Raw genomic sequence first — 230,686 nt, 5'->3', positions numbered from 1 at the left:
TTTATTTGAAAAATAAGCTTGAAAAGCTGAAAAGCCAATTTTCCTTTATTGGTGATGTCAGGGGGAAAGGCTTGCTGCTGGGTTTGGAGTTTGTCAAACTGCGAGGCAGGAAAATTCCTTTTGAGCGGAGCATCAAACTGACGGAGCTTGTTGTCAGGACGGGAAGGGATCAGGGAATTTTGCTGTATCCAGCAGGAGCAGGGCTTGATGGTCTGTCGGGCGATGCAGTCATTATCTCACCGCCGCTAACGATCACAAAGCGTGAAATTGATGACTTAATTACACTGCTGAAAACTACTTTTATGGAAGTTTATAGAATCTTAGGATTAGCTTTTGAAAATGGAGCTGAGGAGTAATGGAAAATCCATTCGGGAAAATTGCGACACTTGAGCAGGCAATGGAACATTTCTGCGACGGTATGACTTTGATGTTTGGCGGATTCGGAGGAGTCGGTTCTCCACCTGCCCTGATTGACGGCATTCTTGAAAAAGACATAAAAAATCTCGTCTTAATTGGAAATGATACAGGTTTTCCGGAAATAGGAATAGGTAAAATTGTCAGCCGCAGGAGGGCTAAGAAAGTGATCGCCTCTCATATCGGATCCAATCCAGTGGCCGGCGAACTCATGACCAGAGGGGAAATGGAGGTTGAGTTTTCGCCGCAGGGTACACTGACGGAACGAATAAGGGCGGGAGGAATGGGGCTTGGCGCCATTTTAACAGATGTTGGTGTTGATCATGAATTCGTAGCAAAGGGCAAGCAAAGGATGACTCTTAATGGAAAAGAGTATTTGATTGAACCAGCACTGACAGCAGAAGTATCCATAGTGTACGCGAAAAAAGCTGACCCTTACGGAAACCTTGTTTTCGATAAAAGCGCCCGGAATACAAATCCGCTAGTCGCGATGGCAGGGAATTTTACAATTGCGGAAGCTGAAGAAATTGTTCCGCTTGGCAGTCTGGATCCTGAAGAAATCGTGACACCAGGCGTGTTCGTGGATATGGTGATTCCATCATGTGGGGTGAATTGGAAATGGGCATGGGAATAGATGTCAGAAATAGAATGGCTAAACGAGCAGCCGAGGAGATTTATTCTGGTATGGTGGTAAATCTGGGCATAGGAATCCCTTCCCTTGTCCCAAATCACCTTACCCGGGAAACAAGGGTAATGTTTCATGCCGAAAATGGGATAGTCGGAATGGGCGAATCACCCAATAAAGGTTTAGAAGATGAAAATTTATGTAACGCTGGCGGGTTCCCGGTTACAGTCGTGGCAGGTTCCTCTTATTGTGACAGTGCTGTCGCATTTGGAATGATCAGGCGAGGACGGGTTGACCTTACAATTTTAGGTTCATTGCAGGTCAGCCGAAAAGGAGACCTTGCGAACTGGATTGTCCCCGGAAAAAAAGTGCCGGGAATGGGTGGGGCGATGGAGCTGGCACAAAAGGCCAGGAAAGTTGCCGTCCTAATGAACCATACTGATAAAAACGGGGTGCCAAAAATAGTGGAATCATGTACTTTGCCTCTGACTGCGGCCAACTGTGTCGACATGGTAATCACCGATTTGGCAGTTTTTAAGATTATTGGAGGATCTATGATTCTCTCTGAACTTTTTGCGCCATCTACCATTGCCGAAATTACCGCTAAAACCGCCTGCGATTTCTCAATTGCAGATGATCTCAGGGTTATCGAATACTAAAGGGGTTGATATAGTGCAAACTGCTGAGCAAAGGGTGCGGAATTATATTAAGGAAAACAGAATAAGGGGAACACGGCTTTTACAAAAAATGGTCCAGGAGCCCAGTACGAGGGGAGAAGAAAGCGGTGCGCAGGCAGTAATCATTGAGAAATGCCGGGAACTTGGACTTGAAATGGATATTTGGGAAATCGGGAGTGACGGACTGGTGGATCACCCTGCGTTTTGTTCTGACCGCAAAGACTTCAGAGGAAATCCAAATGCGGTAGGAATCATGAGGGGAACAGGCGGGGGCAAGTCTATGATTCTGAATGGCCATATTGATGTTGTTCCCGCAGGAGACCCGAAGGATTGGGATAGGGACCCATTCAGCGGACATATTGAATGCGGCAAACTTTATGGCAGGGGTTCAACGGATATGAAGGGCGGGAATGCTTCTCTTTTGATGGCGATAGAGGCAATAAAGAATTCAGGAATCAGGTTAAAAGGAAATGTCATTTTCCAGAGTGTGATTGAAGAAGAAAGCGGTGGGGCCGGGTCACTTGCCGCTGTCCTCAGGGGCTATAAGGCTGATGCAGCAATTATTCCAGAACCGACGAATATGAAGCTCTTTCCGAAGCAGCAGGGTTCTATGTGGTTCAGGATATCGGTAAAAGGAAAAGGGGCCCATGGTGGTACAAGATATGAAGGAGTCAATGCGATTGAAAAGGCTATTCTGGTTATTGATAGACTCAGGCATCTTGAAAGGGAGAGAAATGAAAGAATAACAGATCCGTTTTTCAGGAGTATACCGATCCCAATTCCTATCAATATCGGAAAAATCCAGGCTGGTGACTGGCCATCCTCCGTTCCTGACCTGGCGATTATAGAGGGCAGGATGGGAGTTGCTCCAAATGAAACGCAGGAGGAGGCAAAACGTGAAATGGCTGAAGCTCTCTCAAATCTCTGCAATATTGACCCATGGCTGAAAGTATACAAGCCTGAGCTGCAATGGTTCGGAGCAAGCTGGCTGCCAGGCGATCTAGATCCTGATCATCAATTGATCAAGGTGCTTTCCGAAAGTTACAAAGATGTAAAGGGAAAAGAGCCATTAATTGAAGCATCCCCCTGGGCTACGGATGGAGGCATCCTCTCAAAAGTCGGCGGGATACCAGTTGTAGTGTTCGGCCCAGGCGTTACGGAAACGGCTCATCAGGCAAACGAATACATCAGGCTTGAAGACGTGTTTGAAGCCGCTGAAATCATTGCCTTGACATTGCTGGAGTGGTGCGAAGTCAGCGAATAAGATTGCCTGGATGCACAAGTATGCTGGTTACAAAGCCATTATATACATTTGAAAGTATTATAGAAACCTGATGGAGAGCTTTCTGAGAAATGTCAAACACAGAGTAAGCTGCTTGAAGATAATAAAGATATGGGGGGAATCAAAAAGTGGGAGATATAAAGATTAAAACAGCCATTCCAGGGCCAAGGGCAAAGGCACTGCTAGAGAGAAAAGAGAAGAGTGTGCCTGTTGGCCCATTTAACACGATAAAGACTTTTGCTGAAAGAGGCGAGGGTGCGTTATTGACTGATGTCGACGGAAACACGTTCATCGATTTTGCGGGGGCAATTGGCACGCTTAATGTCGGGCATTGTCCGCCTGAGGTCGTTACTGCCCTCCATCAACAAATCGAACGATATCTACACCCTTGCTTCCATGTAATGATGTATGAACCATATATTGAACTGGCAGAAGAGTTGAACAGAATCACTCCGGGGAATCACGAGAAAAAGACTTTTTTCCTAAGCAGCGGTGCTGAAGCTGTTGAGAACGCTATTAAAATAGCCAGGAAATTTTCTGGAAGAAAAGGGATCATCTCTTTTGAACGGGCTTTTCACGGAAGAACTTATATGGCAATGTCGCTTACAAGCAAGGTAAAACCATACAAATATCAATTTGGTCCTTTTGCTGCAGAAACTTATAAGTGGCCATATCCGGTATATTCACAAGAAAAAAGCATGACGCCAAATGAACTCGACGCTTATATTCTAAAGAAATTTGAAACCTTCTTCCTTAGCGAGGTGCCGGCTACGGAAATTGCCGCTGTCATCATGGAACCGATACAGGGTGAAGGCGGCTTCAACATACCATCAAAGACTTTTGTTCAGGGTGTGAAAAGAATCTGCGAACAGTATGGAATCCTGTTCATTGCCGACGAAATTCAGACTGGTTTTGGCAGGACAGGGAAGATGTTTGCAATGGAGCATTACGGAGTGGTTCCTGATTTAATGACAATGTCAAAATCCATTGCAGCAGGGCTGCCAATCAGCGCGGTCACTGGAAGGGCAGAAGTCATGGATTCCGCGGGCATTGGCGAAATTGGCGGAACATATGGCGGAAGTCCTCTCGGTTGTGTTGCTGCCATAGAAGTCGTTAAAATGATAGAAGAACAGAACCTTCTTGAAAGGGCAAATCAGTTCGGAGATAAGTTTCAGGAGAGGTTTGGAAGCTTGGCAAAAAGCTTCCCGGTGATTGGAGATATCCGCTCTTTGGGGGCTATGTGTGCGATGGAATTTTTCGATGGGAACGGACATCCGAATGGACAGATTGTAAAAGAAATACTCGAGAAAGCACATCAGCGCGGTTTGATTCTAATGAGTGCCGGTCTTTACGGAAACGTCATCAGGCTCTTGGCTCCACTTGTCATAACAGACGGGCAAGTTGAGGAAGGCTTTGATGTCCTTGAATCAGTGATTGTTGAGTGCTGCGGGCATCAGGAGGGGAAGTGATGAAACAAAATCTGTGGATCAATGGGATAATTGTCGAAACCAAAAGTTACCGACCGCTATCAAACCCTTTTACTGGTGAAAAAATAGCAGAAGTGGCAGAAGCGAGCAAGGAAGACGTAAAGAGAGCGATTGAATCAGCCGCAGAAGCAGCAAGGGTAATGGCGGAAATGGATGCGCATAAACGTGCCGACATTCTTCGGAAGGTTGCTGATTATATCCAGGAAGAGCGTGAAGAATGTGCAAGGCTAATTTCTGAGGAATCCTCCAAACCATTGAAGGCTGCCCGTGCAGAAGTCGACCGCACTGTAATGACCTATACCTTTGCCTCAGAAGAAGCAAGAAGGATTCATGGGGAAACCATTCCCATGGATGCGGCACCCGGGGGAGAAGGGCGGGTTGCCTACACCGTAAGGGAGCCGCTCGGCGTCATCGCGGCAATCACACCGTTCAATTTTCCGATGAACCTTGTCGCACATAAGGTCGGACCAGCGATAGCAGCAGGAAATACAATAGTCCTTAAGCCTGCAAGCCAGACACCGCTCTCAGCCTATAAAATTGCTTCTTATTTTCATAAGGCTGGATTACCGGCAGGCGCACTGAATGTTGTGACTGGCAGTGGAAAAAGTGTTGGTGATGTCCTGATTGATGACGAACGGGTGAAAAAAGTGACCTTTACGGGGAGTCCAGAAGTCGGAAAGTATATCCGCGAGAATGCCGGATTAAAGAGGGTTACATTAGAACTTGGTTCCAATTCGGCACTGATTGTGGATGAAGGAACGGACCTGAGTAAAGTAATGCCAAGGATTGTGATGGGGGCTTTTTCAAATCAGGGACAGGTTTGCATTTCGATCCAGCGGATTTATGTCCATGAAAGAATTGCCGATGAATTTGTTTCGCTGTTAGTTGAAGAATCCGGCCAGCTGAGAGTCGGAGATCCGCTGGATGAAGAAACAGATGTGGCGGCAATGATCAGTGCTGGGGATGTAAACCGAGCAAAATCATGGATTCATGATGCAGTGGAAAATGGAGCTGAACTAGTCTTTGGCGGTGAAAGTGAACATCAAGTTTTAAAGCCTACCGTGCTCCTCAATGTTAGATCGACTGACAAAGTTTCCTGTGAAGAACTCTTTGCACCTGTCGTCCATATCAATACCTTCAATGATTTCGATGAAGCAATCGATCGAGTCAATGAATCAAAATTTGGGCTTCAGGCTGGTGTCTATACGAAAGATCTTCAAAAAGCATTCAAGGCCGCCAGAAGGCTTCATGTCGGGGGCGTGATGATCAATGACATTCCTACCTTCCGCGTCGACCATATGCCGTATGGCGGTGTCAAACAAAGCGGAACCGGGCGGGAAGGAATAAAATACGCTATTGAAGAAATGACTGAACTGAAGCTCGTGGCATTCAAACTGGATTAACTCAAAGCCTGGCCAAAAGCCAGGCTTTTCATTCTAGTGATATTTACAGAGAATGGGGGAAATAAAATGCACTTAGGGAAAACAATCATTTTATCAGATAAAAAGTTCAAGATGACTGTTTATATTGACAAACAAAATAAACGGGTGCGTATTGAAGATTATTTAGGCAGCTTAAGCGATGTTTTGGATCGGGCTGAACAACTGGCAGAGAGTGAAAAAGCTGACAAATTGATTGTTAAGGGAAGAAGAGAGCATTTTACCCGGCTGCTTGAATATGGGTACAGTTTTGAAGCGGCTATTGACGGGTTTTTTCTGGGATCTGACTGTGTGTTTTTTTCTAAGTTTTTTAGCCAGGAGAGAAAGGCATCGCCACACTGGATACAAGAGGATGGAATTATTAAAAGTGTTTATCGTTTGGCAGAGCCTGTCCAGAATATCACTCCTCCGGTTGACTATGTAATGAAGAGAATGCAGGAATCCGATGCTGATGGCTTATCGCATCTATACAAAGAAGTTTTTCAAATTTATCCAACCCCGCTGAATGATCCAGAATATATTGTCAAGACAATGAGAGAAGGAACGATTTATTACGGATTTGTTCATAATGGCCAAATAGTAAGTGCAGCTTCTGCAGAAGTGGATCTTTTCTATAAAAATGCGGAAATGACTGATTGTGCAACTTTAAAGGAGCACAGGAAGCATGGATTAATGAAGGTTCTCCTTGCCCGTCTCGAGGCTGAACTGATTGACAATGGCATCTTTTGTTCCTATTCCATTGCCAGGTCATTATCATTCGGTATGAATGCGGCATTGTATCAATTGGGCTACGCCTATCGTGGCAGGCTGGTGAACAATGTATATATATATGATAAAATTGAAAACATGAATGTTTGGGTTAAGGATTTGGCAGAAACGCCAAAATTTGGGCAATAGGGGACAGTTTTTCGGCACGCTGTCATATACTTAATATGGGAGTGTGATGGGATTGAATTCAGTATCCAATGTTACGGAAGAAATCTTGAGCGCCATATTGAAATGCATAGATGAAGCTATCCATGTCGTTAATACTGATGGCATCACCATATTCTACAATGAAGTGGCTGCAAGGCATGATGGACTGAAAATCAATGAAGTTGTTGGGAAGCCGCTCTTGAGTGTGTTCCCATCACTCAACGATCAGTCCAGTACATTGTTGAAGGTAATTCAAACAAGGAAGCCGATTTATAACGAAACCCAATCTTTCGTTAACTTGCATGGTAAAAAGATTGACACAATTAATACGACCCTGCCTATATTCGTCCAGGGGCAATTGATAGGTGCAGTGGAAATCGCTAAAGATTATTCGCGGATCAAGCAGCTTTCTGAACGTCTTGTAGAAATTCAAAAAGGCCTGCAGCTTCGGAATGGAAAGCTGGTTAAACAGCAGGCAGGCTATACGTTCAGTGATCTGCTGACAACTAATCACCATTTTAGATTGGTGAAAAAAAAGGCGGAAAAACTGGCGAAATCAAATTCCCCCATTCTGGTTTATGGAGAAAGCGGGACAGGAAAGGAGCTCTTTGTCCAATCCATCCATAATTCATCAGAACGGGCTGCGGGTCCGTTTATCGCCCAAAACTGTGCCGCTATACCAGAAAATCTTCTTGAGGGTATTCTTTTCGGAACATCAAAGGGCAGCTATACAGGGGCTGTCGACAGGCCGGGTCTTTTCGAGCTGGCAAACGGAGGGACGCTTTTCCTTGATGAGCTTAATTCGATGCCCTTCGACCTGCAGGCTAAATTGCTCCGGGTACTAGAGGATGGTGCAGTACGAAGAGTAGGAAGCACGAGTGTTACTTCAGTGAATGTGAGAGTAATTTCTGCGATGAACGTCTACCCCGGGAAAGCCATGGAAGAAAACCAGCTGCGGACAGATCTCTTTTACCGGCTGAATGTTTTGACGTTCGAATTGATCCCTCTGAGGCAGAGGAAGGAAGATATTCTTTATTTGACCGATATTTTCATAAATCAGTACAATCATGCACTGATGAAGCGGATAAAAGGGCTTGATGAAGCGGTAAAGGGTGTTTTTCTTGCACATCAATGGCCCGGAAACGTCAGAGAACTTAAGCATACAATTGAGTACATGATGAATGTTTGTGAAGGTGAAGTTCTGACTCCTCAGGACCTGCCAATGATGCTGAAAAATATTGAGGCAAAGCCTGTCAATAAAACGGCTTCCTTAGTATTGAGAGAAAATCTGAAAGAGCTTGAAGTACAGTTGATCAATGATGCGCTTGAAGCCTCGGGGGGGAATATTCAGCAGGCAGCAGTCCTGCTAGATGTACCAAGACAGACACTTCAATATAAAATGAAGAAACTGAACATCCAGCTATAATCTGCCGAATTTTGAGCAGGTTTTTTCTTTTACCGGGATTGATAAATCGTTTGTAAAGCCCTAAACCCCAGGTATTTATTGATTTCAGAATAATTTGTCAATATTGGCATGATACTTGCATTGTATATAGCTACAAAAACAGCTGGGGGGAATTAGGATGAAACAAACTTTATATAAGCCTTCAAGGCATTGGAAAGATATTGAACTCTGGAAAGATGTCACAGAAGAACAATGGAATGACTGGCTCTGGCAGCTTACTAATACAATCAGGACTCTAGACGATTTGAAAAAGGTTATCAATCTTACTCCAGATGAAGAAGAGGGTGTAAGAATCTCTACGAAAACAATCCCGCTGAATATCACACCATATTATGCTTCATTAATGAATCCGGATGATCCTCGCTGTCCGGTAAGGATGCAGTCAGTTCCAATCTCTAAAGAAATTCACAAAACTAAATATGATCTTGAAGATCCATTGCACGAGGATGAGGATTCACCTGTTCCAGGTTTGACACATCGGTATCCAGACAGGGTGTTGTTTCTCGTCACTAATCAATGCTCTATGTACTGCCGATACTGTACCCGACGCAGATTTTCCGGACAAATTGGCATGGGAGTTGCAAAAAAACAGCTCGATGCAGCAATCAACTATATCAGTAATACACCGGAAGTCCGTGATGTGCTGATTTCCGGCGGAGATGGCCTGTTAATCAATGACAACATCTTAGAGTATATTTTAAAAAACCTGCGAGAAATCGACCATGTTGAAATCATCCGCATCGGTACCCGTGCACCTGTCGTATTTCCGCAGCGGATTACAGAGAATCTTTGTAACATCCTCAAAAAATACCATCCAATCTGGCTGAATACACACTTCAATACATCGATCGAAATTACCGAGGATTCAAAGCGGGCATGTGAAATGCTTGCCAATGCAGGTGTCCCGGTTGGAAATCAATCGGTCATCCTTGCTGGCATTAATGACAGTGTCGCCATCATGAAAAAGCTGATGCATGACCTTGTGAAAATCCGTGTTCGTCCTTACTATATCTACCAGTGTGACCTGTCAGAAGGCATTGGGCATTTCCGCGCCCCTGTGACGAAGGGCCTTGAAATCATTGAGGGCTTGAGAGGGCATACATCCGGCTATGCCGTCCCTACATTTGTAGTCGACGCACCCGGGGGAGGCGGAAAAATTTCGTTACAGCCAAATTACCTGATTTCCCAGAGTCCGGAAAAGGTTGTCCTTCGGAATTTTGAAGGCGTGATCACTTCCTATCCTGAGCCAGAAAACTATGTTCCTGGCAAAGCTGAAGGATATTTTAAACAAGTATATCCTGACTATGAAAAGAAAAAATCTAATACTGGAATTGCAGCAATCATGAATGACAGTGAATTCAACTTGATTCCAGAGGGCCTTGGCAGGATTGACCGAAGGGAGAAGTATGAGGAAGACCCTTCACATGCATCGCTTAAGGATAAGCGTGAAAAACGTGATGAGCTGAAGGAAAAGAAATACATGGCCCAGCAGAAAAAAACAACTCAAGCCCCGGATATCCAGGAGACAATCCCGACAGCAGAGGGGGTTGAATGATGCCAAAATGTGAGTGGTGCAGCAGTGAAAATACCAAAAACATAACTGACAAAGTTTATTGGGAACTGCCGGACGGTACACATGCAATTCAAATAAATGAAACTCCTGCAGTCCATTGTCTTGATTGTGACATTACCTACCAGACCGAGTTGATCACAAAAGAAATCGAAGACCAGCTATTTTTAATTGATACAAAAAAACTTGCCAGGGTAGTCACCTTTGAAGAATTGATGGCCCAGCCAAGATTGCTGAAGCGGAATTACTTTGATTTTTCTTCATGAATTTTAGTTGTGACTTAAATAACATGAATCATAATGGCGTTCACAAAAGTTTCACACTTCCTTTTTAGCAAGATACTCCCTTCTCTTTATAATAGAGTGGGGAGTATTTATATTGGAAGTGGGGAGATTTCATGTATATCGCCTTGTCAATTATGCTGATGGCGGCAATGCTGGTATTGTTCTTATGCGGATACTATGTTCGGATGATCAAAGAGAAATACGGGATGAATTGGCTTCACGCTGTTCCGATCACGGTAGCAATCTTGATGGTCAATATTATATGGGCATTGCTGGAGATGGCGAAATCATCCAGATGGCAATGAAGTTATGCACCCTTATACATAGCAGGAAGCTGTATAAGGGTGCTAAAGTCACAAAATGCAACCTTATAAGTAGGAAAAAGCCGTATAAGGACGTAAATAGCAACCAATCGCTCATACCTTCGAGGAGCTTATTTCTTGTCGTTTATGTGGACGCGCAGGCAACTTTTCCGTTATAGTATGGACAAACGAATACTAACTATAGGCAGGCGTTCATATATGTATAAAAGTTTTTACCACTTTTTGATGAAATACAGGACCACAAAACCAAATGATCCAATCAGCAGGTTCGCAAACTCTGCATATGATGACCTTTCTTTCCCTAAAAACTCGGAAGATTATGATGAAATTAGCAGCTATCTGGAAATGAACGGTCAATATCCGGAAAGCATGACTGTCTTCGATGAAGCATGGGAGGAATATTTGATAAGTGAAAGCTGAAAAGGCTGCTGCGGTCAACCGCAGGGCTTTTTTTGTTTTAATAAAATAACAAATGCACTTATCGAACCTTCATCTAGGCGTGGCGATTTTCTGAATAATGCATATACTGTGGTAATCACAATTCACGACTCATCGTTGAGAGGATGGAGGAAATGGAAAAACGGAAGAAACCTAAGTTTAACATCGGTGATACAGTCGTGATCACTATTTATGGCACAGTGGGGAAAGTGACAGATATAAAGTGGCTTGACGGCCTTCATGTATACGAGATAAATAAGAGCGAGGGCTTATACTTGGAAACAAGTTTAAAGATGCTCTCTGAATATGATGGGAAGCTGCTGGAAAAGGAGCAAATTGACATCGAGTATAAATATTTCTTTGGTGATTTAGTACAGGTAAAAGGATATGGTTCCGATCTTTTTAAGGTTGTCGGTTTCAGGACCGAAATCTGGCGATATAAAGAAGATGCCTGGGAGGATGTCATTTACGAACTTTCGAGGATCAAAGATGGAGAATGGCTTGAAGCTGGAGAAGAAGAATTGACCCTTGTGGCGGACTCTGAAAGTGCCGATACTTTTATCCAAAAGCTTGGACTTTTATTTTCTGCTAATAAAGAAATAAAGTCTTCAGTCAATGTTGATAAAAAATCGAATCATCCGCGAGCAGGCGAAAAGGAAGAGTTGCGTAAAATTAACCAGAGAAGGATGACGATCGATAATTTGCTTGATATTTACAATGACTACCGAATATTGTATAAGTGGTTCAATGACGATGAATATGCCCATGTAATGCGTGTTATCATCCGAAAACTTTCATTACTTGTTAACAATGATGGAAAAAGCCATGTCTAAAACCTGCCTGTAAACTCCAGCAGCACATACACAAGAAAAGGAATTCCAGCCACTTGAAAAACCTTAAATAAAGAATTCACGAATTTGCCAAAAAACTCTACAATTACACTGTCTTCGTTATTAACGTCTGCTACAAACTTTTCAGCAAGTATCCCTAATCTCTCCATATAAATCCACTCCAATTTTTGATTTATTCCATTCTATGCTTGTCCAAAGGGGTTAGAACGATTTTTCCTAAAATTCTAGATGCTTGGCATGAAAATAGCGCATCTGACATACATTTGGAATAAAAGGGGGGCGAATCTGTGAAAGAGATTGAGGTTATAATCGATACAGAGGAGATTGCTGAATTTTTCTTTCATGAACTTGTTAAAAGGGGATACGTTCCCACCGTGGAAGAACTTGAAGAGATGGCGGATATTACATTTGAATATCTGATTGAAAAATGCATCATTGATGAGGAAGAAGAACTGGATTAGGTTAGATACACTAAATAAAGGCGGATTCTGATGAATCAGCCTTTTTTATGTTTTCGACCTTCCAGCTCCATTTGGGCTTATAGAATCAATCTATATAACTCTTTCAAGCTTTGAGCTCGATTTGGGCTTATAGAATTTTTCTATGTGCCCTTTTTCAAGCTTTGAGCTCGATTTGGGCTTATAGAATTTTTCTATGTGCCTTTTTTCAAGCTTTGAGCTCGATGTGGGTTTATAGAATCTTTCTATGTGCCCTTTTTCAGGCTTTGAGCTCGATTTGGGCTTATAGAATTTTTCTATGTGCCCTTTATCAAGCTTTGAGCTCGATTTGGGCTTATAGAATTTTTCTATGTGCCCTTTATCAAGCTTTGAGCTCGATTTGGGCTTATAGAATCTTTCTATGTGCCCTTTTTCAAGCTTTGAGCTCGATTTGGGCTTATAGAATCTTTCTATGTGCCCTTTTTCAAGCTTTGATCTCGATTTGGGTTTATAGAATCTTCCTATGTGCCCTTTTTCAAGCTTTGAGCTCGATTTGGGCTTATAGAATCTTTCTATGTGCCCTTTTTCAAGCTTTGAGCTCGATGTGGGTTTATAGAATCTTTCTATGTGCCCTTTTTCAAGCTTTGAGCTCGATTTGGGTTTATAGAATTATTCTATGTGCCCTTTTTCAAGCTTTGAGCTCGATTTGGGCTTATAGAATTATTCTATGTGCCCTTTTTCAAGCTTTGAGCTTGATGTGTGCTTATAGAATTTTTCTATGTGCCCTTTTTCAAGCTTTGAACTCGATTTAGGTTTATAGAATTTTTCTATGTGCCCTTTTTGAAGATTTGATTTTCATTTGGGCTTAGAATCTTGCAGGGCTGTCAACAAAGATTTAATCAGCAAGCGATACTTAAAAAAATATTTTTATGAGTGAAACCATGCTAACTTTCGTTCGTATACATAAGCGTGGAATAAATTTGTGAATAATGGGAGGCAATATGAATGTCATTCTTTAACAAGGTTTTTGCCAGTGTCGGAATCGGTGCAGCTAAAGTCGATACGAAGCTTGAAAAGGATCGAGTAATGCCAGGAGAAGAAGTTCGCGGAGTTGTGGAAATTCGCGGAGGGAACACCGAACAGAAGATTGATGACATCTATTTAAGTTTACATACAACTTATATAAAAGAAAGTGATGACAGAAAGTATACAGCCACAGCGCAGATTGATCGCTTCAGGCTTACACAGTCATTCATCATCCAGGAAAATGAAACAAAGGAGATTCCATTCTCATTCAGACTTCCATTGGAAATGCCTTTAACATTGGGTCGAACGAAGGTTTGGGTATCTACAGGACTTGATATTAAAAATGCAATCGATCCTGGGGATAAAGACTATTTGATGGTTGTGCCAAACCAGTTGATGCAAGGAGTATTTAACGCTGTCAGCGACTTGGGATTCCGGCTGAGGGAAGCCGATTGCGAGCAAGCTCCAAGACATCTACGCCGGAATTTGCCTTTTATCCAGGAGTTTGAATTCGTGCCTTCATCTGGTCCGTTTAGAGGGCGTTTGGATGAATTGGAGTTGGTGTTCTATCCGAACAGCGAAAACGAAGTGGAAATATTGATGCAAGTTGACCGCAGGGCGAGAGGGATTGGAGGATTCTTGTCAGAGGCAATGGGGATGGATGAAACGTATGTGAGAATGAATATCCATGCTTCTGACCTGCCTTCGCTGCAGCACACACTACAAAACGCCATTGGCCGCTATTGTTAATATAGGTTGAGACGATGAAGCAAGCTGCTTCATCGTCATTTTTTTACCCTTGTTTTTTTCTGCCTGTAGCTGAAAATTCTTTTCCGTGTGCCTCTTGTTCGGCAGCAATCGCTTCAGGCGGAATATGGTTGTTTTTCTTAGGTGAATTTATCCGGTTCCGATGTTTTTTACCCATAAAAGTCAATCTCCTTTATATCGTTTTGAGTTATCCTGTAACCGAGAATTTTTTGTTTCAGCTTCGGTAAAGCTATTCTTAGCTTGCCCGTTAACAAAATTGTCATGAAACTGAAGATTTTCCTGCTTAACTATATTGTGGTATAGTTTTGAGGTAGCAACCTATAGGATGGAGGATATTAAATGAGTGTACATATTGGTGCTAAAGAAAATGAAATCGCAGAAACGGTATTGCTCCCTGGGGATCCGTTAAGAGCAAAATATATTGCTGAAACATTTCTTGAGGATGCAAAGTTATATAACGAAGTCAGGAATATGTTTGGCTACACAGGAACATATAAAGGAAAAAGAGTTTCTGTTCAGGGTACAGGCATGGGCGTACCGTCCATTTCCATTTATATCAATGAATTGATGAATAGCTATAATGTCCAGAACCTTATTCGTGTAGGCACATGCGGCGCTATCCAAAAGGATGTCAAAGTCCGTGACGTGATCCTGGCAATGAGCTCTTCTACTGACTCTCAAATGAACCGACTTACATTCGGCGGAGTGGACTATGCGGCAACGGCAAACTTTGATTTATTGTACAAAGCATACAATACAGGCCTTGAAAAAGGTTTAAACCTTAAAGTAGGAAATGTATTCACTGCTGATCAGTTTTACAATGACAATGCCGATATGGAAAAATGGGCACAGTATCAAATCCTTGCGGTTGAAATGGAAACTACAGCGCTGTATACACTGGCTGCCAAATACAATCGTAAAGCACTTTCAATCCTTACTGTCAGCGACCATATCCTGACTGGTGAAGAGACTACAGCTGAAGAACGCCAAACAACCTTCAATGACATGATTGAAGTAGCGCTCGAAGCGGCAATCAAAGAGTAAGAATTTGAAAACCCTTTCCTTGGATGGAGAGGGTTTTATTAATTTGAATTTTTGCTATGGCCTTTCAGAAGTAAAGGTTTCAAGTCGGATAAAATTTTCTGTGATCCTGGCAACCACAATACATATCAAAGTTTTAAAAAAGTGAATGATAGAATGAATCATAGAAGGAGTTTGCAATTTTTAAAAACAGGTATAATGATTACCAAGGATAATGGTAAAAAAGGCCATTCGAATGTTTGCCCAAAAATGATAGAATGGTGTTATTGCCTTAAAATGTTTAAGAATGGTGGACAAAATGAAAAAAATATTACCGATAATTGCACTGCCGTTATTATTGACGGGTTGTGGCCCTATTGAGCCTTATATTGAAAAAATCCCCTATTTGGGAGAAAGACTAATTGGACAAGATGGGCAGGGTGAGCAGCCAGCAGATGTGAAAGAAACCGAAGAAAACATGGAAAGTACCCCTCCTAAAGGGGACAAGCCAGGAGAAGAGGAATTGACCCTTGAAGCGGCATATTTTAATGTGATCCAGAATGCCGATGGAAAGAATGTAATCCAGAATCCCCAAAACAATTTGGCGCTAGTCAATAAGGTGTTTGGATTGCCAGGAAATTATATCCCGGGTGACTTGGTTAGACCGAATGTTCCATTCTCATTTGGAGACGCAAAGTTAGAAAAAAGCCTAATGAGGAAAGAGGCTGCAGAAGCACTGGAAAAAATGTTCGCAGGCGCAAGGAATGACGGAATTGAACTTGCTGCTGTTTCAGGTTACCGTTCTTATGGCCGTCAGGAGACATTGTTCAATGCAGAAGTCAAAAAGGCAGGGGAGGAAAAGGCTCTTCAAGCTGTTGCAAGACCAGGCAGCAGTGAACATCAGACCGGCTTGACGATGGATATCTCAAGCAAGACGAACAATTTTAACCTAAATGAACAGTTCGGTTCTACTAAGGAAGGGGTATGGTTAGTCCACAACGCCCATAAATATGGTTTTATCCTCAGGTACCCAAAGGGGAAAGAGGGGCTTACAGGCTATATGTATGAACCGTGGCATTTCCGATATGTAGGCATCAAAGCAGCAACAGAAATATACGAAAATAAGTGGACACTGGAAGAATACTTTGAGAACGTGAAGAAAATTTAGAGAGGAGCCTGGCCGCCATGCCAGGCTTTTTGTTTAAAAAATGTCATAACTATAACAGACGTTGCTCTATCAATCGTGATATTTTTATCAGTAGTATCCATAACAAGGGAAAAAAATAAAAAAAACAAAAACTTTTATGTTGCATAATATACTATACAGGGGTATAGTAATTAATGTAGATGGAATTAAAAATATCGGTCGAAACGGGGTGTTATTGTGAAAGAGCAAATGACTGTCGATATAACGGGGATGACTTGTGCCTCATGCTCTACGAGGATCGAAAAAGTCCTGAATAAAATGGATGGTGTAGAGGCAACTGTTAACCTGGCGATGGAAAATGCCTCAGTGAACTATGATGCAGAAAAAATCAAACCTGACGATATATTTAACAAGATAAATGATCTGGGGTATGGTGTCAGAAACGACAAAATGGATCTGGATGTATTCGGGATGACCTGTGCTGCCTGTTCAACGAGGATTGAAAAGGTACTTAATAAAATGGATGGAATGGTTTCAGCTACCGTTAATCTGGCAACTGAATCCGCGTCTGTTGAGTTTAACAGCGCCGTCCTGCCGGTAGATAAAATCATTTCTAAAATTCAGGATCTTGGCTATGATGCTAAGGAAAAAGTCCAGCGGGAAGCTAAAGCACAGCAAAAAGAAGAGGAAATCAATGCAAAAAAGAGAAAGTTGTTCATTTCGATTCTATTATCACTTCCACTTCTATACACCATGATTGGGCACGCACCTTGGGACACGGGCTTGCCAATGCCTCATCTGTTGATGAACCCTTGGTTCCAGCTTTTATTGGCAACTCCAGTACAATTTTGGATTGGCGGTCAGTTTTATGTAGGTGCATATAAATCGCTCAAGAACAAAAGTGCAAATATGGATGTCCTCGTTGCTCTTGGGACATCTGCTGCATATTTCTACAGTCTGGCAGAAGCGATCAAAACAATCGGGAATCCTGGTTATATGCCACATTTGTATTTTGAAACCAGCGCTGTACTGATCACATTGATTCTTGTGGGAAAGCTGTTCGAGGCTCTAGCTAAAGGGCGGACAACAGAAGCGATTTCCAAGCTTTTAAGCCTTCAGGCAAAGGAAGCAACGGTCATCAGGAATGGCGAGGAAATTAAAATCCCGATTGAGGATGTTAAGGTGAATGATACGATCATCGTAAAGCCTGGCGAGAAGATTCCTGTAGATGGAAAGGTTTTATCAGGACAGTCAGCTGTCGATGAAGCAATGATTACAGGAGAATCCATTCCGGTTGAAAAATCAGAAGGCGACTCTTTAATCGGTGCCACCATCAATAAAAATGGAACTTTGACCATGACTGCAACCAAGGTAGGAAAAGATACAGCGTTAGCAGGTATAATCAAAGTAGTTGAGGATGCGCAGGGAAGCAAGGCACCAATCCAGCGTGTAGCTGACCAGATTTCTGGTATTTTTGTACCGATAGTAGTTGCAATTGCGATTGTAACATTCCTTGTCTGGTACTTCTTGATTACTCCTGGAGACTTTGCATCATCTCTAGAAACTGCCATAGCTGTACTCGTAATTGCTTGTCCTTGTGCACTTGGACTTGCGACACCAACCTCCATCATGGTCGGAACGGGGAAAGGTGCAGAAAATGGAATTCTTTTTAAAGGTGGAGAACACTTAGAAGCCACTCATAAAATCGATGCTATTGTTCTTGATAAAACGGGTACAATTACTAAAGGGAAACCAAGCGTCACCGATCTCGAGGTTTTCGGAGACGAGGAAAAGGTCCTTAAGTATTTGGTTACTGCCGAGAAATCTTCAGAACACCCGCTTGCAGAGGCGATAGTGGAATATGGCACCGCTAATAAAATTGATATTCTTCCAATGGATGAGTTCTCAGCGATACCGGGTCACGGGATTGCAGCAGTCATTAATGGGGAAAAGGTATATGTCGGAACAAGAAAGCTAATGGATCGAGAAGGAATCGTATACAACAAATATGATGAAATGCTGGAAAAATTAGAGACAGAAGGCAAGACAGCCATGTTAATTGCCATCAATAATCAAGTGAATGGTATCGTTGCGGTCGCTGATACAGTGAAAGAAACTGCAAAAACAGCGATTGAAGATCTAAAATCCATGGGCATCGAAGTATATATGCTAACCGGTGACAATAAGAGAACGGCTAAAGCGATTGCTGCTCAGGTTGGCGTTGAGCATGTAATAGCAGAAGTGCTGCCGGAAGAAAAAGCAAATCATGTAAAAGAACTTCAGCTTAAAGGTAAAAAAGTCGCAATGGTGGGCGATGGTATAAATGATGCGCCAGCACTTGCCGTTGCTGATATAGGGATTGCCATCGGAACAGGGACAGATGTGGCGATTGAGGCTGCAGATGTCACTATTCTAGGCGGTGAATTGACATTGATTCCTAAAGCCATCTCATTGAGTAAAAAAACGATGCAAAACATACGCCAAAACCTGTTCTGGGCTCTCGCATACAATTCGGCGGGTATCCCAATCGCTGCACTGGGCCTTCTTGCTCCATGGGTGGCTGGTGCTGCAATGGCGTTCAGTTCAGTTTCTGTAGTGACTAATTCCCTTCGTTTGAAGCGGATTAAGTTATAAATTTAAAAAAAGAGAGGGAGATTCAAAATGGAAAAAGCAACCTTAAATGTATCAGGTATGACTTGCGGACACTGCGAAAAGGCAGTCAAGAACGCTTTAATGGGAGTAGATGGTGTTGCAAGCGTAGTGGTTTCACTTGCAGAGGGAACTGCTGAAGTGGAATACGATGCTTCAAAGGCAGAAGTGGGCAAAATGAAATCTGCTGTTGAAGACCAGGGTTATGATGTAGAATAGAACAAAAGGCAGCGGTTTGTTAACCGCTGCCTTTTTTGTGCACCTATTTTTCTGTTAATTTCAAAGTAAAAATGTTATTCTAAACATTAAGGATTTTAAGCTTGATTGGAAAGTGGTGAAAGGGTTGGATCAGCAAAGTACAAATGAAGAAAACAAGGAAGAACTAGAGGGCCAAAATAAGGCAGCAGAAACAGAGAACAAAAATAGTTTTCTTCGGATAAAAAAGTTCCACTTTGCAATGCTTTTGTTTTTTCTTGTCTTTTTAACTGCAGGTATCACTACCTTTGCGCTTGCTTTCGGTGAAGACAAGCCAGCAGTGCAAGTCATAAGAGAAAGAGAAGAATTCGCAAAGCTATATGACGCATATGACACCTTGAAAAAAGAATACTACCAGGAAATCGACCAGGAAAAGATCATTAACGGTGCGATAGATGGAATGCTTGAATCATTGGATGATCCGTATTCGGATTACATGAGCCAGGAAGATGCGAAGAATTTTCATCAGAGTCTGTCATCTTCATTTGAAGGAATTGGAGCCGAAATCCAGGAGAGGGATGGTTTCATTTTTATCGTCACTCCGCTGAAAGGTTCTCCTGCAGAAAAAGCAGGACTCCAGCCAGAAGATAAAATCATGTCAGTTGACGGCAAAAGTCTGCAAGGTATGAATACGACCGAAGCAGTAGCTCTTATTAGAGGTGAAAAAGGGACCGACGTAAAGTTGTCCATCCTTCGCCAGGGGGCCGAAAAACCGGTCGATGTTACAATAACACGCGACACGATACCAATTGAGACAGTATATGGTGAGATGCTTGATGATGGGATTGCCAAAGTCCAAATTACGAATTTCTCCCAAAATACTGCTACTGAGTTAGTGAATGTTTTAAATGATCTGCAAAAGCAAGGGATGAAAGGTCTTGTACTCGATCTTCGTCAAAATCCCGGAGGTCTTCTCGATCAGGCAATCAAAATATCAAGTCTCTTTGTTCCAGAAGGGGAAATCCTGTTCCAGGTTGAAGACCGTAATGGAAATGTCAAAAAGTATGCTTCAGAAAATAAAAATGATCAAAACCTTCCTTTAGTAGTGGTCATTGATAAAGGCAGTGCGAGTGCTTCGGAAATCCTGGCAGGAGCAGTCAGTGAATCGGCAGGTGTCCCTCTGGTCGGTGAAAAGTCATTCGGTAAAGGAACTGTCCAGCGGGCTGAAGATTTTTCAGATGGATCGAATATGAAATTCACCACAGAAAAATGGCTGACACCTAAAGGGAATTGGATTCATAAGAAAGGCATTAAGCCGAATCATGAGGTTGCGATGCCGGAGTATGCTTCATTGCCATTTATCGATCCAGAAACAGAACTGACTGTATCGACAGCATCAGAGCAAGTCAAGGCTGCTCAAAAGATGTTGAAGGCGCTGGGCTTTGAGCCGGGCCGTGAAGACGGTTTTTATGATGATAAAACGAAGGATGCAGTCATCCAATTCCAGAAATCGAAGGAACTTGAACAAACTGGTGTCCTTAAAGGAAGCACAACGATAGAACTAATGAATGCACTGCGTGAACAAATTAAGAAAGAAGATCCGCAAGTCCAGAAAGCGATAGAAGTATTGAAACAGGAAATGACCAAGTAACACACTACAAAAAAATGCAGTAAATTAGGAATCTCCAGCTTTTGCTGGAGATTTTCCGTATTACATAATAAAAGATAGGCGGATGTGGAAAATGAAAAAAGCAGAGGTTTACATTTTATCCGGATTCCTGGGTACAGGAAAAACGACATTGCTAAAACGAATATTACAAAATGAAAAAGTTAAGGGAAGAAATATTGCTGTCATGATGAATGAGCTAGGCGATGTATCGATTGATTCTAATTCAGTGGATTCAGATGTCCCATTGAAAGAGTTATTAGGTGGCTGCATTTGCTGTACAATCCAGGATAAGCTCGAATCCCAGATACAGGGACTGCTATTTGATCATGATCTTGATGCAATCTATATAGAAACAACCGGAGCCGCGCACCCTGTTGAAGTATTGGATGCTGTACTCTCTCCATTATTTGCGGACAAACTCGTGATCAAAGGAATCATCACTACTGTAGACGGACAGCAATGGATGAACAGGCAGTCTTTGAACCCGCAAGTCCACCAGCTTCTGCTCGAACAAGTGAAGCATGCTGACATTATCATCGTGAATAAATCAGATTTGCTCACTGAATCTGAACAGGCAGCAATCAGCATGAATCTCCAGGGTATCAATCCCACAGCCAGATGTATTCTAAGTTCTTTTTCAAAGATGCCAATGAAGTTGATGGAAGGGCTAGCTTATAAGAAAAAGGCTGATAGTGCCGTCGCACACGTCAAATCGGATTTAAGGCTGAGTACTTTCGTATATCGCTTTCAGTCTGCGATAAGCCAAAAGACATTTGAAGAGTTTTTAAGATCGTTGCCGGATACTATTTTTAGGATAAAAGGGTATGTTTTATTTGACCATTCTCCATATCCTGACTTATTCCAATATTCATATGGCATGCCATTGTTCATGAAAGAATACTTGAAGATGCCGCTGAACCTGGTTTTCATCGGCCAAGTGACTGATTGGACAAACATAGAGGAACAACTCATGGATCTGGAAAGATAATAATTCCGTATTCAAAGATAGGGCCAGGGTGAAAAAGGCATATTTTTGTTTGAAAGAGTGCAGATTATATTAGGTCCTAGCTTTATTACCCAGCAACATTACGATGGAGGGAAAGCATCCCTATTGCCATAGAAGAAGCATTCAACTTTCCCAGCTTTGCTGGGTTTTTTGTTTGCAATTATTTTCCTGAATAGTCTAACGTGATAATGCAAAAACTTTCATGTAGCATATTAACCTGTATGTGACCTTTATTGAATCCTTCAAAAGAGATGATTACATATGTACAAAATAAAAATTCTAATAATGACATTAATTTTTTTAGCATTTACATGTGTAAGCACGGATGCTAAGACAGTATCTGACAAAATTAATATGCCGCAATGGGAAGAGGTTAATGAAATTTTGCCCCGATACAGTAAATTTACTGTGATGGATTTGGAAACAGGCCTTAAATTCCGGGTTCAAAGGCGAGCTGGCAGCAACCATGCGGATGTCCAGCCTCTAACCTCAAAGGATACTGCAGTCATGAAGAAGATTTACAACGGCAAGTGGAGCTGGAAGCGCAGAGCGATTATCGTCATCTCAGAAGATGGGAAAATCGCAGCCTCTATGCATGGTATGCCCCATGGAGGCGGTGCTTTGAAAAATAACTTTCCTGGCCATTTTTGCATCCATTTTTACGGCAGCACCACTCACCGTACCAATTTTATGGATTTATCGCACAAACTAATGATTCTCAAATCAGCAGGAAAGCTTGAGAAATATCTGGAACAAACTGATCCATATGACCTGGTTAATGCCTATATAGCAGGAATAAAACAGCAGGACTCCTACATCATTTCTTTCATTTCACTTCAAGAGCTTGAATGGAGCAAGCTGCTTCCAGAAATTGAAAATATCAGCATTAGCCGGATGGAAGTACTGCCAGCAGAAGATGTTGGGGATCAGTTGTCTCTATCTGTACCTGTTGAAATTAACTTGCAGATAAAGGGTAAGGGCGGAGTGAGATTTAATGGAGAAATCATGCTAGTCCGCTTTATGGCAAATGAACAGTGGAAGGTGGATTCAATCAGATTTCTGAAGGATAATAATCTCATGATTATAAATTGAAAAGCTTGAGAGGCATTCTCAAGCTTTTACTTGTTCTTTATGCGCCAGAGATTTTAACGCTCGAGTATTAACTTTCTCCAAATTTGGCAAAAGTTTTTTCATCTTCAACAAGTCCGCAGGCTGCACATTGGATTTTTAATTCCGGCCCTCTATATGGAAGGTGGAATGGGTCTAATTGGTCATTGGTATACTGTTCTACAATTTCACCTGATTGTGGATTTAATTTTACAGGCTGAGGAACCTGTGAGATCATATTGAACCTTGTCCGGTTTGTTTTGCAATTTGGGCAACGATAAGGCTTTGTCATAAGTAATCTCCTTTTTAGTAATTTATTTTTATTTTTTGCATTGTCGTGCAAAATTATGTAAATATACAAAGTGGGGCTTAAAGACTTAAATTTTTACAGGAGGCATATTGATGCAATCGATAGAGTATGAAAAGTTACTTAATGAATATAGGTTGATTTGGAACAATCGAAGACTTGATTCCTGTAATAATCCAGAAGAGACACTTAGAGATGCCATACTCAGGGATTTAAAAGATGAAAACTCCCATCCGAGGGCTAGAAGACCTTTAAAAGAAAAATATTACCTGGCCACAAAAAGAGTGATCGAATCATCCTTGGCATGTGAAAGCAAAACAGCGTTAATCCAAATTCATTTGGAATTGGCAGAAGCAATCCAGCAGTGTGAGGGAAACTAAGGGAATAGACTTCCATGAAGAGCAAAAGGATAGAGAATCCTCTCTTATAAGAGTATAATATGGTTTTGTTACTGAGCCAGAAAGAAGGATGGGATTTTTCTTTCTTTACTGAGAAAAAAATCTTCACACTTGATTTTATACCCCTTATGGTATATAATCTGTATTATAAGTTCAGTAATGAACAGATTCATTAAGAGGTGAAGTGTAGTTGCTAACTAGTATTATCATCATTCTCCTTTTGGTCACCTTAATTTTCAACCGCTATGTACCTGTTAGGAATCTCCAGGCCGTAAAGGGTCTTGATCATGATGCAGTATTTGTGGATCTCAGAGATTACCAGGATTCCGCTAAAAATCCTGTCACTGGAGCCATTAATATCCCGTGTGGGTATTTAAAAAGATATATAAAGGAAATTCCGAAAGAACAGATTGTCATCATTGCATCCAATGAAATAGAAAAGAACTTTGGAGCAAGATTGTTGAAGAAGTATGGTTATAATATCAAAGGTTATACCATTACTGGACCATCACAATAGGAGGCGGCTAAAGTGGAGTACAATAAAGAAGTGGTCAATCGCCTAAAAAGAATCGAGGGACAGGTGAGGGGCAGCTTGCGAATGCTGGAAGAACAGGAAGAATGCAAATCGGTTGTGACTCAGCTCTCAGCTATCCGATCTGCGGTCGACCGGACAATTGCCCTGATAGTGAGCAAGAATCTTGAGCAGTGCCTGATCAACGATTTGCATGAAGGCCGGGAAACATCGAAGGCTGTTAATGATGCCGTTGAACTGCTTGTCAAGAGCAGAAAATAATCAAATTTCTATTCTTGACAAGTTCTTTTTCGCCACTTAAAATACCCATATGGGTAATATAGTTCGTGTGTAAGGAGATTAACTATAAAGTAATTAGAGGTGCAAATGATGGATGTAGTAATTAATGTATTGATTGCAGTTCTGGCTGTGGCTTTTTTTTGGACCCGGTTCGCTCCTGCGAAAGGTATAAATCAAATCACGACAGCGCAACTGCGTGAACAGTTGAAATCAAATCAGGGAGGAATCCAGTACGTTGATGTAAGGACACCAGGAGAATATAAAGGAAATCACATTAAGGGGTTCAGAAATATTCCGCTCCAGCAGCTGGCAAACCGTAAGGGAGAACTTTCACAGGATAAAGATGTAGTTGTCATTTGCCAGAGCGGCATGCGGAGCAGTCAGGCAAGCAAGATGCTAAAAAAAGCTGGATTTAAAAATGTAACCAACGTAAAGGGCGGCATGAGCGCCTGGTAAATATAAGGAGGATATAGAAAATGAGACAGATGACACCAACAGAGGTACAAAATAAATTAAGTTTAAATGAATTTGAAGTAGTTGATGTTCGCGAAGTAAATGAAGTAGCCCAGGGGAAAATTCCAGGCGCACTCCATATACCGCTAGGACTTCTAGAGTTCCGAATGAATGAGCTCGACAAAAACAAAACATATGTAATGGTTTGCCGCTCAGGTGGCCGCAGCTCCAGAGCAACTCAATTTCTGGAGTATTATGGCTTTAATGTGATCAATATGCAAGGTGGCATGATGACATGGCAGGGCCCAACTGAATAAAAATACCACTAGAGACAGCTATGGCTGTCTCTATTTTGATTTATGTTCCTATTTCCTTCAGAAATAGGGGCTTGTGGTATCCAGGATTGGAGGTGCGGGATTCATCGCGAAGCACATTCTAAAAAGGGCGTAAACAGGGAGTCAGTATTGAAAATTCAGCATTTTGTTATCGAACTACTTTAACCATTAAAGAACCTGCTGAGGATCATTCGATTTCATAGATTTATCACAAATTAGAGATATAATAATGTGAGATACTAGTGGGAGAAAAGGAGTTAATTATGAAGCGGATTTATATTTTAGCAGCCGTGGCTGCCACTGCTTTGTTATCTGCCTGTTCATTCGAATCATTTGACCAAATCCCTAAAGATACTTCTATTATATCGACAGTCAACATAAAGGATATGACCATTTCTTTTTATGATATGGACAACCAAGAAAAGTTGCCTGATTGGAGGGTTGACCAACCATATACAGGCGGGACGATCCTGCCGGACGGAGACTCCCTCTTACTTTATGGAAAAACCTTGGAGACGGTCGATCTCTATTCTTTAAGTGAAGGGAAAAAGATTGATTCCTGGGAAACCGGGGAAGGCATCGTCAACGCTTTATTAGTTGGTAATGGAACGGAAATAGCCTTTGCGGATCAGAACATGGAGAGCATCCGTTTTTTTGATATGGACGGAAAAAAAGTGAAGGAGGTCCAGGCAGAGAAGGATCCTTTGACACTCATTGAGGCCGATAAAAAACTTTACGCAATAAGTTATAATCATGAGATACTTACCATTATTGATTTGAAAAATAAAGAGAGGCTCCCCGGATTCGAGATACATCCTGCAGCAGCCGGGGCTATCATGAGCCCGGAAAAAGATGAACTTTGGGTCGGCGGGCATGGCAAAGGAACTGAAATTGAGGAGCGTATCCATATTTATGATCTTAAAACTGGGAAGTTAAAAAAGGAAATCCCGGCTCCTGTAATGCCGGTGGATTTCATAAAGGATGAGGACTCTGTTTTTGTTTTGAGTCACGGGTCGAATATGCTCTATAAATTAAGCGGGAACGGAACCAAGAAGGATTCAATCAAGGTAGGTGCCAATCCCTTTGAGATTGAAGTTTTTGAACATAAGCTGATTGTTGCTGGTTATGACAGCAACGAGGTGTATATCATAGACCCGGGAAGCTTATCTGTAGAAAAAACATTCAGAGTAGGAAACGGTCCATTTCAAATAGTTACAAGGGAGAGAAAACAGGATGAATCCCGTAAAAGTACTAATCATCGATGATGAAGAAGATATGCGGAACTTGGTGCAAATGTATTTGGAGAACTCAGGTTTTTCGTGTGTCCATGCTAGAGATGGAGCGGAAGGATTGAGAAAGCTTCAAGAGCAAAAATTTGATCTTGTCATACTTGATATAATGATGCCATTTGAGGATGGATTCGCAATTTGCGGGAGAATACGTGCTTTTTCACAAGTGCCGATCATTTTTTTATCAGCAAAGGGTGAAGAATGGGATAAAGTGAAAGGACTCCAGCTTGGTGGAGATGATTATATTGTCAAGCCGTTCAGTCCTGGTGAGCTTGTAGCGAGAATTAATGCGTTATTAAGAAGGACATCTTTAGTTAAAAATGATGAAGACACAGTAACTCTTGGTAAAATCAACATTGATAAAAAGGCGAGAAAGGTTAGTGTAGAAGGTGCAATCGTACCGCTAACACTCAAAGAATTTGAACTGCTCGTCTTTCTGGTCAAGCATCAGGGACAGGCTTTAAGCAGAGAACAGCTTCTTGAATATGTATGGGGGATGGATTACCATGGCAGTTTGAGGACAGTGGACACCCATATCAAGACATTGAGGATGAAGTTGGGTACAGGAGATTACATCCAAACCATTTGGGGTGTAGGTTATAAACTTGAGGTGCCTGCAGGATGATCCCTTTTTCGGATAGCCTGTTTAAAAAACTATGGCTGACGGTAACTGCTGCAATCTTGATTACCGTATTATATTCGTATTTTTTATCTTATCTCTTCTATGAGAAGCTGTATGTTGATATTGTCGAAGAGTCATTATTAGAAGAAGGAAACCGGCTTGCCAGCGATTACACAGGCGGAGCAGTAACGGATGAGTTAAAACAGCAGGTGGAATGGTATAACGAAAAATCAGAATCAGAGGTCTTCCTTGTCAGCAATCCGAAAGAGTTAAGTGCATGCCTTCCATATTCAATTGATTATGAGACCCTGATTGGAAAGGAAGAACGGGACCAGCTCCTGAAAGGTGAACCTGTACTGAAATCAGGTTTTGAGGAGAGATTCGGCAGGAAAATACTTGCAGTAGCTATTCCGCTCCTCGATAACAGCAGGCTTGAAGGAATAATATACTTATACGTACCGCTAGCTAAAATATCTGAACTCACCGTCGATTTTTCATTTCTATGGCTCGTAGGAGGCGTCCTATTTATCATAATAGCTGCGTTCCTTGGATTTAAGATGCTTCACAGACTAACCAGGCCCCTGGCGGCCATGAAGCAGGCAGCTGATAAAGTATCTGGAGGTGATTATTCTGCCCGCGTGGATATTGATTCTAATGATGAAATCGGCCAACTTGCCAAGGCATTCAACCATATGTCAGAGTCCGTGCAAAAAGAAGATGAAAAAAAGCGTGAGTTCCTTGCCGATGTTTCACATGAACTAAGGACCCCGATCAGCTATATAAAAGGCTACAGCGAAGCTATGGAAACAGGTATGATTAAAGATCCTGATGAAAAAAATAAATACCTGAAACTAATTAACAGGGAATCTGTCAGGATGGTTAAAATCGTGGAGGACTTATTGGACCTGTCGAGACTGGATGCCGATGAGTATCGACTGATTAAACATCCATTTCCGCTGTCACAGCACATTGATGATTTTATCGTTAAATATGGTCCGGCATTAAAAGAAAAGAACATCGGTCTGTCTCTTGATCTGGATCCGGATGTTATCATTAATGGAGATGAAGGAAGAATGGAACAAATATTCCAGAACATCATCGACAATTCTATCCGCTATACAAAAAAAGGCGGGACCATTTCTATTATCCTTACCAAACATGCCGATGGCTGTAAAGTCGAAATTGCAGATACAGGGATAGGAATTCCGAAAGAAGATATCGCGAAACTCACTGAACGCTTTTATAGAGTGAATAAGGCAAGGTCAAGAGCAGACGGTGGAACGGGGCTTGGACTTGCGATTGTCGATAAATTAGTAAAGCTTCATAATGGAAAGATGGAAATTGAGAGCAGTTTAGGGAAAGGTACTTCAGTCAAACTCTATTTTCCGATTGTAGAATGATAAACACAATATCACCTATCATAAGATTGCTTGTTAATTTCAACACAATTAAAAGCTAGGTTAACACTATTTTGTTATTAATTAAGGGGTAAAATCGAATGAAACAATTCATGATCACATTTTTGGTTATGTTGTTAGGTTTATTTGCAACTGCATGCACAAAGGAATCTGCCGAAGAAGAGCCACAGTTTTTAAATGTCGAGCTTACTGCCAATCCTGAGAAAACAGAAAAAAATGAAGAAATCACCTTCGAAGCTAAGGTTACTTATGGTTCTGAAGAAGTGGAGGATGCAGAAGAGGTTAAATTTGAAGTGTGGCGCTCTCAGGCAGAAAAACATGAAAAAATAGCTGCAGAGCATGCGGGAAAAGGAATTTATCGGTTGAAGAAATCATTTGAAGAAGAAGGAACCTACTATATTATTTCTCATGTAACGGCTAGACGCATGCACAGCATGCCCAAAATAGAATTTATAGTCGGCAATCCAAGCGAACCAGAGAATGGAAGTTCAACCGGGTCGGAAAAGAAGAACGAGGCTGATGAAAATAATACAGAGCATAATGGACATTGATTCAAAAGCGGCGACTAGCCGCTTTTTTTTTGGTCTAATCATTACAAAATCAGTGTAATTCTTTTAATTTTTGTAATGTAGACGAAATGAAAGTAAAGAACCAAGCCTAATAAAAAAGCTGTCAATATGTTTGTATTTCCTATTTGTGGAGCCGCTGGTTTTTATATAGCTAATTGGAAAATTGAATCACGTAAAGAAAACTCTAAAAAGCCTTTAAACATCTGCTCCAGGAAAATTATACATATAATATTTTTATAGAATAATATTATTTCCAGTAAAAACCAGGTTTATTACAAAAAACCCATGTTATGATGAGTTTGCAAGAGTTAGATAAATTAATTTTTCGGGAGGAATTCGAGAATGAAGAAAACTATGATTCTTTCAATCGCAGCAGCTGCAGCTCTATTCACTGCAAATCCATTCATGGATAAGGCAGATGCTTCAACTATTCAGACAAAAGTGTATTATTACCAAAGCGGAAATGTTAGTGATCTAAATATGGATTCTATTCTTCAAAAGTATTTCAAGAATTACCAATTCGCTTGGAAACAAGCGCCAATTCAGTCTAATAGCCAAAAGCAAGTAAAAGCACCTGAAACTAAAAATGTCCAAGCACCTGTAAAGGCGCCAGCAAAAGCTCCAGCACCAGCACCAGCGAAATCAACAGCACAGGCACCAGCAAAAACAACAACACAGGCGCCAGCAAAAGCTCCTGTATCATCTGCTGTTAGCGCATATGAACAAAAAGTAGTAGAGCTTACGAATCAGGAAAGAGCAAAAAACGGATTAAAACCACTTTCACTTGATACAGAATTGAGCAAAGTTGCCAGGGAAAAATCTCGTGACATGCAAAGCAAAGGATATTTCAGCCATACAAGCCCAACTTATGGATCACCTTTTGATATGATGAAAAAATTCGGCATCTCTTATCGCTCTGCAGGTGAGAACATCGCTATGGGACAGCCTACTCCAGAAGAGGTAGTTAAAGCGTGGATGAACAGCTCAGGCCACCGTGCTAATATTCTTAACTCTAGCTATACTCACATCGGTGTAGGACATGTAGCAAACGGCAACTATTGGACTCAAATGTTCATCGGTAAATAAATCAATAATGAAAAACAGAACAGCCTGAATGGCTGTTCTCAGGCTGTCGAGAAACTCTCGACGGCCTTAATTTTTATCATTTAACTTCATCAATTCACCGCGTTAATTTGGTATAATATAACTAACAATACCTAGGATGGTGGATTGGATGTTCAAACCGAAAAGAGAATCACAAAATGAAGCTGAATTTGTTTTTATTGAAGACTTGGTCCCCGAGGATCATCATCTAAGAAAGGTTGATAAGTACATTGATTTTTCTTTTATCGGGGAGAAAGTCCGTCCCTTCTATTCAGAGAATAATGGGCGTCCTTCGGATCCGATTATGCTATTTAAGATGATGTTCATTGGTTACTTTTATGGCATCCGTTCGGAACGGCAATTAGAACGTGAAGTCCAGACAAATGTAGCTTACCGATGGTTCCTTGGCTTGAAGCTCACTGACCCGGTTCCGGATCATTCAACGATCAGTTGGAACCGACGAACTCGTTTTAAGGATACAAACATCTTTCAAGAGATCTTTGATGAAATTGTTCTTCTTGCCATTAATCATAAAATGGTTGGTGGAAGAGTTTTATTTACAGACTCCACTCATTTAAAAGCAAATGCCAATAAGCACAAATTCTCTCGTGAAGAAGTGGAAGTTGAGACTAGGGAGTATATAGAAGAACTCAATAGAGCTGTAGAAGAAGACAGGTCAAGCCACGGAAAAAAGCTCTAAAAGAAAGAGAGGAGGTGACAGAGACTAAGGAAATCCGAAAAAGCACAACCGATCCTGACTGTGGCTTCATGTCGAGGGAAAATAAACAGGAAATGTTCTGTTATCTGGACCATCGAACAACGGATATGAAGTTCAATATCATAACTGATGCCTATGTTACTCCAGGAAATGTCCATGACTCTGTCCCTTATCTTTCTAGACTTGATCGTCAGATGGTCCGTTTTGGTTTTAAAGTAGAAGCTGTGGCACTCGACTCAGGTTATTTAACGAATCCCATTTGTAAAGGGCTTCACGACAGAAGTATTTTTGGTGTAATCGCACATCGGAGATATCAGCCGACAAAAGGTCTTTTCCCAAAATGGAAGTTTACATATCACAAGGAAGAGGATATCTATGTTTGTCCCAATGGACAGGAGTTAGTTTATCGCACTACAACAAGAGAAGGGTATCGAGAATATAAGTCGGATGCTAAAAAATGTTCGGAATGCCCACTCCTGAAGGAGTGCACAAGGTCAAAGAACAAACAAAAGGTCATAACACGTCATGTGTGGGAAGAATTCAAGGAGAAGGTACGACTAAATAGACTCTCCCTCTCTGGAAAAATGCTCTATAAATATAGAAAAGAGAAAGTCGAGCGAAGCTTCGCAGATTCGAAAGAACTGCATGGGCTTCGCTATTGTCGGTTGCGGGGCTTGCACAATGCGAGTGAGCAAGTGTTACTCACCGCAGCGTGTCAAAATATAAAAAAGATCGCCACACACCTAGCCAAGCTAGGATAATGTGGCGATCTGTGTTTCCTATTTTATAAAGACTGCAAGATCATCAAAAAAGAGAAATTAAACAGAATAAAAAAGCTTGTGGAAGAAAAAAATAGTACCTTTCTCCACAAGCTGAGAACAGCCTGAATGGCTGTCAGGCTGTCGAGAAACTCTCGACAGCCTATATTTTTTATTAATAACTTCATCAATTCACCGCGTTAATTTGTTATAATATTAGTAATACTACTGAGGATGGTGGATTGGATGTTCAGACCTAGAAGAGATTCACAAAATGAAGCTGAATTTGTTTTCATTGAAGACTTGGTCCCTGAGGACCACTTTCTACGAAAGGTTGATAAGTACATAGATTTTTCTTTTATCGAGAAAAAAGTCCGTCCATTTTATTCTGAGAATAACGGTCGCCCTTCGGACCCTATTATGCTTTTTAAGATGATGTTCATTGGTTATTTTTATGGCATTCGTTCTGAACGACAATTAGAACGGGAAGTTCAGATGAATGTTGCCTACAGGTGGTTCCTGGGTTTAAAGCTGAATGATCCAGTACTAGATCATTCGACAATCAGTTGGAATCGACGAAAACGTTTTAAGGATACGAACATCTTTCAAGAGATCTTTGATGAAATTGTCCTTCTGGCCATTAATCATAAAATGGTGGGTGGAAGGGTGTTATTTACTGACTCCACTCACCTTAAAGCCAATGCAAATAAACACAAATTTACTCGTGAAGAAATCGAAATCGAGACTAGGGAATACATAGAAGAACTCAATAAAGCTGTTGATGAAGATAGAACAAACCACGGAAAAAAGCACTAAAAGAAAGAGAGGAGGTGACAGAGACCAAGGAAATTCGAAAAAGTACAACCGATCCTGATTGTGGCTTCATGTCCAGAGATAATAAGCAGGAAATGTTCTGTTATCTGGACCACCGAACAACAGATATGAAGTTTAATATCATAACAGATGCCTATGTAACACCTGGAAATGTCCATGACTCTGTCCCTTACCTTTCTAGATTGGATCGTCAAATTGATCGTTTTGGATTTAAAGTAGAAGCTGTGGCGCTCGACTCAGGATATTTAACAAATCCAATTTGTAAAGGTCTACACGACCGAAGTATTTTTGGTGTAATTGCCCATCGGAGATATCAGCCAACAAAAGGTCTTTTCCCAAAATGGAAGTTTACATATGACAAAGAACAAGACATCTATACTTGTCCTAATGACCAAGAGTTGGTTTACCGCACCACAACAAGAGATGGATACCGTGAATATAAGTCCGACTCTAAAAAATGTTCAGAATGCCCACTCCTGAAGGAGTGCACAAGATCAAAAAATAAACAAAAGGTCATAACTCGTCATGTGTGGGAGGACTTCAAGGAAAAGGTCCGCCTAAACAGACTCTCCCTCTCCGGAAAAATGCTTTATAAATATAGAAAAGAAAAAGTCGAGCGAAGCTTCGCAGATTCGAAAGAACTGCATGGGCTTCGCTATTGCCGGTTGCGAGGCTTACACAATGCGAGTGAGCAGGTGTTACTCACCGCAGCGTGTCAGAATATAAAAAAGATTGCCACACACCTAGCCAAGCTAGGATAATGGTGGCGATCAGTCGTTTCCTAACTCAAAAGGTGAATATGTCCATAAAAAAGAAAGTTACCCAATAAAAAAAAGCTTGTGGAAGGAAAAAATAGTACCTTTCTCCACAAGCTGACAGCCTGAATGGCTGTTCTTTTTTGTTACCGGACAAGAAGTATGATTTTTATTTGGAGAATGTCTAGTTTCACCGTCTAACTCCTGGACACCCTTGTCTGCTGTTGCCTCCTACAACGCAGAAACTCGAGACTCCGACAGCATATGCAACAAGCACTTCTTTGTCGGAGTCACGAGTTTCTGCGTTTCTGTGCAGTCGGAAATACTTTTCGTTTTTGATCCTGTCAATGAAGTCAATGAACTACATCACCGTCTGTCATCCATTGCACAGTATGTGGTAAACACTCCCTTCACACAATATGGCATTTTAGGCGTGAAGCTATGGCCGGGGCTGACAATGGAGCTGGCCATTTTATTATGTGGATATATCGATTTCGGAGAACTGTAAAGCGACAATTTTGGGAAGCCTGAGTTCGAGTATCCCATCCCGGTGGATAGCTGAGGCTCCCTTCCGTTTAACAGTAGCTGGTAAAACAATCGTATGCTTATCTGAAATTTGAGGAATGTGTTCAAAAATAACCTGATTTGAAGTATAGAACATTTTCATTTGATTAAGCCATTTATCCTCTTTAAGCGGAACCCTGACATATACAAAGTCATGGGTTTCGAATATCTCCTCGTTCAATTTGTTTGCAGGTTTTTCTGACTGTGGAGTACTTTGCTGCTGCATTCCTTTTAACCATTCATCAGGCTTAAACATCCCCTTCATGTCTGGCTGGAGCATTTTCCCCATCATTTGTTGAACGTAATTCTCAATTTCTTCTGGTTTCATTTCCAAAAACTTCTTTTGTGTATTGCGATCGAATGGCATCATATTCCATGGAAACAATGATATCCCACCTTTCAAGCAGACCATCTTCGATAAGAATATTATATGCAGGCATTTGCCCAGCGGTTAAAATAAGATTTATCGGGTTAATGCTAAAAGTTGCAAAACATCTTTCTTCTTTTTAGTATAGTGATAAGTAGTCTATTGAAGATGAGGAGTACAGGTTGTGAAAAATAAAACTGCTTTGATTACTGGGGGCGCAGCCGGGATAGGAAGGCGAACTGCCATGCAGCTTGCTGAAGAAGGAGTAAATATAATCATCAATTACCGGACCAGCAAAAATGAGGCTGAAAAACTTGTTAGTGAACTATCAGAAAGATACAACACGAGAAACATATGTATTCAGGGTGATATAACAGAATATGATGCTTGTGAAAAAATTGTTTCTCAGGCAATGCAGGAGTTTCCTTCTATAGATATTGTCATTCATAATGCTGGCCCATATATTACCGAAAGGAAAAAAATGGCCGACTATACCTTCCATGAATGGAATTACTTGATAAATGGAAATTTGAATGCTGTTTTCTATTTATCCAATCTCATTATTCCTTCAATGAGAAATCAGAAGTGGGGACGAATCATAACAGTCGGTTATGACAGAGTAGAATCTGCGCCTGGATGGATTTATAGGTCTGCGTTTGCTGCTGCAAAGGCCGGATTAGCTTCTTTGACAAAAACAATTGCTTTAGAAGAAGCGGAGAACGGAATTACCGCAAATATGGTTTGTCCAGGAGATATAGTTGGAGACTGGAAGGAGAGCGTAATTGAAGATTCCCTTGGTATTAGTGATCCATCCGTCCCAGTAGGCAGACCAGGTACCGGCCAGGACGTCTCAAGAGTAATCAGCTTCCTGGCTCATGAACAATCCAGTTTTATTACTGGAAGCATCATTCCAATAACGGGTGGTAAGGATGTTTTGGGAAAAATCTATCGAGAAAGATCTTAGGTCTTATGTATAAAAGGCTCTGGGGGAATGATCCAGGCCTTTTGTTGTTTAGTGAATAAGGGATCTGATACTGGGAAAGCTAATAGCAAGGGTTTTCGCATTAGAGAAATTATCTTATAATTTCAATGATTTAGTTTATTAAAACGGGGTGAAAGATATGGGAATTGGATTCAATTTGCAGAGGATCAATCCGAATCAGACACAAATCTTCTTTGATGACGGCCGCTATGAGACCCTGACTGATTCAGAGCTGGAAGCATTTTTATCAGAAGCATCTTTATCTGACCATGAAAATACCAAATTCCAGGATCCGTTGAGTTAAAAGGAACATGCCTTTTATCCTGATTGTTACGAAAGAGGAAAAATACCAACAGACTTATATTAATGAATATACAAAGGATTCACCAAAATGTTTCTAGCCAAAAGAAGACCCCAGTCAGATTTAAAGAAAAACGCCCTTTTTAAAGGGCGTTCTGTGTTTATGCTTCCAGTAATTGCACGGATTCCTCTTCCTGAACTCCGGTCCGCTTCAAGTATAGAGTATATTGATCTTTTGGGATTTCGTAAAGATCATACACCTCTCCATTAGCGTTTAACTGTTCATATATATTCCTTCGTGTTTCATTTGCCTTGACAACGTAAGGCAGCTTTTCTGCTGCTTTGATGGAACGGATATTAACTTTCCTGATTCGCATGAAAATCGTTTCGATTCCCAAATCATAAAATAATTCCTGGAAAAAGGCATCCTTTGCCATATTATTATATCCCTTGCCATGATAAGGCTTTCCTAGCCAGGTACCTAAAAATCCTGCGCCTTCCTGGACATCGTATAGATTAATTGTGCCGATTGGAGCACCCCATTCGTCAAGGATGGTCCGGGATATTAATTCTCCACTTTCTTCAGCTTCAATTGTTTGTTTTGTAATGAAGACGAATTCCTCATATGAATTGGCCTTTTGGCGCACAAAAGGGAAGACCTCCGGATGCGCCATCAGCTCAAATAAATCGTGGCAATCATGTAGATCGCGTTTTTTGAGCATTTTGTATCCCTCCACACAGGGCAGTCCTATCCCGTGCGAATGTAACTGCACGGCCACCCTCGAAATTTTTTGTAAGTTGCTAAAAAATTTCGGGGTGGGAATCGAACCCACTAGAACCAGGATACTGGTGGCGCACCATTTGCCTTCCCTAATCACTTTGCTTTATGAAATTTTATTTCCAAGAAGTATAATACAGGATAATCGCAAAAAAGCAAATAGGTTTTTTATCATTTTTTTCTGCGATTTTTTGCCAGGAATCTACACGAAATTTCGACTAATTTTGATAAACGATTTTGCCATTAATCATTGTCCACAGCGGCTTGGCGCTATAGTGAAAGGGATGCTGATTCCATAAAACCAAATCTGCGTCTTTTCCAGTCTCAATGCTGCCAACAAGGTGATCTACCCGCAAATTCCTAGCTGGTAAAATCGTAATTCCTTCAAGAGCTTTTTTCTCAGACAATCCTTCCCTAACCGCAATAGAAGCACATAGGTTCAGGTACTGGATGGGAGTGTAGGGATGATCTGTAGTCACAGAAACTTCAACACCACGATCTGTCAATTCCTGATAGGTTTTCCAGCTCTTATTCTTGAGTTCCACCTTTGAACGGCGGGTGAGTGTGGGACCTACAGAAACTTTTAAATTTAGCCCGGCAAGTTCATCTGCAATCAAATGTCCTTCAGTACAATGCTCGATACGTAAATCCAGATTGAATTCTTCTGCAAATCTTATGGCTGACATGATATCATCAGCTCGATGAGCATGGATTCTTACAGGAATTTCCCTTTTCAACGCTTTAATTATTGGATGGACTCTCAACGATTCCGGATTATCGGCATTCATCGCCTCGTAAAATGCTTCCCTCAGCATCCCCATGATGCCCATGCGTGTGATGGAGTCTTTATTTCCCATACTGTGAATTCGTTTTGGATTTTCCCCTAATGCAATTTTCAGCCCCGCTGTCTCCTGAATGATCATATTACTGATATTTTTTCCAGCTGTTTTGATAACAGATGTAGTTCCGCCAATCACATTGGCACTTCCTGGCATAACATGAGCCGTTGTTATCCCATATTTCAGTGCATCGTTGAATGCTGGATCAAGCGGATACACACCGTCTATTGCCCGGACGTGTGGACTCATCGGCTCAATCGTTTCGTTCGCGTCATTGCCGGCCCAGCCAGTACCTTCATCATAAAGCCCGAGGTGAGTATGGACATCGATGAAGCCAGGAAGCAAATAATTATAAGAGCAGTCAATAACTTTATCTCCAGATTTGAACGGAATGTCAGGTTGAACTTTGGATATTTTTCCTTCCTTTATGAGAACATCACATTTTAATTTTTGTTCAGAGGTTATAGGGATTAGATTGGCGTTCTTTAATAAAATTCTATTCATGTTCCATCCTATCCTGTCTTTATTTTTCCTTCATGGCAGACTGGTAATCTTTTTAAATTAAAAACCCGAACATTTATTTTTATGGAAAAAGTTCAGCAATCATGAAACTTTTTTAAGACTTTTCCGTAAGTTAACTATGAGGTTATAGGGGGGAATTACGATGCCAAAAAATGATGAACGGCTTATTGCAGCAGGCATTTATGTGATCAGCTTTTTTACTGCTTTTCTTGGTCCGCTGATTATCTGGCTGTTAAAAAAGGATGATTCCAGTTATGTTGATTACCATGGAAGGGAATATATGAACTTTTTTATTTCTTATACAGTATATGGAATTGTCAGCGGAATTCTCGTCATCCTGTTAGTAGGAATTTTTATGTTGTGGGTGATTGGGATTTTAGCCATCGTATTCACCATTATAGGAGCAATAAAAGCATATGAAGGCCAAGAATATCGTATTCCATTCATCTTCAGGATTTTGTAGTAAAAATAGTCTTTAAAATTTTCCGGCAGAAATACTGCCGGATATTTTTTTGAACGTTTTTCCTTCTCAGGCGTCTTATGATTGTAAAACAAATGAGGGGGTTAAGGATATGGAAATACTTGCAGATGTAAACTGGGCACTACTTGCGCCAATACTTGTGATACAGGCAATTCTATTGGTTGTGGCGCTTGTTGACTTGATAAAAATAGAAAAAACAAATGGACCTAAATGGCTTTGGGCTGTCATCATATTGGTGATCAATATTATTGGTCCCATCCTGTACTTTGTGCTTGGAAGGAGAAATCAGTAATGGCGTTTGTCCGAGTGGAGAATTTAGAAAAAAGCTTCAAGGAATTAAAAGTGGTTAAAGGACTGAATTTTGAACTGGAGACAGGAAAATGTATAGCTCTTATTGGGGCCAATGGGGCGGGGAAAACAACAACCTTAAAAATGATATCCGGTTTGCTTCAGCCTTCTAAAGGCAGTATTCATTTCGAGGGAGAAAAAATAGGTGGTGATCATCGCCGACTGATTGGTTATCTCCCGCAACATCCAGTATTCCATGACTGGATGACCGCCAGGGAGTTTCTCGAGTATGTTGGGAAGCTATCCGGATTGGAACCGAAGGTAGCCCGGGCAAGGTCCGCCGAGCTTCTAGAGCTTGTGGGCATAGCAGACTCGAAAAACAGGAGAATCGGAAAGTTTTCTGGAGGAATGAAACAGCGCCTGGGGATTGCCCAGGCAATCATCCATAGACCCAAGTTAATCATGCTCGATGAACCCGTTTCAGCTTTAGACCCTTTTGGAAGAAGAGAAGTTCTTGAACTGCTGGATAAGTTAAAGAGGGATGCAACCGTACTATTCTCTACACATATCTTGAATGACGCTGAAGAAGTTTGTGAAAGTATTTTGTTTCTTCATAATGGTGAGCTGATAGAATCGGGAACAATGGAAGAATTCCGGGAGAAATACCATCAGTCAAAAATTGACATAGTCTTTACTCAGGATGCCTATGAGTTCCTGGATGTTTTTTTAAACAAGGAAAATATTATATCCATTCAAACTGAAGGAAATAAAGCAAGTATTTATACTGAGGATCTTGAGGCAGTCAAAGAAGCTGTTCTTAGCCAGGCATTAAAGGCTGACTGGCCGCTTGAAAAATTTGAAATTGGTTCCATCAGTCTTGAAGATGTGTTCATGAGAGTGGTGAAAAAATGATGCAGTGGTTCACGCTATTAAATAAAGAATTCCTTGAAATGGCCAGAAATTACAAATGGATTTGGATGCCAATCTCTTTTATTTTGCTAGGAGTAATGGATCCGCTGTCTACTTATTATTTACCGGAAATCATCAATTCTGTTGGCGGTCTTCCAGAGGGAGCAGTATTTGAAATGCCCGTGCCATCTCCTCAGGAAGTTTTCCTCATGAGCCTGGGACAATACCAGATGATTGGGATTTTATTAATTTCTCTATCCTTTATGGGGATGGTTTCGGCCGAAAGAAAAAGTGGCGTTGCCCAACTGATCCTTGTCAAACCTGTCTCTTATGTGGCTTACATCACTTCCAAGTGGACAGCAGCACTCATACTGATCATCGTTTCTATATTCCTTGGAATGCTGGCAAGCTGGTATTATACTGGTGTTCTTTTTGACTTTATCCCATTTAAGAGTTTCATGGAGTCCTTTGGACTATACTCATTATGGCTCGCTACCGTGTTGTCCTTCTTGATACTATGCAGCGCCGTGTTTATTCATCCGGGAGCAGCCGCAGTGGCAGTTCTTTCGGTGGTGTTCATTAGTACAATGATAGGAGGATCTTTTCAGCACCTGTTAGAATGGAGCCCGACACAACTTGTTTCCTATGTCTCTGAAAGATTGATTTCAGGTATATGGTCTGAACATATTTGGCCAGCTGCAGTCATAACTGTATCTATGAATATCTTATGCCTCATCCTTGCGGTTTACATTTTTAAGAGAAAAGAACTGGCAAAGTAGGGCCTGGACACTGTCCAGGTCCTATTTTTTTCTCGTTTTTACTGGTAAATAAGGACTGTTTTTGATGCAGATAGTGTCGAATCAAATCAAGTGGATTTAACTAAAAATGATTCTTTGTGTTTATTTAACTATCTTCATTAATAGGGAAGAGGATAAGCGAATGATGAAAAAGACCTAATTTTCCGCATAATATCAAGTTTTTCCTGTCGAATTCATTATATTGCTAAAACTAGATTAATGAATATAATGAAAATTAAGATAAATTAGGAGGGGTACTATGTCGACAAGAAAAAAGCTTTATGCAGGGACACTCGCAGTTCTATTAGGCGCTGCTACCATTTTCAATGCAGGTGTCGGAAAGGGAGAAGCAGAAGCGAATAGCGAAAATACATACCTTGTCATTTTTAAAGAACAACAGGGACTGCCAGCTGGTTATGCTGATGCAATTAAAAAAGCTGGCGGCCAGGTGGAAGATAAATTGGACAAGCTCGGAGCGGTAGAGGTCACATCGACAAATGCCAACTTTCTGAACGAGGTGAAAAAATCCACACTTGTTTTAGAGGCGGGTGTCGAAAGTACGGTATATCCCGAACAGACCATTGAAGGAGAAACTGTATCTGCTGAAGACAGTACTGAGGGCGCTGATATATACAATAAATACATGTGGGATATTAAGCAGGTGACAAATAATGGTGAGTCCTGGAACCTTCCAGGTGGAAGTGGATTATCTGTTGACGGAAAAGATATTGTCGTTGGTGTTATCGACACCGGAATTGATTACAACCATCCGGATCTTAAGGATAATTATGCTGGAGGAAAGTCCTTCGTTCCAGGCTATGACGATCCAATCGACCAGAATAGCCATGGCACGCATGTAGCCGGTTCTATTGCTGCAAAAGGAAGAGCTCTTGGTGTAGGTCCGGATCTTAAAGTGGCATCTTACCGAGTATTCGGTCCGACTGGAGGAGCTGCAACCTCCCATATCGCAGAGGCGCTTATGACAGCGGCAGATGACAATGTTGATGTTGTAAACATGTCCCTTGGAGGGTACGACTGGTTCCAGGATCCTGCGTATGCGACGAAGGATATCGTTGCCGATGTGCAATTGTTCAATCGTGCAATCCAGTACGCAATCCAAAAGGGAGTAACTGTTGTAGGATCAGCAGGGAATAATGCTCTTGACATTAGCAGTCCTGGAAAAATCTCTGGAGATGATAAGGGTGCTACCCACAGAAGTCCAAGCAGCCAGACAATGATTAGAGTATCTGCAGGCGGCGCTTTGAAAAACCTTGCTTTCTATTCTAACTATGGTGTAGGTAAAATTGACGTAATGGCACCAGGAGGCGACCTTGGACCGAACTACGATCCTTCGACCGGTGCTGGCAGAGATAATAACTACCTGGCTTGGAGCACTGTACCAGTATTTGATGCCAATAAAAATGTAATTGGCCACGGTTACGGCGGTAAAGCCGGTACTTCAATGGCTGCGCCAAAAACTGCTGCTCTTGCAGGTGTGGTCATTGCCAAGCATGGCAAGGACAAACTCTCTCCTTCACAAGTCAAAGCAATCATTCAAAATTCTGCTGAAGATGTTTTCAAGACAGGTTACGATGAAAATGCTGGACATGGTTTAATTAACGCTGTAAACGCTCTTAAATTAAAATAAGATTATTAGATCAGACAGGGATTCCCTGTCTGATCTTTTTCTACTAAAATTTTTAACGTTGCCTGCTCACTACTTTAATTACAATATAGTTGGCAGTACAAAAAAACTAGCATGATTGGTCTCCTTGATTAATAGACATAGAATGACGAAATAGATTTTCTTCAAGGAGATAAGAGATATGAATATACAGGAGTTTTATCTGCAAAAAGCAAATACTAATCTAAATGGCTCTATTATATCAGCGGTAATTCTGCTTGTGATTTTATCCTTTAGTCTAGCGTTTTCATGGAATTTACCACTTTTCCTTGTAACTGTTCCTTTCTTGCTAGTCAGCCTTGTTCATTACAATGGATTTGTCCTATATAAAAATAAGATGGAAGAAAGTGCAGTCCCGGTTCCTCTCTATGAAGATAAAGAGCTGTTTGAGCTTAACAGCCTTCTTCTCACTTTTGCTCCTGCACCAGCTTTAAGAGTGCTCTTTTTTACTCCTGACGGAATGTTTGCCGGAGAAATGAGAGAAACAAGAATTAGGAGATACCGCTGGTTTATCCCCTATTTTGCGGATAAAAGAATCAGGAAGAGGCTGGGAATCTATGATTCAGAAGGGATTATGCAGGCGAGTCTGATCCAAGAGCGGAACAGACTTAAAATGTTTGACCAGAAAGGTAATGTCATTGGTTTATTTTATCCGAGTAAGAGGAAGGCGGGGAGTATTGGTATTGGCTTTATTGGTAATGGGAAAAAACTGAGAATTGATGAATCTACTGGGCTGTTTCATGAACTTAAGTTAATCAGGGATGAAGGGGAACTCTCGGCAAGACTTCAAAAAGGCTGGATGCCCCTGGAGTGGACTCATTATTTTAAAGATGCGAATATACCTGTTCTGACCTTTGACTATTCTTTGAATCAACAAGAGAGGCTCGTAGTCTTTGCAGCACTCGCAAGCCGCTATATGTACTACGATCATTAACATGAAAAATGTTCCAATTCCTAAGATGTTGTTTATCCCATTGATATCAGGATAACAGATAAGTAGAGAGCTTAAGGAGGTTGGAACATGGTTAACCAACAATATCAGGATTGTATCCAGGCATGTATTGAATGTATTGAAGCTTGTAATGTATGTTTTGATTCCTGCTTGAAGGAAGAAAATGTGAAAATGATGGCCGAGTGCATCAGGATGGATAGAGAATGTGCTGAGATCTGCGGCATGGCAGTAACCGCGATGCAAACCAACAGCCACTTTGTAAACCAGATTTGCGGGCTGTGCGCAGACATATGCGAAGCTTGCGGCAATGAATGCAAAAAGCACAATCATGACCATTGCCAAAAATGTGCAGAAGCTTGCTTTAAATGTGCAGAAGCATGCAGAAAAATGGCGTAATAATCATCACGAAGGATCAGCAGACTATTGCTGGTCCTTTTTTTTTGAAGAAGGAATGGGTGTAAAAGGAGGATGTCTGCATTGCCCGAAAAAGGCCTAGGAGAGGGGAAAACGAAAAAAGCAGAGCGCCTGCATAGTCCGAGAGTACTGGGAACAGAGATGAAAGGTGAAAGCATGAGAATATTTTATTTCATATCAGCTTCAATATTGAACAATTCGACGAATTATGGCATCTTGTAATATAACGAACGATTTTGGGGGGCGTATGTATGTTAATTGATTTAATCAAATGCCATGGATCAAATAATGATTTTTTACTTATAGACGAAACGGAACGTAATTATAAATTTGACGATTTTAAAAGGCGAGATCTGGCGCTGGCGCTTTGTGACCGGGAAAAATCCTTGGGTGCAGATGGAATACTGTTCATCCGCCCAAGTAAGGTAGCGGATGCTCAATATCGAATCTTTAACTCCGACGGCACGGAAGCATCAATGTGCGGGAACGGTCTTCGCTGTGCAGGCCGTTATGTCTGTGAGAAACTCGGCGTGGAAGAAGCCGTCATAGAAACGCTGAAGGCTAACTTAAAGGTCAAAAAGCATGAAGAGATTTTCAGTGATATTCCGACTTATCAGGTGGAAATATCACCGGTAACATTTGACTTGAAGGATTTGCCATTAAACCTTGAACAAGATACCCTTCTTCAGGAGAAAATCCCAGCATTATCTGAAGAATTGATTTTTACCGCGCTGGCTGTACCTAATCCGCACTTAACGACAGTAGTCAGTAAAGAGCAGCTTGAATCCGAGTTGCAGACTGAACTGAGCGAAAAGGTGAACCAGCCTAACGATCTGTTTCCTGATGGCGTAAATGTAAGCTTTATCAGACTGCTGGAAAAGGGAAGTATTTTTGTCAGAACATATGAGCGGGGTGTAGGATATACTAACGCTTGTGGTACAGCAATGTCGGCCTCTGCTCTTGTTACATGCCTGATGAATGAAAATGAAATGGATCAGCCGATTAATGTATACAACAACGGTGGAATGGTCCAGTGTGCTGTCCACAAAGAAGAAGGTACTTACAAAATTGATCTCATTGGTAACGCAACATTCGTTTACTCCGCCCAGATTGAAGTTGATTTCACTGTAAAGGGAATGATGGCTGAGATCCTCGAACAGGAAGATTTTAATGAAAATATTCAGTATGAAAAGCTCCAGGACCATGCAAAAGAATATCTATCCAAATTTTAATAGTAGGCATACAAAAAAATCCTGAAGGTTGAATTCAGGATTTTTTCTTTTTTAATATTTCTAAAACCGGTTCAAAGACCTGCTCTTCTTTTGCAGAAAAGTAAGACCGGAAAGGGCATCCTAACTTTTTCACACGTTCGATTGTGGACCCAAGGTGAAAATCCTTAATGTTCAAATCTTCATTTACTTCATCCCAGAAGAGCGGGGTTGCCACTCCAGCGTGGGATTTTCCTCGTGCAGAATAGGGACTGACAATGGTTTTGCCCTCAGCATGCTGAATGTAATCAACATACAATCTATTGCCCCTGTTTTTCTTCATCCTTTCTATTGTGAAAGACTCAGGATCCTTTGAAACAAGATAGTTTGCGACAAAGGCCGTGAACAACCGGGTATCTGCATAGCTGAATCTGTTTGAAGGCAGCGGGATATAGACTTGGAGTCCTTTGTTGCCGGATGTTTTAATGAAACTGACCAACTTCAGTTCATCGAGTACTTCCTTAATGTAAATCGCAGCTTTAATTGCCAGATGAAAGTATTCTCTGGATGGAGGGTCTAGGTCAAAGACAATTTCATCCGGGCCTTTGCTGCCTATCGTCTCAAAAGGTATATGGAATTCAATGGCTATTTGATTACCCAGCCATAACAGTGTTTTCATATTGTTGCAGACTATGTATTCAATGCCTTCCGACTTAGAAGTATCAACGAATGCCGGTGCATAGTCTGGAACATTTTTCTGGTAAAAAGCTTCGCCAAACATACCATGCGGATACCGAATGACGGTCAGCAGCCTGTCCTTAAGAAAAGGGAGCATATAGGGCGAGATTTCTCTCAAATAGTGAATATAATCAATCTTCTGGATTTGCGGGTCTTCCCAAAGCGGCTTATCAGGATGCGTAATTTCAATATCCAGAGGAAGGTTCTTTTGCTGGAAGACGAATTTTTCAAACGTACAGGCTGTTGGTGTTAAATCGAATCGGAATTGATGGAAATGAGGCTCTCGAAGCTGATCCTCATAAATTTCAAGGTATTTTACATCCAAGCAAATCGCAGGTGCAACATAAATGAATTGGTGATCTTCACTGCTTTTATTCTGCTTGAGGATCTCATGAAGGGCGCTTTTTTCTTCGGGTTTAAATCCAAAGATAACAAGTCCGATTTGATGTATCTTTGACCCTTTAAACACAGAGATGTAAAAATAACCATTCGATTTTTCATAAGCAGTAACAAAACAGGAAACGTATTTCCAGTTTTTTGTTTTTATCCATGTTTCTGTACGTTTTCCCTCTTCCCATATACTGTTTTTTTGTTTTGCAATAATCCCCTCACCATCATAAATGACGACCTTTTCCCATAGGCTGTCCAAGTCCGTTTCGCTAGGCACAAGCTGTAAAAGGTTCATGTTTTGATGATCTGGAGATTCAGGCAACCCAAGCTCAGTGAACAAGGATCTGAGTTTTTCCCGCCTGTCATCATAACTTTCACCTTTCAAACTTTTTCCCTTCAACTCGAGAAGGTCAAAAACCATAAGCCTGCAAGGATTTCTTGCAGATTCTGATTTAATTCTTTCTTGAGATCTCATTCTTCCCCTAATCTGTATGGCACCGAAGTTTGCTTTAAAGGGATTCTCAAGATAAACCAGCTCTGCATCAAATGTAAGCGGTAAATGGGGCAGGAATTTTTCTTTATTTGCCATCAGGAATTCAGTGAGCTCCGGGAACAATGGCAGAAGCGGTTTTCCATTCCTGCTTGTCAGTTCAATTTTAGTTTCCCATGTCAAAAGCGCACGAAAGCCATCAAATTTAATCTCATAACGCCAGTCATTCCCTTGTGGCGTTTCGAATGCCAGTGTAGGGAGCATCGGTTTCAGCATAATTCCCTTCCTTTCACCAGTCGTATTTATATTGTTCCTGTTTCACAGCAAACTAGTACGCTGGCAAAAGTTTTAACGCATGATAAATCGATTCTTAAGCAAATTAGTAATAAAACGATAAGGTGGAGAACGCCATGCATACAATTTGGAAGGGGAGCATCAGCTTTGGGCTCGTCAACATACCCATTAAGCTTCATGCTGCTACTGAAGATAAAGACATAAAGCTGAGAACTCTTCATAAAGAATGCCACTCACCGATTAAATATGAAAAAACATGTCCGGTTTGCGATGTGGAAGTGAAGAATGAAGATATCGTTAAAGCATATGAGTACACTAAAGGGAAGTTCGTCATTTTGGAAGATGAAGATCTTGAAGCATTACGGAAAGAAAATGAAGACAAAGCCGTCGAAATTATTGATTTTGTCAAGATGTCCGAAATCGATCCCATTTACTATCAGCGGAGTTATTTCATTTCGCCAAATGAGAGCGGTGGCAAAGCCTATTCATTATTAAGAAAAGCACTGGAGGAGTCACAGAAGGTGGGCATCGCTAAAATCATGATCCGTGCGAAGGAACAATTAGCGGTAGTGCGGGTGTATGATAACACGCTTGTCATGGAAACCATCCATTTTCCTGATGAAGTTCGGAAAACAGTTGATGTTCCTAATGTTCCTTCTGAAGACAAGGTGACGGAAAAAGAACTGGAAACAGCCATCATGCTTATTGACCAGCTGACTACAGAATTTGAACCTGAAAAATATAAAGACGATTACCGTACAGCACTGCTGGAGCTGATCGAAGCGAAGCGCACAGGCAAAGAACTGGTGACACCAACAGAGAAAGAGCCTGTATCTAACGTAACCGATCTTATGGCAGCGTTGCAGGCCTCTATCGACAGGACTAAGCCGGAAAAAAAGAAAGAACCTGCAGCTGCCAAGAAAAAGAAAACAGCAGCAAAACCCAAGGCAAAGGAAAAGAAACAAGCCTAAACAGGATAAACATTTCAAATGCAAAAGCCGGTCCATCTCTGTTGGGCCGGCTTTTGCATAAAAAAAAGAGCTGCTTTTTTTGTACATATTCCAAACATGAGTAACAAAATACAATAAGATCTTTAATAAAGGATAATTCCCTGTAAAAGAAGAATAAAAATAAAAGAGAAAAGGGGGTATTCTGGTTGAGAAAAATACTTGTTTTGGGGGGAACCCAGTATTTTGGCAAAAAACTAGTCGAAAAGCTTATAGCTAATGGCGATGATGTAACAATCGCCACCAGAGGCACGAAAACAGATCCATTTGGTGAAAAAGTAAAGCGGCTGGTGATCGATCGGGAACAGAAAGAGACGCTGGCAAAAGCTTTTGATGGGAAAGAGTGGGACCTTGTTTATGACCAATCTTGTTTTTCGCCAATAGAAGCAAAGGATACATCAGAAGTATTGAATGAGAGAGTGGGTCGTTATATTTTTACTTCTACCCAGGCTGTCTATGAGTTCGGGACACTACATAAAGAAGAGAATTTTAATGCATTTACTTTCCCAATTGAATATAAAGGCCGCAGGGAATACCCTGGATATGAAGGCTATAAAGAGGCAAAGCGGGCATCAGAAGCAGTTTTCCATCAGCTGGGCAAGTTCGAAGTCGTTTCATCCCGCTTTCCGATTGTTGTCTCAGAAGATGATTATACAGGACGACTGAAGTTCCATGTTGATAAAATAATTTCAGGTCAAACAATAGGAATTCCAGCGCCGGACATGCGCTATAGCTTTATCGATGCTGAGGAAGCAGCTGATTTTCTCCTGAAAATCGGGCAAACTGATTATTCCGGTCCAATTAACCCGGGTTCTTCAGGGGACATTAGCTTGCGGGAATTGATTGAAAAAATCGAACTGCTGGCAGGAAAAACAGCAATTATAGAGGAAACAGGTCATTCTGATAATATGTCACCGTATGCTTTGCCTGGGTCATGGTCAATTGATACCTCGCTTGCAGTGGGATTGGGTTATAAATTTGTGGATCTCCATAAACTGCTTGATGCATTAATTAACCACTACATAACCGCTCATGGTAAAATTACCGAATGAACACCTGACCATCCGTATAAAGGAGATTAACATGGCAGTTAAAATCACCCCTGCTGGAGAGCAAATGATTCTGCAGCAAATCGCCAGTCTGAAACTTGAATTGAAGCAGGTCCGTATGGAAAAGAATCTAGCTTACAATGCTTGCGGGGATGATAAGCTGGCAAATCCCAACTTCCACAAGTTAGAGCAAGATGAACGGATACTAGAGAATCGCCTGAAAGAAATCGAACAAACGTTCAAGACCGCCGAATTTATAAAGTTCAACGAGCGGAACACAACAGAAGTTGCTATTGGTTCGATTATAAAAAGTATGTTTGAGTATCCGGATTTTTCGGAAGAGGAAATTTATGAAATAGTGGGTTTTGGAGAATCGAATATTGAAGAAAACAAGATCTTCTATGAAACTCCGGTAGCCAAAAAACTGCTAGGTTTGAAAGTGGGAGAGGAAACGATTCTCACGGTTCCCTCAGGTGAAATCAAGTGCAAGATATTAGGACTTTATCGATCGTGGGAGGACGCCAGACAATAATTTTATAAAAATTTTGATTCCCGGAGCATTGAATTCCGGGAATTTTAATATTAGAAGCAAAATTACTCTACTTTAATTGTAATCTGCATCGAAGCATTGTAGCCATAGCCTTTCCTATTCCATACAGGTTCTGCTGGCTGGATGTTACCTTCACTATCTGTTGCTCTGATAGTTATGTGATATTCTTGACCGGTTTCGAATTCTTTAGGATACGTCCAGGATACAGTATGGTGCTTTGCGGGTGCATTTTCATATTTGACTGAATCCCAGGTTTGACCATTGTCAAAGCTGATTTCTACCTTGGATATGCGGCCAGAACCTGTCCAGGCTATCCCTTTAATCCAGTGGGTTCCGCTTTTAAGGATTTGCTTATCCAAAGGCTGCTGGATAGTTGAATTCACATGGTTTTCAGTAACTGGTTCTGAAGTGCCGTCCTTATAATGATATACATAATCCTCGGTCTGGAAAGGTCCCGAGAAATTGTTCTCAATCAAAATGATTTCGGTAAGCCATTTTACTGAAGCCATCCCATACCAGCCAGGTACAATAACCCTGAAAGGGAAGCCGTGTTTATGGGAGAGGGGTTTCCCATTATATTCATATGCAATCATTACGTCGGTTTGAACAGCTTTGTTAATTGGCAAGCTTCTTTCAAAATTTCTGTTTTCATTATTTTTTATACCATGATCTCTGCCTCTAAAAACGACTTCCTTGACACCTGAACCTATACCGGTGTACTTTAACAGGTGTTTAAGAGGCACCCCTTTCCAAACTCCCTCACTTAATGCTCCGTTTTCCCATTGTTCTCCGAATACTTTCTCCTTAAAAAATGCCCTTTTGTTACCGGAGCATTCAATCAGGACCTTTTGAGACTTGGCAGGCAGCTTGAGAAAATCTGTGTAAGGAATGGTAAAAGGGTTATTTACTGAGCCTGAAATTTTTAACGAGAATGCATCAGGTGTTAAAATCGGATAAGGAAAGTGATTCCTGCGGAAAAAAAGCGTGTTGGGAATCGTTAATAAGAAGGGTATAAAATGCATAGGTGATTCTTGATTCTCTGGATCAAGACTTCTAGTGATCAGGCGTGGACGTGCCTTATTGTCATGGAAGTACATATTATTTCCTCCCCGCATTGTTATGTATGGTTATATGATAGAAACTCTGTGTAGAGTTTATTGAAGGTGATTCACAGACTGCTGTCTAATTATATAGAAAGGACAGATATAATATGAGTCGCAATTGACACAGGGGGCTGACAGATGGAAAAGAAAAATAAATGGAAACTTATGGTTTTACCTGCCAGTCTATTTTTGCTGGCTTTCGGTTTGTATGCTGGATATACGATGTGGGAGAACGGTAGCCTATTCAATGGAAGAAGCGGAAGCAATCCAGACAATCAGGGTAAAAGCCAGACGGTTGCAGTATTTCAGGAGAACTCTGGAAACAAAAACTACTCTTCTGTCGGCAGCTTTATTGCTGACTTTCATAAGAAATACAATGATACATTAGGGTGGGGAAGGATTGACACAGTGAAGTGGGAAGAACAGAGGAGGCTTGCGTCGGAGGTTATTAAGGTGCTAGCAACGGTAAAAACCGAAAATTCTTCTCTCCAGGCAGATTTCGATTCCATTGCCAATTATTCTCGAACGATTAAGGATGGTAAAAAAGATAAGAAAGTTTTGCTTCAGCTCCATCGCTATTTTCATGACCTTGATGTCGAGGTCAATGAGTATAACGAAACGAAAGATTATTTTAATGTAACTAAGTATAAAGGTTAATGAATTTTACACAGGGTAACATAACAGTGAACAGTAGATGGAAGGGGCTGATCCCATGAAAGTGGTGGTCATATCTGACACGCATATGCCGAAAAAAGCAAAGCGGCTGCCATCGAGACTGTTGGGTGACCTGGGAGATTGTGACCTCATTATCCATGCAGGAGACTGGCAGACTATAGAACTTTTCCATGAACTTAAACAGTATGCACCAGTTATAGGAGTGACCGGCAATGCAGATGGTCCGGAACTTAAAAGCCTGCTCAATTCCAAAGAAGTATTAAGGGCAGGTAACTTTCAAATAGGGATTGTCCATGGTCATGGTACCGGGAAGACGACTGAAAGAAGGGCAATGGCAGCATTTGCAGACGACGATGTAGACTGCATCATTTATGGTCATTCCCATATTCCTGTTTTAAAGGAAATCGATGGTGCGATCATCTTCAATCCTGGGTCTCCAACTGATAAAAGAAGACAAAAGGAATTTTCCTATGGTATCCTGACAATCGGGGAAAAAATAAAAGCAGAGCATATCTTTTTTGAAGACAAGCAATAAAAACAACCTGAAGAATGGAGTGCTATTCTCTTGAAAACTTTTGATGTAAAATTTCATGCCGAAGACCGGGTCGAAACAATGAATGTCCAAAAATTGAGCAGTGAGGATTATGAACTAGCTACTGAAGGGGGTACGAGACACTTATTTGATTTGGATACAAATATCGGGTTCTTTGTATTTTTTGATGCAGAAGATAAGGATGGCAAGGAGAACTATCTTATGCTCCAATATGAAGATGACAGTGAGCAACCTTCTAACTGCTACGGCTTCAGTCTCAAAGACTTCTATGAATTTGCAGCGCTATATCTGAATGACCTGGAATTCACCGAGGAACTGAACGAAGAAAAGGGAGAACTAGGTCCTGTTCAGCACCTTGCCCATCTTCTTTATCATATCGTCGAAGAAGGCAAGTCAGTAGAGGTTTAATCCTAAACAAAAAGGAGAGCAGGTATCTGCTCTCCTTTTTGTCTATTCTGACTCAGTTTCTTGAAGAGACTGTAAGTTTTGTTCGCAGTACGCCTGAACCTGCTCCGCTTCATCTTCCTCAAGCTCAAAATCGAGAACCTTTTCGGTTGCCTGTTCAATGAAGTAGCTTTGGAGGATTCGCGTTTGATCGCCTTCCACTAAAAACAATACTTTTAAAAGCAGGCCTTTATCTGTATAAAGCTCGTCGTCTTCATCAACCTCGATATTTAAAAAATACTCATATCTGTCTCCTGAAAGAAGTCCGAATGGATCTTCGAGGAGTTCGACCGTATGTCCGATAATGTTCATGTATGTCTCATCCTTTTGGTTTTGTCTTTTCTATTATATATCGAAATATCCTAAAACAATCAAGGGATAAACTGAAAAGAAAGCTCAACTAAACAATTTGGACAAGATCAGAGAAAGAGCTTCAAAGCCTGGTAGCCAAAAAATAAGGCAAATCCGATTAGTGAAACTCCTGAAATGAGAGAAATAAAGGTCAATAACCTGGTGGTAAGAAGCATGCGGAAACTGCTTGATATAGCGGCCATCACAACATCCCAGAGAATGAGCCCAAGAATAATCCCAAAGCTGTAGAGAACTAGTTCCCCTGTTCCATAGGACGAGGCGGTCTTGGCCAGTACAGAGCCGTAAATTCCCAACCAGAATAAAATAGTAAGCGGATTTGAAATTGACATCATGAAACCGGACAAAAAGGACTTTAAACCGGATTCTCCTTCTCTATGGTCCATCCTGATTTTCCCGGCACTTATGATTGTTTCAATGCCAGTGTACATCAATACAAAGAATCCAAAAAGCCAGAGAAAGGATTGCATGAAAGGAGTTTCAAGAAATCTAACAACTCCTAGATAGACTGCAAGCATATAAATAATATCTGCTGTCAACGCACCTAGGCCAAGAAGCCATGCCTGTATAAAGCCGCTCTTGATACCTTTATCCATCTGAGCCGCATTGACAGGGCCGATTGGAGCAGCAAGTGATAGCCCAAGGAATATGTAACCCAGGAAAACATTCAATTTAAAGAACCCCCCCAATAGTCAAAGCGTGATTTGCTTGTACTATTTTTATTCAGGCAGGTAAAGCTGTACAACCTTTTTTATAAAAAAACTGTATAAATAAAAAAGCGGGGAAATGAATATACTAATTATTGTTGTTCTTGACCTACAGATGTGTCACTTTTGGTAAAAATAAGAAAGTGTGATAAAATGAAATAGATATCAACTTTCGGACCATTCATTTATTATAAAAAGTTTCAATTGCCGGCTTTTTATAATAAATGAATTTTTTTATCAATCGAACGATGATAAGGTTTTTTTGATTTTGAGTAATCAGGTGCTTGCACGTTCCTGGATATTTCTGATCCGGGTAAAATATAAGCATATAAAACTTAAAATGAAAAAACCGTAATTAAACACATAGGAGCGTGAGGAAAATGGCATTTGGAAGAAAACCACCTGAAGAAATCGTAACTGCTGAAACGAAAATATGGGTATGTACTTCTAATGATTGCAATTGCTGGGTTCGTGACAACTTTAAAAGCAGCATTGTCCCCGCTTGCCCGATTTGCAAAAGTGATATGGAGGAGACGACAAAGGTGCTTGAAGTCGTCAACAATCATAGTCAAAATCTAATCGGATAACTAATGGTGTGCAGGCAGTCTGGATGAATATCCAGGCTGTTTTTTTATTAGGCTGTTTACGTAAAGATTGTTGTTAAAATCCTAAATCCGATTTTACGTGATAAAAGCCATTTTGTAGGTCGGTACTAAGTTGGCAAGCTCTTTTCTCTTATTAAGCTTTAGTTTTGTGAAGAAACATATGTAATTCCATCCTATTTTGTTGTCAATAGCAACAAAGTTTGAGAAGAGAGCCTTTTATTAAGATGGATATTTTCCAACGCTCCACTAGCGGCGTAGTCGATAAACCCTCCCAACCCAGACAGGTCTCAAGGGAGAGATGACAAAGCTATTAAGACAGGTTTGAGGATGAGAGGCTAGAGCTGTCACGAATCCTTTGTTATAAAGACAGGTTAGAGGGATGAGAGACTAGAGCTGTCAAGAATCCATCGTTATTGTGATAGGTTAGAGGGATGAGAGGCGAGAGCAATCAAGAATCCATCGTTATTGTGACAGGTTAGAGGGATGAGAGGCGAGAGCTGTCAAGAATCCTTCGGTATTGTGACAGGTTTGAAGGAGAAAAAGTCAAAGCTGTCAAAAATCCTTCGGTATTATGACAGGTATCAAGGAGAAACAGCCAAAGCTGTCAAGAACTCTTCTTAATTTCGACTGGCTCGAAGGGGAGGAGCGAATCTGTCAAAAAACCTCAATTTAAGAACAACCGGAAAAGGCGTTTAAAGACACAAAAAAAGTGCCCTTATATATAGGCACCTTTTCTGTATGCGGATGAGAGGACTTGAACCTCCACGGTGTTGCCACCACTAGAACCTGAATCTAGCGCGTCTGCCGATTCCGCCACACCCGCGAGTTCGTTTATAAAAAAATTATAGCATAAAAATGAAGGATTTCAATTTAAATTTTTTTGGTAATCTGGTACAAGTTGTATTATTTTTATCCCTCTTCACATAAAATTTTAAAAATTTCTGTGTGTTGGAGGACGACAAATTGAGTACCAGTTTGCTTGCAAGCTACGTTTTTTTGGGTCTAACCCTTGCTGCACCTATTGGACCTGTCAATTCTGCCAGACTGGACAAGGGTATAAAGAATGGTTTCTGGCATGCCTGGATTGTCGGTACGGGATCAATGATAGCCGATGCCATTTTTATGCTGCTTATCTATCTTGGACTTGTTAACTTTTTGGACATGCCAGTCATACAAATATTCCTTTGGCTTTTCGGGGGCTTCGTTCTCATCTATTCTGGCATCGAGTGCATTGTAAAAGCCAGTGATATCGAGCTTGCCTTTAGCCGCGGAAAGGAGTCGTTATTTAAATGCTTCCTCACAGGATTCATCATGTCAATCAGCAGCCCATTATCAATCCTGTTCTGGCTCGGAATTTATGGCTCGGTATTAGCGAAAACTGCCAGTAATTATGGGCGGGCAGATTTGTTGATATACAGCAGCATGATTTTTCTGGGACTGGCTTTGTGGGATATATTTGTAGCCGCGATCACCACAGGATTCAGGCGGTTTTTGAATTATAGCAGCCTTAGGACCATATCAATATTGTCAGGTCTGTCCTTATTAGGCTTCGGCCTGTATTTTGCCTATCAGGGCATCAAAGCATTAATTTAATATAGCTAATCAATAAACCTCCCAAAAAGAGGTTTATTTTTTTGAAAACAATCATTAACATTCATAAATGTTCAAAACGTGCTATTTATTGATTGTTTTTGAAAGAAAATGATTGATATTTGTAATCGATTACATTATTATATACCTATGAAGCATTGAGGAGGAATGGCTCATGTTAACTCCCGAGCGCCACCAGCTCATCTTACAAATGATCAAAGAAAAACCAATCGTAAAAATACAAGAGCTTGTTGATATAACGGATGCTTCCGAATCTACTATCCGCCGCGACCTGACTGTGCTGGAAGAGGGGAAATTCCTGAAAAGGGTACATGGAGGTGCGGCAAGGCTGAAGGGGAAACTTCAGGAACCGAGCATGATTGAAAAATCAGCCAAAAACCTTCATGAAAAAAAACAAATCGCCCAATATTCAGCAAGTTTAGTTGAAGAAGGCGACAGCATCTATCTTGATGCCGGGTCAACAATTAAGGAAATGATACCATTCCTTCCCGCGAAGGATATCGTAGTCGTTACAAATGGATTAATGCATTTGCCTGCTCTGATGGAAAAAAATATAGAAACCTATGTCATCGGAGGATACGCAAAGCCAAAAACAAATGCCGTGATCGGCAGGGGGGCATTGGCTAGTCTAGAACAATACCGTTTTGATAAATGCTTTCTAGGAGTCAATGGCATTCACCCGCATTCTGGCTTCACTACGCCAGACCAGGAAGAAGCAATGATCAAATCGAAAGCAATCTCCTTATCTCGTGAAGCATTTGTACTGGCAGATGACAGTAAATTCTCGGAGATAACATTTGCTAAAATTGCAGACTTGCACGAAGCAACAATTATTACAAACATTCTTGAAGAAGAGACGAAAGGGCTATATACCAGCAAAACTTCAATAAAGGTTGTGACACCATGATCTATACACTCACACTGAATCCATCTGTGGACTATATTGTCGAGTCAGATGAGATTGTCCTTGGAACTTTGAACAGAACATCCAATGAAACGAAGTTGCCCGGTGGAAAAGGCATCAATGTATCGAGAGTACTTCGTTCATTAGGCGTGGAAAGCAAAGCAACCGGGTTTTTGGGCGGCTTTACTGGAAGGTATGTTGATGAGTTCCTCAACAAGGAAGGCATTTATACAAGCTTTGTTAAAGTCCAGCAGGATACTCGAATCAATATAAAACTAAAGGCTGAAAGAGAAACAGAAATTAATGCCAGGGGGCCGGAAATATCCTCTCTTGCTATTGGATTATTGAAGGAACAGATTCAACAGTTAGGAAAAGGGGACTATCTGGTACTGGCTGGCAGCATTCCATCGAGTATGCCTCAATCCATTTATGAGGATATCGTCAAAGTCTGTAAGGAAACAGAGGCAGAAGTTGTCATCGATGCAGAAGGGGACTTGCTTAAAACAGTCCTGGAATATAAGCCTTTCCTGATAAAACCAAACCATCACGAATTAGGGCAGTTTTTCAATAAGGAGATATCAGATGTAAAGGACGCTGTTGTTTATGGCAAAAAACTTGTGGAGGCAGGAGCAAAAAACGTCATTGTATCTCTCGCTGAAAAAGGCGCTGTTTATATTAATGATTCCGGTGCTTTTAATGCCACAGTTCCGCAAGGAGAAGTAAAAAGCTCTGTGGGAGCGGGCGATTCTATGGTTGCAGGGTTTCTGGCACATTATTTAAAAACGGGTGATCGAAAAGAGGCATTCCGTTACAGTGTCGCATCAGGCAGCGCAACAGCATTTTCAATCGGTTTATGTACACCTGAAAAAATAGATACACTTCTTCCGGAAGTGAATATTCACGAATACCAGTGAGGGGGAGAATGATGAGAATCACAGAATTGCTTACTAGGGAAACGATACTTTTATCAATGGATTCTACATCCAAGCTTGGTGCTGTTGATGAGCTTGTGGGTGTTCTGGAGACTGCTGGAAAAATTTCAGATCGAATTGCATTCAGGGAAGCGATTTTAAATCGCGAAAAACAAAGCACGACAGGTGTTGGGGATGGAATCGCTATACCTCACGCAAAAACTAAAGTCGTAAAAGAAGCGGCAATCGTTTTTGGGCGCTCTCTGTCAGGTATTGACTATGAATCCCTTGATGGACAGAAGGCACATTTATTTTTCATGATTGCAGCACCAGAAGGCGCAAATAATACGCATCTGGAAGCGCTGGCGCGGCTATCAACCATTTTTATGAAGGCGGAAGCTCGTGAAAAACTAAAGACTGCAAATACGTCTGATGAGGTCATTGAGATTATAAACAGTTATGACCAGGAAGAAAAAGAAGAGAAGCCATCGGGTGAAAACAAGAAATTCATCGTGGCTGTTACTGCATGCCCTACAGGAATTGCGCACACCTACATGGCAGCTGATTCGCTGAAAGCAAAAGCAGCTGAAATGGGTGTGGACATTAAGGTAGAAACAAATGGGTCAGGAGGAGCAAAAAATGTCTTGACACCGGAAGACATTGAAAGAGCAGAGGGTGTCATTATCGCTGCCGATACAAAGGTTGATATGGTAAGGTTCGCTGGGAAGCCATTGATTGATGTACCGGTTGCTGACGGAATCCGTAAGCCAAAAGATCTGATTGAAAAGGCAGTAAAAAAGGATGCACCGCTTTACAAGGCTTCTGGAAATGTTCCTGCAGAAAAGAAAGAAAGCCGCGGAGGAATTTATAAGCACTTGATGAATGGTGTTTCAAATATGCTTCCATTTGTTGTCGGAGGCGGTATCCTGATCGCCATATCATTCATGTTCGGATATAATGCCTTCAATCCAGAGGATCCTTCATATCACCCAGTTGCAAAGGCACTGATGGACATCGGCGGAGGAGCCGGCGCATTTGGATTGCTGGTACCGATTCTTGCAGGTTTCATTGCCCTGAGCATTGCTGACAGACCTGGATTCGCTCCTGGTATGGTCGGCGGCGTCCTCGCAGCTACAGGAGGCGGTGGATTCCTTGGCGGTTTGGTCGCTGGTTTCCTTGCTGGTTATCTGGTTTTGGGATTGAAAAAATTATTTGCCGGGCTGCCAGCTTCTCTAGAAGGGATTAAAACGATTCTTTTATATCCTTTGTTTGGTATTGCTTTAACAGGATTTATCATGTTATTCCTTGTAAATAAACCGGTTGGTGCCTTAAATCAGGCAATTACAGACTGGTTGTCCGGATTAGGAACAGGAAATGCTGTATTACTCGGAATTGTCCTTGGTCTAATGATGGCATTTGACATGGGCGGTCCAGTGAACAAAGCAGCCTATGTTTTCGGCACGGGCTTGCTGGCTAATGGTGTATTTGAACCAATGGCAGCCATAATGGCCGCTGGGATGGTTCCTCCGCTGGGAATTGCACTGGCAACTACATTCTTCAAGAATAAATTTTCTAAAGAAGATCAGGATGCCGGAAAAGCGAATTATATCATGGGACTTTCCTTTATCACTGAAGGAGCCATTCCATTTGCTGCCGCCGATCCGCTGCGTGTGATTCCATCCGCAATGGCTGGAGCAGCAGTAGCAGGTGGACTATCAATGATGTTTAACATCGGACTTAGAGCTCCACACGGCGGACTGTTCGTGGTACCGCTTGTTGATGGAGGATGGCTGTTATATCTTGCTTCCATTTTGATTGGTTCAGCTGTAACAGCAATCCTGCTTGGATTATTGAAAAAGCCGGTAGCGAAATAATAGGAAGGCCTGCAGATCTGAATCTGCGGGCCTATTTTTTGTGGAAATGAAAACCCCGGGCTATGCCTGGGGTTCCAAAAAGCTTTCAGCGTGGTATTAAAAAAACTTCCCCACGGTGCTAAAATATTTTTTGGTTCGCCAACCAAAAATATCAGCACGGAGGAAGTCCCATGTCTAAAGACAATAACAGTTTAGCACACACTACCTGGAATTGTAAGTATCACATCGTATTCGCCCCAAAGTATAGGAGACAAATCATTTATGGGAAAATCAAAAAAGATATTGGGGAAATACTGCGTACATTATGTGAAAGAAAAGGTGTAGAAATAATTGAAGCAACCGCCTGTAAGGACCACGTACATATGTTAGTGAGTATACCGCCCAAAATAAGTGTGTCCTCTTTTGTCGGTTACTTAAAAGGGAAAAGCAGTTTAATGATATTTGATCGTCACGCAAACCTGAAATACAGATATGGAAACCGTAAATTCTGGTGTACAGGATATTATGTCGATACAGTAGGTAGAAATAAAAAGGTAATAGAAGAATACATTCGAAATCAAATACAGGATGATATAGTCGCAGAGCAGTTAACGATGATGGAGTACATTGATCCATTCACAGGAGAAGAAGTGAAGAAAAAGAAAAGAAGTTAAAAGGGGAGAAGGCCTTTGAGGTCTGGCCAGTAGAAGTAGTACAATTGGCGAACCTTTCAGTAGCCCTTTAGGGTCTGGTCAGTAACAAAGGCTTTCAGCCGCAGAGAAAACCACCCGTTCTCACGGGTGGTTTTTATTTTCGCCTGATTTTTAAGAGTAAATCCCATTCTTTTCGTATGAATATTTTCTCTGAATCGCAGATATGCTTTTATGAACCTAATTAGTGAGGAGGGAAGTGGAATGTCGAAGGATTTTAATAGAGCTGCTGCATATGAACACCGGTTTTGGCTTCAGGTCCTGGGGGATCATGGTAGATTCCTGCATGAGGGGCTCGCACCTGTCGAGCAGGAGGAAATCGATACGGCGAAATATTTCATAAATACTTTTGACAAACTGCTGCAAAGAGTAGATACAGTTGACTTGATTCATCTTAGCATGAGGGCCGAAGAAGAAGCGAAGAAACTGAGGCAGTTTAAATTAGCGCTCATGGAAAAAATGCTGTTGGGAAAAGTAAAGAACCATTTGGGCCCGACCTTTGTCAATCACATGGTTAACGAAGTGGAAGAATATCTCCGGGTACTTGAATACCTGAAAAGGGGAGAGGTCCCGCCAGTATTTCATGAACTGCACCACCATACCCTCTGGCTGCTTGATGCAGCGGGCCATGCTGGTATTATTAAAAGCAATCTGGACCAGGTCGAAAAACGATTGAAGGCTAAAAGCGGTCAATACGTGAAGCATTTTGAAGATTTCTACTTGAAAGCTGTCGAGATGACTGGTTACCTGCGTGCCAATTTAGCAACTTTCCCTGCATTGGAAAGGATGAATCAAGAAGTTTCATTGGAAATAAAGTTGTTCATGGGGTTCCTTGATGAGTTGAAGGAGCTTAAGTTGACTGAACAGGCATTAGGCACCTTTGCCCCGCTTATGGCTGACCATATGTTCAGGGAAGAGTGTTACTATTTATCAAAGGTTGCGGAAGCAGCGGCATTGCAGAAGCCTGACTGTGATCCTGGGAAACCCAGGCTGAAGGTGGATTAATACGGCTGGATACTAGATAATATCCAATATCATCTAGTATCTTAGCCCTAATTTTGGTAAAAATCAGAACATGCGTTCTCGTTTTGGACGAGGGTATGTTATACTTGAGAAGCAATAGCCAGATCTTCTAGATGGTCGGGTATCCCCGGAGGAAGGGGGTGATGCTTTTGACAGTATTCGAGACCTTTATGGCTATGTTTTCTTTTGCCAGCCTCATCCTCGCAGTGCTGACTTTCAGTCAAAAAAAATAGACCTCCCTTAACCGAATTTGAGTGAGAGGTCCAGCGGTTTTATGTCCGATCCTCAATGGGAACGGCTATTGCATTGGCTGTTGGTGGGCAAACACCGGCAGCCTTTTTATTCATTTTTACAATACAAGGATATCATACAAGACTGGCAATGTCACGGTTATAAGGTATTTAATGAATGAGTTGTTTAGTCTCTTGGCTATACTATTAAAGTTGTCTTAAACTGTGCAAAAGGAGTGGATTGGGTAATGCCAGTATGCAAATTGGAATATGGCGATCTCTATTACGAAGAAGCAGGGCATGGAGCCCCAATTATCTTTCTGCATCCACCAGGCATGGGCAGGAAAGTTTTTTGTTTTCAGAAACCATTAGCCCGCCAATTCAAATTGATACTCCCTGACCTGAGTGGTCACGGAGAATCTACAGCCGTACTGGAAAAAGTCACAATTCAAAAATATGCAGAAGAAGTTTTGAAGCTAGCAGATTCTATCGGAATTGAAAAAGCAACCTTGTTGGGTTACTCTTCAGGGGGCAGTATTGCCCAGGAATTCGCACTGGCTTATCCGGAACGGACTCAAGCCCTGATCTTATCAGGAGGCTTTGCCGAAGTAATTTCGCCAGCGTTGAAGTATGAACATTTGCTCGGGATGTATTTTGTCAAAAAATCCCCGCCAACACTGGCTAAAGTGATAGCTACTGCACATACATTCGAGATAGAATATAGGACGGAACTCATTGAACATATGTTAAAAACGGACCTGAATACTTGGTTTCATTTTTACCACGAGTCTTTGAATTATTCTTGTGTCGGAAGATTAAAAGGACTGTCGGTTCCTTTGTTGCTTATTTATGGGTCAAGAGATTTTATCAACCAGCATTTACGAACCTATGAGAGAGAACTTGAAAGGTTTGAAACCGCGATTATAAAAAATGTTTCCCACCAGGTTCCTGTTAAAAAGTGGCAGGAGTTTAACGAGGAAATAATCGGCTTTTTACAAAAACATCTTCCTATGTCATAAAAAACGCATTGTCATGATCAATGCGTTTTTTATTATCCTTTTTTATCCGGTTTAATGGCCATAAAGGTTGCAAGTGCTGCTGCAATGCTGAGCGCTGTGAGAATGATGAAGATGAGTTTGTTCGAATTTTTCATCAAAAGGGCAATCACTGGAGGTCCGGCTGCTACACCAATAAATCTCATGGAACTATAAATCGATGTAATGGTGCCTCGTTCTTCTTTCTCGATACTCTCTGTGATTAGCGCATCGAGCGGAGGAAGGCTGGCCCCAATTCCAATACCTGCAACCAGGAACATCATGATAAGGAACCACAGCTCTTTAGAAAAACTAAGCAGAGCTACTGCGACTCCTAGCAGCAGTAAACTGGTGAATGTAATCCACTTCATCAGCACCATATTCTTTTTGATTATTTTGCCTGTTATAAATGATGAAAGGCATAGCGCTCCTAATGGCAGAGCCAGCAAAAGCCCTTTCTTCATATCCTTAATTCCGTACTTGTTCTCAAGTATGTCTGAGAGGTAAAACAAAACTCCAAAGAGTACAAACATCACTATTGTTCCAATAAAAAAGATGGCATACAGCCAACGCCCATTCTCAGTGAAAATCAATTTTATTTTCTTGATAAAATCCTTGAAAGGTAAAGGTTTTTCCTTCTTTTTCGGACTTTTCACAAGAAAAATCATCATTATGATTGATATTGCGCAGAACACCGGTATCGAAAAAAACGGAATAAACCAGATAAATCCCGCCAGGAACGAGCCTAAAACCGGGCTAAGAACCTTCCCGAGAGTGTTTGCTGTTTCAATTTCTCCGAGCGCCCCGCTAACTTCATCATCGTTTTTGAACATGTCTCCTACCAATGGCAGTACAATAGGGAATGCTCCTGCTGCCCCGACACCCTGGAGGGCTCTTCCGATTAAGACGATCCAGTATCCATCGTTCATTTGCCATGAGGCCCATCCCGATATGATACCGCCAATTCCTGTTATGATCAGGCTGGGTATAATGACTTTTTTTCGACCGATATGATCCGACAAATATCCGGCAAGCGGGATGAGAAATATCGCAACTATTGAATAAACTGTTATGATTAAGCTTGATTGGAAGGCAGTAATGCCCATTTTCTTTTCCATGACAGGCAAAACGGGAATTAGCATTGAATTGCCAAGAGTCATAACGAGCGGAATGGATGCGATCGAAACAATTGCCCATTTCTGATTATTGACATCATCCTTTTTCGTATCCTTTTCTTTCTTTCCCGGAAGACTCCCGGATTTGGGGAACAAGTTCTCAATATAATTCATCTTCGAAACCTGCCTTTTTTTCAAACTATTTTTAGTGTGGTCTTTATAGACTGAAAATAAAGGTGTCTTTTTATGGTAAAGGTTTACTCTTGTCTAAAGGTGATTACGAATTAAAAGCAATAAAACAGTCTGGCATTTTTTACTGTAAAAGGATAAAATAGGTGGAAAAGTCCTGAAGGGTGGTTAACCATGGCCCAAATCCTGTATTTGAATGTAGGAAAGCCTGAGTATAAGACATGGAAGGGAAAAAAGGAGCAATCAGCTATCGGCAAAAAAGGTGTCAAACATGCCTTTCTGAAAAAGGATTCCTTTGATGGTGATGGCGTAGCTGCAACTGAGTATCATGGGGGTCCAGACAGAGCGGTTTGTTTTTACCCAATAGAGCACTATCAACAATGGTCAGCAGAATTCAATAAAAATATTGAACCCCCAACATTTGGGGAAAATATATCTGTCACTGGGATGAAAGAAACTGATGTATACATAGGAGATATTTTCCGGCTGGGAGAAGCGACTATACAGGTGTCACAGGGGAGAATCCCATGCTCCAAGATCTCTAAGAACAATGATATTGATCCATTATTAAAAAGGGTTGTCCAGACAGGCTTTACCGGCTATTTCTTCCGGGTTCTCGAGGAAGGAATGGTTTATGAAGATTCCAATATTACCTTACTGGAACGGAAACAAGAACACTTTTCAATTTTGCAGGCGAATCAGACCTTCTTTCACCGTAAAGATGACTTTGATGCAATTGAAACACTTATAGGAATTGAAGCCTTGGCAGGTGCCTGGAAAAAAGAGCTTAAAAAACTTTTAATGCAGAAAAGTTAAAATTTTTTCACATTTCTCATTGACAATTAATTATAAACCGCTTAATATTAAAAACAATATAACGCAGAGTGTTGACGAAGAGTAGTAACTGAAACGGGTACTTCAGAGAGCTGATGTTTGGTGAGAATCAGTGTAGCTGTTCAGCGAATGGACTTCCGAGCTTCCAAACCGAACCCCTTAGGCAGTAGGCTTTGGCGAAAAGGCCTTATCGTTACAAAAGGCAGGCATTAAGCAATTCAGGCTTGATGCTTCTAAGTGAGCTGTTTTACAGCTAATTAAGGTGGCACCACGGGTCTCTCGTCCTTATTTTATATAAGGAGAGGGCCCTTTTTTATTTGTCTGCGAAAGAACAATAATTTTATTATGTAAACTCGATGAGCAAGAAGAGTAGGCAGGAGAATTTCCGTTACAGAGAGCCGGGATGGTGTGAGCCGGTACGGAAATACCTGTTGAATGGCCTTGTGAGAGGCAGCCTGAATGATAGTATGGCAGCCCGGTTTCCACCGTTAAAAGGATAGGGTATATCGAATGCATTTTCCTGTACCTGAAGAGAGGGAGCTCTTGCAGTTCCAAAAAGAGGTGGCACCGCGGTCAAATCGTACATCGTCCTCTATACAGCACAATTTCTATGTGCGTGTATAGGGGACTTTTTTTATTTCAAAGGAGGATTCTCATGGAAGTGAAAGCATCAAACTTGTATATTGAGGAAATTGAAGGAGATACCTTAACCCCAATCTCTGTATATCAAAGGATTTCCGGAAAGAAAAAGTTCCTTTTGGAAAGTTCCCACAAACATAATGACTCTGGCCGTTTTTCATTTATTGGCTGTAATCCAGTATTTGAACTGTTAAATGATGAGGGCAAGACCTACCTGGTAACGGAAGGGGCAAAAGAGAGGATTCATGAGTCTTTTTCACAAGCACTGAAAGAATTGCTTCCTAAGGTTAATGCAGAGTCTGAAGTTCCATTTATAGGGGGCGGAGTCGGTTTTGTAAGCTATGATTTCATTCGCGACTTTGAAGAAATTGGGACGCTTAAAGAAGATCCCATGGATATGCCAGAAGCACATTTAATGTTCTTCAATGAAGTCATCGTTTTTGATCATCTAAAACAAAAGATCAGCCTCATAGGAATTCCAATTCCAGGATACAGCAATGAGGAGCTATTGAAAAAAATAAAACAACGTCGAAGTGAACTCGATTCGACTGACAAAAAACAGGTTACAAGCAGATTTTCATTAACAGATTACAAATCTTCACAAAACAGGATGGAGTTTGAAGAGTCGGTTAAAAAAGCAAAGAACCTCATTGAAGAGGGAGAAATTTTTCAGGTAGTGCTATCAAGAAGGCTTTCAGCAGATGCCAAAGGAGATCCTTTTTCTTTCTATCGCAAGTTGAGAGTAGATAATCCCTCCCCCTATATGTACTTCATTGACTTTGAAGACTATGTTGTTGCCGGTACGTCACCGGAAAGCCTTGTGAAATACCGGGAGGGCACGATGATTACCAACCCAATCGCAGGTACCCGGCCCAGAGGAAGTACAACTGAAGAAGACATCAAGCTGGAAATGGAATTAGTCCAGGATGAAAAAGAATTAGCCGAACATAAAATGCTCGTCGATCTGTCCAGGAATGATTTAGGAAAGATTTGTGAAATCGGCAGTATTAATGTTGATAAATTTTTGGCTGTTGAAAGATATCAGTTTGTTATGCATCTTGTATCTGAAGTGAGCGGGAGACTGCTGCCAGATGCTCACCCTATTGATGGACTGTCGGCCTGCATTCCTGCAGGAACAGTATCAGGGGCACCGAAAATTCGGGCGATGCAAATTATCAATGAACTCGAAGCCGAAAAACGAGGAGTATATTCAGGAGCTGTAGGCTACTTCTCCGCTTGCGGAAGCATGGATTTTGCGCTTGCCATCAGAACCCTTGTAGTGAAAGATGGCAAAGGTTATCTTCAAGCAGGAGCTGGAATTGTATATGATTCTGATCCAGCAAAAGAGTTTGATGAAACAAACCATAAATTGAAAGCACTGATGGAGGCTGCCAATGATTCTACTGATCGATAATTATGATTCGTTTACCTATAACCTTTATCAATACCTGAGAGAGCTTGGGGCAGAAGTGAAAACTGTCCGGAACGATAAAATAACGATTCTGGACATCTTGAGAATGGACCCGGAAGCAATCGTCCTATCACCGGGTCCAGGAAGGCCAGAAAATGCTGGTGTTTGTGTTGAAACGGTAAGAAAATTTGCACCAACTATCCCGATCCTGGGAATATGTCTCGGACATCAGGCAATCGCCTATGCATTTGGCAGTTCGATTATCAAGGCAAAAAAAATAAGGCATGGCAAAGAGTCAAAACTTCACCACACAGGTACATCTCTTATGAAGAATCTTGAGGCTGAGCCTGAAGTAATGAGATATCATTCGCTGGTGATCGACCCAGTGACACTGAACAAAGATTTTGAGGTGCTGGCACTAGCTGCTGATGACCGGGAAATAATGGGGATCAAGCATAAACATTACCCTTTGTACGGTCTTCAGTTTCATCCTGAATCTATTGGCACGAAAAGTGGAAAGCAAATTTTAACGAATTTTCTCGCTGAAATCAGAAAGGAGACAAAGACATATGAAATTTTATCTTGAAAAATTGGTTGAAGGAAAATCATTGCTAGAAACTGAAATGGAAGAAGCTGTCCAGGAAATTTTCACCATGGACACAACTGACGCTGAAATCGCATCATTTTTGACAGGACTCAAGTCAAAAGGAGAAACAGCAGAGGAAGTATCTGGCCTGGTAAAAGCAATCAGAAAGCATGCACTTAATTTTACAAAAAATATACCGAATGTTCTTGATAATTGCGGCACTGGTGGAGATGGATCAAAAAGTTTTAACATCAGCACAACTTCGGCATTTGTTATAGCCGGAGCCGGAATTACAGTAGCTAAGCACGGAAACAGGAGTGTATCGAGTAAGACTGGAAGTGCAGATGTTTTGGAGGCACTTGGAGTGAGCCTTGATTTCTCTCCAGAAGCCACAGAAGAAATCCTTGAACAGAACGGGATTGCGTTTCTTTTTGCACCTCATGTACATCCAAAGCTCAAACAAATTATGAAGGTAAGAAGGGACCTGAAAATTCCAACAATCTTTAATTTAATTGGTCCCCTGACAAATCCAGTACAGCTGGACTATCAGCTGCTTGGCATTTACCGAAGGGATATGCTTGAAAAATTTGCCCATGTGCTGGCAAACCTGAACAGGAAGCGGGCAATTGTCATTAATGGTGCAGGGGGAATGGACGAAGCATCCCTTGCAGGACAAAACGAAATGGTCATTGTTTCTCATGGAGAAATCAAGACCATCAAACTTAATCCGGAAGAAGTGAACTTGCCAATATACGAAAACAGCAGCATCCGAGGTGGGGATGCCCAAGATAACGCAGCAATATTGCTTCAGGTACTTAAAGGGAAAAAAGGTGCTCACCGGGATACAGTGCTGCTTAATGCCGGTATTGGTATTTACACGGCAGGCAAAGCTGAATCCATTCGGGAGGGAGTATCTCTGGCAGCAGAAAGCATCGATTCAGGCAAGGCACAGGATAAACTGGAGAACCTGATTAAAATCAGCAATCGAAACCAAAAGGCGGTAGGCTAATATGACGACAATACTTGATTCCATTATTGAAAGAAAAAGAATAGAAGTAGAAGAGATGAAGAAAGCGGGAGTGAATAAACTTGGAGGGGGATTGAACCCTCGTTCATTAATCAAGACACTAAAAGAGGCAAATAATGTGGCCATCATTTCTGAATTCAAGCGAGCTTCACCTTCAAAAGGAGACATTAATCTCTCCCTCGACCCTGTTCAGCAAGCGAAGCTTTACGCCAGGTCAGGGGCATCGGCTATATCTGTTTTAACGGATGAAAAAGGTTTTAAGGGTTCCTTCAATGATTTGAAAAAAGTCAGAGAAGCAGTTGACATTCCGATTCTCTGCAAGGATTTTATCGTCGATGAAATACAAATTGACATGGCTCATTCGGCCGGCGCAGATGTTATTTTGCTGATTGCCTCAGCATTGCAGCAGGACAAATTAGCAGAGCTTTACGAATATGCTTCTCAAAAAGGGCTGGAGTGTTTAATAGAAATTCATGATGAAATGGATTTAGAAAAAGCTCTGAAAATAAATGCTTCGTTAATTGGCATCAATAATCGGGATTTAAAATCTTTCGAGGTCAATATCGAAAACACTGAAAAGCTTGGCCCGCTTGTCAAGAAATCAGGCGCATTAATGATCAGTGAAAGTGGAATGAAAACCAGGGCTGATATAGAGCGTGCAGCAGCAGCTGGAGCAAATGGGGTGCTCATTGGGGAAACATTCATGACCTCCTTTGATATGATGGGAACATTTGCAGATTTCACTGTTCCTATGGTGAGGGATGATCATGAAAGTTAAGATTTGCGGAATTAAAACCATTGAAGCAGCAAAGCACGCATTTAAATGCGGGGCGGATGCGCTTGGTTTCGTATTTGCGGACAGCAAAAGAAAAATAAAAGTTTTAGAAGCAAAAGAAATAATCGAAGCCTTGCCTGAAGACATCTGGAAGGTGGGAGTATTTGTAAATGAGGATCCTGCCAAAATCAAGGAAATCGCCGAGACTGCAGGACTGACTCATATCCAGCTTCACGGTGAAGAACTTCTCGCAGATTTTCGATCAATCGGTCTGCCTTTAATAAAATCTGTTTCCGTTAAGTCACAGGAAGATCTTAAAGAAATTGAGGGTTTAAATGCTGACTATATGCTCCTTGATAGTCCCCCAGGAAAATATCGAGGAGGAAATGGATCAAGTTTTGATTGGGATTTAGCAAGGTTTCTTGACCAGTCAAATAAAAATAAGATATTGGCAGGAGGGCTCAATCCTGAAAACGTCAAACTGGCGATTTCCAAGGTCAACCCGTTTATGGTGGATGTGAGCAGCGGGGTAGAAACAAATGGAGAAAAGGATTTCATAAAAATAAAACATTTTATAAAAAATGCAAAGACTGCAGGGGAGGAAATTTAGATGACTACAAGTACTTATAATTTACCGGATGAAAAGGGGCATTTCGGAAATTACGGGGGAAGGTTTGTTCCCGAGACACTTATGCAAGCTGTCCTGGAATTAGAGAAAGAGTACAACAGAGCATTGGCAGATGAGGAATTCCATGTTGAGCTGCAAAAGCTTATGAAGGATTATGTTGGGAGAGAAACTCCATTATACCTGGCGGAAAATCTTACCGAGCATGCTGGCGGAGCTAAGATATACCTTAAGCGAGAGGACCTTAATCATACGGGAGCCCATAAAATTAATAATACTGTCGGCCAAGCATTGCTGGCTGTGAGGATGGGAAAAAGGAAGATTGTAGCAGAAACGGGGGCTGGGCAGCATGGAGTTGCCACCGCAACAGTCTGTGCCTTGCTGAATCTTGAATGTGTGATCTTTATGGGTAAAGAGGATATCAGGCGCCAACAGCTAAATGTATTCAGAATGGAGCTTCTTGGCGCAAAAGTTGTCAGTGTCGATGCTGGCAGCGGAACGCTGAAAGACGCGGTCAATGAAGCACTCAGATACTGGGTGACGAATGTGAGGGATACCCATTATATTCTAGGATCCGTAATGGGACCTCACCCGTTCCCGAAAATGGTACGGGATTTTCAAAGTGTGATTGGCAAGGAAACGAAAAGCCAATTTTTTGATAAAGAAGGGAAGCTTCCTGATGCCCTAGTTGCCTGTATTGGAGGAGGCAGCAACTCAATTGGTTTATTTTATCCATTCATTGAAGATGAGAGTGTTTCGATTTATGGTGTTGAAGCAGCTGGCTTGGGTCTGACCACCGAAAAACATGCTGCGTCGCTGTCAAAAGGGAAGCCGGGGGTTCTGCATGGTGCAATGATGTATCTGCTACAGGATGAAGATGGCCAAATCCAGGAAGCCCACTCAATTTCAGCGGGACTTGACTACCCGGGAATAGGCCCGGAGCATAGCCACCTGCACGATATCAACAGAGTCAAATATGAATCAGTTACTGATGATGAAGCTCTGGAAGCATTCCAGCTACTGTCAAAGCTAGAAGGAATTATTCCAGCTTTGGAGAGCGCCCATGCCATAGCCTACGCAGTCAAACTTGCAGCAGGAATGAGTAAGGAAGAGAGTATCGTTGTCTGCTTATCTGGCCGTGGCGACAAAGACGTACAGACAATCAAAGATCGCATGGGAGGACTAGAATGATGGATAGAATCGAGAAAGCCTTGACTGAAAAAAGTAAAAAAGCATTTGTACCATATATAATGGCTGGAGATGGGGGATTAGAGAGCCTGAAAGAGAAGCTGCTCTTCCTGCAGGAGTGCGGAGCAGATGCGATTGAAATCGGTATTCCATTTTCAGATCCTGTTGCCGATGGACCAACAATTCAAAAAGCCGGAATACGGGCGCTTGCCCGGGGAATTACAGTTAAAAAGGTGCTTCAGAATTTAGAATCCTATAAGAATGAAGTATCAATTCCTGTGATATTAATGACTTATTTGAACCCGCTGGTCGCATATGGTATTGATGCGTTCTCCCATGACGCAGCCAATGCCGGGGTGTCCGGATGTATTATCCCAGATCTTCCAATTGAGGAAGAAGAATTGGTCCTTGGCTCATTTGAACAGGCAGGATTATCATTAATCAGACTCGTCACTCTTACCACGCCAAAGGAAAGGATAAAAGAGATTGCAGAGAGGGCAACAGGTTTCATCTATGCAGTTACAGTGACAGGAATTACCGGGACAAGAAATAAGTTCAGTGAAGATCTTGCTGAATTTTTGAACTCTGTAAAAAGTGCAAGCTCGGTCCCAGTTCTAGCTGGTTTTGGTGTTTCAACCGAAGCTCAAGTCGAGGAAGTTTGCAAACACTGTGATGGTGTGATTGTCGGCAGTAAGATAATTGATTTATTCGAACAGAATAAGTTAGAAGAAATCAAGAATCTCATCAAATCCGCCGAAAAAGTAAATGTTTAATTTTCCGCTGGTGATTTTGAATTCATACCACAGCAGCGAAACGGTATAAGTGTTTGTTCACCTATAACTTTATAGAAAAATTAAAATGCCGCTGCTTGCTTATTTAAGCAGCGGTTACTTTTTTTCGGCGGTTACGCATACTGTCAGTACCGGTCTCACCTTCAGGAATGAAACTTCAGGATTTCTAAAACCAGCTCTAAGTAAATCCTCTTTCATTTGTATACCTAGCTGTTTCGCCGTATCGTCGTCAGCTCCTTCTTCTCTCGGCTGGACTGTAAGGACTATCCTTCCGTCATTTTCGAGTAATTTATATAAACCTTCCAATGACATCAATGGTTTGTCCCACAAGGGGTAGTTATTAACCGATATTATTTTGTTATAGCAATGATCGGGGTGGAACTCAGCAACATTACCGGTAGTCAGCTGCACTTTTCCTGTTTCAATCCAATTCTTGTTCCTCCTGGCTGCTTCATTCATCATCTTATCGGATAAGTCTATTCCATCCACTAAAATAGACTTATAATTGGACATCAAAGTTTTGATGCCGTATCCCGGTCCGTAACCAATCTCAAGTATTCGGTCGTTTTTTTGAACATGAAGTTTTTTAATGCTCCACTGATTGATTTTTCGGTTTTCAAAATACATGATCGTACCTGCTAGTTTTCCAAGAATCCCTCTGGGCTTCTCGAACTGCTTCGCCAACGATTCTATCATTTTTATCTCACTCCTGAACAATTTCTTTCTCTTTTATACCAGTATTCTCACCTTCTTAAACAATAACCGCTATCCTTTAAGCTTATTTTTTATGCAGAATTAAAGTAATTACAGTCTTGCTTAAAAATATGTTTGCGGAAAGCAGCAGTTAAGCAACGATAATTTGTTGAAATATTTTCTGTCTATTCCGAAAATTATTTCTTGGGAAAGCGCATAATCAGACAAAATCCTACACTGACTTTATTTCCGGTAAAAAGCTTGTCGGTTTTTGTCAGCATTATTTCTTAGAAAAACGTGCGATTTGTTACAGTACACACCAGTTTCTATTTTATATACTTTATGTAAATAAAGTGTGAAAAAATTGGCGAAGTAATTAGCTTTATAAAAGGAAGTTGACCAAAATGAAAATATACGAGGCGATTCTCGCAATCCTTGAAAAGAGGGGAAACGTAACGATTCCAGCCATCTGCGAGGAAATGAGTGAGCAAATACCTGGCCAAACTTGTGAATCTCAATCACAAATCATTTTTGAACCTGGATATATTAAAACTTTAATAACCAGCAATACTGAATTGTTTATAATAAATGATGAAACTGTATCAATAAGGCCGGACAAAGAAGCTTTGCTGCTTACAGTCGTGCTGCATGGTTATCCAGGTCCTGAAATGCGAGTGCGAATAGATTTTAAAAGAAATACTTTCACATATTTTGAGTGGCATCTCGACGCGAAAGCCACGGGTTCTCTAAAGGCTGGTACCTATGGCAATGTAGAAGAACTCAAAAACCAACTTTATTCACTAAGGTTGTGGGACTGGCAGGATGATTACCAAACAGAAGGAATTATCGTGGATGGTACAAGCTGGTCCGTTACGCTAAAAACAAAAGGAAAGACATACGAAAGCAGAGGTCTTGAATCCTATCCGGAAGAGTGGGCTGAATTCTGCAAGGCCATCAGCAAGCTGGTAGGTATTCAATTTTCGTGTTGACCGCAGACGCACTGCGGTTTTTTTCTCGTCAAAAATATGATACGATGGAGCTTATTAAAAAGGCTCTTTTCTCAAACTTTGTTGCTAATGACTACAAAATAGGATGGAATTACCCAAGTTTCTTCACTATTAAGAGAAAAGAGCTTGCCAACTTTTTGCAGCCTGCAAAATGGCTTTTATCACGTTTTTAGGATTTTAACAACCATTTCTCAGAAATAGCCATTAAAAAAGATGAATGCTTCCTTTTAAAAGTTAGAGGATGTTTTTGAAATGATTGTTTTTTGTAAATTTGCCCAGAACGACATAACGTAAAGAGCCAAATTAAAATTTTTAAGCATTTTCACTATAGCGACCACGGAGGTCAATTGGAAAAATGAAAGACATATCTGTACAAGAATTAATCAGTTCAAAAAAATATATACCTGTGGATGTCAGAGCGCCGATAGAGCATCGCGATTCTGCGATACCGGGATCAGTAAATATCCCGCTGTTTACAGATGAGGAAAGACAGGAAATCGGCATATTATACAAACAATCAGGAGAGGAGGCGGCTAAGTGGCGAGCAATGGAAGTCGTTTCTCCCAAGCTGCCAGGTCTTCTGGGTGAAATTAAAGAAATGAAGAAGACCGGTTCTGAACCTGTTATACATTGCTGGAGAGGTGGAATGAGAAGCAAATCTGTTGCATCATTCCTCGAGTTTGCGGGTGTACCTTCTTATAGACTTGAAGGCGGTTACCGCGCATACAGGGAATATATTCTCGAAAAAATTCCCAAGTTGCTGCCTCAGCGAGCTGTTGTATTGCATGGAATGACCGGGACAGGAAAGACAGATCTTTTAAAAGCTCTTCAGGAAAAAGGCTACCCAGTAGTCGATCTTGAACAAATGGCAAATCATAGAGGATCGATTTTTGGAATGATTGGCAAGGGAGAAGCCCATAATCAAAAAACCTTTGATGCTCTGCTATTTGACCGGCTGAAGGAAATTGAAGGCTCTTCATATTTTATCATTGAGGCTGAAAGCAAAAGGATTGGAAGGGCGGCGCAGCCTGAAGAGATTCTTGAGAAAAAGGCGGACGGTATACATTTTCTTGTGAATAGTTCAGTTTCAAAAAGGGTTCAACGAATATACGATGAGTATGTATCTCCTTTTAAAGAAGAGAGCTGGTTTGAAGAAGAGGTACATGAAAAGGTTACAAAGCTTCTTAAAAGGCTGCCGCAGGACGCAGCAGCTTCACTTCAAGTCGCTTTGAAAGAAAAGAATTATCATTTATTGATTGAGATATTGTTAGTTCATTATTATGACCCCCGTTATGGACATGCCCTTTTAGAATATACTGGCCCTTTTATTGAGATTGATGCCGATGATTCTGATGTATTGGTTCAGCTGGAAAAAGAAATTAGAAATAAATTCCTTGACTCAACAGTGGTTTAAGAATTTGATGTAATGGTAAATAAGAAAGGAGGGCAATTCTAATTGCTTTCCTTTTCTTTTATGATTTTTATCACTGAATATTCGGACTATTCAACATATAATTACTTAAGGAACTAATTATAGGAGGATGAATTATGAGCGAATCAAAAAAAACTTGTCATCATCGTTTCTCTCTGCATGAAGAAAATGTCGGATTCACCAATAATGATGGAGTCGATATTTTCAATGCAGGTACCCGGTTCCAAAAGTCCATTACATGCGGACACACCGATTTACCAGTTGAACACAGCGAAATGATTGAAGCGAATCAGATTGAAAAGAGGAATAACCTATTTGCCCCTAAAAATATGTTTGTGACAATGATGAATCTATGATATACCTAAAAACTACAACCGGTTATTCCGGTTTTTTTTTATGCCTTCATTTTTTCGAAATAATAAAAGTAAGCAAGGTAATTAACACTATTAAGACAGTCAAAACCTTTGGTTAAAAGAAAATATCATGTTAAAATATTATTGTAAACGTTTGTAATCTGAATTATATTATTATTCTTTGAATAAGCCGTTAAAAAAGGGTACGACAGGGTAACAAATAATTAGCAAACTTTTAGCTATGCAAGGGGGTTATACGGTGAAGAAGCCAATTACGGAAAAACGAATGGAATGGCCGGGATTTCACGGAGCTAACCAGGGGTACGTAGAAGAATTATATGAATTGTTTTTGCAGAACCCAGAAGCAGTAGACCCGGATATCAGGGAATACTTTGTGCTGCACTCTGATAAAAGAAAGTCAATTGATCAACCTGGAACTGATCAGAAGCTGCAAGCAGCACATACTTCAGGTAATCCTGGCAAAATCGCGGCAGCGTTAAGATATGCAGATTATATACGTTCGAATGGGCATTTATCTGCAAATATATATCCATTACAATTCGGAAGGCCAGATGAGCGAATTGAGAGCTTGGAAAAGTGGGGACTGACTTATGATGACCTAAACAGCATCCCTGTGGATTTAATATGCCCAAGCGCTCCTTCTTCTGTAGAAAATGGTAAAGAAGCTTTTGAGTATCTGAAAAAGGTATATTCTAATACGATTGCCTACGAATTTGAGCATGTGAATCAAGAGAATGAAAAAGAATGGCTAAGAAATAAAGTAGAATCAGGAGAATTGATTCCTAAAGTAGAAGCAGAGCGGAAGATAGGCTTATATGAGCGGCTTGCAGAAGTGGAAAACTTTGAGAAATACCTGCATAGGACATTCGTTGGGCAGAAGCGTTTCTCGATTGAAGGTCTCGATGCAATGGTGCCACTGATGGACGAAGTTATAGCCGGAGCTGTCAATCATGGAGTCGAAACAATTAATATCGGAATGGCGCACAGGGGAAGGCTCAGTGTACTTGCCCATGTTCTGGGCAAGCCTTATGAAATGATTTTTGCGGAGTTCCAGCATGCACCAAATAAGGAATTAGTTCCTTCAGAGGGTTCAATCGGAATTAATTTTGGCTGGACAGGGGATGTAAAGTACCACCTTGGAATTGACCGTAAAATCAAATCGGAAAGTACCGCCAATGCAAGATTGACTTTAGCCAATAATCCAAGTCACCTTGAGTTCGCCGGCGCAGTGGTAGAGGGCTTTACACGAGCTGCGCAAGATGAACGCAATCAACCTGGATATGCAAAATATGATCCTGTAAAAGCCATGGCAATCCTGATCCATGGAGATGCGGCATTTCCTGGGCAGGGTATTGTAGCGGAAACTTTGAATTTAAGCCGCTTACAGGGCTATAAGACAGGCGGTACCATTCATATTATTGCTAACAATACTATCGGGTTCACAACCGAATCTATGGATTCAAGATCTACACGGTATGCCAGTGACCTTGCAAAAGGGTATGAAATACCAATCATCCATGTCAATGCTGACGATCCCGAGGCATGTTTGATGGCAGCAAGGCTGGCATTCGAATACAGGAAGGCATTTGGCAAGGACTTCTTGATTGACCTGATTGGTTACCGTCGATTCGGTCACAATGAAATGGATGAACCGATGACGACAAATCCGGAAATGTATAAGCTTGTGCACAATCATCCGACAGTCAAAGCTATCTATGGCGAAAAGCTTGTATCACAGGGTGTTTTTACAGACGAAAAACGAACTGAAATAGAAGAGAAAATTAACTCGAAATTAATATCTGCCAATGAAAAAGTTCCTAAGGCAGAAAAAGAGGTTCAAAGAGAGCCGGATATTCCGGATGTAGTAGAAATGGGGATTCCAAGAATCGATACAGGTGTCCCAGCCGATATTCTCAGGAAAATTAATCATGACCTCCTAAATTGGCCGGAAGGGTTCAATGTCTTTAATAAACTGGCGAAAATTCTTCAAAGAAGGCAGGAAGCTTTCTCTGAAAATGGAAAAATCGATTGGGGCCTTGCAGAAACCCTTGCTTTCGCATCCATTATACAGGAAGGGACACCAGTAAGATTGACAGGACAAGACTCGGAACGCGGAACTTTTGCCCAAAGGAATCTTGTCCTTCACGACAGCAATACCGGGGAACAATTTTCACCGCTCCATACACTGCCAGATGCCAGGGCTTCTTTCTCCATCCATAACAGCCCATTATCTGAAGCGGCCGTTGTTGGTTTTGAATATGGCTATAATGTTTTTGCTCCCGAAACGCTGGTACTTTGGGAAGCTCAGTATGGAGATTTCGCTAATGCTGCCCAGGTCCTGTTTGATCAGTTCTTGGCGGCCGGCAGGGCAAAATGGGGCCAGAAATCAGGTCTGGTCATGCTTTTGCCTCATGGATATGAAGGACAAGGTCCTGAACATTCTAGCGGCAGAGTGGAAAGGTTTTTAACTTTGGCTGCAGAAAATAACTGGACTGTCGCAAACCTTTCCTCTGCGGCACAATATTTCCATATCCTCAGAAGGCAAGCGAAGATTCTCAAGCAGGAATCGGTTCGCCCGCTAGTCTTAATGACACCAAAGAGTCTGCTGAGGAACCCGCTTGTAGCAGCAGATCCTTCGCAATTATCAGAAGGAAGCTTTGAACCTATTATCGAACAGCCAGGACTTGGTGCGAATCCGGAGCAAGTTGAAAGAATTGTATTATGTACTGGCAAGGTGAGCATCGATATTGCCGAACAGCTTAGTGGCGCTGAAAATGACTGGCTGCATATTTTGAGAATTGAAGAAATCTATCCTTTCCCACTGGAGGCTCTCAGAGAATTGTTCGGTCGTTATCCAAACTTGAAAGAAATTGTTTGGGTACAGGAAGAACCGAAAAACATGGGTGCCTGGACATTTGTTGAACCTAGAATTAATGAAGCAGCTCCAAACGGACTTGAAGTAGCTTATATTGGCCGCAGAAGGCGTTCAAGCCCTGCTGAAGGAGATCCGAATACCCATAAGTTAGAACAGGCAAGGATTATTCGGGATGCACTGACAAAGACAAATAGAGGAGGAAACGATCATGGCAGAAATTAAAGTTCCCGAACTGGCAGAATCAATAACTGAAGCAACAATCGCCCAATGGCTGAAAAAAAAGGGTGATCAAGTTCAAAAAGGTGAGTATATCGTTGAACTGGAAACAGATAAGGTCAATGTAGAGATTATTTCCGATTATGATGGAACCTTGACAGAACTTCTTGCCGAAGAAGGTGACACTGTAAAGGTTGGGGAAGCCATCGCGGTTGTTGGTGAACAGGCTGGCGGAGATAATGGTCAACAAGTCAGTACTGGCAATGAACAAGGCAGGGAAATTGAATCACCTGATGAACCTGTACCAGGAAACAGCACATCTTCTGGTGACCAACCTGCTGCTGAAAATCATGAGCCTTCTGATGAAGACAGTCAGGGTCGTGTCATCGCATCTCCGGCCGCAAGAAAATTGGCCAGGGAAAAGGGTATCAGTTTGAACCAGGTCATTTCGAAGGATCCTCTGGGAAGAGTCAGGAAGCAGGATGTTGAATCCTACACTCCTGCTAAGCAAAAGGCTGAACCGGAAAAGCCGCTCAACAACAGGTCTGAAAAAGCACCGTCCACACAGGGAAATGCGGACGATGGCCGATTTGAGCGCATTAAAATGTCAAGAAGAAGACAGACAATCGCTAACCGGCTGGTTGAGGTCCAACAGACAGCAGCCATGCTGACAACCTTTAACGAAGTCGATATGACAGCTGTCATGGAATTAAGAAAGAAATGGAAGGACCGATTCTTCGAGGAAAATGATGTACGCCTTGGCTTCATGTCTTTCTTTACAAAAGCTGTTGTAGCTGCCTTGAAGAAGACTCCATATTTGAACGCAGAAATCCAGGGAGACGAAATTGTCCTGAAGAAATTTTACGATATCGGAGTCGCCGTTGCCGCTGACGACGGACTGGTTGTACCAGTAATCAGGGATGCCGACAGGAAAAACTTCGCCGAGATTGAGCGTGACATCAATGATCTCGCTGAAAAAGCGAGAACTAATAAGCTATCATTGAAGGACCTTCAAGGTGGCAGTTTCACCATCACAAATGGCGGCGTATTCGGCTCATTACTATCCACACCGATCATTAATGGCCCACAGGTAGGTATCCTGGGAATGCACACCATCCAGCTACGCCCGGTAGCCATCGATAAAGAACGAATGGAAAACAGGCCGATGATGTACATCGCCCTATCCTACGACCACAGGATTGTTGACGGAAAAGAAGCAGTTACCTTCTTGAAGCACATCAAACAGCTTATGGAAGATCCAGAATCATTGCTATTACAGGGTTAAGAAATAAAGTGCACTGCCGAAAATTTATTTTGGCAGTGCTTTTTTATTTTGTGGGTTTTAAATGTGCATTGCGCAATAACTTGCGTAACTTTGGACAGCTTTTGTGTGGAAATCGGAAAAGCTGTCAGAAGGAAAGGGAACTTTGGACAGCTTTGTTGTGAAAATCGGAAAAGCTGTCAGAAGGAGAAGGAACATTGGACAGCTTTGTTGTGAAAATCGGAAAAGCTGTCAGAAGGAGAAGGAACATTGGACAGCTTTGTTGTGAAAATCGGAAAAGCTGTCAGAAGGAGAAGGAACATTGGACAGCTTTGTTGTGAAAATCGGAAAAGCTGTCAGAAGGAGAAGGAACTTTGGACAGGTTTGGTGTTAAAATCGGAATAAGCTGTCAGGAGGAGAAGGAACTTTGGACAGCTTTAGAGTGAGAAGTCGAAAAGCTGTCAGAAGGAAAGGGAACATTGGACAGCTTTGGTGTGAAATCGGAAAAGCTGTCAGGAGGAGAGGGAACATTGGACAGCTTTAGTGTGAGAAGTCGAAAAGCTGTCAGAAGGAAAGGGAACATTGGACAGCTTTGGTGTGAAAATCGGAAAAGCTGTCAGAAGGAAAGGGAACTTTGGACAGCTTTGCTGTGAAAATCCGAAAAGCTGTCAGAAGGAAAGGGAACTTTGGACAGCTTTAGTGGAAGAAGCGGAAAAGCTGTCAGAAGCAGAAGGAACTTTGGACAGCATTGGTGTGAAAATCGGAAAAGCTGTCAGAAGGAGAGGGAACTTTGGACAGCTTTGTTGTGAAAATAGGAAAAGCTGTCAGAAGGAGAAGGAACTTTGGACAGCATTGGTGTGAAAATCGGAAAAGCTGTCAGAAGGAGAAGGAACTTTGGACAGCTTTGTTGTGAAAATCGGAAAAGCTGTCAGAAGGAAAGGGAACTTTGGACAGCTTTGCTGTGAAAATCCGAAAAGCTGTCAGAAGGAGAGGGAACTTTGGACAGCTTTGGTGTGAGAAGTCGAAAAGCTGTCAGAAGGAGAAGGAACATTGGACAGCTTTGTTGTGAAAATCGGAAAAGCTGTCAGAAGGAGAAGGAACATTGGACAGCTTTGGTGTGAAAATCGGAAAAGCTGTCAGAAGGAGAAGGAACATTGGACAGCTTTGGTGTGAAAATCGGAAAAGCTGTCCGAAGGAAAAGGAAATTTGCATAGCTTTAACAGAATTCGCCGAAAAGCTGTCAAAACCAATTACAAGACCAGGCTAATGTTAAATAATTTTCTTAGTATATTGATTTACTCATAATGCCTATCACTAGTTTTTCCAACTACTACATAGTGTTTCTTTAAAACTCTAGAAACAGTCCTCCTGCTAATCTTTCCATTGCACCACTCATATACCGTTTGCGTGGTAATCCTCATTTCGGGGAATAACACCTTGATTTCCTCTATATGCCTCACAATCGCCTGTTCAATCCTCTCATGAGAACCACACTTTCCGCATACGAGATCATAATGAACGATCACGGTATTAAGAGATCCGCAATTCCGGCAATGCATTCCTTTTTCGAGTTCTGCATATTGGTATTCAGGTAAAGTGGTGAATGGGTTTTTAATTTGGTGAAGGGAAAGCAGTGTTTGGGCTAGTTTCTTATGGCTTTCACCCAATTTGGAGGAAGTGCTGTTTAGTTCTTTTAAAAACCGTTTTATTTGTGTGGGTAAAATAATCGGTTGATTCATAGGGGCCTGGTAGAGAGTGAATTCTGGGTTGTTGAAGACAATTGAGGCACGGACTAGATGATTCATCTTGAGTTTTTCGAGCAGCTGCCGGAAGAGGGTTTCGCTTCGTGTCAATTGAATGATGGGGTTTTTGTGCTCTCGTTGACTATGGAGGGAATATAATTTGTCCTCTTTAAGATAATAATCACCTTCGTGATATTTGATATCGATCAGATAAACTGCATCCTGAGCAATGATGACTTTATCCAGCTGGAAGTATGAATTATTGACTTGAAGAAGGAGGTCGTCAATGATATACCTTTCTTCCGAGAGATTTTCGGTCATCCGGTCGAACAATACTTCTCCTGTATAACCTTTTTCCATTGTCCAAAGCCGAAACTTCTCCTGTGCTGGTAGCTCCATTCTTCTGTTTAAATTCCGCATTGCAATTAATTCTGCTGGCTCGGTGCGTGCTTTTAGTAGCATGGTCCACATCCTTTCTATAAGCCAATTGTAAGCTATATACCTATTAAAAATTGGTGAATTTTTTGTTAACAATAAAAAACCGCTCCACTGCCAATCAGGCAGCGAAGCGGCTACGGAAGCAATCCTTTTCTTGTTTGTGTCTTTCGCAAGTCCTTTAACGGTTTTTAAATGGCTTTAGTCCTCTTTTAGATATTTCTGTTTTTAAAACCTTTGCCCATTCTTTATCATGTTCCGACTTTAATGCATCACGATACGAGACCACCAACTGTTCATTGCTCATAATTTTCATTTGCATTCCTCCTCGGTAAGAATGGATTGAATTTTCAAACTATATTGTATAGTTTCATTCATTGTAAAGGTTTATTAAGAATTTGAAAACCCATTATGAAAAATTTTTATTAGAAATTTTTTCATATTTTGGATGGCTGCCAGGATTAAGATTTGGACAAAACCTCATAGTCACATTAATAAACAAAAAAAGCTTGCAATTTATAAATCAAAATTATAATATATACCCAACAGGGTATCAAGTGAGGGTTTGATACTCGACATAATTTTTTTTAAAAACGGGAGGAATGAATAGTGGGAATGCAAGCAATCACTGCGGAAAAATTGAACCAATGGATAGTTAACAAAAAAGAACTTTTCGTATTTGATGTTAGGAATGTAAAAGACTTCGAAGATTGGAAGGTTGAAGGGGAGAAAATTGAATATCTAAACATTCCTTATTTCGATTTGATTGATGGAGTTGATGAAGTAGTCGGTCAGCTTCCTAAAGATAAAGATATTGTGGTCATCTGTGCCAAGGAAGGTTCTTCTGTAATGGTTGCTGAAATGCTGTCTGATGCTGGCTTTCTTGTTTCTTATCTTTCAGGCGGAATGAAATCATGGAGTGAATACCTATATCCTGTTGAAGTGTTTAAGGATGAAAAAATCAGAGTTCTTCAGTTCATTCGAGTGGGTAAAGGCTGTCTTTCTTACATGGTGCTTTCTGAAAACGAGGCACTCGTAGTTGATCCATCAAGATTTACAAATCGATATACGGAAATTGCTGAAAAGGAAAATGTAAAAATCACTCATATTGTTGATTCACATTTACATGCAGACCACTTATCAGGTGGCAAGCAACTGTCGGATATTACCGGAGCAAAATATTATTTGATGAAGAGTGAAGGCGCGGTATTTGATTTTGAAGCGCTGGAGCAGCATGATAAAATTGAATTCGAAAACATAACGCTTGAAGTTTTGGCTGTTAAAACGCCGGGTCATACTCCGGGAAGTGTTTCGTTCTTTGTGAATAATAAACTTTTATTCTCAGGTGACACTATCTTTGTCAATGGTCTTGGCCGTCCTGATTTAGGCGGAAAAGCTGCTGAGTGGGCAAAAGACCTGTATGATACGGTTTATAGCAAAGTATCACAAATTGCGGATGACGTTATTGTATTGCCTGGCCACTATGCTGCCTTTGATGACGAAGTTAATGGTGAAGGTTTCATTGGAAGCCAATTGGGATTGATCCGCACGCAAAATGAAATCATGGCAGGTAAAACGGTTGAAGAGTTTGTCGACCATGTAGCACAATCTGCATCCAGCGAAACACCACCTAACTTTGAGGATATCGTTGCGATCAACCGCGGGGTGAAAAATGTGACATCAGAAGAAGCGATGGAACTGGAAATTGGCCCTAACCGCTGTGCTGTCCACCATACACACTAAAAAAATAAAAGAGGGAAGCACTGCTTTCCTCTTTTTAGTCTATATCTACTTGTGATGAATTTTTCAAATGCATATGAGGTGAGCAATTATGGAGAAGAAAAAAATAAAACTGATCATTGTGCAGGCGGTTCCTGAGGTATAGGACCAAAGCGTACAGGTGATAAAGGACAAGGAAAGTTTTCAGGCCTTCCCCCAATATGACCAGCTACGTACGTATGGCTCCTGGCAGGAGTCATTTATTTGATTTCTAAATTATTCTAATTAATCTCAGCAATCAATAAGGTGATTGATTTGTTTTCCTTTTATCTGCGAATGAACATATCAACCAATCAAACAGGGAAAACTCCCTGTTTTTTTATTTATTTAGGAAAAAGGAAGGAATATAATTTAAAAATATTGAATATTCAAACTTGAGTGATATAGTAAGTAGTAAACGCTTACATAATAACTGAGGAGGTTTAATGATGGGGAATTTGCTGCCTTACACTGTAGGTGAGTTACTGGAGGTTCAGGCGAAGAGGTATCCTGAACATGAAGCTGTTGTGTATGCTGACAGAAATTTGAGGATGAATTACAAGGAGTTTAATGACCTTTGCAGGAAAGCTGCAAGGGGACTGATGAAACTGGGTGTGAAAAAAGGAGAGCATATAGCAGCATGGTCTTCTAATACTCCGGAGTGGGTGATATCACAATTTGCTACAGGAAAAATGGGAGCAGTGCTGGTAACTGTTAATACGAACTACAGGACTGCGGAATTGGAATATCTGCTCAAGCAGTCAGACTCGACGACGATTATATTGATGGAACAGTTTAAGGACGCCTCTTACATCGATATGGTCTATGAGATTGTACCTGAGCTGAAAATGAGTGAACCTGGCAGGCTTGAAAGCAGCAGGCTTCCATTTTTGAAAAATGTCATTGTTATGGGTGAAAAACGTTTCCCTGGAACATACAGCTGGCAGGATATCCTCGATATGGCCGATGAAGTTACTGAGGAGGACCTGGATAAGCAGATGGCTACATTAAAGCAAAGTGAAGTCATCAACATGCAATATACTTCTGGTACAACAGGTTTCCCGAAGGGTGTCATGCTTACCCACAGCAATATTGTTAACAATGCATATAATGTGGCTTCTGCCATGAAGCTGACTGATGAGGACAGACTTTGCATCCCTGTTCCGTTTTTCCATTGTTTTGGCTGTGTAATGGGTACGCTAGCATGCGCTACAGTAGGTGCAACCATGGTACCTGTACAGGAGTTCAGTCCGAAAGCTGTATTGGAAACAGTCGAAAAAGAAAAGTGTACAGCCCTTCACGGTGTACCGACAATGTTCATTGCAGAGCTGAATCATCCTGAATTTGACCAATATGATTTATCGTCATTAAGGACCGGTATTATGGCAGGTTCAAATTGCCCGATTGAGGTAATGAAAGCAGTTAATGAAAAAATGGGAGCTACTGAAATAACGATCGCCTATGGCCAGACTGAATCTTCCCCGGTCATCACGCAGAGCAGAACGAATGATCCGCTTGAATTAAGGGTAGAAACCGTTGGAAAAGCCCTTCCGGAGGTGGAGGTTAAGATTGTCAAGCCGGGCACTATGGAGGAAGTTCCACGAGGCGTACAGGGTGAATTATGCACACGAGGCTACCATGTCATGGATGGTTATTACAAAAATCCTGATGCGACCAGGGAAGCAATTGATGAAGAAGGATGGCTGCATACTGGGGATTTAGCTGTAATGGATGAAAACGGATATTGCCGTGTAACCGGCCGATTAAAAGACATGATTATAAGGGGAGGGGAGAATATCTACCCTAGGGAAATTGAAGAATTCCTTTACAGCCACCCTAATGTGCTGGATGTACAGGTTGTTGGCATACCAGACAGCGTGTACGGCGAGGAAGTGATGGCATGGATCATCCTAAAAGAAGGTGAGAAAGCCACAGCAGAGGATATCAAAGAGTACTGCAAAGGCAAAATATCCAAACACAAAATTCCAAAGTATATTGAATTCACAGAAAGCTATCCAATGACTGCCTCGGGGAAAATCCAGAAATTCAAGCTTAGGGAACAGGCTATGGAGGCAGTCGAGCAGCTTAAGAACGTGTAAAGATAAAAGATAAACCCTTTGCAAGGAAAATAAAAAAACCTGGCTGCTTTAGGAAGATGATTTCTGTATTGTACAGAGGTCATCTTTTTTTTGGCTCAGCAATTTTAAAAGTGTGTACAAAACAAATACCAAAGTTTAAAATCGGTTAACAGGAATCTTTTGGAGGTAAATAATGCTGATATCCGATAAAACTAAAAATGTAAAGGGTCTCAACTATATTATCAGGTCTGCAGCTGATACAGATGCGAAGGCATTGGCTGAGTTAAGGTTGCAAATTGATGGAGAAACAGAATATCTTGACCGTGAACCAGGAGAAGGGATTCTTGACGAAAATGGTTTTCTATTATTAATCAAAGATGATTCAGAGAGCGAAAGGAACTTATTTCTGGTGGCTGAAGCTGATGAAAGACTTGTTGGTTTTTCCAGATGTGAAGGAAATGATTTGAAACGGTTCAGGCACAAAATTGAGTTTGGAGTTGTGGTTTTAAAGGAGTTCTGGGGTTATGGAATCGGTAAGAATCTTTTGCAGGAATCAATACACTGGGCAGATGAAAAAGGTATAAAAAAAATGACTCTGAATGTGATGGAAACAAATGAAGCTGCAAGGAAACTCTATGAAAAGTTTGGATTTGAAGTTGAAGGGTTATTAAAGAATGATAAACGGCTTTTGAATGGAAGGTATTACAATATGCTGGTCATGGGACGGCTGAACTTTTAAATCGATACAGTATTAACATCATAGTGTCTAATTTAGTATAAGGAAATTACGAAATTTTATATATCTTTTTGAACATTTTGTTACAACTGAGATGATGATATATTAATTACTACCTTTACTCCCTATAATATAGTGTATACACCTGAACCTGCCAGTTAGCAGGGGAGGGGATTGGGGGTGTGGTCGATTGAAGTGGTTTGGGATTTTATTGCTGACCGCCATAAGTGTTCTATTTCTATTTAAAGGACTCGAACTTTGGTCGGTCATTAACCATGTGGATGGGGATGGCATTAGTATTAGTTTTTTGGGTTTCATTATTAATGAACATGTATTGAATGAAAGTATTTCAGGATATGCACTAGGTTTTACGATTGCCTCAATTATTCCATTCCTGGTTGCAGCCAATATTGCACTTAGAGCTAAAATGAAAAAGAAAATAGATCCCAAGAATATATAGAGAAGCCTGGCTCCATAGAGAAGCCTGGCTTATTTTATTTGCGGGGACTAAGATATAGGCCTGAATTGACTCTATTACGTTACTTTCAGGAAAGGAAAGGGAATGATAGGAACAGTATAGGAAATGGAGGTAGATCCAATGTGTGGACGATTTTCTTTGTTTGAAGAAATTGGATCATTGAAGGAACAATTTCAGTTTGAATTCACAAAAGACATAGATGCCAGATTCAATATTGCTCCCGGCCAGGACATACTTACAGTTATCGATGAAGGTGAAGGCAGGGTAGGTACCACAATGAGGTGGGGACTGATTCCTTTTTGGGCAGATGATGAGAAAATTGGTTACAGGATGATCAATGCACGTGCAGAGACGATCGACGTTAAGGCGAGTTTTAAGCAGGCACTGAAACAAAGGCGCTGCCTGATTCTGGCTGACGGTTTTTATGAATGGAAAAAAGACGGCAAACAAAAACAGCCATATCGATTCGGCATGAAAGACAAGAAACCCTTTGCATTTGCTGGGCTATGGGAAATATGGAATAAGGGTGGAAAAAACCTTACCTCCTGCACCATAATCACCACAAGCCCGAACGATGTAACTGAAAAAGTCCATGACAGAATGCCTGTCATTCTCCCTGCAGACAGGATTGGAATGTGGCTTGATCCCTCATTTAACCAAACTGATGAACTAAAAAAGCTGCTGCGTCCGTATGATGCCGAATCAATGGAGTCCTACATGGTTTCCACTGCGATTAACTCGGCAAAGAATGAGGGAATAGAATTAATCGCGCCAACTAACAGTTTATAAAATTGCTTATTGGTAATTATGTCAATTTAATAGAGGTTTTTTTGGAGGGAAATATTAACTTTTTTCCACGGATGTTTAATACAAGTCTAGATGGTGGTATAGATAGGCACAGCCAAACACCAAGATGAATACATCCTGGAAAGAGGGGTTAACATGAATGGATTTACCAATTCGGACTTTTATGAACTGATTTATAAAAATGAACGTTTTTCTTTCTTACAATATATTCGTAAAGATATAATTTGTGATGTTTGCTATATAACATTGAAAAATGTAATTACAGGAGAAACAATGACTTTTGATAAATCAGAAATCCGCGGATTACGCTTAGCAAGCGAAGAAGCGAATGCCAGCTGACTATTGCTTATTCGATCATCTTTTCTTTATACTATAGAGTATGAAACTCAGATAAAGGAAGTGGCAAAAGATGATCCATACGAACTGGCACGAACGCGAAACCATCAAAAAACTAAAATGCGTTCATACAGATGCAAAAAAATATATCGTCAATAATAAGCTGACAGCAGGAAAAGTATATGATGTTAAAAATGAGACAGAAGAATTTTATTTCATTGTAGACAATTCAGGTAAAGTTGGCGGATATTACAAGGAATATTTTGAAGAAGTGAAGTAACACGAAGCTGCCCGGATACTGGGCAGCTTATTTTATTATGGTATTTACTCAAACTTTGTTGCTATTGACTTCGAAATATGATTGAATGACCTATGTTTCTACTCAAAAAATTAAAGCTCATTATGAGAAAAGAGCTTGCACACTTAATACCGAACTACATAACGGCATTTTAACAACAATCTTCACGAAAGCAGCCTTTATTATATAGACAGTGAAGAATTTTTAAAAAAGGCACTCCCTGCTCATATTCTTCAATGATATGATTAAGAAATATAGAATTGTTAGGGAGTGGGAAATATGGAAAGTAAGCTGAGGCTGCAAGGCGAAACCGTAAGACTGATACCAATGGAACTTGACCAGCTGGATAACTTATGGGAAGCGGGAAAGAACCAATCTATCTGGGAATTCACCTCTTCAAAAATCCGAAGCAAGGAAGATATGAAAAAGGTGATCGAGGCTGCAAAAATGGAAAGGGATAAAGGGACACAAATTCCTTTTGCAGTCGTAGACATGCAAACAGATAAAATTATCGGGAGCTCCAGGTATATGGACATCTCTAAGGCTCACAAGTCATTGGAAATTGGGTGGACATGGTACAATCCTGAATACTGGAGGACAGGGGTAAATACAGAAACCAAATTCCTTATGCTTCAGCATGCATTTGAAAAGCTGGATATGAATAGGGTACAGTTTTGCACCGATTCCAGAAATGTCCGATCTCAAACAGCCATTGTACGTCTGGGTGCCAGCAGAGAGGGCGTCCTACGAAAACATCGGATCATCGCTGATGGTTATGTCAGGGACACAGTTGTATTCAGTATAATTAAAGAAGAGTGGCTAGAGGTTAAGTCGTTGCTCCAGAATAAAATGAAATAAAATCCAAGGGTGGTTTTTAAAATTGGTTTATATTGGAGTAGGTATTGGCGGGATGGTTGGAAGTGTATTACGATATTTCGTCAGCCTGACTGCAGCTAGCTTGCTGAGTAACGGATTTCCTATTGGGACCCTGCTGGTTAATTTGGCAGGTTCCTTGTTCTTGGGCTGGTTCACTGCAGCTGTTATATCCCGTAACAAGATGAATCCAATCTTGTCGGCATCCATTGGGACGGGTTTGACGGGCTCATTTACTACTTTTTCCACCTTTAGTATGGAAACCCTGATAATGATAGAATCTGGGAGAATTGGAATGGGAATCGTATATGTTCTCCTTAGTGCTGTTGGCGGTTTACTGCTTGCTGCAGCAGGATTTAAAATTGGATCAGAAAAACAGGGTCAAAGGGGGCATTGTGGATGATCGAGCTTTTTTTAGTTGCCTGCGGAGGATTAGGGGGTGCGGTATCCAGATTAAAGATTCAAAAAATGTTCGAGACCAGTATTATCCCAGTGGCAACGCTGGTGGTAAACCTTTTGGGTTCTTTCCTGCTAGGGCTGATTGCAGGGGTGGGTATCCAGGGTAATCTGTTTCTTTTGACTGCCACAGGATTCATGGGAGCATTCACCACTTTTTCTACACTGAATGTTGACCTGGTCAAACTATTCTCCAATAAACAGAGTACAGCAGGGATCCAGTACATTTTTATTACATATATAGGAGGCCTACTCTGCGTGGGGGCTGGACTTTTCTTAGGCCGGCTGGTTTAAACAAAAAAACTCCCTAATTGGAGTTTTTTTTGTTTAACAAGGGTTATTCCATTTCTTTTTTCTTCTTAAAGAGCGCAGCAAGCTTTTGATCGAGTTCTGTGTAATCAGGCTGATCCTTAGACATATATGATAATTTACCAATAACCGCGTTTATTTCATTCTGCAAGACCAATAATTTTTCTGCTTTTTCCTTATCGCTTTCCTTAGGAGCTGCAGCATCATTGTATTCCTTCATGCCGAATTCTTTCCTGGTGATTTTTCTATTATTAATAACCAATAGCTTTTGAGTGATTTTTTCAAGAAAATAGACATCATGTGAGACAATTAAGACAGATCCTTGAAAGTCCATTAATGTTTTTTCAAGACTTTCCCTGCTTGCCAGATCGAGATGATTTGTCGGTTCATCGAGAATCAGCAAATCTAATTCATCGATAAGCATCATTACTAGTTTAACCCTCGTTCGCTCTCCAAGGCTTAATTGTCCGATAGGGACTATCAGTTTTTCTTCATTAAGACCGATATTGGCAAAAACAGTCCTTGCTTTGCCGATTGCTTCCCTGTCTGAAAGACCTATAAATTCAAGAGGTGTTTTATCAGCAGGGAGATCGGAAACATCCTGGCTGAGATAACCAATCTTTAGAGATTCACTGAGCCATATATTACCGGAGGAGGACTTTTCTTGTCCAAGCAATATTTTCAGCAATGTAGACTTACCGCTGCCGTTTTCGCCGATCAGTCCCATTTTTTCACCATGATTCATATAGAAATGACTCTTCTCAAACAAACAGCGATTAACAAAGTGTTTTGACAGGGAATCAGCTTCCAAAATCCTTTTTCCGCGTTTCCGTCTTTCCAGGAATTCAAACCGGACCATTGAGTCCTCTTCAGGCTGTTTCACCTCATTTTTTACAAGCTCCTGGTTCAGTCGTTTCATCTTCGATTTAATTTGATTATCCATCTTCTTGGCTTTCATCCGATGATATTCCTTATAGCCAATCTGCCTTCTTTCCGAGGCTGTACCTTGTTTTGTTGAATCACGGTGTGCCTTCTCAGACCAGTTTTTCAAGTTGGCAATTTGCTGTTGAATCTGTTGCTTGCGTTTTTGCTGTATCTCATATTGATGAAGCTGCACTTGAAATAATCTTTCTTTTTCCTTCCGGTAGGCAGAGTAGTTGCCAGTGAATAATTTGGTTGTACCATCTTCAATTTCAATGATTTCCGTTACAGTTTTATCGAGGAAATAACGGTCATGAGAAATAATTAAAATGGCACCTTTAAAAGCACTTAACTCTTCAATTAACCACTCAACACCTTGAAGGTCAAGATGGTTTGTCGGCTCATCCAATATTAGCAGTTCCGGCCTTTTTGCCCAGACGCTTGCTATGGATAGCTTTAGCTTTTCACCGCCGCTTAAGGTTGCCCAGTCTGCATTGAACCAGTCAAGTTCTCTAGTCAGGCCTAACTGGCTTGAATGCTGAAAAAGGCCATTGTCTGACAAAGAATAAACATCGTCCGTTTCATGAATTGAATGTTGCGTCGATTGTTTTAGATAACCGATGTTCAATGTTCCATGAAATGTTTCAATCTTACCTTTGTCTGGGAAGGTGCTTCCATGGATTATATTTGCCAGCGTTGTCTTGCCAGCTCCGTTACTGCCCACAAGGCCGATACGGCTGTTTTGTTTTATATCAAAATCTGCATTTTGGATCACTTGGTTTTCATTAAAGCTTTTCTGAATTCCTCTTATTTTCATGATTGCCATAGGAATTTTCCACCTTTCTTTTTGAGACTACTGAATGAAGGTGAGTATGTTATCCATTAAAAAAACCTCCCAGGTGTCCTGGAAGGTTCTGCTTGGCATTCGTACTTAATTTAAACGTCAATAAATAGGCATAGCAACCCCTGTTGGGTTCATGCTTAATTCACGGCGTAAAAAATCAATTGGAATGGCAAAAGGGCAGACTAATCCTAATTCCAGGCACTCGCTTTTTCATATTAGAAAAAATCGGGCAGAAAATAAGATTAGTATTTCATCGGCTCTTTACCATTCCCTTCGGTTGTCGTTAACTTAAATTATAACTCGGTAAAATTTAAAAAGTCAACCATATTATTCCACCCATGAAAGGGAAGAACTCAAGCTTAAAAATATAAAAACCTGGGAGTTTGAATTCCCAGGCAAAGTCATAGTTAAAGCTGGTGCTCAACGGTTATTGCATTTTCTTTTTTACCATAAATTCTTCTCCCGAGTAGTGTTTGTACAATTAGAAAGATTCCTCCTACTGTCCAGTATAGGGGAAGAGCGGATGGCGCATTTAATGAGAACATGACGATCATAATCGGCGACATGAGTCCCATAAGTTTCATTTGCTTCTTCTGCTCTTCGGTTACATTGGACATAGACACCTTAAACTGAAGGTAATAAATGATGCCTGCAGCCGCAGTAATCCATACATCAGAATGACCGAGGTTGAACCAGAGGAAGGAGTGGCTGGCAATTTCACCAGATCCACGAATAGCATAATAGAGCCCCATCAGAATCGGCATCTGGATCAGCATCGGCAGACATCCGACCGAGAGCGGATTTACTCCGTGTTTCTGGTACAGGCCCATCATTTCCTGCTGCAGCTTTCGTTGCTCTGCAGGATCCTTCGTAGTTTTTAGCTTCTTTTGTATCTCATCCATCTCAGGTTTAAGCAGTTCCATCTTATCTTTCATATTCTGCTGGTTCTTGTACTGTTTTAGCATAAGAGGCATTAACAGAAGCCTAATCAGCATTGTGATCAAAATAATCGCGATTCCATAGCTTCCTCCTGTAATGCTTGCAAAAAAATGAATCAGCCATGTGAATGGATTGATGAATGTTGACTGGAAAAAGGAGCCCTCGCTTGTCAGCGACTGGCATCCTGCTAAAAATGCAGGCAGAAGTAGTACAATTGCCATTGTTAATAGTTTTTTCATTATTCTCCTCCTAATAATCTAGTTGTTCAATTTAGGAGGAAATAGCTGTCTTCATCACCTGGATCTATTTTTATCTTAACCCGCTTCAGAATCTGAAGCTGAAACCTCATTCCGAGTTCAGCTTTATTTTTAAAAGCTTTTTCAGAAGAGGTGGGCTTAAGCCTTATTTGTACTAAACATGATTCGATAAAAGAGGTGTCACGCATTACCCAGAAGACTGACATCGACATGCTGATGAGCAAAGTCAGGTAAACACTGTAAACTGCTGTTGCTTCAATTGACTGAGCGTAAATTTCCAATAGCATGCTATCACCTCAATTCTGTCATTAATCAAGTATATTTTAAAATGCAGCATTTAACAATCTGTAAATATATACGAAATGAACGGAAGAAAGTTTCTTTTTCCATATACTGGAGGTTTCAGAAATCGAAGTAATGGCTAATTATATAGAACAAACTTCCCAATTCGAAAGGGGCAGCAAATATGAAAAAAGTATACGGGTTAATGATCAACTCAGGTGACGCTGACGAAATGCTGTGGGACCATGGTGTATGGGAAACAGAAGAAGCAGCGAATGAATATATAGAAAACGAAATGTCATCAATTAGCGGTATTTGGGTAGGTGAGCTAAATGTCAATGATGCGATCCCGGAAGCTGTTGAAGATACAGAAGAAGAAATGGTAGAATGCTCACTATGCGGAATCGAGTACAATCCTGAAGACGTAAATACCGAGGATTACGATGAAGCAGTGTGCCTGAACTGTGAGCCAGGCTATAAGGAAAACATGAATATTGCCTGATATTTAAGAGCCATGGATGAGCATCCATGGCTCTTATGTAAATTTTGGCAATAGATAAGGTGAGTCTGCACATCTGTAAGAAGTGATAAAACAAATCCCGGGTATGTCAAAAGCCCCAATAGGCTAAGGTATCAAAAACTCCTATAATAAGTAAGGTGGCTCCCGCAATTTTCTGAACCATACCCCCAAGTCTTCTTCCTTTTTTTATCATCGATCCATTCAGGCCGAAATACGCGATGAGGATAACAAATATAATCAGCGGGATCGAAGTGCCGATAGCAAACACAGATGGCAGGACAGCTCCATATCCAGAACTCAGGACAATTGGCATTAGGATAAAAAAGAATAATGAAAACATGGTTGGACAAAATGCAATCGAAAAGCTTACTCCCATCAGGAAAGACCCTGTTTTTCCGCTGCCGCTCCATTCAGGGAGAATGGACGTTAAGCGATTTATCCAGTTAAACGCGAAAAACCCAATTAGTGATAGGCCGATCAAGATGAACAGTGGTCCCATCAATTTTCGAAACCAGGAAAAGAAACCTGGCAGCATTTGTTGAAAGCTTTGGCCAGCAAGCCAAACCGCCAAGCCCAACAATGAAAAGACTAAAATTTTGCCCAGGATAAAAAAAGCGATTTCTGCCCATTGGCTTTTCGTTTGAAGGCTGCGGTTGCCATATAAGGTGATAGCACCGATGTTTCCAGTCAACTGGCATGGGGCCAGAGCGCCGACAAGACCCAAGAGGAAGCTCGCCAATATGGGGATCTGTTCCGTTTGATTGACAAGTGTTAAAAAAGGGCCGCTTAGAAAATTGCTAACTTCCGTAAACAATGCATACATAAAATTCCTCCATATAAAACTATTAATATGATAATACTTCAAAAAGATCAAGAACATATGCAGAAAAAAACAGCAGGTAGGTTTCCTGCTGTTAATTTAATATTGTTTTGGCAGTTAAGAGTTTGTATGCTCTCTCAACTTCTTCTTCCGAAGGAGGCTCCACTTCTTTTAGAGGGTATTCAAGACCCAGGGCCTCCCATTTATAAACCCCAAGTTTGTGATAGGGTAATACCTCTAATTTCAGTATGTTGTCCAAGGTGCCTATGAATTCTCCTAACTCGGTGAGATCCTCAACATTATTCGTAACTCCTGGAACCAGTACGTGCCGAATCCATACGGGTACATTATGCTTTGATAGGTGGCGTGCGAAATCAAGGATATGTTCATTTGCCATGCCTGTCAGTTGGATATGTTTTTTTCTGTTAATATGTTTTAAGTCCAGTAGAATCAAATCAGTATACTTTAAGAGTTCAGCAAGCTGTTGTTGGAAAAGAGGGGCGCTTGAGTAACAGCCGCCTGATGAATCAATGGCAGTGTGTACTCCTAGCTTCTTGCACTCTTTGAAAAGTTCAGTAATAAAAGGGATTTGTAATAGTGGTTCGCCGCCGCTGACAGTGATTCCGCCGCCGGAGGCTTCAATGAATGGCAGATAAGATTTCAAATCATCAATGATTTCGGAAACAGACATCTGTTTGCCTTTGCCAATCTCCCAAGTATCTGCATTATGGCAAAATTGGCAGCGAAGCAGGCAGCCCTGTGTGAAGATGACATAGCGGATACCAGGTCCGTCTACGGTTCCAAAAGTCTCAATAGAATGAATGTTTCCGATCATGATGAATTCCCCTTTCAGTAAAACAGGAGTTCCCGCAGTGGGAAAGGCAACTCCTGTTCAGTTCAAAATATTTTTTTACATTGTTTCATGGAAAGTACGATTGATAACATCCAGCTGCTGTTCGCGTGTCAGCTTGATGAAATTCACGGCGTAACCAGAAACACGGATTGTCAACTGAGGATACTCTTCAGGATGTTCCATTGCGTTTAATAGAGTCTCCCGGTTGAATACGTTAACGTTCAAGTGATGTCCATCCTTGATTGCATATCCATCAAGGATGGATACAAGGTTGTTTGTTCTGCTTTCTTCATCTTTGCCAAGTGCTTTTGGCACGATGGAGAAGGTATTTGAAATTCCGTCTAAAGCATAGCTGTATGGCAGTTTTGCAACAGAAGACAGTGAAGCGAGTGTCCCTTTAGTATCACGGCCGTGCATTGGGTTAGCACCTGGCGCGAATGGTTCACCAGCACGTCTTCCATCCGGTGTATTACCTGTCTTTTTACCATAAACCACGTTTGAAGTGATTGTTAAAATTGACATAGTATGGACAGAATTACGATATGTCGGGTGCTTTCGCAGCTTTGTCATGAAGTTTTTAACAAGTTCAACAGCAATGCTGTCAACACGGTCATCATTGTTGCCGTATTTAGGGAAGTCACCCTCTGTTTCAAAATCGACAGCGATGCCATTTTCGTCACGGATGACCTTGACTTTGGCATACTTGATGGCGCTTAATGAATCAGCCACCACACTCAACCCTGCAATCCCCGTTGCCATTGTACGAAGGACTTCTGTATCGTGAAGCGCCATTTCGATTCTTTCGTAGCTGTATTTATCATGCATGTAATGGATGACATTGAGCGTATTGATGTAAAGGCCAGCAAGCCATTCCATTACATTATCGAATTTGGCCATTACTTCCTTATAGTCAAGGACATCGGAAGTGATCGGGCTTAAAGCTGGAGCGACTTGAATCTTTAGTTTCTCATCGACACCGCCATTGATTGCATAGAGCAAAGCTTTTGCAAGATTGGCACGCGCACCGAAGAATTGCATCTGTTTTCCGATCTCCATTGCAGATACGCAGCAGGCAATCCCGTAGTCATCACCATATTCACAACGCATCAAATCGTCGTTTTCGTATTGGATCGAGCTGGTCTTTATAGACATTTCAGCACAATATTTCTTGAAGTGCTCTGGCAGGGAAGGGGACCATAACACAGTAAGGTTAGGCTCCGGTGCAGGACCAAGGTTATCGAGAGTGTGAAGGAAACGGAAAGAGTTCTTTGTTACAAGAGACTGTCCGTTATTAGCCATACCGCCGATTGATTCTGTTACCCAGGTAGGGTCACCGCTGAATAATTCGTTATAATCAGGTGTGCGTGCGAACTTTACAAGACGCAGCTTCATGACAAAGTGGTCAACTAGCTCCTGTGCTTCTTTTTCAGTAATTGTGCCATTTTGCAGATCTCGTTCAATATAGATATCCAGGAAAGTCGCAACACGGCCAAGGCTCATCGCTGCGCCATTCTGCTCTTTAATTGCAGCAAGGTATGCGAAGTAGACCCATTGGAAGGCTTCAACAGCATTGGTAGCTGGCTTGGAAATATCATAGCCATAGCTTTGAGCAAGCTGCTTTAATTCATTCAATGAACGATATTGCTCAGAAATTTCTTCCCTTAAGCGCATCGTATCCTCAGTCATGACACTGCTGGTCATTCCGTGGTCTTTCTTTTTTTGTTCCATCAGGAAGTCAACACCATACAGCGCAACCCTGCGATAGTCGCCAATTATGCGGCCGCGGCCGTATGCATCAGGCAAGCCTGTGATGATACCAGCTTTACGGGCCTGCAGCATTTCTTTTGTATAGACATCGAATACGCCCTGGTTATGTGTTTTGCGGAAATCAGTAAAGATTTTTTCTACCTCTTTATCCAATTCATAACCATAAGCCTCGCATGCTGCCTTAGCCATACGAATACCGCCAAAAGGCTGCATTGATCGTTTGAAGGGCTTATCGGTCTGGAAGCCTACTACTTTTTCTTTGTTCTGGTCAAGATAGCCAGGTCCGTGAGATGTAATCGTAGAAACCACTTCGGTATCCATATCCAGAACACCGCCGCTTTCACGCTCCTGTTTCGTCAATTCCATTACTTGCTGCCATAATTGGAGTGTTTCCTGCGTGGCACCTTCAAGAAAGCTTGCGTCCCCTGTATATTCAGAGAAGTTCTTCAGTATGAAATCACGAACATTAATTTCTCCTTGCCAAGCTCCATTTTTAAAGCCTTTCCATTGTTCCATTTAAGTTCACCTCTAAAGTGGATGTTTATATAACAGTTACTACATTTTCATCATACTACGAATATAACAGAATGAGTGTGACATATTTGTGAAAATATGAACAATCTAGTAATACCATTTGGTAATTGCGTTTTTGTTTTTTGCTAATTTAAAACTGTACTATAATTAGCGGGAATATTGTTTGTCCTGTTATATATAAATATCTTTATGTATTTAATCCTATCAGTAATTGTTTCCACCGTGCGTATAGTGATTTGTATGTTTTGTGTCAAATTTGTATCTAACTTTGGAATACTTTCATAAAAATCTATTCTGATCTCCAAGCGAGATAACAACCTGAACAACGATCATTCTAGTCACCAAGTTTCAATGAAATAGCCATTGATACCTCGTGATGGATTATATATATACTTATTAAGATCCATAAATGAGAAAAGAACAGGATTACAGTCCTGTTCTTGTTCTTCCTTGGAAATTAATCCACCACAATATAGGCGATCATCGGCCCGTTTTGTTCCGCTGATGGGTGGGTTAGGCAAATCAGCCTATAGGTTCCTTCTTTATCAAACTGCAAAGGCACAACGGTTTCTTCTCCTTTTTTAATAACGCCTTTAATATCTGTTCCTTCTATGATGAAAGGATGTTCCTTACCGTTAATTCCACGAATTTTTAAGCGTACCTTTTCCCCTTTTTCCAGAAAGATGGTCCCTGGATCCCAGCGATATGCTTCTATTTCCTTGCCGTCATCTGTGGTTGATTTAAATTCTCCAGTCACCATGTGAATTTCCCGGATTTGTCCAGTCTGTCCGCCAATGGCTGGAGTTGCATCAGGTTTTAAATTAACCCAAATGGAACCAATGATGGCAAGGAAGACAATTAGTCCAAAGAAATATATTGTCCTTTTTTTAAATACAAAGAAATGCATGTTTTCACCTCCTTTGATCCTCTCTAAATATCTATGCTCGTCCCCTTGTTGAACTTGTCTAATTTTTGCGATTTTCTTTTGTATAGATTATCTGGCCAACAACAGACTATTAATTAGGCTCTTGAAGAGAAAACAGCTTTGCAAAAGCGAAGGAGGAAATTATGTACCGTTTATTTACACATAACGATTTGGATGGCGTAACGTGCGGGATTCTGTTCAGGCTTACATTCGGTGAAAAAGCAGATATTCGTTATAATTCTGTATCTGGATTGAACTTTCAGGTGGAGAAATATTTTGAGAGAATGAACGAGCGTATGAAGAAAGAGGACCACCTTTACATAACGGATCTTTCCGTCAATCATGAAGTAACTGAAAAAATCAACCTTTTTGTCGGTGAAGGGGGGACGGCAAAGCTGATTGACCACCATAAAACAGCTCTGCATTTCAATAACTATAGCTGGGGAGATGTAAAAGTAGAAGATGAATCAGGTACACTTACCAGTGCAGCTTCACTAGTGTATGAATATTTGAAAAGCAATGGACATTTGGCTGGAAATCGAGCACTTGAAGAATTTGTTGAGCTAGTCCGCCAGTATGATACATGGGAATGGGATATTCACCAGAATTTCAAGGCGAAAAACCTGAATGATTTATTTTTCATGTTATCGATTGAAGAATTTGAAGATAGAATGATTGCCCGGCTCCAGACAGATACAGAATTTGATTTTGATGAATTCGAACGAAAACTTTTGGAAATGGAAGACGGTAAGATTGAGCGCTATATTAGGCGGAAAAAAAGAGAAATTATTCAAATCGAGCATGAGGGCATTTATGGCGGAGTTGTTCATGCAGAATCCTATCATTCGGAATTGGGAAACGAACTAGGGAAGGAGAATCCGCATCTGGATTATATTGCGATTCTGAATTTAGGCGGGAAGAAAATCAGTTTCAGAACTATACATGATCATACTGATGTATCAGCAATAGCAGGGAAATTTGGAGGAGGCGGCCATGCTAAAGCATCAGGCTGCACGATCAACGGTGAAGCATATAAACGATATGTTGAAGAAGTTTTCCCGCTGGAGCCGGTCAAACCGGATGCTTTTAAAAATAGTTATAACCTTAAAGAATCCAAAAATGGGTGCATTTATGAGAACCGGGAGCGGGATATGTTCCTGATATACACGGATGGCAGCAGGTATTTTATCAAGGAGGAAAGTAATGAACGGCAGGGACCATTTGAAAAATTTGAAGAAGCTGAACGTTTCCTAAAAAGAAAACATGGAGCTGCTCTTGCAAAAGATGATGTTTATATACGTTATCTTGAAAATATTGTTTTTAATGGCCAGGAATAAGCATAGCCAGGCCAAATTGTGTTTTTTCTTTACAAGCTTTTCTGATTATTCCAGTTAGATTAAAATATAGTAACACAAAACAAATTTCGACACCATTCTGATAAAATGAATGGAGAGATAAGGACACTGGATGTGGTTTAATGAAAAGAGTTTTGGCCCTGTTATTGTTTATTTCAATATTTTCTTCATCAGAATTGGTGAAGGCAGAAAATCCAGAGGAACCCGTTTTGACGACGGAAGCTGCCATTTTGATGGACATGCAGTCTGGTGCTGTGCTATATGGTAAGAATGAAGAAGCGAAAATGTATCCTGCCAGCCTGACAAAGATTGCAACAGCCATTTATGCAATGGAAACAGCGAATATGGATGACCAAGTAACTGTAACCGATGAAATTGAGAAAATCGATGGTACAAGAGTTTACCTCAATCCAGGTGAACAGGTGACATTAAGGAAGCTCATCCAGGGCATGTTGATTAATTCTGGAAATGATGCCGCACTTGCTATAGCGATCCACCTGGATGGATCCAAGGACAAGTACACAAAAAGCATCAACGACTTCCTGGAGTCCCGTATCGGGGTCAAGGATACTCATTTTGTAAATCCCCATGGTCTGTACGATGACAATCATTATACGACAGCAAAAGACATGGGCTTGATATTAAACTATGCGATGAAGAATCCAGAGTTCCGCGAGATATTTGGAACTAAGGAAATGGAGTGGGATGGGGAATCCTGGGATACCACTATCCATTCCCATCACCGCATGCTTAAGGGAGAAATCCCTTATGAAGCAGTAACAGGCGGGAAAACCGGTTTTGTGGATCAATCAAAACAAACACTCGCCACAACAGCAGAAAATGGCAAGATTAAATTGACTGCCATTTTGCTGAAATCAGAATTCAAGCGGGAAATTTATGAGGATACAAAAAAACTTTTTGAATTTGGGTTTGCGAATTTCAAGTCTGTTCAGGTCAGAAAAGGTGAGCAATTCAAAAGCGGTAAGTTGAAATATAAGGCTGGCGAAGACTTGTATATGACTGAGCCGATACAACAAAGTAAAAGAGTGATTGATGAAGGCGGAACATTAAGAGTGGAGAATGGCAGCGGCAAAACCATTCAAACTGTTGAACTAAAACCGCTAATCGAAAAGAAACCCGAAGTGAAGAAAACTTCAGAAAAACCTGAGCAAAGCGGGATTTTATCTCTTAACGCCCTATTTGGCTTCGGTCTGCTAATTATGGCTTCTGCTATGTGGGTGCTGAACAGGAAACAAAAAAAGCACAGGAGATTTAGAAGCAGGTGAGATCGCCTGCTTTTTTTGCTGCTCTTATTCTGGTGTTTTCTGTCTTGGTAGTGAAAGATTGGATTGTAAACAGGTTTTACAATGAATTAAAGTATTTTTACACTATGTTAATAAAAGATTAATAGATTGGCATTATAGTAGGAAGCGTAGTAAATAACTTGTCTGGAGGTCTTGTAGTGATTAAAACTAATTTTAAAAAGAAGATTCTTCCGATCGCTGTCCTGTCAACTGTAGCGTTCGGCAGCTTGATGGGTACATTCAATGCAGAAGCGAAAAATGAACAAGCAGATAACCGTGCAGAAATTAAAAATGTGATTTTCTTAATTGGTGACGGAATGGGGGTTTCTTATACATCAGCATACCGTTACTTGAAGGACAACCCAGAAACAGCAATGGCTGAGAGGACGGAATTTGATAAATACCTTGTTGGAACACAGATGACTTATCCTGAAGATCCTAAGCAAAATGTAACTGACTCTGCTTCAGCAGCAACAGCAATGTCTGCAGGAATCAAAACTTATAATGCGGCAATCGCAGTTGATAATGATGGTTCTGAAGTGAAGACAGTTCTGGAAGCTGCCAAGGAAACCGGAAAAGCAACGGGTCTAGTAGCCACTTCGGAAATCACACATGCAACTCCAGCATCTTTTGGTTCACACGATGAAAATCGTAAGAATATGAATGCCATAGCTGATGATTATTATGATGAAATGGTGAATGGCAAACATAAAATTGATGTAATGCTTGGCGGCGGGGTAAGCAACTTTGTACGTCCAGACAGGAACCTGACAGAAGAATTCAAAAAAGACGGTTTTAGTTATGTTACAAACAAAGAAGAGTTGCTGAAAGACACTAATAAACAAGTCCTTGGTCTTTTTGCAAAAGGCGGTATGAACAAAATGATCGACCGCAAAGAAGAAACGCCTTCTCTTGAAGACATGACAAAATCAGCAATAGAACGTCTAAACAAGGATCAAGATGGATTCTTCCTGATGGTAGAAGGTAGCCAGGTAGACTGGGCAGGTCATGACAACGATATTGTAGCTGCAATGAGTGAAATGGAAGACTTCGAGAAAGCATACAAAGCGGCAATCGAATTCGCGAAAAAGGACAAGCACACACTAGTTGTAGCGACTGCTGACCACTCAACTGGCGGATATTCTATCGGTGCTGACGGAATCTACAACTGGTTCGGAGCCCCAATCAAGGCAGCAAAACGCACACCGGATTTCATGGCTGCAGAAATTGCTAACGGTGCAGGTGTAGAAGAAACTTTAAAGAAATATATTGACTTTGCATCAGTGGGCGAACCAGAGCTGACTTCTGAAGAAATTGAATCTGTAAAGACAGTTGCAACAAAAAAAATTGTGGACATTGACAACGCTATAGAAAAGATCTTTGATAAGCGTTCACATACCGGCTGGACCACAGGCGGACACACTGGAGAAGACGTACCTGTGTATGCGTTCGGTCCTGGAAAAGAACGTTTCTTTGGACAAATCGACAACACTGACAATGCTAAAAACATTTTTGATATCCTGGCAAACGGCAAGAGAAAAAAATAAATCCATCACTCCCGCAGAAAACTTGGATCTGCGGGAAGTTTTCTGAAAAGGGGTTATCAAGATGAAAAAATATTTACTTTTGGTGCTGGCTGTTTCAATGCTTTCAGCCTGTTCTTTTGCCGAAGCCGAGACAAAAAAGGAGAGTGCGCCAACTGCAACCCTTGCTGAGAAACTAAAAAAGAAGAATACAGATGTATATGTTCCGAATCCGCAAGTAACAGAGGACGTGAATCTGAAGAAAGCAGGGGATTCTTTAACTGACGAGAAAGGAGAATTAACTCTTAAGCAAGTTAAAGAAGTTAATAAGACCTTTAACCTGAACGAAATTGAATATACAGTAAAGGATGTTAAATTACTGCACTTTGTTCCTGCGTACGGCCTCATTGATTTCTTCCATGCTTATACACATGACGAAGAATTTGATTTTGTAAAAATTGGCGTTGAAGTTAAGAATACTTCAAAGGAAAATTTGCACTTTGGGCCAGTAGCAATGTTAAATATCAATGATACAATCCGTAAAACATGGGAAGATGATTTTTATCTTGAAGAACTTAATGGTGAGATAGTAGCGGGACAAAAGAAGCGAGGAAATCTTGGTTTTATCATTGAAGATATCGAATCCCTTGATAAAGTAGAAATATTGTCTGGGGATTTGGTTGATGATGAAAAAAAGAAAGTCGGGAATCCGGTGAAGATTTTAGTATCTGGAGTAAGTGATGTAAAAAGATAGAAACTTGATGCAATGATTTAAATGTAATGACAAGGGGAAGCCAATAAAATTGGCTTCCCCTTGTTATATAAGACAAAAAATCGACTGAAAAGAAAAATTTCTAAAATGACAGAGAGCGGCAATTAGGTCAGTCATTCTTATTCTTTTAATAATGAAGTTGAAAGCAACATGAGAAAAGATATCCCAATCATGGCTATAACCCAGAGCCAGGCAGATGCCATATCTCCGGACTCAATGGCCATATAGATCGCTGTTGGGGCAGTCTGAGTTCTTCCGGGCAGATTGCCGGCAAACATAAGTGTTGCTCCAAATTCGCCAAGAGCCCTTGCAAAGCTGAGAATCAACCCTGTAACAAGTGTTCTTGATGATAGGGGCAATGTTACATGCCAAAACACTTTAATTTCATTTGCTCCATCTACTCTTGCTGCTTCTTCTGCTCCAGGATCTACTTGAAGGAAACCTGTTTTAGCAGACTGATACATTAAAGGGAAGGCCACAACTGATGCTGCGATTACGGCTGCCCACCAGGTAAACATAATGGTACTGCCAAATAAATTTTCAACCATTCTTCCTATCGGGCTATTTATGCCAAAAATAATGATTAATATAAAACCAACAACAGTTGGGGGGAGAACTAAAGGAAGGGTCAAGAGTGTTTCTACTGCTGTTTTTCCAAAGAAACGTCTTTTTGCCATGAATTTCGCAGAAAAAAGACCGAATATAAAAACAAACACCATGGACATGGATGCAATCTCAACTGACAGTTTGATCGGAGTCCAAAAATCACTGCTCATTAATAATCATTCCAATGCTGCATTAAAGCCATATTTTTTAAGAATTTTCATTGCTTCTTTTCCTTTCAGGAAGTTGAGGAACTTGATTGCTTCTTCCTGATGATTAGTTCCCGCAATGACACCTGCAGGGTAAATGATTGGATCATGTAAGGCTTCATTCTGAAAAGGTATAACCTTTACTTTATCAGAAATCATGGCATCAGTTTTATAAACGATGCCAGCTTCTACATTTCCTGATTCTACATAGGATAGCACCTGGCGGACGTCCTTTGTCGGAATGATTTTTTGTTCGATATCATTCCAGATATGTAAAGAAGTCAGAGCTTGCTTTGCGTACATGCCAGCAGGAACAGTTTCCGGCGTCCCGATAGCAATTCTGGAAACCTCTTGATCTGTTAGTGATTTTAAAGAACGAATGGTTTGGTTATTATTTTTAGTAATCAAAACTAATTCGTTTTTTAGTAGTTTCACATGATTTTTTTGGTCAATAAGTTGTTTCGACATTAAAATATTGAATTGATCCTCAGCTGCGGACACAAATAAATCCACCGGTGCTCCATGGGAGATTTGCTGCTGCAGGGAGCCGGAACCGCCAAAATTGAATACAATTTTTATATCGGGATTCTGTTTCATGAACATATCTCCCGTTTCTTTTAATGCTTCCTGGAGGCTTGAAGCTGCAGATACGGTAAGTTCTTTTTCTTTTGAATGGCTATTGGTCCCGCATCCAGTAATAAAGGTAAACAAAACTGCGAAGAGGAAAATATGTAATTTTCTCAAACAAGGACATCCCCTTAAAAAGCTTTTAATCATTAACAATGGATATAACTGATTATATCGAAATTAGAGCAAAGCTATATAAAGAAAATATCACAAGTTAGTGAAAATATCATTAATTGGGGATAGTGAAAGACAAGGGGGAAAAGAAAAACTGCCAATCGGCAGTTTAGGTAATTCTTATTGGATTTGTCCTGACTTTTGATCAATCTGCCTGAGAACATCCTCAGCTGAAAGACCGTTTGCTTCTATGACAGAACCCTGGGTAACGACATCCTGCATACCCATGACATTTGAATCGATGCCGCTGATGACGCAAAAATCACAGCCCTGTGCATCTGACTCCTGGCGAAGTTCTACAACGTCATAACCTTTTTCACGCAATGCCTCAGAGATATTAGATAAAGATTGTTCTACACCTACTCTAGCCATCCTTCACACCTCCTCACCCATTTAACTTGTCCTCGGAAAGAATAAATTATTCTCTGAGCTTCACAATAATAAATAGAGGCAAAGGAGGTGCAGGTATGTCAAATAAGCGGAAAAAAGATCCCTCAACGATTGGATTGAATTCAAGCCAGGTGGAAGGCCAGGGAACTACGGCAAGTGAAACAGGAAGCAAAGCAGCAGATTCCTCAAGAAGGAAACAGAAAAGAAGCTGATTATTCGAAAGCAAAAACCCCCGGAGGCCATTCCGAGGGTTTTTGGAGATTATACATACATCCCAGCTATTTGCTTCTGCAGTTCTTCGTTTTCAAGATACTCGTCATAAGTCATCTGTTTATCGACTAAGCCGGTAGGCGTGATTTCCATGATTCTGTTCGCAACGGTCTGAACAAACTGATGGTCATGGGACGAAAAGATCATCGAACCCTTAAAGTTAATCATTCCGTTGTTCAAAGCAGTAATGGATTCTAGGTCCAAGTGGTTCGTTGGTTCATCAAGCAGAAGTACGTTCGCACCAGAAAGCATCATTTTGGAAAGCATGCAGCGTACTTTTTCGCCTCCTGAAAGAACGCTGGCTTTCTTCAATACTTCTTCTCCTGAAAAGAGCATACGTCCCAGGAATCCACGTAAGAAGCTCTCGCTGTCATCCTTTGGTGAGAACTGGCGCAGCCAGTCAACCAGTGTCAGGTCGCATCCTTCAAAGTACTCGGAATTGTCTTTTGGAAAATAAGCCTGGGATGTGGTCACTCCCCATTTAAACGTACCACTGTCAGGTTCCATTTCTCCGGTCAGGATTTTGAACAGGGTGGAGATGGCGATTTCGTTTTTCCCAACTAAAGCAATTTTGTCGTCTTTGTTCATAATGAAGCTGATGTTATCCAGCACCTTAACACCATCAACTGTCTTAGTTATCCCATCTACCCTTAGTAAGTCATTGCCGATTTCACGGTCAGGAGTGAATCCGACATATGGATATTTACGAGAAGATGGTCTGATATCATCAAGGGAGATTTTATCCAGCAGTTTTTTACGTGAAGTTGCTTGCTTTGACTTAGAAGCGTTTGCGCTGAATCTAGCAATGAACGCCTGCAATTCTTTGATTTTCTCTTCTTTCTTTTTGTTTGTATCCTGCTGCATTTTCAATGCGAGCTGGCTGGATTCATACCAGAAATCGTAGTTCCCTACATATAGTTGAATTTTGCCGAAGTCCAGGTCCGCAATATGCGTACAAACTTTATTCAAGAAGTGACGGTCGTGGGAAACGACGATTACAGTGTTCTCGAAATTGATGAGGAATTCCTCCAGCCATTGAATCGCAGCGATGTCAAGGTGGTTGGTAGGTTCGTCAAGGAGGAGAACATCCGGTTTGCCGAATAGTGCCTGGGCAAGGAGGACCTTTACCTTTTCGCCGCCGCCAATATCGGCCATTTTCTTAGTATGAAGTTCTTCACCAATTCCAAGACCTTTAAGAAGGATGGCAGCTTCAGACTCCGCTTCCCAACCATTCAATTCAGCGAACTCTCCTTCGAGTTCCGCGGCTTTCATGCCGTCTTCATCAGTAAAATCTTCTTTCATGTAAATTGCATCTTTTTCCTGCATGACTTCATACAAACGCGCATGTCCCATTATGACGACTTTCAATACTTCAACATCTTCATATTCAAAATGATTTTGTTTTAGTACTGCCATACGTTCACCAGGGGTCAGGGAAACATTTCCTGTCTGAGCTTCGATCTCACCTGACAATATTTTAAGGAAAGTGGACTTGCCAGCTCCATTGGCGCCAATCAGCCCGTAACAATTTCCAGGGGTGAATTTAATATTAACATCTTCAAAAAGCTTGCGGTCACCATATCTCAAGCCGACATTTTGAACTGTAATCATTTATTTAGTAGCCTCCAATAATTTATATCCCACAGATTATAACATGTTTAGACCCTGTGAGCGAATTCTTTTATAGGTAAAAGGGTTGGAAGACTACATTTTTTTGGAATTGGTGTTTTCACTGGATGTAAAATGGGAATAGCAGGAGTAGAAAATAGATGGGACAATGTCTTGCCGTTAACATAATTATTATAAGAAGTCTATTGGGAAATTAATGATTTTTTTTATGTTTTAATGTCAATTTTTTTGCTCATTTTCACACATTTTTCATATTTTTCATGTAGAATAATAATAGACAAAGTTGGATAAAAAGGAGTTTTTGAAATGGCTAAAAAGCAGCTGGTTGATTTTGTTAACCGCCTTAAGGAATCAGGGATAAAAGTCAGCTTCACTAAGCCAAAATCAGAATTTTTCTCCCTGCAAGAGACAAAGAAACATCCCACCACTGTAAATTCGCATTAAGAGGCAGACAGACTTTTTCCACCTGCATCTAGCTATTTCAAACAGTTACAAAGAGAAAGTCTGGCCAGTATGTTTATTGAAATAAAAAAAGCGGTGCAGCCACCGCTTTTTTTGTTTTTCTATAGTTCATCCATGATTGCTTTGAAGACTTCATCCTTATTAAAATCCTGGCCCATAGGGAATTTTTTTATAAATTTATTGTTTTCATCAATCAGGTAAGTAAAGGTGCTGTGGACAAAAAAGCCATTTCCTGGGTCTCGGTATTGGAATTTGAAAGTATCGGCAACCTTCTTGATTTTTTGTTGTTCTTCCAAATTTTTGGCTGGATCACCAGTGAGGAAAATCCAATTACCGTCATTTTCAAGACCGAAATTCTCCATATAACTTCTCAATACAGCAGGGCTGTCCCGGTAGGGGTCAATTGTAATCGTTAAAAATTGGACTTTCTTTCCGAATACGTCCTCTTTCACTAAGTCTTTGCGCAGAAGATTCATTTCCTGGGTTGTGGTCGGACAGATATCCGGGCAATGTGTATAAATAAATTCCACTAATTTGATGGTATCCTTATCTTCTCCGAAGGTATATTTTTCTTCGTCCATGGTCAGTAAAGTAATGTCTTCAGGAATTTGTGCATTCGCATCCCTAACCAAAAAGTATGAGATTCCCGATGCAATACCAATTAATACAATAAGTGAGCTAATAAGATAGATTTTTTTCATAGCGCAAGCCTCCCCCTTTATAAGATATAAGAATCTCGGGGAAAATCATATGGACATTGTGTGAACTATGTTAATCTTTTTGGTGAAGCTATTAAGCGAATTTTCTTGCAAAAAAATCATCCAAATCTATAATGATAGTAAAAAATGATTTGGATATAACAGGCATAAAAAGGGGCTATGACCTTGAAAGTGAACAGTTTGGTTCTATACATATTGCAGATTGGCGGCCTTATAGTGATAAATAAGGCAGGCTCTTATATTGTTGAAATTTTTGACCTGCTCATTCCGGGCAATGTATTAGGGATGATCCTTCTTTTCCTGTTGTTATGGCTCAAGATTGTGAAGCTTGAATGGATCGAGGGAGCAGCTAACTTTCTAGTCACGCATTTATCATTCTTTTTTATTTCAATCTCAGTAGGTTTAATGACGCTTGGAGGACTGATTGCCGAAAATGGCATACAGCTTGCAGTGATATTGCTATGCAGTGCCCTAATCGGAATGGCAATAGCTGGAGGAACTTCACATCTTATTGTAAGAGACAGGAGGAGGAAGGAATCAGTAAATGCAGATCACGATTTTTAGTATTCTCATCACCCTATTGGCATACATATTCTCCAGGAAAACTGCAGGCAAATATCAATCGCCGCTTACATCACCGGTATTCTTAAGCACGGTGATGGTCATATCCATTTTGCTGGTACTGAATATACCTTACAAGGAGTATGAAGCAGGAAGCAGGATTATGACGTTCTTCCTCGGTCCAGCTACTGTAGCTCTCGCAGTCCCTTTATACAAACAAAGAAAAGTGATTGGCGCAAACCTGCTGCCTGCGTTGGCAGGGCTATTAGCTGGTACTGCATCAACTATTGCCTCAGCAGTATTGATGGGATATTTGCTAAAATTGACTAACATAGTTTTAGTTTCTTTGACAATAAAATCAATCACCATACCTGTAGCTTCGGAGGTTGCCAGGATTATAGAAGCAGATCCGATTCTTGTGGCCGCCTTCGTGATGATTACTGGGATGACAGGAGCCATGCTCGGCCCGTGGCTTATGAACATCATGAAAATTGATGACCCTTTTTCAAGAGGCCTGGCAATCGGCACAATTGCACATGGAATCGGTACTGCTGAAGCTGCCAGGGAAGGGGAGCTTCAGGGAGCTGTATCCGGGGCAGCAATGGGAATGGCGGCGGTCATTACGTCACTGCTCCTCCCTTTAATCATTCCGATATTTTTATAGAGAAATAAAAGGAAGCTTTTAAGTCAAAAGCTTCCTTTTCTATATATCGATTATCTTCTTAAAACTGATGGATGAATAGCCCCTTGAAATACATTAAATCCGGTTATTAAAAAAACCCTTAAAGTAACCGATGCGCATATCAATACTGCCTGTGATAGCTGTAATCACTCTCTCAATATTAATCGATATTGCAAAACTCAACCGGACAATTCTCACACGCGATTTCTTTTTTGAGGAACACAATGTCATGAATGATTATTCTTTTCTTATCAATGGAAATAATGCCATCATCCCGCAATTCCCCTAGCATTCTGCTTACACTTTCCCTTGCTGTACCACAATAATTAGCGAGATCCTGGTTGGTAATTGCCACATCAATATGGATGCCATCTTCCTTTTTACTGCCATAGCTGTTGCTCAGGCGGATTAAAGTGGAATACAAAGCTCCTTTTTTGCCATGCAGAACAAGATCCCGGAATTTTGTGATGGTCCTGCGGATATGATCGTTCATCCATCGTAGAAACTGATATGCCAGCTGACTATTGTTGAATAAGATGCTTTCAAGGGTTTCGATATTAATTACAGCTGCTTCGCCATCTTCCACCGCTTTTGCGTTGAATAGATACCGAGGCCCAACGGTAAAGAGTGTAAGTTCACCAACAATATCATTTTTCTTGCAAAGCCTTAAGTACAATTCCTTGCCCTCTGCGTTCATTTTGGAAACCTGTACTTTGCCAGAAAGAATGACATATAGCTCTTTAGCTTCATGGCCCTCCCGGAATAAAAAAGACCCTTTTTTAATTTTAATGATTTTTTCGGATGCCTTGATTAGTTCGCTCAACTCATATGTTAAATTATTCATGTTCCCATGGCTGGCCACGCAATCTCCACCTTTTCCGTCCGTTGTTACACCTAATTAAAATGAAATGTAAACAACAGGTCAATAGAGAAAATGTGAACATTCAAATACAGCCTATTTCAAAAAAATGGTTGAATTTGGTTGACAATAGGGAGGGTACGGCGTATTCTATTTTTGAAATCTTTTTTGCATAAGGAGTATGTTTTATGTTAGGTGTCGTTCTTAACTAACCGTTAATTTCATACGGTCAATCCAGTTTTTAAAGAGCCTTTGTGAAGGTTTATTTAATTATGGCCTGGATTGGATGTTAAGAACAATGAACATAGAAGCATGCTTGATATTTATGAGCAGAAGCTGTGTGCAAATACACAGCTTTTTTTCGTAATAATGTGCTCGCAGCCTAGCTGTGAGCAATTTAAGCCGCTTTGGACTTGTCCATTGCGGCTTATTTTATTTTAAGGAGGAATATACCATGAACGAACAAACTTTTACACTTCTTGGTTATAACAGGATTAGGGAAACCGTGGCAGGTTATGCTTTAACAGAATCAGGACGTAAGAAAGCATTTGAAATGGCACCATCAACGAATGTTAAACAGATAAATTCCTGGCATGCGGAAATTTTAGAGGCAAACCAGATTTTAAATATCAGCTCTAGTGTTCCGATTCACGGTCTTGAAGGTATGGAAGTGGTTATGAAAGGTTTTAACAAGGGCATTCCACTGCGAGTAGACCAGTTGGTACAGCTGCATTCATTCCTTGACAGCTGCAGCAAGCTTAAGCGGTTTATGAAGGATAAAGAGTTTTGTGCTCCTAAAGTTTCAGCATATGTCTATAGTATCGAGGAGCTGCCTGAACTGGCTTCTGAAATACAGCGATGTATCCGCAATGGCCAAATTGATGATTACGCTTCAAAAGAACTCTTGAAAGTTCGGAAACAAATAGGGATCCAGGAGGAGCGCTTGAAAGAAAAACTAAACCAATTGCTGAAATCTGCCAAGATGAAGCCGTTTTTGCAGGAAGCAGTCGTCAGTCAGAGGAATGGAAGGTATGTAATACCTGTCAAAAAGGAATATCGAGGAAAGATTAAGGGATCTTTGCTCGATACATCCGCATCAGGTTCTACTCTATTTATTGAACCTGAAGAGATCGGCTCGTTCCAGGACCAGATGGAGTGGCTCCTGTTTGAGGAACAGGCAGAAGTGGAGAAAGTCATATTTGTCCTTACTGGCCTCGCAGAAGCTAAAGAAAAAGAAATACGACTAGCAATAGAAACGATGGTTCATTACGATTTTTTATTCTCCAAAGCAAAGTATTGCCGATCAATAGATGCAAAGAAAGTCAAGATTGTGGAAGAGCAAATGATCGATTACAAAGAGGCTCGTCTTCCTCTTCTTGGCGCGAATGCAGTTCCATTAACTATAGAAATCGGGACCGATTACCACGCACTTGTAATTACTGGTCCAAATACTGGCGGAAAAACTGTATCTATTAAGACGGCAGGATTACTCGTTTTAATGTCACAGAGCGGATTGCTCCTCCCAGTTAGTGAGGGAAGTGTATCAGGAATTTTCCATAAAGTCCTTGTGGACATTGGTGATGGGCAAAGCATTGAACAAAATTTAAGTACCTTTAGTTCGAGGATTGTGAACATCATTGATATTTTAGAACAAGCAAATGACAGGTCTCTTATCCTGCTCGATGAGTTGGGCTCAGGTACCGATCCGGGAGAAGGGATGGGGCTGGCAACATCTATACTGGAAACCCTGAACAATAAGGGTGCAACTATATTTGCCACAACACACTATAGCGAAATCAAGGAATTTGCAGATGCACATGAAGATTTTATGAATGGCTCAATGGAATTCGATTTGGAGACATTGAAGCCGACCTATCGGCTGCGCATTGGAAGAGGCGGCGAAAGCCAGGCGTTTGCCATTGCACTTAAGTTAGGAGTCCATCCAAAATTAATAGAACGCGCTCATATGATCACATACAAATCAGAGAAGAATTATACTGAATTATTCGAGGATGCCAAAGAATTAAATAAACTTGATAAGCAAATTCTTGTAAATAAGCATAAAAGAAAAAAACCGGCAGCTGTCAAAAAAACAGTTACCCACTTCGAAATGGGAGATAGCGTATACGTTACAAGTTCAGGAGAGCTTGGAGTAGTTTACAAAGGACCTGACAATAGTGGAAATTATATTGTCCAGCTGAGGGACGGCAAAATAGAAATGAATTATAAACGTCTAAAACTAAATATTCCCGCGGCAGAACTTTACCCAGAAGACTATGATTTCAATATTATATTTGAAACGAAGGAGCACCGGAAGCTATTGAATCAAATGGATAAAAAGCATATCGAAGAAAGTATTGTTCGCGAGGAATGATAGATTCTAAAGACGTTCAAGATTAGGAAAGAGTTTTATGATAAAGGCCCAGGAATTAGATTTGATCAGAAAAGGAATAAATCAATCTGGGACGACATCTTAATTCGGGCTAAATTCCGGGTACGTAATATGGTTATGATTCAGCCAAAGACACGCTGTGTTCAGACAAATTGACGGTATCCATTCTTAGGTTTGCCCGAAGTCAGCTCTGGTTCAGACAAAAAGACGGCGTCTCCAATGGGGGTTTATCCAAAGTCAGCCTAGGTTTAGCAAAAGTGGCGGATCTCTTCAATGAGTTTTGTCCGAAGTCCCCCAGAGGAGTATTTTGCTTTTTAGACGTGTTACCTAGGGGAAACCCCCTATTAGTTTTTATAAAATTGACAATGAAATGATTACAAACCGCTTAATATCTATATTGGAAACGCTTCAAAATTAGTCATAAACAGTTCATCAGATTTGGTATTAACAAACTGTTTGATCAAGTATAAGATTAAACCAACAATAAAAAAATGTGATTTATTTCACATACGAAGTGGGGTCTTAAACTTGAGCACACAGCCTATTGAGATTGCCATAAGCTATGCTTTGAAAAAGAAAGATTATTTAAGGGAATCAAAATTGAAGTATTTGTTGAGAGCAGCACTTGCGGGGGTATATGTAGGTTTCGGCCTCATGGTTTCATATAGGCTCGGGGAGTATTTTTTTGATGTGCATTCACCAGCTACACCAATCGTAAGTTCTATATTTTTTGGTTTGGCTCTTGTCCTCATTTTATACGGCGGCGGCGAGCTTTTTACTAGCAATACCATGTTGATGACGATAGGTTCACTCAAAAAAGCTACGTCATGGAAGGATACATTGGAAAATTGGATTGCTTGTTATACAGGGAACATGGCAGGTGCTATTTTATTTGGTGTGTTCATCATGTTATCGGGAATTTTTGGAGCTCCTGAAAAAACTCAGTATATGATGGAAACAGTAAGCATGAAAATGAATACCCCAGCCTATCAATTATTTATTCGGGGAATACTTTGTAATTGGCTCGTATGTCTGGCGGTTTGGGTCCCCTTCAATATCAAAAGGGATGGGGCGAAGATTGGTGTAACGATGTTGCTTGTGTTTGCTTTCGTTGTTTCTGGCTTTGAGCATAGTGTTGCTAACATGGTTCTCTTTTCAATTGCACTGCTTGTTGAACACCCTGAAACCATTAGTATTTCAGGAGGCATTTACAATCTTGTGGCGGTTACAATTGGGAATATAATCGGAGGGGCATTTTTTGTTGGAACTCTTTATGTTTATTTGGATGCCAAAAAGAAAGTGAAAAACCAAAAACAATTGGAAACCAGTTCAATGTATGGGCAAAGGACACTTAAGCAATACTCATAAAAATAGCAAAAATCCGCGGCTGCTCCGTGGATTTTTGCTATTTATGTACCTGATTTCCTTATCCTTTAAAGGAATTAAGGATCCATTCTCCAAGTACTCCGCCTAAATAAACGCCGACAATTCCAAGTACTCCTGCCAGTACTGGCGGGGCAGGAAGCGGAAGCTTGAGGAATTTAAATAAGATTCCAACAATTAAACCAGCAACTAAACTCAAGATTATTTCTCTCATAATTTTCACCGCCTCAAATGGCCAGATGGATAAACTAAACGAGTGAGCAGACGTCTGATCACCAAAAACAACAATATTTTAACATGACATCTTCAAAATGAAAACGCTTTATTTTATGCTTTTATTTTGTATAAAAGGAAATTATCTATTCTTATATTAAAATAGTGGTAAAATATAACTCTATAAATCGTCAGCATGGAGGATTCAGATGGAGAAGAAAGTTAAGCGGGATATCCTTACGCTTCAGGGATTTTATCTATTTGTCTTTTTTGGGATTGGAAGTCTTTTTCCATTATTAAGTGTTTATTTAAGTGAAGTGGAGAAATTGAATGGCTATCAGATTGGTCTCATTTTATCAATTGGCCCCGTAGTCATGATCTTTTTCCAGCCTTTCTGGGGAATGCTTGCCGACATGAAAAATATTCATAATCGGCTGTTGACGATAACGACATCGATCACCGGATTTGCTGCTTTGGGTTATCTGTTATTCGAAGAATTTCTTTTGTTTTTAATTGTCGCAACCTTTCTGGCCATTTTTCAAAGTGCCATCATTCCTTTATCTGATAGTATTTCTTTAAAATATACAAGCAATGCTGGTGTTAATTATGGAAACGTCAGGTTGTTCGGTTCACTTGGCTTCGGGCTGGCTGTGTTTGTTATGGGTAGATTATCTGAATGGAATCCCCAGGTGATTTTTTACGCATTTTTCCTGACTTTAGTGATTGCTGCCTTGTTTTCAAAAAAAATGCCTAAAGAATCTTATGACAGGCCAAATAGCCTTTTATCTGGGATGAAAGATTTAATTAAGATGAAGAAGTTCCTGGTTTTCCTTGGTGTGACATTTATGATTTTTGGTCCTAATCTTGCCAATAATTTTTATTTCAGTTTGTTTGTAGAAGATAGAGGAGGGACCTATACAGGTATTGGCATCGCATTTCTTATTGCAGTGTTATCAGAAATTCCGTTCATGAAGGCTGCCGGAAGCTGGATTCACAGATTGGGTCTTCTCCAAGTTGCTTTAATTGCTTCACTAGTCTCGTTAATCAGATGGGTTTTTTATTTTACGGAGCCGGCATTGGCTCTTATCTATGCATCCGCTGTAATACAGGGATTCTCGCTTGGTTTATTTATTCCGGCAGGTTTACAGTATATTCGCGATATTACCCCTTCTCATATCACGGCCACTGCTGTTACTATTTACTCCGCTGTTGGGAATGGTCTCGGTAACTGGTTCTTCACATTCATTGGCGGAGTGATTTTTGAAGAATTTAGCATATATGTTGTCTATCTGTTCTTTGCTGCTTTGACTTTAGTAGGCGTCTTGCTGACAGTCTGGCTTCTGCAAGATGATAAAAGAACGTCTGCTGAGACAAGCATTCAGTAATGAACTCCCCTTCCTATTTGGAGGGGGTTTTTGTTCATATATCAGGGCTAAAGAAAAAAGACAAATCTTTCGTATCCCTTACCAGCTTTACATCTTTAAGAATTGAGAAGTATGGTTTATATATTTAAGCAAAAAATAACCGGAGTAAACGAAAGGAGGGATTTTTGTGGCAAAAGATAAAAATAAGGATGCAGGAATAGCCGGGAGAATGTATGATACATCGGACTATCAAAAGAAAGATGAACTTTCAAACGGACTTGCAATGACCCACGAACAAGCCAGTGATAGCTATGTGGAGGGCGAAGTAGGCGGTTTAATAGAACGCTCTTCCGGTGGAGACGAAGAGTTGAACAGAAGGGGCTACCAGTAAGGGAAGGAGGGTATTCTAGTGTCTGAAAAAGGTGAGTTCCAATCGAATGGTGAACAATATAAAATGCCAGATGCACTTAAGAAAAAGAAAGACTTTGTGTACAGGGTAGGCTATACGTCCAGTACTGGAAACCAAACGAATAACGAAGAGGAACCTGTAAAAAGGACTGATCTTTAAGAGACTGCTCTTAAACTGTTATATGGCTGCATAGATAAAAGCACATCCAAAGCGGATGTGCTTTTATTGAAAGAGGATTTGTACATTTAAAGTTTTCCGCGTCGAATCACTTTGTTGGGGGTAAGGGTGCCTTTCTTTAGATAGACAAATCCTCCTTCAAGTGCAGAGCCAATGACAAGCTTAGAAGATGCTGAAAGAACTTTCATGTTCAATCCCTCCTAATGGAAATTGGCTTGCAATTATAATTTACCCCTTCAAAATGCTGTTAAACCCTAAAAGGCTTACCAGGCATCATAGGGATTCAGTGCCTGAGAACTGGCTTTTTCCGCTGCAGCCTGTGTAGCGAAGAGAGCATCATCATCCTCTATAACATGAAATGTTTCGTTCAAGAAAAGAGCCAGTGCTTTGGGATCTTTGGGATGCTGAACAATTTCCCCAGCCTTGATATTCGCAACAGAAGGTACATGAGGGTTCCGATAAATAACATATACTTCATCGCCTGTTTTTAAATTTTTTGGATCAATCAAATCCAAGCTAAAAATCTCCTTTCTTTCATTCAGTTATTGAAAAATATTAAAGGTTTTCGTTTTGTTGTTTTATTTCATCACCGGTAAGAATAATATTCCCCGCTTCAACATTCCGGTGTTCATCTACAGATCCACCAGGCACAAACCTTTGATTTGGTGTATAGGAAGATTTAAGCGTTTTTTTGCTGCTTTCATCTTTATTTGAAATCATAATCTCACCCCCTGGTTCTTATAGTTTTTGTAAACGAAAATAGGTTATACCGGCAAATTATCCTAAAACGATAATGGAAAAGTCATTATATAGACACAAATGTAAGGGTTTACATTTAGTATCGGTGGTATAATAAGAGTGTAAGAAGAAAGTCATTAACATCTTAGGAGGCTCAACCAATTGTGTTCGTTCCGTAGTGAACGAAAAAGGATTATTCCCATAGGAAAGAAAGCTTATCATCATAATGTCAGAATCACTCGCCGCAGGAGCGTTTTCCCAATAATACTGCCAGTCAAATCTGTTTTCCTTTAATCGGTTCAATTCAGATGGCAAAGAGTAAAATTTCCGCCTATTCATTATTGATACGCTGAAAAAAAGCTCTTAACCAAAAGAGTATTCACTAGGTTTCTGAATACTTGGGAAAGAACAGGTAAAGGGAGGTCAAACAGGAAATTTGCCCAACAGTTATTAGGTGAAGACATTCCTTGCAGACTTTAACCATTGGAATGGTAAGTAAGGATGCGTGGTGAAAAGGAGGATATGGCTGATCACTTCCCAGGGGAATAATGAGTCTCTCGGTGATTATACCGAATCATGTGTTTGTTAAGGGTCATCATAAAAGGGGTAAACTTTTTATGAAAAGAACCTTTATATACGGAACAAGCACACATCGGCTATAGTAGGAGAAGTTTTATACAACTCAATAGTTCCAAAAAGTTTTGGGCTGATGCTGGTTGGGTCTCCTAAGATGTTAAAAAAAGCTCTTAAAATGAGCTTCTTTTTTTTGTCATAAATACCACAACTTATTTCTGACTGATGATCTCAAAAAATCCATTGAAATATCTTTTTAAATGAAATGTTTCTTTGAAATTATCAAGCCGGCTTTAACAAAATCTATTTGATAAATCGGCTAGGTGCACTGCTTGATAGGGTAAGCACTTCATTAGCGTTAATAGGGATGGATCATGGCGAGCTGCGCACAGTAACTATGCGATGGAATGAAAATTCAGTCTCTCTCCACCAACTAAATGAAAAGACTGAAGGTAAAGATGAGTTTTCACTCAGTTTGCCTTCAGTCCTTTGCGCCTTATTCAAAAAGTGCTATTTTAAAATTGTACCTTATACTGTCTTCTATTCCTCTTTTTTGGATAAGCAGCGATCACATTCCATCAGGTAGGATTCTGCTTGCTCGTGCATTCCTTCCCCACATTCTGGGCAAACCTTCTTAGGCAAATTGCGAAAAAACTCAACCGGACTCATCATTATTAAAACTCCTCCTTTTATAATACAATTTATGTTTTACTTAACCTGTTATAGTACAGTATAAACATAATTACGCAATTTGTGTAGACTTTTTTAAAAAATTTTTAAAATGGATGTTTATAATATTCCTTCCAAGGCAATATACCATGACAATATAAGAGAGATGAAATTGGACTAGGTTATTCTAAATATGCTGTTATATTACAATGATTATTTTTGTCAAGAGATAAAAGTGACAAGTTTATTACATATTATTTAATAACCTCTTTTATTCTTCGCGTTTTTAACATACAATCTATATGAAACTCTAAATGAGGAATGATGCTAAATGGATAATCTAGAATTATCCTTCAATCCAATATTATTGCTGGTTGCTATTTTATTGACGATCATGTCATCGTATACAGCACTGGACTTATTCAGTTTAATTAAATCTTCGGACCGAAATAAAAGATTTTTGTTTCTGGGCGGAACTTTTTCCCTTGGAATAGGAATTTGGGTGATGAATTTCTTTGGGATGCTTGCACTGAATCTCAATGGCAATATTTCTTACCGTATTCCTATTACTGTCCTATCAATAATCCTGGTTATTTCATTTACAGCGATTGCTTTCTACACAATGACTGGAAAAACAGTTAATAAGGGGAATTTGCTGGTAGGCAGTTTATTCATGTTGCTGGCTGTTATAGTGGTCCATATTCTGGGAATGTATTCAATGCGGTTAGATTTTACTTATCAGCCAGCGATTCTCATGATTGGGCTTGCACTTGTTTTTGCTTCATTTTACTTTTCCTTCTGGATGCTTTTCTTTTCCAAAAATTTTACTCAGGGTGACCATGGATGGATTAAACCCTTAAGTGCTCTCTTCGTAACTGCTGCAATTGTTGAAGGTCATTTTCTTTTAACGCGGGCTTCAATGATTGATTTAAGTAATGGCTTAGTTAAACAAAATGGTATACCTGAATCTTTGATCAGTTACTTGATTGCTTTTATTTCTATAGTGATTCTTGCTGGTTTGATAGGATCAAGTGCGCTGATCAGCAAAAGGCTTGCGGTTACTGATACCAATTTAAAAGATATTACAGACGCACTCAATATATCAGCCATTGTAGCGATTACGGATCCAAAAGGGAATATCACGTATGTAAATGACAAGTTTATTGAGATTTCCGGTTATAGTGAAGCCGAATTATTGGGCCAAAATCACTCAATTTTAAATTCAGGACTTCATTCTAAGGATTTTTTCAAAGGCATATGGAGGACAATTGGGTCGGGAAAAGTATGGAAGGGAGAAATCCGAAATAAGGCGAAGGATGGTTCTTATTACTGGGTTGATACGACGATAGTTCCCTTCTTGAACAGTAAAGGAAAACCTTATCAATATGTCTCGATTCGTTCCGACATAACTCAGAGAAAGCAGGCAGAGGCCAGCCTGAGGGAAACGCTTAAGGAAGTCAGTGATATTAATTTTGCCCTTGATCAGTCCTCAATAGTTGCTTTTACTGATGAGAAAGGCATCATTAAAAATGTTAATGATAAGTTTTGTGAAATCTCTAAGTATAGCAGAGAAGAATTGATTGGAAATGATCACAGCATTTTGAATTCTGGATTGCATTCAAAAGAGTTCTTTAAGAACCTATGGAAAACGATTGGCTCAGGGCAGGTATGGAAAGGGGAAATCCGTAATAGAGCGAAGGATGGCTCCTTTTACTGGGTTGACACGACGATTGTCCCTTTTTTGAATGAAAATGGGAAGCCGTATCAGTACCTTGCCATCCGTAATGACATTACCGAGAAGAAAAAATCGGAAGAAATGCTTCACCGCCAGGATAAGCTTGCAGCTGTAGGACAGCTTGCGGCAGGTGTGGCCCATGAAATCAGAAATCCTCTTACGAGCATGAAAGGATATGCTGAATTCTTGCAGTTGGATGAAACCGATCCACAGCGTCAGGAGTTTATCGAAATCATCCTGGATGAAATTGATCGGGTAAATAACATTGTAGAAGAGTTCATGGTTCTTGCCAAACCGAAGGCTGTCGAACTCGAGGAAAAGAACATCATCCCGATTGTTCAAAACGTTGTTGCAATGCTTAAATTTGAAGCTAGAAAGAGAAATGTCAAACTGGAATTTGAAGCGCCTGATGAAATCATCCAGATTGAATGTGATGAAAACAGGCTTAAACAAGTCTTTCTGAATTTCATTAAGAATGGCATAGAGGCAATGCCTGATGGTGGAGATTTAAAAGTTAAAACAGAAATCCAGGATGGTAATGTCCTCATTTCCATAAAGGATACAGGTGTAGGAATCCCTCCAGAGACACTTAAGAAAATTGGGGAACCTTTCTATACCACAAAGAAAAACGGCAATGGTCTTGGTCTTATGGTCAGCTTTAAAATCATCGAGAGCCATAATGGCAAGGTGTATATTGAAAGTGAGCAGAATAAAGGAACAACGTTCAAGATTATGCTACCAGCAAAAATTGCATAAAGGAAACATTAGGGAGGCAGAATTTTTGTTCTGCCTTTTTTTTGACCAAATTGTAGAAAGAAAAGAAAATATATGTCGATAAAATGTTGGTAATATGACAAAAAATTCTGTTGGAATTCATACATCGCCAAGAAAAATTAGACTAATATGAAAGTAGGGATTGTATTAAAAGAAACCGGAGGGAATGCTATGTCATTGATTAGCCAGATTAGAACTGTATGTGGTTATTGTGGTACAGGCTGCGGTTTGATTGTAGAAGTGGAAGATAACAAGATAGTAAAAATCAGGGGAGATAAAGAAGCGCCCGTGAATAAAGGGCAGACATGCGTGAAAGGGGCATTTGCTTATCAATATGTCCACGCACCAAAAAGATTGAAGACGCCTATGATCAGAAAAGCTGGAGAACTTGTCAAAGCAACATGGGATGAAGCTTACGATTATATCGCAAGCCGATTATCAGATATAAAAATGGAGTTTGGGCCAGAAGCAATTTCTTTGTTTGCTTGCGCAAGAACTACTAATGAATCCAATTATGTTACACAAAAGTTTATGAGAGCTGTCGTTGGGAGCAATAATATTGATGGTTGCAATCGAACCTGACACGCTCCTAGTGTCGCCGGTCTGGCGACTGTTTTTGGAAGCGGTTTCCCGACGAATACCTTAGATGACATAGATGAAGCAGAAGTTTTATTGCTTATGGGATCAAATACGACCGAGGCACACCCGATTATTGGCAATCGAATAAAAAAGGCTGCCAAGAATGGCCTGAAAGTGGTGGTAATAGACCCTAGAAGGATTGATATGGTCAAGTCCGCCCATAAGCATCTGCAGATTAATGTAGGTACAGACATAGCATTGATCAATGCAATGATTCGAGTCATCATAACAGAGAAATTATATGACGATGGATTCATCGGCAGAAACACTGCTGATTTTGAAGCCTTGCTTACAAAGGTTGAACGTTATACCCCTGAATATTCAGCAAAAATCACTGGTCTCACCGCCGAAGATATCATCGAGGTGGCAAGGCTGTATGCAGCCTCAAACCGTTCAATGATCGCCTACACACTTGGGATCACCGAGCATCATTGCGGGGTAAACAATGTGTTTGATATCGCGAATCTCGCCCTGCTCACTGGTCATATTGGAAAGCAAGGATCAGGCATCATGCCTTTGAGAGGACAAAATAACGTCCAGGGTGCGGGAGATATGGGTTGCTTGCCTAACCAGCTGGCTGGTGCAGTCAGTTTGCTGGATGAAAAATACCGTTTGCGGTTCGAAAACGCATGGAATAGGCAAATCAGCCGAAAAGTTGGAGATACCCAAACCAGGACCTTAGATAAAATTGTAACAGGAGAGATCAAAGCATTATACTGCATTGGAGAAAATCCACTAGTCGCAGACGTTCACATGAACCATACCAGAAGCTTATTGGAGAATCTAGATTTATTAATCGTCCAGGATATATTTATGACAGAAACGGCTGAAATGGCTGATGTAGTCCTGCCAGCCAAATCATGGGGAGAGGTAGACGGTACTTATACGAATACAGATCGGAGGATACAGCGAGTCCGAACCGCTGTTGGGGCACAGCCAGGGGTGAAAGAAGATTGGGAAATTCTTTGCGAGCTTTCATCAAGGATGGGCTATGAAATGAAGTACAGCTCCAGCGAAGAAATATGGAATGAAGTGCGCGAACTTGCCTGGGAGATGTATGGAGGAATCTCATACGAACGTCTGGAGAAGGAATACGGAATCCACTATCCTTGCCCAGACGAAAATCATCCTGGCACGAAAATCCTTCATGAGCGATTTCATGTGGATAAGGAAAATAAGCAGCCATCCAGCTTTGTGCCAGTTGAATTCACACCGCCGCTTGAACTTCCTGATGAGAAATATCCTTTCACCCTGACAACCGGCAGACGATATGAATCATATAATACACACACACAGACTCGGCATTATGCACCAGGAGTCAAAATAAAACAAATGGAAGAAACATTGGACATTCATCCTGAGGATGCCTCGCGTATGAATATTAACGATGGAGAACTTGTGAGGGTAAGTTCACGCAGGGGAACACTCGATGTAAAGGTTAAAATAACTGAACAAGTTGTTCCAGGGCTTGTTTTCATGAGCTTTCACTGGTCAGAGGTTCCAACAAATGTCCTTACATTAAATGAATATGACCCTATCTCTGGTACAGCGGAATTCAAGGCATGTGCAGTGAAGATCGAAAAAATTGCCTAACTAATGCAAAACTCCCCTTATTTGTAGGGGGGTTTATTTTTTTGAATGAAAAAATTTAATGACTGGGCCAATTCCGCATTTATATAGTACATCTGTTACGGTGGATATTTAAAAGTTTAATGTCATGAAAAGTAGATTTATTTATCCAAAATACATCTGTTCGCTAAGGAAAAATTAGGTGCACCTAGAATATATTGGGATAATTTTCAAAATAAATAGGAATCCCTGATATGAATGACTCATGTTATCTGAATATTCTGGATAAATGACATGTTCCCGTTATAATTCTGTTATTCTCGTAATCCAATTTAAATGTGCTTGTTCTTTTTCTCCGGAAATTCTATGTTACGATAATTCACGTGATAAAAATTAGCCGATGGGAGGCAAACAAATGAAAAAGTCATTATTATCTTTGGTTGCAGCTGCGGCAATTTCTGGAGCTGCCGGAACTCAAGCACAGGCAGAGGAAATCGTCGTACATAAAGGAGATACACTATGGGGTATATCAAAAGAATACGGCGTATCAGTAGATTCACTAAAAAAATGGAATAAACTTTCAAGTGATGTTATTCACCCAAATGATTTATTAGAAGTATCTCCTATTAAGTATGTTAATGTTAGAAAAGGAGATACTCTCTGGAAGATTTCAAAAGCTTATAACGTGTCAGTGAATGATCTTAAAGAGTGGAATAAATTATCTTCGGACCTGATCCGTCCTGGAATGAAACTGGCTGTTTATACTGATATGCCTGTTGAAATGAATGTCGAAAAAACTTCTGCAGCCAAGCCGGCAGCTACACCGGTTGCTACACCAGTTTCCGCACCGGCGGCAAAAACAACCACTGCAGCAAAGCCTGCAGCTGCGGCGAACCAAATAACTGTTGAAGCGACAGCATACACTGCGGATTGTGCGGGATGCTCCGGCATCACTAAGACAGGAGTCAACCTGAAGGCCAATCCTGATGCGAAAGTTATTGCTGTTGATCCATCTGTGATTCCGCTAGGTTCAAAAGTTCATGTCGAAGGCTATGGCTATGCAACTGCTGAGGATATCGGCGGAGCTATCAAAGGGAATCGTATAGATGTGTTTATCCCTACCCAAAGTGGTGCAACTGAATGGGGCAGGAAGCAAGTAAAAGTAACAATTTTGGATTAAATTTTTTAAAAAAGGAGGAATGGCAATTTGCCAATCCTCCTTTTATTTTTCCTGATTTTTTTCTGTCTTAAACATTTTGCCTTTTATTATTTTCTTTTGGGTAATATTAGGCATAATAAGTCTTAAGAAAAAATGTGTCATTTTTGAATATTGATTTTCAATTTTTTCCAGAATTTCATTTGCTTTTGTGGAGAAAGAAGTTCTTAATTCACTTAACTGATTAGAAATTCCTTCCCCTACAGCATCCTGCTTGCCGAGCTGCTCCATGACTGTCTCATGGAAAACTCCTTGCAAGTCAATATGCCTTGCCATCATATCTTGCAGCTCTTCCTGTTTTTGAGCTTGAATGACAAGAGCATTGGTGACATCCTCATACTCGAGCAGTTTTCTGTTTAATTCCAGGATCATTGATTGCTGGCATGCAAGCTGGTCTAATATGGCCTGGCTTGTCAGTTCCTTATTTATATATGCCTTTGAAAATTGATCATGCAAGGCTTCCAGCTTCATTAATTTGTCATCAATGCCAGAAGTGGATTCCTTCTGCTCATATATATTTGCAATCACCTTTTCTGATAAATTTTCTTGTTTAGTCAGGGAGGCAATCAGCTGATGGAATTGTTGAAATTGTTCCTTCCTGTTTTGTTGCAGCGTATTATCAAATTTTAAAACACCATTTGACAATTCCTGATTCAGTTTTTGCTGCTCATTCAATACCTCATGAAGGTAATTTAAACGAAATTTCTCCTGGTTATCCGGTTTTGCAATATCCTCAGTTTTACTGAAAACATGTGGTGATAGAAACCCGTTGTCGATTAAAGGCATAGGCATCACTCCATTTTAAATGTTTTCCTACATACTATGACTTCAGGCGAAAAAGTGGTACTTGCGGGAAAGATAACACTTATTACCGTTAATTAAATATAGGGTAATGCAGCAAGCTAAGAGAAACCGTTACTATGAAAGGAGCACCTAAAATGCTTACAAGCGGGCAATTAAGGGAACTTCAGGCAGATCTGATTAATAACCAAAAAGAACTCGAAGCTCATCTCGATGCGAATGACCATTTTGATTTAAGAAGCGGGCATGCTCATGAATCAACGGGAGAGCTATCAAGTTATGATAACCATCCCGGTGATGAGGGAACCGAGTTATATGAACGCGAAAAAGACATTGCACTAAACGGACATTTTGAATACCAAATTAAAAATATCGATCTGGCATTACAGGCTATCGAGAAAGGAAGCTATGGTAAATGCGGAGTCTGTGGAAAGGACATTCCCTATGATCGTCTAAAAGCAGTGCCTGAAACAAGGTTCTGTGTCGAGCATACCCCAGACAGGACAGTTTCGCATAACAGGCCAATCGAAGAAGGTGTACTTATGCCCCCATTCGGGAAATTCGATCTGGATAACAAAGATGAAAACGTCGCATTTGATGCAGAGGATTCGTGGCAGGAAGTATCAAGCTGGGGAACTTCAGAAAGTCCTTCTGATTTCATGAAGCCGCAAGACCATTATAATGATACTTATATTGAATCAGAAGAAAACATTGGTTATGTAGAGGATTTTGAAAACTTTGTCGGTAACGATATCACCGGCAAAGAGATAACCGTATACCCGAATAAACAGCATGATAAATATGAGGAAGAGTTGGATAGGGAGGGAATCATGACCTCTTTTGGTGACCTGCCAGCATACGAACATGATCCTTATGTAGAAGAGGACAAATAATTAGCGTGGATATCGCTCTCTAGGTTTAATAATCAAGAACAGTTGAACCAAATAACTAGATCCAAACTAAATCAGTTTTAATTTAAAAAGACCAGTGATGGTCTTTTTTTCATTTTTTTATTCATGATTAAAACATCGCAGGAAGGGGAAAAGACAAGCATATTGTTAAGGAGAAAAGAGGTGGACCTTAAGTGAAAGAAAAAGTGATATTCTATGGAAAAAGTTTGTTTGAAGAGCTGAAAAAAGACAGGGCAACCGGACTTGCTGCCCAGCAGGCATATTATTATATGCTGGCATTGTTTCCGATGCTGATTCTGTTGATTGCCATTGTCCCTTACCTGAATATAGATCCACAAAAAGCAATCAATGTTGTCAATCAATTATTGCCAAAAGAATCTGCGCAACTTTTAAGGGACAATGTTGTCAAACTTGTCAGTGAGCGGAATGGCGGCCTTCTTACTTTCGGTATCATCGGGACGATTTGGTCCGCATCAAACGGAATGAATGCCTTCATGAAAGCGATGAATATTGCCCTTGATGTAAAGGAAACAAGATCCTTCGTCAAAGCAAGATTAGTATCGATTTTACTGACTATCGGCTTGATTCTATCGGTAGTAGTAGCTCTATTGCTTCCTGTATTTGGTAATGTCATCCTCGATACAGTTCAGACAATTATTTCTATTCCTGAACCTTTTGATATCATTTTCAACATTCTTAGATGGGTCATCGGAATCGTTGTTATGGTGGCAGTTTTGACAGGTTTGTATCGAATCGCTCCAAACAAACATTATCCATTTAAACATGTCCTGCCAGGAGCAGTTTTCGCCACTATTGTCTGGCAGTTGATTTCACTGGGGTTTTCATTTTATGTAAGCAATTTCGGCAATTACTCGGCCACTTACGGAAGTTTAGGCGGAGTTATTGTCTTAATGCTATGGTTGTTCCTGACAGGCCTGGCACTTGTGCTTGGAGGAGAAATCAATGCGATCTATCATAGAGATAAGACGGGCGAGGAGCCAATTGATGAAGATACCGCTTCAGCAAAAGGATAGGAAAGAGGCTGACTCAAAGGGTTGAATTACCCCCTTAGAGTCGCCTCGTTTTTTTTTATGCGGTTTTGGAGAGGCCCTGCAGTAAGCCTAGTGCCTGCAACGGAAATAAATGGACCATTTACCAGCCATTCTAAAAAGAAAGAGGGTGTCCCAAAAGTTTTTACCTTTTAGGGTACCCTTCATTGTATTTATAGCGATAATGAGTGAATTCTTAATGTGATCAAAGCAACTCATAAACTTCGTTCAGCTGTTGTGCGCGTTTTTCATCTGATTCATTATTAGCATATTCAATTGCTTCAGGAAGGATTTTATTTAAAAATTCTATCTCTTCCATAGTCAGGTCCCTGACAAAATCACCTTCCGAAGGGTAGTTCCCTTTTTCTAACCTTTGATAGATTTTTCTGCTGAGCGGATATGTCTCAGTATAATTAGATACTATTTCGCGAAGATAGGCTTGTGTTTTTTCCATTGTTTACTCCTTGAAAAATTCATTGAATTGTTCCGAATCTGTTATTTGATCATTCTTGTAATAAGGGTTTTCTTCAGTAACCTCACTTGGGTCAAGATTTGTTTTAATGACAAGTTGCGGGCCGGTTGCCGGTTCAGCAATAATCCTGTCGGTCATCTCCTTGAAGTCGGGAAGATTCTTATTTCCAGGTTGTTTTGGTTCCATTCATAAACACCTCCATTTTATAAGTTGCTTTATTGCATGATCATTTATGTATCGAGCTAATTATTGGTAAAACTTCCAAACATGTTTTTTTCCAATAGTAAAAGGGAACTTTTAAAAATGTACTTAATAGGAATGGGGTGGAGAATTTTGAAAGCAGTTACGTACCAGGGATCTAAAGACGTACAAGTTAAAAATGTAGAAGCGCCGAAAATTGAGCATGAAAAAGATATGATTGTCAAAATTACTTCAACGGCCATTTGCGGATCGGACCTCCATCTATACCAGGGGAATATGCCGTTGCGTCCAGGCTATATCATTGGCCATGAGCCAATGGGAATAGTTGAAGAAGTAGGCCCGGCTGTCCAAAGTGTGAAAAAGGGAGACAGAGTCGTTATTCCTTTCAACGTTTCTTGTGGAGAGTGTTTTTTCTGTCAAAACCAGATGGAAAGTCAATGTGATAACACAAACGAATACAAGGATACCGGAGCATATTTTGGTTACACCGAACAGTATGGAAACCATCCAGGAGGACAGGCAGAGTATTTAAGGGTACCTTTTGCAGATTTCACTTCGTTCGTCGTACCTGAATCATGCGAGCTTGAAGATGAATCGTTATTGTTTCTATCAGATGTCATTCCAACAGCCTGGTGGAGCGTAGAGCATGCCGGTGTAAAAAAAGGGGATACAGTTATTGTCCTTGGAAGCGGACCAGTTGGATTGATGACTCAGAAATTTGCCTGGATGAAAGGGGCAAAAAGGGTCATTGCTGTTGACCACCTTGACTACAGGCTCATGCATGCCAGGAAAACCAATAATGTGGAAATTTTTGATTTTACACAGCAAGATGACCCTGGGAAATTCCTTCAGGACTTGACAAATGGCGGGGCTGATGTGGTCATAGATTGTGTTGGAATGGACGGAAAGAAATCGGTAGTGGAAAAAGTGGAACAAAAATTGAAGCTTCAGGGCGGAACTCTTTCTGCACTGGAAATTGCCCATACCGCTGTACGTAAATTTGGTACGGTTCAAGTAACGGGAGTATATGGACTGCGATATAATATGTTCCCGCTTGGACGTTTTTTTGAACGAAATATCACAATGAAAATGGGGCAGGCCCCGGTAATTCATTACATGCCAAAACTATATGATATGGTAGTTAATGGCGAATTCGACCCTACTGATATCATAACTCACAAAATACCTCTTGATGATGCAGCTAAAGGGTATGATATTTTTAACGACAGAAAAGACGATTGCATAAAAGTTGTTCTAAAACCCTGATTAAACGTGTAAGACAGCCCCTGCCAGGCTGTCTTTTTTCTTTTTACCTAATTATGTTCCTATCTCGTTTTCACGAAAAGAATTGATTGGCTAATTAGAGTTCTTTTTATATATAATTAGGAAAACAAACTGTGAGGAGCTTACTTTGTGGCAAAATTATTCGCTTTTTTTTATGACATGTTAATGAGTCCACTTGAAAAAAGATGGATTGCCCGTGTGAGGAAAAAGATCATCACTGATCTTGAGGGGGAAATACTTGAAATTGGTACAGGTACCGGAGCCAATTTTCCTTACTATTCAAAAGAAAAAGTGGACAGGCTTGTATCTGTGGAACCAAATCCATTCATGATTGATCAAGCAAGAGACAGAGCTCTAGAAAATGGGCTAAAAGTGGAATTCCATAAGGGAATGGCCGAGACACTTCCGTTTAAGAATGGAGAGTTTGATACTGTTATAGCGACGCTGGTTTTATGTTCTGTAGAGGATCCACACAAAGTATTCAAAGAAATAAAAAGGGTCTGTAAACAGGGAGGAAGGATTGTCCTGTTTGAACATGTAAGGACTGAATCCCGCTCCCTGGCTTCCCTGCAGGATTTTCTAACCCCTGCATGGAAACACCTTTGCGATGGTTGTCATTTAAATCGTAATACTGGACGATATATGAGAGAGTCGGGAATAGAGATAACAAGGGAAATGAAATATTTTAAAGGGATTTTCGTGGAATTAGAAGGAATAAATCGATAAAACAAGAAACAGGGACCTCCGTAATTTCTTCACATTCTTATAGCATCAACTGCATGGTAATGTTGAAAGAAGGATGGAAGGTCTTGACTCATTAACGATGAACAGGAACCAACAGATCTTGACAATGAAATTGCCGATGATGGTGCAGACCCAGAAATATAAATAGCCTTTAGGCGTGCATATTGCCTGGGCAAGATCATTCATTACAGGATCTGTATTTTTATGAAAATGGGAAGGAGGAACTGGAGAAATCCAGTTCCTATTTTTATAGTATTCATTATTTATACATATTTAATAGAAAAAACATCGTTGTAAATATACTATAATGGGTATATAGGAAGTGGGTTGTAAACTTCAAATTGCTACATAAGGAGGAAATATATTGAAGCACAGTCTTGCAATTATTATTGGATTTTTAATCACTGGATCATTATTTGTCGGCTGGAAAATAAGCCAGGATTTAGGGCCAGCTGAAACAGCTACAGCACCTCAGCAGTCCAAGGGTGACAGCAGCAATGTCATTGAATTCAATCCGCCCAGCATGGAAAATGTACCGGAAGGACCGTTGGGAGAAAGCATTAAATATGGGTATGACTTAATGATGGAAACCAATAAGGTTGCCGATGAGTACGTAGGAAATAATTTGTCCTGTGCAAGCTGTCATGCGAACGGAGGAACAGTCAAGGAAGAAGCCCCTATGATTGGGCTGACTGCAGTTTATCCGGAATACAGGCCGCGTGAAGGTGAAGTGTACACTCTCGAAGACCGAATTAACGGGTGTATGATTCGCAGCATGAATGGCAAGATGATACCGGAAGACAGTAAGGAAATGAGAGCTATGATCGCATATTTACACTATATGTCTGAAGGCGTCCCTGCGGGGTCTGAAATTCCATGGAGAGCTCAAAAAGAGCCAAAGCAATTCCCTGTCCCAAGTATTGAGGATGGTGAGAAGGTTTATGCCCAATCTTGTGCAAGCTGCCATGCAGGAGATGGTGGGGGAACCGGCAGCAACACGGGACCTGCTGTCTGGGGTGAGAATTCTTTTAATGATGGAGCTGGAATGTCACGATTGACTAAAATGGCGGGATATGTTCAAAAAAATATGCCAAAAGGACAGGGAGGAACATTGACTGACCAGCAGGCAATCGATGTAGCAGCATATATTCTTTCGCACGACAGACCAGAATTCGAAGGGCATGAAGGAGACTGGCCAAAAGGGGGCAAACCTGCAGATATCATGAATAAAGAAAAACGTGAACAAATTAAAAATGGAAGCATTGATTGGGAAGAAATAGTTTCGATAAAGGAGTAAAGTAATGATTAACCCAGCACCTCTAAACAGGTTCTGGGTTTTGTTTATATCGCTGGCCTTTTTAAAAGCTTTCCACTGCCCTGTTGGAAGGATATAAACAAACCGATGAACTCGATCTGATGAGAAAGGAAGCAGCCAACCTTGTTATGGAACTGTAAAGCCATTTTAAAACTCTCTTGTTTTCAATCTTAAAAGCTTTTCATTTCACCCTAATGTTATTTCAAAAAACTTCTCATTCTCTGGCTCTATCGAAAACTTTCCTGAGGCGGTAGCTATCCAGTGTCCCAAGTTCAGTGTTGAGCAGCCATTCCATTTCTTCCAAAGACTGTTTTGTGACAACAGGGTCACTTATAGCCCAGTTTACAGTATAAACAAAATAGTAATCTTTGATTTGCCTGAATAATACTGCGGAGTTAGGAAACTCATCAAAATGAGCTTTTATATTATATCTTTTGGTATAGGACCATTTTGTCAATTTCATTGCCTTCTCCAGTTCTTTTTAAAATCCTCAACGAACTATGAATTTATGGTTTGTTTATAACTTACCCTGAGAGTAGGGTGCAAAAACTGTATCTTGGTGTTTTAAGCCGTTGAAATGTGTTAAAATAGAGTGCGTTGCTGCAAAGTTAGCGACATATATCTACATAATATCAGATTGCTAGCACATAGATAGTGATTTTTGGAGTCAAAAGGATTTGGAGGGAAACCAGCTATATGAATGAAGCCCAGAGAATTCAACTCAACGTGAGAGTGTCCAGAGAAACTTCGGACAAACTAGATGAAATTGTGGAATACTATCAGGATAATACCAAAATCGGCAGGATATACAAAGGCGATGTTTTGACGGATATTATAGAAAAATCATATGAAATAATGCTTAAACAAAAGAGACTGAATAGATAATAAATAGTATGACAAATTGTCAAGAGTAAATGTGGCAAAATAGTGAACAAAATAGTTGCGTTAATCAATAATTAATCGTATTATTTTAATAATCTGATAATAAACGATAAGGTGGTTATTGATTATGATGCGAATGGCAATTGCAGGTGTAGCCGGCTTTGTCCTTGTGTTCATTGAGTCATATATTGTCATGGTACTTAAACAGTATGAAACGATTGATTTTGGGGGCATAGCCCCGTTTGTCAGCGTCTGGACCATGAATTTCTTTCTTGTATTCTCCATCCTGACCCATATTAAATTTTGGTATGAAGAACGTGAAACCCAACGGGAAGAAGAAGCTGCAGAAAGAGACAGGTTCATTAGTTAATCCATAAAAAAAAGAAAGGCCGATCAGCCTTTCTTTTTTTATGGATTCGATTGTTCATTCTTCATATGATCACGTTCTGCCTCTTCAGCCGCGATCCTTAATTCCTGATAAAATAATTGATCATTGCAGACCATGCTGTGTTCCTGATTATTTTCCTGGTCAGGGCTTTTCGGGTCATTGTGCTCATTCTTCATATATTAATCCTCCTTTCATCATGCCTTTCTATATGTTTACTTTCCCCTAATGGAAAAAATCATGCAGAATCTCTGCATTTCAAAGTATTTTACCAATCACTATTTTTAATACTAAAGAATATTATTAACAAATGCAGGCTTGGGAAGACTATTCCTACACCAAGGAGGGACGAGTTGCGCATGATGGAATCAATCTACTTTTATGATGACCAGAAGCAATTCTTACGGATTGAATTTTACACGGCTTCCAAGAAAACATCATGGGAAGCATATGTTTTCGACGATTCCTGGAATGATGTCTATAGCAGTGCTTCCTCCATTTCTGAGAATGTGGAGGCAGCAATAATATTTGCTAAGGAAACTATGGGGATTGCGGGCAGGGCTGCTGTATTAGTAAATCTGCTGTCCGACGATTTGCTTAGTGAGTCAGTCAATTTATCTTTATTTCATTTGCAGGCTCTGCTATATGTATCAATCATTATGGTAGAAGGGGATTATGCACCATTAGAAAAAATGGGATTTGCAAAAGAAATAACACCTGGAGGAAGAACAGTTTATTATCTATCTTCTGAAGAAGCTGAAGGGAACTCGTGCAGATTTTTATAAGATTTTTCGCAAAATGACTCCAGATGATTGCAAGCAAACAAATTATTGTCTGAAAAGCCTTTTCTTGTTGAAAGGGCTTTTTTTATGTGAAGAAAAGTGACGAAAAACGATGAGGATTTTTATTTTTCTAAAAAACAACGAAAAAATGTTAATGATCTTTAGGTATAGGGTAGTGAAAAAGGGAGTGATTATATACAGAAAGGAAGATGAGGCTTTGTCTGGCAAAATCAATGTAACAATCAACGGTGCCGAAGTAACGGCTGACGGAAATCAAACAATCCTTCAATACCTTTCGGACAGCTCGATTGACGTACCGAGTGTCTGTTTTCATCCAAGCCTTGGTGCAATCGAGACATGTGATACTTGTATCGTAGAAGTGAATGGAGAAATGGTCCGTTCCTGTTCTACTTTCATGAAGAATGGAGATGTCGTTGACACTATTGCCCCTGATGTCAAGAGGGCACAAACAATGGCAATGGATAAAATTCTTTATAACCATGAACTTTACTGTACTGTATGTGATTACAATAATGGTACGTGTGAGGTACATAACACCGTCAAGGAAATGAAAATCAATCACCAGAGCATCCCTTTTGACCATAAACCTTATGAAAGGGACGATTCTAACCCTTTCTATCGTTATGATCCAGACCAGTGCATTCTATGCGGAAGATGTGTGGAAGCCTGCCAGGATGTCCAGGTAACCGAAACTTTAAGGATAGACTGGGAGCGTGAACGTCCTAGAGTCATTTGGGACAACGACGTGCCAATCAACGAATCCTCGTGCGTATCCTGCGGGCATTGTTCTACGGTTTGTCCATGTAATGCCATGATGGAAAAAGGAATGGAAGGCGAAGCCGGCTTCCTGACAGGAATTGCGAAAGAAACGCTGCGACCGATGATTGAGATTACCAAGGGAGTAGAAACAGGGTATGGTTCCATCCTCGCCATTTCCGACATGGAATCGGCAATGCGTGAATCCAGAATTAAGAAAACGAAAACGGTTTGCACATACTGTGGAGTTGGCTGCAGCTTTGATGTCTGGACCAAAGGACGCGAGATTTTGAAGATTGAGCCGCAGGTGGAAGCACCCGCCAACAGTATTTCTACCTGTATAAAAGGAAAATTCGGGTGGGATTTTGTCAATAGTGAAGAACGACTGACCAAGCCTCTTATTCGTGAAGGTGACAGCTTCAGGGAAGCTGAATGGGATGAGGCACTTGCATTGATTTCTAAAAAGTTTACTAAAATCAAGGATGAATATGGACCTGACTCCCTTGGCTTCATTACTTCATCCAAATGTACAAATGAGGAATCATATTTAATGCAAAAGCTGGCAAGGGCAGTGATTGGAACAAATAATGTTGATAATTGTTCAAGATATTGCCAGACACCTGCAACCGTTGGTTTATTCAGGACTGTCGGCCATGGAGGGGATGCTGGATCCATCAAGGATATCGCAATGGCTGATTTAGTCATCATTATAGGATCCAACACTGCAGAAGCTCACCCAGTACTGGCCACAAGAGTAAAACGAGCTCAAAAGCTAAATGGTCAGAAGCTGATTGTAGCTGACCTTCGTGAACATGAAATGGCTGACAGGGCGGACATGTTTATAAGGCCAAAGGCAGGCAGCGACCTTGTTTGGATTTCAGCGGTAACGAAATATATTATTGATCAGGGCTGGGCAGACAGGGAATTCCTCGAAAACAAGGTTAACGGTCTTTCTGAGTATGTTGAAAGTCTTGAAGGATTTACTCTTGAATATGCAGAAAAAACAACAGGCCTATCTAAAGAAACGCTCATTGAGATAGCTAAAAGCATTCATGAAGCAAAAAGTGTTTGTGCCTTATGGGCAATGGGAGTTACACAGCACCTTGGCGGAAGTGACACCAGTACCGCTATTTCAAACTTGTTATTAATTACAGGTAACTACGGCCGCCCAGGAACAGGAGCATATCCGCTCCGCGGTCACAATAATGTCCAGGGTGCAGGCGATTTCGGCAGCAGTCCCGACTCACTGCCAGGTTATCAGAAGGTAACGGACGAAGCGGCCCGCACTAAGTTTGAACAGATCTGGGGAACCAAGCTGCCTGCGGAGCCAGGGATAAATAATCACGATATGGTGGAAGGAATGCATAATGGTACACTTAAATCCCTTTATATTAAGGGAGAAGAGATGGGCCTTGTGGATTCAAATATTAACCATGTCCAGGCTGGCTATGAAAAATTAGAATTCCTGGTTGTCCAGGATGTGTTCTTTTCAAGGACTGCCCAGTTTGCTGACGTTGTTTTGCCAGCAAGTCCCAGCTTTGAAAAAGAAGGTACCTTTACAAATACCGAGCGTCGGATCCAGCGATTGTACCAGGTATTCGAGCCAGCTGGTGAATCAAAACCTGATTGGCAGATTTTGATTGAGGTGGCAAATCGTCTTGGTGCAGGGTGGACATATCAGCATCCAGGTGAAATTATGGCGGAAGCTGCCAGTCTAATGCCGATCTACTCTGGTGTTTCCTATGAACGGCTGGAAGGATACAACAGCCTTCAATGGCCTGTGCAGCCGGATGGCACAGACACTCCTGTTCTATATTTAGACGGCTTCCCATTCCCGGATGGAAAAGCACGTCTATACCCAGTAAAATGGTCGATCCCAGTTCAATTTGGTGAGGAATATGATATACATGTCAATAACGGCCGACTTCTGGAGCATTTCCATGAAGGGAACCTGACTTATAAGTCGGAGGGAATTACTTCAAAAACTCCTGAAACCTTCCTGGAAGTATCTCCAGAGCTTGCTGAAGAAAGAGGCTTGAAAGATGGAACGCTTGTCCGATTAACTTCACCATTCGGCAATTTGAAGGTACGATGTGTTGTGACTGACAGAGTGCATGGCAAAGAAGTCTACCTTCCAATGAATGATCAGGGTGATGCGGCGATCAACCTCTTGACAAGCAGCTATGGAGATAAGGACACAGATACTCCAGCATATAAGGAGACGAAAGCAAAAATGGAAATTCTCCAATATGAAGGCGCCAATCCTTTGCCAAGGAATAATTTCCGCTACGGAAATCCACAGCCGCAAATTGGCGTCCAGGTGCAAAAAAAGTGGGCACGTCGAGATTATTTCTTCCCTGGAGATCTTGTGAAAAAGGAGCGGACCCAGCATGGCTAAAGCAATCACCAATATCAAAAGGATTGAGCTTACAGATGAACAAAAAAGAAAAATGGAACTCGAAGAAATTGAGACGGCGCTCCTTGATAACAAGGAAGCGATTTTACAGTCACTGGATATTATCAAGCATATGAATGAACGTGGCGTACTGTCGCTTCTTGATGGATTGTTCAGCGAAGGAGATAAAATCCTTAACGTCCTTGTTAAAGCAGCTGACAATCCCGAGGCTACCAATACAATAAAGAACCTATTGTTAATGGTGGGGGTTCTTGGGACAATCAATGTCCAGCAGCTTGAACCATTATTGTTAAAGCTGAATTCCGGTATTGCCAGAGTGGCTGAATACAGGCACAGTGAAAACGATAAACTAGGTTACTTTGACATTGTACGTTCACTCAAAGATCCCGAAATCAACCGTGCATTGTCATTGCTTTTTGAATTTCTTAAAGGCATGGGGGAAAAAACAGAAGGTCTTGAAAGGACGACTCAGCTTCCTGAAGATCAGGACTTGCATCAAAGCAAGGATGGCAGACTGGATAATAGAGTATAAAGATAAAAGCAGGGACCATCTGAAGGGATGCCGCTCCCTGCTTTTTCATGTTTGATTTTTCTTATTTAGGCTAAAGGTAAATCAATATAATGCAAATTTCATTGAGAGAGGATGGCTGTTGTGAAACCAGTCGAGGTTAAAAGGGAGATCCTTCGTTTCGGAAATGGCCAGGCCGAAAGATTGGAAGACAGCATTGTAACAGAGTTTACTGTCACAGTGAAAATAAATGGAGACGAACTCGTTACGATGGTCTGTACGCCAGATTTTATTGAAGAAATGGTCATAGGGTATCTGGCTTCAGAAGGGATCATTAAAAGTTATGCTGATATAGAAAATTTATGGATTCAGGAAAAAGAAGGATTTGTTCATGTGAAAACCGCAAAGTCCAATTCGGTTTACAAGAATTTGCAGGGGAAACGTTACTTATCATCCTGCTGTGGAGCGAGCAGGTCAGCGTTTGTATTTGCTACAGATGCCAGGACAGCCAAAAAGCTTCATGAGGTGAATACTGAAATCGAGGTAGAGGACTGCTTCAGGCTTATGAAAGAAATGCAGGATTCTGCACAGCTTTTTCAAAATACCGGCGGAGTCCATAATGCTTCACTTTGCAGCCTGTTCGGTCCTGTTGTGTCTCGCATGGATATTGGCCGCCATAATGCCCTCGATAAAATATATGGGTATTGCCTGAAGAATGAGATCTCCATTCATGATAAAGTGATTGTTTTCAGTGGCCGGATTTCTTCTGAGATACTGCTGAAGGTTGCCAAAATCGGCTGCCCGATCGTGTTATCAAAGTCTGCTCCAACAGAGCTTGCCCTTAAGCTTGCTGATGAGCTGGGAATCACTACTATTGGTTTTATCAGGAATGGTTCACTGAATGTTTATACACATCCAGAGCGTATCGCGGAGGCAAAACATGGTGTCAAAGAAAGTCGGGTTTAATCCTGACTTTCTTTATTTCTGCCAAGCACCCTGATAGAAATTCTATAAATGTTAACTGGAGTATAAGGTATGGACTAGTATGGAAAAATGGAGGTGAATGAAAAGGAGTGATAGAATGGGTGAAAGTGAAATGCAAGAAATGTTCGAGTGGGCTGGCCTAAGCAATATTTATGAGAAGCATGGCTATAAAATGTGGTTGAGTGGCCTTGAAGATAGCATAGATGCCGAACTATTGGATCACTTTGCAGATGCCTATTCATTTGAGAATGCCGAAACAATGTACTATGATGAATTCCTGTTCCACTTAAGAATATTTAAGAACATCAGCAAAAATAATGAATTGCCTCCCCGTTATTGGTGATAGATATATATTGAGAGGAGAAGGGTGATGCAGCCTATATCAGATCACTTAAAGAAAAATCTTGATGTTGTCTTCGTTGGTTTTAACCCAAGTATACGGTCATCGGAAACAGGTCATCACTACGCCAATCCGAACAACAGGTTTTGGAAGATCCTTTTTGAAGCCGGCATTACGCCAAGAAAGTATGAACCCTCCGAGGATTACCTACTTTTAGAGCTTGGCTACGGTATGACTAATATTGTCTCCAGACCAACTAAGGCTGCAGATGAGATTACAAAAGAAGAATATCAGCACGGAAAGCAAGAACTCCGGGAGAAAATCGAAAACTACTGTCCTAAAATAGTCTGCTTCGTTGGCAAGGGTGTTTATCAGCAATACAGCGGCAGAAAAGAGGTCTCATGGGGAATGCAGGCGGAGGCCGTTGTCGACAACACAATCGATTTTGTCGCTCCATCCTCAAGCGGGTTAGTCAGGATGAAGCTGGATCACATCGTTGAGATCTATAAAGAATTGCCAAAGCTGATTAACTATTTAAATGCAGAGTAATAGACTCCTTTGTATATATCCAGAAATGAACGGAAAAAGCCAAAACAAGTTTCTCTATAACGGATTGGTTTCAAAATCTGGGAAAATACAAAATAGAGGTCACCAATAGTCGTAATTGGCGGACCGGAATTTCGGAAAGACCAAAAAAGGACATCAATGGGCGTGAATTTGACCTAAGATTGTGAAAAAGCGAAAAAGAGGCTTTAATTGGACGTGATATTCGGTTCGAAAATTTGGATAAAAAATAGGCCGCCAATTGTCCTAATTGGTGACCGGCATAGCCCAAACGCATTACTTTAAAAAGTGTATATTACATGGTTTGATCCATTAAACTCTTTGATAATCGAATCATGTCCCTACATTGGATCCCGTTTTCAAAAATCGGTTCAGGGTAGTTAATCAAGAAAAAGTCTTTATCTATTCCAGTGATACGGAAGCCTGCTTTCTGGTAAAGAGCAAGCTGATTGATGCTCGAATTGCCTGTTCCAATTTCGATTACTTCAAATCCTTCATTTCTTGCGGCCTGAATACCATAATTAATTAGACTCTTACCGATGCCTTTCCTTTGAGCTGGTTCAGCTACCGCCAGATTTTTTATTTCTATCCTGTTTCCCGCGATTGGAAGCAGCACGATTACTCCGAGAGTTTCTTCGTTATCTGAAACAGCGACATAACATGAGCCTTTCTTTAGATACTTTGCTGCCATCTCTCTTGAAGGATCAGCAGAGAGAATCAAGTTCCATGGAGGCTGTTCTTCGTTTTTTAGCCTTCTAATTTTCACCACGTTCCCCCCTGAAGAAAAACTGCCAAATAATACGGAAAAACAGATAACCTATTGCCCCGCCAAGGGTATTTAGGATTATATCATCTATATCGAAGCTGCCAACCCTTGTCAGAAACTGGAGGATCTCCACCAGCGAAGTTGCGAGAAGGACTATTGAGGTTGTCCGCCAAAATCCTATGAACCTCTCAAATAACCATGGGAGGAATAACCCCAGAGGCAAAAAGGCAAGTACATTGCCGAACAGGTTTAAGATCCAAATGCTTTGATTGATATGGGAAGATGCTTTTATATAGTCTGTGATTGTTTTGAATGGAATGAGGTTGTATGGATTGGTCCCAGTTGAATTGATTTCATTTGCAGCCTGCCTGTATGGACTAAGGAATAACAATAATGCAGCAAGAATGATGTATAGAATAAAGAGGCTGAAAGATATGGCTGATATCCACTTTTTGTATTTGGGATCTATTTTATTAATCATGTATTCTCCTAATATTTTAAACTAGAATTTTTACTCTATAAAAAATAAAAACCTTACCTAGGCAAGGCTTAACTGAAAATTCCCTGCAAAGCAGGGCCTCTGCCGTCCGTACAGTGGTTAAGTGTCCCGCAACAAGCGAATGTTCGGCAGAGGCAGTTATATTTTAACACATACTTTATGAAAAAATACAATTTCAAGGTGGATACTTTTATTTTCGAAACGAATAGTGGTATGATAGCAGTGATTTTACATTAAGGAGATGATTTTCATGGCGAAAAAAGGATACATAGAAATGCAGAATGGTGAAAAAATCGAATTCGAACTATATCCAAACGAAGCTCCTGGAACAGTGGCGAACTTTGAAAAGCTTGCAAACGAAGGCTTTTATAATGGGTTGACATTCCATCGTGTTATCCCTGGATTTGTAAGTCAGGGAGGGTGCCCTCACGGTACAGGCACTGGCGGCCCTGGATATACAATCAAATGTGAAACAGAAGGCAACCCGCACACGCATGTACCGGGTTCACTTTCTATGGCTCATGCAGGTAAAGATACAGGTGGGAGCCAGTTCTTCATCGTTCATGAATCTCAGCCGCATTTAAACGGTGTCCATACTGTTTTCGGAAAAGTTACTTCCAATTTGGAAGCTGCAAAAGCGATGAGCAATGGCGATGTAATGGAAAAGGTTGTCGTAACAGAAGAATAATCAACTCAAAAAAGAGCCTCAGGGCTCTTTTTTTTAGGCTCTTTTCTCAAACTTTGTTGCTAGTGACAACGAAATAAGATTGAATGACCTATGTTTCTACACAAAAAATTATTAAGGGAAAAGAGCTTGCACACTTATAGCGAACTTCATAACGGCATTTTAACAACAACCTTTACGAAAACAGCCTTTTTTAAACGTATTTACCCATTGAGTCGAACATACGCTCTTGTTAAAATGAAGGGGATAAAAACTTTACCTTTTAGGCTAATAATAAATATATTTGACTGTACTATCTAATTTGTAATAAATTAGATTAATAAATCTAATTTTAAGTTGGGTGGAATGACAATGACATCGGCTTCAGTTTTTATAATGGATGTTTCAAATTCCTCCTCTGTGGAGAATGGAGAAACATTGAGCCGTTATTTAGGTCAGCTTGAGTCGACGATAAAAACTTGGTACGGAAAGTCTGTAAGCGTTCAGGTTAGTCACCGGGCCGGAGATGAGTTGATTCTTTTGGCTGAAGGATATTCATCGGCTTTTATTACGGCATTTTACATCAGCCGAATCTGGAAGTATAAACATAATTCCCCATATTTTGGCCTATCCTTTGGGCATATAGAGAAAAGCATTGAGACTATTGACATCGAAAAATGGATTCACCCTATAGTTAAGCAGGCGAGAACCGCCAACGAGCGGTTAAAAAAGCAAAAAGACAGAGAATCTTTTTTTTTCCTGACTGACGATGATGAACCAGGGATCCAGGTTCTTATGAATGGCATGCTTAGCCTTCAGCATGTTATAAGCACACAGCAAACAGATATACAGCGGTTGGTATGTTCCCTTTACCTGATTTATAGGAAGCAGAATGCAGTCGCAGATATTCTTGGCAAATCAGCTCCTACTGTATACAGCCATTTTAAGAAGGGGCATAGTGAACAGGTTCTTAAGAGCTTTCAGGAAATTGTCAGTGTATTGGAATCTCTTCAGAAGAGAACGTCCGCTGACTTAGAGCATCGGATTGAAGTGAAAATAAAAAATGACCTTAAAAGCCAGGTGCGGGAAGTTTTCAGCCTTTAGGTTCTGGGGAAAGGAGAAGATATGCTTTTATTAAGTCTTATGGTTGCCCATTTAATAGCGGACTTTTACCTGCAGACAGATCGAATGGTAGAGGACAAGCTAAAGAGTTTGAAAAAGCATTTACTTCATCATTTGGTGGTGAACACAATTGTCCTGGCTGCAGGATGGTTCTGTTTTTACAAGCAAGATGATCCAGTAATGTCCGTCATTTTGCCGGTAATATTCATTACATTCTCTCATTTGATCATAGACCTGTTCAAAATTAAACTTATTGATCACCATACATCACGTCACACCCTTAACAGACTTTGGTTTTTTCTTCTGGACCAGCTTCTTCATATGACAATGCTGCTGGCTGCTCTGCAATTGTTTTATCGAACTCCCATAGCTTCGAACATACAAAAGTTTATAGAGCTTCTTTTTACGCAAGGCCGGGATTTGGGCATTGCTGCAATCTTACTGGTTATTCTAATAATATTTATCATGGGCACTACTGTCAGCGGACATATCATCAAGATCCTGCTTGGCTCTCTTCCAGGGCAGCTATTGACCTTCGAAGGGAAATACACATTTAAAAATGAATTAAAGGAGCCTTTATATCCCAGGAATAAGGAAGATAGCGGTCTATCCGAACAATACAGCTACATGATTTTCAATAAGCACGACATGTCCCGAGGAAAACTGATTGGTTATATTGAACGGATGCTGGTCATTCTCCTGACTTATTATGGGTCTTATCCGGCAATTGCCTTCATTGTAACGGCGAAATCCATTGCACGTTTCAAGCAAATGGATGACCGGGATTGGGCTGAATATTTCTTGCTCGGAACATTGACTTCCATGTTCCTGGGAATTCTGTTCGGAATTCTTCTCAGGGAATTGCTTAACTAAAAATAGATCCAGCATGATTCTTTGTATTTCCTGTATTCTAAGTACTCGAATATTAGCTTTTAAGATTTTTAACTATAGCCTAATTGTTTATTAGATTAACGGAGTGATTTGAATGAACATCGTCCTTTTTAATAGAGACCTGCGCATTTTTGACCATCAACCGTTAGGAGAAGCGGCCAAAATGGGTGAAATTTTGCCGTTATATATTTTAGAGCCATCGGAATGGGAGGAAGACACACATTCAATCCGGCATTTTCAATTTGTAGTTGAAAGTCTAGAAGAACTTTCTGAGCAAATTGAAAATCTTGGAGGAAAACTCTTTTTCTCAATTAATAAGTTGGAGGAAGTTCTGGAAAAACTTCTGGAAGCCTATGAATCTATCAATATCTTTGTCCATCGAAATTCGTTTTTATTGGAGAAGATTTTAGAATGGAGTGAACACAATCAACAGCGCGTGTTTATTTATGGTCCTGATTTTGGCAGCGTGACAGCAAAGCTTTTTAAACAGCTATTTCAGGAACATGTGAAGGAGCCTCTAGTCGAGAAGCCAGCCAAAATTTACATACCGAAAGAAACACCATCCGTTTTGTTCACTGATATTAAAAAAATCAAGAAATTCAGAGTAAAAGGAAAAAGAATACGCTTCGGACAGCAAGGGGGAGAAAGCCGGGCAACAGAGACACTGGATTCCTTTCTCGAAGAACGATTTGCGAACTACGTGGGAAACCAGCATAAACCACTGCCATCGTCGTTTTCTTCATCGAGGCTGTCCGCTTACATTTCCTGGGGGAATATTTCGGTAAGAACAGTCTTCCAAAAGACAACTGAAGCACTTGAAACTTGCGATTCAACTGAAGAAAGACACCAACTGGAAACATTTTTATCAAAATTAATTGCCCGGGTAAAATCCTCCAGTATGATTCCGGAAAACAACGAATCCGTAGAATTATCAAAAATCAAAAATGGGTGGAATGAAGAGTGGTTCGAGCGTTGGTTAGAGGGGAGGACAGGATTCCCTATCATTGACGCCGCGATGAGAAGCCTTGATAAAACAGGCTGGTTGAACTTTACGTTAAGGGAAATGGTGACTTCGTTTATTACTAATACATTATTAATGGATGGACAGAAACCCGGGACCGCGTTAGCTCAATTATATTTAGATTACGAGCCTGCATTGCACAGTTTTTATTTCAGGCACATATCAGGCTTAACGGCCAAGGTGAAAATTATTAATCCTCTTAGGGTCGGTAAACAGATAGATCCAGAAGGAGCGTTCATCCGCCGATATATCTCCGAGCTTGAAAATATACCGATCGAATACATTCATGAACCCTGGCTTTATCCAGGTTTTTATCAACTTGGCTATCCAACTCCGATGATAGATGTGGTAAAAGCCAATAAAAGTGCACGGCAAAAATTCAAGAGTCTGACTCAGGAGACCAAGCCTGCCAGGAAAAACACTGAGGGAGAAACAGAACAGCTATCCTTTGATCTCTGATAAGGATTCTGAAACCTCGGTTCTTCCCTGGAGGTATGTCAGGGACACACCCGCAAGGGTAAGGATGCCGCCTGCCATTGTTAGGAACGTCGGTATTTCTCCCAACCAGGTCCAGGCGATCAGAAAAGACGCGGCAGGTGTTAGATACAATGAACTGGCTGCTTCAGCCGTGCCGGATTTGGCCATTATATATGCTAAAGCAAAGTAGGCTATAACTGTAGGGAAAATTCCGAGATAGACAGCGCTTATAGTAGATCCTAAAGGTGCCGAAGCGATCTGTGTAACTGTGCCGGGAGCATAGCAACCCATTAAGATGGCGGCCGTCCATATCGTATATGCAGTAAAAGGAAGTGGACCGTATTTTTCAAGATATTTTTTTTGGAACACAAAGTACAGTGATTCTGAAAAAGAAGCAATCAGGATTAACATCACCCCGAATCCCAGTTCGACACATCCCCCAGATCCAGCGGAAATAAAGAAGATGCCTGCCAAACTGATGGCTGCACCAATCCAATACCTTTTTCCTGCGCGTTCTTGAAAGAAAATCCTGCCTAATAACCCAATAAAAACAGGTGAAGTAGAGACAAGCAAACTGGCTGCACCGGCGCTGACTGATTTTTCCCCGTAATTCAGGGCGGTTTGATATACCGCAAATCCCAGGAATCCGAACAGGAAGATGACAGGCAAATCCTTCATTTCGGGCAGCTTCATTTTTGTGATAACAGCATAACACGCTAATGCAAGGGAGCCAATTAGGAGCCGAAGAAAGCTCAGGTGTTCAGGGGAATATCCTTCAAGGCCATGCCTGATACCGGCGAATGCCGATCCCCATAAAAAGATGACGAGCAAATGTGCCATAGTCATTCGGATTTTCATTTCATCCACCTCCTTAAAAACCGACCAATTCACTCCTCAGTTCTCTTCTGTCTACCAAATATAACTTGAGTTTGGTAAAATGTATCCATCCAATAGGGATAGAATGAAACCAACCAATTTTTGAATGGAGCCTGAAATGAAAGCACCGAAGTACAAGATGATTAGTGACTATATAAAAGAACAGATTACGAACGGTACCTGGCCGGTTGGCAGCAGGCTTCCAAGCCAGCGCGAGCTCGCCAGGCAATTCGAAGTGAACCGAAGTACTATCATCACAGCTCTGGATGAATTGGCAGCTGATGGGCTGATTGAAGGAAAGCTCGGAATGGGCACAGTAGTAATCAATAACACGTGGACGTTGATGCGGGCAGTTCCTCCCGTGAATTGGAATGAACAGGTAGAGCTTGGTTCTCATCAAGCGAGCAAACCAACTGTTCAGGCTATAAACAAAGCAGAATCCGATGAAAATTTGATTCAGCTTAGCAAGGGTGAGCTATCAAAAGAATTATTCCCGCTTGATGATATGAGGGCTGTTATAACAAAAGTGGGACAAAATCTGGAACCTTTCGGCTACGAGGAACCAAAAGGGAATCCACTTTTAAGAGAAGCAATCTCGAAATATCTCAGCCAAAAAGACATCAAAGTACCAACCTCTTCAATCTTGGTTGTATCTGGAGCCTTGCAAGCTCTCCATCTTATTTCCATAGGTTTGCTGGAAAGGGGATCAACAGTGTTCCTTGAGGATCCATCTTATATAAACTCTTTGTCTACTTTTCAGTCCGCGGGCATGAAGCTTCAGGGAATCCCTATTGATAAAGAAGGAATCCTCCCTGAAAAAATAGAAAACGTTCATCAACATAAAAATTCTGTCTTATATTGTCATCCAACTTTTCATAATCCTACTGGTGCAATAATGGGGGAGAAAAGGAGACAGGAGTTGCTCAAGCTGGCGGAAAATGAACAGATTCCTTTAATAGAGGACGATGTTTACGGTGACCTATGGCTGGACAATCCGCCGCCGTTGCCAATCAAATCTCATGACAGACATGGGAATGTCTTATATTTAGGCAGCCTGTCAAAAAGCCTTAATCCAGGTCTTAGGATCGGATGGATTGTAGGGCCGGAAGCCGTTATTGACCGCCTGGCTGACCTGAAAATGCAAACTGACTACGGCACAAGTTCTATTTCTCAAAGAGCGGCAGCAGAATGGCTTTCCAGCGGATTGTATGAGAAGCACTTATTAAGAGTAAGAAAGCATTTGAAAGATCGCAGAAATGCTGTAATGCTTGCATTGGATAAACACCTGAGCCGGTATGCTGAATGGGAAAAGCCCTCAGGGGGATTTTTCATTTGGGTTGACTTCAAGGCAGAGGTTGCTTTGTCTGATTTGTACCGGAAAGCTTTAGCAAATGGAGTACTGATCAATCCAGGCAGGATCTATTCAAACCAAAAAAGCCAGCATTTCAGGCTCTCTTTTGCGAATGGCCGGATTGATGACATTGTTAAGGGAATCGCAGTATTAGAATCGTTGATTGAAGACTGTTAGAATAATAGAATATGTGATTTCCGCTAAGCAGATTAATATAACATCGAGGAGAATAATATTTATGAAATTAGTATCATGGAATGTGAATGGCATAAGGGCATGTGCCCAAAAAGGTTTTTTGGACTTCTTTCAGGAAGCGGACGCAGATTTGTTTTGCATCCAGGAAACGAAACTGCAGGAAGGCCAAATCAGCCTTGAATTAGAAGGGTACCACCAGTTCTGGAATTACGCTGAGAAGAAAGGGTATTCAGGAACTGCGGTTTTTTCGAGGCAAGAGCCGGTGTCAGTAAAATACGGTATTGGGTCAGCTGAACATGATCATGAGGGCAGGGCAATCACCATCGAGTTCGACAAGTTCTACCTAGTCAATGTCTATACACCGAACTCACAGCGTGATTTGGCTCGTCTGGGTTACCGTTTATCCTGGGAAGATAAGTTGAGGGAATACTTGCTTGGGTTGGAGTTGATGAAGCCTGTGGTCCTATGCGGGGACCTTAATGTTGCCCACAGTGAGGAGGATCTGAAAAATCCTAAATCAAATCGCGGGAACTCCGGTTTTACGGAGGAGGAACGAGGAAAAATGACTGAGCTGCTCGACAGCGGTTTTGTAGATTCATTCCGGTATCTGCACCCTGAGGCAAGGGATGTGTACACCTGGTGGTCGTATATGAATAAGGTAAGAGAGAGGAACATAGGCTGGCGCATTGATTACTTCATCGTTTCAGAAAAACTGGCACCTTCCATTCAAATGGCAGGGGCAGAATGTTTTGTAATGGGCAGTGACCACTGTCCCGTAATCCTTGAATTAAATATATAAAATAGATTAAATCCCCTGGATAGTACTCCGGGGGATTTTTTTAAAAGTAAATGCAGGATTTATAAAGAAATTTAAACAGTATGGCATAATTCATAACCATAACCGATGAAGGAACCACTGAATAAACAGCATATTTAAAAGAAATCTAGAATTATCAAAACCTTTTCTTTTGCTTTTGCCATTAATGTTATATACTATAAATTAATAAGGATAACACATTTAAAAATTCCTTGATAATGTTACATAATTATTATTGGGGGGACGTTGATGGTGAGTTCTATTAAACTTACAAAACGGCAAGAAGAAATCGTTCAAATAGTTAAAGAGGATGGGCCGATAACTGGTGAACAGATTGCTGAAAAGCTTAAGCTGACACGGGCAACCCTCCGTCCCGACCTGGCTATCCTCACGATGGCGGGCAGTCTCGAAGCGAGGCCGAGAGTCGGTTATTTTTTCAATAAGGATAAAGAGAGACTGTTTCAACCGACAGAGATAGTAAACTTAAAAGTAAATGATTATAAAGGACATCCGATTGTAGTACAAAAATCTTCCTCTGTTTATGATGCGATTGTCCAGATGTTCCTTGAGGATGTTGGGACTCTGTACGCTGTTGATTCAGAGGGATGCCTTGCAGGAGTGATCTCGAGAAAGGACTTGCTGAGGGCGGCGATTGGGAACAAAAATCTGGAGGAACTTCCTGTAAGCGTCATCATGACCAGGATGCCGAACATCATTACAGTCAATCCTGAAGAAACGCTGCTGCAGGCTGCAAGGAAACTGGTTACCAACCGTATCGATTCTCTCCCTGTCGTACGGGAGCTGAGCGGTAAAGCCGAATCATATGAGGTCATCGGGCGAATTACCAAAACAACGATTACAAAGGTTTATCTAGAAATCGCAGAGCAAAAATCTGTCTAGGAAGTGAGTGCACTTTGGAGATGAAGGAAGTTGTCTATGTGGTGTCCGACTCGGTCGGAGAAACAGCAGAATTTGTAGTAAAAGCTGTGGCAACACAGTTTAATGGCGGGCAGGTTGATATCAAAAGGAATTCATACGTTGAGGACGAGGAAGACATTGAGGATATCCTTTTGATGGCCAGGCAAGGCAGGTCAATCATTGCCTATACCATTGTCGTACCTGCACTAAAAGCCTATTTGGATCGAAGGGCTCAAGAGGAAGGAATCTACGCAGTTGACCTGTTGAATCCACTCATGAACGCCTTTGAAAAGAAGTTCAATAAAGAGCCCAATCATCGGCCGGGAATGATGCGGAAATTGGACGATGAATATTTCCGCAAGATCGAAGCAATCGAATTTGCCGTTAAATACGATGACGGTCGGGACCCACGCGGGATATTAAGAGCTGATATTGTCCTGGTCGGCGTTTCCCGTACGTCCAAAACCCCTTTGTCAATGTACCTGGCCCATAAGCGTTACAAGGTTGCCAATGTACCGATCGTTCCAGAGGTTAAACCTCCGGACGAATTGTTCCAGATTTCTAGAAGCAAATGTGTAGGTTTGATCATCTCACCAGATAAGCTGAATGAAATCAGGACCGAAAGATTGAAGGCACTCGGCCTTGGAGCAAGGGCGAATTACGCAAGCTATGAACGAATTCTTGAAGAATTAGACTACGCAGAAAAAATTATGAAACGTGTGGGCTGCCCGGTCATCAATGTTTCCAACAAAGCTATAGAAGAAACTGCAGGGCTGATACTTGATATTTTAAAAAGTGAGAGGAGCTAAGTTATGTCTAAATTTGTGTATCTTTTTAATGAAGGAAACAGCGGAATGAAAGAAATACTGGGTGGAAAAGGTGCAAACCTTGCGGAAATGACACGTATCGGTCTACCAGTGCCTTTTGGATTCACGATTTCGACTGAAGCATGTAACGCATATTATGATGCTGGAAAGAGGATTCCAGCAGAAGTTCAGGCACAGGTGCTGGAAGCACTAGGTGAGCTGGAAGAAAAAACAGGAAAGAAGCTTGGGAATCCCGAGAACCCGCTTCTTGTGTCTGTCCGCTCTGGTGCTGTATTTTCAATGCCAGGCATGATGGATACAATCCTGAATCTTGGAATGAATGATGAGACAGTTGAAGGGATGGCAAAGCTTACAGATAATCCAAGATTTGCATACGACTCTTATCGCCGCTTCATCCAGATGTTCAGTGATGTTGTACTGGATGTCGATGTATTCTTCTTTGAGCGTCTGCTTGAAGAAACAAGGGAAGCAAAGGGTTATATGTCCGACCCGGAAATGAAAGCAGAAGACTGGAAAGAAGTCATTGAAGGATATAAGAATATCGTGACAAAACATACAAGGAAACCTTTCCCGCAGGATCCAAAGGAACAACTCTTCCTTTCCATCAACGCTGTATTTGATTCCTGGAATAATCAGCGTGCGATTGTTTATCGCCGCTTGAATAAAATTCCATCTCATTTAGGAACAGCAGTTAATATTCAGAGCATGGTGTTCGGGAACATGGGAGATGATTCAGGAACAGGGGTAGCTTTTACGAGGGACCCGTCCACAGGTGAACACATCCTTTATGGCGAATATCTCATCAATGCCCAGGGAGAAGACGTAGTAGCAGGCATCAGGACTCCACAGCCAATCAAGACTCTTAAGGATGAAATGCCTGCAGTATACCAGCAATTCGTTGAGACATGCCAGCGTCTTGAACAGCACTATGAAGATATGCAGGACATCGAATTCACAGTGGAACGCGGGAAGCTTTTCATCCTCCAGACACGTACAGGAAAGCGCACAGCCCAGGCTGCAATCCGCATATCCACTGAGCTTGTTAAAGAAGGCATCATTGATAAAAAGGCGGCCCTGCTCCGTGTGGATCCTGAGCAGCTTGATCAGCTTCTTCATCGCAGGATTGATGAGAATTATGAACGGAAACAGCTCGCTAAAGGCCTTCCTGCCTCACCTGGCGCGGCGACAGGCAAGGTTGTCTTTGATGCAGATGAAGCAGAGCTGCTTGCAAATGACGGCCAAAAGGTGATCCTTGTCCGCCCGGAAACCACTCCGGATGATATACATGGTATTATCGCAGCCCAGGCAGTCGTAACAAGCCGTGGCGGAATGACAAGTCACGCGGCCGTTGTAGCGCGAGGTATGGGTAAAGCATGTATCTGCGGATGTGAAGCGATGAAAATCGATTTACATGAAAAGCAGTTCAGAGTTGGCGAAGTGGTCGTGAATCACGGGGATATCATCACTATTGATGGCGGAACCGGTGAAATCATGCTTGGTGAAATCCCGATGATTGAACCTGAACTTTCTTCAGAGTTCCAGTTATTACTTGCGTGGGCCGATGAAGAGCGTAAAATAGGCGTTCGTGCTAATGCAGATAACCCTGAGGATTCGGCTAAAGCTCTGGAATTTGGCGCTGGCGGTATTGGACTTTGCAGGACAGAGCATATGTTCATGGATGCTGCAAGAGTGCCAATTGTCCAGAAAATGATTCTTGCTGAAACTTTCGAAGAGCGCAATGCCGCGTTGGATGAACTGCTGCCAATGCAGCAGGGGGACTTTGAAGGAATCCTTGAAGTGATGCAGGGATTGCCTGTTACAATCCGTCTCCTGGATCCGCCGCTTCATGAGTTCCTGCCGGATAAGGAAGAGCTTTTAGTGGAGATTACGAAACTTCAAATCCTTGATCCAGAATCTAGAGAGCTTAAGGAAAAGGAAGCATTACTTAAGAAGGTGCGCCAGCTTGATGAGTTTAATCCGATGCTTGGCCATCGCGGCTGCCGACTTGGCATGATCCATCCTGAAATCTATGAAATGCAGGCTAGAGCAATCTTTTATGCAGTAGCTAAACTCGCTGATAAGGGAATTGATGCGAAGCCTGAAATCATGATTCCATTAGTCGGCCATGTGAATGAACTGAAAGAAATGCGTGAGCTTGTGAATGCAGCAGCTCAGAGCATAAAAGAAGAGACAGGCAAGGAATTAGAATATACAGTAGGAACGATGATTGAAATCCCTCGTGCTGCGCTGACCGCAGATCAGATTGCCGAGGAAGCAGATTTCTTCTCATTTGGTACAAATGATCTTACTCAGACAACTTTCGGTTACAGCCGTGATGATGCAGAGGGTAAGTTCCTTCAGGCCTATATTGAACAAAAAGTTCTTCCTGAAAACCCGTTTGCCGTCCTCGATCGCGAAGGAGTCGGCAAATTGGTTGAAACAGGTGTCCAGCTCGGCCGACAGACAAAACCAGGATTAAAAACAGGTATTTGCGGTGAACATGGCGGAGAGAAAAGTTCGATTGAATTCTGCTACAATGCAGGACTTGACTACGTAAGCTGTTCACCTTACCGTGTACCGCTGGCAAGACTTGCTGCTGCACAAGCAACGATCCGCCATGAGAAAAATAATGAAAAAGAAGTTGTTACAGCAAAATAATCTTCAAAAGGAGCGTGTATCTAACACGCTCCTTTATTTATAAATGGTTGTTGAGAGATATAAATACCTTCAATTTAATAATTCCTTTAGTGTTAAAGACGAGCTTTGAATGCTTAATTTCCTTATTAATAGGTAACTGATGGAAAAAAGGGTATACTGTATATGTAATTCCTTGGGTCTTCTGGTGTTTCGACCTACCAAGAGAAGGCGTGAGAACAAACCAGTGAGAGGATGAGGAAGATGTTAGTTACGCTATATCAGGCAAAAGCTGGCGATGGCAGCAAAAAGAAGGGGTTAAGAAGAACGAAATCCTTCTTTTCGACTCCAGAGGATGCATTATTAGAGGCATTTGCATTAAAGGAAAAAATGGATAAAAGATATGAAAATGAAATAGAATGGGATTATCAAGGTGTTTTTACTGGAACGACTCAAAAAATGAAAATCCTTAAGGGATATTTAAAGGGCAATCGGGAGAGTACACCGTTTTATCTGGAAATTCAAAGCGTAGAAAATAATGACAAGATAAAACCAGTATCTCCATTTCAACCAAAGAGTGTTACAAAGGATGATAAGAAGATATTAACTAAAGTCATGAAAAAGTTAACGGTAAAGAACACCTAGAATCTTGCCATTCCTCTGATTTATAGAGTTTAGGAAATGGAAAAGGGACGCACATACCCATTGTGCGGCCTTTTATTTATATTTAGACAATCTTGAGGGGATCAGATATGAAACAAATTGAAACCATCCATCAGCACGCAGTCGAGAATACGAAAAATAAGATTATGGAAGACATAGAGAAATTTCTTGGCGAACAAGAGAAGCTTCCGGAATTTGAGGACTATCTGAAGACAAGAAGCACATACATAAGCCAGATTTGGCTAAATGTATGGTTGACAAAATCGACAAATGATTTTTCCAAACGTGATAAAAAAGCCTTTTTAAGCGAGCGGGATTATGTTGTGGAAGGCATTGACCGGAAACTCATCAATAAGCTTTTCAGAAATGAAATGAGAAGCTTTAAACCTTTTGATTCGAGTGAATGGATTAATTCTGCCATCAATAACTCTGGCTGGGATGAGTTATATCAGCAGGCCAGAAAGAGGTTTCTGAAAAAAGCCGAAGAGGACCGTATGCTTGAAAAAAAGGCGAAGGTTAAAGAAGAAATTTTCAAACATGCTCAGAAGGTTTTAAATGATTTTCAGGAAGTCGCGTATTTGAAGATCAGGCACAGAATGGCTATCGAGCTAAAGCGAATATTTCAAGAAGAACAAAAATACAAAGATATAGATACGTATATGCTTGAAGAAAAGTTAACGGTGATTGGTTCATACAACACAGACGACTACAGGGCTATGGCAGATTTCTTTGATGAACTGACAGGGCAAATACATCAGACGTCCGATTGGGGCAGATATTATTTTGAATATGAGACCTATCAGTATCATTTTGAAAAAAAGTTGTTGGACTACTTTTCCGAAATAGCAGCAGAAGAGGTGCTGAAAAGTCTTGACCCTGATATAAACAGCTATTTTAAAGAAGCATTCAACGATGTCCTGTCAGTTTCTGAAACTAGGAGAATCATCAGCGATATAACCGAAGCTTATATTGATGGTTTCATGTTTAAGCTTCAGGAAGAATACATTAGTGATCTTTTACGGTTGCCGGATATCGAATTTGATATAAATGTCTATCAGGAAATTTATGAAAAGGATCTCTCAGATAGGGTTCGCAGGATGGCAGAAGAACAGGCGGAGATAGATCGAAAAAGGGAAGAAGAGGCTCGCATGCTTGAGGATATTTTCGGCCGGGAATATAATCCATCTCTTAGGCGGAATGTAAAGTACATTCTTCATATTGGTGAAACAAATACCGGTAAAACACACCATGCGCTTGAACGGATGAAAGAAGCCAAAAGCGGCCTTTACCTGGCACCACTAAGGTTGCTTGCATTAGAAGTGTATGAAAAGCTCAACTCTGAGGGTGTGCCCTGTTCTTTAAAAACAGGGGAGGAAGAAAAACCTGTCACAGGGGCAAGCCATATTTCCTGCACAGTAGAGATGTTTCATGAAAAAGAATTTTACCATGTTGTCGTTATTGATGAATCCCAGATGATCGCGGATAAGGATCGCGGATTCTCATGGTTTAAAGCAATTACAAAGGCGAATGCAGAGGAAGTCCATATCATTGGCAGCCGGAATATCAAAGAGATGATGATGGACCTCCTTGATGACGGAGTAGAAGAGATTTATGAATATAGCCGTGAGATTCCGCTTCAAGTCGAAAATAAAGAGTTCAGCCTTAAGAATACTAAAAAAGGTGATGCGCTTGTTTGTTTCTCGAGGAAACAGGTACTTGAAAATGCATCGAAATTACAAAACAACGGACGCCAGGTCAGCATGATTTATGGGAGCATGCCGCCGGAAACAAGAAAAAAGCAGATAGACAGATTCATAAATGGAGAAACAAGTGTGGTCGTTGCTACCGATGCAATTGGCATGGGTCTCAATCTGCCAATCCGGAGAATTGTGTTCCTTGAAAATGAAAAGTTTGATGGAACAAGAAGAAGGAGGCTGACTTCCCAAGAGGTAAAACAAATCGCTGGCCGCGCTGGAAGAAAAGGGATATACAATGTCGGCAGAGTGGCGTTCACCTCGGATATTGGGATGATGGCAAAGCTGCTTGAAAAAGATGATAAACCGGTTGAGACATTTTCTATTGCTCCTACTTCCGGTATTTTTGAAAGGTTCCAAAAATACCATCGAACTCTTGCTGTTTTTTTCGAACTATGGAATAAATTCGAAAGTCCAAAAGGGACAAACAAAGCTTCTCTTTCAGAAGAAAGAGAGCTTTATGAGTACGTCAGAGATACAGAAATCGAAGCGAGGCTGCCGATGATGGAACTGTATGGATTCCTTCACCTTCCTTTTTCTTCAAGGGAACCAGCGCTCATTGAGCAATGGCTTGAAACAATAAAGGCCATCGTTGCAGGGGATGAGTTGCCGGAACCACTTGTAAAAACGGCCACACTGGAAGAACTAGAGCTTTCTTATAAAGCGATTGGGCTTCACCTTTTGTTTTTATATAAATTGGGAAGAAAAACTGAAGCGGTGTATTGGGAAAGAATGCGTACTGGGTTAAGTGATGATGTACACGAATTTTTAAAGTCTGAAATGAAAAATTATAAAAAGAAGTGCAGGCATTGCGGAAAGGGGATTCATATTGATTCGCCCTACCAGATATGTGATGCCTGCCATGCATCCAAATCAAGAAAAAGACAGGATACGAGGGATAGGTGGAGATAATCTTCAAACAGCAGGGCTTATATGTTTAAGCCCTGCTTCTTTTATAATAGAAAGTAATAAATTACTGTTTAATGGCCATATGATGAAAGAAGGATAAAAATAAAAAGGTGTGATGTAATGGCTGTTCACGTCGTGAAGTCTGGAGAAAATCTTTGGAGCATTTCAAGGTCATACGGTGTAACTATCCAAACTATATTAGAGGTTAATGGTCTCCCTTCCGCGAACTCACTCGTTCCAGGCCTTGCTCTCTACATTCCAGACCTTCTACCGGTACTCCGGTTTCATAAAATCAAAGCTGGAGACACATTATGGAAACTCTCCCTGCAATATCAGGCGAGTATAAGTAATATTTTAAGTGCAAACCCGGGACTTGATCCCAACAGATTATATATTGGCCAGAACATCAATATACCTTCTTCTGTAAAACCATGGTTTTCCACATTAGGTTTTATCGTTCCTGGATCCTCTCCAACATTCCTTGCTGATTTAGAAGCTATTGCACCCCATCTCACTTACCTGGCTGTCGCAGCTTTTTCTTTCACAAAAGAAGGGTATGCATATGTGAATGGGGATGATGCCCCTATAGTCCGTAAAAGCTCCGAATTGAATATTATTCCATTACTATTGATCCAGAATACAACAGCATCAGGATTCAGCAAAGAGCTTGCAGGGACAGTGCTGTCAACCCCGGCATACAGAAGAAATCTCGTGGCCAGCCTCGTCAATTTGGCGATACAAAGGGGATATGGAGGCATAAGTGTAGATTTAGAATTCATTCCGCCTCCTCAAAGGGAAGATTTCAATACGTTTCTTAGGGAACTAAAAGCATCGATGGGAAGGCTGATCTTACATGTAAATGTACATGCCAAAACTGAAGATATCCCGACCAATCCTATCATTGGCGCCTATGATTATAAAAAAATCGGTGAGATTGCAGATATCGTCGCTGTCATGACAATTGATTATGGCTATCCGGGCGGCCCGCCTGATCCTATTTCGCCACTATGGTGGATTGCCCTTGTAGTCAGGTATACACTGACCCAAATACCTCGAGATAAGTTGCAAATTGGTCTCCCGCTCTACGGTCATGATAAAGTAGTTTCAACAAACCAGTTTCGCTCTCTTTCCGTTTTGGCTGCCCAAAATCTGGCCATCTCCACGGGTTCCGTCATCCAATATGATACAGCCGCACAATCACCATGGTTCAGATACTGGAAAGGGACGGAAGAACACATTGTATGGTTTGAGGATATTCGAAGCTATATTGAAAAATACAGGCTTATTGATTTATATCAATTACAGGGAGCAACTTACTGGCAAGTGAGCTTGCGTGCCCCGCAAAACTGGGCCTATCTTGATAAGATAGATATCATTTAGGCAGTATTGGCTTGGAGGATAGTTTTGTTCGATGTAGGTATAGGTTTGGACAAAACAACGATTTATCAAGAAGATATTGTCCGAAGCAGGTTCAGGTGCATAAAAACACTAGCCCTCAGCGCCATTTAGTGCAAAGTATGCAACAGTTAGGACAGTCAGGAACTATTATCCTATTTTTCTTCAAAGAGCATCTGAGGATTTAAAGGGTATTATTAAGCTTAATTTTAATAAAACTCGGAAACGTCACTTAGAAGTATCCTAGTTCATGCTTTTAATGAGCTAGGTGCTTTTTTAATTTAAAAGGGTAGGAGCCCCTGTTTTTGGGTATTAATAAGTAAATTATTTTTTTAGGAGGGCCATATTATGAATAATTTTCTTAAAAGCGGTTTTTTACTTGGGCTTGGAGCCGCAGTAGCCGGAAAGGAAAAGGTAGATGAAACGATCATGAAGCTGGTCGAAAAAGGGAATATGACCCAGGCAGAGGCAGATACTGTTTTTGATGACCTTTTTAAAAAAGGTGAGGGGAAAAGTGAAGAATGGAATGAAGAATTCAGAAAGATGGCGAGAAGCCAGCTTAGTGAATGGGGATTTGTTACAAGAGAAGAATTAGATGTTGTACAGGCACAGCTTGCGTTATTGCAGGAAGAAGTATCAAGTCTTAGAAATAGTGGGCTCAATAGGGAAATTGATGAGGCGGAGAATCATATGGAGAATATCCCGCCAGGTTTTTCAAAAGACATATAATAGCAGCGGGTGATGGAATGTTGACTGACCGTTTGAGACGTTTAAATAGATATAAGGAGATTGCTTCCTTATTTGTGAAGTATGGATTTGGATATGTTCTAGAAGAAGTGGGACTTTTCCAGGTTTTATCTCTAAAAGACCGAATAGCAGCAGAAGTAAAGAATGGGAATACACAGGAAATGGGCTATCGTATACGGTGTATGCTGGAGGAACTGGGTCCCGCTTTCATTAAGCTTGGCCAGCTGTTAAGTATAAGGAGTGACCTGTTGCCGGATGAAGTTGTCAAGGAATTGGAACTGTTGCAGGATCAGGTACCACCCGTCCCTGTAGAGGACATCAAGGATAAAATCGAGCATGAATTTGGGAAGCCTGTCACAGAGGTTTTTCAATATTTCAATGAACATTATATTGCTGCAGCCTCAATAGGGCAGGTCCATGAAGCGGTTTTATACACTGGCGAATCAGTCATGGTGAAAATCCAGCGGCCAGGGATTAAGCAGACCGTCTATACAGACCTGGAAATTTTACGGGATATCGCCAGAATGATTGAACAGAGATACGACTGGGCAGAGTATTACAATATTACTGATATGGTCGAGGAGTTGTCTGAATCTATCAGGAGGGAACTGGACTACACGGAGGAAGCGCGGAATACGGACATGATCCAAATGCAATTTGAAGATTGTGAATCCATTAAAGTACCAGTTATCTTCCATGATTACTCTACTTCACAAATATTGACCATGGAAAAGATTGAAGGGGTCAAACTTAATGAGTTAAATGCTATTATTGCGGGGAAAGAAGATAAACGGAGAATTGCAGACCTATTGGTAAGTGCATTCATAACTCAAATTTTAAAAGAAGGGTTTTTCCATGGGGATCCGCATCCGGGGAACATCCTTTATATACCAGAGAAGAAGCAGCTTGTCTTCATTGATTTTGGACAAGTCGGACGCCTTTCTTCCAGTTTGAGATACAATTCCGCTTCGATGATGATGGGGATCATGCAGAAGGATACACATCAAATAGTCAAGGCGATATTACGGATGGCCTATGTACCATCCGATATAGATGAGCAGCATTTTTATGATCATGTAGATGGCATCAGGAAAACGGTGGAACTATCATCCAAAGATGGATTAAGTTTAGGTTTGACGGTAAAGGAGCTATTTACCGCAGCGCAGGAACACCGGATTATCCTACCCAAGGAATTGACTATGATGGGTAAAGCCCTCATTACGATTGAAGGTATCATCTCAGAAATGGATCCAACCCTCGATATGATCGAGATAGCAAAACCTTATGGCGAACAGTTGATGAGGGAACGTTATGATCCAATCAAGATGGGGAAGAGACTCTGGAATCAAGCCGAAGACTTATCAGAGACGATTACGAATATCCCTAGTCAAGTGGAAAATGTTTTAGACCAGGCATCAAAAGGGGATTTGAAGTTTGAAATCAGTCTTTCCGAAATCAATCGAATCCTTCATAAATTTGACCGAATCAGCAACCAGGTTTCTTTTAGTCTAACCTTGCTTGCTTTCAGTATAGTAGTGCTGGGTTTGATAGTAGGAGCCACTTTTGGGAATAATACTGTATTGACAAGTGTACCTGCAATAGAAATAGGCTTTGTAATAGCCTTCGGTATGTTCTTATTGATTCTTTATTCTATTTTGAGATCGGGAAGGTTTTAGGTTTAAGGCAATGGATGATCCTATCATTGCCTTTTTTTATGATAAGAAAAAGCTTGGAGATTCGGAGGAGCCAGTATGCCTTGCAGAACAACTGAAGAATTGAATCAACTAGTTCAGGAAGCGAAAAAATATACTTGTAATGGAAAGGTAGCAGACTATATTCCTGCTCTGGCAAAGGCAAATCCGGCAGAATTGTCAGTTGCTATCTTTCATGAGGATGGAACCTGCGTATCTGCAGGCGATATTCAGCAGAAACTCACCTTGCAAAGTGTGTCTAAAGTGCTGACCCTTGCATTGGCGCTTATGGATTATGGAGAAGAAGCTGTTTTTGATAAAGTGGGGTATGAGCCTACAGGTGACCCATTCAATTCAATCGTCAAGCTTGAATTTAGCCCTTCAAAGCCCTTGAATCCAATGATAAATGCTGGTGCACTTTCGGTGACACATATGATAAAAGGAAAGAATGCCGAAGAAAGATTTAATCGGATACTAAAATTTATTCAGGAACTTGCCGGCAATTCTTCCATTGGGTATTCACAGGAAGTTGCGGAGTCTGAATATATAACTTCGGACCTGAACAGGGCGCTAAGTTATTTCTTAAAACAACACGGTGTAATTAATGAGGATGTTGAGGAATTACTGATGGTATACACGAAACAATGCGCAATAGAAATGGATTGCCTTGATCTGGCACGTATTGGCTGTGTATTTGCAACCGACGGACTTGAGCCTGTCACCAACCGGCGCCTGATTCCTGCGCATGTTGCTCGATTATGTAAAACCTTCATGGTTACCTGTGGTATGTATAATGCTTCAGGGGAGTTCGCGGTTAGAGTAGGAATTCCAGCTAAAAGCGGTGTTTCTGGCGGAATCATGGGGTCTGTCCCTAATCAGTTGGGAATCGGGATATTGGGACCGGCTCTGGATGAAAAAGGGAACAGTATTGGCGGCATCAAGCTGTTGGAAATGATGTCCGCAAAATATAATATGAGCATGTTTTAAAATAATAATTTTTAAAAAACCAGGCAAACCTTATTATTGGTAGTCAACAGAATTATAAAAGCAGAAAGAAACCCATGGTACATAGGTTGAAAAGTAAGTGGTGACCTATACTATTAATAAATGTATTGACGACCGGATGGCTGCTGTTGTAAATCAAAAAGTGAAGGACGCGTACTGCTTAGGTACCGTCCTTTCTTTTTAAAATCAGCCTAGCCCCCGAATGCATCAAGGATGTCCTCGATTTCTTTCATATTCAGTAATTTGGCTGCATCAGTTTGTTCTTTTAAAGTTCTTGGCTTAGCAGTTGGCTGTATAACATAAAAGCCATCTTCAAGCATACAACGAATGTCAGCAAGCTGCTGGAGAATTTCAGCAGAATCTCCGTCAAGGGAAGTCTTAGGAGTAAGGTAATGATGGAGAGCAGCAAAGACAAGGTGGTTTAGAGAACTATTTTCAGCGTGGTATTCAATTTGTTTGATCACCTTTGATGAAATCAGATGGGATTCGCCTGTTTTCACATCTATATATCGATCAGGGACAGTTATCGCGACTTTATTTACATAATCCGTATAGGTGTTTGACATACCGATCACCCTTCAATATGAATTAGTTCCTCGGTATTCTCATGCTGTTTCTTAATCTGATTCAGTTTGGCTAAAATCATGAGTCCGATGACATTCAGTTTTTCCAGGTTCTCAGGAAAAGTCAATTCAATCGGTCGCCCCTTAGCTGCCCATCTTACGGCGGCTTCCTGTATTTGTTTTTGGGCAAGTTTAGCTGCACCGCCTACTGCGATATAGCGGGACGCACCTTTAATTTCGCTGGAACTGCTTCTTGCGCGGTCGAAATGCTCAAGGTACTTGATTGCCATGATTCTTAGTTGAGGGAGGACATACTTGCTGATATCTTTCCTCACACCTGCAAATGGTTCGACAAACCACTCTGACTGACCCGCAATTAATTTTTCCTCGAGTTCGGATCTGGAGTCGAAGGTATACAGTTCATTTTTGCTTACTTTCTTAATTATTGTATCCAGGAACATATTGATGCCAAAATGGTCACCTTCAACCGAGGCAACAGGCTTGCCGTTTTTTATGCCAACAAAGTCCACCGAATCTCCGCCCAGGTCTCCAATGATAAGTCCTTTCCTTGAATCTTTCACAAGACCTTCATCCTTAATGGCAAGGGTGTCAATGTCACGAATTAGGCCTAAATAGGCACAAGCTCCTTCTGCTCCAACAATCACATCCTTGATTTCAAGCTTGACAATTAGCTCTTTGGGTTCTGATATTCCCGGCACCTTATGGAGGTTAATGATATGGTTACCAATCAATTTTTCTTTAAGTAAATCTTTCTTTTCCTTATATTGCGTGGTAGGGAGTGATACCGCTAATTGATCCACACAGTAGCTCATTTCAATGTCATCCGGGTTTGAAATTGAAGCGTGATAGGCTGCAGCAGCGAACAGAAGGATATAGGTCCGGTCTTCATCTGCTTTTTGATTGTTGCTTGAGGTTAAGCTGACGTTCCTCTGCCGGGCTGCTGCCTTTCCTGCATAAAAGATTTCTCTCTTGTTTGCGATCGATGGGCTTTTTATTTCTACGATCAAATTTTCTTCGAGGTCAATATCTTCCTCGTCATATGGCTTTTCATAAAACTCATCATCATAGAGTGCGATGGCGTTTGGCATTTGATATTCGCTTAGTTCCCCATGATCAGAGGCCAAAACTTTATACCAGCTGTTGCCTATGTCGACTGCCAGATAATTATAATTGTTCATTTCAACTACCTCCTTTTGAATCGTATGCAAAATGTATGTCCCATTGTGCAAGTACCCAATTAAAATAGAAAAATGAAAAAATAAAGAAGAGAACATGATAAAATCTTAAAAATCCGCATTTGCTCTGATTGATTCATCTAGTCCAAAAAAGCTAGTAGGAATAGGATAAATTGTACAAGAAATTTAAAAAGGAGGAACAAAAATGACTAATGACCATAAAGGTAAACACGGATGCGTGAATGTAAATCAGTCGGCTTCCAAGAGCGAATGTACGAATGTACCGACACCTGGTTTAGTTCCAACTGCAAAAGTTCCTGTTACTCTAGCAGATATTACAGTAACAGACCATTTAGTTGCCAACATCCATTTTCCTGATCCAGTTCTTGAAATCAAGGATATCAAAAAAAGGGTGAAAATCGTTCAGTGCAGATTACTCATAGGACCTACTTCTGACGCAGCTACAGGAATCCCGTTATTCATTAAAGGATTTATCCGCAAAAATATCCAATATGCTACGCCGTGTCCGCATGCAAAAAGTGATTGTGTATCTTCAGAAATGCGCTCGCTGACTGTGGATGTACCGTTTGAGTGTGTAACAATTATAACTGATTTCCTGACTCCCCCAGTTCTGCCTGCTCCCAATACTCGTGAAGAATTTGACTTCTTCAGGGCACAAAGCCTTGGACATGGCTTTCCGGAAAAGGATCAGCTGCTGTCCAGTGACCTTTCACAGTTCCATCAGGTAAGTACCCAGTTCTACAACCAGATTCCGTTCTGTGAACTAGTATCCAGCAGCATTGTTCAATGGGATGAAGCAACAGATCGTTATCCTTTACCTAACAATAAACCATTTGAGGAAGGAACCTTCCAGAATATTGTTGAAAAAACTTTATTGCAATTCCGTGTAAGAGTGTTCCAGAACCAACAAGTTGCCTTAAACGGCGACGACAATGGTGTCCGCTAATCTCAACTAAACAAAAAGGAATCATACAGAATAACAAATGGCGATGATTAAGGCATCGCTATTTGTTTTTTTTATTCTTTACATATTACCAGGAATGTCATTTCTATAAGAATAGTAGAAAAAATAAGACTAAAAAATTTTTTTATGTATTCGGTCTGCAAGTACATTACATATAAAATCTAGGTTTCTAATTGAGTACTTGCCTCGATATCTATAATTAAGTAAGGGCATACGCCTAGACCCAAAAAATCATGGTGCATAGGATAGAACATCTTCACTCTAAGGAGTTTTAAGGAGGAGCCATGTATGTTTGAATTAGATAAAAATAAAAAGCCCGATTATGAGTGCAAGCCTTCAAAAGACCATTTTGAATGCACACCGAAGCATCATCATCCACATGTAAGTCTTGGAAAGATCGTTACGAAAGTTCCCGTTGTTCTTGCAGAGCTAACCCTGCACGTGAATCTGGATACATTCATCAATTTTCCAGAACCAGTACTTGAGATTAAGGATATAAAAAAGAGGATAAAATTGACCCAATGCCGATTGCTGTTGCCGACAAATAAGCTTTTTATTAAAGGGTTTGTAAGAAAGAACATCCAATATGCCAGCCCTAGCCAGGAGATTGAAGCTTCATCATCATCATCAGTAGCTTCAGATCTCCATTCCTATACCGTAGATATTCCGTTCCAGGTAGTAACAGAAGTAAAGAACTTCCTATCAAGACCGGTAATGCCTCAGGTGAATAACCGAAAGGAGTTTGATTTCTTCGTATCAAAACCTTTATCAACAGGGTTTCCGGAAAAAGATGAATTGTTGACTAGCGACTTAAGCCAGTTCCACCAAGAAAGTTCACAGCATTATAATGAATTGCCTTTCTGTGAATTAGTTTCCAGCCAAATTATTGAATGGGATGAGGCAATTGATCGTCAGCCGCTACCAACATCTTCACCGATCGACGAAGGTTATTTCCAGACTATTGAAGAAAAAATGGTCATCGATTTTACCGTACGCGTTCTTCAAAATCAGCAAATCCGGGTATCTTCAGCGACTAATGATCCAGATTGCTACGACGAATCAGAATAAATAGCAGTAGGAGACGGGGTATTATACTAGGCACTCAATAGTATATGCCCCTTTACCTGTATTCAGGAAGGAGGGCAGGGATAGGTTGCAATAGAAGCAGAACCATCCAGTTAAGATGGATAATACAAATAGATTATTCCAAGATAGGAGTCCTTTGAATGGAAATGTTAGAAATCGCGGCAATTTAAACAATAGCAGAAGTAACAGGAAAACAAAGGGTTCAGTACAACCATTGATAATTGCTCCACCGACAATTAAAAGTGTAGAAGAAAAGAATTACCAGAAAATAAGACTTAAGATGGCTGAAATGGATGAAGAGTCAACAGATAACACGGCAATTTCAAGTGGTACCGATGCGAATCATATAAATCAGGATGGTTTCCAGGAAAGTCCCGCTGCAGATAACAATGAAGGAAGAAAACAGGAACCCATCACTTACCACAATGACGAGGAATCCATCGGTTTCCAAAACGAAGAGAAACCAATCGTTTTCCATAATGAAGATGATTCAGAAGTTTTCCAAAACGAAGAGGAATCCCCCGGTTTCGAAAACGAAGAGGAATCCCCCGGTTTCGAAAACGAAGAGGAATCCGCCGGTTTCGAAAATGAAGAGGGATCCGCCGGTTTCGAACATGAAGAGGAATCCCCCGGTTTCGAACATGAAGAGGAATCCCCCGGTTTCGAAAATGAAGAGGAATCCGCTGGTTTGGAAATTGAAGAGGAATCCGCTGGTTTGGAAATTGAAGAGGAATCCCCCGGTTTCGAAAACGAAGAGGAATCCCACGGTTTCGAAAAAGGGGAGGAATCCACTGGTTTGGAAATTGAAGAGGAATCTGCCGGTTTCCAAAATGAAGAGGAATCCGCCGGTTTCGAAAAAGGGGAGGAATCCACTGGTTTCGAAAATGAAGAGGAATCCCCTGGTTTCGAACATGAAGAGGAATCCCCTGGTTTCGAAAATGAAGAGGAATCCACTGGTTTTGAAATTGAAGAGGAATCCGCCGGTTTCGAAAAAGGGGAGGAATCCACTGGTTTCGAAAATGAAGAGGAATTCCCTGGTTTGGAAATTGAAAAGGAATCCGCCGGTTTCGAAAAAGGGGAGGAATCCACTGGTTTCGAAAATGAAGAGGAATCCGCCGGTTTCCAAAATGAAGAGGAATCCCCAGGTATCGAAAATGAAGAGGAATCACCCCGTTTCCAAAATGAAGAGGAATCTTCTAATCTGCCAGAGGTCTATTATGACCAGGACTTTCATGAACCAGAGGAATTCGATTACGAGTCATCCTCAGAGCCTATAAAATTAGCAACGGCTGCTTACAGAGGCATGAATAAACCGTATGAAAGGACAAAGGTGAGGCTTCCTTTACATCTGGCGGATGTAGAGCTTGAGATTGACATCTTCAATACAATCAGCCTCTCAAGGCCAATATCGAATGTTTCGAATATTGAGTGCTCTCTGCATTCAATTGATGCAGAAGTATTGCTGCCATCTGCAAACTTATTTACGAAAGGAATTCTTCTTTTGACTATGGATTATGCAAATCCTGACGAATCAGGAACAATGCATTCACTCAAGATCAATATCCCATGGAAAAAAATCATTCATGTTAAATGGCTTCATAAACCAGAACTTTCCTCCAAAAACAGTAAAGAATATATGTTTGCTTCCCTATCTGGTATGGAAGCTGGGTTTACACGTGAGTATAAAGAAAATTTAGTGGAAAAAGTTGACTTTAGTCTTACGAATCTGCATTGTGTATGGAATGAACAATTCATTGATCCAGACAAAATCTTGTTTCAAGGTACCGCCAGGATGAAGATGGATCTCTTTCAGAAACAATGCGTGGACTTGCAAAAACTGCTTTTACAATAAATTGAGAAAGGGTGTCTCAGCCGAGACACCCTTCCTGTCTACTATCCTAATGCCTCACATTAAATCTAACATCCTGTCCTTCTGCTTTTCGGGTGTTGATTCAATTGGCAGCTTTTTTCTCAGGAAGTAGATAAAGATTAAGAAGTAGATTATTCACATGCTGGGCCATCGTTATCCAAGTTAACCTGCTGCTTTTGCAGCAATTTGATACATAAACCAACTTCCATCTTTTCAGTAATGCGGCTGAATCTGCCCCAAGCGTCAAAATCTTTGTACAGGTCAAAGTCATTGACAGAGGATGAAAGCAGTTTGCACTCAATAGGCTCATTGTAATATTCATACGTAAATGCTCCAGAAATGCAGTTATCCGCACCGTGGCCTTTTTTGTCAATGAACCTTCTTTCTTTTACAGTAGTCTTTTTGCTGAACATTTCTTCAGCCGGCTCATTGTAAACGTTAACAGCCTCAATACATGTAAATGGTACATCTACACTATAGTCCCGTACATAACCGCTGCATTGCTCTACATACTGGATATTTTTGTGGACGGTACCTGATACATAGAGTTTCACCACTCCATTATTCATTGATGAAATGATTGCCTTACACTGCGTAAGGGATACATTCCTTCTCATTTGCTTGATTTCGCGTGCAGGGGTTGGAAGATAAATATCACTTTCCACATCTACTTGCAAATCTACTACTGCAAGCGGAACATCAATATCTGCAACTCGGTAATTGAGGTTCTTCCCATAAGGTCGAGAAGATACACTATCGCAATCAACCCGAAGTGTTTTAGCTTCATCACATGAAGACTGTGGCGGGCAGCCATGGTAAGAGTTGCAACCTGTATTTCTTTTCATTTCTTTCACTCCTTTTTTTTATATCAAAAGCTTCACAGAACAGAATGACTCTGTTCCTTTCTTTTGACTTACTATTGTATATGCCAGTACAACTAGCAATGAATAGACTGATGATAGAGGGCAATAACATATTTTTACTGACAGGCTATTATAAAAGGCAAACGTAAAAAAGGACGCAAATAAACCCCACACAAAGTGGGGCATTCAGTCTATTAATTTCAAGGTCAGGAACATAAGAACTTCTGAGGGTCCATTTTCTTTGCTTTAACTGGAGGAAAGCATGTAATGCCTACGAAATCTTTTAAATCGACCTCAAAGCAAGCTCCAGTCCTGATAAAGCCTTCAATGCCATGATGCTTACCATCACATCTTTCTGGACAAAGCAGTTCGAGAATTGCACAGCAACTGGATCCTTTTACAAAATCAACAACGCGGAAAAAGGCAGATTTAATATCATAAAAACAGCTATCGATTTTCACTACCCCAGTACCAATAAATGTCTCGCAGTCGCCTTTGCTGCAACCGCATAATAGTTTGAAGGGAATGGTATCTTGATTTGGATGCTTGCATTGTTCAAGCAGCTCCTTTATTGACCGTTCACAGCTGACATCACAACCATCCTTCCTTTGTTTTACCTTATGCTGAGCTTCGTTAATATCTCTTACCTTTTTGCAAACGCAATTATGGGAATGCTTTTCATGGGAATGGTCTTTTCTACAGCCGCAATCATGGAAATCATGGTCCCAGTCCTTGTGTTTATCTTTTTCCCTGGATTTTTTATGGTCCTTATGATCATGCCAGTCGTCCGATTCGTTATGGTGGTTATGGTCCCAGTCCTTGTGTTTATCCTTTTCCCTGCATTTTTTATGATCCTTGTGGTCATCCCAATCGTCTGATTCGTTACGGTGGTTATGGTCCCAGTCCTTGTGTTTATCTTTTTCTCTGCACTTTTTTCGGTCCTTGTGGTCATCCCAGTCATACCAATCTTTATGCTGATCGTGATCCCGGTGTTTAATTTTACCTTTGGCATGCCAGTGTTCATCTTTGTCTGGCCGTTTGTTATCCTTGTAATAATAATTCATAAATTCGCCTCTCCTTTCATTCGAATGGTGGTGTAATAACAGGATATGGGGAAAAGCAGTGTATTGTATGGGGAGGTGACTAGACTGCACAAAAACTTTATTGAATTCCTGGAAAACTAATAAAGAAAATTTGCTATTTGTAACTTAACCATTCAATATAAATAACAGTTAAATAAATATGGAGGGTATTAATATGCTGAAAAACCAGGTGGAAAAGTTTATCGCATCACAGAACGGGCTTGTAGAATTACATATTGATATAAAAGAATATGCCGAGCGAAATGGGCTGCTTCAAGGAAAAGAGGCAAAAGTTATGGATTCAGGCTCACTGTTCGATAATGCCTATATTGAAAGGGGCGACAAAGAAACGGAGGAATTCCTTGGCGAGGAATCATCCGCTTTTCTTGAGCAGTCCATCTCCTATTTTAAAGACAACAAAAATGAATTTATGTATATGGAATCCAATTGGTTTGAATTGATCGGTGTAGATGCAGTAAGTTTTGAAAATGATGATGTTTTCGGAACCTTTGATGTTATGCTAGGCCTTAAACTCCAGAAGAAACATGGACCAGCCATTACCAAATATCTTGAGGAAATGCTTCCTGAGACTGGATACGACTTAATGTTTGATGGAAACGAGGGACTGTGGAGCCTGAATTTCGCACTAAATGGGCTTAGCGGCTATAGAGAGGATTTATCGATAAGGGAAGCCTACTCCTTAATCTATGGTTTTCTATTCGGAATGGCTGAATCGATAGAAATCAAATAATAATAAAAAGCGCCTTCCGGGGCGTTTTTTTTGTATGAATTTTCATTTCGAGACTGGCCTGGCCTAAGGCCCTGGCTAGTTTTCATCCTCCGTGCTACTCGAATATATTGCGAGTAACATGAACGTTAAGCAGCTCGCAACCATTGTCTGACTGCAGCTATTAACTCCTTGAGTGGCTGCTCGGCTTTTCCTATCGGTCCGTCTTATGAAGTCAAAGTACGACTTACTAGTCTGGATACCGTGCACTTGAGGTGGTAGACCAGCCCGCCATATGAAATGGCACCATTTAGGCAGGCATCGCTTGTCAGGTTGACCAGGACGCATGCGCTTTTCTCCCTTTAATTGAGTATCATACTACTATAGTAATATACTAAAATTTCCCAAAAAGGTTGACACCAGCCAGTATGAACCATAAACTTAATATAAGTTATTAGCCAATAGTTAAAATTCAGAAAACGGAGTCAGTGATGAGTAAAATTGCGATTGGAAAAACAGCGGTCCTGCTGGCATCTTTCACAGAAGAAGAAGAAATGGATTTTTTTCAGGATAAATTGAAGAACGTAAGATATTGCCTTGGCAAGGTAGGATCAATGAATATGCAAAAAGTGATTTCCGCAGTGGAAACAGCAGCCAAACGCCATGTACTCATAGATCCTCATTTATATCGTGAAACACATGCACTATATCATGCAATAATGGAAGGTATGGAAGGGGTAACGCGCGGCCATCTGGCCATTGGTGAAATGAGCCGCACTGTCGGCCTGCGATTCGCAGTCGTTAGGGGAAAACCTTTCAGTGATCAGGCTGAAGGTGAATGGATCGCGGTTGCGTTCTATGGAACGATTGGTGCTCCAGTAAAAGGTTCTGAACATGAGACAGTCGGTTTAGGAATCAATCATATATAAAGTGCATTGCCTATAGTCCACTAGTCAGAAGGAGGCGATGATGGTTTAAGTATGCCATTATCGTCTCCTTTTTTATTTTATTCAATCAGGGGGTTGCGAGAATGGTTGTATTAACTGGTGAAACGTTAACTTTGGAACAAATCAGGACGGTTTGTTATGAAGATGAAATCGTTGCGATAAGTCCGGATAGTATGAAAAAAGTTGAGAAAAGCAGGGAAGCGGTAGAAAAGATTGTTGCAGAGAAGCGCACAATTTATGGAATCAACACAGGGTTTGGGAAGTTCAGCGATGTTGTTATAGATGAACAGGATGTCAATTCACTGCAATTGAATTTGATTCGTTCACATGCCTGCGGTGTAGGAGATCCTTTTCCTGAAGTAGTTTCACGGGCGATGATTTTGCTCCGGCTTAATGCATTAATTAAAGGATTCTCTGGAATCAGGCCGGTGATTGTTGAGCGTTTAAAGGAATTGATCAACCTGCACATACATCCAGTTGTACCACAGCAAGGCTCACTTGGTGCTTCTGGAGATTTAGCCCCACTATCCCATTTGGCACTAGTCCTTCTCGGTGAAGGAAAAGTCTTTTATCAGGGAAGGGTTTGTGCAACTACAGAAGCTTTTGAAAAAGAAGGGCTGCAGCCAATTGAACTGCAGGCCAAAGAAGGTCTTGCTTTGATCAATGGCACTCAGGCTATGACAGCAATGGGTGTTATAAACTGGCTTGAAGCAAAAGATTTGGCGTATCAGGCAGAATGGATTGCTTCTCTGACCATGGAAGGTCTAGAGGGGGTCATTGATGCGTTCCACCCTGCAGTCCATGAAGCCCGAGGCTACAAGCAGCAAATGGACGTAGCAGAACGCATGAGGGATTTGCTGGCAGGAAGCAAGCTGACGACACGCCAGGGTGAAAAAAGAGTGCAGGATGCTTATTCGCTAAGATGCATTCCTCAAGTACATGGAGCTTCCTGGCAGGCGCTTGATTATGTAAAAGAAAAACTTGAAATCGAAATGAATGCCGCAACCGATAATCCGCTTATCTTTGATGGTGGCGAAACAGTTATTTCCGGAGGTAACTTCCATGGTCAGCCGATTGCCATTGCTATGGATTTCATGAAAATTGCCGTGGCGGAATTTGCAAGTATTTCTGAAAGAAGGATCGAACGGCTGGTTAATCCACAATTGAATGACCTTCCGCCTTTCTTAAGTCCCCAGCCTGGACTTCAGTCAGGTGCGATGATTATGCAATACAGCGCAGCATCACTTGTTTCTGAAAACAAGACGCTCGCTCATCCCGCAAGTGTGGATTCCATTCCGTCTTCAGCAAATCAGGAGGACCACGTAAGCATGGGAACCATTGCAGCTCGCCATGCATACAGCATAATCCAGAATGTAAGGCGTGTACTCGCCATAGAATGTATTTGCGCATTGCAGGCGGTTCAATATCGGGGGATTGAAAAAATGGCGCCAAAAACAAAGGAGTTTTATGAGGACGCCAGAAAGCTTATTCCTTCTATAACAGAGGATCGTGTCTTTTCTGAAGATATTGAAAGACTTACAGAGTGGCTAAAAAAAAATAACAGGCAGTGGACAGCTATAAAAAAGCATAAAACCCTGGTTTGATTATTTAATCTATTAAGAGGAGTGGAAAATATGGCAATCGAAGCGAAACATAATATTAAAGCAAAAAAGGGTCTGGAACTGGAATGTAGAGGCTGGGAGCAGGAAGCGGCTTTAAGAATGCTTTATAACAATCTGGATCCTGAGGTCGCAGAAAAGCCACAAGACCTGGTAGTTTATGGCGGGATAGGAAAAGCTGCAAGAAACTGGGAGGCGTTTGATGCAATTGTTGAAACCTTAAGAAGGCTTGAAAATGATGAAACGATGCTCGTCCAATCTGGTAAACCGGTCGCTGTTTTCAAAACCCATGCGGCTGCACCAAGAGTATTGATTTCGAATTCGGTATTAGTCCCTAAATGGGCAAATTGGGACCACTTTCATGAACTTGATAAAAAAGGCTTAATGATGTATGGCCAGATGACAGCTGGAAGCTGGATTTATATCGGATCACAGGGCATCCTGCAGGGAACATATGAAACATTCGCTGAAGTTGCGAGACAGCATTTTGGCGGTACGCTGAAAAGCACAATTACATTGACTGCGGGTCTAGGAGGAATGGGCGGAGCGCAGCCTTTGGCCGTAACGATGAACGGAGGGGTATGTATTGCCGTCGAAATTGACCCTGAGCGTATCCAGAAACGCATTGATACCCGTTATTGTGATAGAATGACCCATTCTATCGATGAGGCAATTCAGTGGGCAAAAGAAGCAAAGCTCAAAGGTGAAGCGCTTTCTATTGGCCTGGTCGGCAATGCGGCAGAAATCCACCTTGATCTTTTGAAAAGAAACTTCATGGTAGATATTGTAACCGACCAGACTTCAGCCCATGATCCATTGAATGGCTATATTCCTGTCGGGCTAACTTTAGAGGAGGCAGCAAAATTCCGGGAAGAAAACCCGCATGAATATGTGAAGCAATCTTCCCTGTCAATGGCTAAGCATGTAGCCTCCATGCTTGAATTCCAGCGCAGAGGTTCAATAACTTTCGATTATGGAAATAATATTCGCCAGGTGGCCAAGGATCATGGTGAAGAGCATGCTTTTGATTTCCCGGGATTTGTTCCAGCATATATCCGTCCGCTTTTCTGTGAAGGAAAAGGGCCTTTCCGCTGGGCAGCTTTATCAGGAGATCCTGCTGATATCCACCGGACAGATGAACTCATTAAAGAACTTTTTCCTGAAAACAAAGCCCTTCAGCGCTGGATTGACATGGCTCAGGAAAAAGTTGAATTCCAGGGTCTGCCCTCGAGAATTTGCTGGCTGGGATATGGTGAGCGAGTGAAGATGGGTTTGGCAATCAATGAATTGGTGCGTACTGGTGAATTGAAAGCTCCGATTGTAATTGGACGCGACCATTTAGACAGCGGATCTGTTGCCTCTCCAAATCGAGAAACTGAAGCCATGAAGGATGGCAGTGACGCGGTTGGTGACTGGGCAATACTGAATGCACTTGTAAATGTCGCTGCGGGCGGCTCGTGGATTTCTGTGCACCATGGTGGCGGAGTAGGTATGGGCTATTCTCTTCATGCAGGTATGGTCGTAGTGGCAGATGGGACTGAGCTTGCTGAAGAAAGACTCAGAAGAGTACTGACCACTGACCCAGGGATGGGGGTAGCACGCCACGCCGATGCAGGTTATGAAAAAGCGATTGAAACAGCAAAAGAAAAGGGCGTAGATATCCCAATGCTTCCATAAAAAAGACTGCCGGCAAGGGGAATGCCGATTCTCCTTAAAGCAGCAATCTTAATGAACGTGATACTGAATTTTACAGAGGAAGACGGAAAGGGTGATTGGATTGACATACGATTTAATAGTGCACAATATTGGCCAGTTAATTTTGCCCAGGAGTTCTGAAAATCCGCTAAAAGGGAAGGAAATGCAAGATCTGGCTGTAAGTGAAGATGCCGCATTAGGAGTCGTAAATGGGAGGGTAGCCTGGCTGGGTTCAAGTTCAGATTCTGCATCCTTTAAGGCTTTAGAACGAATTGACGCCAAGGGAAGGGTTGTTTCACCAGGTCTTGTTGACCCGCATACTCATCTGGTTTTTGGAGGGTCTCGTGAGCACGAACTTTCATTAAAGCAGGCTGGTGTTCCGTATTTAGAAATATTGGCTAAGGGCGGAGGAATATTGTCCACTGTCTCAGCCACTAAAAATGCTTCGGAAGAAGAATTGTTTGAAAAGGCATCATTTCATCTTGAAAGAATGATTTCCTATGGAGTTACAACCTTGGAAGCCAAAAGTGGGTATGGACTGGATGCGGATACTGAACTCAAGCAATTAGGGGTGATTCAAAGATTGAAAGAAAAATACCCAGTCTCGATAATATCGACATTCCTTGGTGCCCACGCTGTTCCACCTGCCTTTAAAGGGAAAGAGGATAAGTTTCTCGAGGAAATGTCGCTATTATTTAATGAAGTCAAAGAATCCGGTCTCGCGGAATACGTTGATATCTTCTGCGAAACGGGGGTTTTTACGGTCGACCAATCGAGAGAGTTTTTACAGAAAGCAAAAGAAATGGGCTTTGGCGTAAAGATCCATGCGGATGAAATTGATCCGCTTGGCGGTGCCGAACTGGCTGTATCTCTGGGAGCTGCCAGTGCAGATCATCTTGTTGCAGCCTCTGATGAGGGAATAAAAAAGCTGGCAGAAGGAAATACAGTAGCTGTTTTATTGCCAGGTACGACGTTCTATCTTGGGAAGGACCATTATGCAAGAGCCAGGAAGATGATTGAAGAGGGCGCAGCAGTCGCCTTGGCAACCGATTTCAACCCCGGCAGCTGTGTGACTGAAAACCTGCAAATGATTATGTCACTCGCAGCTTTGAAACTTAAAATGTCAGCTGAAGAAATCTGGAATGCCGTTACCATCAATGCAGCCCATGCAATCGGAAAGGCCTCAGAGGCAGGAACTTTGAAGATTGGACGCGCTGCGGATTTCGTCATATGGGATGTTCCTAATTATAAGTACATTCCATATCACTATGGTGTGAATCACGCTCAAAGTGTTTTCCGATCAGGCAAATTAATTTGGGAGAGGATGGCTTACAGTGGAGTTCAGTTATCTTCAGCCAGGTAAGCCGCCAGTATTTAAGGACCGTTACGTTACAAAGGTTAATGAGTGTTTAACTTCCTTTTCAAAAGGTGCAAAAGGGGAAATCGGATTGATTGGCCTTCCTTTCTCTAAAACATCTATCTCTTTTTCAAACGCATCAGATGCTCCAAGAAGTATCAGGGCAAGCCTGAGTGCCTTTTCCACGTACTCTGGGGAAAGAAAGAAGGATTATAAGAATATAAAGCTAATTGACTTTGGCGATGTACAAACCCACCCAACTGACCTGGAGGAATCCCTTGAGAGACTCCGCATAAGCGTCTCGGAAATGCTTACCTGGAATGCATGCGAAAAATATATTATGCTCGGTGGAGATCATGGAGTCAGTTACCCTTCCATCAGGGCTTTCAAGGAACGTTATGGAGAAATTGGAGTTATTCAATGGGATGCACATCATGATGTCAGGAATCTGGAGGATGGCGGACGGACAAACGGCACTCCATTCCGCAGCCTCATTGAAGGCGGCCATCTCAAGGGCGAGAATCTTGTACAGATAGGGATTCGTGATTATGCGAACGCGAAGGAATATCACGATTATACCAAAGAAAAAGGGATCACTGTCTTCACAATGGAAGATTTAGAGAGAACCGGTATTGTCTCAATAATAGAAAAGGAACTTGACAGACTTTCAAAATCAGTAAATATAATCTACTTGTCACTGGATATGGATGTCGTAGACCAGGCCTTTGCGCCGGGATGCCCGGCAATTGGTCCCGGTGGGATAACCAGCAGGGAACTGCTGACAAGCATTTCTGCCGCGGCTTCATTTGAAAAAGTGAAAGCAATGGATATCGTGGAAATTGATCCTTCGAAAGACTTCCGTGATATGACGAGTCGGCTGGCCGCGGCCGCTATGCTGCGTTTTATGTATAACTGATGATGCTGAACTAAAACAGCCTGCTGACCAAAAACGTCTGCAGGCTGTTTTTATTATAATAGTGAGAATTAGGCTGGCAGACAGAATCTTAAGCCAGGTTGCTGAGATGATTTCTTTTCAGAAGTGACTGGCTGTATTTTTCAGAAAGCCTTTAAATAAGACGAAGGGAAAATACAGAGTGATTTGCTGGATTGTTACTTATGGAAATCGGCGGAATTGCCGTAAAACAGAAAAAAATTTCCGCAAGAGAAGCTTTAGGGATTGGCAATGGATGTTAAAGATTACTCTCATGTGCATTATAATTGTCTAATTTTCGTTGCTTGAACTATTTTGCTTTTAAAGTTAGAGTTATTTTATATATAACAAAAGAAGGTGTCGGCAATTGAGCAAGAGGTATTTTACCATTGGCATGGCAGGTCATATAGACCACGGTAAAACGTCGTTGACTAAGGCGTTGACGAATGTGGATACTGACCGCCTCAAAGAAGAGAAAGAACGGCAAATTTCCATAGAACTTGGCTTTGCCCCACTTTATGAAGATGAAGAATTACAAATTTCGGTTGTGGATGTCCCAGGACATGAACGCTTCATTCGCCAAATGATTGCGGGTGTTGCTGGTATTGATCTCGTCGTTCTTGTTGTGGCAGCAGATGAAGGTGTCATGCCGCAAACCCGGGAGCATCTGGACATTCTTGGATTCCTAGGGATACGTTCTGGCATTATCGCGATTACCAAGGTAGATAGAGTGGAAGAAGAATTTATTGAGCTGGTGAAAGACGACATCTTAGGCGAGCTTGAAGGTACAGTCTTTGAAAACGCTCCTTTTATGATGGTCGATAGCCTGTCTAAAAAAGGAATTCCTGAACTGAAGGAACTGATCATCGGAACGCTTAAGGATCAGGAAATGCGGGATGTAAAAGGTGCCTTCCGTCTGCCCATCGACCAGGTCTTCACGGTTAAAGGACAAGGGACCGTTGTCAGGGGTACTGTTTACGAAGGGACGGTTGAAGAGGGACAACAATTGATAGTCCTGCCTTCAGGTCTGGAAGTACGTGCCAGACAGCTGCAGGTCCATCATCAGCCGGCAAAAAAAGCATTCGCTGGACAGAGAGCTGCGCTTAATCTTTCGGGTGTTTCAAAAGACGATTTAGAGCGCGGCGAAGTTTTGGTTTCTTCTGAGCATTTTATCGTCACCAGTACAATTGATGTTGCAATCAGAGTAGTAGAGGACCTTGAACATCTGGTAAAACAAAGGACCCCAATTAAGTGCCATATTGGCACTGCTGAAGTAATGGGAAGGATAGTCTTTTTCGACCGGAATGAACTTAAGGAAGAAAACGGAGAAATCCTATGCCAGCTCCGGCTGGAAGAAAAAATCGTCACCAAGCGAGGAGACCGCTTCATCATCCGGAGGCCAAGTCCGCAAGAGACAATAGGTGGCGGTTGGGTAATTGACCCTCGAGGAAACAAGTATCGATTTGGGCAGCAGACAATCGAAGAACTGGAAAAGAAGAAGGCAGGCACACCAATTGATAGGATTAATGCTGCATTATACGAAGCAAAAAGCCTGACGATTGAGGAACTCATAAAGCGGACCGCTCTTGATGAAGCTTCGATTTTGTCCAACCTGAAAGACGACCAATTTGTCAAAATATCAAATAAGGAATATGCCCTTAAAGCGGATATTGAGATAATTGAAGAAGATATCATGGATCGATTAAATGATTTTCACCAGGATAATCCGATGCGTCCTGGCATGAATAAGGCCGAACTATACCAAACCTTGCAAAAATCTTTTTCTAAGACCCTGTTAGATTTCATAACTGAAAATGGAGTTATCAAGGGATTATATGCTAGAAAAGATCAATTTATATCACTGGCAAGCTTTGCTCCACATGTTCCAAAGAACTGGGAAAAACGTACAGAGGGTATGCTAAGCGAGTTAAAGAAAGATGGCTTGAAGGTTGCTTATTTAAACGAATATATTACTCATGCAGGAATACCTGACTCCATTGCCTTTGAATTGAAACGTTTCCTTGAGGAACAGGGTGAAATAGTGATGCTTGATGATCAGTATGCATGGCATGGCACCCATTTTACTGAAGCAGTCAACAAGCTGAGAGAACATACAGGAGATGAATTTGAGGTGGCTCAGGCAAAGGAAACAGTCGAGTTATCCCGAAAATACATGATTCCTTTTCTCGAGCGTCTTGATGCACTTGGATATACGAGGAGAATCGAAAACAAGAGGGTATGGAGAAAGTAATGATCGTGGGTGTTACAATCAAACAAAAAACAGCAGATCGATTGATCTGCTGTTTTTTGTTATAGTTATTGTTTACATAATATTATTATTTTTTACTCTGTAGATTTTACCTGCAGTGGAGGAGGGATAAGCCAGCCTTTTGTTTTATTTAACTTCAGCATTTTTGCTCCAAATTGAGCTTTTGCCATATGGAACTGGCCATACATCAATGCGATATCCTCCCTGATTGACTGTCCAATCATAGTGCTTGCTGCTACTAGACCTTCTGCAACATCCTTTGAAACTGCTGCCGAAATTTCAGGGTCACTGAACCTTGCTCCTGGAGGAATATCTTCAAGATGGGCAACTGGACGTTCAGGTGGTGATGGAGGAAGCCCGATACCATTTGTTTTAAGCAATTCCTCAACCTGCTTATTTTCCTCCTGCATCGTGTCAATCGCTTCTTGAACCAGCTTTTTAAGATCCTCATCACCAATATGATTGATAAATGTCTGGTATCCTGCAATTAGGCCATGATTCACAGATAAATGAGTCCACGCCCCAAATACCTCACCATAATGCATAGGCTCATCTTTAGGATTTCCGCTTAAAATTCCCATAATCGCACTCCTTATTGTGTTCATATTCATATTTTTCTCCTTGGAAAAGGAAATAGTCAACACAGTTATTTTTGCTTAAATGAGAAAAATGATACATATATTTTTGTGAATGATTGGACAGGAGAGGAAAGGACCATTCAGCACTCGGATTCGGACGAGATAACAGTCCAAAAACGGACTTTAAACGAAGTTAAGTCAGGTTCGGACAAAATACCAGAGCCAAGCCAAGGTTTTGTCTGAAGTGAAAGCATTGTTCCACCAACAAAAGCATGGAGCCAAATAAAATTTTGTCCGAAGTCTAAATATAGGCCGCAATGTTTATTTAAGGGAGAATAGGTCAAAGAAATACAACAGCATATTGTACCTGATAACCCCTAGCACCTTATTTATTCGCCAAAGAAACCTTCATATATTCTGGAGAGATCGTCCCTGAGTTTTTCAACCTGTACGATTCTTGCCTCTCTTAAATATTCCCGGCCATCTGCATACAAGACAAGAACGGGTACAGTAAAGGCCATAAGGAATCCTGCTATTTCTTCGATCTTGCCGGCATTGACCAGGCCTGTCGCGATTTTTGGGAAATCCTTCATGACTTCCTCAACCTGAGGAAGCAGTCCATGGCATACGCTTCAATTGTCAGTCAAAACATAAATAAAGCTTAATTCTTTATCACTGATTAAACTCTTTACTTCTTCCATTGATGTTAATTCTCTCATTAAAAAATCCACTCCTTTTTCTTGGTCTCCATTTAAAAATAGAATAGCCTGATGTTCTTTAATCATACTAAAAAAAGGGTAATGGGTATAATGATTAGGAAGGAGTGGTTCGATGGATAATTCATGGCATGCCCGTTTTGGCTCGGAACATTATGTGTATGGTGAAGAGCCAAATCAGTTTGTAAAAGAACAGTCATACAGATTGGAAAAGGGAAGTAAAATCGCAGCCTTTGCTGAAGGAGAAGGACGGAATGCAGTTTACCTTGCAAGGCAGGGGCATGAAGTGACGGCTTATGACTATGCAGAAAATGGCCTGAACAAAACGGAGGCCCTGGCTGAGCGTTATGATGTAAAAGTCAGCACAGTACTTAAAGATTTAATACATGACTCGGTACCGGTTGAGGAATTCGATGCAGCGATTATGGTTTTCGGTCATTTTCGTAAAAATGATCAGAAGAATATCTTTGGAAAACTCGTTTCTACTGTGAAGCCAGGAGGCATCATTTTACTCGAAGTATATTCAGAAGACCAGGTTCATTATGGCACAGGAGGACCCAAAACGGTAGAAATGCTTTACGACCCATCTGATGTTCTTGAGTGGATTAAAGGCCACAAGAATTTGCATTTCTTTTATGGAGAACAGGAAAGAGTTGAAGGGGAATTGCACACGGGTACAGGCCATGTTATTCAGGTAATAATTAAAAATATGAAACAAAATGAACAATGAGTGACTCTTCTTTATAGGGTCACTTTTTTGGTTTTTACAAGGATTTTCCAATAAAATGTCGAATTAATATATATGAAAAACCTGGAAAGGAAGGATTCATGAAATTCATTATAAATAGTACTTATTTTTATGAGGCGCTATCTAATTTATCAAGGGTTGTTTTGACTAAGCCTGTTCAGCAAATTTTGAGCAGTATAAAAATTTTAGCCCATTCTGAAGGATTAACGCTGATTGTCTGCAATCATGACCTGTTTCTCAAAGAGGAGTTAAAAATTGGTCCTGCCGGAAACCTTATCATGATTGAACACGGCAGTTTTGTAGCACCTGCAAGATATCTGGCGGAAATGATAAAAAAAATACCAGGGGAAATTACCGTTCAAACGAGCTCAAATAATAAACAACTTGTTTTAATGACTGAAGAACTCAGGATTCAACTGAGTGGCTTCAATAATGAGCAATTTCCTCAATTGCCCGAAATGAAAAATAGTAATAGTCTACAGATTCCGGCTATCCACTTGCGGGAGATTGTCAGAAAGACCGCATTTGCGGCTTCTATAAAAGATACTCGCCAGGTTCTAAATGGGGTTTTGATATCGTTCCTGGATAACAAAATCCAGTGCACAGCAACAAATTCTCACAGATTGGCTATGAGCGAAATTAAAATGGAGACTTCTATTTCTGGTTCCTTCATCATTCCTCTTTTCTCGATAAGAGAAATTGTAAGATTATTCAAGGAATCGGAAACTGTCTCCATCCATGTGTCTGATAATTATCTAGTTTTTGAATCAGAATATGTATCCTTGTACACAAGATTGATTGAAGGAAATTATCCTAATCTCTCCAATATCATTCCATCTGAATCGAAAACAACCATCACCGTCTTTACCAGACAGTTACTGGAAGCAATTGACCGTGCCAGCTTATTTACTCGTGAAGAAAGACATAGCAATGTAAAACTCGAATTGACAATAAGGGGGGAACTTAGGGTTGCTTCCTATTCTTCTAATTTAGGAAACACAGAGGAAACCCTTAAAATCATCAATCTGACAGGGTGTCCTGAGGTATTGGTTACCTTAAATAGTAATTTTCTGATTGAGGCTCTTAAATCGATTTCGGGAGAAGAAATTACCATGAGTTTCTCAGGTTCTATGAAACCGGTCATAATAAAGCCGAACAGCAATGAACGACACTTCCATCTGATATCGCCTGTCAGGGGATAGCCAAGGATTAAGGAGGAGAATGATGAAAGAAACCATTTATAGCTATGATGATCTATTGGTGATGCTTGACCATTTTTTAAGTGATGAAAGTAAGTTCAATTGGGACGTTTTTTATTCTGACAGGGAGAGAGGGATTCCTTTTTTTGAAAATTATCCTGACGAGAACTTAGCAGAATATTTGAAGACAAAGATTATTAAGGCAGGCAAAGTATTAGAATTGGGCTGCGGTCCAGGGAGAAATGCTATCTACTTAGCAGAGAATGGTTTTTTAGTGGATGCTGTGGATCAATCTGAAGTTGGTTTAAGCTGGGGAAAGGAAAGAGCATTTGAACAGAAAGTGAGTGTGAACTTTATACGGCAAAATATCTTTGATTTGCATATAGAGGAGGGTTCATACGACCTTGTCTACGATTCGGGATGCTTTCATCATATTCCTCCGCACAGGAGAATGGATTATATTGAACTAGTAAAGCGTGCTTTAAAGCCGGGAGGCCATTTTGCCCTTACTTGCTTTGTTGTGGGAGGTAAACTTGGCGGGGCCGGCATATCTGATTGGGAAGTCTACAGAGGCAGGAGCATGAGGGGAGGATTGGGTTTCACGCAAGAAAAACTGCGTGAAATCTTTCGTGACTTTGAATCTGTGGAAATCAGGAAAATGAGAGACAAGACTTCTGACCAGCGATTATTTGGAACCAGTGAATTATTGGCAGGATTATTTAAAAAATAAGCAATGGAGTGAAATTATTGGGATATATCGCAGAACTAAGAAAATTGGTTGGTCATCGGCCCCTAATATTACCCGGGGCAGTAGTGATGGTTTTCAACGAAAAAGATGAATTGCTGCTTCAGCTTAGGAGTGATGGAGGCTGGGGCCTCCCGGGAGGTTTGATGGAATTGGGAGAAAGCCTTGAGGAAACAGCTAGGAGAGAAGTTCAAGAAGAAACGGGGCTCATTGTAGGCTCTCTCCAGCTTGAAGGGGTATTCTCTGGTAGTGAATACTATTTAAAAGTGGCGAACGGGGATGAACTTTACTCCGTTACAACTGTTTATTCAACAAGAGAGTATGAAGGAATACTGAAAATTGATGACTGTGAATCTATTGATCTGAAATTTTTCAGGTTGGACAATTTGCCGAAAGAGTTGCAGCTGGGTTATTTAAAGTATATCCAGGCTTATATAAATCAAAAAAAACACTTAGTCCAATACTAAGAGGATTGTTGTGTCAGTGGATTTTGTTAGGAGTATTTGGAGATGGTTATTGATACATGGGAAGATTTTTATTGTGATGAAGTTCTTTCTGGTAAAACCCCCGTTAATACTGTTCAGGAATCAGAACATAGTCTGGCTTTTTACCATACCCGTCCATATTATGAAATACATATAATTGTCATTCCGAAAAAACATATACATTCTTTCTTGACTTTAACTGATGATGAAAAGGAAATTATGGATGATGTACTTCAGATTTTAAGGGATGTGGCTGGCAGACTAGAAAAAGAACATGGTGCCTGTACTATTTCTACTAATATAGGAAACTACCAAAGCAATAAACATATGCATTGGCATGTTCACTATGGAGCGAGAATTCGTGACGAAAAAGGGCGGCTGTTTAATGGTAAGAGGCAAAAATAATGGTTTTGAATTGATTGGAATCAATAACGTTAGCGAACCGGAATTGGAAGACATTCACCCGCTTGCCGGCTCTTTTGCGATCATTGAAATAGAAGGAAGTTATCTTCTGGGGTACAATAGTTTAAGGAATCAATGGGAACTGCCGGCAGGAAAAAGGGAAGAAGATGAAACACCATTGGAGTGTGCAAAAAGAGAGCTATCCGAAGAAACAGGTCAGATTGTTGAAGATCTTCAGCTAATCGGGTTAGCCAGGGTTAAAAATCTTAGGTCTCAGTATGAAAAGTTCAATCCCTTGTATTTTGCCACGATACATTCTCTAATGCCTTTTAAACGAAATGAGGAAACGACTAAAATAATGTTATGGAATTTTAGTGGCAACATAACCATCGACCAGGTGGATCTGGCGATTTTGCAATTTATTGTCAAGATTAGGCGGGAGCATAAAGCCAAGGACAAAATATAATGTATTTTTTATATGAAAGAAACTTATTAAAGATCGACTTGAAAAGGGCTTGTAATTAAGTCCTTTTCTTATTGGCCTGTATTCTATCGTTTCTCACATTTAAAAATGATAGTCGTAGGAACTGCCTTGACTTTGTCCCAGTTATACCACCTGTTCGCATCTCTTATCAATAAATCTTCAGAAACTCTGATTTCCTCTATTATTCTTTCGATTTTAAAACCAGTTTCAACAAGTGTATTTACATAGGTGCTAATTTTAAGCTGCTGCATGATTACTGGAAGTTTCCAAGCCTCATGGTCATAGGCTCCTTCTTCATGATAAGGTTTATTGAATAATAGTCCATTCTCTGAAATATGTACTCGGCTAAACAGAGGATGCTCCCAGCTGAAAATGAAAATGCCGCCTGGCTTCAATAATAATGAATGTTCGTATGTGTCTTTTCTAGATTGGTTGTCCATCCAAGAGCAAAAATAGAATAGATAATATCAAAATAGGATGGTGGAATTCCTGGGTTAGACTCCATTGGGGATTGAAACAATTTAACCTTTGTATCTCGCAGTAATTGCTTCGCTGACTCAATCTGTGAGCTGGAAAGATCAAGGCCCCATAGCTCTGCGGCATTTCTTCCATGCATGTATTTAAGTGAATGTCCACTGCAGCAACCGATATCCAGTACATTCTTTTGGCTTACATTACTAATAAATTCATCTCATCTTCTTTAGGAGCAAAAGGCCCATACTCAGGCAAAGCAGTTCTTCCGAAGAAGTTCTGAGCCACTTGGTCCCAGCTTTTTTTATTGATTGTCAATGTGTTAGTATCCAAATCGAAACCACCCATTCTTATAAATTAAAATTTTCTATAAACCGAGCAAATCCTCTTGAGGAAATAGTTTGAAGAACCCTAAATGCTAACAAAGAAAATAGAGTTCTTCATATAAGAATGGAGTGAAGAACTCTGTTATCTTTACCGTCTTCGGCGGCGTTTAAGGGAGTTTACTTCAGTTTCAAGAGCAGACAATCGATTGTTTTTTTCTTCCAACTGGGATTGGATCGACTTCAATGTTTCTTTTAGTTCATCCATACTTGAGGTTAGTTTTTCAACTGTAACCTTGAGATTTGTAACCTCTGAATTGTCAATGTTCTTTTTTGGCTGATTCATTGATTTGGAGAGAATGGATAAGGTAGTGGGATTAACTATACTCTTTGCTGTTGTTAGCAAGGAATTAATGGCATCCTGATTCATTTGAGGATTTTCCGCTGTTTTAGCAGTGCCTGTTTCATCTTCGGTTGTTTCTTCAGGGAATTTCTTAAGAATGGCCTGGGTAATATTAAGTACATCGGTCAATGTGGGATCTCTTTTCAAACGCTCTAAATACGGTTTGATATCATATTCCTCCATTATATCAATCCTTTCTACTTTATTATGTCCCCCTGGCGATACCGGTAAAGCCAGGGGGCTGAGAGAAGGTTCAGGGGTTATTTCTAAAGGTGAGATTAAGCAGCACCGTTGTCGACAGCAATTACTTCGCCGATGCAATTATAAAGGACATCTGCTAAATCATCCTGGCCCAATAAAATCGCAACGACCAAAGCGAGTGCCAACAATAGAACAACAATCGCAGTGATTAACATTTTCCCACCCCCTTCCTTTCAAGAAGATAGGTAAGATCCGAACCTTACAAGAACATCATATGTAAAAATATCAGACAAGCATCAGCTTGTATCATAGAAAGGAAAATCCAGGCAGCCTATTTTTTCTTTGATTGATAGGCTTTATTTGAAAAATGAAAGGATTTCTATTATGTTTGTATTAGAAATCAAAGGAGGTATCGTTTAATTGTCAGAACCAATAGCCTTAACCAAAATAACGGTTATTCAAAAAGATACTCCCAACAAAATCAGGGAAGCATACATTGATGGATTTAATGAGCCCCTTTTATTTGGTGTCCATGGCGGAGTAAAACAATTCTATGGCGTCAATCCCACAGTAGAATACCCCTCTACACTGGACCATATCGTTGCAGCTGCAGGAGGCTGACTGGTCGGTACCCTATCTGGCGCGCTGGAGGCGCGTAAAATACCGACTTCTCCCGATAAAGTACAGGCACAGGTGCAGGGCACAATTGAAGCACCTGAAGGAGTATTAAAAATAACGAAAATCAGCTGTCATTATGAGCTAAAGATACCAGCCGGGAAAAAGGATGCTGCAGAAAGGGCATTGAATGTTTTTGAGAGAGGATGTCCGGTTGCACAAACACTAAAAGATTGCATTCATTTCACACATACATGGGAAATTGAAGAGTACTAAAAAATTGACCCTTATCTTAAATGATAAGGGTCAATTTTATTTTATAATGAAAAAGAATAAAAAAGTGTCACATTTTTCCTTCTGATTCGACCTATTGTTATAGATTAGGGAAATGAGGTGTGTAAAATAAACGATAACCTAAAAGAACAACAGGTGATGGAATGGTATGAATTGTACTATAAAGATATTTATCGTTTTATCTTTTTTATGCTGGGTGACCGGCAATACTGTGAAGATTTGGTTCATGATACGTTCCTTAGAGCCTATACATCCTTTGTGAATTTTGAAGAAAGAGCGAACATTAAAACCTGGCTTTTCAGCATCGCTAAGCATCTGGTTGTGGATGAAATCCGCAGGAGAAAAAGAAGGAGAATATTCTCTCTCTTTTCGGAAGGACATGACATCGCCTCATCGATAAACATCGAACAATATATTGAACACCGGGATACGGTGGAAAGAAGCCTGAAAGCAATCCAGCAGCTTAAACCTGACTACCGACTGGTGATTACACTGAAAAAAATCGAAGGATGTTCCACTAAAGAAATTGCCGAAATCCTTGGGTGGTCCGAATCGAAAATAAGGAAAACACTATCCAGGGGATTGGCAGCACTAAGGAGAAAGGATATAGCAGAAGGAGGGGGACATTATGAGCAAACTTTCTGATGAGCAATGGGATTTGCTAAAAAAGATGACTCCAAGTGAAGGAGCCAGGGATAGGATAAGGAAGAATTTGAGGTATTCCATTCGTAATCTGCCAGTGCAAAAAAAAAGGCATTTGATATTCGAATTGAAAAATTTAGTATTAACCTCACTTTTTCTGCTTCTGTCTGCCGGCTTATTGTTTCAGGTGCAAAAGTATGACCGAAGTGATGAAAGACCCGGTCATTTACAGGCTGCTGAGGAGTTCAGTCTGAGTTGGGATTTAGATAGTGTATATAGTGAAAAAAAACAGAATATATATGAGTTTTACAAGAAAGGACAAATTGAAAAGGTCGGTTTTGCACAGTATGTGAGCGATCGCAAAAAGCAAGAAATCATTAATACAAGAGCGATGAATGTTGAAAAGGAACTGGAGAATTTTCCGTATTCCACATCATTATATATCGAACATGTAAAAATGATGGAAACAAGCCTCCGTTATCATTTCTTTGTTGAAGCGGGCAAAAAAACATTTCACTTCAGTTTCGATTACCCAAAACTTGAATATGCTGAGATTTTCCAGATTATCGGGTCACTGAACTTTAACAACCCTGTTCCATACCGTCATGAAAAACCATTGTATGTGATGCATGGATACGGGAGCCTTCCATATCCAGTAGGGTTACGGCCGGTGAAAATTGCAGGGAATAAAGAAATATACAACTGGGAATCAGGTATTGATATGAACGATTATCTAAAGCAGATCCTATCAAAAGGCGGTTGGAAGGAAATCAAGAATGGCAAGTCCTTTTACAAATTTGAGTCAGTTGATGGATTGGAGATTGTTGAGCTTACTGTAGATGGAAATGAACTTACCTATGAATTTTCATATCCCAACAGAGAGCAATAAAGTTTTTAAAAGATTATCGATTAAGAAGGGTTTTTCGCTTACTAAAACGAATTCATTCATGGAACATTCTTGTTTTACAAAGGGGAATCCATGTGATTGATTTAGTACGTGTGAAGCAGGAGGATGAAAACATCCTCCATAATTTGCTTCAATTTTATATTTATGAATTCACGGTGTTTCAGGAAATAAAGCTTGAAGAGAACGGTAGTTATGCACCGTTTGATTTAAAACCATACTGGACTGAAAGCGATATGCACGCTTTCTTTATCATGTATAATGGTGAATACGCTGGTTTCGCAATGGTTGAAACCGGAGATCCAAACGTAATCCTAGAGTTCTTTATCATGAGGAAATTTTATAGAAGAGGGTTTGGGAAAATTGCGGCATGTGAACTATTTAATAAGTTCCCGGGAAAATGGAGTATTACACAGGTAGCGAAAAACGAACCAGCAAGGAGCTTTTGGAGGATGGTAATTGGCGATTATACCGGTGGAAGCTATATAGAAACCGTTGATGATTTTAATCGTTCAATCCAGGAATTCGATACGGCATTAATAACAAAAAACTGATTGCCAAAAGCCATGGTGGATGTTTATAATGGTAAAAATATCTAATCGATGATAAAGAGAGTAGTTATTCAATTTTTGCATAAGCGAGCCAGGGACGGTGGAAGCCTGGTGCAACGTGGATAATGAAGCGCACTTTTGAGATGCCTTCCTGAAAGAGAAGTAGGGTTTTGGCCGGATGGATTCCGTTATCAATGTAAGCAGGTTCTTTTTTAGGAACAATTAGAGTGGTACCGCGGGAATGAACTCTCGTCTCTTTTCAGAGGCGAGGGTTTTTTTATTTTTTTAGGAGGGTTTATAATGAATTATGCTGAATTGTTTTGTGAATTATTGGCGGCAGAACTTAATGGAGTCATTACGGTGGAAGATATCGATCGTTTGATCGAAAAACCAAAATTTTTGAATCAAGGAGATTTTGCCTTTCCTTGTTTTCAGCTTGCAAAAATAATGAGGAAATCACCATCAGAGATTGCAACAGGCATAAGTCAACATTTACAAGCCAAAAACAACTTTACCTTCGAGGGATTCGAAGCAGTCGGCGGGTATGTGAATGCATTTTTAAATAAATCCATAGTCGCTGTGGAAACCCTTCGTGAAATTCGGGAAAAGAAAAATCGATTCGGAGACCTTGATAAAGGCACTGGACAGATTGTCACAATCGATTTGTCGTCTCCCAATATTGCCAAGCCTTTTTCTATGGGACATTTACGTTCGACTGTTATTGGTAACTCCCTTTCACTAATTTATGAAAAGTGTGGGTTCAAAACGGTGAAAATTAACCATCTGGGAGACTGGGGGACTCAATTTGGCAAATTGATCACGGCTTATAAATTATGGGGCGAAGAGGATAGCGTGAAAGAAGACCCGATAAAAGAGCTGCTAGCTTTATATGTAAAGTTTCATGAAGCTGCTGAAAGTAATCCGCAGCTTGAACAAGTAGGGCGGGATTGGTTCAGACGTCTGGAAAATGGGGATGCTGAGGCACTTAAATTGTGGAAATGGTTCAAAGAGGAATCTTTGAAGGAATTTAAAAAGGTCTATGATCTGCTTGGAAGTGAGTTTGATTCGTATGCAGGAGAAGCATTTTACAACGATAAAATGGAACCCATGATTGAATTGCTTACGGACAAAAGACTGCTAGAAGAATCTGATGGTGCGATGGTTGTCAATTTGGACGATGTGGCTCTGCCTCCATGTCTGATCAAAAAATCAGATGGAGCCACTTTGTATGCAACACGTGACTTAGCAGCTGCAAAGTATCGATATGATCAGTATGCTTTTTCGAAGTCCATTTATGTGGTTGGCAATGAACAAAGCCTTCATTTTAAACAGCTAAAAGCAGTCCTTGCAAAGATGGATTTTGAATGGGCTGCTGGTATTGTTCATATTCCTTTTGGCATGATGTTAAAGGAAGGGAAGAAAATGTCCACACGTAAAGGAAAAGTTGTTTTACTAGAACACGTTCTCAAGGATTCAATTGATCTGGCACAGAAGAATATCGAAGAGAAAAATCCACTTTTGATGCGGAAAAAAGAAGCAGCGAAAGTGGTGGGGACTGGCGCTATCATATTCCACGATCTAAAGAATTTCAGAATGAATGATATTGAATTTTCCCTGGAGGAGATGTTAAAAGTTGAAGGGGAAACAGGGCCATATGTTCAATATACCAATGCCCGGGCACATGCGATTTTAAGGAAGTCGGCAAGTCCAGTACAGGATTTGAAAATTACAATGAAAGGTTCTGCAGAATGGCCCGTAATATCAGAACTCATAACCTTCCCTGATATCGTACAGAAGGCGTTAGATAAAAATGACCCGTCCCAGATTGCAAAATATGTACTCGACCTTGCCCAGGCGTTTAATAAATACTACGGAGAGGTACGAATTCTTGAGGAGAACGAAGAAAAAAATGCACGCTTGGCAATGGTGCATGCAGTTTCCATAGTTCTTGAAGAGGGACTTAGACTGTTAGGGATCAAAGCTCCAAAAGAGATGTAAAAAGAGCTCCTGGTGATTTCCAGGAGCTCCCTAATAGAACTTGGTATTGCATCATTTAAAAAAGAGAGCAATTTAATGATGTTCTTTATAACTTGTGAAGATTTCACCTGCAGAATTACTATACTTGATTTCTACATCTGTTTGATTAAAGAACCAGGTGTCATTTGATTCTACATAAAAAGTGATTCCATCAATTTCCTGCTGTTGGGCTGCAAGTGCTGGTACTTCCAGCGAGAACGCAAGGCTGTAGCCCTTATTCTTGTCGCCAAACCCGGCATATTGAGGATAAAGTCGGATGTGAAACGGTTTTGGTGTATCGAATTCTTTTTCAAACCATTTGTATGCGTCTTGATCAATTTTGATTGTCATTTTTGCACCATCCTTTCGTTAGTTTTATTGTAAAACGTGGATGGTGTTTTTTTCCGTGCTTTATGTCACAGAATAAATGAAGTCATAAAAGTGTCAAAATTGGTCGGTTTTAATAATCACTGGCCCAAGTTCTAAGAATTAAGCTTTCTTTCCGTCGCATTGCTTCAGGAACATAGACACAGAATGGCTCACTGCTCATATAGTCTCCTGTGACAGCATAGGTTCTTGAACGGGAACCTCCACAAACATACCGGAACTCACAAACTCCGCATTTACCCTTGTATTGGTCGGGATTACGCAAATCTTTAAAAATTGGAGAGTTGCGGTAAATTTCTGCCAATGGCCTGTCACGCACATTCCCTCCAATTAGGGGCAGTAATCCAGAAGGCATCACATCTCCTGTGTGGGAAATAAAAACGAATCCGTTGCCATCATTCACTCCTTTTGGTGCGCGCTTCAGGCCATCGATTACAGACGCCATATCTTTTGTTAAGGTATCCTCATATCGGATAACATCATTTGAAACGGCATTATCCCGGGCCTTTTGTTGATAAACGACTCGCCGGTAATGCTGTGCTGCTGTTGTTTTAATATCATATGGAGCAGACTTGCTTAATTCATATAGCCAGCGAAACACTTTTTCGTGTTCTGCTGGAGACAAACAGGCATCAAGCTGGCCTCGACCTGTTGGTACCAAAAGGAAGATGTACCACATAACTACCTTCAATTCTTTCATCAATTCGGCCATTTGTTCAAGATAGTCATAATTATATCGTGATATTACAGTATTAAGCTGTAATGGCATCTTTAGTTGATTAAGGTATCTGACTTTTTCAATAGTAAGATTGAATGAACCAGGTGTACCGCGAAAATGATCATGTACTTCAGGAGTGGGACCATCCAGGCTAAAAGCCCATCTTGAAAGTCCAACATCCTTGGCTCTTCTCATCTTTGCTTTTGTGACATTATCTGTAGCGCTAGGTGTTATTGAAACTCTCAACCCCTTATTTGTCGCATATTCAGCAAGTTCGAAAAGATCATCCCTCATCATGCAGTCTCCCCCGGTAAAAACAAGCATAGGGTTCCCCATATCGTAAATTTGGTCTATTAGGTTGTATCCTTCTTCCGTGGTCAACTCCATAGGGTCAGGGTTATTTTGAGCATCAGCCCTGCAGTGCACACATTTTAACTGACAAGCCCTAGTCACTTCCCAAATTACTATATAGGGATTTTCATTAAAATCAATTATACCAGGATGGCTGCCATTGGGATGAGGACGTTCATATCCATGCACTTTTCATCACCAACCTTTCATCATTTATTGATTTATTATAAATTAGGCTGAAAAGGTTGAATGTAATGAATGTTACACCTTATGTCCAGGGTGTTACAGCTAAAAAATAATCAAAGACGGTAAAATTCCAATGGAGATTTAAAAGACCCCTTGTTTAGTTGAAAAAATTGAAAATTTGAAACCTCTTTCTCTATAGCACCGTCTAATGGATGGGAAGGAACAGGTGGTTCTTGAAATGGGGGATATGGTTGAAAACATTTCTTTGGGGAATTTCAGCTTTAATTTTATTGGCTATATTCATGGGATGGAGTACATATAAAAGCTATAAGCCAGCACCTCCAGATTTGGAAGTAATCGTAGACAAACATGCTGTGAAAATAAAAGCAGTAACCTATTCCTTCCGAAAATGGGGAAGGACTGCAGTGGCAGATGCAAATACCGAACCAGCTTTATTGGTGAGAGAAGATTCTCCCATGGAGGTCAATACAAGTGGCCGCATTGAACTTCTGTTTGAGAAATCCCCTGATTCTGTTACATGTTATTTATGGGATATGGAAACGGGAAGTCTTGCATATCCAGGTTTGGAAGGTCTGCCTTTGGACATTGAACAATCCAATGTTTCTTCAGGGGATTATGCCATGGAAATAAGGGCCAAGTGGGAAGATGGATATGTACTGTATTATGCAAGAATCTATGTGAATGAAGATTAAAATAAATAAGCCTTGAGCGCCATAAACCTATGGCCTCGAGGCTTTTTTGTTCAGATAAGGCTTCCAGAATCAATTAAAGAATATTTCATCTTAAGAAAGCAATACTAAAGCAGTACCTATTTATTTCAGAAAGCAGGGGATTAGATGACTGTCGGAGCACAAGTAAAACAAACACTGGCAGGTTTGAAAAGCGCCCAGGCTAGCCTGGAGACCTTTGCACTCGGTACTGAAAATCAGCAAGCAAAACAGATATACCAGACTGCAGCCCAGCAGACACAAGCTATAATTGATAGTCTGCAGCCTCGCCTGCAGGAAATAGAGCAAGAAGAACCACAGTATAAGCAGTAAATCAGGGAGGGCAGGGGGAACCCGCCCTCTTCTATATTGAGAGGGGGAGAATCATGACAGTAGGAGCCGATGTAAATCAAGTATTATCAACCATAAAAGGAATTGAAGCCCAATTGTCAGCATTGGCATTAAATTCAAATGTTCCTGAAGCAAGTAAATCGTTCCATGAAACTATGCTTGTTATTTCAGAAATCAAAACAGATTTAGAAAAAAGAAAAATCCAGTTGGAAATAGAAGAACCTCAATATAAAAACTAGAGGGTGAAGCAATGAATGATTATATGCATATTATTATCTCATCTATTTTATTTGCAATTACTTTATACACGATCACCAAGATAGGAGGAAAAAAACAGCTCTCTGAATTGTCCTTTTTTGAATATGTATCAGGCATAACGATTGGCAGTATTGCCGGGGAAGTCATCATGGGGCTGGAGGGCAATATGTTTCATGGTGTTTTGGCTATTATGGTATTCGGGGGGTTTACATATTTGCATGATTTGCTTGGTATCAAAAGCAAAACCTTCCGGGATTTATTTGAAGGAAAGTCCACAGTTTTAATTAAAGACGGAAAAATACTTGAAGAGAATCTAAAGAAAGAAAAATATACCATTGATGAATTGAACTCTTTATTACGTCAGAAAAATGTTTTTAAGACAGCTGACGTTGAATTCGCCGTCCTCGAACCTAAAGGCGACTTAAGTGTGTTGCTAAAAAAAGAATTACAGCCTTTAACTGCAAAGGATTTAAATTTGCCAGTGGCTCCAGAAAAAGAACCATATACTATAATTATGGATGGGCATGTTCTTGCCGACTCTTTAACTTCTGCAGGGAAGAATAAAGGCTGGCTTGATATCGAATTAGAAAACTTAGGTGTTACCTTAGATAATGTATTTTTGGGACAGGTGGATTCCTATGGGAAACTTACGATTGATACTTATGATGACCAGTTTAAGCTTCCCTCTCCGCAGCCCAGGAAGTTATTGCTGGCATTAATGAACAAATGCCAGGCTGATTTAGAATTATTTGCTTATGGAACAGACTCAATCCAAGTAAAACAAATGTATAAGAAAAATGCAAAAAAATTACAGCAGGCAATCGATAAAATTAAGCCTTTCCTGAACGAATAGCAGATGTCACAGTTATCTTTTACCGGTATATTTCATGTCTGCAACCGAATACTAAAGGGTGGAGGAGTTAATCTTCTCTAATTTAAAAAGGGGTGCTGCCGATGAATAGATCTGCGTGGATGTCTGCGTTAATGAAGTCGAATATACCTCAAAATTTAATGAATATGTTCGGATACAAACGCAAAAAATCTCGCTCCATGACTTATTCGATATTGGGTATGGTAGCAAGTGCCGCTGCTGCATTTGCATTTCGGAATCGAATGGGAGATGGAATGAGGCAGCTTTTCCAAAATTCCAATTCTGGAAATATGCTAAATCGACCAATATCTTCGGGGTTAACTGAATTTGCGGAAGAAGTCACTTCGGGCATGATGGAGGGGAAAACAGCAAACCATTCCACTGGATATCATTCGACAAGCTCTACGAGCCCGGAAAGCAGCCAGATAATTAATCAGATTGCTTCCGCTGTTAAGCAAGAAGGAGATAGCCAGCAGGTTAATCAAATGACAGATCGGTTAATTAAGCAAAATCTCTAGAAAAAATAGAAACCCACTGTGAGCAACAGTGGGTTTCTTTGTGTGTATGGTTTGCGTAAGAGTAATAAACGTCAGTAATATACACGACAATGCAAATATTTTTACTCGAAGCAGTGATTTTGAATTCTTAAAGATTCATCGAATTGTCATCACAGTAGTTCTTTGTTCCCTTGTGCAAATACTTAAATAGGAACCATTTCATATAACATAAAATTACAGCGAGATTAAGCTTATATTTCAATAATATTACAAGGTAATGTTATTATAGGAAAATACAGGTTGCTAACCCTGTAAATAAAAGGTTTAGTAGACTTAATGGAAATTTAATAGGAAATTTTCCAAAGGAAAACAATTCCTTGTGAACCAAAATTTATAGATTCAAAACTTGTTTGGGAAACTCTACTATTAATTTGTAATCGAAATCAAAGGGAGTTGCTCAACATGAAAAAACAAATTTTGACGGTGGCTGCAACAGCCGGATTTTTACTTACATCGTTCAATGGATCTGCAAGTGCGCATGAAAAATTACACACAGTTCAATCTGGTGATTCTTTATGGAAGCTTTCTAACACATATAATGTTGCGATAAATGATATTCAAAAATGGAATAGCCTTTCTGGGACTACTATATATGTAAATCAAAAACTATCAGTATTGGCTCCTCATAGTCATTCAAATACTGCTGCTGACAGCACTGCAGACGCTAGCTATATTGTTAAATCAGGCGATACTCTATGGGGAATATCAAAATCATACGGAATTTCTATTAGTGGACTAAAATCTCTGAACGGGCTGACATCCGATTTGATTTATCCAGGTCAGAAATTGAAGGTTTCTGGATCTGCTCAATCTGGAGTATCAGCTGCTCCTGTAAGTACATCCAACACGTACACAGTCCGTAGCGGTGACAATTTATCAACGATTGCTGCTCGCCATAATTTATCGCTATCACAATTGATGTCCATTAATAATCTTAAATCGGATCTTATATTTCCTGGACAGGTATTAAAGCTATCTGGGTCGGTTACAACTCCTATAGCAACTAATGTTTCAACAGTAACGACGCAAGCAGTCGCAACATATAGTTCTGCTTCACAAGTTAATTCACTGATTGCCGAAGCTAAAAAATACATTGGAGTTCCATATGTTTGGGCAGGAAGCACACCATCTGGTTTTGACTGTTCTGGCTTTTTGAACTACGTCTATAAGAAGGTAGGTATATCCATACCTAGGACAGTAGTATCAATATGGGATGCCACAAAACCTGTTTCATCACCACGCGCCGGAGACCTTGTATTTTTTGAAACATATAAACCTGGTCCTTCTCATGCTGGTATTTATCTTGGTGATGGTAAGTTCATCCATGCAGGATCATCCAGAGGAGTAGAGGTCAGCGATATGAATAACTCCTACTGGAAACCGCGTTATCTTGGTGCAAAAACAACTTTTTAATCAATACCCAAGTCCTTAAACAATGAAACCTCCTTATTGGAGGTTTTTTTAATTTTTTTTCTTAAAAGTAGTTTAAGGACAATTAAAAGCCAAAGACAGCTTTTGATTTGTAAAGCACTTCTTATATAGCGTATAATCCAATTAAAATCTTATTTTAAATGGTGTAAATGAAATCTGGAGAGTTAAATGATTTGGAGGCATAATTAAAGTGAGGATTCCGATATTAAAATTAAAAGACTATCTGTTGGTATCAATACAAGTAGAGCTAGATGACCAAACAGTTTTGACATTTCAAGAAGACTTGCTGAATAAAATTAAAGATACAGGAGCAAAAGGTGTTGTAATCGATCTTACTTCTGTTGATATGATTGATTCTTTCATTGCAAAGGTATTGGGCGATGTTATCGTTATGACAAGCTTGATGGGTACTAAATCCGTCCTTACAGGAATACAGCCAGCAGTCGCTATTACGCTGATTGAATTAGGGATCACCCTGGAAAATGTCCATACTGCTCTGGATCTTGAACAAGGAATTTCGATATTAAGCCAATTGTTAGAGGTTTAGCCATATGACAGAATCGTTTGTAATAAATATAAATAATGAATTTGATATAGTGCTTGCACGGCAAAAGGGGAGAGAAGTATCGAAAGAACTTCAATTTGGCGGTGTTGATCAGGCAAGAATAACGACTGCGATTTCTGAGCTTGCCAGAAATATTTATCTTTATGCCGGCAGCGGCCAAATAACGATACAGGTCATACATGATAATGGAAGAAAAGGAATCCAAATCTCTGCTACAGATGAAGGACCTGGTATAAACGATATAAGGATGGTTTTGCAGGATGGCTTTTCGACTTCAGGTGGGCTGGGAGCAGGCCTTCCGGGAGTTAAAAGGTTAATGGACAGTTTTGATATTGATTCAATGCCCGGAACCGGCACTAAAATTACTATCACCAAATGGGCCAGATAGAAGGTTTTTTTCATGAAGCTAGAGAAAATACATCATGTCGCCATAATCTGTACTAACTTCGAAAAGTCTAAAGAGTTCTATACGAAAATTCTTGTTTTTCAAGTTATGTCTGAAGTATATCGAGAAGAACGTCAGTCATATAAATTGGATTTAAGAGTCGGCTCCCATTGCCAGATTGAATTATTCTCCTTTCCACATGTTCCCGAACGGCCAAGTTATCCAGAAGCAGCAGGCCTTAGGCATCTGGCTTTTACAGTGCAGGACCTTTCTGCATTTATGAACTATCTGGAAACTCAGGGAGTGGATGTGGAGAAAGTCAGGCTCGACCCTTTGACCAATAAACAATTTACATTCTTTGCTGATCCTGATGGATTGCCCATCGAACTGTATGAAGAGTAACTTTCCAATCTTTGCTTTTCATCCACGTTAATTTATGTGTATTTTTTCATAACTGTATTCTTCTTTGTACATATCCATTGTAATGTCATTTTTATTATCATATATGGGAAATAACCACAAGTAAAAAGGATGTTCAGTCAGTATACTGAACATCCTTTTTACTTGTGTATAATTAATGCTGCTTATCTAAACTAACACTATTTTTAAAAATATTTTTTTATATTAATATAGCCACTGTTCTTGAACTTGCTTTCTTGCCATCTCCAAGATTTCTTCTTCAGTGGTTTCGCGATCCGCAATGACATTCGTTAAATAATTCTTTCCTTTTAAATCTACAGTTACTGTAATTTCTCTCATATAATATTTTCCTTTCCTAATTGTTTTGCATATTGCTGCAATACTTCCGTGCTATTGTTATTACCATCATAATGGTTTATGTAAACATGTTGGACTGCCTGACGTGCAAATAAAATTCTTTGATAGGCTAAAGGAAGCAAGGACTAAAAGTCATTATAAGTTTAAGGAAAAATAATATTGACCATTATATGCCTTGATTCAGCCTGGGTTTGCCGCTGATTTTAAAAGGGAATAGCCTAAATACTAATGCAAGGAGGGAAAGCTACCATGGAGAATTCAAAAAAAAATCAGCAAAGCCTGGTTGAATATGAACGTGAAAAACTAGGAGAAGACAAAAAGATTGATGAATTCAAGGACCAGGGAAGGGTTCCCGACCAGCAACAAAGGTTAAAGGACCAGGAAAATTTAAGGAAATAAAACGAAACGAGCCGGAAGAGAACCCGGCTTGTTTTTTTAAGAATCGAAAGGATAGGAAATTCTCACCCCTACAATCGACCCTGGAAGGGTATCATCATTTTCAACCATTTTCATGTATGCTTCAAATTCTTCTTTCAGTTCTTTGGGCGCGCCTTCCTTCATGTGCCAATTTCCCGGTTCATCAACAAAGAATGGGCTTGTCAAGAATTTTTTTTCTGATCTGGCATATTCTTTCCCTCCACTTTTCTATTTACGATTCCTTCTTTCGCATTTATTTATGTTTTATTTTTCGTTTTTTTGCCGAAGTTTATTTTTTTTGGTCGAAAAAGAGAAAAAATTTGCATTCATGTAAGGAAAATTTTTACTAATGTGGAATCTATATTATAGAAATATAGAAATTGAAAAAGGGGTAAATCAAATTGAGCGCACATAATGCCGATCGTGCAGGGAGTCTATTGATTACTGCTGCTGTTATTTTATTCTTTGCTGCCGTACCAATGGGGATATTCATCGTCTCATTCGTACACCAATCCTTTTATCTGAATAAGACGCATTGGTTTTTCGACAGCCCAATGTCATCCTATATCACAATGGTTGCTATGTTTCTGATCATTCCTGTATTTCTCATTATAATTGCGACCTATCTGTTTAAGACAAATGAATCGAGGAAAAGAAATGCCAATGTCTCAATTGCTTCCTTGATTACATTGGTTCTCATGATTTCTGGGAGCTGGTTGAGTCTTGATAATTATTATTATATGGATGAAAGTGGACTGCATTATGACGAGCTTTGGAAGCTGGACAAAAGTGTGTATTCATGGAATGACATTACGGCCATGAAACAAATCAATAAAAACGATGGCGGAACATTAACACCGGAGAAAGTGATTTTCACATATGGTAAAGAAGAGATTGAGTTACCTTTGAGTCCGAAACTCAGGAATGAGATCGAACCTGTAATTGCTTATGTCGAAAATGCTAAGGGGGTCAAGCTGGTAATGGAAAATGTGACAGCAGAGGACTAAAAAGAACCTTCCAGTCATTTTGATGGAAGGTTCTTATTTTCTTAACGTCTTTCTCCTTTAATAAAGTATTGAAATCCATATGCAAGTATAGAAAAGGAATAAATCACACTGAAAAAATAAACAGGTTTCAATCTGTCTAATTGGTATATGTTCATTTTCTTAAAAAGATGACTTAGTGGGAACGCTAAAAGGTAATCAATCACGAGATTGATTCCTAAGTACTGCCAGATGCTGCCGTAGGCCAGCCGGAAAACCCATAGATTTGCCGTGAGGAATGGGCCGAGTGTGAAACTCAGGTCATTTATGATTTTGGAACCCAATCCTCCTGAAACCCTCCATAGTTTATAAGGTTTCGATAAAATTAAAAGAATGAATACCAAGCCTGTAACAAATAATGAAACAGGCAAAAAATGTTTAAATGCTTTTTTAGGATAAAGCAGCAAGGTAGCCCAGGAAATCAGTACCATCATCAGCCTGAAAATATTATGTATCATTTCTTCTCCTTAGAATTTCTAATTCGTTATTAGGTATAGTTTCTCCAGTTTTACAAAATATAATAACGTAATTAAAGAAGTTTCCGTTGCCAGTGGGAAATATTTATGTTAAGTTAATCCACAAACATGACTTTTGTCCTATTAAGGAGAATTTTGCCATGATAAACGAAGAAGAGAAATTAATATTCTTAAAAGAACTTGGCCGTTTGATTGACGATTATAAAAGATGCTGTGATGACGAATTTCAGGAACAGATTTATGAAGACATCATGGAATTAATAAATGTAATTAATTAAACAATGTTGACCTGGACTGCTTCTTTGAAGGAAGCAGTTATTTTGGCTATACAAAATAAAGGTGGAAAGGTATGATAGTAAAGCAGAGATAACATTGCATCATTGGGAGGTTATGTCCAATTTTGGAAACGAATAGGCTAAAAGAGCTTGAGGAAAAAATTCGTGAATATGAAACGGTCATTTCTGAAATGTCTGCTCCAATCATACCTTCTATCGTACCACAAACCATTCTGGTGCCAATTACAGGTTTAATTCGTGCTGAGAGGTTTGATAAAATACGTGTCAAGCTTCTGAACTTTATCCATAATAAAGACATTGAAACAGCAATTATAGATATGACGGATATTAGTGGAGAAAGAGTAGAAGACTTATGTCTTGTAGAGATTGGAAGAGAGTTGCAGGAGTTGTGTTCATCTTTATCTCTAATGGGAGTAAGGACTCTGTTTGTGGGCCTTAATCCTGAATTGGTGAAAAGAATGGTACTGGATGGAATTAAGTTGGAAGCACAAACTTTTTCAACTTTCCAATCTGCACTGAAACATTTGATGAAAGAAAAAGGACTGGAATTCAGAAAAATAACAAATTAAAAAACCCCGTTGGCGACGGGGTTTTTTATTGTTTTACTTTTCAGGAGCGGATGGAGTGGATATTTCTTCTAGAGCATTTCCTGCCTCATCATCCAGCTGGTTTGTTACTGCAAGATCCCCTAATGAAACAATCCCGATCATTTTGCCATCTTCTACTATAGGCAGTCTGCGTATTTGCACATCCGCCATCAGGTCGGCTGCTTCCTCTGCAGACATATGAATAGTGCCTCGGACAGGATCGGTTGTCATAACCTCTGATATAGGTGAATCCATTGAAGCATTTTCAGCCACCGCTTTTATGACAATATCCCTGTCAGTAGCAAGGCCTGCTAATTTGTCGCCCTCACAAATAGGCATTACACCTACGTCAAGCTCCTTCATCTTTGCGGCTACCTCATGAATTGGTGTATCAGGCGTGCAATATTCAACGTCTCTAGTCATTACTTTTTCTATATTCATATTTATAACCTCCGATTTGAATAGTTTATAAAGGCTCTATTAAAAATTGCTGTTTCCAGATTCAATCATTTGGAATTGAATCATCAGCCTTTGTAAAAGAATTACCCGACCGAATGGGAAAAGAAACTGTTAGTTTTTTGCAGAATGTGTTGTTAGAATAAAAGTAATATCATTTAACATAGAAAAGAGGGGTAAGAAGTGATTGATTTAAGAAGTGACACGGTTACAAAACCAACTGAGGAAATGCGCAGAGCTATGTATACTGCAGAGGTAGGGGACGATGTCTACCAAGAGGATCCTACTGTAAGGGAATTAGAAGAAACTGCGGCTGAGCTGCTTGGAAAGGAAGCGGCTTTATTTGTTACTAGCGGGACACAGGGAAACCAAATAGCTGTGCTGACGCATTGCCGACCAGGGCAGGAACTGCTGCTAGAAGAAGAATCGCATATATTCTACTATGAATCAGGAGCAGTAGCTGCACTCGCAGGAGTCCAGACAAGGACTATTCCAGGGCAGAGAGGGGCAATGGATCCAAAGGACGTTATAAATGCAATTCGCACTGCAGATATCCATTTTCCTGAAACCGGCTTAATTTGCCTTGAAAATACCCACAATCGTGCTGGAGGAGCAGTCGTTCCGGTTGAAAATATGGAAGCTATATACAATATAGCATCTGCGCAAAAAGTACCTGTACATCTTGATGGTGCTAGATTATTCAATGCTGCCGCAGCAGCGGGAGTGGACGTTAAGGAGTTCGCTAAATACACTGATACTGTCCAAATATGTTTGTCCAAGGGATTGGGGGCTCCAGTTGGCTCGATCATAGCCGGCAGTTTCGATTTTATTAAAACTGCCCGTAAATGGAGAAAGCGATTAGGCGGGGGGCTCAGGCAGGCAGGTGTTATTGCTGCACCAGGATTGATCGCATTGACAAAAATGAAAGACCGTCTTGGTGAAGATCAATGGAATGCGAGAGTCCTTGCTGAAGCTATCGAATCTATACCCGGAATGAAGCTTGCTCGGCAGCCAGACACAAATATTGTTGTGGCAGATGTCGCTGATTTAAATATCACCTCAGATTTATTCGTGGACAAACTGCGATCTGAAGGAGTGATATCAGGAACCTTTGGTCCAACCTTTGTACGCTTTGTAACGCATTATGATGTAAATGAAGATGATATCCAGAAAGCTATTGAAGCAATTGCCAAGGTTGCCAGAAACTAAAAAAAGGGCTGGATGACGACATCCAGCCCTGAAATTTATCTATACATTGTCCACTGGCCGATATCAGTAAATCCCAGACGCTTGTATATCCTTCCAGCTTCAGGATTGTCATAGAATAGGCAAAGTAGCTTTCCTTCAGCCATAACATCCTTGAACAGCTTTTGCATTACGGCAGTTGCCAGCCCTTTTCTCCGGTATTCCTTATGTGTACAAACGCCTACAATCATTGCAGACATTGAATTTTCTGCCGCAGTTGACGCAGATGCTGCCACTATTCCGTCCCTTTCAATGAAGTAGGTTCTGCCAGTGCCGGATTTTAGAGATTGTAAAAAAATTTCTCGAGCATTTGGATTTGGATAGAATTCTTCAATTTGTGTTCTTAGCTCAATGATTCGATCCGCGTCCTCGGGACTAGCAGTTAAAATGTCTAAATCAGTTTCTTCTAAGCCTGAATCAGTTGAGCATTCCGCAAAATATGTCACTTGCTTTTTACCAAGTTCCAGCCCCGCTATGTTCTCGAATTTTTCAACAAGTTCACTTTTCCCTGATAAAAAGACCTTTTCTGGGTATGCCTTGATTATCTCGGTAAATTCATTTACTGGAAGCTTGTCATTTTTTGCATAAGGAATGAAAGAGTTATGGAATCGAAGCAATACCGCGGATAGTTGCTCATTTTCGAAGTAACCCCATAATTCCTGGAAATCAGAATCATACCCAAACGCCTCAATATCTCCAATGATAAAGAGGTTTAATGCAGCTTCCTCCTTTAAAAAACGCATTACTTCTTGGTTATCTGTGTCTCTAAGTTTTCGAATCATACCAAAATCTCCCTTTTAATAACTTTTAAGTATGATATTCTAAGTAACGAAAAATAACAAGGGTTTTTTTAACATGATTTTTTTGAAATAGCTTAATTTGATAGGGTGTATAAGGAAATGTATAATTGTATTATGTTTGCAGAAAAGGACAGGAGGAGATAGAACATGTATATCGTTCATTCAACAGTAATTATCCCTGAGGGGAAAGTGGATGAAGTGATTGGCATCTATCAAAAAAGATCAAGATTGGTAGATGAATATGAAGGGTTCATTTCCTTCCAATTGCTACAGAATGAAAACAAACCAACAGAATTGACTGTTCAAATATCATGGGATTCCAAGGAAAATTACATAAATTATATTACAAGTGATGCATATAAGAAAGTCCATGAACTTGAAAAAAATTACCCGGACCAGGAACTTGCGGCAATTCGTCCCACTGTTGGGCGGTACCAGGTGGTGGCAAAATGAACAAGTCAAACCTATTGGCGGTTATAGAGGACGTAACAGAGGGAATATATAAGGATTACCCCGACCTGCTGGAGAAATATGGGGAGCGTGGACGGCAAAAATGCAGGGAGGACAACGAACACCATATTAAGTATCTGCAGGCAGCTGCAGAGATGGATGAAGAAAAATATTTTGTTGATTATGCACATTGGCTAGACGGGATATTAACTTCCAGAGGAATGAAAACCGAACATCTGGTTGATAATTTTGCAAGACTGAAGACCGCTTTTCAAAAAATGAATGAAGACGAACATTCAGTGATATATGTTAAAATGCTTGAAACTGCGATTAATTCTTTAAAAAGTGAATAATAACACCAGAATGAGGTGAATCCCGATGGAAAAAGCCATAGAACTAGCACATCTTTTGCTCAAAGGGAATCAGGATGATGCGTGGGTACTAATTGAAGAAGAGTTAAACCTTTCAAAAGAAAGTTTATATATCTACGAAAAAATCATCACACCGGCAATGAGGCATATCGGCTATCTGTGGGAGACCAACAAAATTACAGTAGCTGAAGAACATTTGGCAACAGCTACATGTGATTATCTGCTTGCTCGATATAATTGGGAAAAAAGAAGAAAACAGCAAACTTCCCTGAATGGGAAAAAAGCGATGTTTCTTTGTGTTGAAAGTGAGCAGCACTACCTTGGCCTCAAAATGGCCAGCCAGCTGTTCAATGAATATGGTTGGGAAACAAAATACCATGGACCGAATCTGCCGCTTGAGTATGTCGTGAAAGCTGCAAAAGAGTTGAAACCAGACGTGGTTTGTCTCTCTTTTTCAATCCTTTATCATGCTGAACATCTGAGCCCATATATTAAAGCGCTGGAAAAGCTCCCAAATCAGCCAATCGTGATAGTTGGAGGCAGACTGCTGGAGAAATATGAGTTTCATCGCTACGGATCAGAACGTACAGTTTTCCATAAAAACCTGGAAGACGTGAAAAAGTGGCTTGACCGCCACCAGCATGGAGTGAAATTTAATGTCGGATCTTAAATATTTACCATTACCATATTTTTTGATAGATGCAGAATATAATATTCTTGCCTGTTCGGCAGCAAGTGAAGAGGTTTTTACTGTTGGGAAAAAATTTCTCGATCTAGTCGATTGGGAAAGCCATAACAAAATTAATAGCCTTTTAAATAACAAAGATGGCAGGACAGAAGGCGAATTAATTATGAAAACAAAAGACTCTCCATATGCCTTGTTTGATATTTGTATTAATTGGCATGAACAGAGTGGCCATGTTATTTGCATTGAAAAAGACCATCGATTATCAGAATTGGAAAGTATAGTCCATAAACACAGGGCCAGGCTCGCAGAAACGGATTTAGAACTGCTTAAAAAGAAAGAGCAGGTTGAAAAATCCTTAATGGAAATCAAAAGCCTATCTTGTCCATTTATAAAATTGACCAAGAAAGCAGCTTTGGTACCGCTTTTTGGAGACTTGGATGAAGAATTGATCAGACAAAATAGCAGCAGGGTACTGAATAAATCGCAAGATGGAGGATATGAGGATATCCTGTTTGATCTAAATGGTGTTGGAGAGCTAACCATTGAGGGAGTGGAGGCATTTGTTGCATTGGTTACCGAACTCCAATTGATGGGGCTCCAGCCGTCTATTATTGGAGTAAAACCAAATCATGCTTTTTTCCTTAATCATTCTAGAACAGTTCCTGATGTTCCGTTTCTGAATAGTTTAAGCAAAGCCTTTAAAATATCAAATTAGAGTAGAACACTTCGGTGAAAATCGAGGTGTTTTTTTATGCCGAAAAGTAAATTTTTAATGTTTAAAGCAAGCGTTTTCCCAATAAGGTACATTTCCTTTTTACCATTTTTACAGTGATAGGAAGTAATCCAAAATACATAATTTTTCATAGAAACATATAGAAGCAGTCGAATTGGATATGTCTGTTTTGTACGGAATTTGATTGGTAATTTAATTAGGGAAAAATTGGTAATTAGTGATGCTATTTAGGTTTTAAGCTGCCATTTTTCCCAAACATGAATGCATGGTTAGTTGTTGATAAATACAGAAAATTTACAATATACTTAATTCTGCAGCCGCAAGCTGTAAATTTTTCAAGGGTGAGAGGAGCAAAAGAATGAAGAAGAAAAGAATGATCGGATCCGCAGTACTTAGTTTGGCAATGGGTGTTTCAATGTTTGCTACAGGGGCTTTCGGTGCAGGTCCACAGGAAAGCCAGGATACTTATCGAGTGTTAATCCAGGGTCCGAGTGCAGAAAAAGCAAAAGTAAAAGAACAATACGGTAAGCGTTGGGATTTCGGGAATCAAGGCTTTACGACGGAAGTGAACGGCAAGCAATATCAGGCATTATTAAAAAATAAAAATATTGAAGTATCTCAGGTTGGAACGCATTCTGTCGATGCCAGGGTAGAAGGGAACGGTAAAGGCAAAGGTGACTACACTGCTCAGGCCGCATATCCGTCTGATCAGACACCATGGGGCATTCAAGCAATTTATAACGATAACTATATTCAGGCTACTAGTGGCGGGGATGGAATCAAGGTAGCTGTTCTTGATACTGGCATCAACCGAAACCATATTGATTTGACAGACAATGTGGAACAATGTAAGGATTTCACCCAAACAACATCATCACTGGTCAATGGATCTTGTACTGACCGACAGGGACATGGAACCCATGTTGCAGGTACTGCTGTAGCAAATGGCGGGTATGATGGAGCTGGTATTTATGGAGTTGCACCTCAGGCAGAACTTTGGGGCTATAAAGTCTTGGGTGACAATGGATCTGGATACTCTGATGATATTGCAGGTGCTATCAGACATGCTGCAGATGAAGGTGTTCGTACAGGGACCCGTGTAGTAATCTCAATGTCCCTGGGATCAAGCGGTAAGGATTCAATGATTGCCAGTGCAGTTGATTATGCATACAGCAAAGGTGCTCTAGTCGTTGCTGCTGCAGGAAACAGCGGTCCAAGCGCCAACACAATTGGTTACCCTGGTGCATTAACAAATGCAGTTGCAGTAGCTTCACTGGATAATTCATTTGTAAATGGTACCCATAAAGTTTCTGACTTCTCTTCACGTGGCAACCCAAATACTGACGGTGATTATTACATCCAGGAAAGAGATATTGAAGTTTCCGCACCAGGCGGCGGAATCTACTCTACAGCAGTAGATGGGAACTATACGACAATGAGCGGTACTTCTATGGCAACACCGCATATTTCCGGATTAGCAGCTAAACTATGGTCAGCAAATAAATCATGGACTAACGCACAGCTTCGCAGTGAAATCCAAAGACGTGCTAAACTTTATGACATCAAAGGTGGAACGGGCGCTGCGACTGGTGATGATTACGCATCAGGTTTCGGCTTCCCGCGTGTAAAGTAAATTCAATTCACACATTGGCTAGCCATCCGGGTTGATTAATCCGGGTGGCTTTATTTACTTAATTGAGGTAATATATGAAGAAACAATTTATAATATATAGAATTTTTGAAAAATAGTACTTTTGTACTGTTTAAATTATTGTAAAAGATGGTAGATTAATAAGAAAACGGTAGGTGAACGTATGCAGTTCGGACCACTAATTAAATTTTACAGGATCCAGCAAGGTTTAACACAAAAGGAACTGGCTAATGGCATATGTTCAGTTCCACACTTGAGCAAAATTGAAAGCAATTCAAAAGAAGCAAATGGAGAAACAATCGGTCTTCTGCTCGAAAGGCTGGGAGTCAACCTTGCATCCATATCAAAGAATGAGGAACAGATTAAACATCTCATTAAAGAACTTAATGAAAAAATCGATTTTATTCAGGATGAAGAAGCAGATACAGCAATGGAAATGCTAAAGGAATTAGAAGGGATTATTCCATTTACTACATATCTACATACATATGAGCTTGCAAAATTCAGGTATTTAATTTTTAAAGGAAAGTTAACAGCAGCCAAAGAACAATACGAATTATTAAAGAAACAAAAGAAAATATTTTCCCAACCTCAAATGGCTTTATTTTCCTATTTGCATGCTGTAATGTTATTAAAGAAGAGAATATATAAGAAAGCAGATGAGATCTTAGATACCATAGGCAGGGGATCTAAGTTCGACATACCTGATGGAGAATTATTATATCATCGTGCTTTGGCTAAAACTTCTCTTGATGATTTAGGATATGCTATTTATTATGGAAAGATGGCTCTGCAAGAATTTATGGAAGAACACAATTTTAAAAGAATTCTTCATGTGTTGATGTTGCTTGGTATTAACTATACCAACTCTAAGATTTATGAAGAAGCTCAGGATTGCTATAAAAATCTCATCAGAAATGCAGAGATTTTACAGGAAAAAAAATTATTACCTGAAATCTATCACAATATGGGTTATCTTCAAAAAAAGCTTAAGAACTATCGAGAGGCAATTTTCTTTTTTGAGAAAAGCTTATCTATACAAACAAAAGGAACACAACACTATTTGATTACTCTTTATTCAATTGGGGAAATCCATTATGAGCTGCAAAATGAAGAAAAAGCAAGGGAATCCTTTGAGGAAGTATACCAATTGTCTAAGCACACAGAAAACCGCAAATATAGAATGTTAGCAAATTACTATTTGATGACTTTGGACTCTCCAGAAAAATCTTTAGACTACTCAGAAACAAAAGTAATACCATTTCTTGAAGAAAGTGATGGTAAAAGTGAAGAATTAATTTGGTTTTACAAAATGCTGTCAAACCACTATCGGCAGTTGGGAAGGTTTGATCAAGCAGTAAAATATATAGAAAAAATCAATTAAGGAGGAACTTTGTATGAAAAAAATGTTAACTGCATTAATGACAAGTGCAATGGCACTAGGTGTGTTAGTAGCAGGCATGCCACCAATTCTCCCTCCAGTATAAGAATCTTAAAAAGGCCATTTATCAGGGCCTTTTTGTTTTTTCCAAAACTTTAAATCATTAAACTCTCACTTAGATGACATCAGAATGAATTGGCCAGCTATATTACAACAACTTGGGAAAATTTTAAGACCGTTAAATGACCCCCAGAACCCTCATATAATATACGAACTATTTTCACGAGGCCGAATTAGACAATATTCGGCGGAAACTTACTGAGGAGGTTCGGTATGGGAAGAATTAGCATGGATATTGACGAGCTGTTGGAAGATACAATGGAAATCGCTGAAGAAGATTTGAGCTTTACACTGAACCCGATTGAGATCGACAATTTACTTGAAAATACACGCCATTGGTAATAAGATATGTATCCGTTCCAGTCTTTTCTGGGACGGATTTTTTATGTCATTGAATATATAGGAACATATGTACTATAATATTATTAAGAGCTAGTGGAGGAGGGCGGATCATGAAGCATGTGATAAAAATTCCGGTCAGATCGCTTGCTGAGTATGTATATAAAAGTGGCAGCATTGAATCAGGATTTAGGACGTCCTCTTCATTCGCCGAAGGCTCCAGGATTCATCGTGAAGTCCAAAAGTCATATCAGGAAATGGATCAGAGCGAAGTCTTTTTAAAAACAGAAATTTATTATGATGACCTCTTATTTATCATAGAGGGCCGCTGTGACGGCTTGTTATTGTCAGGGGAGAGTATCATCATTGATGAAATAAAATCCACTTCTTTACCACTGGATAGGATTGAGGAAACCACTAATCCTGTTCACTGGGCACAAGCTGAGTGCTATGGCTATATGTACGTACAGGAACATGATCTTGAAGAGATTGATATACAGCTGACTTATGTCCATAAAAATTCTGGTGATAAGAAAGTCTTCAAGAGGTCATTAAGCAGGATACAGCTGGAGAAATCTATCATGGCGATGGTTTCTGCTTTTGCTCCTTATGCTCTTGTGCGAGTGGAACATGCCTTGAAAAGGGATCTGAGCATTAAAGAACTGGACTTTCCTTTTCCAGAATATCGTCAGGGTCAGCGGCAGCTAGCCGGATCTGTCTATAAGACTATCGAGGACGGCAGAACATTATTTGCCAGTGCGCCCACTGGAATAGGTAAGACTATATCGACCCTATTTCCAGCCATAAAAGCAATCGGGGAGGAACAGATTCAAAAGCTTTTTTATTTGACTGCGAAAACAACGACTAGACAGACTGCAGAGGAAGCCTTCAGACTTATGACTGAAAATGGATTGCGTATGAAAGTTGTGACCATTACTGCAAAGGATAAGGTTTGCTTTACAGGGGAGGGAATATGCAGTAAGGATCAGTGTGAATTTGCAGAGGGATATTACGATCGAATCAACGATGCAGTACTTGATATGCTTGGGAATGAACTTTCCCTCGATAGAAACTGTATAGAACAGTACGCAAGAATGCATAAAGTTTGTCCATTTGAATTTTCATTGGATCTTGCATATGCGGCAGATGCTGTTATTTGTGATTATAATTATATATATGATCCAAAAATCTCTCTGAAAAGGCTTTTCGATGAACAAAAAAAGAAAACAGTACTGCTTATAGATGAAGCCCATAATCTTGTTGACAGAGGCAGGGATATGTTTTCTGCGACCATTGAGAAATCAGCCTTTCTCCAGCTGAAGAGGGAATATAAAGGAAAAAACGTTCATCTGCATGAGGTATCCAAGCATTTGAATGATTATTTTATCCGTATTAGAAAACAGGCTGAACCCAATAAGACAATGAAGTACAGTGAACCTTTCGAGGAATTGAATCAGTTGGCAGCAGAATTTATTGAACATGCAGAAAAAGAACTGCTTAAAGTAAATTCAACCGACCCGGACCTCTTGCTTGAAACTTATTTTATCGCACAAAATTGGCTAAGGATCAGCAAATTATATGATGAACGGTTCATTTTATATGCAGAAATCGAAAAGAGCCAGGTTAAACTAAAACAGTTTTGCATGAACCCTTCTTATTTAATTCAACAGGCAGGGAAAGGTTTCAAAGCAAGAATCCTTTTTTCGGCTACTCTTAGTCCAATGGGTTATTACAGAGATATGCTTGGTGGGGGCATTGGCGATTATACTGCTGTGATCCCTTCTCCTTTTTCTAGTGAACAGATTGATGTGAGAATCCAACCTCTATCAACAAGGTACAGGGAAAGGTTTGATTCGATTCAACCAATTGTCAAAACCCTGACTGATCTTGTTCTGGAATTTCCGGGAAATTACCTCTTTTTCTTTCCATCTTATCAATATCTAAATATGGTACTTGAGGAATGGAGTTTTTTAAATGAGGATATACCCACCATTGTGCAGGGAACTGTGATGGACGAGGCCGAACGAGCAGCATTTCTTGAATCTTTTACCGTAGACAATAATGAATCTCTTGTTGGTTTTGCTGTGCTTGGCGGTGTATTTTCCGAAGGTGTCGATTTGAAAGGGGACAGGCTTAATGGGGTTGCGGTTATTGGCGTTGGACTGCCTCAGCTTGGTTTTGAAAGAGATTTAATTAAAAAGCATTTTGCTTCGTTGGGTAAGAATGGCTATGATTATGCGTATGTCTTTCCCGGAATGAACAAGGTACTCCAGGCGGGCGGAAGACTGATCAGGTCTGAATATGATACAGGCCGGATTCTTTTGATCGATGACCGTTACTTACAGTCTAAATATCAAGCTCTTCTGCCTGATACATGGAAAAAATTCACGATATTAACTTGAGGACACCCTTCTTTAGAAGGGTGTTTTTTACTGACTTTCTGCAGATATGCCGGCAAATGATTTTTTTACAGGAAATTAAAGCCAAAATGGCGAATCTACCGTCTAATGGATAACAAAGTATACAAGGAGGTGCATCTATTGCTGAATTTAATAAAGAATGCTCAGAGGGGTAATGATAAAGCATTTTTGGAGCTTTTCAAGCAATATGAGCAGGATATTTACCGGATGGCCTACATCTATGTGAAAAATCAGAATGACGCTATGGATGTTGTCCAGGAAACTGCCTACAAATCGTTTAAGTCCATCAAGGAGCTCAAAGAACCTAAATATTTTAAAACCTGGCTGATCAGAATAGCAATCAGCTGTTCACTTGATATATTGAGAAAAAGAAAAAACATAGTACCTTTAAAGCCGGAGTTTGAGATTTATTCAACAGAAGATTCACAAGCGGACCTACTTTCTGAAGTTACATTGAAAGATTTGATAGGAAAACTGCAGGAGGAAGAAAAGAGTGTCATTCTTTTAAGGTTCTTCCAAGGGTTAACTCTTAAGGAAATAGCAGACACGCTTCACATCCCCCTTGGCACAGCAAAGACCATTCTATATCGAGGCCTTGGAAAACTAAGACAGAATATTAGGGAGGAAGAGGCAAATGAACAATAAAATATTTTCAGAAGTAAGCAAGATAGAGATACCTGATGAACTTAGCGCAAGAAGTGAACTGGGTGTTCGAATGGCAAAAAACGAAATGGGCAGCAAATCAAACAAAAGATGGATGCTAATCGCAGCGCCGGCTATCGCTGCAATCATTGCATTTTCGGCGGCAGGTTCTGATCTGGTTTTACAACAACCTCCTAAAAATCCAGAAATACAAAATTTACAGGCCAGTTATGCATTTGATATTTCGGATCATAATCAACTAGTTGGCTGGGCAGATAATGTTTTTGTAGGAAAGGTAATAGAAGCGGAAGGAACTAGTAATGAAGATGGCATGCTTGAAACCCAATTCCGGGTCGAGGTCGCAGAAAATATCAAAGGCCACTTGGAAGGCATGATAATTGTGAACCAACAGGGAGGATATGAAGGAAATAAGCTGTTATTAGTTGAAAATGATCAGCTACTGAAGGAAGGTGAGAGCTATCTATTCATATCACGACATAACAATCAGCGAAAGTGGCATTCAATTGTTCCTGTTTATGGAGATATTCTAATTAACAATGAATCACATAGAGACGAATTGATCATCACCTTCAAATCGGCTTATGAGAATGAAATTCCTTATGAAGGAAGGTAAGGAGTGCAGATAACAATTTTAGGCCATGTTTCATGGCCTTTTTAGCACTTTTCTCATCCCTGAACGATTTTAAAGAATCTGATCATGGTATCTCTCATCTTCTCTTTGTTTGTGATAAATTGCTGCTTGCGGTGTCCATTTGCACCAGAAGGATGCGGAAAACCGAAGAGAATGTTATTCTCGTCCAGGAGCCCTTCATTTATATATGCTCGCATGATTTCCTCGACACTCTTTCCCAGCGGGATTACGAGTGCATCCTGAAGCATGGCAGCCTGAGGATCAAAGTACTCTTTTAAAAAACTCAAAAGGAGTTTGCTTTTTAAGATCTTCGGACTGTGTCCAGTATAATTCCTCCCATTCACAAATACCGCAAATGAAATTAATGAAGTAGTATGGAGCAAATAATCTTTCTCAGCAAATAGTTCTGAACTAGAATTCAACGAAAGATATTTATGCAAATCGAGTTCATCAAGCATTTCAATGATATTCTTTCGGAGGATCCCTGAAAATCTTGCTTCTCGCTTGCATTGATAAAGAATTTCAGAAACAGGATGATGTTCTTCAATCAAGTGACGGGCGACAGTGATAGATTTGCTCATTTGTTGAAAACCAGGGGTAATTCCTACGATAAAAATTTTAGCATTCGGATTTATGTATTCGTTATGTGTGCAATAATAGACATCCAGGGAACCTGAATTAGCCAATAAGAAATCTTTGGTTAAAAGATCCTCTCGTGAATACCTTTCTTTTAAAGGGAGCTTTGCAATTTTTTCTATGTAGTCATTAAGTTTTGCCATGCATACACCCCTTTCTCTTAAAGGTTAGATATCTCATTTATAATCTTTTTAAGAATATCAATTGATTCTATTGGGTGATCTGGATTATCAAGACTATGATTTGAATTCGGAATGAGCAGAGTTTGCATATTTTCACTAATTGCCACTCTATCAAATCTTTCAGAAATAAAATATGGATCTCTGTCTCCAATGATGCATAATCCTCTTTGGCTGGCGGTCAGCATCTTTTCATAAACAGCATCCAATTGTAATAATGGTGTTAACCAAACAATTTTAGCCTTCGAAAGCTCAAGTCGATCAGCAATAGCTGACAAGGCTATGGTACCCAGAGATTTGCCGATTAATGTAAAATTATCGTAAGAATGATTGTTGGCCAAGTAATCAAAGACTGAATTGACATCAGAAGATATCTGCATTATTTCTTCCTCTATACTATTTGAACCTGCCTGAGGGACAGTGTAATTATAGTTAACGTGAAGTACGTCAAACCCTTTATTCAAAAAGATCCCTGTAGAATAGTGAAATAGCGGGCCTTGTACTGTATATCCTTTCCCCGGCAGCATCACGGCAATAGACGATCCTTGCTCACCATGACTCAAAAGTTGAAACTGAATTGGCTGACCTCTATAGCCTGCGACAGATTCCTTAAAGATATGAACCATTAAAAAACCTCCTTGATTTTTTCTATATTATACTTGAAAACCAAATTTATGGATGTATTTTAATAGCCGTCCATAAATATTTTTACTTGTCCCAATTCAAAATCCAAGCTCTCATTAACATTCATAGACATTTCAAAACGGTTACAAGAAACTGATTTTAATAGACATATCAATAGGAATGGCAGAAACTGTTTTAATAAAGATACTATTAGTAGAATCAGAGCAGAGCAATAAGTCTGTCCAAGGGATGATTTTCTTAGGAATCAAAAGACTCCAGAAAATAATGTTAATTATAAAATTGTTATGTAAACTTTAGTAATATTGAAAACACTCTTGACCCTTACCTTAGGTAATAGTTTAAATTTAAATGCGGAGGTGATAAGGCCATGTTCAGAGTAAAGGAAGTAGCAAATCTCACCGGAGTGAGTGTAAAAACCATGCATCATTATGACAAGATCGGTTTGCTTAAGCCAGAAGATGTGACAAATGCTGGGTATCGGTTATATTCGGACAGAGACCTGGAGCGCATGCAGCAAATATTGTTTTTTAGAGAAATGGATTTTTCACTGCAAGAGATAAAGGATATTTTGGACCGACCAGATTTTAATAGGAAGGAATCGTTAAAGAAACATAAGGAATTGCTACTTAAGAAAAAGAAGCGTTTAGATGAAATCATCAGGACAGTGGAAAAGACGATTAAATCGATTGAAGGAGGATATCAAATGGAGGAGAAGGATATGTTCAAGGGTTTCGATATGAAGGAAATACTGGAACATCAGAAGAGATACAGTGAGGAAGCAAAGGCAAGGTACGGAAAAGAAGCAGTAGAAAAGACAGAAAAAAAGATTGCTGACTATACATCAGAAGACTGGGGAAATATTCAGGGTAAAACAGAAGAGATTTACCAAAGATTAATCAACGGTATGCAGGATGGTCCAGGAGATCAGGCCGTACAGCAAGCAGTAGCGGATTGGCGGCAATTAATCACAGATCATTATTATGACTGTACCATTGAAGTCTTTAGAGGGCTGGGGAATCTTTACGTGGAAGACCCACGTTTCACAAAGAATATCGATAAATATCAGCAAGGACTGGCAGCTTTCTTTAAGAAAGCGATTCACCATTATTGTGATCAGCAAAATAAGTAAACCATATTTGGCAGCCAAATTATTCATGGCTGCCTCTTTTTTATGAAAATGAAACCAATTTAAGGGTTAATCGTATATAGTTATGCAGGAATAGTGTTTCATATCTCTTAAATAGTGAAAGAAAGAATATAAGAGTTTCTTGCAGGAAGGTGTGGTAAAAATGAAGAAATTTTTTAAGAGAATCAGGTTGATTTTTAAAGTGAAGAGATTTGTTCCATTTCTAATAGAATTTTTTACAACAGGTTTAGTTCCGCTGAAGCAAAAGATCATCTCGGCTGGCTTGATTATAGGTTATTTTTTGCTTCCTTTTGACATTATTCCGGACTTCCTGACACTTATTGGGATTGTGGATGATGTTGGAGTACTATTAATTATATTCCAGCAGATTATTAAAATGGCACCTGCTGAGTTAAGGGAGAAACATAAATTAAAATAAAAAAAGTCCGCTTTTGTAAACAGAACAACCTTGCGCTAACAATTGTCCAGAAAAAAAGGATTTCCGACTCTCGGAAATCCTTTTTGGGTTAAATCATTGCATATTGATCTTCACGGAAACGGGTTTTATCCTGGACGATTTCATCTACTTCGGAACCTTCTAGTGTTTCTTTCTTTAATAATGCATCTACTAGATGTCCAAACTGGTTTTGATGTGCCCTGATAATCATTTCGGATTTTTCAAGAGCATCATCAAAGAGTTCCTGCATTTTCGTTTCTCTTAGTCCTTTGCTGAAGGTTAGTGTAAAGCCTTCCTGCAACAGACCAGTATCAACCATTTGTTCAATGATTTGTTTAGCCTGCTGGACATCCCCGCTTACCCCGATACTATGCTCGCCGAGGAACATTCTTTCTGCTACTCCACCAGCCAGAATCATGGCAATACGGTCAATCAAATCACTATGTGTCGATAATTGAAGCTCTTTTGGAATGGGAGCTACGTAACCAAGTGCCTGACCGCGCGGGATAATTGTTGCTTTCCTGACAGATCCAGGCTTAGTGACTGCAGAAACTAGCGCGTGGCCAGCTTCATGGATGGCGACCCTTCGCTTTGTGTCGGCATCCTGCAGTGCCCTGGAGGTGCTGCCCAGGATCGTGCGGTCCAAAGCGTAATCAATGTCGTTTTTTGATATGAAATCCTGGTCATTCCTTAATGCACGTCTGCTGGCCGTTTCAAACAATGATTGCAGCTCAGCTCCAGAGAAACCTGAAGTACTTTCTGCCAGGTCATCAATTGATGAGATCACATCATCGGCAAGGTTCTTTCCTTTAATATGGATATCAATGATTTCTCTTCTGCCTTTAGTATCCGGAAGAGGCACGTTGAATGAGAAATCAATCCGACCAGGTCGAAGGAATGCATCATCAAGCATATCTTTCCTGTTTGTTGCAGCAATGAATAGGATGCCATCGTTTGAATGTCCGCCGTCAAGCTGGACAAGAAGCTCAGTGAGTGTTTTTTCCCCTTCTTCACCGCCATGAGGCTTCCGCTTACCTGCCAACGCATCGACTTCATCGATGAAAATGACCGCAGGACCCTGCTTTCGTGCACTTTGGAACAAGCCTCGCACTCGAGAAGCACCTACTCCGATGAACATTTCATTGAACGCCGATCCGCTGGCAGAGAAAAAGTTTGCATTCAGTTCACGGGCAATCGCTTGAGCAAGCAAGGTTTTGCCTGTACCTGGAGGGCCGTATAAAAGAATACCATTAGGAGGCTTAATCCCCATCTTGGCTGATTTTTCTGGATTTTTTAAAATGGATAGTGTTTGGCTGATTTCCTCTTTCATTTCTTCCTGTAAACCGCCAACGTCCTCCAGAGTAATAGATGGCAAAGGATTAGGCTTTGAAAGGCTATTTTTCATGCGATTACCGGCACCTATTCCACCGGTTTTCTTTTGAACTACAAATGCAGCCCCCATCAAAAGCAGCAGGATCCCGCCAAGAATCCAGGCACCATATTTACTATTATTCATATATTCATAACTAATATTATGTTTTTCTACTAATTTATCTACCATATCACTGCCGGGGGGAACTTGGGAAACAAATGTTGTATCTTCGGTTTTAAGTATGAGGGTTCCATCCATTTGTTCTACTAGTGTAGCTTTATCCCCGTTAAGGCTTTCAACTGAATTGACAAGGGAAGTAAATGGTACGGATACTTGTTCCTCTTTATTTTGCACGACAAAAGTCGCTGCAATTGTAACAATAACCATAAACGCCGCAAAAAGCGGAAGGACTTTAGAAACAAATTTCGGATTTGAATTCATGCTTTCAGCTCCTTATCGAATCTATATACCATTATAAGTAATATACCAATGTTATAAATGGGTAAATTGTCGTGGAGAAGGTGGTAAATATATGTAACTACCAAATCCTTAGTTTAAGAGAGCTTAAAATGCGGGTATAGAGCATATTCCATTGATTTTTTATTGGGAAATTTTTTATGAACAAATTGTGACTCTTGAATTAATTTGGTATTTTTTGTAATTAAATTTAGATAGGTACTTGAAACTTTTGGAAGTTCCCGATAGGATGAAAGAGAATTAGTTAGGTATATTCCGACAACTTTTGTCTATATCAGGAGGGGTTTGCTTGAAGGGATGGAAAAATCCCATCTTATTGATTCTGGGAATAGGGATTTCCAACATTGGCAACTGGATTTATTTTGTGGCAATAAACATATTGGTATTAAAGATCACTGGCTCTGCAGCAGCCATTGCCGGATTGTTCATCATCAGGCCGCTGGCAATCTTGTTGACCAATACCTGGGCCGGGAGCGTCATCGATCGCGTAAATAAAAGAAGATTGATGATTTTGATTGATATTCTTCGTGGTATATTAATTGCAATCATTCCTTTTTTCACATCACTTGTTCCAATTTACCTCATCATGTTATTGACAAATATAGCTGGAGCCTTTTTTGGCCCCACATCTGAAACTTACATAGCGAAGCTTGTACCACCCGAAAAGAGAAAAAAGTTCAATTCCATCTTTTCATTCGCAGCATCAGGAGCAATGCTTGTCGGACCAAGCGTATCAGGTTTGCTTATCATGTACGGAAGTATTAATACCAGCATTTATATTAACTCTGTAACCTTCTTTTTCTGTGCAGTTGCTATCTACTTTCTGCCAGACGTTGATGGTGAACTTAAGAACGAATCCTATAGAGCCCCGATTACTTTGAAAATGATAACTGAGGATTGGAAGGCAGTGATCGATTTTGGGAAAACTGCTGCAGGATTTATGGTGGTATTCTTAATTTTTCAATTCATTACCCTGATATCCTTTACACTTGATTCACAGGAAGTAACCTTTATACAGCAGGTCATCGGCTTATCAGAAAAAAATTACGGCTTACTGGTGAGCCTTACGGGTGCTGGATACGTGGCCGGTTCCTTTGCGGTATCAGCACTGGCAAATCGGCTATCAACCAGAACACTGCTTGGACTAGGCTCTTTTTTATCTGTAGGCGGATACTTAATGTTTTATTTGGCTACATCGGAGAGTATTCCTGTCGCTGTTGTTGGCTTCATTATCATCGGTTTTTTCTCGCCCTTTTCGTTTACCGGCTACACAACTTTTTTCCAAAACAATGTACCGTTAGACTTGATGGGCAGATTCAGCAGTGCTTTTGCATTTTTTCAGGCAATGCTTCAAATCTTGTTAACATTACTTCTGGGGTATTTGGCTGAAATAATAAAACTGCAAACAGTAGCCATTGCATTCTCAGCTATCGGTCTATTACTGGCAGTAGTCTTGACATCAATCGTTTTCCTGCAATCCAAGAAAAATCTTTTTATATTGGAAGCAGAGGGGAAATTAACAAAAGAGGGTTAAAGAAGCTGTACTGGTGTTCACCACTGGTACAGCTTTTTTCATTTCTGAGATAACTCTTTATTACATAAAAATTGAAGATTAGTTGAAAATACCTGTGAAAAAAGTTCTTTCCGTATAAGTTGTCGCTCTATCAAATTTTCTCCTGAATAAAATTGTAAGTCACCTTCGAAAAGAGTTGAATAAAGCATATTATATGCACTTTAACAATTAAGGGAATATTTTCTTTGGTTGTGCAAATCTTATTAAAGCGAATATAAAATTTGAGGTGTAATGTGATTTGTCTTATATGCAGGATAAAGAGAGTAAATTCATCATACTATCGCTAATCGTGATTTCACTCTTTGTATCGCCGTACTTTATATTGGGAGAAGAAGCCCATATCCGGGTCCATGACAATCTGGATTCTAATTTAGCTTGGTATAAGATTCTTGCTGAGAGTGGTCAAATTTCCGGATCAGTAAAATCTGATATTCCTCAAGTCATTAACGGACTTCCCAGAAATGCTCTTGGGACGGAATTCAGCCTGATTGTTTGGCTTTATGTTTGGTTCCCAGTAATGACAGCCTATGGAATAAGCCAGGCTATCACCAGGTTTTTTGCATTCCTGGGAATGTATTTGCTATTAAAGGACCATTTTATTACCGCGCCAGATAAATACCTGATTCGAATAGGAACCGGATTGGCATTTGCCTTAACCCCGTTTTGGCCGTCAGGAATGCTGAGTACTTTGGGAATGCCTTTGGCTTTGTGGGCTTTTCTGCATATCAGACAGGGCAAAGGAAAGTGGACTTCCTATCTTACTCTTACGCTCTTGCCATTTTACTCTAGTATTGTTTTAGGATTTTTCTTTTTTCTATGCGCAATGGGAATTCTTTGGCTAAGGGATGTTATCCGATGCAAAGATTTCAACTGGCGCTTTTTGCTCGCTATCGTCTATATGACAGCAGTCTTCCTGATTACAGATTATAGACTTGTCTACTCTTTCCTGTTTGATGGAGTTCCTAATAGCAGGGATGAATATTTTCACGCACGTTTGACGTTCCTTCATTCTGTAAAGCTGACCTTAAAAAACTTTATCTATGGTCACACCCATGTCATGACTGTTCATACGTTTATCATCCTGCCGGTCATTATGACAGCCATGATTTTAATATGGAAGCATAGGAAGTGGAAACAAGAGGGCGTTTTTACAGTTTTATTCCTGTTAAATATTGTCTTATCAGCATGGTACGCATTTTGGTTTTATAAAGGGTGGCTTCCTTTAACCGAAAGGTTCCATTTCATGGATACCTTTAATTTTGCCAGATTTCATTTTTTGCGACCGTTGATCCTTTATATCCTCTTTGCCGCTGGTCTGGGAATCCTCTGGGAAAACAAGCGAATGAGAAGAGCTGTTCCTTTGTTAATTGCAGCACAAATCACCTTATTATTGTTAACCAATGAAGAAATAGTCTATAGCAAAAAGCCGAGTGTAAGGGAATTTTTTGCAGGGGAACAATTTGAAAAAATAAGAGACCATATCGGTAAACCTCAAAGCAGCTATCGGATTGCGCATATTGGGCTCCATCCCGCCATCGCCCAGTATAATGGTTTTTACACTTTGGATACCTATAATAATTTTTATCCTTTAAGTTACAAATATCAGTTCCGGAAAATAATTGAAAACGAGCTAGATAAAAATAAACAGATCCGAATTTATTTTGATCAATGGGGAGGGCGTTGTTACCTTTTTACCGATGAATTGGGCAAGCATTATATGTTCAAGAAAAACTCTAAAAAAAGGATAAGGAATCTGGATATCAATACTGCGCAACTAAAACAATTGGGTGGAGAATATATCTTTTCTTCTGTCCCGATCGATAATGCAATGGAAAATAATTTGAAACTTGATAAGATTTTCAACTCTGAGTCCAGTGCCTGGAAAATTTACCTCTATGAAGTTTTATAACACCAAGGAGGCCAATTCATGAATATTCCAATTTTAACGATTATTGTTCCCTGCTACAACGAGCAAGAAGTTTTGGGAGAAACGATTGAACAGCTGAAGGCAAAGCTTGAACAGATGATAATAGGAAAAATGGTTTCAGATAAAAGTAAAATACTCTTTGTTGATGACGGGAGCAAAGACAGTACCTGGCATATGATTTATAAAGCGAGCCTTAAAAACGAGATGATAAAAGGGTTAAAGCTATCACGAAATGTCGGACATCAAAATGCCTTGCTCGCGGGTCTATTTTCTGCAAAAATGTCTTCAGATTGTATGGTGACCATCGATGCGGACCTTCAGGATGATGTCGATGCAATAAATGAAATGGTGAAAAAATACATTGAAGGCTACGAAGTTGTTTATGGAGTAAGGAGCAGCAGAGAATCGGATACATTCTTCAAGCGGTTCACCGCCGAAGGTTTTTATAAGTTAATGGACAAGCTTGGAGTCAAATTAGTCTTTAACCATGCCGACTTCCGACTGATGGGCAGGCGTGCGGTCGAAGAATTGGAGCATTTCGCTGAGAGCAATATGTTTTTACGTGGGATTGTACCATTAATTGGGTTCAATTCTGCAAATGTATATTATGAAAGAAAGGAAAGGCTTGCGGGCGAAACAAAATATCCCTTGAAAAAAATGCTGGCATTCGCCTTTGATGGAATAACATCATTTTCAGTTACCCCAATCAGGATTGTTATGCTTGTAGGATGCCTTTCTTTCATTGTAAGCCTGATTTTTGGAATTTATTTTTTAGCTTTAAAGTATTTCGGAGATACAGAACTTGGGTGGACATCCTTGATTACATCCATCTGGCTAATAGGCGGACTGCAACTGATAGCACTTGGGCTGGTTGGTGAATATATTGGAAAAATTTATAAAGAAACCAAGCGCAGGCCAAAATTTATTATAGATGTTGACTTGTTTAACCTGCCGGTACCAAGAAGATTGGTGAATAGGGAAGGGGCGGAGTATGAGTCAATCGTTGAAACACGGAAGCTATCTGAGAACAACTAACCCGCTGAATAAGTGGATTGGAATCCGTTTTACGAACTGCCTTCCGTTCTTAAGGTTCCTTTTAGTTGGCGTACTTAATACTTTTATCGGGATGGGCTTGATGCTACTGTTAAAAAACGGGCTTGAATGGTCATATTGGCAGGCTACCTTCACAGGTAACACAGTAGGTGCTTCTGTCAGTTTCCTTTTAAATAGAAGGTTTACCTTCCGAAGCCAAGTCCCCATAATGGTTGGTGCATCTAAATTTATTTTTATTGTTTTGGCCAGCTACTTTGTTTCTTTCTCGCTCAGTCACAGCTTAACAAAAATGCTAAATAGCGCCGATATTTATTTGCGCTTTATGGACTTGGACAATATTGCGATCTTTTTGGGGTCTATCATCTACACTATTACTAATTTTTTTGGACAAAAATTATTTGTATTCAAAGAAAACAAAAATTGCAGCTCTTGAGGCTGCTTTTTTTATTTGACTAAATATATAAAAAAAGTTAAAACTGAAAGAGTGCATTCGGCTTTTGCCGCTATTAATATCGATTCTGGGCAATAGCTTCTGAAAATATATTTTTAAAGGAGCAAGACATTAAATGAATATTTGGGAATTATTTGTAGCATTCATACTGGGATTAGTAGAAGGATTAACTGAATTTGCGCCTGTTTCGTCTACAGGGCATATGATTATTGTTGATGACTTGCTGCTGCACTCGAAAGAATTATTTACAGAACCGGTTGCGAACACCTTTAAAGTTGTCATTCAATTAGGTTCTATACTCGCAGTGGTCATAGTTTTCAAAGACAGATTTCTTAACTTATTAGGTTTACAAAAAGGAGTTTCAATCACTGACTCTAACGGAAGGCTAAGTCTTTCAAAAGTAATTGTAGGCTTGATTCCTGCAGGGGTGATTGGCGTTTTATTCGAGGACTATATTGACGAGCATTTGTTTTCTGTGGAGACCGTCGTGATCGGGCTTGTATTAGGGGCTATCCTGATGATTATTGCTGACCGTTTGCATCCAAGAGTCCTTAAGACTGAAGACGTTGATCAGATTAGCTATAAGCAGGCTCTTGGTGTCGGATTATTCCAATGTATGGGCTTATGGCCGGGCTTTTCGAGGTCTGGATCGACTATTGCTGGTGGCGTACTGCTCGGTTTAGGCCACCGTGCAGCTTCTGATTTCACTTTCATTATGGCGGTACCAATCATGCTTGGTGCCAGTGCGATTTCTTTATTGAAAAATTGGCAGTATTTTACCATGGATGCCTTGCCTTTTTTCGCGGTGGGATTCATTAGTGCATTTGTATTTGCATTATTGTTCATTCGATTCTTCCTAAAACTCATTGACAAAATTAAGTTAATGCCGTTTGCGATTTATCGAATCATCCTAGCTGGAGTTATATATTTTATCTTTCTCTAAATTTTCAAGCCTTTTGCTAATTTGATTTTCTATTATAGAAAAGAAAAATATAGCTGGAAAAGACGCATAGAGCGTCTTTTCCTTTTTTTGTTTCAAAAATTCAAAAACGGTGCGCTTTCGCATTACTTCTCGCAAGTATAGTGTTTTTTGTTACCTGGGTTTCACCATTGACTTGCGAATTGGTATGCTTCCGCCTAGTCCAAGTGTGGTGGAATAGTTGTGAGTGTGGATCCAAATGATCTTTATAACTCATACAATCACCTCATGATTGGATTTTTGAAACGCTGGATATTCACCGGAATATCATTTATATCGTTTGTATTAACCGTTGGCAATATACAGGTCTATCGGTGGGTATAGAAATCTTTTCTTGCTTTTTTGGAACTTTTTACAATTTTCATCGTATTAATCTATAGAATCGCATACGTGATTTTTTTAATATCTCGCTTTGATATATAGACACTATTGATTTCATAATCAATTTTGAATTTTAACAAAGTATATTTTTAAGGGAAAGAGGAGATTTTATGTCTCATTTTGCGTTAGAGGTAAAGTCACTGACTAAAACGATTGGAAAAAAAACAATCGTTGATGATGTAAGCTTTAAAGTGGAAAAAGGAGAGATATTTGGACTTCTAGGTCCCAATGGAGCCGGGAAGACAACCATAATCCGAATGATTGTCAGTCTGATTAACCGTTCTGGAGGTACAGTAATGGTAAACGGGAACGACCTGGATCAGTCATTTACGGAAGCGATGAATGAATTGGGTGCTATCGTAGAAAATCCAGAGTTTTACAAGTACCTGAGTGGATATAAGAACCTGAGACATTATGCCCGCATGGCACAAAGCGAGGTAACAAAAGAGCGAATAAATGAAGTTACAGAGCTAGTAGGTTTAGAGAAGGCGATCCATGATAAAGTTCGTACATATTCTTTGGGTATGCGACAGCGGCTTGGAGTGGCTCAAGCGATTTTGCATAAGCCTTCCATCCTTATATTAGATGAACCGACAAATGGATTAGATCCTCAAGGAATCAGGGAATTTCGCGATTATTTGCGCCTGCTTGCTAACCAGGGAACTTCCGTATTAGTCTCCTCTCATTTATTATCTGAGATGCAGCTAATGTGTGACCGATTTGCCATCATCGAATATGGGAAGCTGATACATATTTCCTCCATGCATGAAACCGAAATATTGGAGACAAAGAAGGCAAGGACAGTTGAAGTGGAAATATCAGACCCAATTATGGCGGCCAAACTATTGGCAGAGAAATTGCCAGATATACAAGTGACTTCAAAAAAGGACGCACGACTGACTATTTCCTTGAGGAGAGAGCAAATACCTTTGATAAATAAGCTCTTTGTTGAAAATAATGTTGATGTTTACGAAATATTAAATGTGAAAGCCACATTGGAAGATCGCTTCCTTGAGATCACAAATAAAGATAAAAAGGAGCAAATGATATGATTGCGTTAATCCAAAATGAATTAATGAAGGTTTTCGGGAAAATGGCAAGCTGGATTTACATGGTTATTATTATCCTGGCTGTTTTGATTGCTGGAATTATCTATAGTAAGTTTAGTGCTGACCCTAATCCAAATTGGCGACAGGATACAGAGGAAGAAATAAAGATGCTTGAAAACCAAATGGCATCTGCTTCGGAAGATGAAAAAGTACTGATGCAAAATCAAATTGATCAAACAAAGGAAATGCTGGACGAAAATATCAATCCAAATGCCAAAACTAACTGGCACTTCATGAATGATGTTGTTGTCGGTGTCAGCTCTCTTGTCACTTTATTTGTGGTTGTTGTAGGAAGTGCGAATGTTGCTGCTGAATTTTCTGATGGAACGATTAAGCAGTTATTAATCCGCCCTCATCAGAGATGGAAAATCCTGCTGTCAAAGTACATAGCCGTCATCATCTATGCATTATTAATGATCGTAACGCTGATTGTTTCAGGTTATATAATCGGATTGGTTCTATTCGGCAGCGGAGATTTCAATACGAAGATTTTTGAAATCACGCTTGAAGGAAGAAAAGTAGCTATGGTTGGAGAACAATTTCTGCTGAAGATGCTTTATTTTATCCCTAGTCTTCTCATCGTCATGACTATCGCATTCATGCTTTCCACGCTGTTTAAAAGTCAAGCTCTTGCGGTGGGCATCGGCATATTTGTTCTTTTCTTTTCTTCTACCCTCGGAGGCATTATCTTGATGCTTGCTGACAAATATACTTGGGCCAAATTTTTGATTTTCCCTCATTTGGATTTGACAGTCTATGCTCTTCAAGACAGGATCCTTGATAATATAACATTGCCTATTTCACTTTCGATACTTGCTGTATATTACGCAATATTCATGTTTCTAACCTTTTTCTTCTTCCAAAAAAGGGATATCAGTATTTAAGGAGAAATATTTAAGGGGCGGAGCTGACCGCTCCTTTTTAATTATCAGAAAATAAGTGAGGGGATAGATGAATATATGAATCCTATTTTATTAGAGTTCCCAAGTGAATTTGAAACAGACAGATTGCTGATCAGGATGCCTAAGCCAGGTGATGGTGCTGTTACATGCGAGTCCATTAATGCTTCTTTAAAAGAACTTCAACCATGGATGCCATTCGCCCAAAAGGAACAAAGTGTTGAAGAAACAGAAGTCGTAATCCGGCAGGGCTACTTGAAGTTTTTGGATCGCTCTGATCTTAGGCTGCTTGTATTCAAAAAAGATACAGGGGAATTTGTGGCGTCATCAGGTTTACACAGAATTAATTGGGATGTCCCAAAATTCGAAATCGGTTATTGGATTGACTCGCGTTATAGTGGCCAAGGCTATATAACAGAGGCAGTGAAAGGCATCACAGAATTTGCAGTAAGGGAGCTTAAGGCCCGCAGAATCGAAATTAGATGTGATTCCTTAAACATTAAGAGCAGGGCAATTCCCCAAAAGCTCGGATTTTCTCTAGATGCCATATTAAAAAATGATTCCGTTTCAGTTAGTGGTGAAATTCCGGATACCTGCATTTATTCCAAGACGTTTTGAAGCCTTATTATTAAACGGGGTAAGTAATAACCATAATTGAAGTGCATGGACAAAAAGAGAGCAACTACTTAAGCTGCTCTCTTTTTATCTTTATTGTCCTTGCCATTCGCGAAATTTATCTCTGACTTTATCGCCGACTTTTCCGGCGTCGTCCTGCATTTGTTCAAAAACCTTTTTCCACTTCGGTGCTTCCTCTTTTAATTTTTCTTCAACCTGGCCAGCACGGGTTTTTAATTCTTCTTCTAGTTTATCTGTTTTATCCCTGATTGCCTTTTCGGTTTTTTCATAATCAATCATGTCACCAGATTTACGCTCATTGATTGATTTGACATCAAATTCCTCTTGTTCAATATGGGGCATTGTTTCTTCCATAATTGCACGGAATAAAGGAACAACGTCTCTGGAACTGCTGCTGGATAAATAATGTTTGCGGTCGGTCTTATCATATCCGAGCCAGACCGCACCCACGATGTTCGGTGTATAACCAACAAACCACTGATCTTTCGTTCCATTGATATCAGAATAAGGCAGCTGCGTGGACCCAGTCTTTCCGGCAATATCGACTCCTTCAATATATGTTCCTTTCCCGGTTCCCGATTCCACTACATTCAATAACATTGATGTCATTTTATTAGCCACGGATTTTGAGGTTACACGAGTTGTAGAGCCATCATGCTCAGCTATAACTTGGCCTGTCGGTCCGACAATTTTCGTAATCAGGTGTCCGTCCTGCCGCTTTCCGCCATTTGGGAAAACAGAGTACGCTTCTGCCATCCGAAGAGGGGAAACTCCATTATGCATACCGCCTAAAGCAAGGGCCAGATTCTGATCTTCTTTTTCCACCCTGATGCCAAATCTTTTAACTGCATCAATTCCTTTGTTCAAACCAATTTCATTTAACAGCCAAACAGCCGGGAGGTTGATTGAATCTTCAATTGCTTTATACATAGGCACCTCTCCCTGATAAGTATCTGAGAAATTTTTTGGACTGTAATTTTTAAAGGACATCTTTTTGTCTACAAGCATTGAATCGTACTCGTAACCTTCTTCCAGGGCTGGTGTGTAAACCGCGAGGGGCTTCATGGTCGAACCAGGCTGGGCCTTTAAGTGCGTCGCCCGGTTGAATCCTCTGAATACCTTTTCGCCTCGGCCGCCGGCTAGTGCCCGGACTCCGCCATTATTAGGATCCAGAAGTACGGACCCGCTTTGTACCAAAACATCACTTGCCCGATCAGGAAACAAATGGTCCTGACGGTATACCTTTTCCAAACCGGACTGTATATCCTGGTCAAGTTCTGTGTAGATTCGGTAGCCTCTTGTCATGATTTCATCCTGTGTCAGTCCATATTTGCTTGTTGCTTCATCTAATACTGCATCTACATATGAAGGGTATTTGCGATCAGCTAGTGAACCGCCACCGTCTTCGAGGCTAATCTCCTCAGCCTTTGCTTTCTTATATTGAGAGTCAGTGATCATACCTAACTCATTCATTTTTGCCAAAACCACGTTCCTGCGCTTGATGGCAGCATCGTAATTATTGTAAGGGTCAAGGGAGGATGGTGCTTTAAGCAAGCCGGCAAGCAGAGCAGCTTCGCTGATCGTCACATCCTGAATATCCTTGGCAAAGTACTTCTTACTGGCATTATTGATCCCGAATGCACCGCTGCCGAAATAAACCTGGTTTAAATACATTTCGATGATTTCGTCCTTTTCATAAACCTTTTCAAGCTCGACGGCCAGGAAAAGTTCTTCCACTTTGCGTTTGTAAGTCCGCTCAGATGAAAGCAGGGCATTTTTTGTCAATTGTTGGGTAAGGGTACTGCCGCCCCCGGTAACCTGCCCAGCCAATAGATTTCCAAAGAAAGCACGAGCGATTCCCTTGATATCAAAACCATTATGTTCGTAAAAGCGTTCATCTTCAATAGCGATCACGGCATTTGGTACATGATCTGGCATATTTTTAATAGAAACGCCGCCGGTACGGTTTGTGGCCAGTTTGCTTGCCTCATCTCCATTTCGATCATAAATAGTGGTTGCCTGGTTCAATCCATCCTTTAAAGTCTGGACATTTGCCCTGCTGGCGATAAAAGCAAACCAAAGAATTGACAGCAATATAAAAATCAATAAGACCAATAACAGTATTTGGGTCAGGTGGCGTCTTTTCCAGAAACGGATGACAGCCTCCCACAGACGTTGTAACAGCTGCATATAATTTCTCCTTTTTGAATGGAAACTTTTTAGTAAATGTTCATGCTGGTAAAATTAGGCTGGGTACCTAATTTAACTTCCATTATAAATGATTTGTTCGGTAACGGAAAACTTGTAACCCTTTTGGCTATATTGTTAGTATTTCAATAAATTTAAAAATATTTGTAAAAACCTGAAACAATTAATGCATTAAGGGAACTTATTTGGGACTTGGAGAGTGATTATTGGAGGATAAGAACTCTTATATTTATAAGATGGTCTATCCTTTTTCGCATTATATACAAACAGCAAGAGCAGGGGTTGGTTTAGCCACAAAAAGGATCCACCAAAGTGATGAAAGCGCAACAGAATTTATGGTTTATGGAAAAACAGGAAAAGAATAAAAAATATCATGCATCAAGCGTGGAAAAATTGATAGCCCAGCATGGTCGTAAATAAGGCGAATTTCTGAAGATTAATGAAGAAGAGGGAAATGTCCCGATACTAAGCAAAAAATGGATGCTGGGCTTCAGTATGAATAAAAAAAGGCGAACCCTAAGGAGGTTCGCCAATTAGTTCATTTTTTACCAGCCTGCTGGAAGCATTGCTACAGGCATTAAGGTAACTTTGTATGTGTATCCTCCATCATTCATGCCGGTTGGCCATAAAGCGGTTGCCATGTAAATCACTTTTATTGTGTTATCCTGAGAGAATTCAGTAACATAAACAATTCTGTCTGCCATAAAGCCAATTTCTTGTTGAGTCCACAAGATTCTGTCAGCCATCATTCCAATTGAGTCAACTGTATATAAAACGCCGTCTAAAGTTTGGGAATAAGAATCAGCGCCCATTTGACCGACAGTGACCAATACATCGGCGCCTGTTGTGGCAGCTTCGGCTTTTGGCTGTGAAAAACTAACAAAAGCCACCAAAGATAAAATCAGTGTAAAAGCAAAAACAGATTTTGTGATTATATTTTTCACTATCATTTTCCTCCTTTTTATACCCTAAAAGTAACTAATATAATTTATATACCTATGAGGGTATATTGTCAAGTTTCTTTTTGAGGCTTTAGCTCAAAAATACAGTTTTTGAACCTTGTATAATTGAAAAAATCCATTGTACTTTAATGTAGTCAGGAGTAAGATGTAAGAGGTGAAAAAAGAAGGAGTTGGTATCTTTGGGTTATTCAATAGAACCTGATCCCGATAGGCGGGAGGAAGTCGATAATCTAATAGAATTGATACAATTGAATACTACAAGACTATCAACTCTGAAAAATGGTAATTGACTTCCTCTATAAAATAAGAGGAGGTTGGCGAAATGTTGGAAATCTTCAAAAGCGATTTAGAAAGACAATTATCATGTGTTGAAGAAATCACCAAAGGCTGCTGGGTAAATATGGTTCATCCTTCAGAGGATGAAATTACAAGAGTAGCCAATGAAACAGGGATTGCGGTTGATTTTATCAGGGACGCCCTTGATGATGAAGAACGTCCCCGCATTGAAAAGGAAGATGGCAATGTATATATTATTGTCGACTACCCGTATATTACCCACGATGAATCAGGATTTCCAATCTATGAGACGATTCCAGTGGGAATTATCCAGACATCGAGCTGCATCATTACTATTTCTTTAAAGGAAACTCCAGTACTGGAGGAATTCCGAAACAACCGTGTAAAGGAATTTTATACTTTCAAGAAGACGAGATTTGCCCTGCAGATCCTTTATGTTATATCTATTTACTATTTGCGCTATCTCAAACAAATCAATAAAAAGACGAACGAAATAGAGCGTGAGCTGCATCAGTCAATGAAAAACAAGGAATTGTATGCCTTCCTTGCTCTTGAGAAAAGTCTCGTTTACTTTACGACATCATTAAAGTCCAATAAGGTCGTCCTTGCTAAAATCATGCGCTTTAATTATTTGAAAATGTATGAAGAGGACAAAGACTTACTTGAGGATGTAATCATTGAAAATACTCAGGCCATTGAAATGGCGGAAACATACAGTTCCATTTTGAGCGGGATGATGGATGCATTTGCCTCTATCATTTCAAATAATCTAAATATGGTGATGAAATTTTTGACATCGATTACAATAATCCTTTCTTTCCCTACTATGGTGGCAAGCTTCTATGGCATGAACGTTAATCTTCCATTTCAGCACAATCCTTATGCCTTCTTTCTTGCAATCAGTATGGCTGTCCTCCTTGCGGGAATTACTGCATTCATCTTCTGGAAAAAGAGATATTTTTAGCCATGCTAACAAGGTGCAATACATGAAAGCTCTCCTTATGAAAAGTCAAACTTTTGTTTTAGAGTATTAAATTGCCTGAAACAGTCGTTATGGAAGGGAAATAGATAAAAAGTATAATACCTTTTCAAACTTCTCATCTGATTACTTTCGCCTGGACAATAGTTCAGGCTTTTTTTATTCTAAAATCTTTGTTTTTACATATTCATGGATTAAAAGGGTGTGCACTTTTGGAATTCGTATCACACGCAAAAGGGTGATGGAATGGCTGAACTATTTGTTGAACTATACAGAAAGACCATGATGGTTTTCATCATATTGATCAGCACATTTAGTTTGTTTCTTGTTGCAGGCCTTCTGTCTTCATCCAACATCAGCTTTTTTAAATTCAAGGTGAATGGGGATATTGGAGCAGAGGTCTTCTTACGCATCATTAGCTATGAGAATCCGCTTATAGGACATGCTGTAACGGGGGCCAATGCAGAATACCCTATTTTTTCTACAGGATTCAAACTGCTGACAAACATAGAAATGAATGACATCCGCAGCTTGATTAGAAGTGAGATTCCGGGTTTCATGGCCTTTGACTCAAACTTCATCATTGCAGAAGAAGGAGTGGATTTTACCGATATCCCGATTGAATCTGCTCCTCCAATGGATGAGCTGTTGCAGGAAAGGAATATGGCAGCGAAGGAACTGAAGGAGCTCAATAGCGGTAAAAATTATTCCGGTTCTTCTCCATCAAAAAAATCCGTTTTCATTTACCATACCCATAGCTGGGAATCTTACTTGCCATTGCTTGGTCTTCAAGGTGCGAAGAATGAAAATGAGGCTGTAGATGGCAAGACAAACATCACGATTGTTGGTGAATTACTTGGAGATGAATTAGAAAAACGCGGGGTAGGCGCTAGCGTGGATAAGACCAATATTGGCAAGGAGTTGGATAAAAAGGGCTGGCTAACACATAAGTCTTATGACATATCACGTTCCCTGGTTCAAAGCGCAATGGCAGGGAATGAGAAATTAGAATACTTTATAGATCTGCATCGAGATTCCGTCAGGAAGGATTCAACGACTACAATGATTAATAACGAACCTTATGCAAGAATTGTTTTTGTCATTGGCGAAGAAAACCCGAACTTCCAAAAAAATCTCAAGTTTGCAAATGAGCTTCATAAGATATTGAATGAAAATTATCCAGGCTTAAGCAAGGGAGTTCTTCCGAAAAAAGGTATAGGTGTCGATGGCATATATAATCAGGACTTGCATTCAAATTCTCTCGTGGTTGAAGTCGGTGGGGTCGACAATGATATGAAAGAGTTAAAAAATACAGTGGAAGCATTAGCAGAAACTATCTCCCAAATTTATTGGAAGGCGGAGGAGGTTAATGGCTGATCATTGGGGAAAATATATGTGGCTGCTTTGGACCATTGCTTCTTCTCTGATGTCCTTTCATTATCTATCACTTGAAGCCACCATAGCATTTTTTTTATCAGGCCTTATAATGAGCAGCAAAAACCTTGCAGAGGATTTCATTAAGCGGCATGAAGAGGAAGATAAACCAAACGAAAGAAACCATTGAGGGCCGTGCCTCAATGGTTTTTCTAATTTCCAGCGTAATACCGTATCTAAGAAAATCAATTGTATTGTTATTTGAACCAGCCCTTTTTCCTGAACCAGAGAAACATGGTTATTCCGATGGCAAACATAGTAAAAAGTGCTCCGAAATAACCGAATTGCCAGGTGAGTTCGGGCATATTCTTAAAGTTCATTCCATAGATTCCAGCAATGAAGGTAAGTGGCATGAAAATGGTTGTGATTACAGTAAGTACCTTCATCACTCGGTTTGTTTCATGAGCGTTCATCGATAAATAACTGTCACGGATGTCAGTTGTCAATTCCCGGCTGGCTTCGACCTTTTCGGCT

Annotated in this window: 253 protein-coding genes, 1 tRNA gene and 3 other annotated features (2 of these 257 cut by a window edge); of the genes, 189 read left to right on the top strand and 65 right to left on the bottom strand. The window is 40.5% G+C overall.

From position 1 onward, the window contains the following. The 13 genes from B5X77_RS18730 to B5X77_RS18670 all read left to right on the top strand — a co-directional run. Positions 1-356: the 3' end of an aspartate aminotransferase family protein gene (locus B5X77_RS18730; protein WP_373887823.1), read on the top strand. 1,084 nt of this gene lie to the left of the window's left edge; only the last 356 of its 1,440 coding nucleotides appear in the window; its start codon lies off the left edge, out of view; its stop codon occupies positions 354-356. Then, complete coding sequence (locus B5X77_RS18725; RefSeq protein ID WP_079509445.1) at positions 356-1,048, top strand: CoA transferase subunit A; 693 nt, start codon at positions 356-358, stop codon at positions 1,046-1,048. The genes B5X77_RS18730 and B5X77_RS18725 overlap by 1 nt, the downstream gene beginning before the upstream one ends. After that, positions 1,033-1,698 carry a 3-oxoacid CoA-transferase subunit B gene (locus tag B5X77_RS18720; protein ID WP_079509444.1) on the top strand — a complete coding sequence of 222 codons (666 nt, stop codon included), beginning with the start codon at positions 1,033-1,035 and terminating at the stop codon, positions 1,696-1,698. Before B5X77_RS18725 ends, B5X77_RS18720 begins: the two co-directional genes overlap by 16 nt. Before the next feature lie 13 nt (positions 1,699-1,711). Then, complete coding sequence (locus B5X77_RS18715; RefSeq protein ID WP_257391857.1) at positions 1,712-2,980, top strand: peptidase; 1,269 nt, start codon at positions 1,712-1,714, stop codon at positions 2,978-2,980. A 146-nt stretch (positions 2,981-3,126) separates the two neighbouring features. Continuing rightward, positions 3,127-4,467: a 4-aminobutyrate--2-oxoglutarate transaminase gene (gene gabT, locus B5X77_RS18710; protein WP_079509443.1), complete on the top strand. Its 1,341-nt coding sequence runs from the start codon at positions 3,127-3,129 to the stop codon at positions 4,465-4,467. Then, complete coding sequence (locus tag B5X77_RS18705) at positions 4,467-5,888, top strand: aldehyde dehydrogenase family protein (RefSeq protein ID WP_079509442.1); 1,422 nt, start codon at positions 4,467-4,469, stop codon at positions 5,886-5,888. Before gabT ends, B5X77_RS18705 begins: the two co-directional genes overlap by 1 nt. A 66-nt stretch (positions 5,889-5,954) precedes the next feature. Continuing rightward, entirely contained in the window at positions 5,955-6,821 is an 867-nt protein-coding gene (ablB, locus tag B5X77_RS18700) for a putative beta-lysine N-acetyltransferase (protein WP_079509441.1), read from the top strand. Positions 6,822-6,867: 46 nt separating this feature from the next. After that, positions 6,868-8,265: a sigma-54 interaction domain-containing protein gene (locus tag B5X77_RS18695; RefSeq protein ID WP_079509440.1), complete on the top strand. Its 1,398-nt coding sequence runs from the start codon at positions 6,868-6,870 to the stop codon at positions 8,263-8,265. Positions 8,266-8,422: 157 nt separating this feature from the next. Next, on the top strand, positions 8,423-9,859 hold the full coding sequence (gene ablA, locus B5X77_RS18690) for a lysine 2,3-aminomutase (RefSeq protein ID WP_079509439.1): 1,437 nt from the start codon (positions 8,423-8,425) through the stop codon (positions 9,857-9,859). Further along, the gene (locus B5X77_RS18685; RefSeq protein ID WP_079509438.1) at positions 9,856-10,140 is read left to right on the top strand and encodes a YokU family protein; all 285 of its coding nucleotides are present in this window, start codon (positions 9,856-9,858) and stop codon (positions 10,138-10,140) included. Before ablA ends, B5X77_RS18685 begins: the two co-directional genes overlap by 4 nt. A 131-nt stretch (positions 10,141-10,271) precedes the next feature. Further along, positions 10,272-10,463 carry a hypothetical protein gene (locus B5X77_RS18680; protein ID WP_079509437.1) on the top strand — a complete coding sequence of 64 codons (192 nt, stop codon included), beginning with the start codon at positions 10,272-10,274 and terminating at the stop codon, positions 10,461-10,463. A gap of 216 nt (positions 10,464-10,679) precedes the next feature. After that, positions 10,680-10,901: a YozE family protein gene (locus B5X77_RS18675; protein ID WP_079509436.1), complete on the top strand. Its 222-nt coding sequence runs from the start codon at positions 10,680-10,682 to the stop codon at positions 10,899-10,901. Positions 10,902-11,053: 152 nt separating this feature from the next. After that, positions 11,054-11,752, top strand: a complete 699-nt coding sequence (locus B5X77_RS18670; RefSeq protein ID WP_079509435.1) for a hypothetical protein — start codon at positions 11,054-11,056, stop codon at positions 11,750-11,752. On the opposite strand, the gene B5X77_RS23490 is transcribed toward B5X77_RS18670, so the two are convergent. Then, the gene (locus B5X77_RS23490) at positions 11,749-11,919 is read right to left on the bottom strand and encodes a hypothetical protein (RefSeq protein ID WP_176167374.1); all 171 of its coding nucleotides are present in this window, start codon (positions 11,917-11,919) and stop codon (positions 11,749-11,751) included. The two genes, B5X77_RS18670 and B5X77_RS23490, sit on opposite strands and share 4 nt — an antisense overlap. 138 nt (positions 11,920-12,057) lie before the next feature. Here B5X77_RS23490 and B5X77_RS18665 point away from each other — a divergent pair, with 138 nt between their 5' ends. Further along, positions 12,058-12,231 (top strand): YozD family protein, encoded by a 174-nt coding sequence (locus tag B5X77_RS18665; RefSeq protein WP_079509434.1) that lies wholly within the window; start codon positions 12,058-12,060, stop codon positions 12,229-12,231. Positions 12,232-13,212: 981 nt separating this feature from the next. Further along, the gene (locus B5X77_RS18660; RefSeq protein ID WP_079509433.1) at positions 13,213-13,983 is read left to right on the top strand and encodes a sporulation protein; all 771 of its coding nucleotides are present in this window, start codon (positions 13,213-13,215) and stop codon (positions 13,981-13,983) included. 43 nt (positions 13,984-14,026) lie between these two features. Here the strand turns inward: B5X77_RS18660 and B5X77_RS23855 are convergent, their stop codons facing one another. Continuing rightward, entirely contained in the window at positions 14,027-14,158 is a 132-nt protein-coding gene (locus tag B5X77_RS23855; RefSeq protein ID WP_257391856.1) for a hypothetical protein, read from the bottom strand. A gap of 182 nt (positions 14,159-14,340) precedes the next feature. Between B5X77_RS23855 and deoD the strand changes: the two genes are divergently transcribed. The 7 genes from deoD (at position 14,341) to B5X77_RS18625 (ending at position 22,779) form a co-directional block, all read left to right on the top strand. Then, positions 14,341-15,045, top strand: coding sequence for a purine-nucleoside phosphorylase (deoD, locus tag B5X77_RS18655; protein WP_079509432.1), 705 nt, complete (start codon positions 14,341-14,343; stop codon positions 15,043-15,045). Between the two features lie 295 nt (positions 15,046-15,340). Then, the gene (locus tag B5X77_RS18650; RefSeq protein ID WP_079509431.1) at positions 15,341-16,189 is read left to right on the top strand and encodes a M15 family metallopeptidase; all 849 of its coding nucleotides are present in this window, start codon (positions 15,341-15,343) and stop codon (positions 16,187-16,189) included. Positions 16,190-16,417: 228 nt separating this feature from the next. Further along, positions 16,418-18,802, top strand: a complete 2,385-nt coding sequence (locus B5X77_RS18645; protein WP_176167420.1) for a heavy metal translocating P-type ATPase — start codon at positions 16,418-16,420, stop codon at positions 18,800-18,802. Positions 18,803-18,829: 27 nt separating this feature from the next. Continuing rightward, positions 18,830-19,036 carry a copper chaperone CopZ gene (gene copZ / locus B5X77_RS18640; RefSeq protein ID WP_079509429.1) on the top strand — a complete coding sequence of 69 codons (207 nt, stop codon included), beginning with the start codon at positions 18,830-18,832 and terminating at the stop codon, positions 19,034-19,036. A gap of 124 nt (positions 19,037-19,160) precedes the next feature. Next, the gene (locus tag B5X77_RS18635; RefSeq protein WP_079509428.1) at positions 19,161-20,663 is read left to right on the top strand and encodes a lmo1851 family serine protease; all 1,503 of its coding nucleotides are present in this window, start codon (positions 19,161-19,163) and stop codon (positions 20,661-20,663) included. A gap of 91 nt (positions 20,664-20,754) precedes the next feature. Beyond that, positions 20,755-21,669, top strand: a complete 915-nt coding sequence (locus B5X77_RS18630) for a CobW family GTP-binding protein (RefSeq protein WP_079509427.1) — start codon at positions 20,755-20,757, stop codon at positions 21,667-21,669. Between the two features lie 279 nt (positions 21,670-21,948). Continuing rightward, positions 21,949-22,779 (top strand): hypothetical protein, encoded by an 831-nt coding sequence (locus B5X77_RS18625; RefSeq protein WP_079509426.1) that lies wholly within the window; start codon positions 21,949-21,951, stop codon positions 22,777-22,779. Positions 22,780-22,846: 67 nt separating this feature from the next. Here B5X77_RS18625 and B5X77_RS18620 read toward each other — a convergent pair whose 3' ends face one another. Continuing rightward, on the bottom strand, positions 22,847-23,086 hold the full coding sequence (locus B5X77_RS18620) for a DNA alkylation repair protein (RefSeq protein WP_079509425.1): 240 nt from the start codon (positions 23,084-23,086) through the stop codon (positions 22,847-22,849). Positions 23,087-23,196: 110 nt separating this feature from the next. On the opposite strand from B5X77_RS18620, the gene B5X77_RS18615 reads away from it, so the two are divergent. The 12 genes from B5X77_RS18615 (at position 23,197) to B5X77_RS18560 (ending at position 33,171) form a co-directional block, all read left to right on the top strand. After that, the gene (locus B5X77_RS18615; protein WP_079509424.1) at positions 23,197-23,481 is read left to right on the top strand and encodes a hypothetical protein; all 285 of its coding nucleotides are present in this window, start codon (positions 23,197-23,199) and stop codon (positions 23,479-23,481) included. Positions 23,482-23,689: 208 nt separating this feature from the next. Beyond that, positions 23,690-24,016, top strand: coding sequence for a rhodanese-like domain-containing protein (locus B5X77_RS18610; RefSeq protein ID WP_079509423.1), 327 nt, complete (start codon positions 23,690-23,692; stop codon positions 24,014-24,016). A 12-nt stretch (positions 24,017-24,028) separates the two neighbouring features. Continuing rightward, the gene (locus tag B5X77_RS18605) at positions 24,029-24,292 is read left to right on the top strand and encodes a metal-sensitive transcriptional regulator (protein WP_079509422.1); all 264 of its coding nucleotides are present in this window, start codon (positions 24,029-24,031) and stop codon (positions 24,290-24,292) included. A gap of 105 nt (positions 24,293-24,397) precedes the next feature. Further along, positions 24,398-24,766 carry a rhodanese-like domain-containing protein gene (locus B5X77_RS18600; RefSeq protein WP_176167373.1) on the top strand — a complete coding sequence of 123 codons (369 nt, stop codon included), beginning with the start codon at positions 24,398-24,400 and terminating at the stop codon, positions 24,764-24,766. A 20-nt stretch (positions 24,767-24,786) separates the two neighbouring features. Beyond that, on the top strand, positions 24,787-25,080 hold the full coding sequence (locus tag B5X77_RS18595) for a rhodanese-like domain-containing protein (RefSeq protein WP_079509420.1): 294 nt from the start codon (positions 24,787-24,789) through the stop codon (positions 25,078-25,080). Between the two features lie 281 nt (positions 25,081-25,361). Next, positions 25,362-26,363 (top strand): YncE family protein, encoded by a 1,002-nt coding sequence (locus tag B5X77_RS18590; RefSeq protein WP_079509419.1) that lies wholly within the window; start codon positions 25,362-25,364, stop codon positions 26,361-26,363. Next, positions 26,332-27,012, top strand: coding sequence for a response regulator transcription factor (locus B5X77_RS18585; protein ID WP_079509418.1), 681 nt, complete (start codon positions 26,332-26,334; stop codon positions 27,010-27,012). The genes B5X77_RS18590 and B5X77_RS18585 overlap by 32 nt, the downstream gene beginning before the upstream one ends. After that, positions 27,009-28,409 carry a sensor histidine kinase gene (locus B5X77_RS18580; protein ID WP_079509417.1) on the top strand — a complete coding sequence of 467 codons (1,401 nt, stop codon included), beginning with the start codon at positions 27,009-27,011 and terminating at the stop codon, positions 28,407-28,409. The genes B5X77_RS18585 and B5X77_RS18580 overlap by 4 nt, the downstream gene beginning before the upstream one ends. Positions 28,410-28,507: 98 nt before the next feature. After that, complete coding sequence (locus tag B5X77_RS18575; RefSeq protein WP_079509416.1) at positions 28,508-28,978, top strand: FixH family protein; 471 nt, start codon at positions 28,508-28,510, stop codon at positions 28,976-28,978. 360 nt (positions 28,979-29,338) lie between these two features. Next, positions 29,339-30,082, top strand: a complete 744-nt coding sequence (locus B5X77_RS18570; RefSeq protein ID WP_079509415.1) for a CAP domain-containing protein — start codon at positions 29,339-29,341, stop codon at positions 30,080-30,082. A gap of 148 nt (positions 30,083-30,230) precedes the next feature. Then, a protein-coding gene (locus B5X77_RS18565) for an IS1182 family transposase (RefSeq protein ID WP_139378389.1) occupies positions 30,231-31,579 on the top strand; the annotation gives its coding sequence in 2 pieces (ribosomal slippage) (positions 30,231-30,795 and positions 30,795-31,579; 1,350 coding nt in all). A 243-nt stretch (positions 31,580-31,822) separates the two neighbouring features. Further along, positions 31,823-33,171 (top strand): IS1182 family transposase gene (locus tag B5X77_RS18560; protein WP_139378312.1). Its coding sequence is split into 2 segments (ribosomal slippage): positions 31,823-32,387 and positions 32,387-33,171, totalling 1,350 coding nucleotides; the frame shifts between segments, so codons are not numbered across the junction. 469 nt (positions 33,172-33,640) lie between these two features. On the opposite strand, the gene B5X77_RS18555 is transcribed toward B5X77_RS18560, so the two are convergent. After that, on the bottom strand, positions 33,641-34,114 hold the full coding sequence (locus B5X77_RS18555) for an Hsp20/alpha crystallin family protein (RefSeq protein WP_079509414.1): 474 nt from the start codon (positions 34,112-34,114) through the stop codon (positions 33,641-33,643). Between the two features lie 166 nt (positions 34,115-34,280). Between B5X77_RS18555 and B5X77_RS18550 the strand changes: the two genes are divergently transcribed. Together B5X77_RS18550 and B5X77_RS23485 are read left to right on the top strand one after the other, a co-directional pair. Further along, complete coding sequence (locus B5X77_RS18550) at positions 34,281-35,060, top strand: SDR family oxidoreductase (RefSeq protein ID WP_079509413.1); 780 nt, start codon at positions 34,281-34,283, stop codon at positions 35,058-35,060. Between the two features lie 157 nt (positions 35,061-35,217). Next, entirely contained in the window at positions 35,218-35,382 is a 165-nt protein-coding gene (locus tag B5X77_RS23485; RefSeq protein ID WP_176167296.1) for an immunoglobulin domain-containing family protein, read from the top strand. A 157-nt stretch (positions 35,383-35,539) separates the two neighbouring features. Here B5X77_RS23485 and B5X77_RS18545 read toward each other — a convergent pair whose 3' ends face one another. Then, on the bottom strand, positions 35,540-36,100 hold the full coding sequence (locus B5X77_RS18545; protein ID WP_079509412.1) for a GNAT family N-acetyltransferase: 561 nt from the start codon (positions 36,098-36,100) through the stop codon (positions 35,540-35,542). A 274-nt stretch (positions 36,101-36,374) separates the two neighbouring features. Then, the gene (locus B5X77_RS18540) at positions 36,375-37,499 is read right to left on the bottom strand and encodes an amidohydrolase (RefSeq protein WP_079509411.1); all 1,125 of its coding nucleotides are present in this window, start codon (positions 37,497-37,499) and stop codon (positions 36,375-36,377) included. 160 nt (positions 37,500-37,659) lie between these two features. Between B5X77_RS18540 and B5X77_RS18535 the strand changes: the two genes are divergently transcribed. The 9 genes from B5X77_RS18535 (at position 37,660) to dapF (ending at position 44,274) form a co-directional block, all read left to right on the top strand. Next, entirely contained in the window at positions 37,660-37,980 is a 321-nt protein-coding gene (locus B5X77_RS18535; protein WP_079509410.1) for a DUF4870 domain-containing protein, read from the top strand. A gap of 109 nt (positions 37,981-38,089) precedes the next feature. Further along, complete coding sequence (locus B5X77_RS18530) at positions 38,090-38,290, top strand: PLD nuclease N-terminal domain-containing protein (protein ID WP_079509409.1); 201 nt, start codon at positions 38,090-38,092, stop codon at positions 38,288-38,290. Continuing rightward, a complete protein-coding gene (locus B5X77_RS18525; RefSeq protein WP_079509408.1) occupies positions 38,290-39,198 on the top strand; it encodes an ABC transporter ATP-binding protein in 909 nt (302 codons plus the stop codon). The genes B5X77_RS18530 and B5X77_RS18525 overlap by 1 nt, the downstream gene beginning before the upstream one ends. Continuing rightward, positions 39,195-39,974, top strand: coding sequence for an ABC transporter permease (locus tag B5X77_RS18520; protein WP_079509407.1), 780 nt, complete (start codon positions 39,195-39,197; stop codon positions 39,972-39,974). The genes B5X77_RS18525 and B5X77_RS18520 overlap by 4 nt, the downstream gene beginning before the upstream one ends. A gap of 277 nt (positions 39,975-40,251) precedes the next feature. After that, positions 40,252-41,640: a S8 family peptidase gene (locus B5X77_RS18515; protein ID WP_079509406.1), complete on the top strand. Its 1,389-nt coding sequence runs from the start codon at positions 40,252-40,254 to the stop codon at positions 41,638-41,640. A 178-nt stretch (positions 41,641-41,818) separates the two neighbouring features. Continuing rightward, a complete protein-coding gene (locus tag B5X77_RS18510) occupies positions 41,819-42,610 on the top strand; it encodes a hypothetical protein (RefSeq protein WP_079509405.1) in 792 nt (263 codons plus the stop codon). A gap of 87 nt (positions 42,611-42,697) precedes the next feature. Continuing rightward, complete coding sequence (locus B5X77_RS18505) at positions 42,698-43,024, top strand: four-helix bundle copper-binding protein (protein WP_079509404.1); 327 nt, start codon at positions 42,698-42,700, stop codon at positions 43,022-43,024. An 81-nt stretch (positions 43,025-43,105) separates the two neighbouring features. Beyond that, positions 43,106-43,264 (top strand): hypothetical protein, encoded by a 159-nt coding sequence (locus tag B5X77_RS23480; protein ID WP_176167372.1) that lies wholly within the window; start codon positions 43,106-43,108, stop codon positions 43,262-43,264. Between the two features lie 29 nt (positions 43,265-43,293). Then, positions 43,294-44,274 (top strand): diaminopimelate epimerase, encoded by a 981-nt coding sequence (dapF, locus tag B5X77_RS18500; RefSeq protein WP_079509403.1) that lies wholly within the window; start codon positions 43,294-43,296, stop codon positions 44,272-44,274. A 34-nt stretch (positions 44,275-44,308) separates the two neighbouring features. Here the strand turns inward: dapF and B5X77_RS18495 are convergent, their stop codons facing one another. Beyond that, positions 44,309-46,141 (bottom strand): DNA ligase D, encoded by a 1,833-nt coding sequence (locus B5X77_RS18495; RefSeq protein ID WP_079510298.1) that lies wholly within the window; start codon positions 46,139-46,141, stop codon positions 44,309-44,311. Positions 46,142-46,278: 137 nt separating this feature from the next. Here B5X77_RS18495 and ku point away from each other — a divergent pair, with 137 nt between their 5' ends. The 3 genes from ku (at position 46,279) to B5X77_RS18480 (ending at position 48,750) form a co-directional block, all read left to right on the top strand. Next, the gene (gene ku, locus B5X77_RS18490; RefSeq protein WP_079509402.1) at positions 46,279-47,133 is read left to right on the top strand and encodes a non-homologous end joining protein Ku; all 855 of its coding nucleotides are present in this window, start codon (positions 46,279-46,281) and stop codon (positions 47,131-47,133) included. Between the two features lie 185 nt (positions 47,134-47,318). Further along, entirely contained in the window at positions 47,319-48,221 is a 903-nt protein-coding gene (locus B5X77_RS18485; RefSeq protein WP_079509401.1) for an NAD-dependent epimerase/dehydratase family protein, read from the top strand. 31 nt (positions 48,222-48,252) lie between these two features. Then, positions 48,253-48,750, top strand: coding sequence for a GreA/GreB family elongation factor (locus B5X77_RS18480; protein ID WP_176167371.1), 498 nt, complete (start codon positions 48,253-48,255; stop codon positions 48,748-48,750). Between the two features lie 62 nt (positions 48,751-48,812). Here the strand turns inward: B5X77_RS18480 and B5X77_RS18475 are convergent, their stop codons facing one another. Continuing rightward, on the bottom strand, positions 48,813-49,865 hold the full coding sequence (locus B5X77_RS18475; RefSeq protein ID WP_079509399.1) for a sulfite oxidase: 1,053 nt from the start codon (positions 49,863-49,865) through the stop codon (positions 48,813-48,815). 144 nt (positions 49,866-50,009) lie between these two features. On the opposite strand from B5X77_RS18475, the gene B5X77_RS18470 reads away from it, so the two are divergent. From B5X77_RS18470 to B5X77_RS18460, 3 genes are read left to right on the top strand one after another with little or no spacing between them, the layout of a single operon-like run. Then, on the top strand, positions 50,010-50,528 hold the full coding sequence (locus B5X77_RS18470) for a hypothetical protein (RefSeq protein ID WP_079509398.1): 519 nt from the start codon (positions 50,010-50,012) through the stop codon (positions 50,526-50,528). Positions 50,529-50,583: 55 nt separating this feature from the next. Continuing rightward, a complete protein-coding gene (locus B5X77_RS18465) occupies positions 50,584-51,081 on the top strand; it encodes a metallophosphoesterase family protein (RefSeq protein ID WP_079509397.1) in 498 nt (165 codons plus the stop codon). A gap of 30 nt (positions 51,082-51,111) precedes the next feature. Next, on the top strand, positions 51,112-51,507 hold the full coding sequence (locus tag B5X77_RS18460; protein WP_079509396.1) for a cytosolic protein: 396 nt from the start codon (positions 51,112-51,114) through the stop codon (positions 51,505-51,507). 42 nt (positions 51,508-51,549) lie between these two features. On the opposite strand, the gene B5X77_RS18455 is transcribed toward B5X77_RS18460, so the two are convergent. After that, a complete protein-coding gene (locus B5X77_RS18455; RefSeq protein ID WP_079509395.1) occupies positions 51,550-51,855 on the bottom strand; it encodes a DUF6509 family protein in 306 nt (101 codons plus the stop codon). Positions 51,856-51,962: 107 nt separating this feature from the next. Continuing rightward, the gene (locus B5X77_RS18450; RefSeq protein WP_079509394.1) at positions 51,963-52,583 is read right to left on the bottom strand and encodes a LysE family transporter; all 621 of its coding nucleotides are present in this window, start codon (positions 52,581-52,583) and stop codon (positions 51,963-51,965) included. 416 nt (positions 52,584-52,999) lie between these two features. Here B5X77_RS18450 and B5X77_RS18445 point away from each other — a divergent pair, with 416 nt between their 5' ends. After that, on the top strand, positions 53,000-53,206 hold the full coding sequence (locus B5X77_RS18445) for a cold-shock protein (protein WP_079509393.1): 207 nt from the start codon (positions 53,000-53,002) through the stop codon (positions 53,204-53,206). 757 nt (positions 53,207-53,963) lie between these two features. Here the strand turns inward: B5X77_RS18445 and B5X77_RS18440 are convergent. Then, a tRNA-Leu gene (locus B5X77_RS18440) sits at positions 53,964-54,047 on the bottom strand. Between the two features lie 140 nt (positions 54,048-54,187). Here B5X77_RS18440 and B5X77_RS18435 point away from each other — a divergent pair. The 8 genes from B5X77_RS18435 to B5X77_RS18405 all read left to right on the top strand — a co-directional run bounded on the left by B5X77_RS18435 (position 54,188) and on the right by B5X77_RS18405 (position 61,485). Further along, on the top strand, positions 54,188-54,817 hold the full coding sequence (locus tag B5X77_RS18435; RefSeq protein WP_079509392.1) for a LysE family transporter: 630 nt from the start codon (positions 54,188-54,190) through the stop codon (positions 54,815-54,817). Positions 54,818-54,989: 172 nt separating this feature from the next. Continuing rightward, a complete protein-coding gene (locus B5X77_RS18430) occupies positions 54,990-55,742 on the top strand; it encodes a DeoR/GlpR family DNA-binding transcription regulator (protein ID WP_079509391.1) in 753 nt (250 codons plus the stop codon). Beyond that, on the top strand, positions 55,739-56,653 hold the full coding sequence (gene pfkB, locus B5X77_RS18425) for a 1-phosphofructokinase (RefSeq protein WP_079509390.1): 915 nt from the start codon (positions 55,739-55,741) through the stop codon (positions 56,651-56,653). Before B5X77_RS18430 ends, pfkB begins: the two co-directional genes overlap by 4 nt. An 11-nt stretch (positions 56,654-56,664) precedes the next feature. Then, positions 56,665-58,524 (top strand): PTS fructose transporter subunit IIABC, encoded by a 1,860-nt coding sequence (locus B5X77_RS18420; protein WP_079509389.1) that lies wholly within the window; start codon positions 56,665-56,667, stop codon positions 58,522-58,524. Between the two features lie 170 nt (positions 58,525-58,694). Next, the gene (tnpA, locus tag B5X77_RS18415) at positions 58,695-59,177 is read left to right on the top strand and encodes an IS200/IS605 family transposase (protein WP_079508195.1); all 483 of its coding nucleotides are present in this window, start codon (positions 58,695-58,697) and stop codon (positions 59,175-59,177) included. 240 nt (positions 59,178-59,417) lie between these two features. Beyond that, entirely contained in the window at positions 59,418-60,218 is an 801-nt protein-coding gene (locus tag B5X77_RS18410) for a DUF2935 domain-containing protein (RefSeq protein WP_079509388.1), read from the top strand. 131 nt (positions 60,219-60,349) lie between these two features. Continuing rightward, entirely contained in the window at positions 60,350-60,469 is a 120-nt protein-coding gene (locus tag B5X77_RS24040; RefSeq protein WP_373887822.1) for a putative holin-like toxin, read from the top strand. Between the two features lie 245 nt (positions 60,470-60,714). Continuing rightward, on the top strand, positions 60,715-61,485 hold the full coding sequence (locus B5X77_RS18405) for an alpha/beta fold hydrolase (RefSeq protein ID WP_079509387.1): 771 nt from the start codon (positions 60,715-60,717) through the stop codon (positions 61,483-61,485). Between the two features lie 32 nt (positions 61,486-61,517). On the opposite strand, the gene B5X77_RS18400 is transcribed toward B5X77_RS18405, so the two are convergent. Next, complete coding sequence (locus B5X77_RS18400) at positions 61,518-62,789, bottom strand: MFS transporter (protein ID WP_079509386.1); 1,272 nt, start codon at positions 62,787-62,789, stop codon at positions 61,518-61,520. A gap of 189 nt (positions 62,790-62,978) precedes the next feature. On the opposite strand from B5X77_RS18400, the gene B5X77_RS18395 reads away from it, so the two are divergent. The 8 genes from B5X77_RS18395 to trpA all read left to right on the top strand — a co-directional run bounded on the left by B5X77_RS18395 (position 62,979) and on the right by trpA (position 70,662). Continuing rightward, the gene (locus B5X77_RS18395) at positions 62,979-63,620 is read left to right on the top strand and encodes an MOSC domain-containing protein (RefSeq protein WP_079509385.1); all 642 of its coding nucleotides are present in this window, start codon (positions 62,979-62,981) and stop codon (positions 63,618-63,620) included. Between the two features lie 62 nt (positions 63,621-63,682). Further along, positions 63,683-63,928 (top strand) — a binding site (T-box leader). A gap of 57 nt (positions 63,929-63,985) precedes the next feature. Then, positions 63,986-64,234 (top strand) — a binding site (T-box leader). Between the two features lie 59 nt (positions 64,235-64,293). Next, positions 64,294-65,691, top strand: a complete 1,398-nt coding sequence (gene trpE, locus B5X77_RS18390; RefSeq protein ID WP_079509384.1) for an anthranilate synthase component I — start codon at positions 64,294-64,296, stop codon at positions 65,689-65,691. Then, entirely contained in the window at positions 65,672-66,274 is a 603-nt protein-coding gene (locus B5X77_RS18385; protein WP_079509383.1) for an anthranilate synthase component II, read from the top strand. The genes trpE and B5X77_RS18385 overlap by 20 nt, the downstream gene beginning before the upstream one ends. Further along, a complete protein-coding gene (gene trpD, locus B5X77_RS18380) occupies positions 66,258-67,283 on the top strand; it encodes an anthranilate phosphoribosyltransferase (protein ID WP_079509382.1) in 1,026 nt (341 codons plus the stop codon). The genes B5X77_RS18385 and trpD overlap by 17 nt, the downstream gene beginning before the upstream one ends. A gap of 1 nt (position 67,284) precedes the next feature. Next, complete coding sequence (gene trpC, locus B5X77_RS18375; protein WP_079509381.1) at positions 67,285-68,079, top strand: indole-3-glycerol phosphate synthase TrpC; 795 nt, start codon at positions 67,285-67,287, stop codon at positions 68,077-68,079. Beyond that, positions 68,069-68,686 (top strand): phosphoribosylanthranilate isomerase, encoded by a 618-nt coding sequence (locus B5X77_RS18370; RefSeq protein ID WP_079509380.1) that lies wholly within the window; start codon positions 68,069-68,071, stop codon positions 68,684-68,686. Before trpC ends, B5X77_RS18370 begins: the two co-directional genes overlap by 11 nt. Beyond that, complete coding sequence (gene trpB, locus B5X77_RS18365) at positions 68,687-69,892, top strand: tryptophan synthase subunit beta (RefSeq protein ID WP_079509379.1); 1,206 nt, start codon at positions 68,687-68,689, stop codon at positions 69,890-69,892. After that, the gene (gene trpA, locus B5X77_RS18360; RefSeq protein WP_079510297.1) at positions 69,892-70,662 is read left to right on the top strand and encodes a tryptophan synthase subunit alpha; all 771 of its coding nucleotides are present in this window, start codon (positions 69,892-69,894) and stop codon (positions 70,660-70,662) included. The genes trpB and trpA overlap by 1 nt, the downstream gene beginning before the upstream one ends. Before the next feature lie 114 nt (positions 70,663-70,776). Here the strand turns inward: trpA and B5X77_RS18355 are convergent, their stop codons facing one another. Continuing rightward, positions 70,777-71,376, bottom strand: coding sequence for a class I SAM-dependent methyltransferase (locus B5X77_RS18355; RefSeq protein ID WP_079509378.1), 600 nt, complete (start codon positions 71,374-71,376; stop codon positions 70,777-70,779). Positions 71,377-71,777: 401 nt separating this feature from the next. Between B5X77_RS18355 and B5X77_RS18350 the strand changes: the two genes are divergently transcribed. The 7 genes from B5X77_RS18350 to B5X77_RS23475 all read left to right on the top strand — a co-directional run bounded on the left by B5X77_RS18350 (position 71,778) and on the right by B5X77_RS23475 (position 79,805). After that, the gene (locus tag B5X77_RS18350; protein WP_079509377.1) at positions 71,778-72,362 is read left to right on the top strand and encodes a hypothetical protein; all 585 of its coding nucleotides are present in this window, start codon (positions 71,778-71,780) and stop codon (positions 72,360-72,362) included. A 373-nt stretch (positions 72,363-72,735) separates the two neighbouring features. Continuing rightward, positions 72,736-73,794 carry a tRNA 2-selenouridine(34) synthase MnmH gene (mnmH, locus tag B5X77_RS18340; RefSeq protein ID WP_079509375.1) on the top strand — a complete coding sequence of 353 codons (1,059 nt, stop codon included), beginning with the start codon at positions 72,736-72,738 and terminating at the stop codon, positions 73,792-73,794. A gap of 134 nt (positions 73,795-73,928) precedes the next feature. Next, positions 73,929-74,168: a hypothetical protein gene (locus B5X77_RS18335; RefSeq protein ID WP_079509374.1), complete on the top strand. Its 240-nt coding sequence runs from the start codon at positions 73,929-73,931 to the stop codon at positions 74,166-74,168. A gap of 283 nt (positions 74,169-74,451) precedes the next feature. Continuing rightward, positions 74,452-77,283, top strand: coding sequence for a 2-oxoglutarate dehydrogenase E1 component (gene sucA, locus B5X77_RS18330; protein WP_079510296.1), 2,832 nt, complete (start codon positions 74,452-74,454; stop codon positions 77,281-77,283). Next, positions 77,270-78,562, top strand: coding sequence for a 2-oxoglutarate dehydrogenase complex dihydrolipoyllysine-residue succinyltransferase (gene odhB / locus B5X77_RS18325; RefSeq protein WP_079509373.1), 1,293 nt, complete (start codon positions 77,270-77,272; stop codon positions 78,560-78,562). Before sucA ends, odhB begins: the two co-directional genes overlap by 14 nt. A 558-nt stretch (positions 78,563-79,120) precedes the next feature. Further along, positions 79,121-79,399 carry a hypothetical protein gene (locus B5X77_RS18320; protein ID WP_079509372.1) on the top strand — a complete coding sequence of 93 codons (279 nt, stop codon included), beginning with the start codon at positions 79,121-79,123 and terminating at the stop codon, positions 79,397-79,399. Between the two features lie 241 nt (positions 79,400-79,640). Continuing rightward, positions 79,641-79,805: a hypothetical protein gene (locus B5X77_RS23475; RefSeq protein WP_176167370.1), complete on the top strand. Its 165-nt coding sequence runs from the start codon at positions 79,641-79,643 to the stop codon at positions 79,803-79,805. A 28-nt stretch (positions 79,806-79,833) separates the two neighbouring features. Here B5X77_RS23475 and B5X77_RS18315 read toward each other — a convergent pair whose 3' ends face one another. Both B5X77_RS18315 and sda read right to left on the bottom strand, forming a co-directional pair. After that, complete coding sequence (locus tag B5X77_RS18315) at positions 79,834-80,742, bottom strand: nuclease-related domain-containing protein (RefSeq protein WP_079509371.1); 909 nt, start codon at positions 80,740-80,742, stop codon at positions 79,834-79,836. Between the two features lie 154 nt (positions 80,743-80,896). Next, positions 80,897-81,031, bottom strand: a complete 135-nt coding sequence (gene sda / locus B5X77_RS18310) for a sporulation histidine kinase inhibitor Sda (protein WP_079509370.1) — start codon at positions 81,029-81,031, stop codon at positions 80,897-80,899. A 299-nt stretch (positions 81,032-81,330) separates the two neighbouring features. On the opposite strand from sda, the gene B5X77_RS18305 reads away from it, so the two are divergent. The 10 genes from B5X77_RS18305 (at position 81,331) to B5X77_RS18260 (ending at position 88,829) form a co-directional block, all read left to right on the top strand. Continuing rightward, entirely contained in the window at positions 81,331-82,458 is a 1,128-nt protein-coding gene (locus tag B5X77_RS18305) for an MBL fold metallo-hydrolase (protein WP_373887827.1), read from the top strand. Between the two features lie 473 nt (positions 82,459-82,931). Then, entirely contained in the window at positions 82,932-84,572 is a 1,641-nt protein-coding gene (locus tag B5X77_RS18300; protein ID WP_079510295.1) for an AMP-binding protein, read from the top strand. Between the two features lie 172 nt (positions 84,573-84,744). Continuing rightward, entirely contained in the window at positions 84,745-85,290 is a 546-nt protein-coding gene (locus B5X77_RS18295; RefSeq protein ID WP_079509368.1) for a GNAT family N-acetyltransferase, read from the top strand. Between the two features lie 187 nt (positions 85,291-85,477). Continuing rightward, a complete protein-coding gene (locus B5X77_RS18290) occupies positions 85,478-85,747 on the top strand; it encodes a hypothetical protein (protein WP_079509367.1) in 270 nt (89 codons plus the stop codon). Positions 85,748-85,885: 138 nt separating this feature from the next. Continuing rightward, positions 85,886-86,554 (top strand): SOS response-associated peptidase, encoded by a 669-nt coding sequence (locus B5X77_RS18285; protein ID WP_079509366.1) that lies wholly within the window; start codon positions 85,886-85,888, stop codon positions 86,552-86,554. A gap of 153 nt (positions 86,555-86,707) precedes the next feature. Then, positions 86,708-86,911: a hypothetical protein gene (locus tag B5X77_RS18280; RefSeq protein WP_079509365.1), complete on the top strand. Its 204-nt coding sequence runs from the start codon at positions 86,708-86,710 to the stop codon at positions 86,909-86,911. Positions 86,912-86,981: 70 nt separating this feature from the next. Beyond that, positions 86,982-87,188 carry a DUF6501 family protein gene (locus tag B5X77_RS18275; RefSeq protein WP_079509364.1) on the top strand — a complete coding sequence of 69 codons (207 nt, stop codon included), beginning with the start codon at positions 86,982-86,984 and terminating at the stop codon, positions 87,186-87,188. A gap of 297 nt (positions 87,189-87,485) precedes the next feature. Then, entirely contained in the window at positions 87,486-88,064 is a 579-nt protein-coding gene (locus B5X77_RS18270) for a GNAT family N-acetyltransferase (RefSeq protein WP_079509363.1), read from the top strand. A 22-nt stretch (positions 88,065-88,086) separates the two neighbouring features. Then, the gene (gene crcB / locus B5X77_RS18265) at positions 88,087-88,482 is read left to right on the top strand and encodes a fluoride efflux transporter CrcB (protein WP_079509362.1); all 396 of its coding nucleotides are present in this window, start codon (positions 88,087-88,089) and stop codon (positions 88,480-88,482) included. Continuing rightward, a complete protein-coding gene (locus B5X77_RS18260) occupies positions 88,479-88,829 on the top strand; it encodes a fluoride efflux transporter FluC (RefSeq protein ID WP_079509361.1) in 351 nt (116 codons plus the stop codon). Before crcB ends, B5X77_RS18260 begins: the two co-directional genes overlap by 4 nt. Positions 88,830-88,872: 43 nt before the next feature. Here the strand turns inward: B5X77_RS18260 and abc-f are convergent, their stop codons facing one another. The 3 genes from abc-f to B5X77_RS18245 all read right to left on the bottom strand — a co-directional run bounded on the left by abc-f (position 88,873) and on the right by B5X77_RS18245 (position 92,092). Next, positions 88,873-90,591, bottom strand: a complete 1,719-nt coding sequence (gene abc-f, locus B5X77_RS18255; protein ID WP_079509360.1) for a ribosomal protection-like ABC-F family protein — start codon at positions 90,589-90,591, stop codon at positions 88,873-88,875. A gap of 425 nt (positions 90,592-91,016) precedes the next feature. Then, positions 91,017-91,787 (bottom strand): membrane protein insertase YidC, encoded by a 771-nt coding sequence (yidC, locus tag B5X77_RS18250; protein WP_079509359.1) that lies wholly within the window; start codon positions 91,785-91,787, stop codon positions 91,017-91,019. Between the two features lie 26 nt (positions 91,788-91,813). Next, complete coding sequence (locus B5X77_RS18245) at positions 91,814-92,092, bottom strand: hypothetical protein (RefSeq protein ID WP_079509358.1); 279 nt, start codon at positions 92,090-92,092, stop codon at positions 91,814-91,816. A 179-nt stretch (positions 92,093-92,271) separates the two neighbouring features. Here B5X77_RS18245 and B5X77_RS18240 point away from each other — a divergent pair, with 179 nt between their 5' ends. After that, positions 92,272-92,589 (top strand): PHD finger domain-containing protein, encoded by a 318-nt coding sequence (locus tag B5X77_RS18240; RefSeq protein WP_079509357.1) that lies wholly within the window; start codon positions 92,272-92,274, stop codon positions 92,587-92,589. Between the two features lie 106 nt (positions 92,590-92,695). Here B5X77_RS18240 and B5X77_RS18235 read toward each other — a convergent pair whose 3' ends face one another. The 4 genes from B5X77_RS18235 to B5X77_RS18220 all read right to left on the bottom strand — a co-directional run bounded on the left by B5X77_RS18235 (position 92,696) and on the right by B5X77_RS18220 (position 97,488). Then, a complete protein-coding gene (locus tag B5X77_RS18235) occupies positions 92,696-93,430 on the bottom strand; it encodes an urease accessory protein UreH domain-containing protein (protein WP_079509356.1) in 735 nt (244 codons plus the stop codon). A 91-nt stretch (positions 93,431-93,521) separates the two neighbouring features. Then, positions 93,522-94,262: a pyruvate formate-lyase-activating protein gene (pflA, locus tag B5X77_RS18230; RefSeq protein ID WP_079509355.1), complete on the bottom strand. Its 741-nt coding sequence runs from the start codon at positions 94,260-94,262 to the stop codon at positions 93,522-93,524. Between the two features lie 75 nt (positions 94,263-94,337). Then, positions 94,338-96,563, bottom strand: coding sequence for a formate C-acetyltransferase (pflB, locus tag B5X77_RS18225; protein ID WP_079509354.1), 2,226 nt, complete (start codon positions 96,561-96,563; stop codon positions 94,338-94,340). 475 nt (positions 96,564-97,038) lie between these two features. Then, a complete protein-coding gene (locus tag B5X77_RS18220; protein WP_079509353.1) occupies positions 97,039-97,488 on the bottom strand; it encodes a cupredoxin domain-containing protein in 450 nt (149 codons plus the stop codon). A 161-nt stretch (positions 97,489-97,649) separates the two neighbouring features. Here B5X77_RS18220 and B5X77_RS18215 point away from each other — a divergent pair, with 161 nt between their 5' ends. From B5X77_RS18215 to B5X77_RS18200, 4 genes are all read left to right on the top strand, one after another. Further along, the gene (locus B5X77_RS18215) at positions 97,650-98,843 is read left to right on the top strand and encodes a DHH family phosphoesterase (protein WP_079509352.1); all 1,194 of its coding nucleotides are present in this window, start codon (positions 97,650-97,652) and stop codon (positions 98,841-98,843) included. Positions 98,844-98,983: 140 nt separating this feature from the next. Beyond that, a complete protein-coding gene (locus B5X77_RS18210) occupies positions 98,984-100,147 on the top strand; it encodes a D-alanyl-D-alanine carboxypeptidase family protein (protein ID WP_079509351.1) in 1,164 nt (387 codons plus the stop codon). A gap of 176 nt (positions 100,148-100,323) precedes the next feature. Beyond that, positions 100,324-101,712, top strand: coding sequence for an alkaline phosphatase (locus B5X77_RS18205; protein WP_306807376.1), 1,389 nt, complete (start codon positions 100,324-100,326; stop codon positions 101,710-101,712). Positions 101,713-101,773: 61 nt separating this feature from the next. Continuing rightward, positions 101,774-102,442, top strand: coding sequence for a DUF4352 domain-containing protein (locus B5X77_RS18200; RefSeq protein WP_079509350.1), 669 nt, complete (start codon positions 101,774-101,776; stop codon positions 102,440-102,442). A gap of 137 nt (positions 102,443-102,579) precedes the next feature. Here the strand turns inward: B5X77_RS18200 and modB are convergent, their stop codons facing one another. The 3 genes from modB to B5X77_RS18185 form a co-directional block, all read right to left on the bottom strand. Continuing rightward, positions 102,580-103,236: a molybdate ABC transporter permease subunit gene (gene modB, locus B5X77_RS18195; protein ID WP_079509349.1), complete on the bottom strand. Its 657-nt coding sequence runs from the start codon at positions 103,234-103,236 to the stop codon at positions 102,580-102,582. Between the two features lie 6 nt (positions 103,237-103,242). Further along, positions 103,243-104,016 (bottom strand): molybdate ABC transporter substrate-binding protein, encoded by a 774-nt coding sequence (gene modA, locus B5X77_RS18190; RefSeq protein WP_257391854.1) that lies wholly within the window; start codon positions 104,014-104,016, stop codon positions 103,243-103,245. A 177-nt stretch (positions 104,017-104,193) separates the two neighbouring features. After that, positions 104,194-104,445 carry a YkuS family protein gene (locus tag B5X77_RS18185; RefSeq protein ID WP_079509348.1) on the bottom strand — a complete coding sequence of 84 codons (252 nt, stop codon included), beginning with the start codon at positions 104,443-104,445 and terminating at the stop codon, positions 104,194-104,196. A gap of 95 nt (positions 104,446-104,540) precedes the next feature. Here B5X77_RS18185 and B5X77_RS18180 point away from each other — a divergent pair, with 95 nt between their 5' ends. Then, the gene (locus B5X77_RS18180; protein ID WP_079509347.1) at positions 104,541-104,675 is read left to right on the top strand and encodes a YuzL family protein; all 135 of its coding nucleotides are present in this window, start codon (positions 104,541-104,543) and stop codon (positions 104,673-104,675) included. A 49-nt stretch (positions 104,676-104,724) separates the two neighbouring features. Here the strand turns inward: B5X77_RS18180 and B5X77_RS18175 are convergent, their stop codons facing one another. Continuing rightward, positions 104,725-106,344 (bottom strand): ABC-F family ATP-binding cassette domain-containing protein, encoded by a 1,620-nt coding sequence (locus B5X77_RS18175; RefSeq protein ID WP_079509346.1) that lies wholly within the window; start codon positions 106,342-106,344, stop codon positions 104,725-104,727. 324 nt (positions 106,345-106,668) lie between these two features. Here B5X77_RS18175 and B5X77_RS23470 point away from each other — a divergent pair, with 324 nt between their 5' ends. After that, entirely contained in the window at positions 106,669-106,806 is a 138-nt protein-coding gene (locus B5X77_RS23470; RefSeq protein ID WP_176167369.1) for a hypothetical protein, read from the top strand. A gap of 119 nt (positions 106,807-106,925) precedes the next feature. On the opposite strand, the gene B5X77_RS18170 is transcribed toward B5X77_RS23470, so the two are convergent. Then, on the bottom strand, positions 106,926-107,525 hold the full coding sequence (locus tag B5X77_RS18170; RefSeq protein WP_079509345.1) for an SCO family protein: 600 nt from the start codon (positions 107,523-107,525) through the stop codon (positions 106,926-106,928). A 189-nt stretch (positions 107,526-107,714) separates the two neighbouring features. Between B5X77_RS18170 and B5X77_RS18165 the strand changes: the two genes are divergently transcribed. Together B5X77_RS18165 and B5X77_RS18160 are read left to right on the top strand one after the other, a co-directional pair. Then, a complete protein-coding gene (locus B5X77_RS18165) occupies positions 107,715-108,107 on the top strand; it encodes a CidA/LrgA family protein (RefSeq protein WP_257391895.1) in 393 nt (130 codons plus the stop codon). Then, the gene (locus tag B5X77_RS18160) at positions 108,088-108,768 is read left to right on the top strand and encodes an LrgB family protein (RefSeq protein WP_079509343.1); all 681 of its coding nucleotides are present in this window, start codon (positions 108,088-108,090) and stop codon (positions 108,766-108,768) included. The genes B5X77_RS18165 and B5X77_RS18160 overlap by 20 nt, the downstream gene beginning before the upstream one ends. A gap of 178 nt (positions 108,769-108,946) precedes the next feature. Here the strand turns inward: B5X77_RS18160 and B5X77_RS18155 are convergent, their stop codons facing one another. Further along, entirely contained in the window at positions 108,947-109,630 is a 684-nt protein-coding gene (locus tag B5X77_RS18155) for a Crp/Fnr family transcriptional regulator (protein WP_079510292.1), read from the bottom strand. A 469-nt stretch (positions 109,631-110,099) separates the two neighbouring features. Here B5X77_RS18155 and B5X77_RS18150 point away from each other — a divergent pair, with 469 nt between their 5' ends. Then, complete coding sequence (locus B5X77_RS18150) at positions 110,100-112,019, top strand: endonuclease MutS2 (RefSeq protein WP_079509342.1); 1,920 nt, start codon at positions 110,100-110,102, stop codon at positions 112,017-112,019. 546 nt (positions 112,020-112,565) lie between these two features. Further along, a complete protein-coding gene (locus B5X77_RS18145; RefSeq protein WP_079509341.1) occupies positions 112,566-113,405 on the top strand; it encodes a formate/nitrite transporter family protein in 840 nt (279 codons plus the stop codon). 58 nt (positions 113,406-113,463) lie between these two features. Here the strand turns inward: B5X77_RS18145 and B5X77_RS18140 are convergent, their stop codons facing one another. Further along, positions 113,464-113,634 (bottom strand): XapX domain-containing protein, encoded by a 171-nt coding sequence (locus B5X77_RS18140; protein WP_079509340.1) that lies wholly within the window; start codon positions 113,632-113,634, stop codon positions 113,464-113,466. Between the two features lie 208 nt (positions 113,635-113,842). On the opposite strand from B5X77_RS18140, the gene B5X77_RS18135 reads away from it, so the two are divergent. The 3 genes from B5X77_RS18135 to B5X77_RS23465 all read left to right on the top strand — a co-directional run bounded on the left by B5X77_RS18135 (position 113,843) and on the right by B5X77_RS23465 (position 115,565). Next, complete coding sequence (locus B5X77_RS18135; protein ID WP_079509339.1) at positions 113,843-115,018, top strand: MFS transporter; 1,176 nt, start codon at positions 113,843-113,845, stop codon at positions 115,016-115,018. 166 nt (positions 115,019-115,184) lie between these two features. Beyond that, positions 115,185-115,388 (top strand): YozQ family protein, encoded by a 204-nt coding sequence (locus B5X77_RS18130; RefSeq protein ID WP_257391853.1) that lies wholly within the window; start codon positions 115,185-115,187, stop codon positions 115,386-115,388. 18 nt (positions 115,389-115,406) lie between these two features. After that, positions 115,407-115,565 carry a hypothetical protein gene (locus B5X77_RS23465; RefSeq protein WP_176167295.1) on the top strand — a complete coding sequence of 53 codons (159 nt, stop codon included), beginning with the start codon at positions 115,407-115,409 and terminating at the stop codon, positions 115,563-115,565. Between the two features lie 281 nt (positions 115,566-115,846). Here B5X77_RS23465 and B5X77_RS18125 read toward each other — a convergent pair whose 3' ends face one another. The 3 genes from B5X77_RS18125 to yhfH all read right to left on the bottom strand — a co-directional run bounded on the left by B5X77_RS18125 (position 115,847) and on the right by yhfH (position 117,569). Further along, complete coding sequence (locus B5X77_RS18125; protein WP_079509338.1) at positions 115,847-116,098, bottom strand: transcriptional regulator SplA domain-containing protein; 252 nt, start codon at positions 116,096-116,098, stop codon at positions 115,847-115,849. A gap of 40 nt (positions 116,099-116,138) precedes the next feature. Then, positions 116,139-116,303: a hypothetical protein gene (locus B5X77_RS23460; protein WP_176167368.1), complete on the bottom strand. Its 165-nt coding sequence runs from the start codon at positions 116,301-116,303 to the stop codon at positions 116,139-116,141. A 1,131-nt stretch (positions 116,304-117,434) separates the two neighbouring features. Continuing rightward, positions 117,435-117,569, bottom strand: a complete 135-nt coding sequence (gene yhfH, locus B5X77_RS18120) for a protein YhfH (protein WP_079509337.1) — start codon at positions 117,567-117,569, stop codon at positions 117,435-117,437. Between the two features lie 325 nt (positions 117,570-117,894). Between yhfH and B5X77_RS18115 the strand changes: the two genes are divergently transcribed. The 3 genes from B5X77_RS18115 (at position 117,895) to B5X77_RS18100 (ending at position 123,460) form a co-directional block, all read left to right on the top strand. Beyond that, the gene (locus B5X77_RS18115) at positions 117,895-120,054 is read left to right on the top strand and encodes a PAS domain S-box protein (RefSeq protein WP_079509336.1); all 2,160 of its coding nucleotides are present in this window, start codon (positions 117,895-117,897) and stop codon (positions 120,052-120,054) included. A gap of 147 nt (positions 120,055-120,201) precedes the next feature. Further along, on the top strand, positions 120,202-122,304 hold the full coding sequence (fdhF, locus tag B5X77_RS18105) for a formate dehydrogenase subunit alpha (protein ID WP_306807374.1): 2,103 nt from the start codon (positions 120,202-120,204) through the stop codon (positions 122,302-122,304). 391 nt (positions 122,305-122,695) lie between these two features. Next, on the top strand, positions 122,696-123,460 hold the full coding sequence (locus tag B5X77_RS18100; protein WP_079509333.1) for a 3D domain-containing protein: 765 nt from the start codon (positions 122,696-122,698) through the stop codon (positions 123,458-123,460). Positions 123,461-123,502: 42 nt separating this feature from the next. On the opposite strand, the gene B5X77_RS18095 is transcribed toward B5X77_RS18100, so the two are convergent. Beyond that, complete coding sequence (locus B5X77_RS18095; protein ID WP_079509332.1) at positions 123,503-124,282, bottom strand: hypothetical protein; 780 nt, start codon at positions 124,280-124,282, stop codon at positions 123,503-123,505. Positions 124,283-124,434: 152 nt separating this feature from the next. Here B5X77_RS18095 and B5X77_RS18090 point away from each other — a divergent pair, with 152 nt between their 5' ends. Both B5X77_RS18090 and B5X77_RS18085 read left to right on the top strand, forming a co-directional pair. Then, positions 124,435-125,190, top strand: a complete 756-nt coding sequence (locus B5X77_RS18090) for a TraR/DksA C4-type zinc finger protein (RefSeq protein WP_079509331.1) — start codon at positions 124,435-124,437, stop codon at positions 125,188-125,190. A 191-nt stretch (positions 125,191-125,381) separates the two neighbouring features. Then, complete coding sequence (locus tag B5X77_RS18085; RefSeq protein ID WP_079509330.1) at positions 125,382-126,242, top strand: YihY/virulence factor BrkB family protein; 861 nt, start codon at positions 125,382-125,384, stop codon at positions 126,240-126,242. A 220-nt stretch (positions 126,243-126,462) separates the two neighbouring features. Here B5X77_RS18085 and B5X77_RS18080 read toward each other — a convergent pair whose 3' ends face one another. Both B5X77_RS18080 and B5X77_RS18075 read right to left on the bottom strand, forming a co-directional pair. Then, the gene (locus tag B5X77_RS18080) at positions 126,463-126,711 is read right to left on the bottom strand and encodes a sigma-G-dependent sporulation-specific acid-soluble spore protein CsgA (RefSeq protein ID WP_079509329.1); all 249 of its coding nucleotides are present in this window, start codon (positions 126,709-126,711) and stop codon (positions 126,463-126,465) included. 3 nt (positions 126,712-126,714) lie between these two features. After that, positions 126,715-126,915 carry a hypothetical protein gene (locus B5X77_RS18075; RefSeq protein ID WP_079509328.1) on the bottom strand — a complete coding sequence of 67 codons (201 nt, stop codon included), beginning with the start codon at positions 126,913-126,915 and terminating at the stop codon, positions 126,715-126,717. A gap of 147 nt (positions 126,916-127,062) precedes the next feature. On the opposite strand from B5X77_RS18075, the gene B5X77_RS18070 reads away from it, so the two are divergent. The 3 genes from B5X77_RS18070 to B5X77_RS18060 all read left to right on the top strand — a co-directional run bounded on the left by B5X77_RS18070 (position 127,063) and on the right by B5X77_RS18060 (position 130,255). Further along, the gene (locus tag B5X77_RS18070) at positions 127,063-128,196 is read left to right on the top strand and encodes a zinc-dependent alcohol dehydrogenase (protein ID WP_079509327.1); all 1,134 of its coding nucleotides are present in this window, start codon (positions 127,063-127,065) and stop codon (positions 128,194-128,196) included. A 147-nt stretch (positions 128,197-128,343) separates the two neighbouring features. Then, positions 128,344-128,940, top strand: a complete 597-nt coding sequence (locus tag B5X77_RS18065) for a class I SAM-dependent methyltransferase (RefSeq protein WP_079509326.1) — start codon at positions 128,344-128,346, stop codon at positions 128,938-128,940. Positions 128,941-129,322: 382 nt separating this feature from the next. After that, positions 129,323-130,255: a c-type cytochrome gene (locus B5X77_RS18060; RefSeq protein ID WP_079509325.1), complete on the top strand. Its 933-nt coding sequence runs from the start codon at positions 129,323-129,325 to the stop codon at positions 130,253-130,255. A 232-nt stretch (positions 130,256-130,487) separates the two neighbouring features. Here the strand turns inward: B5X77_RS18060 and B5X77_RS18055 are convergent, their stop codons facing one another. Beyond that, positions 130,488-130,736, bottom strand: coding sequence for a hypothetical protein (locus B5X77_RS18055; protein WP_079509324.1), 249 nt, complete (start codon positions 130,734-130,736; stop codon positions 130,488-130,490). A gap of 233 nt (positions 130,737-130,969) precedes the next feature. Here B5X77_RS18055 and B5X77_RS18050 point away from each other — a divergent pair, with 233 nt between their 5' ends. Continuing rightward, a complete protein-coding gene (locus tag B5X77_RS18050; protein ID WP_079509323.1) occupies positions 130,970-131,158 on the top strand; it encodes a hypothetical protein in 189 nt (62 codons plus the stop codon). 124 nt (positions 131,159-131,282) lie between these two features. Continuing rightward, a complete protein-coding gene (locus B5X77_RS18045; RefSeq protein WP_079509322.1) occupies positions 131,283-131,525 on the top strand; it encodes a hypothetical protein in 243 nt (80 codons plus the stop codon). 38 nt (positions 131,526-131,563) lie between these two features. Here the strand turns inward: B5X77_RS18045 and B5X77_RS23455 are convergent, their stop codons facing one another. Continuing rightward, positions 131,564-131,719, bottom strand: coding sequence for a hypothetical protein (locus tag B5X77_RS23455; RefSeq protein ID WP_176167366.1), 156 nt, complete (start codon positions 131,717-131,719; stop codon positions 131,564-131,566). A gap of 180 nt (positions 131,720-131,899) precedes the next feature. Here B5X77_RS23455 and B5X77_RS18040 point away from each other — a divergent pair, with 180 nt between their 5' ends. The 6 genes from B5X77_RS18040 to mug all read left to right on the top strand — a co-directional run bounded on the left by B5X77_RS18040 (position 131,900) and on the right by mug (position 137,896). After that, entirely contained in the window at positions 131,900-132,325 is a 426-nt protein-coding gene (locus tag B5X77_RS18040; RefSeq protein ID WP_139378387.1) for a hypothetical protein, read from the top strand. A 151-nt stretch (positions 132,326-132,476) separates the two neighbouring features. After that, on the top strand, positions 132,477-135,497 hold the full coding sequence (gene fdhF / locus B5X77_RS18035) for a formate dehydrogenase subunit alpha (protein WP_373887821.1): 3,021 nt from the start codon (positions 132,477-132,479) through the stop codon (positions 135,495-135,497). Further along, positions 135,490-136,047 carry a helical membrane plugin domain-containing protein gene (locus B5X77_RS18030; RefSeq protein ID WP_079509320.1) on the top strand — a complete coding sequence of 186 codons (558 nt, stop codon included), beginning with the start codon at positions 135,490-135,492 and terminating at the stop codon, positions 136,045-136,047. Before fdhF (B5X77_RS18035) ends, B5X77_RS18030 begins: the two co-directional genes overlap by 8 nt. 120 nt (positions 136,048-136,167) lie before the next feature. After that, on the top strand, positions 136,168-136,989 hold the full coding sequence (gene fdhD / locus B5X77_RS18025) for a formate dehydrogenase accessory sulfurtransferase FdhD (RefSeq protein WP_079509319.1): 822 nt from the start codon (positions 136,168-136,170) through the stop codon (positions 136,987-136,989). Between the two features lie 115 nt (positions 136,990-137,104). Continuing rightward, positions 137,105-137,350, top strand: coding sequence for a hypothetical protein (locus B5X77_RS18020; protein ID WP_079509318.1), 246 nt, complete (start codon positions 137,105-137,107; stop codon positions 137,348-137,350). Between the two features lie 27 nt (positions 137,351-137,377). Continuing rightward, positions 137,378-137,896, top strand: a complete 519-nt coding sequence (gene mug, locus B5X77_RS18015; RefSeq protein ID WP_079509317.1) for a G/U mismatch-specific DNA glycosylase — start codon at positions 137,378-137,380, stop codon at positions 137,894-137,896. Between the two features lie 310 nt (positions 137,897-138,206). Here mug and B5X77_RS18010 read toward each other — a convergent pair whose 3' ends face one another. Further along, positions 138,207-138,677: a GNAT family N-acetyltransferase gene (locus B5X77_RS18010; RefSeq protein ID WP_079509316.1), complete on the bottom strand. Its 471-nt coding sequence runs from the start codon at positions 138,675-138,677 to the stop codon at positions 138,207-138,209. Next, positions 138,667-139,158, bottom strand: coding sequence for a VanZ family protein (locus B5X77_RS18005; RefSeq protein ID WP_079509315.1), 492 nt, complete (start codon positions 139,156-139,158; stop codon positions 138,667-138,669). Before B5X77_RS18005 ends, B5X77_RS18010 begins: the two co-directional genes overlap by 11 nt. Before the next feature lie 268 nt (positions 139,159-139,426). Here B5X77_RS18005 and B5X77_RS18000 point away from each other — a divergent pair, with 268 nt between their 5' ends. The 4 genes from B5X77_RS18000 (at position 139,427) to B5X77_RS17985 (ending at position 143,333) form a co-directional block, all read left to right on the top strand. Continuing rightward, positions 139,427-139,864 (top strand): peptidylprolyl isomerase, encoded by a 438-nt coding sequence (locus B5X77_RS18000; RefSeq protein WP_079509314.1) that lies wholly within the window; start codon positions 139,427-139,429, stop codon positions 139,862-139,864. A gap of 348 nt (positions 139,865-140,212) precedes the next feature. Next, on the top strand, positions 140,213-140,944 hold the full coding sequence (locus B5X77_RS17995; protein WP_079509313.1) for a hypothetical protein: 732 nt from the start codon (positions 140,213-140,215) through the stop codon (positions 140,942-140,944). Between the two features lie 21 nt (positions 140,945-140,965). Further along, the gene (locus B5X77_RS17990; protein WP_079509312.1) at positions 140,966-141,835 is read left to right on the top strand and encodes a DUF3307 domain-containing protein; all 870 of its coding nucleotides are present in this window, start codon (positions 140,966-140,968) and stop codon (positions 141,833-141,835) included. A 112-nt stretch (positions 141,836-141,947) separates the two neighbouring features. Then, positions 141,948-143,333, top strand: coding sequence for an FAD-binding domain-containing protein (locus B5X77_RS17985; RefSeq protein WP_079509311.1), 1,386 nt, complete (start codon positions 141,948-141,950; stop codon positions 143,331-143,333). Here B5X77_RS17985 and B5X77_RS17980 read toward each other — a convergent pair. Continuing rightward, positions 143,316-144,209, bottom strand: a complete 894-nt coding sequence (locus B5X77_RS17980; RefSeq protein WP_079509310.1) for a DMT family transporter — start codon at positions 144,207-144,209, stop codon at positions 143,316-143,318. The genes B5X77_RS17985 and B5X77_RS17980 overlap by 18 nt on opposite strands. Before the next feature lie 136 nt (positions 144,210-144,345). On the opposite strand from B5X77_RS17980, the gene pdxR reads away from it, so the two are divergent. The 11 genes from pdxR to glsA all read left to right on the top strand — a co-directional run bounded on the left by pdxR (position 144,346) and on the right by glsA (position 159,115). After that, positions 144,346-145,755 (top strand): MocR-like pyridoxine biosynthesis transcription factor PdxR, encoded by a 1,410-nt coding sequence (pdxR, locus tag B5X77_RS17975; protein WP_079509309.1) that lies wholly within the window; start codon positions 144,346-144,348, stop codon positions 145,753-145,755. Positions 145,756-145,816: 61 nt separating this feature from the next. Further along, complete coding sequence (locus B5X77_RS17970) at positions 145,817-146,572, top strand: exodeoxyribonuclease III (RefSeq protein ID WP_079509308.1); 756 nt, start codon at positions 145,817-145,819, stop codon at positions 146,570-146,572. Positions 146,573-146,839: 267 nt separating this feature from the next. After that, positions 146,840-147,490, top strand: coding sequence for a helix-turn-helix transcriptional regulator (locus B5X77_RS17965; protein ID WP_079509307.1), 651 nt, complete (start codon positions 146,840-146,842; stop codon positions 147,488-147,490). A gap of 14 nt (positions 147,491-147,504) precedes the next feature. Beyond that, the gene (locus tag B5X77_RS17960) at positions 147,505-148,317 is read left to right on the top strand and encodes a pyruvate, water dikinase regulatory protein (RefSeq protein WP_079509306.1); all 813 of its coding nucleotides are present in this window, start codon (positions 147,505-147,507) and stop codon (positions 148,315-148,317) included. Positions 148,318-148,320: 3 nt separating this feature from the next. After that, complete coding sequence (gene ppdK, locus B5X77_RS17955) at positions 148,321-150,993, top strand: pyruvate, phosphate dikinase (protein ID WP_079509305.1); 2,673 nt, start codon at positions 148,321-148,323, stop codon at positions 150,991-150,993. Positions 150,994-151,233: 240 nt separating this feature from the next. Beyond that, entirely contained in the window at positions 151,234-151,614 is a 381-nt protein-coding gene (locus tag B5X77_RS17950) for a hypothetical protein (protein WP_079509304.1), read from the top strand. A 107-nt stretch (positions 151,615-151,721) separates the two neighbouring features. Next, positions 151,722-154,298 (top strand): DEAD/DEAH box helicase, encoded by a 2,577-nt coding sequence (locus tag B5X77_RS17945; RefSeq protein ID WP_079509303.1) that lies wholly within the window; start codon positions 151,722-151,724, stop codon positions 154,296-154,298. Positions 154,299-154,415: 117 nt separating this feature from the next. After that, a complete protein-coding gene (locus B5X77_RS17940; protein ID WP_079509302.1) occupies positions 154,416-155,675 on the top strand; it encodes a LysM peptidoglycan-binding domain-containing protein in 1,260 nt (419 codons plus the stop codon). 363 nt (positions 155,676-156,038) lie between these two features. Then, positions 156,039-156,419, top strand: coding sequence for a phasin family protein (locus B5X77_RS17935; RefSeq protein WP_079509301.1), 381 nt, complete (start codon positions 156,039-156,041; stop codon positions 156,417-156,419). A gap of 17 nt (positions 156,420-156,436) precedes the next feature. Then, on the top strand, positions 156,437-158,113 hold the full coding sequence (locus tag B5X77_RS17930) for an ABC1 kinase family protein (RefSeq protein WP_079509300.1): 1,677 nt from the start codon (positions 156,437-156,439) through the stop codon (positions 158,111-158,113). 75 nt (positions 158,114-158,188) lie between these two features. Beyond that, a complete protein-coding gene (gene glsA, locus B5X77_RS17925) occupies positions 158,189-159,115 on the top strand; it encodes a glutaminase A (RefSeq protein WP_079509299.1) in 927 nt (308 codons plus the stop codon). A 209-nt stretch (positions 159,116-159,324) separates the two neighbouring features. On the opposite strand, the gene B5X77_RS17920 is transcribed toward glsA, so the two are convergent. Continuing rightward, entirely contained in the window at positions 159,325-159,699 is a 375-nt protein-coding gene (locus tag B5X77_RS17920) for a hypothetical protein (RefSeq protein WP_257391851.1), read from the bottom strand. Between the two features lie 5 nt (positions 159,700-159,704). Continuing rightward, positions 159,705-160,895, bottom strand: a complete 1,191-nt coding sequence (locus tag B5X77_RS17915; protein ID WP_079509297.1) for a ParM/StbA family protein — start codon at positions 160,893-160,895, stop codon at positions 159,705-159,707. A gap of 202 nt (positions 160,896-161,097) precedes the next feature. Between B5X77_RS17915 and B5X77_RS17910 the strand changes: the two genes are divergently transcribed. From B5X77_RS17910 to B5X77_RS17900, 3 genes are all read left to right on the top strand, one after another. Continuing rightward, complete coding sequence (locus B5X77_RS17910; RefSeq protein WP_079509296.1) at positions 161,098-161,859, top strand: CsxC family protein; 762 nt, start codon at positions 161,098-161,100, stop codon at positions 161,857-161,859. 306 nt (positions 161,860-162,165) lie between these two features. Further along, on the top strand, positions 162,166-162,945 hold the full coding sequence (locus tag B5X77_RS17905; RefSeq protein ID WP_079509295.1) for a CsxC family protein: 780 nt from the start codon (positions 162,166-162,168) through the stop codon (positions 162,943-162,945). Between the two features lie 154 nt (positions 162,946-163,099). After that, positions 163,100-164,815: a putative sodium/potassium/calcium exchanger gene (locus B5X77_RS17900; protein WP_079509294.1), complete on the top strand. Its 1,716-nt coding sequence runs from the start codon at positions 163,100-163,102 to the stop codon at positions 164,813-164,815. Between the two features lie 149 nt (positions 164,816-164,964). Here the strand turns inward: B5X77_RS17900 and B5X77_RS17895 are convergent, their stop codons facing one another. Both B5X77_RS17895 and B5X77_RS17890 read right to left on the bottom strand, forming a co-directional pair. Beyond that, positions 164,965-165,678, bottom strand: a complete 714-nt coding sequence (locus tag B5X77_RS17895) for a CsxC family protein (protein ID WP_079509293.1) — start codon at positions 165,676-165,678, stop codon at positions 164,965-164,967. Between the two features lie 224 nt (positions 165,679-165,902). After that, a complete protein-coding gene (locus tag B5X77_RS17890; RefSeq protein ID WP_079509292.1) occupies positions 165,903-166,760 on the bottom strand; it encodes a CotY/CotZ family spore coat protein in 858 nt (285 codons plus the stop codon). A gap of 193 nt (positions 166,761-166,953) precedes the next feature. On the opposite strand from B5X77_RS17890, the gene B5X77_RS17885 reads away from it, so the two are divergent. From B5X77_RS17885 to selB, 7 genes are all read left to right on the top strand, one after another. Further along, positions 166,954-167,529 carry a branched-chain amino acid aminotransferase gene (locus B5X77_RS17885; protein ID WP_079509291.1) on the top strand — a complete coding sequence of 192 codons (576 nt, stop codon included), beginning with the start codon at positions 166,954-166,956 and terminating at the stop codon, positions 167,527-167,529. A gap of 467 nt (positions 167,530-167,996) precedes the next feature. Continuing rightward, on the top strand, positions 167,997-168,434 hold the full coding sequence (gene hutP, locus B5X77_RS17880) for a hut operon transcriptional regulator HutP (RefSeq protein WP_079509290.1): 438 nt from the start codon (positions 167,997-167,999) through the stop codon (positions 168,432-168,434). Between the two features lie 101 nt (positions 168,435-168,535). Continuing rightward, complete coding sequence (hutH, locus tag B5X77_RS17875) at positions 168,536-170,056, top strand: histidine ammonia-lyase (protein ID WP_079509289.1); 1,521 nt, start codon at positions 168,536-168,538, stop codon at positions 170,054-170,056. A 30-nt stretch (positions 170,057-170,086) separates the two neighbouring features. Continuing rightward, entirely contained in the window at positions 170,087-171,748 is a 1,662-nt protein-coding gene (hutU, locus tag B5X77_RS17870) for a urocanate hydratase (protein ID WP_079509288.1), read from the top strand. A gap of 94 nt (positions 171,749-171,842) precedes the next feature. Then, positions 171,843-173,129 carry an imidazolonepropionase gene (hutI, locus tag B5X77_RS17865; protein WP_139378435.1) on the top strand — a complete coding sequence of 429 codons (1,287 nt, stop codon included), beginning with the start codon at positions 171,843-171,845 and terminating at the stop codon, positions 173,127-173,129. Further along, positions 173,101-174,039 carry a formimidoylglutamase gene (gene hutG, locus B5X77_RS17860; protein WP_079509287.1) on the top strand — a complete coding sequence of 313 codons (939 nt, stop codon included), beginning with the start codon at positions 173,101-173,103 and terminating at the stop codon, positions 174,037-174,039. The genes hutI and hutG overlap by 29 nt, the downstream gene beginning before the upstream one ends. Positions 174,040-174,421: 382 nt before the next feature. Beyond that, positions 174,422-176,305 carry a selenocysteine-specific translation elongation factor gene (selB, locus tag B5X77_RS17855; protein ID WP_079509286.1) on the top strand — a complete coding sequence of 628 codons (1,884 nt, stop codon included), beginning with the start codon at positions 174,422-174,424 and terminating at the stop codon, positions 176,303-176,305. A 92-nt stretch (positions 176,306-176,397) separates the two neighbouring features. Here the strand turns inward: selB and B5X77_RS17850 are convergent, their stop codons facing one another. Both B5X77_RS17850 and B5X77_RS17845 read right to left on the bottom strand, forming a co-directional pair. Beyond that, positions 176,398-176,904: a DUF3231 family protein gene (locus B5X77_RS17850; protein WP_079509285.1), complete on the bottom strand. Its 507-nt coding sequence runs from the start codon at positions 176,902-176,904 to the stop codon at positions 176,398-176,400. A gap of 386 nt (positions 176,905-177,290) precedes the next feature. Further along, positions 177,291-177,494, bottom strand: coding sequence for a hypothetical protein (locus tag B5X77_RS17845; RefSeq protein ID WP_079509284.1), 204 nt, complete (start codon positions 177,492-177,494; stop codon positions 177,291-177,293). Positions 177,495-177,732: 238 nt separating this feature from the next. On the opposite strand from B5X77_RS17845, the gene B5X77_RS17840 reads away from it, so the two are divergent. The 6 genes from B5X77_RS17840 (at position 177,733) to B5X77_RS17815 (ending at position 181,662) form a co-directional block, all read left to right on the top strand. Next, a complete protein-coding gene (locus B5X77_RS17840; RefSeq protein WP_079509283.1) occupies positions 177,733-178,347 on the top strand; it encodes a class I SAM-dependent methyltransferase in 615 nt (204 codons plus the stop codon). A gap of 98 nt (positions 178,348-178,445) precedes the next feature. Then, positions 178,446-179,567, top strand: coding sequence for a DNA polymerase III subunit beta (dnaN, locus tag B5X77_RS17835; RefSeq protein ID WP_079509282.1), 1,122 nt, complete (start codon positions 178,446-178,448; stop codon positions 179,565-179,567). 22 nt (positions 179,568-179,589) lie between these two features. After that, the gene (locus B5X77_RS17830) at positions 179,590-180,294 is read left to right on the top strand and encodes a class I SAM-dependent methyltransferase (RefSeq protein ID WP_079509281.1); all 705 of its coding nucleotides are present in this window, start codon (positions 179,590-179,592) and stop codon (positions 180,292-180,294) included. 17 nt (positions 180,295-180,311) lie between these two features. Further along, positions 180,312-180,776: an NUDIX hydrolase gene (locus tag B5X77_RS17825; RefSeq protein WP_079509280.1), complete on the top strand. Its 465-nt coding sequence runs from the start codon at positions 180,312-180,314 to the stop codon at positions 180,774-180,776. A 42-nt stretch (positions 180,777-180,818) separates the two neighbouring features. Then, the gene (locus B5X77_RS17820) at positions 180,819-181,199 is read left to right on the top strand and encodes an HIT family protein (RefSeq protein WP_079509279.1); all 381 of its coding nucleotides are present in this window, start codon (positions 180,819-180,821) and stop codon (positions 181,197-181,199) included. Beyond that, positions 181,180-181,662, top strand: coding sequence for an NUDIX domain-containing protein (locus B5X77_RS17815; protein ID WP_079509278.1), 483 nt, complete (start codon positions 181,180-181,182; stop codon positions 181,660-181,662). Before B5X77_RS17820 ends, B5X77_RS17815 begins: the two co-directional genes overlap by 20 nt. A gap of 83 nt (positions 181,663-181,745) precedes the next feature. Here B5X77_RS17815 and B5X77_RS23850 read toward each other — a convergent pair whose 3' ends face one another. The 5 genes from B5X77_RS23850 to B5X77_RS23450 all read right to left on the bottom strand — a co-directional run bounded on the left by B5X77_RS23850 (position 181,746) and on the right by B5X77_RS23450 (position 183,293). Then, entirely contained in the window at positions 181,746-182,120 is a 375-nt protein-coding gene (locus B5X77_RS23850) for a hypothetical protein (RefSeq protein WP_257391910.1), read from the bottom strand. After that, positions 182,072-182,296: a class I SAM-dependent methyltransferase gene (locus B5X77_RS23845; protein WP_257391850.1), complete on the bottom strand. Its 225-nt coding sequence runs from the start codon at positions 182,294-182,296 to the stop codon at positions 182,072-182,074. Before B5X77_RS23845 ends, B5X77_RS23850 begins: the two co-directional genes overlap by 49 nt. Before the next feature lie 53 nt (positions 182,297-182,349). Beyond that, positions 182,350-182,484 carry a hypothetical protein gene (locus tag B5X77_RS23840; protein WP_257391849.1) on the bottom strand — a complete coding sequence of 45 codons (135 nt, stop codon included), beginning with the start codon at positions 182,482-182,484 and terminating at the stop codon, positions 182,350-182,352. A 141-nt stretch (positions 182,485-182,625) separates the two neighbouring features. Beyond that, positions 182,626-183,060 carry a hypothetical protein gene (locus B5X77_RS17805; RefSeq protein WP_079509277.1) on the bottom strand — a complete coding sequence of 145 codons (435 nt, stop codon included), beginning with the start codon at positions 183,058-183,060 and terminating at the stop codon, positions 182,626-182,628. A gap of 95 nt (positions 183,061-183,155) precedes the next feature. After that, positions 183,156-183,293 carry a hypothetical protein gene (locus B5X77_RS23450; protein ID WP_176167365.1) on the bottom strand — a complete coding sequence of 46 codons (138 nt, stop codon included), beginning with the start codon at positions 183,291-183,293 and terminating at the stop codon, positions 183,156-183,158. A gap of 205 nt (positions 183,294-183,498) precedes the next feature. Between B5X77_RS23450 and B5X77_RS17800 the strand changes: the two genes are divergently transcribed. From B5X77_RS17800 to argS, 6 genes are all read left to right on the top strand, one after another. Further along, positions 183,499-183,699: a hypothetical protein gene (locus B5X77_RS17800; protein ID WP_079509276.1), complete on the top strand. Its 201-nt coding sequence runs from the start codon at positions 183,499-183,501 to the stop codon at positions 183,697-183,699. Then, positions 183,700-183,969, top strand: a complete 270-nt coding sequence (locus B5X77_RS24035) for an OsmC family protein (RefSeq protein ID WP_079509275.1) — start codon at positions 183,700-183,702, stop codon at positions 183,967-183,969. 117 nt (positions 183,970-184,086) lie between these two features. Further along, the gene (locus B5X77_RS17790; protein ID WP_257391848.1) at positions 184,087-184,632 is read left to right on the top strand and encodes an RNA polymerase sigma factor; all 546 of its coding nucleotides are present in this window, start codon (positions 184,087-184,089) and stop codon (positions 184,630-184,632) included. Beyond that, the gene (locus B5X77_RS17785) at positions 184,616-185,518 is read left to right on the top strand and encodes a hypothetical protein (protein WP_079509274.1); all 903 of its coding nucleotides are present in this window, start codon (positions 184,616-184,618) and stop codon (positions 185,516-185,518) included. Before B5X77_RS17790 ends, B5X77_RS17785 begins: the two co-directional genes overlap by 17 nt. A gap of 92 nt (positions 185,519-185,610) precedes the next feature. Continuing rightward, complete coding sequence (locus tag B5X77_RS17780) at positions 185,611-186,087, top strand: GNAT family N-acetyltransferase (protein ID WP_079509273.1); 477 nt, start codon at positions 185,611-185,613, stop codon at positions 186,085-186,087. 39 nt (positions 186,088-186,126) lie between these two features. Next, positions 186,127-186,344: a binding site (T-box leader), on the top strand. Positions 186,345-186,384: 40 nt separating this feature from the next. Then, positions 186,385-188,082 (top strand): arginine--tRNA ligase, encoded by a 1,698-nt coding sequence (gene argS, locus B5X77_RS17775; protein ID WP_079509272.1) that lies wholly within the window; start codon positions 186,385-186,387, stop codon positions 188,080-188,082. A gap of 72 nt (positions 188,083-188,154) precedes the next feature. On the opposite strand, the gene B5X77_RS17770 is transcribed toward argS, so the two are convergent. Together B5X77_RS17770 and B5X77_RS17765 are read right to left on the bottom strand one after the other, a co-directional pair. After that, on the bottom strand, positions 188,155-188,451 hold the full coding sequence (locus B5X77_RS17770; protein WP_079509271.1) for a HesB/YadR/YfhF family protein: 297 nt from the start codon (positions 188,449-188,451) through the stop codon (positions 188,155-188,157). A gap of 109 nt (positions 188,452-188,560) precedes the next feature. Continuing rightward, the gene (locus B5X77_RS17765) at positions 188,561-189,745 is read right to left on the bottom strand and encodes a TIGR04053 family radical SAM/SPASM domain-containing protein (RefSeq protein WP_373887820.1); all 1,185 of its coding nucleotides are present in this window, start codon (positions 189,743-189,745) and stop codon (positions 188,561-188,563) included. A gap of 248 nt (positions 189,746-189,993) precedes the next feature. On the opposite strand from B5X77_RS17765, the gene B5X77_RS17760 reads away from it, so the two are divergent. The 9 genes from B5X77_RS17760 (at position 189,994) to gloA2 (ending at position 195,290) form a co-directional block, all read left to right on the top strand. Then, positions 189,994-190,455, top strand: a complete 462-nt coding sequence (locus B5X77_RS17760) for a hypothetical protein (RefSeq protein WP_079509270.1) — start codon at positions 189,994-189,996, stop codon at positions 190,453-190,455. Positions 190,456-190,599: 144 nt separating this feature from the next. After that, positions 190,600-190,803 carry a DUF1657 domain-containing protein gene (locus B5X77_RS17755; protein WP_079509269.1) on the top strand — a complete coding sequence of 68 codons (204 nt, stop codon included), beginning with the start codon at positions 190,600-190,602 and terminating at the stop codon, positions 190,801-190,803. A gap of 53 nt (positions 190,804-190,856) precedes the next feature. Next, complete coding sequence (locus B5X77_RS17750) at positions 190,857-191,060, top strand: DUF1657 domain-containing protein (RefSeq protein ID WP_079509268.1); 204 nt, start codon at positions 190,857-190,859, stop codon at positions 191,058-191,060. Positions 191,061-191,071: 11 nt separating this feature from the next. Then, on the top strand, positions 191,072-191,932 hold the full coding sequence (locus B5X77_RS17745) for a DUF421 domain-containing protein (RefSeq protein WP_079509267.1): 861 nt from the start codon (positions 191,072-191,074) through the stop codon (positions 191,930-191,932). A 101-nt stretch (positions 191,933-192,033) separates the two neighbouring features. Beyond that, positions 192,034-192,468, top strand: coding sequence for a hypothetical protein (locus B5X77_RS17740; RefSeq protein WP_079509266.1), 435 nt, complete (start codon positions 192,034-192,036; stop codon positions 192,466-192,468). A 441-nt stretch (positions 192,469-192,909) separates the two neighbouring features. Beyond that, positions 192,910-193,920, top strand: a complete 1,011-nt coding sequence (locus B5X77_RS17735; protein WP_079509265.1) for a C40 family peptidase — start codon at positions 192,910-192,912, stop codon at positions 193,918-193,920. A gap of 208 nt (positions 193,921-194,128) precedes the next feature. Then, positions 194,129-194,485 (top strand): STAS domain-containing protein, encoded by a 357-nt coding sequence (locus tag B5X77_RS17730; RefSeq protein WP_079509264.1) that lies wholly within the window; start codon positions 194,129-194,131, stop codon positions 194,483-194,485. Between the two features lie 4 nt (positions 194,486-194,489). After that, the gene (locus B5X77_RS17725) at positions 194,490-194,891 is read left to right on the top strand and encodes an anti-sigma regulatory factor (RefSeq protein ID WP_079509263.1); all 402 of its coding nucleotides are present in this window, start codon (positions 194,490-194,492) and stop codon (positions 194,889-194,891) included. A gap of 12 nt (positions 194,892-194,903) precedes the next feature. Next, positions 194,904-195,290, top strand: a complete 387-nt coding sequence (gene gloA2, locus B5X77_RS17720; protein WP_079509262.1) for an SMU1112c/YaeR family gloxylase I-like metalloprotein — start codon at positions 194,904-194,906, stop codon at positions 195,288-195,290. 222 nt (positions 195,291-195,512) lie between these two features. Here gloA2 and B5X77_RS17715 read toward each other — a convergent pair whose 3' ends face one another. Continuing rightward, positions 195,513-195,647, bottom strand: a complete 135-nt coding sequence (locus B5X77_RS17715) for a BA3454 family stress response protein (RefSeq protein ID WP_079509261.1) — start codon at positions 195,645-195,647, stop codon at positions 195,513-195,515. Positions 195,648-195,914: 267 nt separating this feature from the next. On the opposite strand from B5X77_RS17715, the gene B5X77_RS23445 reads away from it, so the two are divergent. Next, the gene (locus tag B5X77_RS23445; RefSeq protein ID WP_176167364.1) at positions 195,915-196,064 is read left to right on the top strand and encodes a hypothetical protein; all 150 of its coding nucleotides are present in this window, start codon (positions 195,915-195,917) and stop codon (positions 196,062-196,064) included. Between the two features lie 36 nt (positions 196,065-196,100). Here B5X77_RS23445 and B5X77_RS23835 read toward each other — a convergent pair whose 3' ends face one another. After that, on the bottom strand, positions 196,101-196,226 hold the full coding sequence (locus B5X77_RS23835; RefSeq protein WP_257391847.1) for a hypothetical protein: 126 nt from the start codon (positions 196,224-196,226) through the stop codon (positions 196,101-196,103). Between the two features lie 257 nt (positions 196,227-196,483). On the opposite strand from B5X77_RS23835, the gene B5X77_RS17710 reads away from it, so the two are divergent. After that, a complete protein-coding gene (locus B5X77_RS17710; protein ID WP_079509260.1) occupies positions 196,484-197,089 on the top strand; it encodes a hypothetical protein in 606 nt (201 codons plus the stop codon). A gap of 41 nt (positions 197,090-197,130) precedes the next feature. Here B5X77_RS17710 and B5X77_RS17705 read toward each other — a convergent pair whose 3' ends face one another. Further along, positions 197,131-197,583: a hypothetical protein gene (locus B5X77_RS17705; RefSeq protein WP_079509259.1), complete on the bottom strand. Its 453-nt coding sequence runs from the start codon at positions 197,581-197,583 to the stop codon at positions 197,131-197,133. A gap of 158 nt (positions 197,584-197,741) precedes the next feature. Here B5X77_RS17705 and B5X77_RS23440 point away from each other — a divergent pair, with 158 nt between their 5' ends. Together B5X77_RS23440 and B5X77_RS17700 are read left to right on the top strand one after the other, a co-directional pair. Beyond that, positions 197,742-197,879 (top strand): hypothetical protein, encoded by a 138-nt coding sequence (locus B5X77_RS23440; protein WP_176167363.1) that lies wholly within the window; start codon positions 197,742-197,744, stop codon positions 197,877-197,879. A gap of 122 nt (positions 197,880-198,001) precedes the next feature. Next, positions 198,002-198,466, top strand: coding sequence for an STAS domain-containing protein (locus tag B5X77_RS17700; protein ID WP_176167362.1), 465 nt, complete (start codon positions 198,002-198,004; stop codon positions 198,464-198,466). Positions 198,467-198,499: 33 nt separating this feature from the next. On the opposite strand, the gene B5X77_RS17695 is transcribed toward B5X77_RS17700, so the two are convergent. Continuing rightward, the gene (locus B5X77_RS17695) at positions 198,500-198,925 is read right to left on the bottom strand and encodes a CBS domain-containing protein (RefSeq protein ID WP_079509257.1); all 426 of its coding nucleotides are present in this window, start codon (positions 198,923-198,925) and stop codon (positions 198,500-198,502) included. A gap of 198 nt (positions 198,926-199,123) precedes the next feature. On the opposite strand from B5X77_RS17695, the gene ltaE reads away from it, so the two are divergent. Then, on the top strand, positions 199,124-200,149 hold the full coding sequence (gene ltaE, locus B5X77_RS17690) for a low-specificity L-threonine aldolase (protein WP_079509256.1): 1,026 nt from the start codon (positions 199,124-199,126) through the stop codon (positions 200,147-200,149). A 35-nt stretch (positions 200,150-200,184) separates the two neighbouring features. On the opposite strand, the gene B5X77_RS17685 is transcribed toward ltaE, so the two are convergent. Further along, a complete protein-coding gene (locus tag B5X77_RS17685) occupies positions 200,185-200,967 on the bottom strand; it encodes a GNAT family N-acetyltransferase (protein ID WP_079509255.1) in 783 nt (260 codons plus the stop codon). A gap of 165 nt (positions 200,968-201,132) precedes the next feature. On the opposite strand from B5X77_RS17685, the gene B5X77_RS17680 reads away from it, so the two are divergent. From B5X77_RS17680 to B5X77_RS17640, 10 genes are all read left to right on the top strand, one after another. Further along, a complete protein-coding gene (locus B5X77_RS17680; protein ID WP_079509254.1) occupies positions 201,133-201,438 on the top strand; it encodes an antibiotic biosynthesis monooxygenase family protein in 306 nt (101 codons plus the stop codon). After that, a complete protein-coding gene (locus tag B5X77_RS17675; RefSeq protein ID WP_079509253.1) occupies positions 201,435-201,788 on the top strand; it encodes a globin family protein in 354 nt (117 codons plus the stop codon). The genes B5X77_RS17680 and B5X77_RS17675 overlap by 4 nt, the downstream gene beginning before the upstream one ends. Before the next feature lie 25 nt (positions 201,789-201,813). After that, on the top strand, positions 201,814-202,476 hold the full coding sequence (locus tag B5X77_RS17670) for a cobalamin B12-binding domain-containing protein (protein WP_079509252.1): 663 nt from the start codon (positions 201,814-201,816) through the stop codon (positions 202,474-202,476). After that, complete coding sequence (locus tag B5X77_RS17665) at positions 202,463-203,209, top strand: STAS domain-containing protein (protein WP_079509251.1); 747 nt, start codon at positions 202,463-202,465, stop codon at positions 203,207-203,209. Before B5X77_RS17670 ends, B5X77_RS17665 begins: the two co-directional genes overlap by 14 nt. A 376-nt stretch (positions 203,210-203,585) precedes the next feature. After that, a complete protein-coding gene (locus tag B5X77_RS17660; RefSeq protein ID WP_079509250.1) occupies positions 203,586-204,860 on the top strand; it encodes a S8 family peptidase in 1,275 nt (424 codons plus the stop codon). A 181-nt stretch (positions 204,861-205,041) separates the two neighbouring features. Further along, positions 205,042-206,262 (top strand): helix-turn-helix domain-containing protein, encoded by a 1,221-nt coding sequence (locus B5X77_RS17655; protein WP_079509249.1) that lies wholly within the window; start codon positions 205,042-205,044, stop codon positions 206,260-206,262. A 330-nt stretch (positions 206,263-206,592) separates the two neighbouring features. After that, positions 206,593-206,721 carry a hypothetical protein gene (locus B5X77_RS23830; protein ID WP_257391846.1) on the top strand — a complete coding sequence of 43 codons (129 nt, stop codon included), beginning with the start codon at positions 206,593-206,595 and terminating at the stop codon, positions 206,719-206,721. Positions 206,722-206,831: 110 nt separating this feature from the next. Beyond that, a complete protein-coding gene (locus tag B5X77_RS17650; protein WP_079509248.1) occupies positions 206,832-209,120 on the top strand; it encodes an ATP-dependent DNA helicase in 2,289 nt (762 codons plus the stop codon). A 129-nt stretch (positions 209,121-209,249) separates the two neighbouring features. Then, positions 209,250-209,783 (top strand): sigma-70 family RNA polymerase sigma factor, encoded by a 534-nt coding sequence (locus B5X77_RS17645; RefSeq protein ID WP_306807383.1) that lies wholly within the window; start codon positions 209,250-209,252, stop codon positions 209,781-209,783. Then, positions 209,773-210,414: a hypothetical protein gene (locus B5X77_RS17640; RefSeq protein WP_079509246.1), complete on the top strand. Its 642-nt coding sequence runs from the start codon at positions 209,773-209,775 to the stop codon at positions 210,412-210,414. Before B5X77_RS17645 ends, B5X77_RS17640 begins: the two co-directional genes overlap by 11 nt. A 53-nt stretch (positions 210,415-210,467) precedes the next feature. On the opposite strand, the gene B5X77_RS17635 is transcribed toward B5X77_RS17640, so the two are convergent. Beyond that, positions 210,468-211,211, bottom strand: coding sequence for a uracil-DNA glycosylase family protein (locus B5X77_RS17635; protein WP_079509245.1), 744 nt, complete (start codon positions 211,209-211,211; stop codon positions 210,468-210,470). Positions 211,212-211,228: 17 nt separating this feature from the next. Then, entirely contained in the window at positions 211,229-211,873 is a 645-nt protein-coding gene (locus tag B5X77_RS17630) for an alpha/beta family hydrolase (RefSeq protein WP_079509244.1), read from the bottom strand. Positions 211,874-212,259: 386 nt separating this feature from the next. Between B5X77_RS17630 and B5X77_RS17625 the strand changes: the two genes are divergently transcribed. Both B5X77_RS17625 and B5X77_RS17620 read left to right on the top strand, forming a co-directional pair. Continuing rightward, positions 212,260-213,021: a MerR family transcriptional regulator gene (locus tag B5X77_RS17625; protein WP_079509243.1), complete on the top strand. Its 762-nt coding sequence runs from the start codon at positions 212,260-212,262 to the stop codon at positions 213,019-213,021. 160 nt (positions 213,022-213,181) lie between these two features. Continuing rightward, on the top strand, positions 213,182-213,457 hold the full coding sequence (locus tag B5X77_RS17620) for a YkvA family protein (RefSeq protein ID WP_079509242.1): 276 nt from the start codon (positions 213,182-213,184) through the stop codon (positions 213,455-213,457). Between the two features lie 88 nt (positions 213,458-213,545). On the opposite strand, the gene B5X77_RS17615 is transcribed toward B5X77_RS17620, so the two are convergent. Continuing rightward, entirely contained in the window at positions 213,546-215,288 is a 1,743-nt protein-coding gene (locus B5X77_RS17615; RefSeq protein WP_079509241.1) for an AAA family ATPase, read from the bottom strand. A gap of 325 nt (positions 215,289-215,613) precedes the next feature. Between B5X77_RS17615 and B5X77_RS17610 the strand changes: the two genes are divergently transcribed. From B5X77_RS17610 to B5X77_RS17590, 5 genes are all read left to right on the top strand, one after another. Beyond that, the gene (locus B5X77_RS17610) at positions 215,614-216,858 is read left to right on the top strand and encodes an MFS transporter (RefSeq protein ID WP_079509240.1); all 1,245 of its coding nucleotides are present in this window, start codon (positions 215,614-215,616) and stop codon (positions 216,856-216,858) included. 286 nt (positions 216,859-217,144) lie between these two features. Further along, entirely contained in the window at positions 217,145-218,806 is a 1,662-nt protein-coding gene (locus B5X77_RS17605) for a DUF6044 family protein (RefSeq protein ID WP_079510286.1), read from the top strand. Between the two features lie 18 nt (positions 218,807-218,824). Further along, a complete protein-coding gene (locus B5X77_RS17600) occupies positions 218,825-219,859 on the top strand; it encodes a glycosyltransferase family 2 protein (protein WP_079509239.1) in 1,035 nt (344 codons plus the stop codon). Next, positions 219,816-220,310: a GtrA family protein gene (locus B5X77_RS17595; RefSeq protein ID WP_079509238.1), complete on the top strand. Its 495-nt coding sequence runs from the start codon at positions 219,816-219,818 to the stop codon at positions 220,308-220,310. The genes B5X77_RS17600 and B5X77_RS17595 overlap by 44 nt, the downstream gene beginning before the upstream one ends. A 133-nt stretch (positions 220,311-220,443) precedes the next feature. Then, entirely contained in the window at positions 220,444-221,271 is an 828-nt protein-coding gene (locus B5X77_RS17590) for an undecaprenyl-diphosphate phosphatase (protein ID WP_079509237.1), read from the top strand. 100 nt (positions 221,272-221,371) lie between these two features. Here B5X77_RS17590 and B5X77_RS17585 read toward each other — a convergent pair whose 3' ends face one another. Next, positions 221,372-221,524 (bottom strand): YpzG family protein, encoded by a 153-nt coding sequence (locus B5X77_RS17585; protein ID WP_079509236.1) that lies wholly within the window; start codon positions 221,522-221,524, stop codon positions 221,372-221,374. Positions 221,525-221,798: 274 nt separating this feature from the next. Here B5X77_RS17585 and B5X77_RS17580 point away from each other — a divergent pair, with 274 nt between their 5' ends. From B5X77_RS17580 to B5X77_RS17570, 3 genes are all read left to right on the top strand, one after another. Continuing rightward, positions 221,799-222,740: an ABC transporter ATP-binding protein gene (locus tag B5X77_RS17580; protein WP_079509235.1), complete on the top strand. Its 942-nt coding sequence runs from the start codon at positions 221,799-221,801 to the stop codon at positions 222,738-222,740. After that, positions 222,737-223,681 (top strand): ABC transporter permease, encoded by a 945-nt coding sequence (locus B5X77_RS17575; protein ID WP_079509234.1) that lies wholly within the window; start codon positions 222,737-222,739, stop codon positions 223,679-223,681. The genes B5X77_RS17580 and B5X77_RS17575 overlap by 4 nt, the downstream gene beginning before the upstream one ends. Positions 223,682-223,756: 75 nt before the next feature. Next, the gene (locus B5X77_RS17570) at positions 223,757-224,314 is read left to right on the top strand and encodes a GNAT family N-acetyltransferase (protein ID WP_079509233.1); all 558 of its coding nucleotides are present in this window, start codon (positions 223,757-223,759) and stop codon (positions 224,312-224,314) included. A gap of 90 nt (positions 224,315-224,404) precedes the next feature. Here B5X77_RS17570 and B5X77_RS17565 read toward each other — a convergent pair whose 3' ends face one another. Further along, on the bottom strand, positions 224,405-226,522 hold the full coding sequence (locus B5X77_RS17565; protein ID WP_079509232.1) for a transglycosylase domain-containing protein: 2,118 nt from the start codon (positions 226,520-226,522) through the stop codon (positions 224,405-224,407). A gap of 563 nt (positions 226,523-227,085) precedes the next feature. Then, positions 227,086-227,484 carry a hypothetical protein gene (locus B5X77_RS17560; RefSeq protein ID WP_079509231.1) on the bottom strand — a complete coding sequence of 133 codons (399 nt, stop codon included), beginning with the start codon at positions 227,482-227,484 and terminating at the stop codon, positions 227,086-227,088. Positions 227,485-227,824: 340 nt separating this feature from the next. On the opposite strand from B5X77_RS17560, the gene B5X77_RS17555 reads away from it, so the two are divergent. The 3 genes from B5X77_RS17555 to B5X77_RS17545 all read left to right on the top strand — a co-directional run bounded on the left by B5X77_RS17555 (position 227,825) and on the right by B5X77_RS17545 (position 230,342). Further along, positions 227,825-228,763: a magnesium transporter CorA family protein gene (locus tag B5X77_RS17555; protein ID WP_079509230.1), complete on the top strand. Its 939-nt coding sequence runs from the start codon at positions 227,825-227,827 to the stop codon at positions 228,761-228,763. Positions 228,764-229,024: 261 nt separating this feature from the next. Next, entirely contained in the window at positions 229,025-230,155 is a 1,131-nt protein-coding gene (spoIIP, locus tag B5X77_RS17550) for a stage II sporulation protein P (protein WP_079509229.1), read from the top strand. After that, positions 230,148-230,342, top strand: coding sequence for a hypothetical protein (locus tag B5X77_RS17545; RefSeq protein ID WP_079509228.1), 195 nt, complete (start codon positions 230,148-230,150; stop codon positions 230,340-230,342). Before spoIIP ends, B5X77_RS17545 begins: the two co-directional genes overlap by 8 nt. A 67-nt stretch (positions 230,343-230,409) precedes the next feature. On the opposite strand, the gene corA is transcribed toward B5X77_RS17545, so the two are convergent. Further along, on the bottom strand, positions 230,410-230,686 hold the 3' end of the coding sequence (gene corA, locus B5X77_RS17540; RefSeq protein WP_079509227.1) for a magnesium/cobalt transporter CorA. It continues 674 nt past the right edge of the window; only the last 277 of its 951 coding nucleotides appear in the window; the start codon falls outside the window, past its right edge; the stop codon is at positions 230,410-230,412.

The organism is Mesobacillus jeotgali (genome assembly GCF_900166585.1).
In the GTDB taxonomy this organism is placed as follows: domain Bacteria; phylum Bacillota; class Bacilli; order Bacillales; family Cytobacillaceae; genus Mesobacillus; species Mesobacillus jeotgali_A.
Note: the sequence above shows the minus strand (reverse complement) of the source record. Positions and strands in the feature narration are given on the sequence as shown.

Excerpts from the sequence above, each read along its gene's own strand:
- ablA (WP_079509439.1), top strand. The coding sequence starts at position 8,423 with ATGAAACAAACTTTATATAAGCCTTCAAGGCATTGGAAAGATATTGAA.
- B5X77_RS23440 (WP_176167363.1), top strand. The coding sequence starts at position 197,742 with ATGATAAACGAAGAAGAGAAATTAATATTCTTAAAAGAACTTGGCCGT.
- B5X77_RS18140 (WP_079509340.1), bottom strand. The coding sequence starts at position 113,634 with ATGAGAGAAATAATCTTGAGTTTAGTTGCTGGTTTAATTGTTGGAATC.
- B5X77_RS23450 (WP_176167365.1), bottom strand. The coding sequence starts at position 183,293 with ATGTTAATCACTGCGATTGTTGTTCTATTGTTGGCACTCGCTTTGGTC.
- B5X77_RS17620 (WP_079509242.1), top strand. The coding sequence starts at position 213,182 with ATGAAGAAATTTTTTAAGAGAATCAGGTTGATTTTTAAAGTGAAGAGA.
- B5X77_RS17715 (WP_079509261.1), bottom strand. The coding sequence starts at position 195,647 with ATGAGAGAAATTACAGTAACTGTAGATTTAAAAGGAAAGAATTATTTA.
- B5X77_RS17945 (WP_079509303.1), top strand. The coding sequence starts at position 151,722 with ATGAAACAAATTGAAACCATCCATCAGCACGCAGTCGAGAATACGAAA.
- B5X77_RS17655 (WP_079509249.1), top strand. The coding sequence starts at position 205,042 with ATGCAGTTCGGACCACTAATTAAATTTTACAGGATCCAGCAAGGTTTA.
- B5X77_RS18660 (WP_079509433.1), top strand. The coding sequence starts at position 13,213 with ATGTCATTCTTTAACAAGGTTTTTGCCAGTGTCGGAATCGGTGCAGCT.
- B5X77_RS23470 (WP_176167369.1), top strand. The coding sequence starts at position 106,669 with ATGGCTAAAAAGCAGCTGGTTGATTTTGTTAACCGCCTTAAGGAATCA.
- B5X77_RS18045 (WP_079509322.1), top strand. The coding sequence starts at position 131,283 with ATGATGCGAATGGCAATTGCAGGTGTAGCCGGCTTTGTCCTTGTGTTC.
- B5X77_RS17580 (WP_079509235.1), top strand. The coding sequence starts at position 221,799 with ATGTCTCATTTTGCGTTAGAGGTAAAGTCACTGACTAAAACGATTGGA.
- pflA (WP_079509355.1), bottom strand. The coding sequence starts at position 94,262 with ATGATCGGAAACATTCATTCTATTGAGACTTTTGGAACCGTAGACGGA.
- hutU (WP_079509288.1), top strand. The coding sequence starts at position 170,087 with ATGGCAATCGAAGCGAAACATAATATTAAAGCAAAAAAGGGTCTGGAA.
- B5X77_RS17850 (WP_079509285.1), bottom strand. The coding sequence starts at position 176,904 with ATGGGAATTTTAAGCGGAAATCCTAAAGATGAGCCTATGCATTATGGT.
- B5X77_RS17885 (WP_079509291.1), top strand. The coding sequence starts at position 166,954 with ATGCTGAAAAACCAGGTGGAAAAGTTTATCGCATCACAGAACGGGCTT.
- B5X77_RS18370 (WP_079509380.1), top strand. The coding sequence starts at position 68,069 with ATGAAAGTTAAGATTTGCGGAATTAAAACCATTGAAGCAGCAAAGCAC.
- B5X77_RS23855 (WP_257391856.1), bottom strand. The coding sequence starts at position 14,158 with ATGGGTAAAAAACATCGGAACCGGATAAATTCACCTAAGAAAAACAAC.
- deoD (WP_079509432.1), top strand. The coding sequence starts at position 14,341 with ATGAGTGTACATATTGGTGCTAAAGAAAATGAAATCGCAGAAACGGTA.
- B5X77_RS18135 (WP_079509339.1), top strand. The coding sequence starts at position 113,843 with ATGGAGAAGAAAGTTAAGCGGGATATCCTTACGCTTCAGGGATTTTAT.
- B5X77_RS18575 (WP_079509416.1), top strand. The coding sequence starts at position 28,508 with ATGAAACAATTCATGATCACATTTTTGGTTATGTTGTTAGGTTTATTT.
- B5X77_RS18595 (WP_079509420.1), top strand. The coding sequence starts at position 24,787 with ATGAGACAGATGACACCAACAGAGGTACAAAATAAATTAAGTTTAAAT.
- B5X77_RS18400 (WP_079509386.1), bottom strand. The coding sequence starts at position 62,789 with ATGAATTATATTGAGAACTTGTTCCCCAAATCCGGGAGTCTTCCGGGA.
- B5X77_RS18515 (WP_079509406.1), top strand. The coding sequence starts at position 40,252 with ATGTCGACAAGAAAAAAGCTTTATGCAGGGACACTCGCAGTTCTATTA.
- B5X77_RS17575 (WP_079509234.1), top strand. The coding sequence starts at position 222,737 with ATGATTGCGTTAATCCAAAATGAATTAATGAAGGTTTTCGGGAAAATG.
- B5X77_RS18720 (WP_079509444.1), top strand. The coding sequence starts at position 1,033 with ATGGGCATGGGAATAGATGTCAGAAATAGAATGGCTAAACGAGCAGCC.
- B5X77_RS18100 (WP_079509333.1), top strand. The coding sequence starts at position 122,696 with ATGAAAAAGTCATTATTATCTTTGGTTGCAGCTGCGGCAATTTCTGGA.
- B5X77_RS18545 (WP_079509412.1), bottom strand. The coding sequence starts at position 36,100 with ATGCTCAAAAAACGCGATCTACATGATTGCCACGATTTATTTGAGCTG.
- B5X77_RS18245 (WP_079509358.1), bottom strand. The coding sequence starts at position 92,092 with ATGCTATTGGAAATTTACGCTCAGTCAATTGAAGCAACAGCAGTTTAC.
- B5X77_RS23830 (WP_257391846.1), top strand. The coding sequence starts at position 206,593 with ATGGGAAGAATTAGCATGGATATTGACGAGCTGTTGGAAGATACAATG.
- B5X77_RS23455 (WP_176167366.1), bottom strand. The coding sequence starts at position 131,719 with ATGAAGAATGAGCACAATGACCCGAAAAGCCCTGACCAGGAAAATAAT.
- B5X77_RS18480 (WP_176167371.1), top strand. The coding sequence starts at position 48,253 with ATGGCAGTTAAAATCACCCCTGCTGGAGAGCAAATGATTCTGCAGCAA.
- B5X77_RS18240 (WP_079509357.1), top strand. The coding sequence starts at position 92,272 with ATGAAAAAAGTATACGGGTTAATGATCAACTCAGGTGACGCTGACGAA.
- B5X77_RS17985 (WP_079509311.1), top strand. The coding sequence starts at position 141,948 with ATGAACATCGTCCTTTTTAATAGAGACCTGCGCATTTTTGACCATCAA.
- B5X77_RS17640 (WP_079509246.1), top strand. The coding sequence starts at position 209,773 with ATGAACAATAAAATATTTTCAGAAGTAAGCAAGATAGAGATACCTGAT.
- B5X77_RS17905 (WP_079509295.1), top strand. The coding sequence starts at position 162,166 with ATGTTTGAATTAGATAAAAATAAAAAGCCCGATTATGAGTGCAAGCCT.
- B5X77_RS17815 (WP_079509278.1), top strand. The coding sequence starts at position 181,180 with ATGGTAAGAGGCAAAAATAATGGTTTTGAATTGATTGGAATCAATAAC.
- B5X77_RS18475 (WP_079509399.1), bottom strand. The coding sequence starts at position 49,865 with ATGTACTTCCATGACAATAAGGCACGTCCACGCCTGATCACTAGAAGT.
- sda (WP_079509370.1), bottom strand. The coding sequence starts at position 81,031 with ATGAAAATTATGAGCAATGAACAGTTGGTGGTCTCGTATCGTGATGCA.
- ku (WP_079509402.1), top strand. The coding sequence starts at position 46,279 with ATGCATACAATTTGGAAGGGGAGCATCAGCTTTGGGCTCGTCAACATA.
- B5X77_RS17565 (WP_079509232.1), bottom strand. The coding sequence starts at position 226,522 with ATGCAGCTGTTACAACGTCTGTGGGAGGCTGTCATCCGTTTCTGGAAA.
- B5X77_RS18525 (WP_079509408.1), top strand. The coding sequence starts at position 38,290 with ATGGCGTTTGTCCGAGTGGAGAATTTAGAAAAAAGCTTCAAGGAATTA.
- B5X77_RS18180 (WP_079509347.1), top strand. The coding sequence starts at position 104,541 with ATGTCAAATAAGCGGAAAAAAGATCCCTCAACGATTGGATTGAATTCA.
- hutH (WP_079509289.1), top strand. The coding sequence starts at position 168,536 with ATGGTTGTATTAACTGGTGAAACGTTAACTTTGGAACAAATCAGGACG.
- B5X77_RS18000 (WP_079509314.1), top strand. The coding sequence starts at position 139,427 with ATGGCGAAAAAAGGATACATAGAAATGCAGAATGGTGAAAAAATCGAA.
- B5X77_RS17920 (WP_257391851.1), bottom strand. The coding sequence starts at position 159,699 with ATGTCAAACACCTATACGGATTATGTAAATAAAGTCGCGATAACTGTC.
- mug (WP_079509317.1), top strand. The coding sequence starts at position 137,378 with ATGCAGCCTATATCAGATCACTTAAAGAAAAATCTTGATGTTGTCTTC.
- B5X77_RS17685 (WP_079509255.1), bottom strand. The coding sequence starts at position 200,967 with ATGATTCGAAAACTTAGAGACACAGATAACCAAGAAGTAATGCGTTTT.
- B5X77_RS18675 (WP_079509436.1), top strand. The coding sequence starts at position 10,680 with ATGTATAAAAGTTTTTACCACTTTTTGATGAAATACAGGACCACAAAA.
- B5X77_RS17660 (WP_079509250.1), top strand. The coding sequence starts at position 203,586 with ATGAAGAAGAAAAGAATGATCGGATCCGCAGTACTTAGTTTGGCAATG.
- B5X77_RS18020 (WP_079509318.1), top strand. The coding sequence starts at position 137,105 with ATGGGTGAAAGTGAAATGCAAGAAATGTTCGAGTGGGCTGGCCTAAGC.
- B5X77_RS18520 (WP_079509407.1), top strand. The coding sequence starts at position 39,195 with ATGATGCAGTGGTTCACGCTATTAAATAAAGAATTCCTTGAAATGGCC.
- B5X77_RS18170 (WP_079509345.1), bottom strand. The coding sequence starts at position 107,525 with ATGAAAAAAATCTATCTTATTAGCTCACTTATTGTATTAATTGGTATT.
- B5X77_RS18285 (WP_079509366.1), top strand. The coding sequence starts at position 85,886 with ATGTGTGGACGATTTTCTTTGTTTGAAGAAATTGGATCATTGAAGGAA.
- B5X77_RS23835 (WP_257391847.1), bottom strand. The coding sequence starts at position 196,226 with ATGAAGGAAGGCGCGCCCAAAGAACTGAAAGAAGAATTTGAAGCATAC.
- B5X77_RS18705 (WP_079509442.1), top strand. The coding sequence starts at position 4,467 with ATGAAACAAAATCTGTGGATCAATGGGATAATTGTCGAAACCAAAAGT.
- B5X77_RS17840 (WP_079509283.1), top strand. The coding sequence starts at position 177,733 with ATGGATAATTCATGGCATGCCCGTTTTGGCTCGGAACATTATGTGTAT.
- dnaN (WP_079509282.1), top strand. The coding sequence starts at position 178,446 with ATGAAATTCATTATAAATAGTACTTATTTTTATGAGGCGCTATCTAAT.
- B5X77_RS17895 (WP_079509293.1), bottom strand. The coding sequence starts at position 165,678 with ATGAAAAGAAATACAGGTTGCAACTCTTACCATGGCTGCCCGCCACAG.
- B5X77_RS18235 (WP_079509356.1), bottom strand. The coding sequence starts at position 93,430 with ATGTATGCATTGTTTACGGAAGTTAGCAATTTTCTAAGCGGCCCTTTT.
- B5X77_RS18410 (WP_079509388.1), top strand. The coding sequence starts at position 59,418 with ATGTCGAAGGATTTTAATAGAGCTGCTGCATATGAACACCGGTTTTGG.
- B5X77_RS17555 (WP_079509230.1), top strand. The coding sequence starts at position 227,825 with ATGTTGGAAATCTTCAAAAGCGATTTAGAAAGACAATTATCATGTGTT.
- fdhF (WP_373887821.1), top strand. The coding sequence starts at position 132,477 with ATGATCTTTAGGTATAGGGTAGTGAAAAAGGGAGTGATTATATACAGA.
- B5X77_RS18420 (WP_079509389.1), top strand. The coding sequence starts at position 56,665 with ATGAGAATCACAGAATTGCTTACTAGGGAAACGATACTTTTATCAATG.
- B5X77_RS17740 (WP_079509266.1), top strand. The coding sequence starts at position 192,034 with ATGAATAGATCTGCGTGGATGTCTGCGTTAATGAAGTCGAATATACCT.
- B5X77_RS18335 (WP_079509374.1), top strand. The coding sequence starts at position 73,929 with ATGAGCGAATCAAAAAAAACTTGTCATCATCGTTTCTCTCTGCATGAA.
- gloA2 (WP_079509262.1), top strand. The coding sequence starts at position 194,904 with ATGAAGCTAGAGAAAATACATCATGTCGCCATAATCTGTACTAACTTC.
- B5X77_RS18695 (WP_079509440.1), top strand. The coding sequence starts at position 6,868 with ATGGGATTGAATTCAGTATCCAATGTTACGGAAGAAATCTTGAGCGCC.
- B5X77_RS17805 (WP_079509277.1), bottom strand. The coding sequence starts at position 183,060 with ATGGAGGAATATGATATCAAACCGTATTTAGAGCGTTTGAAAAGAGAT.
- B5X77_RS18465 (WP_079509397.1), top strand. The coding sequence starts at position 50,584 with ATGAAAGTGGTGGTCATATCTGACACGCATATGCCGAAAAAAGCAAAG.
- B5X77_RS17630 (WP_079509244.1), bottom strand. The coding sequence starts at position 211,873 with ATGGTTCATATCTTTAAGGAATCTGTCGCAGGCTATAGAGGTCAGCCA.
- B5X77_RS18445 (WP_079509393.1), top strand. The coding sequence starts at position 53,000 with ATGGCATTTGGAAGAAAACCACCTGAAGAAATCGTAACTGCTGAAACG.
- B5X77_RS18200 (WP_079509350.1), top strand. The coding sequence starts at position 101,774 with ATGAAAAAATATTTACTTTTGGTGCTGGCTGTTTCAATGCTTTCAGCC.
- hutP (WP_079509290.1), top strand. The coding sequence starts at position 167,997 with ATGAGTAAAATTGCGATTGGAAAAACAGCGGTCCTGCTGGCATCTTTC.
- B5X77_RS18075 (WP_079509328.1), bottom strand. The coding sequence starts at position 126,915 with ATGGAACCAAAACAACCTGGAAATAAGAATCTTCCCGACTTCAAGGAG.
- trpD (WP_079509382.1), top strand. The coding sequence starts at position 66,258 with ATGAAATTTTATCTTGAAAAATTGGTTGAAGGAAAATCATTGCTAGAA.
- B5X77_RS18055 (WP_079509324.1), bottom strand. The coding sequence starts at position 130,736 with ATGAAATTGACAAAATGGTCCTATACCAAAAGATATAATATAAAAGCT.
- B5X77_RS18150 (WP_079509342.1), top strand. The coding sequence starts at position 110,100 with ATGAACGAACAAACTTTTACACTTCTTGGTTATAACAGGATTAGGGAA.
- abc-f (WP_079509360.1), bottom strand. The coding sequence starts at position 90,591 with ATGGCAATCATGAAAATAAGAGGAATTCAGAAAAGCTTTAATGAAAAC.
- B5X77_RS17930 (WP_079509300.1), top strand. The coding sequence starts at position 156,437 with ATGTTGACTGACCGTTTGAGACGTTTAAATAGATATAAGGAGATTGCT.
- B5X77_RS18175 (WP_079509346.1), bottom strand. The coding sequence starts at position 106,344 with ATGATTACAGTTCAAAATGTCGGCTTGAGATATGGTGACCGCAAGCTT.
- B5X77_RS18295 (WP_079509368.1), top strand. The coding sequence starts at position 84,745 with ATGCTGATATCCGATAAAACTAAAAATGTAAAGGGTCTCAACTATATT.
- B5X77_RS18570 (WP_079509415.1), top strand. The coding sequence starts at position 29,339 with ATGAAGAAAACTATGATTCTTTCAATCGCAGCAGCTGCAGCTCTATTC.
- B5X77_RS18040 (WP_139378387.1), top strand. The coding sequence starts at position 131,900 with ATGATGGAATCAATCTACTTTTATGATGACCAGAAGCAATTCTTACGG.
- B5X77_RS17735 (WP_079509265.1), top strand. The coding sequence starts at position 192,910 with ATGAAAAAACAAATTTTGACGGTGGCTGCAACAGCCGGATTTTTACTT.
- B5X77_RS18530 (WP_079509409.1), top strand. The coding sequence starts at position 38,090 with ATGGAAATACTTGCAGATGTAAACTGGGCACTACTTGCGCCAATACTT.
- B5X77_RS17600 (WP_079509239.1), top strand. The coding sequence starts at position 218,825 with ATGAATATTCCAATTTTAACGATTATTGTTCCCTGCTACAACGAGCAA.
- B5X77_RS18080 (WP_079509329.1), bottom strand. The coding sequence starts at position 126,711 with ATGGAAAAAACACAAGCCTATCTTCGCGAAATAGTATCTAATTATACT.
- modB (WP_079509349.1), bottom strand. The coding sequence starts at position 103,236 with ATGAGCAGTGATTTTTGGACTCCGATCAAACTGTCAGTTGAGATTGCA.
- B5X77_RS17585 (WP_079509236.1), bottom strand. The coding sequence starts at position 221,524 with ATGAGTTATAAAGATCATTTGGATCCACACTCACAACTATTCCACCAC.
- B5X77_RS18115 (WP_079509336.1), top strand. The coding sequence starts at position 117,895 with ATGGATAATCTAGAATTATCCTTCAATCCAATATTATTGCTGGTTGCT.
- trpB (WP_079509379.1), top strand. The coding sequence starts at position 68,687 with ATGACTACAAGTACTTATAATTTACCGGATGAAAAGGGGCATTTCGGA.
- trpA (WP_079510297.1), top strand. The coding sequence starts at position 69,892 with ATGGATAGAATCGAGAAAGCCTTGACTGAAAAAAGTAAAAAAGCATTT.
- B5X77_RS18505 (WP_079509404.1), top strand. The coding sequence starts at position 42,698 with ATGGTTAACCAACAATATCAGGATTGTATCCAGGCATGTATTGAATGT.
- odhB (WP_079509373.1), top strand. The coding sequence starts at position 77,270 with ATGGCAGAAATTAAAGTTCCCGAACTGGCAGAATCAATAACTGAAGCA.
- B5X77_RS23850 (WP_257391910.1), bottom strand. The coding sequence starts at position 182,120 with ATGGACAACCAATCTAGAAAAGACACATACGAACATTCATTATTATTG.
- B5X77_RS18275 (WP_079509364.1), top strand. The coding sequence starts at position 86,982 with ATGATCCATACGAACTGGCACGAACGCGAAACCATCAAAAAACTAAAA.
- B5X77_RS18615 (WP_079509424.1), top strand. The coding sequence starts at position 23,197 with ATGCAATCGATAGAGTATGAAAAGTTACTTAATGAATATAGGTTGATT.
- B5X77_RS18215 (WP_079509352.1), top strand. The coding sequence starts at position 97,650 with ATGTACCGTTTATTTACACATAACGATTTGGATGGCGTAACGTGCGGG.
- B5X77_RS17755 (WP_079509269.1), top strand. The coding sequence starts at position 190,600 with ATGACTGTCGGAGCACAAGTAAAACAAACACTGGCAGGTTTGAAAAGC.
- B5X77_RS18585 (WP_079509418.1), top strand. The coding sequence starts at position 26,332 with ATGAATCCCGTAAAAGTACTAATCATCGATGATGAAGAAGATATGCGG.
- B5X77_RS17950 (WP_079509304.1), top strand. The coding sequence starts at position 151,234 with ATGTTAGTTACGCTATATCAGGCAAAAGCTGGCGATGGCAGCAAAAAG.
- ablB (WP_079509441.1), top strand. The coding sequence starts at position 5,955 with ATGCACTTAGGGAAAACAATCATTTTATCAGATAAAAAGTTCAAGATG.
- argS (WP_079509272.1), top strand. The coding sequence starts at position 186,385 with ATGAATTATGCTGAATTGTTTTGTGAATTATTGGCGGCAGAACTTAAT.
- B5X77_RS23460 (WP_176167368.1), bottom strand. The coding sequence starts at position 116,303 with ATGATTTCAAATAAAGATGAAAGCAGCAAAAAAACGCTTAAATCTTCC.
- B5X77_RS17675 (WP_079509253.1), top strand. The coding sequence starts at position 201,435 with ATGAACAAGTCAAACCTATTGGCGGTTATAGAGGACGTAACAGAGGGA.
- B5X77_RS23490 (WP_176167374.1), bottom strand. The coding sequence starts at position 11,919 with ATGGAGAGATTAGGGATACTTGCTGAAAAGTTTGTAGCAGACGTTAAT.
- spoIIP (WP_079509229.1), top strand. The coding sequence starts at position 229,025 with ATGGCTGAACTATTTGTTGAACTATACAGAAAGACCATGATGGTTTTC.
- B5X77_RS17745 (WP_079509267.1), top strand. The coding sequence starts at position 191,072 with ATGAATGATTATATGCATATTATTATCTCATCTATTTTATTTGCAATT.
- B5X77_RS17650 (WP_079509248.1), top strand. The coding sequence starts at position 206,832 with ATGAAGCATGTGATAAAAATTCCGGTCAGATCGCTTGCTGAGTATGTA.
- B5X77_RS18620 (WP_079509425.1), bottom strand. The coding sequence starts at position 23,086 with ATGACAAAGCCTTATCGTTGCCCAAATTGCAAAACAAACCGGACAAGG.
- B5X77_RS18540 (WP_079509411.1), bottom strand. The coding sequence starts at position 37,499 with ATGAATAGAATTTTATTAAAGAACGCCAATCTAATCCCTATAACCTCT.
- pflB (WP_079509354.1), bottom strand. The coding sequence starts at position 96,563 with ATGGAACAATGGAAAGGCTTTAAAAATGGAGCTTGGCAAGGAGAAATT.
- B5X77_RS17725 (WP_079509263.1), top strand. The coding sequence starts at position 194,490 with ATGACAGAATCGTTTGTAATAAATATAAATAATGAATTTGATATAGTG.
- B5X77_RS18470 (WP_079509398.1), top strand. The coding sequence starts at position 50,010 with ATGGAAAAGAAAAATAAATGGAAACTTATGGTTTTACCTGCCAGTCTA.
- B5X77_RS17770 (WP_079509271.1), bottom strand. The coding sequence starts at position 188,451 with ATGACAATCAAAATTGATCAAGACGCATACAAATGGTTTGAAAAAGAA.
- B5X77_RS18685 (WP_079509438.1), top strand. The coding sequence starts at position 9,856 with ATGATGCCAAAATGTGAGTGGTGCAGCAGTGAAAATACCAAAAACATA.
- B5X77_RS17570 (WP_079509233.1), top strand. The coding sequence starts at position 223,757 with ATGAATCCTATTTTATTAGAGTTCCCAAGTGAATTTGAAACAGACAGA.
- B5X77_RS18315 (WP_079509371.1), bottom strand. The coding sequence starts at position 80,742 with ATGCTACTAAAAGCACGCACCGAGCCAGCAGAATTAATTGCAATGCGG.
- B5X77_RS23845 (WP_257391850.1), bottom strand. The coding sequence starts at position 182,296 with ATGCATGGAAGAAATGCCGCAGAGCTATGGGGCCTTGATCTTTCCAGC.
- B5X77_RS17890 (WP_079509292.1), bottom strand. The coding sequence starts at position 166,760 with ATGAATTATTATTACAAGGATAACAAACGGCCAGACAAAGATGAACAC.
- B5X77_RS18645 (WP_176167420.1), top strand. The coding sequence starts at position 16,418 with ATGACTGTCGATATAACGGGGATGACTTGTGCCTCATGCTCTACGAGG.
- B5X77_RS17980 (WP_079509310.1), bottom strand. The coding sequence starts at position 144,209 with ATGAAAATCCGAATGACTATGGCACATTTGCTCGTCATCTTTTTATGG.
- copZ (WP_079509429.1), top strand. The coding sequence starts at position 18,830 with ATGGAAAAAGCAACCTTAAATGTATCAGGTATGACTTGCGGACACTGC.
- B5X77_RS17625 (WP_079509243.1), top strand. The coding sequence starts at position 212,260 with ATGTTCAGAGTAAAGGAAGTAGCAAATCTCACCGGAGTGAGTGTAAAA.
- dapF (WP_079509403.1), top strand. The coding sequence starts at position 43,294 with ATGTTAATTGATTTAATCAAATGCCATGGATCAAATAATGATTTTTTA.
- B5X77_RS17595 (WP_079509238.1), top strand. The coding sequence starts at position 219,816 with ATGAGTCAATCGTTGAAACACGGAAGCTATCTGAGAACAACTAACCCG.
- B5X77_RS17670 (WP_079509252.1), top strand. The coding sequence starts at position 201,814 with ATGGAAAAAGCCATAGAACTAGCACATCTTTTGCTCAAAGGGAATCAG.
- B5X77_RS18050 (WP_079509323.1), top strand. The coding sequence starts at position 130,970 with ATGAATGAAGCCCAGAGAATTCAACTCAACGTGAGAGTGTCCAGAGAA.
- B5X77_RS17970 (WP_079509308.1), top strand. The coding sequence starts at position 145,817 with ATGAAATTAGTATCATGGAATGTGAATGGCATAAGGGCATGTGCCCAA.
- B5X77_RS17940 (WP_079509302.1), top strand. The coding sequence starts at position 154,416 with ATGGCTGTTCACGTCGTGAAGTCTGGAGAAAATCTTTGGAGCATTTCA.
- B5X77_RS18600 (WP_176167373.1), top strand. The coding sequence starts at position 24,398 with ATGATGGATGTAGTAATTAATGTATTGATTGCAGTTCTGGCTGTGGCT.
- B5X77_RS24040 (WP_373887822.1), top strand. The coding sequence starts at position 60,350 with ATGGTCGGGTATCCCCGGAGGAAGGGGGTGATGCTTTTGACAGTATTC.
- B5X77_RS23445 (WP_176167364.1), top strand. The coding sequence starts at position 195,915 with ATGGAGAATTCAAAAAAAAATCAGCAAAGCCTGGTTGAATATGAACGT.
- B5X77_RS18185 (WP_079509348.1), bottom strand. The coding sequence starts at position 104,445 with ATGGCTAGAGTAGGTGTAGAACAATCTTTATCTAATATCTCTGAGGCA.
- B5X77_RS17705 (WP_079509259.1), bottom strand. The coding sequence starts at position 197,583 with ATGATACATAATATTTTCAGGCTGATGATGGTACTGATTTCCTGGGCT.
- glsA (WP_079509299.1), top strand. The coding sequence starts at position 158,189 with ATGCCTTGCAGAACAACTGAAGAATTGAATCAACTAGTTCAGGAAGCG.
- B5X77_RS23485 (WP_176167296.1), top strand. The coding sequence starts at position 35,218 with ATGGGAATTGGATTCAATTTGCAGAGGATCAATCCGAATCAGACACAA.
- B5X77_RS17665 (WP_079509251.1), top strand. The coding sequence starts at position 202,463 with ATGTCGGATCTTAAATATTTACCATTACCATATTTTTTGATAGATGCA.
- trpE (WP_079509384.1), top strand. The coding sequence starts at position 64,294 with ATGGAAGTGAAAGCATCAAACTTGTATATTGAGGAAATTGAAGGAGAT.
- B5X77_RS17910 (WP_079509296.1), top strand. The coding sequence starts at position 161,098 with ATGACTAATGACCATAAAGGTAAACACGGATGCGTGAATGTAAATCAG.
- B5X77_RS18395 (WP_079509385.1), top strand. The coding sequence starts at position 62,979 with ATGGCCCAAATCCTGTATTTGAATGTAGGAAAGCCTGAGTATAAGACA.
- B5X77_RS17605 (WP_079510286.1), top strand. The coding sequence starts at position 217,145 with ATGCAGGATAAAGAGAGTAAATTCATCATACTATCGCTAATCGTGATT.
- trpC (WP_079509381.1), top strand. The coding sequence starts at position 67,285 with ATGACGACAATACTTGATTCCATTATTGAAAGAAAAAGAATAGAAGTA.
- B5X77_RS17845 (WP_079509284.1), bottom strand. The coding sequence starts at position 177,494 with ATGAAGGATTTCCCAAAAATCGCGACAGGCCTGGTCAATGCCGGCAAG.
- ppdK (WP_079509305.1), top strand. The coding sequence starts at position 148,321 with ATGTCTAAATTTGTGTATCTTTTTAATGAAGGAAACAGCGGAATGAAA.
- B5X77_RS18670 (WP_079509435.1), top strand. The coding sequence starts at position 11,054 with ATGGAAAAACGGAAGAAACCTAAGTTTAACATCGGTGATACAGTCGTG.
- B5X77_RS17990 (WP_079509312.1), top strand. The coding sequence starts at position 140,966 with ATGCTTTTATTAAGTCTTATGGTTGCCCATTTAATAGCGGACTTTTAC.
- B5X77_RS17830 (WP_079509281.1), top strand. The coding sequence starts at position 179,590 with ATGAAAGAAACCATTTATAGCTATGATGATCTATTGGTGATGCTTGAC.
- B5X77_RS17915 (WP_079509297.1), bottom strand. The coding sequence starts at position 160,895 with ATGAACAATTATAATTATCTGGCAGTCGACATAGGCAACAGCTGGTAT.
- B5X77_RS17750 (WP_079509268.1), top strand. The coding sequence starts at position 190,857 with ATGACAGTAGGAGCCGATGTAAATCAAGTATTATCAACCATAAAAGGA.
- B5X77_RS18270 (WP_079509363.1), top strand. The coding sequence starts at position 87,486 with ATGGAAAGTAAGCTGAGGCTGCAAGGCGAAACCGTAAGACTGATACCA.
- B5X77_RS18005 (WP_079509315.1), bottom strand. The coding sequence starts at position 139,158 with ATGATTAATAAAATAGATCCCAAATACAAAAAGTGGATATCAGCCATA.
- B5X77_RS17635 (WP_079509245.1), bottom strand. The coding sequence starts at position 211,211 with ATGGCAAAACTTAATGACTACATAGAAAAAATTGCAAAGCTCCCTTTA.
- pdxR (WP_079509309.1), top strand. The coding sequence starts at position 144,346 with ATGAAAGCACCGAAGTACAAGATGATTAGTGACTATATAAAAGAACAG.
- B5X77_RS18580 (WP_079509417.1), top strand. The coding sequence starts at position 27,009 with ATGATCCCTTTTTCGGATAGCCTGTTTAAAAAACTATGGCTGACGGTA.
- B5X77_RS18725 (WP_079509445.1), top strand. The coding sequence starts at position 356 with ATGGAAAATCCATTCGGGAAAATTGCGACACTTGAGCAGGCAATGGAA.
- B5X77_RS17545 (WP_079509228.1), top strand. The coding sequence starts at position 230,148 with ATGGCTGATCATTGGGGAAAATATATGTGGCTGCTTTGGACCATTGCT.
- B5X77_RS18625 (WP_079509426.1), top strand. The coding sequence starts at position 21,949 with ATGTACAAAATAAAAATTCTAATAATGACATTAATTTTTTTAGCATTT.
- B5X77_RS18090 (WP_079509331.1), top strand. The coding sequence starts at position 124,435 with ATGCTTACAAGCGGGCAATTAAGGGAACTTCAGGCAGATCTGATTAAT.
- B5X77_RS17785 (WP_079509274.1), top strand. The coding sequence starts at position 184,616 with ATGAGCAAACTTTCTGATGAGCAATGGGATTTGCTAAAAAAGATGACT.
- B5X77_RS18430 (WP_079509391.1), top strand. The coding sequence starts at position 54,990 with ATGTTAACTCCCGAGCGCCACCAGCTCATCTTACAAATGATCAAAGAA.
- B5X77_RS18210 (WP_079509351.1), top strand. The coding sequence starts at position 98,984 with ATGAAAAGAGTTTTGGCCCTGTTATTGTTTATTTCAATATTTTCTTCA.
- B5X77_RS17995 (WP_079509313.1), top strand. The coding sequence starts at position 140,213 with ATGACATCGGCTTCAGTTTTTATAATGGATGTTTCAAATTCCTCCTCT.
- B5X77_RS18260 (WP_079509361.1), top strand. The coding sequence starts at position 88,479 with ATGATCGAGCTTTTTTTAGTTGCCTGCGGAGGATTAGGGGGTGCGGTA.
- B5X77_RS18160 (WP_079509343.1), top strand. The coding sequence starts at position 108,088 with ATGCAGATCACGATTTTTAGTATTCTCATCACCCTATTGGCATACATA.
- B5X77_RS17935 (WP_079509301.1), top strand. The coding sequence starts at position 156,039 with ATGAATAATTTTCTTAAAAGCGGTTTTTTACTTGGGCTTGGAGCCGCA.
- B5X77_RS18350 (WP_079509377.1), top strand. The coding sequence starts at position 71,778 with ATGAAAATATACGAGGCGATTCTCGCAATCCTTGAAAAGAGGGGAAAC.
- B5X77_RS17695 (WP_079509257.1), bottom strand. The coding sequence starts at position 198,925 with ATGAATATAGAAAAAGTAATGACTAGAGACGTTGAATATTGCACGCCT.
- B5X77_RS18405 (WP_079509387.1), top strand. The coding sequence starts at position 60,715 with ATGCCAGTATGCAAATTGGAATATGGCGATCTCTATTACGAAGAAGCA.
- B5X77_RS18455 (WP_079509395.1), bottom strand. The coding sequence starts at position 51,855 with ATGAACATTATCGGACATACGGTCGAACTCCTCGAAGATCCATTCGGA.
- B5X77_RS18095 (WP_079509332.1), bottom strand. The coding sequence starts at position 124,282 with ATGCCTTTAATCGACAACGGGTTTCTATCACCACATGTTTTCAGTAAA.
- B5X77_RS18355 (WP_079509378.1), bottom strand. The coding sequence starts at position 71,376 with ATGATAGAATCGTTGGCGAAGCAGTTCGAGAAGCCCAGAGGGATTCTT.
- B5X77_RS18385 (WP_079509383.1), top strand. The coding sequence starts at position 65,672 with ATGATTCTACTGATCGATAATTATGATTCGTTTACCTATAACCTTTAT.
- B5X77_RS18590 (WP_079509419.1), top strand. The coding sequence starts at position 25,362 with ATGAAGCGGATTTATATTTTAGCAGCCGTGGCTGCCACTGCTTTGTTA.
- B5X77_RS17820 (WP_079509279.1), top strand. The coding sequence starts at position 180,819 with ATGGTTATTGATACATGGGAAGATTTTTATTGTGATGAAGTTCTTTCT.
- B5X77_RS18680 (WP_079509437.1), top strand. The coding sequence starts at position 10,272 with ATGTATATCGCCTTGTCAATTATGCTGATGGCGGCAATGCTGGTATTG.
- tnpA (WP_079508195.1), top strand. The coding sequence starts at position 58,695 with ATGTCTAAAGACAATAACAGTTTAGCACACACTACCTGGAATTGTAAG.
- B5X77_RS17615 (WP_079509241.1), bottom strand. The coding sequence starts at position 215,288 with ATGAATTCAAATCCGAAATTTGTTTCTAAAGTCCTTCCGCTTTTTGCG.
- B5X77_RS17965 (WP_079509307.1), top strand. The coding sequence starts at position 146,840 with ATGGTGAGTTCTATTAAACTTACAAAACGGCAAGAAGAAATCGTTCAA.
- B5X77_RS18510 (WP_079509405.1), top strand. The coding sequence starts at position 41,819 with ATGAATATACAGGAGTTTTATCTGCAAAAAGCAAATACTAATCTAAAT.
- B5X77_RS18155 (WP_079510292.1), bottom strand. The coding sequence starts at position 109,630 with ATGAATAATTTAACATATGAGTTGAGCGAACTAATCAAGGCATCCGAA.
- B5X77_RS18630 (WP_079509427.1), top strand. The coding sequence starts at position 20,755 with ATGAAAAAAGCAGAGGTTTACATTTTATCCGGATTCCTGGGTACAGGA.
- B5X77_RS18305 (WP_373887827.1), top strand. The coding sequence starts at position 81,331 with ATGCAAGCAATCACTGCGGAAAAATTGAACCAATGGATAGTTAACAAA.
- mnmH (WP_079509375.1), top strand. The coding sequence starts at position 72,736 with ATGAAAGACATATCTGTACAAGAATTAATCAGTTCAAAAAAATATATA.
- yidC (WP_079509359.1), bottom strand. The coding sequence starts at position 91,787 with ATGAAAAAACTATTAACAATGGCAATTGTACTACTTCTGCCTGCATTT.
- B5X77_RS17680 (WP_079509254.1), top strand. The coding sequence starts at position 201,133 with ATGTATATCGTTCATTCAACAGTAATTATCCCTGAGGGGAAAGTGGAT.
- B5X77_RS18535 (WP_079509410.1), top strand. The coding sequence starts at position 37,660 with ATGCCAAAAAATGATGAACGGCTTATTGCAGCAGGCATTTATGTGATC.
- B5X77_RS18280 (WP_079509365.1), top strand. The coding sequence starts at position 86,708 with ATGAATGGATTTACCAATTCGGACTTTTATGAACTGATTTATAAAAAT.
- sucA (WP_079510296.1), top strand. The coding sequence starts at position 74,452 with ATGGAATGGCCGGGATTTCACGGAGCTAACCAGGGGTACGTAGAAGAA.
- B5X77_RS18220 (WP_079509353.1), bottom strand. The coding sequence starts at position 97,488 with ATGCATTTCTTTGTATTTAAAAAAAGGACAATATATTTCTTTGGACTA.
- B5X77_RS18030 (WP_079509320.1), top strand. The coding sequence starts at position 135,490 with ATGGCTAAAGCAATCACCAATATCAAAAGGATTGAGCTTACAGATGAA.
- pfkB (WP_079509390.1), top strand. The coding sequence starts at position 55,739 with ATGATCTATACACTCACACTGAATCCATCTGTGGACTATATTGTCGAG.
- B5X77_RS17590 (WP_079509237.1), top strand. The coding sequence starts at position 220,444 with ATGAATATTTGGGAATTATTTGTAGCATTCATACTGGGATTAGTAGAA.
- B5X77_RS18650 (WP_079509431.1), top strand. The coding sequence starts at position 15,341 with ATGAAAAAAATATTACCGATAATTGCACTGCCGTTATTATTGACGGGT.